The organism is Pseudomonas beijingensis, assembly GCF_030687295.1.
Lineage (GTDB): Bacteria > Pseudomonadota > Gammaproteobacteria > Pseudomonadales > Pseudomonadaceae > Aquipseudomonas > Aquipseudomonas beijingensis.
Genome location: NZ_CP117425.1, coordinates 2,614,511 through 2,845,196, shown reverse-complemented (window position 1 = coordinate 2,845,196; position 230,686 = coordinate 2,614,511). Strand labels below are relative to the sequence as shown.

Annotated in this window: 181 protein-coding genes and 17 pseudogenes (1 of these 198 only partly in view); 54 read left to right on the top strand and 144 right to left on the bottom strand. The window is 60.9% G+C overall.

The features are described 5' to 3' along the window. The 13 genes from wbpA to mtnA form a co-directional block, all read right to left on the bottom strand. On the bottom strand, positions 1-289 hold the beginning of the coding sequence (wbpA, locus tag PSH84_RS12910; protein ID WP_305470284.1) for a UDP-N-acetyl-D-glucosamine 6-dehydrogenase. It extends 1,025 nt beyond the left edge of the window; the window shows 289 of its 1,314 coding nt (coding positions 1-289); its start codon is at positions 287-289; the stop codon falls past the left edge of the window. A gap of 1,064 nt (positions 290-1,353) precedes the next feature. Next, entirely contained in the window at positions 1,354-2,412 is a 1,059-nt protein-coding gene (locus tag PSH84_RS12905) for an LPS O-antigen chain length determinant protein WzzB (protein ID WP_305470283.1), read from the bottom strand. Between the two features lie 175 nt (positions 2,413-2,587). Continuing rightward, positions 2,588-2,812 (bottom strand): lipopolysaccharide assembly protein LapA domain-containing protein, encoded by a 225-nt coding sequence (locus PSH84_RS12900; RefSeq protein WP_305470282.1) that lies wholly within the window; start codon positions 2,810-2,812, stop codon positions 2,588-2,590. 26 nt (positions 2,813-2,838) lie between these two features. After that, positions 2,839-3,135 (bottom strand): integration host factor subunit beta, encoded by a 297-nt coding sequence (gene ihfB / locus PSH84_RS12895; RefSeq protein WP_003199243.1) that lies wholly within the window; start codon positions 3,133-3,135, stop codon positions 2,839-2,841. A gap of 144 nt (positions 3,136-3,279) precedes the next feature. Next, positions 3,280-3,570: a hypothetical protein gene (locus PSH84_RS12890; protein WP_305483023.1), complete on the bottom strand. Its 291-nt coding sequence runs from the start codon at positions 3,568-3,570 to the stop codon at positions 3,280-3,282. 274 nt (positions 3,571-3,844) lie between these two features. Then, positions 3,845-5,536, bottom strand: a complete 1,692-nt coding sequence (gene rpsA / locus PSH84_RS12885; protein ID WP_053120388.1) for a 30S ribosomal protein S1 — start codon at positions 5,534-5,536, stop codon at positions 3,845-3,847. Positions 5,537-5,655: 119 nt separating this feature from the next. Further along, a complete protein-coding gene (cmk, locus tag PSH84_RS12880; RefSeq protein ID WP_122568957.1) occupies positions 5,656-6,345 on the bottom strand; it encodes a (d)CMP kinase in 690 nt (229 codons plus the stop codon). After that, positions 6,342-8,549, bottom strand: a complete 2,208-nt coding sequence (locus PSH84_RS12875) for a bifunctional prephenate dehydrogenase/3-phosphoshikimate 1-carboxyvinyltransferase (RefSeq protein ID WP_305483167.1) — start codon at positions 8,547-8,549, stop codon at positions 6,342-6,344. Before PSH84_RS12875 ends, cmk begins: the two co-directional genes overlap by 4 nt. 28 nt (positions 8,550-8,577) lie before the next feature. Then, positions 8,578-9,690, bottom strand: coding sequence for a histidinol-phosphate transaminase (gene hisC / locus PSH84_RS12870; protein WP_305483022.1), 1,113 nt, complete (start codon positions 9,688-9,690; stop codon positions 8,578-8,580). Positions 9,691-9,703: 13 nt separating this feature from the next. Then, positions 9,704-10,798: a prephenate dehydratase gene (pheA, locus tag PSH84_RS12865; RefSeq protein WP_003199233.1), complete on the bottom strand. Its 1,095-nt coding sequence runs from the start codon at positions 10,796-10,798 to the stop codon at positions 9,704-9,706. Continuing rightward, complete coding sequence (gene serC, locus PSH84_RS12860; protein ID WP_305470279.1) at positions 10,798-11,883, bottom strand: 3-phosphoserine/phosphohydroxythreonine transaminase; 1,086 nt, start codon at positions 11,881-11,883, stop codon at positions 10,798-10,800. The genes pheA and serC overlap by 1 nt, the downstream gene beginning before the upstream one ends. A gap of 304 nt (positions 11,884-12,187) precedes the next feature. Continuing rightward, positions 12,188-14,851, bottom strand: a complete 2,664-nt coding sequence (gene gyrA, locus PSH84_RS12855; RefSeq protein WP_305470278.1) for a DNA gyrase subunit A — start codon at positions 14,849-14,851, stop codon at positions 12,188-12,190. A 448-nt stretch (positions 14,852-15,299) separates the two neighbouring features. Beyond that, positions 15,300-16,376 carry an S-methyl-5-thioribose-1-phosphate isomerase gene (gene mtnA, locus PSH84_RS12850; protein ID WP_305483021.1) on the bottom strand — a complete coding sequence of 359 codons (1,077 nt, stop codon included), beginning with the start codon at positions 16,374-16,376 and terminating at the stop codon, positions 15,300-15,302. Positions 16,377-16,482: 106 nt separating this feature from the next. On the opposite strand from mtnA, the gene PSH84_RS12845 reads away from it, so the two are divergent. From PSH84_RS12845 to PSH84_RS12825, 5 genes are all read left to right on the top strand, one after another. Beyond that, complete coding sequence (locus PSH84_RS12845) at positions 16,483-17,814, top strand: TRZ/ATZ family hydrolase (protein WP_122568963.1); 1,332 nt, start codon at positions 16,483-16,485, stop codon at positions 17,812-17,814. 61 nt (positions 17,815-17,875) lie between these two features. Continuing rightward, positions 17,876-18,574 (top strand): bifunctional 2-polyprenyl-6-hydroxyphenol methylase/3-demethylubiquinol 3-O-methyltransferase UbiG, encoded by a 699-nt coding sequence (ubiG, locus tag PSH84_RS12840; RefSeq protein WP_060738595.1) that lies wholly within the window; start codon positions 17,876-17,878, stop codon positions 18,572-18,574. Between the two features lie 4 nt (positions 18,575-18,578). After that, on the top strand, positions 18,579-19,250 hold the full coding sequence (mupP, locus tag PSH84_RS12835) for an N-acetylmuramic acid 6-phosphate phosphatase MupP (RefSeq protein WP_122568964.1): 672 nt from the start codon (positions 18,579-18,581) through the stop codon (positions 19,248-19,250). 220 nt (positions 19,251-19,470) lie between these two features. Then, positions 19,471-20,211: a YciK family oxidoreductase gene (locus tag PSH84_RS12830; protein ID WP_122568965.1), complete on the top strand. Its 741-nt coding sequence runs from the start codon at positions 19,471-19,473 to the stop codon at positions 20,209-20,211. Between the two features lie 354 nt (positions 20,212-20,565). Beyond that, the gene (locus tag PSH84_RS12825; RefSeq protein ID WP_122568966.1) at positions 20,566-21,492 is read left to right on the top strand and encodes a GGDEF domain-containing protein; all 927 of its coding nucleotides are present in this window, start codon (positions 20,566-20,568) and stop codon (positions 21,490-21,492) included. A 280-nt stretch (positions 21,493-21,772) separates the two neighbouring features. Here the strand turns inward: PSH84_RS12825 and PSH84_RS12820 are convergent, their stop codons facing one another. From PSH84_RS12820 to PSH84_RS12790, 7 genes are all read right to left on the bottom strand, one after another. Beyond that, on the bottom strand, positions 21,773-22,543 hold the full coding sequence (locus tag PSH84_RS12820) for an iron-containing redox enzyme family protein (RefSeq protein ID WP_436278734.1): 771 nt from the start codon (positions 22,541-22,543) through the stop codon (positions 21,773-21,775). A 77-nt stretch (positions 22,544-22,620) separates the two neighbouring features. After that, complete coding sequence (locus tag PSH84_RS12815) at positions 22,621-25,080, bottom strand: EAL domain-containing protein (RefSeq protein ID WP_305470275.1); 2,460 nt, start codon at positions 25,078-25,080, stop codon at positions 22,621-22,623. Positions 25,081-25,270: 190 nt separating this feature from the next. Further along, positions 25,271-27,097: an ABC transporter ATP-binding protein gene (locus tag PSH84_RS12810; RefSeq protein ID WP_122568969.1), complete on the bottom strand. Its 1,827-nt coding sequence runs from the start codon at positions 27,095-27,097 to the stop codon at positions 25,271-25,273. Then, positions 27,090-27,692 carry a DsbA family protein gene (locus PSH84_RS12805; RefSeq protein WP_174553541.1) on the bottom strand — a complete coding sequence of 201 codons (603 nt, stop codon included), beginning with the start codon at positions 27,690-27,692 and terminating at the stop codon, positions 27,090-27,092. The genes PSH84_RS12810 and PSH84_RS12805 overlap by 8 nt, the downstream gene beginning before the upstream one ends. A gap of 36 nt (positions 27,693-27,728) precedes the next feature. Continuing rightward, positions 27,729-28,670, bottom strand: coding sequence for an oxygen-dependent tRNA uridine(34) hydroxylase TrhO (trhO, locus tag PSH84_RS12800; RefSeq protein WP_122568971.1), 942 nt, complete (start codon positions 28,668-28,670; stop codon positions 27,729-27,731). Positions 28,671-28,986: 316 nt separating this feature from the next. Continuing rightward, positions 28,987-29,286 (bottom strand): BolA family protein, encoded by a 300-nt coding sequence (locus PSH84_RS12795; RefSeq protein WP_305470273.1) that lies wholly within the window; start codon positions 29,284-29,286, stop codon positions 28,987-28,989. A gap of 12 nt (positions 29,287-29,298) precedes the next feature. Next, positions 29,299-29,820, bottom strand: coding sequence for a DUF2059 domain-containing protein (locus tag PSH84_RS12790; protein WP_122568974.1), 522 nt, complete (start codon positions 29,818-29,820; stop codon positions 29,299-29,301). Between the two features lie 202 nt (positions 29,821-30,022). On the opposite strand from PSH84_RS12790, the gene PSH84_RS12785 reads away from it, so the two are divergent. Further along, entirely contained in the window at positions 30,023-31,417 is a 1,395-nt protein-coding gene (locus PSH84_RS12785; RefSeq protein ID WP_122568975.1) for a class II fumarate hydratase, read from the top strand. Between the two features lie 144 nt (positions 31,418-31,561). On the opposite strand, the gene PSH84_RS12780 is transcribed toward PSH84_RS12785, so the two are convergent. After that, positions 31,562-32,524: a DMT family transporter gene (locus PSH84_RS12780; RefSeq protein ID WP_176688396.1), complete on the bottom strand. Its 963-nt coding sequence runs from the start codon at positions 32,522-32,524 to the stop codon at positions 31,562-31,564. 191 nt (positions 32,525-32,715) lie between these two features. On the opposite strand from PSH84_RS12780, the gene PSH84_RS12775 reads away from it, so the two are divergent. Next, positions 32,716-32,913: a DUF6316 family protein gene (locus tag PSH84_RS12775; RefSeq protein ID WP_122568977.1), complete on the top strand. Its 198-nt coding sequence runs from the start codon at positions 32,716-32,718 to the stop codon at positions 32,911-32,913. 200 nt (positions 32,914-33,113) lie between these two features. On the opposite strand, the gene PSH84_RS12770 is transcribed toward PSH84_RS12775, so the two are convergent. Beyond that, positions 33,114-34,298 (bottom strand): thiolase family protein, encoded by a 1,185-nt coding sequence (locus PSH84_RS12770; RefSeq protein ID WP_305470272.1) that lies wholly within the window; start codon positions 34,296-34,298, stop codon positions 33,114-33,116. 103 nt (positions 34,299-34,401) lie between these two features. Then, positions 34,402-35,916: a polyphosphate:AMP phosphotransferase gene (gene pap, locus PSH84_RS12765; protein ID WP_305470271.1), complete on the bottom strand. Its 1,515-nt coding sequence runs from the start codon at positions 35,914-35,916 to the stop codon at positions 34,402-34,404. A 151-nt stretch (positions 35,917-36,067) separates the two neighbouring features. On the opposite strand from pap, the gene mnmC reads away from it, so the two are divergent. The 5 genes and pseudogenes from mnmC to PSH84_RS12740 all read left to right on the top strand — a co-directional run bounded on the left by mnmC (position 36,068) and on the right by PSH84_RS12740 (position 43,659). Beyond that, positions 36,068-38,050 carry a bifunctional tRNA (5-methylaminomethyl-2-thiouridine)(34)-methyltransferase MnmC2/FAD-dependent 5-carboxymethylaminomethyl-2-thiouridine(34) oxidoreductase MnmC1 gene (gene mnmC / locus PSH84_RS12760; protein WP_305470270.1) on the top strand — a complete coding sequence of 661 codons (1,983 nt, stop codon included), beginning with the start codon at positions 36,068-36,070 and terminating at the stop codon, positions 38,048-38,050. 286 nt (positions 38,051-38,336) lie between these two features. Beyond that, positions 38,337-40,109, top strand: a complete 1,773-nt coding sequence (locus PSH84_RS12755) for an N-acetylglutaminylglutamine amidotransferase (protein ID WP_305470269.1) — start codon at positions 38,337-38,339, stop codon at positions 40,107-40,109. 3 nt (positions 40,110-40,112) lie between these two features. Next, positions 40,113-41,858: pseudogene (ngg, locus tag PSH84_RS12750) on the top strand (N-acetylglutaminylglutamine synthetase). Positions 41,859-42,058: 200 nt separating this feature from the next. Then, positions 42,059-43,249, top strand: a complete 1,191-nt coding sequence (locus PSH84_RS12745; RefSeq protein WP_060738614.1) for an osmoprotectant NAGGN system M42 family peptidase — start codon at positions 42,059-42,061, stop codon at positions 43,247-43,249. A gap of 182 nt (positions 43,250-43,431) precedes the next feature. Continuing rightward, a complete protein-coding gene (locus PSH84_RS12740) occupies positions 43,432-43,659 on the top strand; it encodes a YheU family protein (RefSeq protein WP_003199186.1) in 228 nt (75 codons plus the stop codon). On the opposite strand, the gene csrA is transcribed toward PSH84_RS12740, so the two are convergent. The 3 genes from csrA to PSH84_RS12725 form a co-directional block, all read right to left on the bottom strand. After that, positions 43,648-43,848, bottom strand: coding sequence for a carbon storage regulator CsrA (gene csrA / locus PSH84_RS12735; protein WP_060738615.1), 201 nt, complete (start codon positions 43,846-43,848; stop codon positions 43,648-43,650). The genes PSH84_RS12740 and csrA overlap by 12 nt on opposite strands. Before the next feature lie 151 nt (positions 43,849-43,999). After that, positions 44,000-44,332: a YnfA family protein gene (locus tag PSH84_RS12730; RefSeq protein ID WP_122569070.1), complete on the bottom strand. Its 333-nt coding sequence runs from the start codon at positions 44,330-44,332 to the stop codon at positions 44,000-44,002. Between the two features lie 57 nt (positions 44,333-44,389). Next, entirely contained in the window at positions 44,390-45,205 is an 816-nt protein-coding gene (locus tag PSH84_RS12725; protein ID WP_305470267.1) for an SDR family oxidoreductase, read from the bottom strand. A gap of 229 nt (positions 45,206-45,434) precedes the next feature. Between PSH84_RS12725 and PSH84_RS12720 the strand changes: the two genes are divergently transcribed. Continuing rightward, positions 45,435-45,587 carry a DUF3309 family protein gene (locus tag PSH84_RS12720; RefSeq protein WP_003183939.1) on the top strand — a complete coding sequence of 51 codons (153 nt, stop codon included), beginning with the start codon at positions 45,435-45,437 and terminating at the stop codon, positions 45,585-45,587. A gap of 63 nt (positions 45,588-45,650) precedes the next feature. Here PSH84_RS12720 and PSH84_RS12715 read toward each other — a convergent pair whose 3' ends face one another. The 11 genes and pseudogenes from PSH84_RS12715 to ccmA all read right to left on the bottom strand — a co-directional run bounded on the left by PSH84_RS12715 (position 45,651) and on the right by ccmA (position 55,522). Further along, a complete protein-coding gene (locus tag PSH84_RS12715; protein WP_122568984.1) occupies positions 45,651-47,744 on the bottom strand; it encodes an LTA synthase family protein in 2,094 nt (697 codons plus the stop codon). A gap of 385 nt (positions 47,745-48,129) precedes the next feature. Next, positions 48,130-48,538 (bottom strand): annotated as a pseudogene (locus PSH84_RS12710) (hypothetical protein). Positions 48,539-48,552: 14 nt separating this feature from the next. After that, positions 48,553-49,756, bottom strand: a pseudogene (ccmI, locus tag PSH84_RS12705) (c-type cytochrome biogenesis protein CcmI). After that, positions 49,749-50,222, bottom strand: a complete 474-nt coding sequence (locus PSH84_RS12700; protein ID WP_122568987.1) for a cytochrome c-type biogenesis protein — start codon at positions 50,220-50,222, stop codon at positions 49,749-49,751. Before PSH84_RS12700 ends, ccmI begins: the two are co-directional and overlap by 8 nt. After that, positions 50,219-50,755, bottom strand: a complete 537-nt coding sequence (locus tag PSH84_RS12695; protein WP_072408483.1) for a DsbE family thiol:disulfide interchange protein — start codon at positions 50,753-50,755, stop codon at positions 50,219-50,221. Before PSH84_RS12695 ends, PSH84_RS12700 begins: the two co-directional genes overlap by 4 nt. Next, positions 50,752-52,740 (bottom strand): heme lyase CcmF/NrfE family subunit, encoded by a 1,989-nt coding sequence (locus PSH84_RS12690; protein ID WP_122568988.1) that lies wholly within the window; start codon positions 52,738-52,740, stop codon positions 50,752-50,754. Before PSH84_RS12690 ends, PSH84_RS12695 begins: the two co-directional genes overlap by 4 nt. A 3-nt stretch (positions 52,741-52,743) precedes the next feature. Next, positions 52,744-53,199 carry a cytochrome c maturation protein CcmE gene (ccmE, locus tag PSH84_RS12685; RefSeq protein ID WP_057448504.1) on the bottom strand — a complete coding sequence of 152 codons (456 nt, stop codon included), beginning with the start codon at positions 53,197-53,199 and terminating at the stop codon, positions 52,744-52,746. Beyond that, entirely contained in the window at positions 53,196-53,372 is a 177-nt protein-coding gene (gene ccmD, locus PSH84_RS12680; RefSeq protein ID WP_122568989.1) for a heme exporter protein CcmD, read from the bottom strand. The genes ccmE and ccmD overlap by 4 nt, the downstream gene beginning before the upstream one ends. Beyond that, entirely contained in the window at positions 53,369-54,124 is a 756-nt protein-coding gene (locus PSH84_RS12675) for a heme ABC transporter permease (RefSeq protein ID WP_122568990.1), read from the bottom strand. Before PSH84_RS12675 ends, ccmD begins: the two co-directional genes overlap by 4 nt. A 94-nt stretch (positions 54,125-54,218) precedes the next feature. Then, a complete protein-coding gene (gene ccmB / locus PSH84_RS12670; protein WP_305483020.1) occupies positions 54,219-54,890 on the bottom strand; it encodes a heme exporter protein CcmB in 672 nt (223 codons plus the stop codon). After that, positions 54,887-55,522 carry a cytochrome c biogenesis heme-transporting ATPase CcmA gene (gene ccmA / locus PSH84_RS12665; protein WP_305470263.1) on the bottom strand — a complete coding sequence of 212 codons (636 nt, stop codon included), beginning with the start codon at positions 55,520-55,522 and terminating at the stop codon, positions 54,887-54,889. The genes ccmB and ccmA overlap by 4 nt, the downstream gene beginning before the upstream one ends. A 199-nt stretch (positions 55,523-55,721) precedes the next feature. On the opposite strand from ccmA, the gene fliK reads away from it, so the two are divergent. Both fliK and PSH84_RS12655 read left to right on the top strand, forming a co-directional pair. After that, the gene (fliK, locus tag PSH84_RS12660) at positions 55,722-57,293 is read left to right on the top strand and encodes a flagellar hook-length control protein FliK (RefSeq protein ID WP_305470261.1); all 1,572 of its coding nucleotides are present in this window, start codon (positions 55,722-55,724) and stop codon (positions 57,291-57,293) included. Then, positions 57,290-57,619, top strand: a complete 330-nt coding sequence (locus PSH84_RS12655; protein WP_122568993.1) for an EscU/YscU/HrcU family type III secretion system export apparatus switch protein — start codon at positions 57,290-57,292, stop codon at positions 57,617-57,619. Before fliK ends, PSH84_RS12655 begins: the two co-directional genes overlap by 4 nt. Before the next feature lie 461 nt (positions 57,620-58,080). Here PSH84_RS12655 and PSH84_RS12650 read toward each other — a convergent pair whose 3' ends face one another. The 60 genes and pseudogenes from PSH84_RS12650 to PSH84_RS12360 form a co-directional block, all read right to left on the bottom strand. Continuing rightward, entirely contained in the window at positions 58,081-58,476 is a 396-nt protein-coding gene (locus tag PSH84_RS12650) for a DUF2802 domain-containing protein (RefSeq protein WP_003183966.1), read from the bottom strand. Position 58,477: 1 nt separating this feature from the next. Continuing rightward, positions 58,478-58,963: a chemotaxis protein CheW gene (locus PSH84_RS12645; protein ID WP_305483019.1), complete on the bottom strand. Its 486-nt coding sequence runs from the start codon at positions 58,961-58,963 to the stop codon at positions 58,478-58,480. 72 nt (positions 58,964-59,035) lie between these two features. Then, the gene (locus PSH84_RS12640; RefSeq protein WP_122568994.1) at positions 59,036-59,911 is read right to left on the bottom strand and encodes a CheW domain-containing protein; all 876 of its coding nucleotides are present in this window, start codon (positions 59,909-59,911) and stop codon (positions 59,036-59,038) included. Positions 59,912-60,007: 96 nt separating this feature from the next. After that, positions 60,008-60,799: a ParA family protein gene (locus tag PSH84_RS12635; RefSeq protein ID WP_122568995.1), complete on the bottom strand. Its 792-nt coding sequence runs from the start codon at positions 60,797-60,799 to the stop codon at positions 60,008-60,010. Between the two features lie 49 nt (positions 60,800-60,848). Then, positions 60,849-61,733 carry a flagellar motor protein MotD gene (gene motD, locus PSH84_RS12630; RefSeq protein WP_060738632.1) on the bottom strand — a complete coding sequence of 295 codons (885 nt, stop codon included), beginning with the start codon at positions 61,731-61,733 and terminating at the stop codon, positions 60,849-60,851. Between the two features lie 15 nt (positions 61,734-61,748). Then, a complete protein-coding gene (locus PSH84_RS12625) occupies positions 61,749-62,489 on the bottom strand; it encodes a flagellar motor protein (RefSeq protein ID WP_122568997.1) in 741 nt (246 codons plus the stop codon). After that, the gene (locus PSH84_RS12620) at positions 62,489-63,616 is read right to left on the bottom strand and encodes a protein-glutamate methylesterase/protein-glutamine glutaminase (protein ID WP_122568998.1); all 1,128 of its coding nucleotides are present in this window, start codon (positions 63,614-63,616) and stop codon (positions 62,489-62,491) included. Before PSH84_RS12620 ends, PSH84_RS12625 begins: the two co-directional genes overlap by 1 nt. Positions 63,617-63,664: 48 nt before the next feature. Next, positions 63,665-65,923, bottom strand: a complete 2,259-nt coding sequence (locus PSH84_RS12615; RefSeq protein WP_305470258.1) for a chemotaxis protein CheA — start codon at positions 65,921-65,923, stop codon at positions 63,665-63,667. 30 nt (positions 65,924-65,953) lie between these two features. Further along, positions 65,954-66,739: a protein phosphatase CheZ gene (locus tag PSH84_RS12610; RefSeq protein ID WP_305470256.1), complete on the bottom strand. Its 786-nt coding sequence runs from the start codon at positions 66,737-66,739 to the stop codon at positions 65,954-65,956. Positions 66,740-66,757: 18 nt separating this feature from the next. Next, entirely contained in the window at positions 66,758-67,129 is a 372-nt protein-coding gene (locus tag PSH84_RS12605) for a chemotaxis response regulator CheY (protein ID WP_064378627.1), read from the bottom strand. Positions 67,130-67,295: 166 nt separating this feature from the next. Next, positions 67,296-68,039, bottom strand: a complete 744-nt coding sequence (gene fliA / locus PSH84_RS12600; protein ID WP_003184000.1) for an RNA polymerase sigma factor FliA — start codon at positions 68,037-68,039, stop codon at positions 67,296-67,298. Next, entirely contained in the window at positions 68,036-68,866 is an 831-nt protein-coding gene (gene fleN, locus PSH84_RS12595; RefSeq protein ID WP_003184001.1) for a flagellar synthesis regulator FleN, read from the bottom strand. The genes fliA and fleN overlap by 4 nt, the downstream gene beginning before the upstream one ends. 115 nt (positions 68,867-68,981) lie before the next feature. Further along, a complete protein-coding gene (gene flhF, locus PSH84_RS12590) occupies positions 68,982-70,331 on the bottom strand; it encodes a flagellar biosynthesis GTPase FlhF (RefSeq protein WP_305470253.1) in 1,350 nt (449 codons plus the stop codon). 11 nt (positions 70,332-70,342) lie between these two features. After that, complete coding sequence (gene flhA / locus PSH84_RS12585; RefSeq protein WP_305470252.1) at positions 70,343-72,472, bottom strand: flagellar biosynthesis protein FlhA; 2,130 nt, start codon at positions 72,470-72,472, stop codon at positions 70,343-70,345. Between the two features lie 609 nt (positions 72,473-73,081). After that, a complete protein-coding gene (locus tag PSH84_RS12580) occupies positions 73,082-73,765 on the bottom strand; it encodes a hypothetical protein (RefSeq protein WP_305470250.1) in 684 nt (227 codons plus the stop codon). Positions 73,766-73,941: 176 nt separating this feature from the next. After that, entirely contained in the window at positions 73,942-75,078 is a 1,137-nt protein-coding gene (gene flhB, locus PSH84_RS12575; protein ID WP_122569003.1) for a flagellar biosynthesis protein FlhB, read from the bottom strand. 3 nt (positions 75,079-75,081) lie between these two features. Then, a complete protein-coding gene (gene fliR, locus PSH84_RS12570; protein ID WP_122569004.1) occupies positions 75,082-75,864 on the bottom strand; it encodes a flagellar biosynthetic protein FliR in 783 nt (260 codons plus the stop codon). Positions 75,865-75,868: 4 nt separating this feature from the next. Then, on the bottom strand, positions 75,869-76,138 hold the full coding sequence (gene fliQ / locus PSH84_RS12565; protein WP_038858957.1) for a flagellar biosynthesis protein FliQ: 270 nt from the start codon (positions 76,136-76,138) through the stop codon (positions 75,869-75,871). A gap of 23 nt (positions 76,139-76,161) precedes the next feature. Next, positions 76,162-76,913, bottom strand: a pseudogene (gene fliP / locus PSH84_RS12560) (flagellar type III secretion system pore protein FliP). Beyond that, positions 76,913-77,352, bottom strand: a pseudogene (fliO, locus tag PSH84_RS12555) (flagellar biosynthetic protein FliO). Before fliO ends, fliP begins: the two co-directional pseudogenes overlap by 1 nt. Further along, positions 77,353-77,811 carry a flagellar motor switch protein FliN gene (gene fliN, locus PSH84_RS12550; protein WP_053120289.1) on the bottom strand — a complete coding sequence of 153 codons (459 nt, stop codon included), beginning with the start codon at positions 77,809-77,811 and terminating at the stop codon, positions 77,353-77,355. Between the two features lie 70 nt (positions 77,812-77,881). Further along, entirely contained in the window at positions 77,882-78,850 is a 969-nt protein-coding gene (fliM, locus tag PSH84_RS12545) for a flagellar motor switch protein FliM (RefSeq protein ID WP_122569006.1), read from the bottom strand. A 9-nt stretch (positions 78,851-78,859) separates the two neighbouring features. Next, on the bottom strand, positions 78,860-79,363 hold the full coding sequence (fliL, locus tag PSH84_RS12540) for a flagellar basal body-associated protein FliL (protein WP_060738644.1): 504 nt from the start codon (positions 79,361-79,363) through the stop codon (positions 78,860-78,862). 231 nt (positions 79,364-79,594) lie between these two features. Further along, a complete protein-coding gene (locus PSH84_RS12535; RefSeq protein ID WP_305470247.1) occupies positions 79,595-80,965 on the bottom strand; it encodes a flagellar hook-length control protein FliK in 1,371 nt (456 codons plus the stop codon). An 87-nt stretch (positions 80,966-81,052) separates the two neighbouring features. Then, positions 81,053-81,397, bottom strand: coding sequence for an Hpt domain-containing protein (locus PSH84_RS12530; RefSeq protein ID WP_003199096.1), 345 nt, complete (start codon positions 81,395-81,397; stop codon positions 81,053-81,055). A gap of 31 nt (positions 81,398-81,428) precedes the next feature. After that, positions 81,429-83,136: pseudogene (locus PSH84_RS12525) on the bottom strand (ATP-binding SpoIIE family protein phosphatase). A 5-nt stretch (positions 83,137-83,141) separates the two neighbouring features. Next, positions 83,142-83,447, bottom strand: coding sequence for an STAS domain-containing protein (locus PSH84_RS12520; protein ID WP_058543552.1), 306 nt, complete (start codon positions 83,445-83,447; stop codon positions 83,142-83,144). A gap of 102 nt (positions 83,448-83,549) precedes the next feature. Beyond that, positions 83,550-84,000, bottom strand: a pseudogene (gene fliJ / locus PSH84_RS12515) (flagellar export protein FliJ). Between the two features lie 6 nt (positions 84,001-84,006). Further along, positions 84,007-85,366 (bottom strand): annotated as a pseudogene (gene fliI, locus PSH84_RS12510) (flagellar protein export ATPase FliI). After that, a complete protein-coding gene (fliH, locus tag PSH84_RS12505; protein WP_122569009.1) occupies positions 85,356-86,216 on the bottom strand; it encodes a flagellar assembly protein FliH in 861 nt (286 codons plus the stop codon). Before fliH ends, fliI begins: the two are co-directional and overlap by 11 nt. Before the next feature lie 7 nt (positions 86,217-86,223). Further along, positions 86,224-87,245, bottom strand: a pseudogene (gene fliG, locus PSH84_RS12500) (flagellar motor switch protein FliG). Continuing rightward, complete coding sequence (gene fliF, locus PSH84_RS12495; RefSeq protein WP_122569010.1) at positions 87,238-89,022, bottom strand: flagellar basal-body MS-ring/collar protein FliF; 1,785 nt, start codon at positions 89,020-89,022, stop codon at positions 87,238-87,240. Before fliF ends, fliG begins: the two are co-directional and overlap by 8 nt. A gap of 15 nt (positions 89,023-89,037) precedes the next feature. After that, positions 89,038-89,364, bottom strand: coding sequence for a flagellar hook-basal body complex protein FliE (gene fliE, locus PSH84_RS12490; RefSeq protein ID WP_003199082.1), 327 nt, complete (start codon positions 89,362-89,364; stop codon positions 89,038-89,040). A 225-nt stretch (positions 89,365-89,589) separates the two neighbouring features. Next, entirely contained in the window at positions 89,590-90,984 is a 1,395-nt protein-coding gene (gene fleR / locus PSH84_RS12485; protein WP_305483018.1) for a sigma-54-dependent response regulator transcription factor FleR, read from the bottom strand. A gap of 5 nt (positions 90,985-90,989) precedes the next feature. Next, the gene (locus tag PSH84_RS12480) at positions 90,990-92,198 is read right to left on the bottom strand and encodes a sensor histidine kinase (protein WP_305470241.1); all 1,209 of its coding nucleotides are present in this window, start codon (positions 92,196-92,198) and stop codon (positions 90,990-90,992) included. 110 nt (positions 92,199-92,308) lie between these two features. Further along, complete coding sequence (locus tag PSH84_RS12475) at positions 92,309-93,784, bottom strand: sigma-54 dependent transcriptional regulator (protein ID WP_003199076.1); 1,476 nt, start codon at positions 93,782-93,784, stop codon at positions 92,309-92,311. A gap of 168 nt (positions 93,785-93,952) precedes the next feature. Further along, on the bottom strand, positions 93,953-94,249 hold the full coding sequence (locus PSH84_RS12470) for a hypothetical protein (RefSeq protein ID WP_014337157.1): 297 nt from the start codon (positions 94,247-94,249) through the stop codon (positions 93,953-93,955). Positions 94,250-94,260: 11 nt separating this feature from the next. Continuing rightward, a complete protein-coding gene (fliS, locus tag PSH84_RS12465) occupies positions 94,261-94,656 on the bottom strand; it encodes a flagellar export chaperone FliS (RefSeq protein WP_122569014.1) in 396 nt (131 codons plus the stop codon). A gap of 134 nt (positions 94,657-94,790) precedes the next feature. Then, positions 94,791-96,221 (bottom strand): flagellar filament capping protein FliD, encoded by a 1,431-nt coding sequence (gene fliD / locus PSH84_RS12460; protein ID WP_305470239.1) that lies wholly within the window; start codon positions 96,219-96,221, stop codon positions 94,791-94,793. 82 nt (positions 96,222-96,303) lie between these two features. Further along, positions 96,304-96,669 carry a flagellar protein FlaG gene (locus PSH84_RS12455; protein WP_305470237.1) on the bottom strand — a complete coding sequence of 122 codons (366 nt, stop codon included), beginning with the start codon at positions 96,667-96,669 and terminating at the stop codon, positions 96,304-96,306. A gap of 72 nt (positions 96,670-96,741) precedes the next feature. Continuing rightward, the gene (locus PSH84_RS12450) at positions 96,742-97,590 is read right to left on the bottom strand and encodes a flagellin domain-containing protein (protein ID WP_122569017.1); all 849 of its coding nucleotides are present in this window, start codon (positions 97,588-97,590) and stop codon (positions 96,742-96,744) included. A 278-nt stretch (positions 97,591-97,868) separates the two neighbouring features. Then, positions 97,869-98,795, bottom strand: a complete 927-nt coding sequence (locus tag PSH84_RS12445) for a ketoacyl-ACP synthase III (RefSeq protein WP_163006878.1) — start codon at positions 98,793-98,795, stop codon at positions 97,869-97,871. A gap of 478 nt (positions 98,796-99,273) precedes the next feature. Then, a complete protein-coding gene (locus PSH84_RS12440; RefSeq protein WP_305470234.1) occupies positions 99,274-102,180 on the bottom strand; it encodes a TIGR00180 family glycosyltransferase in 2,907 nt (968 codons plus the stop codon). A 63-nt stretch (positions 102,181-102,243) separates the two neighbouring features. Further along, positions 102,244-105,825, bottom strand: a complete 3,582-nt coding sequence (locus PSH84_RS12435; protein WP_122569019.1) for a glycosyltransferase — start codon at positions 105,823-105,825, stop codon at positions 102,244-102,246. 110 nt (positions 105,826-105,935) lie between these two features. After that, positions 105,936-107,501 carry a flagellar hook-associated protein 3 gene (locus PSH84_RS12430; protein ID WP_305483017.1) on the bottom strand — a complete coding sequence of 522 codons (1,566 nt, stop codon included), beginning with the start codon at positions 107,499-107,501 and terminating at the stop codon, positions 105,936-105,938. Positions 107,502-107,514: 13 nt separating this feature from the next. Further along, positions 107,515-109,581 (bottom strand): flagellar hook-associated protein FlgK, encoded by a 2,067-nt coding sequence (gene flgK, locus PSH84_RS12425; protein ID WP_305470231.1) that lies wholly within the window; start codon positions 109,579-109,581, stop codon positions 107,515-107,517. Between the two features lie 10 nt (positions 109,582-109,591). Beyond that, on the bottom strand, positions 109,592-110,692 hold the full coding sequence (gene flgJ, locus PSH84_RS12420) for a flagellar assembly peptidoglycan hydrolase FlgJ (RefSeq protein WP_439800561.1): 1,101 nt from the start codon (positions 110,690-110,692) through the stop codon (positions 109,592-109,594). Further along, positions 110,679-110,894 (bottom strand): hypothetical protein, encoded by a 216-nt coding sequence (locus PSH84_RS29015; RefSeq protein WP_439800560.1) that lies wholly within the window; start codon positions 110,892-110,894, stop codon positions 110,679-110,681. Before PSH84_RS29015 ends, flgJ begins: the two co-directional genes overlap by 14 nt. 10 nt (positions 110,895-110,904) lie before the next feature. Next, positions 110,905-111,978, bottom strand: a pseudogene (locus tag PSH84_RS12415) (flagellar basal body P-ring protein FlgI). 42 nt (positions 111,979-112,020) lie between these two features. Further along, the gene (gene flgH, locus PSH84_RS12410) at positions 112,021-112,716 is read right to left on the bottom strand and encodes a flagellar basal body L-ring protein FlgH (protein WP_122569023.1); all 696 of its coding nucleotides are present in this window, start codon (positions 112,714-112,716) and stop codon (positions 112,021-112,023) included. 72 nt (positions 112,717-112,788) lie between these two features. Then, positions 112,789-113,574 (bottom strand): flagellar basal-body rod protein FlgG, encoded by a 786-nt coding sequence (gene flgG / locus PSH84_RS12405; RefSeq protein ID WP_305483016.1) that lies wholly within the window; start codon positions 113,572-113,574, stop codon positions 112,789-112,791. Positions 113,575-113,623: 49 nt separating this feature from the next. Beyond that, positions 113,624-114,361, bottom strand: coding sequence for a flagellar basal body rod protein FlgF (locus PSH84_RS12400; protein ID WP_122569024.1), 738 nt, complete (start codon positions 114,359-114,361; stop codon positions 113,624-113,626). A 174-nt stretch (positions 114,362-114,535) separates the two neighbouring features. Next, positions 114,536-115,687 carry a dTDP-4-amino-4,6-dideoxygalactose transaminase gene (rffA, locus tag PSH84_RS12395; protein ID WP_122569025.1) on the bottom strand — a complete coding sequence of 384 codons (1,152 nt, stop codon included), beginning with the start codon at positions 115,685-115,687 and terminating at the stop codon, positions 114,536-114,538. A 51-nt stretch (positions 115,688-115,738) separates the two neighbouring features. Next, positions 115,739-116,416: a metallophosphoesterase family protein gene (locus PSH84_RS12390; protein WP_122569026.1), complete on the bottom strand. Its 678-nt coding sequence runs from the start codon at positions 116,414-116,416 to the stop codon at positions 115,739-115,741. Next, a complete protein-coding gene (locus PSH84_RS12385; protein WP_122569027.1) occupies positions 116,397-117,374 on the bottom strand; it encodes an ATP-grasp domain-containing protein in 978 nt (325 codons plus the stop codon). Before PSH84_RS12385 ends, PSH84_RS12390 begins: the two co-directional genes overlap by 20 nt. Next, entirely contained in the window at positions 117,371-118,219 is an 849-nt protein-coding gene (locus PSH84_RS12380) for an NAD-dependent epimerase/dehydratase family protein (RefSeq protein WP_122569028.1), read from the bottom strand. The genes PSH84_RS12385 and PSH84_RS12380 overlap by 4 nt, the downstream gene beginning before the upstream one ends. Continuing rightward, on the bottom strand, positions 118,216-118,944 hold the full coding sequence (locus tag PSH84_RS12375) for a class I SAM-dependent methyltransferase (RefSeq protein ID WP_122569029.1): 729 nt from the start codon (positions 118,942-118,944) through the stop codon (positions 118,216-118,218). Before PSH84_RS12375 ends, PSH84_RS12380 begins: the two co-directional genes overlap by 4 nt. A 44-nt stretch (positions 118,945-118,988) precedes the next feature. Then, positions 118,989-122,525 (bottom strand): glycosyltransferase, encoded by a 3,537-nt coding sequence (locus tag PSH84_RS12370; protein ID WP_305483015.1) that lies wholly within the window; start codon positions 122,523-122,525, stop codon positions 118,989-118,991. A gap of 52 nt (positions 122,526-122,577) precedes the next feature. Beyond that, positions 122,578-123,279, bottom strand: coding sequence for a WbqC family protein (locus PSH84_RS12365; protein ID WP_122569031.1), 702 nt, complete (start codon positions 123,277-123,279; stop codon positions 122,578-122,580). Between the two features lie 130 nt (positions 123,280-123,409). Next, positions 123,410-124,963: a sigma-54-dependent transcriptional regulator gene (locus PSH84_RS12360; protein WP_305483014.1), complete on the bottom strand. Its 1,554-nt coding sequence runs from the start codon at positions 124,961-124,963 to the stop codon at positions 123,410-123,412. A 310-nt stretch (positions 124,964-125,273) separates the two neighbouring features. Between PSH84_RS12360 and phhA the strand changes: the two genes are divergently transcribed. From phhA to PSH84_RS12345, 3 genes are all read left to right on the top strand, one after another. Continuing rightward, a complete protein-coding gene (phhA, locus tag PSH84_RS12355; RefSeq protein WP_122569033.1) occupies positions 125,274-126,059 on the top strand; it encodes a phenylalanine 4-monooxygenase in 786 nt (261 codons plus the stop codon). 99 nt (positions 126,060-126,158) lie between these two features. Beyond that, a complete protein-coding gene (locus PSH84_RS12350; protein WP_003184087.1) occupies positions 126,159-126,515 on the top strand; it encodes a 4a-hydroxytetrahydrobiopterin dehydratase in 357 nt (118 codons plus the stop codon). Next, entirely contained in the window at positions 126,515-127,708 is a 1,194-nt protein-coding gene (locus PSH84_RS12345; RefSeq protein ID WP_305483013.1) for an amino acid aminotransferase, read from the top strand. Before PSH84_RS12350 ends, PSH84_RS12345 begins: the two co-directional genes overlap by 1 nt. Before the next feature lie 194 nt (positions 127,709-127,902). On the opposite strand, the gene PSH84_RS12340 is transcribed toward PSH84_RS12345, so the two are convergent. Next, positions 127,903-128,466 (bottom strand): NAD(P)H nitroreductase, encoded by a 564-nt coding sequence (locus PSH84_RS12340; protein ID WP_122569035.1) that lies wholly within the window; start codon positions 128,464-128,466, stop codon positions 127,903-127,905. Between the two features lie 161 nt (positions 128,467-128,627). Here PSH84_RS12340 and PSH84_RS12335 point away from each other — a divergent pair, with 161 nt between their 5' ends. After that, positions 128,628-130,082, top strand: coding sequence for a TrkH family potassium uptake protein (locus PSH84_RS12335; RefSeq protein ID WP_122569036.1), 1,455 nt, complete (start codon positions 128,628-128,630; stop codon positions 130,080-130,082). A 4-nt stretch (positions 130,083-130,086) separates the two neighbouring features. Here the strand turns inward: PSH84_RS12335 and PSH84_RS12330 are convergent, their stop codons facing one another. Further along, positions 130,087-131,100, bottom strand: a complete 1,014-nt coding sequence (locus PSH84_RS12330; RefSeq protein WP_305483012.1) for an AraC family transcriptional regulator — start codon at positions 131,098-131,100, stop codon at positions 130,087-130,089. A gap of 160 nt (positions 131,101-131,260) precedes the next feature. On the opposite strand from PSH84_RS12330, the gene PSH84_RS12325 reads away from it, so the two are divergent. Both PSH84_RS12325 and PSH84_RS12320 read left to right on the top strand, forming a co-directional pair. After that, positions 131,261-131,572 carry an Mpo1-like protein gene (locus PSH84_RS12325; protein ID WP_122569038.1) on the top strand — a complete coding sequence of 104 codons (312 nt, stop codon included), beginning with the start codon at positions 131,261-131,263 and terminating at the stop codon, positions 131,570-131,572. Positions 131,573-131,584: 12 nt separating this feature from the next. Beyond that, a complete protein-coding gene (locus tag PSH84_RS12320) occupies positions 131,585-132,175 on the top strand; it encodes an HD domain-containing protein (protein ID WP_305470222.1) in 591 nt (196 codons plus the stop codon). Between the two features lie 124 nt (positions 132,176-132,299). Here PSH84_RS12320 and PSH84_RS12315 read toward each other — a convergent pair whose 3' ends face one another. Then, positions 132,300-133,118 (bottom strand): UDP-2,3-diacylglucosamine diphosphatase, encoded by an 819-nt coding sequence (locus PSH84_RS12315; protein WP_122569040.1) that lies wholly within the window; start codon positions 133,116-133,118, stop codon positions 132,300-132,302. A 135-nt stretch (positions 133,119-133,253) separates the two neighbouring features. Between PSH84_RS12315 and PSH84_RS12310 the strand changes: the two genes are divergently transcribed. Both PSH84_RS12310 and PSH84_RS12305 read left to right on the top strand, forming a co-directional pair. Then, positions 133,254-134,003 carry a helix-turn-helix transcriptional regulator gene (locus PSH84_RS12310; RefSeq protein ID WP_122569041.1) on the top strand — a complete coding sequence of 250 codons (750 nt, stop codon included), beginning with the start codon at positions 133,254-133,256 and terminating at the stop codon, positions 134,001-134,003. Positions 134,004-134,359: 356 nt separating this feature from the next. Next, a complete protein-coding gene (locus PSH84_RS12305; RefSeq protein ID WP_122569042.1) occupies positions 134,360-135,250 on the top strand; it encodes a DMT family transporter in 891 nt (296 codons plus the stop codon). Here the strand turns inward: PSH84_RS12305 and PSH84_RS12300 are convergent. Beyond that, entirely contained in the window at positions 135,244-135,531 is a 288-nt protein-coding gene (locus PSH84_RS12300) for an Rdx family protein (RefSeq protein ID WP_060738678.1), read from the bottom strand. The two genes, PSH84_RS12305 and PSH84_RS12300, sit on opposite strands and share 7 nt — an antisense overlap. Positions 135,532-135,602: 71 nt before the next feature. Between PSH84_RS12300 and PSH84_RS12295 the strand changes: the two genes are divergently transcribed. Further along, positions 135,603-137,792: a patatin-like phospholipase family protein gene (locus PSH84_RS12295; RefSeq protein ID WP_122569043.1), complete on the top strand. Its 2,190-nt coding sequence runs from the start codon at positions 135,603-135,605 to the stop codon at positions 137,790-137,792. 167 nt (positions 137,793-137,959) lie between these two features. Here the strand turns inward: PSH84_RS12295 and PSH84_RS28770 are convergent. The 3 genes and pseudogenes from PSH84_RS28770 to recQ all read right to left on the bottom strand — a co-directional run bounded on the left by PSH84_RS28770 (position 137,960) and on the right by recQ (position 142,730). Further along, a pseudogene (locus PSH84_RS28770) lies at positions 137,960-139,932 on the bottom strand (FimV/HubP family polar landmark protein). Between the two features lie 119 nt (positions 139,933-140,051). Continuing rightward, positions 140,052-140,486: a MarR family transcriptional regulator gene (locus tag PSH84_RS12275; protein WP_003199001.1), complete on the bottom strand. Its 435-nt coding sequence runs from the start codon at positions 140,484-140,486 to the stop codon at positions 140,052-140,054. Positions 140,487-140,603: 117 nt separating this feature from the next. After that, a complete protein-coding gene (gene recQ / locus PSH84_RS12270) occupies positions 140,604-142,730 on the bottom strand; it encodes a DNA helicase RecQ (RefSeq protein WP_122569045.1) in 2,127 nt (708 codons plus the stop codon). A 419-nt stretch (positions 142,731-143,149) separates the two neighbouring features. Here recQ and PSH84_RS12265 point away from each other — a divergent pair, with 419 nt between their 5' ends. Beyond that, complete coding sequence (locus PSH84_RS12265; protein WP_060738682.1) at positions 143,150-143,737, top strand: UPF0149 family protein; 588 nt, start codon at positions 143,150-143,152, stop codon at positions 143,735-143,737. An 8-nt stretch (positions 143,738-143,745) separates the two neighbouring features. Beyond that, positions 143,746-144,141, top strand: a complete 396-nt coding sequence (locus tag PSH84_RS12260) for a YbaN family protein (protein WP_122569046.1) — start codon at positions 143,746-143,748, stop codon at positions 144,139-144,141. 161 nt (positions 144,142-144,302) lie between these two features. On the opposite strand, the gene PSH84_RS12255 is transcribed toward PSH84_RS12260, so the two are convergent. Next, the gene (locus PSH84_RS12255) at positions 144,303-152,135 is read right to left on the bottom strand and encodes a retention module-containing protein (protein WP_305483009.1); all 7,833 of its coding nucleotides are present in this window, start codon (positions 152,133-152,135) and stop codon (positions 144,303-144,305) included. A gap of 456 nt (positions 152,136-152,591) precedes the next feature. Here PSH84_RS12255 and PSH84_RS12250 point away from each other — a divergent pair. The 3 genes and pseudogenes from PSH84_RS12250 to PSH84_RS12240 all read left to right on the top strand — a co-directional run bounded on the left by PSH84_RS12250 (position 152,592) and on the right by PSH84_RS12240 (position 157,725). Continuing rightward, a pseudogene (locus tag PSH84_RS12250) lies at positions 152,592-153,951 on the top strand (TolC family outer membrane protein). Positions 153,952-153,981: 30 nt separating this feature from the next. Then, the gene (locus PSH84_RS12245) at positions 153,982-156,141 is read left to right on the top strand and encodes a type I secretion system permease/ATPase (protein WP_305483008.1); all 2,160 of its coding nucleotides are present in this window, start codon (positions 153,982-153,984) and stop codon (positions 156,139-156,141) included. A gap of 219 nt (positions 156,142-156,360) precedes the next feature. Beyond that, positions 156,361-157,725 (top strand): HlyD family type I secretion periplasmic adaptor subunit, encoded by a 1,365-nt coding sequence (locus PSH84_RS12240; RefSeq protein WP_122569050.1) that lies wholly within the window; start codon positions 156,361-156,363, stop codon positions 157,723-157,725. A 147-nt stretch (positions 157,726-157,872) separates the two neighbouring features. Here PSH84_RS12240 and PSH84_RS12235 read toward each other — a convergent pair whose 3' ends face one another. Together PSH84_RS12235 and PSH84_RS12230 are read right to left on the bottom strand one after the other, a co-directional pair. Beyond that, the gene (locus PSH84_RS12235) at positions 157,873-158,469 is read right to left on the bottom strand and encodes a tRNA-uridine aminocarboxypropyltransferase (RefSeq protein ID WP_305470215.1); all 597 of its coding nucleotides are present in this window, start codon (positions 158,467-158,469) and stop codon (positions 157,873-157,875) included. Between the two features lie 2 nt (positions 158,470-158,471). Further along, on the bottom strand, positions 158,472-159,365 hold the full coding sequence (locus PSH84_RS12230) for a LysR family transcriptional regulator (RefSeq protein WP_003184133.1): 894 nt from the start codon (positions 159,363-159,365) through the stop codon (positions 158,472-158,474). 109 nt (positions 159,366-159,474) lie between these two features. Here PSH84_RS12230 and PSH84_RS12225 point away from each other — a divergent pair, with 109 nt between their 5' ends. The 5 genes from PSH84_RS12225 to PSH84_RS12205 all read left to right on the top strand — a co-directional run bounded on the left by PSH84_RS12225 (position 159,475) and on the right by PSH84_RS12205 (position 164,197). Then, complete coding sequence (locus PSH84_RS12225; protein ID WP_305483007.1) at positions 159,475-159,648, top strand: hypothetical protein; 174 nt, start codon at positions 159,475-159,477, stop codon at positions 159,646-159,648. Positions 159,649-159,676: 28 nt separating this feature from the next. After that, positions 159,677-160,627 (top strand): agmatinase, encoded by a 951-nt coding sequence (gene speB / locus PSH84_RS12220; protein ID WP_003184135.1) that lies wholly within the window; start codon positions 159,677-159,679, stop codon positions 160,625-160,627. Positions 160,628-160,636: 9 nt separating this feature from the next. Continuing rightward, a complete protein-coding gene (locus PSH84_RS12215) occupies positions 160,637-161,044 on the top strand; it encodes a YybH family protein (RefSeq protein WP_305483005.1) in 408 nt (135 codons plus the stop codon). A gap of 51 nt (positions 161,045-161,095) precedes the next feature. Further along, positions 161,096-162,610, top strand: coding sequence for a purine-cytosine permease family protein (locus PSH84_RS12210; protein WP_305471161.1), 1,515 nt, complete (start codon positions 161,096-161,098; stop codon positions 162,608-162,610). 198 nt (positions 162,611-162,808) lie between these two features. Beyond that, positions 162,809-164,197 (top strand): sodium:solute symporter family protein, encoded by a 1,389-nt coding sequence (locus PSH84_RS12205; protein ID WP_122569054.1) that lies wholly within the window; start codon positions 162,809-162,811, stop codon positions 164,195-164,197. Between the two features lie 209 nt (positions 164,198-164,406). On the opposite strand, the gene PSH84_RS12200 is transcribed toward PSH84_RS12205, so the two are convergent. Both PSH84_RS12200 and ptrR read right to left on the bottom strand, forming a co-directional pair. Next, complete coding sequence (locus PSH84_RS12200) at positions 164,407-164,535, bottom strand: PA1414 family protein (RefSeq protein ID WP_003198971.1); 129 nt, start codon at positions 164,533-164,535, stop codon at positions 164,407-164,409. Positions 164,536-164,674: 139 nt separating this feature from the next. Further along, a complete protein-coding gene (ptrR, locus tag PSH84_RS12195) occupies positions 164,675-165,568 on the bottom strand; it encodes a putrescine utilization regulator PtrR (RefSeq protein WP_122569056.1) in 894 nt (297 codons plus the stop codon). A 104-nt stretch (positions 165,569-165,672) separates the two neighbouring features. Between ptrR and PSH84_RS12190 the strand changes: the two genes are divergently transcribed. Continuing rightward, the gene (locus PSH84_RS12190; protein WP_305483004.1) at positions 165,673-166,845 is read left to right on the top strand and encodes an MFS transporter; all 1,173 of its coding nucleotides are present in this window, start codon (positions 165,673-165,675) and stop codon (positions 166,843-166,845) included. On the opposite strand, the gene PSH84_RS12185 is transcribed toward PSH84_RS12190, so the two are convergent. Both PSH84_RS12185 and PSH84_RS12180 read right to left on the bottom strand, forming a co-directional pair. After that, entirely contained in the window at positions 166,846-168,300 is a 1,455-nt protein-coding gene (locus PSH84_RS12185; protein WP_305483002.1) for an NCS1 family nucleobase:cation symporter-1, read from the bottom strand. It abuts the gene before it with no gap. Positions 168,301-168,700: 400 nt separating this feature from the next. Then, complete coding sequence (locus PSH84_RS12180; protein WP_122569060.1) at positions 168,701-169,537, bottom strand: CvfB family protein; 837 nt, start codon at positions 169,535-169,537, stop codon at positions 168,701-168,703. A 340-nt stretch (positions 169,538-169,877) separates the two neighbouring features. Between PSH84_RS12180 and PSH84_RS12175 the strand changes: the two genes are divergently transcribed. The 3 genes from PSH84_RS12175 (at position 169,878) to PSH84_RS12165 (ending at position 171,920) form a co-directional block, all read left to right on the top strand. Next, positions 169,878-170,066: a PFL_1563 family small protein gene (locus PSH84_RS12175; protein ID WP_018607615.1), complete on the top strand. Its 189-nt coding sequence runs from the start codon at positions 169,878-169,880 to the stop codon at positions 170,064-170,066. 196 nt (positions 170,067-170,262) lie between these two features. After that, the gene (locus PSH84_RS12170) at positions 170,263-170,973 is read left to right on the top strand and encodes a TorF family putative porin (protein WP_122569061.1); all 711 of its coding nucleotides are present in this window, start codon (positions 170,263-170,265) and stop codon (positions 170,971-170,973) included. An 80-nt stretch (positions 170,974-171,053) separates the two neighbouring features. Next, complete coding sequence (locus tag PSH84_RS12165; RefSeq protein ID WP_305483000.1) at positions 171,054-171,920, top strand: DUF6279 family lipoprotein; 867 nt, start codon at positions 171,054-171,056, stop codon at positions 171,918-171,920. Positions 171,921-172,076: 156 nt separating this feature from the next. Here PSH84_RS12165 and PSH84_RS12160 read toward each other — a convergent pair whose 3' ends face one another. Further along, positions 172,077-172,469, bottom strand: a complete 393-nt coding sequence (locus PSH84_RS12160) for a transcriptional regulator (protein ID WP_122569063.1) — start codon at positions 172,467-172,469, stop codon at positions 172,077-172,079. A gap of 184 nt (positions 172,470-172,653) precedes the next feature. Between PSH84_RS12160 and PSH84_RS12155 the strand changes: the two genes are divergently transcribed. Beyond that, positions 172,654-173,385: a DUF899 domain-containing protein gene (locus tag PSH84_RS12155; protein ID WP_305482998.1), complete on the top strand. Its 732-nt coding sequence runs from the start codon at positions 172,654-172,656 to the stop codon at positions 173,383-173,385. Between the two features lie 227 nt (positions 173,386-173,612). Here PSH84_RS12155 and PSH84_RS12150 read toward each other — a convergent pair whose 3' ends face one another. The 4 genes and pseudogenes from PSH84_RS12150 to PSH84_RS12135 all read right to left on the bottom strand — a co-directional run. After that, the gene (locus PSH84_RS12150) at positions 173,613-173,900 is read right to left on the bottom strand and encodes a HigA family addiction module antitoxin (RefSeq protein ID WP_003184158.1); all 288 of its coding nucleotides are present in this window, start codon (positions 173,898-173,900) and stop codon (positions 173,613-173,615) included. Further along, positions 173,900-174,178, bottom strand: coding sequence for a type II toxin-antitoxin system RelE/ParE family toxin (locus tag PSH84_RS12145; protein WP_305470203.1), 279 nt, complete (start codon positions 174,176-174,178; stop codon positions 173,900-173,902). Before PSH84_RS12145 ends, PSH84_RS12150 begins: the two co-directional genes overlap by 1 nt. 156 nt (positions 174,179-174,334) lie before the next feature. Continuing rightward, positions 174,335-174,583, bottom strand: a complete 249-nt coding sequence (locus PSH84_RS12140; protein WP_305470202.1) for a BrnA antitoxin family protein — start codon at positions 174,581-174,583, stop codon at positions 174,335-174,337. Between the two features lie 13 nt (positions 174,584-174,596). Continuing rightward, positions 174,597-174,692, bottom strand: a pseudogene (locus PSH84_RS12135) (BrnT family toxin); the annotation flags it as partial. Between the two features lie 484 nt (positions 174,693-175,176). On the opposite strand from PSH84_RS12135, the gene PSH84_RS12130 reads away from it, so the two are divergent. Together PSH84_RS12130 and PSH84_RS12125 are read left to right on the top strand one after the other, a co-directional pair. Beyond that, positions 175,177-175,449 (top strand): hypothetical protein, encoded by a 273-nt coding sequence (locus tag PSH84_RS12130; RefSeq protein ID WP_305470200.1) that lies wholly within the window; start codon positions 175,177-175,179, stop codon positions 175,447-175,449. A gap of 51 nt (positions 175,450-175,500) precedes the next feature. Next, positions 175,501-175,692, top strand: a pseudogene (locus tag PSH84_RS12125) (addiction module antidote protein); the annotation flags it as partial. Positions 175,693-175,714: 22 nt separating this feature from the next. On the opposite strand, the gene PSH84_RS12120 reads toward PSH84_RS12125, so the two are convergent. Beyond that, on the bottom strand, positions 175,715-176,122 hold the full coding sequence (locus PSH84_RS12120; RefSeq protein WP_305470198.1) for a hypothetical protein: 408 nt from the start codon (positions 176,120-176,122) through the stop codon (positions 175,715-175,717). Between the two features lie 58 nt (positions 176,123-176,180). On the opposite strand from PSH84_RS12120, the gene PSH84_RS12115 reads away from it, so the two are divergent. Beyond that, positions 176,181-176,765, top strand: a complete 585-nt coding sequence (locus PSH84_RS12115; protein WP_305470197.1) for a DUF4291 domain-containing protein — start codon at positions 176,181-176,183, stop codon at positions 176,763-176,765. Positions 176,766-176,896: 131 nt separating this feature from the next. Here the strand turns inward: PSH84_RS12115 and PSH84_RS28765 are convergent, their stop codons facing one another. The 5 genes and pseudogenes from PSH84_RS28765 to PSH84_RS12100 form a co-directional block, all read right to left on the bottom strand. Further along, positions 176,897-177,337 (bottom strand): RDD family protein, encoded by a 441-nt coding sequence (locus PSH84_RS28765; protein WP_369426309.1) that lies wholly within the window; start codon positions 177,335-177,337, stop codon positions 176,897-176,899. Positions 177,338-177,452: 115 nt separating this feature from the next. Further along, the gene (locus tag PSH84_RS12110) at positions 177,453-178,037 is read right to left on the bottom strand and encodes a hypothetical protein (RefSeq protein WP_305470195.1); all 585 of its coding nucleotides are present in this window, start codon (positions 178,035-178,037) and stop codon (positions 177,453-177,455) included. Further along, the gene (locus PSH84_RS29010; RefSeq protein WP_439800559.1) at positions 178,034-185,245 is read right to left on the bottom strand and encodes a DUF637 domain-containing protein; all 7,212 of its coding nucleotides are present in this window, start codon (positions 185,243-185,245) and stop codon (positions 178,034-178,036) included. Before PSH84_RS29010 ends, PSH84_RS12110 begins: the two co-directional genes overlap by 4 nt. After that, positions 185,193-191,510 carry a two-partner secretion domain-containing protein gene (locus PSH84_RS29005; protein ID WP_439800558.1) on the bottom strand — a complete coding sequence of 2,106 codons (6,318 nt, stop codon included), beginning with the start codon at positions 191,508-191,510 and terminating at the stop codon, positions 185,193-185,195. Before PSH84_RS29005 ends, PSH84_RS29010 begins: the two co-directional genes overlap by 53 nt. Positions 191,511-191,534: 24 nt before the next feature. After that, positions 191,535-193,243: pseudogene (locus tag PSH84_RS12100) on the bottom strand (ShlB/FhaC/HecB family hemolysin secretion/activation protein). Between the two features lie 270 nt (positions 193,244-193,513). Here PSH84_RS12100 and PSH84_RS12095 point away from each other — a divergent pair. Then, positions 193,514-193,789: a hypothetical protein gene (locus PSH84_RS12095; protein ID WP_305470189.1), complete on the top strand. Its 276-nt coding sequence runs from the start codon at positions 193,514-193,516 to the stop codon at positions 193,787-193,789. Positions 193,790-194,014: 225 nt separating this feature from the next. Here PSH84_RS12095 and PSH84_RS12090 read toward each other — a convergent pair whose 3' ends face one another. Next, the gene (locus PSH84_RS12090; protein ID WP_060738709.1) at positions 194,015-195,361 is read right to left on the bottom strand and encodes a DEAD/DEAH box helicase; all 1,347 of its coding nucleotides are present in this window, start codon (positions 195,359-195,361) and stop codon (positions 194,015-194,017) included. Between the two features lie 193 nt (positions 195,362-195,554). Here PSH84_RS12090 and PSH84_RS12085 point away from each other — a divergent pair, with 193 nt between their 5' ends. Next, positions 195,555-196,853: a mechanosensitive ion channel family protein gene (locus PSH84_RS12085; RefSeq protein ID WP_439653593.1), complete on the top strand. Its 1,299-nt coding sequence runs from the start codon at positions 195,555-195,557 to the stop codon at positions 196,851-196,853. A gap of 47 nt (positions 196,854-196,900) precedes the next feature. Here the strand turns inward: PSH84_RS12085 and PSH84_RS12080 are convergent, their stop codons facing one another. Then, positions 196,901-197,767, bottom strand: a complete 867-nt coding sequence (locus PSH84_RS12080) for a carboxylate/amino acid/amine transporter (protein WP_305470187.1) — start codon at positions 197,765-197,767, stop codon at positions 196,901-196,903. 164 nt (positions 197,768-197,931) lie between these two features. Between PSH84_RS12080 and PSH84_RS12075 the strand changes: the two genes are divergently transcribed. Beyond that, entirely contained in the window at positions 197,932-198,633 is a 702-nt protein-coding gene (locus PSH84_RS12075) for a cyclase family protein (protein ID WP_305470186.1), read from the top strand. A gap of 173 nt (positions 198,634-198,806) precedes the next feature. Here PSH84_RS12075 and PSH84_RS12070 read toward each other — a convergent pair whose 3' ends face one another. After that, complete coding sequence (locus tag PSH84_RS12070; protein ID WP_122566133.1) at positions 198,807-199,406, bottom strand: FMN-dependent NADH-azoreductase; 600 nt, start codon at positions 199,404-199,406, stop codon at positions 198,807-198,809. A 150-nt stretch (positions 199,407-199,556) separates the two neighbouring features. Then, positions 199,557-199,871 (bottom strand): 3-phosphoglycerate kinase, encoded by a 315-nt coding sequence (locus PSH84_RS12065; RefSeq protein ID WP_122566132.1) that lies wholly within the window; start codon positions 199,869-199,871, stop codon positions 199,557-199,559. A gap of 50 nt (positions 199,872-199,921) precedes the next feature. Between PSH84_RS12065 and PSH84_RS12060 the strand changes: the two genes are divergently transcribed. The 5 genes from PSH84_RS12060 (at position 199,922) to aqpZ (ending at position 205,207) form a co-directional block, all read left to right on the top strand. Then, a complete protein-coding gene (locus PSH84_RS12060; RefSeq protein WP_122566131.1) occupies positions 199,922-200,845 on the top strand; it encodes a PA3225 family LysR-type transcriptional regulator in 924 nt (307 codons plus the stop codon). A 14-nt stretch (positions 200,846-200,859) separates the two neighbouring features. Beyond that, positions 200,860-201,663 carry an alpha/beta fold hydrolase gene (locus tag PSH84_RS12055; protein WP_122566130.1) on the top strand — a complete coding sequence of 268 codons (804 nt, stop codon included), beginning with the start codon at positions 200,860-200,862 and terminating at the stop codon, positions 201,661-201,663. A gap of 4 nt (positions 201,664-201,667) precedes the next feature. Continuing rightward, positions 201,668-202,231, top strand: a complete 564-nt coding sequence (locus PSH84_RS12050; protein WP_305470183.1) for a peptidylprolyl isomerase — start codon at positions 201,668-201,670, stop codon at positions 202,229-202,231. Positions 202,232-202,315: 84 nt separating this feature from the next. Next, complete coding sequence (locus PSH84_RS12045; protein ID WP_305470181.1) at positions 202,316-204,148, top strand: ABC transporter ATP-binding protein; 1,833 nt, start codon at positions 202,316-202,318, stop codon at positions 204,146-204,148. 369 nt (positions 204,149-204,517) lie between these two features. After that, complete coding sequence (gene aqpZ / locus PSH84_RS12040) at positions 204,518-205,207, top strand: aquaporin Z (RefSeq protein WP_305482996.1); 690 nt, start codon at positions 204,518-204,520, stop codon at positions 205,205-205,207. Between the two features lie 16 nt (positions 205,208-205,223). Here aqpZ and PSH84_RS12035 read toward each other — a convergent pair whose 3' ends face one another. From PSH84_RS12035 to aceK, 7 genes are all read right to left on the bottom strand, one after another. Further along, the gene (locus tag PSH84_RS12035) at positions 205,224-206,348 is read right to left on the bottom strand and encodes a GNAT family N-acetyltransferase (protein WP_122566126.1); all 1,125 of its coding nucleotides are present in this window, start codon (positions 206,346-206,348) and stop codon (positions 205,224-205,226) included. Positions 206,349-206,490: 142 nt separating this feature from the next. Beyond that, positions 206,491-207,801 carry an OprO/OprP family phosphate-selective porin gene (locus PSH84_RS12030; RefSeq protein ID WP_122566125.1) on the bottom strand — a complete coding sequence of 437 codons (1,311 nt, stop codon included), beginning with the start codon at positions 207,799-207,801 and terminating at the stop codon, positions 206,491-206,493. A 279-nt stretch (positions 207,802-208,080) separates the two neighbouring features. Beyond that, positions 208,081-208,317 carry an anti-sigma factor family protein gene (locus PSH84_RS12025; RefSeq protein ID WP_305470177.1) on the bottom strand — a complete coding sequence of 79 codons (237 nt, stop codon included), beginning with the start codon at positions 208,315-208,317 and terminating at the stop codon, positions 208,081-208,083. Next, positions 208,311-208,922, bottom strand: coding sequence for an RNA polymerase sigma factor (locus tag PSH84_RS12020; RefSeq protein ID WP_305482994.1), 612 nt, complete (start codon positions 208,920-208,922; stop codon positions 208,311-208,313). The genes PSH84_RS12025 and PSH84_RS12020 overlap by 7 nt, the downstream gene beginning before the upstream one ends. 174 nt (positions 208,923-209,096) lie before the next feature. Next, complete coding sequence (locus PSH84_RS12015) at positions 209,097-210,218, bottom strand: beta-ketoacyl-ACP synthase III (protein ID WP_122566123.1); 1,122 nt, start codon at positions 210,216-210,218, stop codon at positions 209,097-209,099. Between the two features lie 330 nt (positions 210,219-210,548). After that, positions 210,549-214,460, bottom strand: coding sequence for an ATP-dependent RNA helicase HrpA (gene hrpA / locus PSH84_RS12010; protein ID WP_122566122.1), 3,912 nt, complete (start codon positions 214,458-214,460; stop codon positions 210,549-210,551). Between the two features lie 207 nt (positions 214,461-214,667). Continuing rightward, entirely contained in the window at positions 214,668-216,389 is a 1,722-nt protein-coding gene (gene aceK / locus PSH84_RS12005) for a bifunctional isocitrate dehydrogenase kinase/phosphatase (RefSeq protein ID WP_305470175.1), read from the bottom strand. Between the two features lie 130 nt (positions 216,390-216,519). Between aceK and PSH84_RS12000 the strand changes: the two genes are divergently transcribed. Beyond that, entirely contained in the window at positions 216,520-217,413 is an 894-nt protein-coding gene (locus PSH84_RS12000) for a DMT family transporter (protein WP_305482992.1), read from the top strand. A gap of 137 nt (positions 217,414-217,550) precedes the next feature. On the opposite strand, the gene PSH84_RS11995 is transcribed toward PSH84_RS12000, so the two are convergent. The 3 genes from PSH84_RS11995 to cysK all read right to left on the bottom strand — a co-directional run bounded on the left by PSH84_RS11995 (position 217,551) and on the right by cysK (position 221,001). Further along, positions 217,551-218,414, bottom strand: coding sequence for a DMT family transporter (locus PSH84_RS11995; RefSeq protein ID WP_305482990.1), 864 nt, complete (start codon positions 218,412-218,414; stop codon positions 217,551-217,553). A gap of 339 nt (positions 218,415-218,753) precedes the next feature. Beyond that, positions 218,754-219,692 carry an aspartyl/asparaginyl beta-hydroxylase domain-containing protein gene (locus PSH84_RS11990; RefSeq protein ID WP_122566118.1) on the bottom strand — a complete coding sequence of 313 codons (939 nt, stop codon included), beginning with the start codon at positions 219,690-219,692 and terminating at the stop codon, positions 218,754-218,756. 334 nt (positions 219,693-220,026) lie between these two features. Beyond that, positions 220,027-221,001, bottom strand: a complete 975-nt coding sequence (gene cysK, locus PSH84_RS11985) for a cysteine synthase A (protein WP_122566117.1) — start codon at positions 220,999-221,001, stop codon at positions 220,027-220,029. A gap of 147 nt (positions 221,002-221,148) precedes the next feature. On the opposite strand from cysK, the gene PSH84_RS11980 reads away from it, so the two are divergent. After that, entirely contained in the window at positions 221,149-222,225 is a 1,077-nt protein-coding gene (locus PSH84_RS11980) for a DUF748 domain-containing protein (protein ID WP_122566116.1), read from the top strand. Here the strand turns inward: PSH84_RS11980 and PSH84_RS11975 are convergent. Both PSH84_RS11975 and PSH84_RS11970 read right to left on the bottom strand, forming a co-directional pair. Continuing rightward, a complete protein-coding gene (locus PSH84_RS11975; RefSeq protein WP_305482988.1) occupies positions 222,222-222,722 on the bottom strand; it encodes a DUF2442 domain-containing protein in 501 nt (166 codons plus the stop codon). The genes PSH84_RS11980 and PSH84_RS11975 overlap by 4 nt on opposite strands. Continuing rightward, positions 222,710-222,939, bottom strand: a pseudogene (locus PSH84_RS11970) (DUF4160 domain-containing protein). Before PSH84_RS11970 ends, PSH84_RS11975 begins: the two are co-directional and overlap by 13 nt. 200 nt (positions 222,940-223,139) lie before the next feature. Between PSH84_RS11970 and PSH84_RS11965 the strand changes: the two are divergent. Continuing rightward, the gene (locus PSH84_RS11965; RefSeq protein ID WP_305482986.1) at positions 223,140-223,985 is read left to right on the top strand and encodes an AAA family ATPase; all 846 of its coding nucleotides are present in this window, start codon (positions 223,140-223,142) and stop codon (positions 223,983-223,985) included. 34 nt (positions 223,986-224,019) lie between these two features. After that, a complete protein-coding gene (locus tag PSH84_RS11960) occupies positions 224,020-225,198 on the top strand; it encodes a vWA domain-containing protein (protein WP_003198888.1) in 1,179 nt (392 codons plus the stop codon). Between the two features lie 105 nt (positions 225,199-225,303). Here PSH84_RS11960 and PSH84_RS11955 read toward each other — a convergent pair whose 3' ends face one another. The 6 genes and pseudogenes from PSH84_RS11955 to PSH84_RS11930 all read right to left on the bottom strand — a co-directional run bounded on the left by PSH84_RS11955 (position 225,304) and on the right by PSH84_RS11930 (position 230,662). Beyond that, a complete protein-coding gene (locus tag PSH84_RS11955; protein ID WP_122566114.1) occupies positions 225,304-226,224 on the bottom strand; it encodes a 5-oxoprolinase subunit C family protein in 921 nt (306 codons plus the stop codon). Continuing rightward, a complete protein-coding gene (gene pxpB, locus PSH84_RS11950) occupies positions 226,221-226,925 on the bottom strand; it encodes a 5-oxoprolinase subunit PxpB (protein ID WP_305470164.1) in 705 nt (234 codons plus the stop codon). Before pxpB ends, PSH84_RS11955 begins: the two co-directional genes overlap by 4 nt. Then, positions 226,922-227,674, bottom strand: a complete 753-nt coding sequence (locus tag PSH84_RS11945; protein ID WP_305470162.1) for a 5-oxoprolinase subunit PxpA — start codon at positions 227,672-227,674, stop codon at positions 226,922-226,924. Before PSH84_RS11945 ends, pxpB begins: the two co-directional genes overlap by 4 nt. A 73-nt stretch (positions 227,675-227,747) precedes the next feature. Further along, positions 227,748-229,025, bottom strand: a pseudogene (locus PSH84_RS11940) (MFS transporter); the annotation flags it as partial. Between the two features lie 305 nt (positions 229,026-229,330). Beyond that, on the bottom strand, positions 229,331-229,873 hold the full coding sequence (locus tag PSH84_RS11935) for a DUF2937 family protein (protein ID WP_305470159.1): 543 nt from the start codon (positions 229,871-229,873) through the stop codon (positions 229,331-229,333). A 12-nt stretch (positions 229,874-229,885) separates the two neighbouring features. Next, on the bottom strand, positions 229,886-230,662 hold the full coding sequence (locus PSH84_RS11930; RefSeq protein ID WP_053120116.1) for a class II glutamine amidotransferase: 777 nt from the start codon (positions 230,660-230,662) through the stop codon (positions 229,886-229,888). Between the last annotated feature and the right edge of the window lie 24 nt (positions 230,663-230,686).

Here is a 230,686-nt window from a genome sequence, read left to right as displayed (position 1 = left end):
CACATAGGATCAAGGCATCACATTCCGCAACACGCGTGAAGTCGACCGTTGCTTCAAAACCACTTTGGCGTGCAAGGAAAACCTTTTCACTGGAAATATGTTCGATATAGCTTTTCCCTGAATTCAACGCCTCTACTTTTGAAACATCAATATCTATACCTAGCACTTTGAAACCAATAGCGTTATATCGAAGCATCAGAGGCAGACCGACGTAGCCGAGGCCCACTATGCCGATAACGGCCTCTTTATTCTTAAATTTGGCGACGCTCGCCTGCTTCAAGCTTGACATCAAACACAACTCCCTATTTTTTGTAACCAAGCGTTTTTGACAGGGGGCTATCCCCTCATTTTTACGCTTCTGTTTTGTTCAGTTAACCCATATAGGCACATTATTGCCTTAGCATTTACTACCGCTTCTTGAAACGCCTGATCCACCAGGTCATCAGACCTCATGCGGGGACATGGACGCCCACATCAAAAGTTAATAGCTTTTAGCCATCAGCAACCGGCCGCTTGCTGATTAAGCGCTCTACTCCGCTCAGACACAATTTTCGATTTCATCGTCATGAAGATATCATTCATGCCAATAAAATTCTATTGACTCTTCATGACCTAGCTCACCCCTGGATAGATACAATCTCAATCCGATTGACAAATGACTGCAATGGTCAAAATTTTGTCGGCCCTGAGCGAGATTCAGCAAAATAAGTACCTCGATCCCTTTGGACGAAGCGAATAAATCTCTGCACAAGCTGAAAATCGTAAAGGCGAGCCCCAAAAAAAATGGCGCGCCACCCAAGCACACCAAACCTCAACCGGCATCACACTGGATGCCTATCCACATTTCACATCGTTCCATTAAATTGATCTCACAGGTCATCTCCACCCATATGAAATGAAATTAACCCAGCATAAGTCTTATTGAATCAGGGAACACGTGATTGACATCAAACATTACTCGCTCCCTGAAAATGATAACTCAACTTTGGAGAAAAGCTTAGATGCAACTGTAGCAGCGCCGAACGCAATCGCGAGCAAGAACCATCCCAAATATCATTAGATTATTTAGAGTACTGGATGTATGCGTCTCTACAACAAAATGAGCTTGTATGAATACATGTCAACTTAGAACGTACTAAAAACACCTTAAAAAAGTGGATATCTGTAGCAACTAAGGGAGGCCGCTACTGATCCAAGAGTGAGACATCGAGCTGATCGCGTCAAACGCAGCACTGGAGTTTTATGAGCAACCTATAAAATAAAAAATGACAACTGAATCGCGAGATTTAGCAAACCCCGCGGACTCATTTGACGATGCTCACTTCATTTATCGGGACAATTGGCGCTATATAATTAATGATTCACTCTTTCATGCACATTAGCACGCGCCAGAAAAAACCGAATCAAAGCCACAAACCCACCAAACAGAAGACCAATGATTACGCCCACACCAAGAATAAAAATCTTCCTGGGCTTTATAGGACTCTCAGGCACTTCAACACTACCATCTTGCCGATAAACCGAGATATTTTCGGGATCAACATTTAACTTTCGGTAAAAGTTGTATCGCATCTGCAATGACCGTAAATCCGATATAAAAGCATCGTCTGAGGCACGAGACTCCAAAGCATTAATTTCGGCAGCCAACGCTTTGCTTCCCCGTTGGTAATCCATCTTACTACCAGCCTCTACGGTTATATCAATTGCGGCTGTAGATTTTATTGCCGGGCCGGTTAGCCCTATGGACTCAGCTATTTTCAGCGCCTCACGAAGCTGCTGAATACGATCTTCGCGTATACGCTGTGCATTTTCACGCAAGCTGATAATCCGCTGCTCCAAATTTCGAGCTCTCACCGCTGCTTCGGCAGTTACGTTCTTAACTAACTCCAGCTCGGCAGCTTCGCTGGCGCGCGATACATAAGCCTTGATCCATTCTGTGGCCTTCACGGGATCGCCCCCCTGAACAGTTACAGAATATCGATCCGGAGCATCCTTACTCCCACCTTTTATAACCAGCTGCTTAGAAAAACCCTCATACAATCGATCCATTGCCCCCTGACGCGCTTGCTCAGAGAGAGAGGGGAGATAGATATCATTAAAAAACTTCTGGCGAAGTGACTCTCCTTGTAAATTTCGGGTAAAAACACCGTACACATATCCGATCGAATAAGGGTCAAGCTCTGTGCTTTTCCCACGCCCATAATTCAGCTCAGCGATGCCGTTCTGAGTTGGAGGTACAATAAAAACCTTCGCTTCATAGACAGGTTTTGCGAGAAAGGCATAAACGCCGAAACCGGCAGCTATCAAGATAGTAACGCTCAGTATGAGCCATTTTTGATTCCAAAGACTTTGAATAAGCTCAATCAGATCTACTTCATCAGCTCTACGAATATCATCACGATCATTTTGCATAAAGAGCCTCGCTGGCAGTAAACACAACACCCCCATCAAAAGGTAAGGCACGCGAGCTCTCTGTAAATAAAGCTGTAGATGGAATCAAAGTAAATTCGAACAAAACGCCCCCCATAGTCAGAACAAAGTTATTGGCCGTGATCCTTACACCAAGACTACTGGGCTCACATATCCATTATTTTGCCCGTCTGCGCATTCCCAGGAACCACGCAAGCGACGGCCCGGCTATCATACCAGCGAGAAGCGCCAGGATCACGAAAACCGAGACAGGAAGCTGCGGAGCTGACCAGCCCAGAAACAGGAGCGCAACCGGCTGGTTGTTTTCAAGCACGAACAAGACGATAGCTGAGGCCACGAGCAGCGCAAGTACGACCAGGGCCAAGCGTTTAAAGTTCCGCATGAGAATTCCTTTGCTTTAGTGCTGCGTCAGAGCTCATCGCCCTCCTCCTCATTCACCCGATCCCTAAGCTCTTTGCCTGGCTTGAAATGAGGAACAAACTTGCCGTCAAGGCTGACGGACTGACCGGTCTTCGGATTGCGCCCAACCCGTGGGGCGCGGTAATGCAGGGAAAAGCTGCCGAAGCCACGGATCTCGATGCGATCACCCGTAGCCAGGCACTGGGACATTTGTTCAAGCATGGTCTTGATGGCCAGTTCCACATCCTTGGATGAGAGTAGCCCTTGATGGGTGACAATTCGTTCGATCAACTCCGACTTCGTCATATTTTTCCCTTCTTTTTCAAGCAGCTAGGAAAATCGCTTGAAAAGGTTTTAGCATGACCGGAGGGATTTGAACAGCCCAAGTATTGACATTCCTCTATTACTCCCTTGCCGCTTCCTTCCATGCAGACGGGGAGGTTTCTCAAGCTACCGGCAAATGACCAGCATCGTACGAGTAAGATAGCCAGCCGGATTGAAACCAAAGGGGTACTGATCGTCATCTTTGGCGTCGTCTGATCGGGTAATGACCTTGTAGCCAGCGCCCTTGCACTCCCTTGCGGCTCTCTTATGGCACTTCTCCCAGCCAGAGCCCAACCCTGAGCAGTCGACCTCGATACCGCTGACACCACGCACTGCGTGGGTCTTGGCGCTTGTGGTGCAACCTGCCAATGCCAATGCCAATGCCAATGCCGCGAATACCAGGATGAGCCTGTTCATTCATCTCCTTAAATATCCAATACTCGACTGGGTGGTGCATGACCTGGCGCTATCGCGAGCAAGCTCGCTCCCACATTGTTCCGGAGAGCCACGACATCTGTAGTCCAGCCTTGATAGATGCTTGATCCACTTAAAGAAAGAGACAGCCGGGTTGCAGGATTGGTTTCACAGCGAGACCAGACAGCGTAAGTGAAACGAGCAAAGCCGGGCTTCCCGAATCGCGCCCACAAAAAAGGGCGACCGAAGTCGCCCTTTTTCTATGGTCTGACAGAACTCAGTTCTGTTTTTCCATTTGTGCACGCAGCAGGTCACCCAGAGTGGTAGGACCAGCAGCAATGTCAGCGGCTGGCTTGTCGCGCAGGCTCTGGATTGCTTCTTTCTCTTCAGCATCGTCTTTCGACTTGATGGAGAGCTGGATTACGCGGCTCTTGCGGTCAACGCTGATGATCTTGGCTTCTACTTCTTCGCCTTCTTTCAGAACGTTGCGCGCGTCTTCAACGCGGTCACGGCTGATTTCGGAGGCTTTCAGAGTCGCTTCGATATCGTCGGCCAGGGTGATGATGGCGCCTTTGGCGTCAACTTCTTTCACGATGCCCTTAACGATTGCGCCTTTGTCGTTCTCTTGAACGTACTCGGAGAACGGATCGCTTTCCAGTTGCTTGATACCCAGGGAGATACGCTCGCGCTCTGGGTCAACCGACAGGATAACGGTGTCCAGCTCGTCGCCCTTCTTGAAACGGCGTACGGCTTCTTCGCCCACTTCGTTCCAGGAGATGTCGGACAGGTGAACCAGGCCGTCGATGCCGCCGTCCAGACCAATGAAGATACCGAAATCGGTGATCGACTTGATGGTGCCGGAGATTTTATCGCCCTTGTTGAACTGGCCAGAGAAGTCTTCCCATGGGTTGGACTTGCACTGCTTGATGCCGAGGGAGATACGACGACGCTCTTCGTCGATGTCCAGAACCATGACTTCCACTTCGTCGCCGACTTGTACGACTTTCGAAGGGTGGATGTTCTTGTTGGTCCAGTCCATTTCCGAAACGTGTACCAGGCCTTCAACGCCTTCTTCCAGCTCAGCGAAGCAGCCGTAGTCGGTGAGGTTGGTAACACGAGCGGTGACGCGGGTGCCTTCTGGGTAACGGGCTTTGATAGCAACCCATGGATCTTCACCCAGTTGCTTGAGGCCCAGGGAAACACGATTGCGCTCGCGATCGTACTTCAGAACCTTGACATCGATCTCGTCGCCAACGTTGACGATTTCCGAAGGATGCTTGATACGCTTCCAGGCCATGTCGGTGATGTGCAGCAGGCCATCGACGCCACCCAGATCGACGAATGCGCCGTAATCGGTGAGGTTCTTGACGATACCCTTGACCTGTTGGCCTTCCTGCAGCGATTCCAGCAGAGCTTCACGCTCGGCGGAGTTCTCGGCTTCCAGGACACTGCGACGGGAAACGACAACGTTGTTGCGCTTCTGGTCCAGCTTGATGACCTTGAATTCCAGCTCTTTGCCTTCCAGGTGCGTGGTGTCGCGCACTGGACGGACGTCAACCAGGGAACCTGGCAGGAACGCACGGATGCCGTTAACGTCGACAGTGAAGCCGCCTTTAACCTTACCGTTGATAACGCCCTTGACCACTTCCTCAGCTGCGAAGGCCGCTTCCAGAACGATCCAGCATTCAGCACGCTTGGCTTTTTCACGGGACAGCTTGGTTTCACCAAAGCCGTCTTCAACCGAGTCCAGCGCAACGTGAACTTCGTCACCGACGTTGATGTTCAGTTCGCCAGCGTCGTTGTAGAACTGCTCAAGCGGGATCAGCGCTTCAGACTTCAGACCAGCGTGAACGGTTACCCAGCGAGCCTGGTAATCGATATCAACGATAACGCCGGTGATGATGGAGCCTGCCTGAAGGTTCAGGGTTTTCAAGCTTTCTTCAAAGAGTTCCGCAAAGCTTTCGCTCATTTTAATTCCTGTTGATTAGGGCGAAGTAAACGCCCATCTCCACACCCCAGACGGTGTGGGTTAGTTTCATATAAAAGAAGCGCCGCAGGACTATGACTGGTCCCCTGCGGAGCTTCCTGTCACCCGGCGATATCGCGAAGCGCGATCTCGCTCATGATGCGTTGCAACACCTGATCAATGGACAACTCCGTGGAATCCAGCTGTATCGCATCGGCCGCCGGCTTTAGCGGGGCTACTGCGCGCTGGGTGTCACGCTCGTCGCGTGCACGGATCTCATCTAGCAGACTCGACAGACTAACATCCTCGCCTTTGCCCTTCAACTGCAAATATCGGCGGCGCGCCCGCTCCTCGGCGCTGGCAGTGAGGAAGATCTTCAGCGGCGCGTCGGGGAACACCACCGTGCCCATGTCGCGGCCATCAGCCACCAGCCCCGGCGGCTCCTGGAATGCACGCTGGCGTTGCAGCAAGGCTTCGCGCACCGCTGGCAGCGCGGCGACCTGGGAGGCCCCGGCGCCCACGCTTTCGGTACGGATGACGTCGCTGACTTCGTCGCCTTCCAGGATGATGCGCTGGAGCTGACCGTCGGTTGCCGCAATGAACTGCACGTCCAGATGAGCCGCCAGCGCCTTGAGCAATTCTTCATTGGTCAGGTCGACGCCATGGTTGGCGGCGGCGAACGCCAGCAGACGGTACAAGGCACCCGAATCGAGCAGGTTCCAGCCCAGCTGTTTGGCCAGGATCCCGGCGACAGTGCCCTTGCCTGAACCGCTTGGGCCATCGATGGTGATGACCGGTGCCTTGATGTTCACGACTGTGCCTCTTGTGCTACTCGGATACCGACCTGCGCGCACAGCGCCAGGAAGTTCGGGAACGACGTCGCGACGTTGGCGCAATCATGGATGCGAATCGGCGCGCTGGCGCGCAAAGACGCAACACTGAAAGCCATGGCGATGCGGTGATCACCGTGACCATGGACTTCGCCGCCGCCGATCTGGCCGCCGTCGATGATGATGCCGTCCGGCGTTGGCTGGCACTTGACACCCAAGGCCAACAAGCCGTCCGCCATCACTTGGATGCGATCCGATTCCTTGACCCGCAGTTCTTCGGCGCCGGTCAGCACGGTGCGCCCTTCTGCACAGGCGGCCGCCACGAACAACACCGGGAACTCGTCGATGGCCAGCGGAACCAGCGCTTCCGGAATCTCGATACCCTTGAGTTTAGCCGCTCGTACGCGCAGGTCGGCTACGGGTTCGCCGCCAACTTCACGTTGGTTTTCCAGGGTAATGTCAGCGCCCATCAGGCGCAGGATGTCGATCACACCGGTGCGGGTCGGGTTGATGCCGACGTGCTCGAGCACCAGGTCGGAGCCTTCGGCGATCGAGGCGGCCACCAGAAAGAACGCCGACGATGAGATATCGCCCGGCACTTCGATATGGGTCGCAGTCAGCTTACTGCCAGACTCGACCGACGCCGTGGCGCCATCCACCGTGACCGGGTAGCCGAAGCCGCGCAGCATGCGCTCGGTGTGGTCGCGGGTCGGGGCCGGTTCGGTGACGGTGGTCTTGCCTTCGGCGTAGAGACCGGCCAGCAGCAGGCAGGATTTCACCTGGGCGCTGGCCATTGGCATGGTGTAGGTCAGGCCCTTGAGCTTGTTGCCACCACGGATGGTCATCGGCGGACGACCATCGGCTGCCGTCTCGATGACCGCGCCCATTTCCCGCAACGGGTTGGCGACGCGATTCATCGGGCGCTTGGACAGCGAGGCGTCACCGGTCAAGGTGCTGTCGAAGTCCTGCGCTGCCAACAAGCCGGACAACAGGCGCATCGAGGTCCCGGAGTTACCCAGGTAGATCGGCCCCGGGGCGGGCTTGAGGCCGTGCAGGCCGACACCATGGATGGTCACGCGACCGTGGTGCGGACCTTCGATGACCACCCCCATGTCGCGAAACGCTTGCAGCGTCGCCAGGGCGTCTTCGCCCTCGAGGAAACCTTCCACCTCGGTCACGCCGTCGGCCAGGGAGCCGAGCATGATCGAACGATGGGAAATCGATTTATCGCCCGGTACACGAATACGCCCACTCAGGGAGCCACCAGGTTGTGCCAGGAAAATCAGATCGTTGGAGTTCATAGCGTCCACATAGGCCCGACGGGCCAGGATTTTACTGAAATGCTCGCGGGCCACCCTGGCGCGTGTGAAAACGCCCAGCAATTGGTGCCCGTCCCCTGCATCGACCGCGTCGCGCAAGGCGTCGAGGTCGCTGCGAAATGTATCGAGTGTGCGCAAGACAGCTTCGCGGTTGGCGAGGAAGATGTCGTGCCACATGACCGGGTCGCTTCCGGCGATTCTCGTGAAATCGCGGAAACCGCCGGCAGCGTAACGGAAGATCTCAAGATTTTCATTGCGTTTGGCCAATGAATCCACCAGGCCGAACGCCAACAGGTGCGGCAGATGGCTGGTAGCCGCCAACACTTCATCGTGACGCTCTACCTGCATGTGCTCGACATCGGCGCCCAGTTCGCGCCACAAACGGTCCACCACCGCCAGCGCAGCCGGGTCGGTCTGCTCCAGCGGAGTCAATATCACTTTGTGACGACGAAACAGTTCCGCATTGGAGGCTTCAACCCCGCTCTGCTCGGAACCGGCAATCGGATGGCCGGGCACAAAGCGCGCCGGCATCCCGCCGAAAGCCTCGGTGGCAGCGCGCACGACGTTGCCCTTGGCACTGCCGACGTCGGTCAGGATCGCTTGCCCCAAACTCATGGTCGCCAGGCGCGCCAGCAGTTTTTCCATGGCCAGGATCGGCACCGCCAGCTGGATCACGTCCGCGCCTTGGCAAGCAATCGCCAGGTCATCCTCGCAGAGATCGACCACACCCAGCTCCACCGCCAGCTTGCGCGACTGCGGATCCAGGTCGACACCGACCACCTCGCGGCACAGGCCGCTTTCACGCAAGCCCTTGGCAAACGAACCGCCAATCAACCCCAGGCCGACCACTACCAGGCGACCGATCATAGGGGCAACAGGTTGCAGTGAAGTGACATCAACCACGAGCCAGAACCTTGCTCAACGCCTCAAGGAAACGGCTGTTCTCCGCTGGCAGGCCGATGGTGATGCGCAAGTGGTTCGGCATGCCGTAATTGGCCACCGGACGCACAATCACACCTTCGCGCAACAGCCCCTGATACACCGGCGCGGCGACACGTCCCAGGTCGACACAGATGAAGTTGCCTTTGGATGGAATCCAGCCTAAGCCCAGCTCACGCAGCCCGGCTTCCAACTGCTCCATGCCGGCCGAGTTGAGGCGACGGCTTTCAGCCAGGTAGGCTTCATCCTGCAATGCGGCGCAGGCGGCGGCCAGGGCGAAGCTGTTGACGTTGAACGGCTGGCGCACGCGGTTCAGCACATCGGCCACCACCGCGGTGGACAAGCCGTAGCCGACCCGCAGCGAAGCCAGGCCATAAGCTTTGGAGAACGTGCGCGAAACCAGCAGGTTCGGGTAGGCGGCGAGGAAATCCAGGCCATCGGGCAAATCGCTGCCTTCGGCGTATTCGATGTAGGCCTCGTCCAGCACCACCAACACGTGCGCGGGCACGTCTTGAAGGAAGTCATCCAGGGCCTGGGCATCGAACCAGGTGCCGGTCGGGTTGTTCGGGTTGGCAATGAAGACCACGCGGGTGTTGGCGTCGATAGCCGCCAACATGGCCGGCAGGTCGTGCCCCCAGTCCTTGGCCGGAACCACATGGGCATCCGCGCCGACGGCCTGGGTCGCGATCGGGTAGACCGCGAACGCGTGCTCGCTGAACACCGCGTTGAGACCTGGCGCCAGGTACGCACGGGCGACCAACTCAAGAATGTCGTTGGAACCGTTGCCCAGCGTCACCTGGTTCAGCTCGACGCCACAGCGCTCGGCCAGCAGGCTCTTCAGTGCAAAGCCGTTGCCATCGGGGTAACGGGTCAGCTCGGCCAGTTCGTCGCGGATCGCCGCCAGCGCCTTGGGGCTCGCGCCCAACGGGTTTTCGTTGCTCGCCAACTTGACGATGCTGGCCGGATCCAGGTCCAGCTCACGGGCCAGTTCGTCCACGGGCTTGCCCGGAACGTAAGGCGAGAGTTGTTGCACGCCTGGCTGAGCCAGAGCGAGGAAGTTGCCACTCATTTGCTATCCGCCCTTAAAGAACTGCCTTGGGGTAGGAACCCAGCACCTTGAGTGCCACTGCTTCCTGACTGATTTTCTCCAGCACACCTTTTACCAGCGGATCGCGGTGGTGGCCGACGAAATCGATGAAGAACACGTAGGTCCATTTACCGCTGCGCGACGGACGGGTCTCGATCCGCGTCAGGTCGATACCGTTGTCATGGAACGGCACCAGCAGCTCATGGAGCGCGCCGGGCTTGTTGCTCATGGACACGATGATCGAGGTCTTGTCGTCGCCGGTTGGCGGGACTTCCTGGCTGCCGATCATCAGGAACCGCGTGGAGTTGTCCGGGCGATCCTCGATTTTTTCCGCCAGGCGCGTCAGCCCGTAGAGGCCAGCCGCCATGTCGCCGGCAATCGCCGCCGAGTTCCACTCACCCTTGACCCGCTTGGCCGCCTCGGCGTTGCTCGAGACCGCCACGCGCTCGACGTTCGGGTAATGGGCGTCCAGCCACTTGCGGCACTGGGCCAACGACTGGGCGTGGGAATAGATCCGGCTGATGCTGTCGGTCTTGGTGTTCTCGCCCACCAGCAGGTGGTGGTGGATGCGCAGCTCGACTTCGCCACAGATCACCATGTCGTGCTCGAGGAAGCTGTCCAGCGTGTGGTTGACCGCGCCTTCGGTGGAGTTCTCCACCGGCACCACGCCAAAATTCACCGCGCCGGCGGCGACTTCACGGAACACTTCGTCGATGGCCGCCATCGGCTTGCTGATCACGGCGTGACCGAAGTGCTTCATGGCGGCTGCCTGGGTAAACGTGCCTTCCGGCCCCAGGTAGGCGACTTTCAGCGGCTGCTCGAGGGCCAGGCACGACGACATGATTTCGCGGAACAAGCGCGCCATCTCTTCGTTGCCCAGCGGCCCCTTGTTGCGCTCCATGACACGCTTGAGCACCTGCGCTTCACGCTCGGGGCGATAGAACACCGGCACTTCGCCTTCAGCCAGGGAGGCCATCTTCACCCGGGCGACTTCCTGGGCGCAGCGCGCGCGCTCGCTGATCAGCTCCAGGACTTTTTCGTCCAGGGCGTCGATGCGCAGGCGCAGCGCTTTGAGTTCTTGCTCAGACATCAGCCATGTTCCTTCTCGAACTCTGCCATGTAGGCGATCAACGCATTGACGGCGTTGATGTCGACGGCGTTGTAGATGGAGGCGCGCATGCCACCGACCGAACGGTGACCCTTGAGGTTCAGCAGGCCACGCTCGTCGGCACCGGCCAGGAACGGCTTGTCGAGACGGTCGTCGGCCAGGCGGAACGGCACGTTCATCCACGAGCGATCAGTCTTGTTGATCGGGTTGCTGTAGAGGCCACTGGCGTCAATAAAGTCATACAGCGTGCGCTGCTTCACTTCGTTGAGCTTGCCGATGGCTTCGACACCGCCCTGCTCTTTCAACCATTCGAACACCAGGCCGGACAGGTACCAGGCCAGGGTCGGCGGGGTGTTGTACATCGAGCCGTTGTCGGCCGCGACCTTGTAGTTGAGCATGGTCGGGCACAGGGAACGGGCGCGACCCAGCAGGTCTTCACGAATGATGCTGACCAGGATGCCGCTTGGGCCGATGTTCTTCTGGGCACCCGCGTAGATCATGCCGAAACGGGAGATATCCACAGGGCGCGAGAGGATGTCCGAGGACATGTCGGCCACCAAGGGCACGTCGCCGGTTTCCGGGATCCAGTTGAATTCCAGGCCACCGATGGTTTCGTTCGGCGCGTAGTGCACGTACGCCGCGTCCTTGGACAGTTCCCACTCGTTCTGGCCGGGAATCGCGAAGTAGTCGTAGGGCTTGGCGGTGGCCGCCACGTTGACGTGCCCGTAGCGCGAAGCTTCTTCAATGGCTTTCTGCGACCAGATGCCGGTGTCGATGTAGTCGGCCTTGCCGTTTTCCGGCAGCAGGTTCAACGGGATCTGGGCGAACTGCTGGCTGGCGCCACCTTGCAGGAACAGCACCTTGTAATTGGACGGGATGTTCAGCAGATCACGCAGGTCCTGCTCGGCCTTGGTGGCAATGGACACGAACTCATCGCTGCGATGGCTCATTTCCATGACCGACAGGCCCTTGCCGTGCCAGTCGAGAAGTTCGCCCTGGGCACGCTTCAGGACCGCCTCAGGAAGCGCCGCCGGGCCGGCACAGAAGTTATAGGCTCTCTTGCTCACATCCAATCTCGCTCTGATCTGGTGGTTCACGCAATTAATACGGTATCAGGTGGTGCGCATTGTGGACCTAGGGCGGGCGAGCAAAGGTGTGGGAGCAAGGCTTGCCCGCGATAGCAGACTGTCATCCAACATTGATGTTGACTGGTCTACCGCCATCGCGGGCAAGCCTTGCTCCCACAAGCCTTGCTCCCACAAGCCTTGCTCCCACACAAGCCTTGCTCTCACAAAGCTGCAATTTGATACGAAATTTCAAAAGGAACAAACAACAAGGGGGCGAATTTTCATCCGCCCCCTGCGTGTCCGCTTAGTCCTGCGGTTCTTCTTCGTCTGCGGCAGCGTCGAGCGGTTGGTCACCGACAGCGTCGTCGACATCGGCACCCAGGGTGCCGTCGAACGCCACGCCGTCCTCGCCTTCCAACTCCTCGCCTTCAACCTCCGACGGCTCCTGGACCCGCTCAAGCCCGACCAGCGTTTCGTCGCTGGCCAGTTTGATCAGCGTCACGCCTTGGGTGTTACGACCCAGGCTCGACACTTCGGCGACTCGCGTGCGCACCAGGGTGCCCTGGTCGGAGATCAACATGATCTCCTCGCCATCGAGCACCTGGACAGCACCGACCAGGCGGCCGTTACGGTCGTTGCTGACCATGGCGATCACGCCCTGGCCGCCACGCTTGTACTCAGGGAACTCGCTGATGGCCGTGCGTTTGCCATAACCACGGGCCGAAGCGGTGAGGATCTGGCTGCCTTCTTCGGGGATCAGCATGGAAATCAGCTTCTGGCCTTCCGGCAGGCGCATGCCGCGCACGCCGCGGGCGGTACGGCCCATGGCGCGAACGTCGGATTCCTTGAAGCGAGTGACCTTGCCACCGTCGGAGAACAGCATGACCTCACGCTCGCCGTCGGTGATGGCGGCGGAAATCAGCACGTCGCCTTCGTCCAGCTCCAGGGCGATCAGGCCGACGCTACGCTGGCGGCTGAAGGATTCCAGAGGGGTCTTCTTCACGGTGCCCTTGGCGGTGGCCATGAAGATGAAGTGACCTTCGGTGTATTCCTCCACCGGCAGCATGGTGGTGATGTATTCATCACTGTCCAGCGGCAGCAGGTTGACCAACGGACGACCGCGAGCCGCACGGGACGCCTCAGGGATTTCATAGGTCTTGAGCCAGTACACCTTGCCTTTGCTGGAGAACAGCAACAGCGTGGTGTGACTGTTGGCGACCAGCAGGTGAGCGATGTAGTCCTCATCCTTGACGCCGGTCGCCGACTTGCCTTTGCCGCCGCGACGCTGGGCCTGGTAGGCAGCCAGCGGCTGGGTCTTGGCGTAGCCGCCGTGGGAAATGGTCACCACGCGCTCTTCTTCCGGGATCATGTCACCCAGGGTCAGGTCCAGGCGCGCATCGAGGATTTCGGTGCGGCGCACGTCGCCGTATTCGGCGCGGATCACTTCCAGTTCTTCGCGGATCACTTCCATCAGGCGCGTGGCACTGTTGAGGATGCGGATCAGCTCACCGATCTGGTTGAGGATCTCCTGGTACTCGGCCAGCAGCTTCTCGTGCTCCAGGCCGGTCAGGCGGTGCAGGCGCAGTTCCAGGATGGCTTGCGCCTGTTCCGGGGACAGGAAGTACTTGCCTTCGCGCAGGCCGTATTGCGGATCGAGGTTCTCAGGACGGCACGAATCGGCACCAGCGCGCTCGACCATGGCCACCACCGCCGTGGACTCCCAAGGCGTGCTGATCAGCGCTTCCTTGGCTTCCGACGGCGTTGGCGAGGCCTTGATCAAGGCGATCACCGGGTCGATGTTCGACAGGGCGACGGCCTGGCCTTCGAGAATGTGACCACGCTCGCGGGCCTTGCGCAGTTCGAATACGGTACGGCGGGTGACCACTTCGCGACGGTGACGCACGAAGGCTTCCAGCAGGTCCTTGAGGTTCAGGATCCGCGGACGGCCGTCGATCAGCGCAACGATGTTGATGCCGAACACGCTTTGCAGCTGGGTCTGGGCGTAGAGGTTGTTGAGGATCACCTCAGGCACTTCGCCACGGCGCAGCTCGATCACGACGCGCATGCCGTCCTTGTCGGACTCATCACGCAGCTCGGTGATGCCTTCGAGCTTCTTCTCTTTCACCAGCTCGGCGATCTTCTCGATCAAGCGGGCCTTGTTCAGCTGGTACGGCAGTTCGGTGATGACGATCTGCTGGCGGCCGCCGACCTTGTCAATGTCTTCGACGGTCGAGCGAGCGCGCATGTAAATGCGGCCACGGCCGGTGCGGTAGGCTTCGATGATGCCAGCGCGACCGTTGATGATCGCAGCGGTCGGGAAGTCCGGACCGGGGATGTATTGCATCAGTTCATCGACGGTCAGCTCGGGATTGTCGATGAGGGCCAGGCAACCGTCGATGACTTCACCGAGGTTGTGCGGCGGGATGTTGGTCGCCATGCCCACGGCGATACCGCTGGAGCCGTTGACCAGCAGGTTCGGGATACGGGTCGGCATGACCGCCGGGATCATTTCGGTGCCGTCGTAGTTCGGCACCCAGTCCACGGTTTCCTTGTGCAGGTCGGCCAGCAGTTCGTGGGCCAGCTTGGTCATGCGCACTTCGGTGTATCGCATGGCCGCGGCGTTGTCGCCGTCCACCGAACCGAAGTTGCCCTGGCCGTCTACCAGCAGATAGCGCAGGGAGAATGGCTGTGCCATACGAACGATGGTGTCGTACACGGCAGTGTCGCCGTGGGGGTGATACTTACCGATCACGTCGCCGACGACACGGGCGGATTTCTTGTACGGCTTGTTGAAGTCGTTGCCCAGCTCGCTCATCGCGAACAGCACGCGCCGGTGCACGGGCTTCAAGCCATCGCGCGCATCCGGCAGCGCCCGCCCGACGATTACGCTCATTGCGTAGTCGAGGTAGGACTGTTTCAGCTCGTCTTCGATATTGACCGGGAGGATTTCTTTGGCCAGTTCGCCCATGAGAAGCCTGATTCCTTTTTCTGGTGAAACCTCGTCACATCCAGATGGGACGAACGAAGCTCGCCGCTGCAGAACAAATGCCGTGCAGCGACTTACGACAAATCAACGAGTTATGCCATGGATCTGCGCAGTAAAGGCCACCTCGCGAGGCAGCCCTGGAAACCGCCGGATGTTATCACAAGAGCCGCCACGCACCTATCCCCCAGATGCGCATGGTGCGTAGTTAGTTGACCGGTGACAGGCTGATATGGGACCAGAGGGGCTTAGAAGCGTTGCGGATGGAGATTCAGGGGGCAAATGCAAGGGATTTGTTGCTTTTAAGGGCCTCATCGCGAGCAAGCTCGCTCCCACAGGGGAATTTTTGTATGCCTGAGACTTCGGACACAACACAAATCCAGTGTGGGAGCGAGCTTGCTCGCGAAGGCGATGGATCAGACACCCCAAATCTTCAGTGCAACCGCTTACGGCACATCAACTGCGCAAGCTTCGCGGTGTCTGGACGCTCGATGATGCCCTTTTCCGTGACGATAACGTCGATCAAATCCGCCGGGGTGACATCGAAGACCGGGTTGAAGGCGTCCACCTCCAGACCGAGCCCCTTGCCGTCGATTTCCAGCAGTTCGCGCCCGTCGCACTCCTGCGCCGGAATGTCATCGCCGCTGGCCAGGCTCATGTCGATGGTCGAGCTCGGCGCCACGACCATGAAGCGCACGCCATGGTGCATGGCACAGACCGCCAATTGATAAGTGCCGATCTTGTTCGCCACATCGCCATTGGCGGCGATGCAGTCGGCACCGACGATCACCCAGGTCACCCCCTTGGTCTTCATGATGTGGGCAGCGGCGGAATCGGCGTTGAGGGTCACCGGAATACCCTCGCGAGCCAGTTCCCACGCCGTCAGGCGCGAGCCTTGCAGCCACGGACGGGTTTCGTCGGCATAGACGCGCTCCACCATGCCTTCGATATACGCCCCCCGGATGACCCCCAAGGCCGTGCCGAAACCACCGCTGGCCAGGGCGCCGGTGTTGCAATGGGTGAGGATGGCCTGGGCGTTGCCCTGGTGCTTGCGGATCAGGTCGACGCCCAACTGGGCCATGGTCAGGTTGGCTTCGCGATCGCTCTCATGGATCGCAATGGCTTCGGCCTCCAGCACCGCCAGCGGCTCGGCATGGTCTTTCAAGCGGCCCAGCCGATCGCGCATTCGATCCAGCGCCCAGAACAGGTTCGCCGCCGTCGGCCGGGCCTCGCTCAGCAAGGCAAAATCGACCTCCAGGGCCGCTTGCCAATCACCGCCCTCGGCCATCCTGGCCCGCGCCGCCAGCACCACACCATAAGCGGCACTGATGCCGATGACCGGCGCACCGCGCACGGCCATCGAGCCAATGGCCTCGGCCACGTCGGCGACACGGGTGCAGGCGATCCAGTTCTCCTCGAACGGCAAGATACGCTGGTCCAGCAGGTACAGCACGCCATCACGCCAATCGATGGCCTTCACCTTCTCCGCAGCCAATAGTCGATCGCGCATCCTTCACCCCGTACTCATGAACAAAAGCCGCCGATTATAGCGATCCCTCCGCGAAGACGCTCGGGTATACTTCGCCATCCTTTATACCCCATGGAACCGTTCCACGATGCCCAAGCCTGCCGTTGCGCTCGACTTATTATTGCTGCCGACCTGGTTGGTGCCTGTCGAACCCGCCGGTGTAGTGCTCAAGGACCATGGCCTGGGCATTCGCGACGGTTGCATCGTGTTCATCGGCCCACGGGCAGAAGCCCTGAAGTGTGACGCCACCGAGGTCCGTGAACTGCCCGGCATGCTGCTCAGCCCCGGCCTGATCAACGCCCACGGCCACGCGGCCATGACCCTGTTTCGCGGCTTGGCTGACGACCTGCCCTTGATGACCTGGCTGGAACAGCACATCTGGCCGGCTGAAGCCAAATGGGTCGATGAAGATTTCGTCCGCGATGGCACCGACCTGGCAATCGCCGAGCAGATCAAGGGTGGCATCACCTGCTTCTCCGACATGTATTTCTACCCCAAGGTCGCCAGCGAGCGCGTTCACGACAGCGGGATTCGTGCGCAAATCGCCATTCCGATCCTCGATTTCCCGATTCCCGGTGCCGCCAGCGCCGACGACGCCATTCGTCAGGGCATCGAATTATTTGGCGATCTCAAGCACCACCCACGGATCAAAGTCGCATTCGGTCCGCACGCGCCCTACACGGTGGGCGATGAGAACCTGGAGAAAATTCGCGTAATCGCCGAGGAACTGGACGCGGCTATTCATATGCATGTTCACGAAACCGCCTTCGAAGTGCAGCAGGCTGTGGATAACACCGCTGAGCGACCCATGGCTCGCCTCGGGCGCCTTGGCCTGCTGGGGCCACGCTTCCAGGCCGTGCACATGACTCAAATCAGCGACGAAGACCAGGCCTTGCTGGTAGAAAGCAATTGCAGCGTGATCCACTGTCCGGAATCGAACCTGAAGCTGGCCAGCGGTTTCTGCCCGGTGGAACGCCTGTGGCAGGCCGGCGTCAATGTCGCCCTCGGCACCGACGGTGCGGCGAGCAACAACGACTTGGACCTGCTCGGCGAAACCCGCACCGCTGCCCTGCTGGCCAAGGCCGTCGCAGGTTCGGCCACGGCCCTGGATGCCCATCGGGCGCTGCGCATGGCCACGCTCAACGGCGCCCGGGCGCTGGGCATCGAAGCGACCGTCGGCTCCCTGGAAGTCGGCAAGGCCGCCGACCTGGTGGCCTTTGACCTGTCGGGCCTGGCCCAGCAGCCGATCTACGACCCGGTGTCGCAGTTGATCTACGCCACTGGCCGCGATTGCGTCAAACACCTGTGGGTAGGTGGCAAGCCGTTACTGGAGGATGGCCGACTGACCCGCATGGACGAACCGACACTGATCGCCACGGCCCAGGCCTGGGGTCGCCGCATCAGCGGCCATAACGAATAACCGCGCCCCTTGAGCCACGGCTCGGGGCACCTGATTTTTCAAGCTTTTCGAGGATCTGCACATGAGCAACGTCGACCACGCCGAAATCGCCAAATTCGAAGCCCTGGCCCATCGCTGGTGGGACCGTGAAAGCGAATTCAAACCGCTGCACGACATCAACCCGCTGCGGGTCAACTGGATTGACGAGCGGGTCAATCTGGCCGGCAAGAAGGTCCTCGACGTCGGTTGCGGCGGCGGCATCCTCAGTGAAGCCATGGCCCAGCGCGGCGCGACGGTGATGGGCATCGACATGGGCGAAGCGCCGCTGGCGGTGGCGCAGCTGCATCAGCTGGAATCGGGCGTGAGCGTGGAATACCGGCAGATCACCGCCGAAGCCCTGGCCGAAGAAATGCCGGGCCAATTCGACGTGGTCACCTGCCTGGAAATGCTCGAGCACGTGCCGGACCCGTCCTCGGTCATCCGCGCTTGCTTTAGCATGGTCAAGCCGGGCGGCCAGGTGTTCTTCTCCACCATCAACCGCAACCCGAAGGCGTACCTGTTCGCCATCATCGGTGCCGAATACATCATGAAGCTGTTGCCACGGGGCACCCACGACTTCAAGAAATTCATCCGCCCTTCCGAACTGGGCGCCTGGAGCCGTGCGGCCGGGCTGACCGTCAAGGACATCATTGGCCTGACCTACAACCCGCTGACCAAGCACTACAAGCTGGCCGCCGACGTTGACGTCAACTACATGATCCAGACCCTGCGCGAGGAGTAAGTCGATGCGTCTCAAAGCGGTTCTCTTCGACATGGACGGCACGCTGCTCGACACCGCGCCGGATTTCATCGCCATCTGCCAGGCCATGCGCGCCGACCGTGGCTTGCCACCGATGAACACCCAGCACATTCGCGACGAGATTTCCGGCGGCGCCCGGGCGATGGTCGCGGTGACCTTTTCCATGGACCCGGAATCACCGGGGTTCGAGGACCTGCGCCAGGAATTCCTCGACCGCTACCTCAAGGGTTGCGCGGTCCACAGCCACCTGTTCGACGGCATGGCCGAGGTGCTGGCCGATATCGAGGCGGCCAACCTGATCTGGGGCGTGGTTACCAACAAGCCGGTGCGTTTCGCCGAACCGATCATGCAGCAACTGGGCCTGGCCGAGCGTTCGAAAGTGCTGATCTGCCCTGACCACGTGAAAAACAGCAAGCCGGACCCGGAACCGCTGACCCTGGCGTGCAAGCTGCTCGACCTGGACCCGGCCAGCGTGCTGTTCGTGGGTGATGACCTGCGGGACATCGAGTCTGGCCGCAGCGCCGGCACCAAGACCTGCGCGGTGACCTACGGCTACATTCACCCGGACGACAACCCCAGGCACTGGGGCGCGGATGCGGTGATTGACCACCCGGCGGCGCTGCGCGAGGTGCTGGATAACGCGTTGTGCGGTTGCTGAGCTGATTGTTGTGGTGAAGGGATTTATGTGGGAGCAAGGCTTGCCCGCGATGAAGGCGATGCGGTCTTTCAGAAATCGAGGCGCCTGTTTCGCGAGCAAGCTTTGCTCCCACAGCTTGCTCCCACATCACGGGGATAAATCCCTCGCCACAAAAAGCTCGTTCGCCATGAGCGCTGTGCGCCACCAACCCCGTGCCGCTTTATTTTGTTGAGGTTCTTTTATGTTTGATTATTCCGCCCGCCCCGACCTGCTCAATGGCCGGGTGATCCTGGTCACCGGTGCCGGTCGCGGGATCGGTGCCGCTGCGGCGAAAGCCTACGCCGCCCACGGTGCCACCGTGCTGCTGCTGGGCAAGACCGAAGCCAACCTGACCCAGGTCTACGATGAAATCGAAGCGGCCGGTCATCCGCAGCCGGCGGTGATCCCGTTCAACCTGGAAACCGCGCTGCCGCATCAATACGACGAACTGGCGGCGATGATCGAAACCGAGTTCGGACACCTGGACGGCTTGCTGCACAACGCCTCGATCATCGGCCCGCGTACGCCACTGGAGCAATTGTCCGGTGAAAACTTCATGCGCGTGATGCACGTCAACGTCAACGCGATGTTCATGCTCACCAGCACCTTGCTGCCCCTGCTCAAGCTGTCCAAGGATGCGTCCGTGGTGTTCACCTCCAGCAGCGTCGGCCGCAAGGGTCGGGCCTACTGGGGCGCCTATGGCGTGTCCAAGTTCGCCACCGAGGGGCTGATGCAGACCCTGGCCGACGAAGTCGATACCGTCGCCGCCGTGCGCGCCAACAGCATCAACCCCGGCGCCACCCGCACCAGCATGCGCGCCCAGGCCTATCCGGGAGAAAACCCGCTCAACAATCCGACGCCCGAAGCGATCATGCCGGTCTACCTGTACCTCATGGGCCCGGACAGCACCGGCGTCAACGGTCAGGCATTCAACGCGCAATAGTGAACCAAGGCCCGCATCGCGACGATTTACCGTCGCGATGCTGGCCTTCGTCGACGCCAAACCAGGCGAACCGCCAAGTCCACGTCGCCCCTGCTTCCGCGACTCGCTATCAATTCATTGATTTCTAATCGGTTTTTACACAAGTGAACCGAATGGCACGACTTTCGCTCTAACCTCTTCAAACATGCCATCTTTGGCAGGTGACGGACGTTGAGACGAGACTTATGCCTGCCATGTAAAGCGGACTAAACTCAAATCAGTTGTCCTACGGGACTGAAGGACCAGTACGACGCGCAGCCCAAAGCCGCCACACCCAACCTGTCGGGACGATTTAGCTTAGGGGCTAACGCCATTATGAAAACGCCCACCCAGATCAACGCGATCGACTTCGACAGCGCCAAATTGCAGCGCCTGGGCCTTGCCCAGCCATCGCCGCTCGCGGCACGCTCCGTCAGTCTGTCGCAATTGCGCCAGCAACTGAGCCAGCAACTGCAGACCAGCCTGGAGCCACAGCGCATCCTGGGCCTGTTTTTCCGCGAAATTCAGCGACTGGTGCCCCTGGATGCGTTGGCCTATCAGCACAAAGCCAGTGACCTGCGCCTGGAATTTGGGCAACGCGGGCATCACACCCTCAGCTATAACCTGAGCCATGAAGGCGAACACCTGGGTGAACTGGTATTCCGCCGTAACCAACGTTTCACCGAGGCGGAACAGAGCGATCTCGAGTCCGTGATGTCGACGCTGTTGTATCCACTGCGCAATGCGCTGCTCTACCGCGCCGCGACCCAAAGCGCCCTGCGCGATCCGCTGACCGGTACCGGCAACCGCATCGCCATGGACCAGACCCTGATGCGGGAAATCGACATGGCCAAGCGTCATTCGCAACCCTTGTCGGTGCTGATGCTCGATATCGACCATTTCAAGCGCATCAATGACAGCCATGGTCACGGCATTGGTGACGAAGTGCTCAAGGCCGTGGCCGAGTCGATCAAGAGCCAACTGCGCAATGTGGACATGGTGTTCAGGTTCGGCGGTGAAGAATTTCTGATCCTGCTGGCCAATACCAGCCGGGATGCGGCGGCCATGGTCGGTGAACGGCTGCGTTATGCCGCCCAGGCCCAGGATTATTTCGCCGCAGGCACAAGGATCGAACTGACGGTCAGCCTGGGGTGCGCCACCCTGTTACCGGGGGAATCCTCGGAAAGCCTGCTACGCAGGGCCGACAGCGCGCTGTACGTGGCCAAGCGCGAAGGCCGCAATCGACTGGCGATGGCCGGCTGAAACAACGAGAGGATGTAAGAACACCGACATCCTTGTGGGAGCGGGCTTGCTCGCGAAAGCGGTGGGTCAGCTATGAATATATTGAATGCACCGAAGCCTTCGCGAGCAAGCCCACTCCCACAAAGTCTTGCGGCGACCAGAAGCCAGCGCTCATCCAAAACAACTGTGGGAGCGAGCTTGCTCGCGATAGCGGCCTGGCAGTCAACCTCCCCGTCGACTGTCAGACCTCTTCGCGAGCAGGCTCGCTCCCACAGGTTGTGGCTATCTGTAGCGGTAGTAATCAGCTCCCGGCCAATGCCAGACGCTCACGGGGGGATGAAGACTTACTCACCGTCTCCGCCTGTTCCAGCTGCATGCAACGCTCCAGGAACAGATACATGTAGTCATAGCTCTTGCACACGGCCTGGCGCAGCTCCGTTTGCAGGGCCTTGCTCGGGTTCATCCCCGCCAGCGTACAGATGATTTCCAAGGCTTCCCAAGGATGGGCATCGTCGTACTGGGCATGCATCTTCAGCCATTTCATGGCGCGCTTGCGGTCTTCCTCGGCGAAGGCGGCCGCATAGACACCGTTGGAACACACCAGCGCCGACCACTCTCCCGTGGCACCCTCGATGGCATAGTTGGTCGCGGCGATGGCCACGATCAACGCGTCCGAGGAACTGGTGTGCCAGCACCAGTGGCTCAAGGCATGAAGCTCAGGCGGTACTTGCTGGGCTTGCAGGTCTTCCAGGGTCACGCCATGGGCGGCGCTCCAGTTGACCCAGTAGTCAGCATGGTTGAGTTCGACACGAATGTTGCGCATCAGCCAGCGACGCGCCATGTCCTCGCCAGGGTGGCGGGCAAAGCGGGTCTTGGTGAGGTTCTGTGCCATGTATAAAGCGAACTGTTCGACGACCGGCCAACCACCAATGAGGTAGTGGCGCATGGTCTTGGCGCTGAGCTTGTTGTCGCGCATGCGCTGATACAGTTCGTGTTCGACAACCCGGCGCTTGCTCTCGCTGCAATCGGTAATGAGCTGTTGTGCCCATTTCGGATAGCTTGTGGCGTCCATGAGCGGGCCTGTTCGGTTGAATGTGTCGATCACTGTCGGGCTCCTTTTGATTGTGATTTTTTCGGATCAACAAGAGTTCAGCGGAACGTGCCGGGGGCCTTGAATAACAACGGCTGGGGCCTGGCCGGCCGACATTGCAACGTGTCGCAGGTAAACAATTGCGGGCGTTCGATCACATACCCTTGAGCGTAGTCCACCCCTATCTCCAGCAATGCCTGCTCGATCTGGGCAGTTTCTACAAACTCGGCAATCGTGCGCTTACCCATGACGTGACCGATGTGATTGATCACTTCGACCATTGCACGGTTAATCGGGTCGTCCAGCATATCCTTTACGAAACTCCCGTCGATCTTCAGGAAGTCTACAGGTAAATGTTTCAGGTAAGCGAATGAAGACATTCCGGCGCAAAAGTCATCCAGCGAAAAATAACATCCCAAGCTCTTGAGTTCATTGATAAAGCGGATCGCACTGCCCAAATTCGAAATAGCGCTGGTCTCTGTAATTTCAAAACAAATCATTTCCGGCGGAATCGAGTAGGCGGCGAACTGTTTACGCAGGAAGTCGAGGAACGCCTGATCTCCTATAGTTGTGCCTGACAGATTAATCGCACACATCGCCATGGGTCCCTGTCGCGATTCATTCAGGCATTGGCGGATGATCTTGAAGACATTTTCCACCACCCAACGGTCCAGGGAGGTCATCAGGCCGTAGCGTTCCGCCGCGGGAATGAAGCTGTCCGGCAGGATCATCCGCCCGGCTTCGTCATGCAGGCGCAACAGGATTTCAATGTGTCCGCCACCATGATCGCCCGGGCCCAGCGCGGCGATTTCCTGGGCATACAGACAGAAGCGATTTTCCTCCAGGGCCATGTGCAAGCGCTGCACCCAGGCCATCTCACCAAAACGCAGGGATAACTCCGAGTCGTCGGCATGATAGACCTGGACCCGGTTGCGCCCCTTTTCCTTGGCCATATAACAGGCCATGTCGGCGGCCCGCAGGGACGCCTCCAGGGTCGTCGGGGTCTGGGCGATATGCACCAGGCCGATGCTCACGGTGGTCACGAACGGCCGGCCCTTCCAGACAAAGTGCAGGTTCTGCACGGTCTGGCGCAGCCCTTCGGCGATCTTTTCCGCCGCCTCCGGCGAGCAGTTCTCCAGCAGGATCCCAAACTCATCGCCGCCCAGTCGGGCCAAGGTGTCATTTTCCCGCAGCCCCGATTGCAGCAAGGCGCAAATGTGCCGCAACAATTCGTCACCCGCCGCATGGCCGCAGGTATCGTTGACCAGCTTGAACTGGTCCAGGTCGAGAAACATCAAGGCATGGCGCCCGACCTGACGAGTGAGGTTGTGCAAGGCCTGCTCGAGGCGATATTCAAATTCCCGGCGGTTGGCCAGGCCGGTCAGGGCGTCATGGGTGGCCTGCCACGACAGGTTGGCGATGTATTGCCGCTCCTGGGTCATGTCATGCAGCACCAGCACGGCACCGCTGACTTTGCCAGCATGGCGGATCGGCGCGCCCACCAGGGTGACCGAGACGGTGCTGCCATCCAGGCGCTGGATCAGTTTCGAATGTTCGCTGGCGCCACTGAGCCGACCGCTGAGAATGTGCTCGATCAGGGTCAGGCCCTCGGCCTGGGCGTTGTCATCGAGCAAATTGAACAGCGCGGCCAAGGGTAAGCCCGTGGCGTGGTCGGCCTTCCAATGGGTCATCGCTTCGGCGGCGGGGTTCATGTAGGCGATGGCCCCCTCCACGTCGGTGGTGATTACCCCATCGCCGATGGATTGCAGGGTGATTTGCGCCCGCTCTTTCTCCACCTGCAGCGCATTGGCGAACACCTGTCGCTGGGTCAGCAGCTTATGGGTCCGCAACAGCGCCAGGACGATCAATCCCAAGGCCGTGGCGAAGTTGGTCACCAGCAAAAGCCGAAGGATGAAACGCGAGCCCTCGCCCAATGCGTCACTGAATGCCTTGGCAGCTGGCGTCACGGAATCGTTGATCGCAAAGATCTGGGCCTTCCAGCCGCGGATATCCAGCTCCGATGCCTGGCCTGCGCTAATGCTGCCGTGCATCTGCCGGGCGACGTTATTCAGTTCGATCAGATAGCCGTCGCCCACCGTCCAGAGATCGATGGCCTCTTCCAGGTAACTGAAGTGACGAAAGTTCAGATAAAGCCAGATCAGGCTGGACACATCGTCCGGGTGATTGCCGCCCTTGAGGATACCGGCCCGTGCCGCTTCCAGGTCCGGCGGTTCACGGTCCAGCGCCACCCGCAGTTCGTGGCCGCCCTCGGGAACGGCGATGGCTTGCTGAAATTTGCGGAAAATCGCTTCGTCGCGGCTGTCGGCGTAGAGGTTGAGGTAATAGATGGCGTCTTTCTGGCCCTTGGACCAGAGACTCTCCCCCGCCACATAGCCGCGAACCGCGGACAGCACGTAAAGGCTGACGCCGCCCAGCAATGCCTGAAATAGCACAACGGCAATAAAGGGCCAGACGATGCCCAGCAGCCGTGGTGTTCCGAGAGTCTGCTTTTGCTTCATGAGGTCCCTTGCACAGGTATTGCCGGACGAACACCCGCCAGAATTCCGCTCCTGACTCAACAGCCTAGGCTAGTTTTCGACCCTTCGAATGAATGGATGAACAGATCGACAGACTTTGCGTGGAATTTGGAAAAATCGGCGGGTTTGCCTGCTTTTTTTCCGATACTAAACACAGAAAACCGCGGGAAACTCAAGGCTGCTGTATCTGTTGCAAATGACCGTAGAGACGAGCGTACAGGCCCCCCTCGGCAATCAACTGCAAATGGTCGCCGTCTTCGGCGATTTGCCCACCGTCGAACACCAATACCCGATCGGCCTGCTTCACCGCCGAGAGCCGGTGGGCGATGATCAAAGTGGTCCGCGCACTCAAAAAACGCGCCAGGGCCTGGTGAAGGTTGTACTCGGTGGCCGCGTCCAGGGCCGAGGTGGCTTCGTCGAGAATCACCACCCGTGGGTTGGCCAATACCATGCGGGCGATGGCCAGCCGTTGGCGCTGCCCGCCGGACAAACGCACCCCGGAACGCCCAACTACGCTTTCCAGGCCCTGGGGCAACGCCCGTACCGTGGCGTCGAGCTGGGCGATTTCCAATGCCCGCCAGCAGTCGTCGTCGCTGCACTCACGGCCCATGGCGAGGTTGGCCCGTACCGTGTCGTTGAACAGCGCCGGATGTTGTAACACCACTGCCACATTTTCCCGGATGATTTCCAGGCCAATCTCCTGCTGCGTGGCGCCACCGAAACGAATGCTGCCCGACTGCGGCGTGTACAGCCCCAGTAACAACTGCACCAAGGTGCTCTTGCCGCCGCCACTGGCCCCGACGATAGCGACTTTCTCGCCCGGCGAGATGGACAGGTTCAACTGGTCGAGCACCAGTTCCTCGCCGTAACCGAAACTCAACCCCTGGATCTCGATGCCCACGGTGTCACGGCCCTTGAACGGATCGACGACGCCCGTGTATTGAGGCTCGTCAGCCCGGGCCAGCAGTTCATTGATCCGGTTCAAGGCCCCGCCGGCAGCGTAATAGGCGTACTGCAGGTTCAACAGTTGCTCGACCGGACCGATCATGAACCAGAGGTAGCTGAACACCGCCAGCATCTGGCCGATGGACAGGTCGGAAAACACCACGGTGAGCATGGCCGCCGCGCGAAAAATATCGATGCCGAACTGGAACAGCAAACCACTGGCGCGGTTCGACGCGTCGGTTTTCCACTGTGAATTCACGGCGTAATCGCGGACCTCCTTGGCACGCATCCCCAAGCGGCCAAGGAAATAACCCTGGCGGTTGCCGGCGCGCACTTCCTGGATGGCATCCAGGGTTTCGGTCAAGGCCTGGGTGAAGCGCGAGGTGCTGTCGTTCTCCAGTTTCTTCAGGTGTTTGACCCGCTTGCCCAGTTGTACCGTGGCGTAGATCACCAGCGGGTTGAACAGCAGGATCAGCAACGCCAATTCCCAATGCATCCACACCAGAATCCCGGCAGTGCCCACCAGAGTCAGCATTGCCACCAGGAAACGGCTGAGGGTCTCGCCGATGAATTTGTCGAGGGTGTCCAGGTCAGTGACCAGGTGGGCCGCCACGGTGCCGCTGCCCAGGCTTTCGTACTCGCCCAGGGAGATTCGCTTGAGGCGTTCGATCAAGCGGATGCGAATGCGATAGACAATGTCCTTGGCCAACCTGGCGAACAACCGCGCCTGCACTACGTTGAACAGCAAGGCGCCACAGCGCAGGGTCAGAGTCGCCAGCAACATCAGCCCGATATAGCCGGCTGCGCTCTGCCACGCCGTTGGCAAGGCATGGTTCATGACTTTCAGGGCAGCATCGCCGTGGCCCAGCAGGACTTCGTCCACCAGCAATGGCAACAGCAACGGAATCGGCACGCTGCACAGCGTCGCCAGCACAGCCACGCCGTTGGCGATCCACAGGGCTTTTTTATGCTTGAGGGCCAGGCGACGGATTTCCGCCCAGCTCAACCGATCAATGCGCCGCGAGGCCGATGGGTCTGGCGGCCGCTCAGGCACAGGCCGCGCGCTCCAGCCAGCGGCCAAGCAACGGCGACAACTGGCTCAGGGGCTGGTAGCCGTTGGTCAGCAAGGCCAACTGGCCATCACGCTCGGCCAACAGCGTGGGGAACCCGGCAATGCCCAAGTCCTGTACCCAGGTGAAATCCGCCGCAGTGGCCGCATGTTGGTCGGCGCGGTCGAAGGCTGCGGCGAACTCGATGCGGGGCAGCCCGGCCTGTTCGGCCAGTTCCACCAGGACGCTGGCGTGGGTGACGTCGCGACCTTGCACATAAAAGGCCTGTTGGATCAGTTTCACCAGCTTCCAGGCCAGGTCCGGGGCCAGGCTGCGAGCCGTCACCAATGCCCGGCAGGCAGGCTCGGTGTCGTAGACGAAACCGTCCGGCAACGCGCCTTCCAGCTTGAAGGGCTGGCCGGTGGCCTGGGTCACGGCCTGCCAGTGCTCAAGAATGTAGCGCCGGGTGGTCGGCTCCAGCGCCGAACCGCTGCCGGTGCGCAAACCACCCACCACCAGGTGCAACTCCACCCCCGCGGCCTGAGCCTGCTCGACCAATGCCTCGGCCACCGGCGCAAAGCCCCAGCACCACGAACACATCGGGTCCATCACATAGAGCAGGCGTGGCGTCATGGTTCAAGCCTCGGAAGATGTCTGCTTGTAGTTGTAGCCGATCGGGTGCGGCATGTTGCGCGCCTTGGCCAACTCGATCTGCTTCTGCCGGTCGATGGCGCTGCGCCGGGTTTTCTCGCTCAGCTTATCCCAGCAATGCGGGCAACTGATGCCAGGCACGTAGTGCTCCGAAGCGCGGTCTTCTACGCTCACCGGGGTACGACAAGCATGACATTGATCGTAGTCCCCTTCGGTGAGGTCGTGGCGAACGGTCACGCGGTTATCGAACACGAAGCAGTCGCCGCGCCACTTGGTTTCTTCCTGAGGCACCTCTTCGAGGTATTTCAGGATGCCGCCCTTGAGGTGATAGACCTCGTCGAAACCCTGGCCGAGCATGTAGCTGGAGGCTTTTTCACAGCGAATGCCACCGGTGCAGAACATCGCGACTTTCTTGTGTTTGGCCGGGTCGAAGTGGGCCTTGATGTACTCGGGGAACTCGCGAAAGCTGGTGGTCTTGGGGTCGATGGCGCCTTCGAAGGTGCCGATGGACACTTCGTAATCGTTGCGAGTGTCGATCAACAGCACTTCCGGGTCACTGATCAGTGCGTTCCAGTCCTGCGGCTCGACGTAGGTACCGACTTGCTTGTTCGGGTCCACGCCTTCGACGCCGAGGGTGACGATTTCTTTCTTGAGCTTGACCTTGGTGCGGTAGAACGGCTGCTCATCGCAATACGACTCTTTATGGTCGATGTCGATCATGCGCGGATCGTTCTTGAGCCAGGCCAGCAGGCCGTCGATGCCTTCGCGGGTGCCGGAAACCGTGCCGTTGATGCCTTCTTCGGCGATCAGCAACGTGCCTTTGATGCCGTTGTCGAGCATGGCCTTGAGCAGGGGCTCACGCAGCTCGACGTAATCTTCCAGGGTGACGAACTTATACAGTGCCGCCACGACAATGGGTTGTGTCATGGGTGTTTCTCCAGGTGGCTACCCTCGCAAAGGGTGAACCGGATGCGAAAAAAAACGCGCCGGGTGAGCGGCGCGTTGCGGATTCTAACAAAAAACAGGGGGGTTGCAGACAGCGATTGCTGTGGGCCACAGTACTGTGAGGATCACTCTGTGGGAGCAAGGCTTGCCCGCGATAAAGTTGACGCGGTCTCTCAGAAACCGAGGTGTCTGCATCGCGAGCAAGCTTTGCTCCCACAGCGCCTGGCCCCCATAGCAGCTTTGCTCCCATAGCAGCCGCTCCCACAGACTCAAGGTTTTGCCATCCACAGCAGCCCGCTCAGTGCTTGCTACCACCGGCACAGGTCGGCGAAGCCGGGGCCGCGTCGATCTGCGCCCACTCTGCGGGCGTATAGGTGTGCAGCGCCAACGCATGAAATTCGCCCATCAGCTCGCCCAGCGTGCCATAGACCTTCTGGTGACGCTTGACGCGATTGAGCCCTTCGAACTGCTGGCTGACCACCACGGCCTTGAAGTGGGTCTGCAGGCCACGGCTGTGCATGTGGCTTTCATCCAGCACTTGCAAGTGCTCGGGCTGCAACAGCCCAAGCGTTGATTCGATGCGTTGTTGCATGCTCATACCGGGCTCCGCTTACGGCTTTTTCTTGGCTGGGGCAGCGGCTTTTGGCTCGAGCTCGGCCGTCATGTCCGCCAGCAGCTTGTTGACCACCGGCACCGCGCTTTCAAGCTTGGCCTGGGTCAGTTGGGCCGATTGCTGGGTCAGCTGCGGCATTTTTTCCAGGACTTTCTTGCCCAATGGCGATTGGTAGAAAGCGACCAGGTCCTTGAGCTCCGACTCGTTGAAGTTGCTGGTGTAGAGCTTGACCATGTCCGGCTTGAGCTTGTTCCAGCCGATGGCTTGATCCAGTGCGGCATTGGCCTTGGCCTGATAGGTTTCCAGGGTGGCTTTTTTCGACGCAGGGGCCTTGGTCTGTTCAAAGCGCTGGGCAAACATCTGCTGCACTTGCATGTACACCGGAGTACCCAGTTTGTCAGCGTGCGCCAGGGTCAGGAACGCTTCGGCGCTGGCGTTGTGGCTGGCGGTATCGGCGAAAACAGGGCCGCTGGCACACACCAGAGCAACTGCGGTACAGATGGCACGAAGACGGGTCATCGAGTTTCCTTTCATTACAGGCGAGGTAGAACCCCAAGGGCGACCATTCTGCGCCTAAAAAACGCCGGGCCTCAACCCCGATGGCTGTCGGGTCCGATTGACGGGCCGAACCCACCGTTCCTGGATTGAGCGATGATTGAGGGAACCGGTGCCGCCGATCTGGGCCTAAACTGCGCATTCAGCCTTTCAGGAGTTTGACCCGATGAGCCGTATCGAAACCGACAGCCTTGGCCAGGTTGAAGTCCCGGACGACGCCTACTGGGGCGCCCAGACGCAGCGCTCCATGATCAACTTCGCCATTGGCAACGAGCGCATGCCGCTGTCGGTGTTGCACGCCTTGGCACTGATCAAGAAGGCCGCCGCGCGGGTCAATGACCGCAATGGCGATCTTCCCGCCGACATCGCCCGCCTGATTGAACAGGCCGCCGACGAAGTGCTCGACGGTCAGCACGACGACCAGTTCCCGCTGGTGGTCTGGCAGACCGGCAGCGGGACCCAGAGCAACATGAACGTCAACGAGGTCATCGCCGGGCGCGCCAACGAACTGGCCGGCAACCCCCGCGGCGGCAAGAGCCCGGTGCACCCCAACGACCACGTCAACCGCTCGCAGAGTTCCAACGACTGCTTCCCCACCGCGATGCACATCGCCGCCGTCCAGGCCGTCCAGCAGCAATTGCTGCCGGCCATCGGCGAGTTGTCCGGCGGGCTGGCAGAATTGGCGGCGCGCCACATGAAACTGGTCAAGACCGGCCGTACCCACATGATGGATGCCACGCCGATCACCTTTGGCCAGGAATTGTCGGCGTTCATTGCCCAGCTCGATTACGCCGAACGGGCAATCCGCGCCGCGCTACCGGCGGTCTGCGAGCTGGCCCAGGGCGGCACGGCGGTGGGCACCGGGCTCAATTCACCCCATGGTTTTGGCGAAGCGATTGCCGCTGAACTGGCGGCACTCTCCGGCCTGCCGTTCGTCACCGCACCGAACAAGTTCGCGGCGTTGGCCGGTCATGAGCCCCTGACCGCCCTGTCCGGCGCGCTGAAAACCCTCGCGGTGACTCTGATGAAAATCGCCAACGACCTGCGCCTGCTGGGCTCCGGGCCACGGGCCGGGTTCGCCGAGGTGAAATTGCCAGCCAACGAACCGGGCAGTTCGATCATGCCCGGCAAGGTCAACCCGACCCAATGCGAAGCCCTGTCGATGCTGGCCTGCCAGGTCATGGGCAACGACGTGACCATCGGTTTTGCCGCCAGCCAGGGGCATTTGCAGTTGAACGTGTTCAAACCGGTGATCATCCACAACCTGCTGCAATCGATTCGCCTGTTGGCCGATGGCTGCAGCAACTTCCAGCATCACTGCATCGCCGGACTCGAGCCGGATGCCGAGCAGATGGCCGCGCATCTGGAGCGTGGGTTGATGCTGGTGACCGCGCTGAACCCGCACATCGGCTACGACAAGTCGGCGGAAATCGCCAAGAAAGCCTATGGCGAAGGGCTGACCCTGCGTGAGGCGGCGTTGCAGCTGGGGTACCTGACCGATGAAGAGTTCGATGCCTGGGTGAGGCCGGAGAATATGCTGGAGGCGGGTAGCCAGGGCTGAGCCTGCATCCCATGGAGATCAGATGTGGGAGCGAGCTTGCTCGCGATAGGGCCGGGCGACTCAACATCTTCATCGACTGTCAGGCCGCCATCGCGAGCAAGCTCGCTCCCACAATAGTTTTGTGTCAGGCAGCGCGCTGCGTTGTTAACGCTCTACCGCCAAACGCTCGCGCCGGGCCTTGAGCCCGGCGATCAACGAGGGCCCCAGGGCGACCAGCGCCGAACCCAGCACCACCAGCACCGCCCCGCCATAGCCCAGCAGGTTGATCTGCTCGGCATGGACATAATCAGGCCACCACCAGGCCGCCATCGCCACCGCGGCGAAGGTCACCAGCGGCGTGATCGCCAGGGTCGCACTGACCCGCGACGCTTCCCAATGAGCCAGGGCTTCGGCAAACGCGCCATAGGCAATCAGGGTGTTGAGGCAGCAAGCGAGCAACAACCAGCCTTGCAACGGGCTCAGTTGCAACGCCTCCAACGGATGCACCCAGGGCGTGAGCAGCAGCGCGCAGAACAGGTAGATCACCATCATCACCTGCAACGAATTCCACACCGTCAACAATTGCTTCTGGCCCAAGGCATAGAACGTCCAGACCGTCGACGCCAGCAACACCATCAGCACCCCGGCGGTGTAGTCGCTCAGGGACGTCAGCAACTCCCCCAGGCGCTGGTTGAAAAACAGCGTGAAACCGATCAGCAGCACCAGCAGGCCGATGCCCTGCCCCACGCTGAACCGCTCCTTGAACACAAACAGGCTGGCGACCAGCAACATGATCGGCCCCATCTGCACCACCAGTTGCGCCGTGCCGGGGCTCAAGCGGTTCAGACCCATCAGGTACAACACATAGTTGCCCACCAGCCCAAGCACCGCCATCGCCACCAGCCAGCCGCCGCGAGGGCCGAGCACCTTGCGACTGGGCAGGCGCCGGGTCGCCGCCAAATAAATGAACAGCAAACCGCCGGACACCAGCAAGCGAAACCAGGTCACGGTGACCGGGTCCATCACTTGCAGCACTTGCTTGAGCTTGATCGGCAGAATTCCCCAAAGCAGGGCAGTCAACAGGGCAAGGAACAAGCCGTAGACCCAGCGACCGGACGATATGTGCATGCAACCCTCGAAGCCCTAGACAAAGAACGCCCATTCTAGGCGTCAATCGCCCAGCAACACAGGAACAGTTGGGGATAAATTGACCGGGTACGGACATGGCACATGGCCGCCTATCGGTTCGCCAAGCAGCCGTCCACGCCAGCCTCTAAACTTCACTCAACCTGATCCCGTCGCCTCTTCTGGAGCCCCCCATGCTCGGCCAACGCGCCCAGGACCTCGCCCCTGCGATGGTCTTTCCCAGTGACCGGATTTGCCGGATAAACGGCGAATTTTACTTCAATACCCGGGAGGGCACCCAGGAAGGGCCGTTCGCCAGTCGCGAGGAGGCGTTGCGGGAGGTGGAAGCCTATGTACAGCGAATGCTGCAACTGACTCAGGTTGCCAGCTAAGTCAAACCCATGGCTGGCGCCGCGCTCCTGCGGCGAGGGGATTTATCTGTGGGAGCAAGACCCTGTGGGAGCAACGCTTGCTCGCGATGCAGACACCTCGGTTTGAGAGACCGCATCAACTTCATCGCGGGCAAGCCTTGCTCCCACAGAGGTAAGTCACCTCGCCACAAATAATCATCTTGCTAACTGTCAGCGCACGGTTATCTCACTGCCTCAAACAAACCCGTAGCCCCCATCCCGCCGCCCACGCACATGGTCACAATGCCGTAGCGCAGATCGCGCCGCTGCAGCTCACGCACCAGATGCCCCACCTGCCGCGAGCCAGTCATGCCGAACGGATGGCCGATGGAGATCGAGCCACCGTTGACGTTGTATTTCTGCGGATCGATTTCCAGCCGGTTGCGGCTGTACAGGCACTGGGAAGCAAACGCCTCGTTGAGTTCCCACAGGTCGATATCGGCGATCTGCAGGCCCTTGGCCTTGAGCAGCTTGGGCACCGAAAACACCGGGCCGATGCCCATTTCGTCCGGTTCGCAACCGGCCACGGTGAAGCCACGGAAAAACGCCTTGGGCTTGAGCCCCAGCGCCAGGGCTTTTTCCAGGCTCATCACCAAGGTCATCGAGGCCCCGTCGGACAACTGCGACGAATTGCCCGCCGTCACCGAACCGTCTTCGGCGAACACCGGCTTCAGGCCGGCCAGGCTTTCATAGGTGGTGTCCGGGCGGTTGCAATCGTCGCGGTCGACCACACCGTCGAGGATCTGCACGGCGCCAGTGTGCTTGTCCTCGACCCGGTACTTGACCGCCATCGGCACGATTTCGTCATCGAACAGCCCGGCCGCCTGGGCCTTGGCCGTGCGTTGCTGGCTTTGCAAGGCGTAGTGATCCTGCTCCTCGCGGCTGACCTGGTAACGGCGGGCAACGATCTCGGCCGTCTGGCCCATGGGAAAATAAATCCCAGGCACCTGCTCCTTGAGCAGCGGGTTGATCAGGTTGTCGGTATTGACGCTTTTCATCGTCAGACTGATGGATTCCACACCGCCCGCCACGATGATGTCGCTGCAACCGGAAGCGATCTGGTTGGCGGCGATGGCAATGGCTTGCAGGCCCGAGGAACAGAAGCGGTTGAGGGTCATGCCGGCCGTGCCGATGCCCAATTGCGAGAGCACCGCCACGTTGCGCCCGATGTTGTAGCCCTGGGCGCCTTCATTGGACCCGGCCCCGACGATGCAGTCCTCGACACTGGCCGGGTTGATGTCGTTGCGTGCCAGCAAGGCGTTGACGCAATGGGCCGCCATGTCATCCGGACGGGTCATGTTGAACTTGCCACGAAAGGACTTGGCCAGGCCGGTCCGTACGCTGTCGACGATCACCACTTCACGCATGGCTGTACCTCATTGTTGTAGTCGGTTGAGAGTGGATCGAGCATAGATCCACTGGATAACCGACCGCGACAATCATTCACCTCGCGTATGCGCGCCCATCGCCCTAGCGCTTCTTCTTGCGAGCCTGTCTTGCACTCCGTTCGAAAGCCGCCTCCAGCGCCTGGTTGAGGGTACGCAACACCTTGACCCGCGCCCAGCGCTTGTCGTTGGCCTCCACCAAGGTCCAGGGGGAAATCTCGGTGCTGGTGCGGTCGACCATGTCGCACACCGCAGCGCGATAGGCATCCCACTTGTCGCGGTTACGCCAATCATCCTCGGTGATCTTGAAACGCTTGAACGGGATGTCCTCGCGCTCCTGGAAACGCTCCAGCTGGGTTTCCTTGTCGATGGCTAGCCAGAACTTGACCACCACCACGCCGGCATCGGCGAGCTGTTCCTCGAAATCGTTGATTTCACCGTAGGCCCGCAGCCAGTCGGCCTGGCTGCAAAACCCCTCGACGCGCTCCACCAGCACCCGGCCGTACCAGGAGCGGTCGAACATGGTGAACTTGCCGCGCGCGGGGATATGCCGCCAGAACCGCCACATGTAGGGGTGGGCGCGTTCTTCTTCCGTGGGTGCGGCAATCGGCACGATGCTGTATTGGCGCGGGTCCAGGGCCGCCGTGACCCGCCGGATCGCCCCGCCCTTGCCCGCCGCGTCATTGCCTTCGAACACCGCCACCAAGGCATGCTGGCGCATGCGTTTGTCCCGCAACAGCCCGGCGAAGCGCGCCTGCTCGGTGATCAGTTGTTCTTCGTAGTCGGCCTTGTCCAGGCGCCGGGTCATGTCCAGGCTGTCGAGCAGGGTGATCTGGCCATCCAACTCGGGCAGCGGCGCCACGCTGACCTTCTGCGGCCTGATCTTCGACCGGTCCAGGGCCTGGCGCAAGCCGTCGAGCAGGATCCGCCCGACGGTGAGGCTGCGGTAACAACTGTCCACGCCTTCGATCACATGCCACGGCGCGTAATCACGGCTGGTGCGGCGCAGCACGCGCTCGCCGTATTTGACGAACTTGTCATAGGTATGGGACTGCTGCCAATCCAGCGGGCTGATGCGCCAGCTGTGCAGCGGGTCATCCTTGAGCCCCTTGAGCCGGGCCTTCATCTGTTTCTTGGACAGGTGGAACCAGAACTTGAAGATCAGCGCGCCTTCATCGCAAAGCATTTTTTCCAGGCGCTCGGCCCCGGCGATCGCCTGGTCGAGCCGCGGGTCCTTGAACTCGCCATGGACCCGGCCTTGCAGCATCTGGCTGTACCAGTTGCCGAAGAAAATCCCCATGCGCCCCTTGGCCGGCAGCATCCGCCAATAGCGCCACGCGGGAGGCCGCGCCAGTTCCTCGTCGGTCTGCTGGTCGAAGGTGCGCACTTCGATCAGCCGCGGGTCCATCCACTCGTTGAGCAGCTTCACCGTCTCGCCCTTGCCCGCGCCCTCGATGCCGTTGATCAACACGATGACCGGAAACCGGCCCTGCTGCTGCAACTCGAACTGCGCTTCCAGCAGCGCTTCACGCAGGGCCGGTACTTCGGCCTCAAAGGTGTCTTTATCGATGACGTGACCGATTTCAGCGGATTCGAACATGGACAGCTCCTTCCAGGGATTGGGGCAAGACTAGCGGATTGGATGCGGCCCTGTGCAGCAGATTCCCATCAGATGCGTGGGTTGTTGCGATGGGTCAAGCATGCCGATACCGATCGGCTAGAATGCCCCCTCAGTTTTGACCGAGCCTGCCATGACGCCCATCCAGCAACACGCCCTACTCGACTGGGACGACCAGGGGCGCCCGCGCTCGCGGGTGTTCGACGATGTGTATTTTTCCGACCAGTCGGGCCTGGACGAAACCCGTTATGTGTTTCTTGAGCAGAACAACCTGGCCGAGCGTTTCGCTGCGCTGGCCGATGACGGGCGGCTGGTGATCGGCGAAACCGGGTTTGGCACCGGCCTGAATTTTCTCTGCGCCTGGCAGTTGTTCGAGCAGTGCGCCCCCGTTGGGGCGCGGCTGCATTTTGTCAGCGTCGAAAAGTACCCCTTGAGCCCCCAGGACCTGCGCCGGGCGCTGGCCTTGTGGCCACAGCTCAACCTTCAGGCCGAGCAATTGCTTGCGCAATACGTGGCGATCCATCAGGGTTTCCAGCGCCTGGTCCTCGCCAATGGACGAGTGACGCTGACCCTGTTGATCGGCGATGCCCTGGAGCAGTTGCCGCAGCTGGACGGGCAGATCGACGCCTGGTTCCTGGACGGTTTCGCACCGGCCCGAAACCCCGAGATGTGGACCGCCGAGCTGTTCGCCGAACTGGCCCGGCTGGCCGCACCCGGCGCCACCCTCAGCACCTTCACCAGCACCGGTTGGGTCCGCCGATTGCTGAACGCGGCAGGCTTCAAGATGAAGCGCACACCGGGCATCGGCCACAAATGGGAAATCCTGCGCGGCGTATTTCTTGGCTGGCCGGAGCAGACACCCGCGCCGTCCCCGGCAAAACCCTGGTACGCCCGCCCCTTGCCACCCACCGGCGAGCGCCGGGCCCTGGTGATCGGCGGCGGCCTGGCCGGCTGTGCCAGCGCCGCTAGCCTCGCCGCCCGTGGCTGGCAGGTGACGCTGCTGGAGCGCCATGCCGGGTTGGCTGAGGAAGCGTCCGGCAACCCCCAGGGCGTGCTGTACCTCAAGTTGTCGGCCCACGGCACCGCGCTGTCGCAGATGATCCTCAGCGGCTTCGGCTACACCCGCCGCGTGCTGGAGCAACTGCAACGCGGCGTCGATTGGGATGCCTGTGGCGTCTTGCAGCTGGCCTTCAACAGCAAAGAGGCCGAGCGTCAGGCGCAATTGGCCGAGGCGTTCCCGACGGATTTACTGCACACCCTGGATCAGTCCGAAGCCCAGGTTCGATCCGGCATTGGCTTGGCCTGTGGTGGCTTGTTTTATCCCGAAGGCGGTTGGGTGCATCCGCCGGCGCTGTGTCGCTGGCAAGCTTCGGGGCCGGCGATTGATGTACAACCCCATCATGACGTGCTGCACCTGCGTCGCGTCGACGGCCAATGGCAGGCGTGGGACGGCGAACGCTGCCTGGCCAGCGCTCCGGTGGCGATCCTCGCCAGTGCGGCCGAGATCAAACGCTTCGAACCGGCCGCCGACTTGCCGCTCAAGCGCATTCGCGGGCAGATCACCCGTCTGGCGCAAACCAGTCGCAGCCAGAGCCTGGCGACGGTGGTCTGCGCCGAAGGTTATGTGGCGCCGCCACGGCTGGGCGAACACACCCTGGGCGCCAGCTTCGATTTCAACAGCGACGACCTGACCCCCACCGCCGCCGAGCACGCCGGCAACCTGCAGATGCTCGAAGAGATCTCCCAAGACCTGGTGCAGCGCCTGAACGTCGCTACCTTGGACCCGGAGCACCTCGAAGGCCGCGCGGCGTTTCGTTGCACCAGCCCTGATTACCTGCCGATTGTCGGGCCGCTGGCCGACCGCCAGGCCTTTACCGAAGCCTATGCGGCCCTGGGCAAGGACGCCCGCCAGGTGCCGGATGCCCTCTGCCCGTGGCTCGATGGCCTGTACATCAACAGCGGCCACGGTTCCCGAGGCCTGATCACCGCGCCCCTGTCAGGCGAACTGATCGCCGCCTGGCTGGACAACGAACCCCTGCCACTGCCCCGCAGCGTGGCCGAGGCCTGCCATCCGAACCGGTTTGCGTTGCGGGCATTGATTCGGGGTAAGGCCTAGCGCAGATCGCCGGCCCACCACAAACCCCTGTGGGAGCGAGCTTGCTCGCGATAGCGGTGTGTCAGTCAACTCAGATGCCAACTGATCCACCTCTATCGCGAGCAAGCTCGCTCCCACAGGATCCTCTTAGCCTTCAATCCATGCGGCAGACCAAGCGCCCCCACCCGCCGGCTTATAACGCATCGATCTAAAACTCACAGCAAATCCCCCCGGTCAGTTTCAGGGTGCACGCCATTTCGGCCTGCGTTGCTTGACCCCTCCCCAACGGAAAAACCGGTAAGGACTTATGTGCGGATTAGCTGGAGAGTTACGTTTCGATCAACAACCTGCGGACCTTGCGGCCGTAGAGCGAATCACCCATCACTTGGCCCCTCGCGGCCCTGATGCCTGGGGTTTTCATAGCCAGGGGCCGATTGCCCTGGGCCATCGGCGCCTGAAAATCATGGACCTGTCGGACGGCTCGGCTCAACCGATGATCGACAACCAACTGGGCCTGTCCCTGGCCTTCAACGGCGCGATCTACAACTACCCGGAACTGCGCGCCGAGCTCGAAGCCCTGGGCTACACCTTCTATTCCGGTGGCGACACCGAAGTACTGCTCAAGGGCTACCACGCCTGGGGCGAAGCGCTGCTGCCCAAGCTCAACGGCATGTTCGCGTTCGCCATCTGGGAGCGTGACGCCAAGCGGCTGTTCATCGCCCGCGACCGCCTCGGTGTCAAGCCGCTGTACCTTTCGCGTACTGGCCAGCGGCTACGCTTCGCCTCGGCATTGCCGGCGCTGCTCAAGGGCGGCGACATCAACCCGATGCTCGACCCGGTGGCCCTCAACCATTACCTGAATTTCCACGCGGTGGTCCCGGCGCCCCGCACCTTGCTGGCCGGTGTTGAAAAACTGCCGCCCGCCACCTGGATGCGCATCGAAGCCGACGGCACCACCGAGCAGAAAACCTGGTGGACCCTGCCCTACGGCCCTCGGGCCGACGAACAGCACCTGAACCTGGAAGACTGGATCGACCGCGTGCTCGACAGCACCCGTGAAGCCGTCGCCATTCGTCAGCGCGCCGCCGTGGATGTCGGCGTGCTGCTGTCCGGCGGCGTCGATTCAAGCATGTTGGTCGGTCTGTTGCGGGAGGTGGGCGTGGAAGACCTGTCCACGTTCTCCATCGGTTTCCAGGATGCCGGCGGCGAGCGCGGTGACGAGTTCCAGTATTCGGACCTGATCGCCAAGCACTACGGCACCCGCCACCACCAACTGCGCATCGACGAAAAAGAGATCATCGAGCAACTGCCCGCGGCGTTCCGCGCCATGAGCGAGCCGATGGTCAGCCACGACTGCATCGCCTTCTACCTGCTGTCGCGGGAAGTGGCCAAGCATTGCAAAGTCGTGCAAAGCGGCCAGGGCGCCGACGAGCTGTTCGCCGGTTACCACTGGTACCCGCAGGTCGATGGCGCCAGCGATCCTTACGCGGCTTATCGCGCTGCGTTCTTCGACCGCAGCTATGAAGAATATGCCGCTACCGTGCAGCCCAACTGGCTGACGGCCAATGACGCGGCCGGCGACTTCGTCAAGGAACATTTCGCCCAGCCTGGGGCCGATGCCGCGGTAGACAAGGCCCTGCGCCTGGACAGCACCGTGATGCTGGTGGATGACCCGGTCAAGCGCGTCGACAACATGACCATGGCCTGGGGCCTGGAAGCACGCACGCCGTTCCTCGACTACCGCCTGGTGGAGCTTTCGGCCCGGGTTCCGGCGAAGTTCAAGCTGCCCGATGGTGGCAAGCAGGTGCTCAAGGAAGCCGCCCGACGGGTGATCCCCAGCGAGGTGATCGACCGCAAGAAAGGCTATTTCCCGGTGCCGGGCCTCAAGCACCTGGAAGGCGACACCCTCGCCTGGGTTCGCGAGCTGCTGCTGGATCCGAGCCAGGATCGCGGCCTGTTCAACCCGGCCATGCTCGACCGCCTGCTCACCGACCCCAACGGCCAGCTCACGCCGTTGCGCGGTTCGCGGCTGTGGCAACTGGCCGCGCTGAACCTGTGGCTCAGCGAGCAAGGAATCTGATCGATGAAACCTCATGCAACCGTTCACAATCAACGCCTCTTGCGTGGCCAGGCGCCCTCCTACGAACGCCTGCAGGCACGCCTGGCCGAAGACGGCAGCGAATTGGGCGCCGACCCGATCGCGGTGCATTGCGGCTGGGGCCGATTGCTGATCGGCCACACCTTCCCGGACCCGGCGAGCCTGGCCCAGGAACTGCTCAACGAACAACCCGGTGAACGCGACATTGCCTTGTACGTGGCCGCGCCCCAGCAAGTGCTGGGGTTGGAGCCGGCGCAACTGTTCCTCGATCCGTCCGACACCTTGCGCCTGTGGTTCAGCGACTATCGCCAGTCCACCCGGGTGTTTCGCGGTTTCCGGATTCGCCGGGCCCAAAGCGAGACCGACTGGCAGGCCATCAACCAGCTCTACCAGGCCCGGGGCATGCTACCCATCGACCCGCTGCGACTGACCCCGCGTCACGAGGGCGGGCCGGTCTACTGGCTGGCCGAAGACGACGACACCGGTGCGGTGATCGGCAGCGTCATGGGCCTGAATCATCAGAAGGCCTTCAACGACCCGGAGAACGGCAGCAGCCTTCTGGTGCCTGGCCGTCGACCCGCAATGCCCACGGCCCGGCGTGGGCGAAGTGCTGGTGCGTCACCTCATCGAGCATTTCATGAGCCGTGGCTTGAGTTACCTCGACCTGTCGGTGCTGCATGACAATCGCCAGGCGAAAAACCTCTACGCCAAACTCGGCTTTCGCAACCTCTCGACCTTCGCCATCAAACGCAAGAACGGCATCAACCAGCCGTTGTTCCTCGGGCCGGGACCCGAGGCGCAGTTCAATCCTTATGCGCGGATCATTGTCGAAGAAGCTCACCGTCGAGGCATCGAAGTGCAGGTGGACGATGCCGAGGCCGGCTTGTTCACCCTGGTCCATGGCAGCCGCCGGTGCGCTGCCGCGAATCCTTGAGCGACCTGACCAGCGCCATCAGCATGACCTTGTGCCAGAACAAAAGCCTGACCCACAAGGTGTTGAAAAACGCCGGCCTGAACCTGCCGGCCCAACAGTTGGTGGGCAATGCCGATGACAATCTGGCGTTCCTCGATGAGCACGAACGGGTGGTGGTCAAGCCGCTGGACGGGGAACAGGGCCAAGGCGTGGCGGTGGATCTGCGCACCATCGAGGAAGTGCAGAGCGCCATCGAAACGGCTCGGCAGTTCGATAGCCAGGTGTTGCTGGAAAGCTTCCACGAAGGGCTGGACCTGCGCATCCTGGTGATCGGCTTTGAAGTGGTGGCAGCGGCGATCCGGCGTCCGGCGGAGGTGATCGGCGACGGTCGGCACACCATTGGCGCGTTGATCGAAGCCCAGAGCCGCCGACGGCAGGCCGCCACGGGCGGCGAAAGCAAGATCCCGATGGATGCCGAGACCCTGCGCACACTTAACGCGGCGGGCTTCGACTACGACAGCGTGCTGCCTGCCGGGGAACACCTGTTCGTCCGGCGGACGGCGAACCTGCATACCGGCGGCGTGCTGGAGGATGTCACCGCCATCCTGCATCCGACCCTCGTCGATGCGGCGGTGCGCGCCGCGCGGGCGCTGGACATTCCCATGGTCGGCCTCGACCTGCTGGTGCCAGCGGCCGATCAGCCCGAGTACGTGTTCATCGAAGCCAACGAACGCGCCGGCCTGGCCAACCACGAACCCCAGCCCACCGCCGAGCGTTTTGTGGATTTGTTGTTTCCCCATAGCCAGGCGGTGGCCTAGTAGAGATGCAGTGCCTGATCTGGCCCCATCGCGAGCAAGCTCGCTCCCACATGGGATTGCTGGTGTCTACAAATTCTGTGTTCACCGCAGGACCTCTGTGGGAGCGAGCTTGCTCGCGATGAGGCCTGTTCAGGCACCGTCACTCAACAGTCGGACACACTCATCGAAACCATCGATGTGCTCAACCATCAGGAGTTTCCATGATCAGTAAAATTCCAGAACCGGATCTCGAATACCTGCAGAAAGTCCTGCTGGAAATGCTCGCCATTCCCAGCCCGACCGGCTTTACCGACACTATCGTGCGCTACGTCGCCGAGCGGCTCGAGGAGCTGGGTATCGCGTTCGAAATGACCCGTCGCGGCACGATCCGCGCCACGCTCAAGGGCCGCAAGAGCAGCCCCGACCGGGCCGTGTCGGCACACTTGGATACCATCGGCGCCGCAGTGCGGGCCATCAAGGACAACGGGCGCCTGACCTTGGCCCCGGTGGGTTGCTGGTCCAGCCGGTTTGCCGAAGGCAGTCGGGTCAGCCTGTTCACCGACACCGGCGTGATTCGTGGCAGCGTGCTGCCATTGATGGCGTCCGGGCACGCGTTCAACACCGCAGTGGATGAAATGCCCATCAGTTGGGACCACATCGAATTGCGCCTGGACGCCTATTGCGCCACCCGTGCCGATTGCGAAACCCTGGGGGTGGGCATCGGCGATTACGTCGCTTTCGATCCCCTGCCGGAATTCACCGAAAGCGGCCACATCAGCGCCCGGCACCTGGACGACAAGGCCGGGGTCGCGGCGCTGCTGGCGGCGCTCAAGGCGATTGTCGACAGCGGCGAAGAGCTGCTGATCGATTGTCACCCGCTGTTCACCATCACCGAGGAAACCGGCAGCGGCGCCGCGGCCGCGCTGCCCTGGGACGTCAGCGAATTCGTCGGCATCGATATCGCACCCGTCGCCCCCGGCCAGCACTCGAGCGAGCATTCAGTCAGCGTGGCGATGCAGGACTCCGGAGGCCCCTACGACTATCACCTGTCGCGGCACTTGCTGAAACTGGCCAAGGAAAACGACATCTCGGCACGCCGCGACCTGTTCCGCTACTACTTCAGCGACGCGCATTCGGCCATCACCGCCGGCCACGATATCCGTACCGCCCTGCTCGCCTTCGGCTGCGACGCCACCCATGGCTACGAACGCACCCACATCGACAGTCTGGCCGCCCTCAGCCGCCTGCTCGGCGCCTACATCCTCAGCCCACCGGTATTCGCCAGCGACGCGCAACCGGCCCAAGGCTCCCTGGACCGCTTCAGTCACCAGATCGAGCACGATGCACAGATGGAAAGCGATACCCGGGTGCCGTCGGTGGATAGCCTGGTGGGGCAGCGGTCGGATAGCTGATCCAGCCTTTCACTGCCTGGAATATCGCCATCGCGAGCAAGCTCGCTCCCACAGGGCTCCACTGAAGCCGTGTGGGAGCGAGCTTGCTCGCGATGAGGCCCGGACAAACAACCGCAAAACCCAGGCTAGCCGCAAAAGCCCATTGGCCGTAGCATCGCCCCATTGTCTAGCCGAGGTACCCCATGCTCATCCCCCACGACCAACTCGAAGTCGACACGCTCACTCGCCTGATCGAGGATTTCGTGACCCGCGACGGCACCGACAACGGTGACGACACGCCCCTGGAAACGCGGGTTCTACGGGTCCGGCAAGCGCTGACCAAAGGCCAGGCGCTGATTGTCTTCGACCCCGAAAGCGAACAGTGCCAACTGATGCTCAAGCACGACGTGCCCAAGCACCTATTCGACTGAACACGCCTTGCGGGCGGCGTGGGCCTTTTTCCTCTGGATCTTTTCATAGATTTCGGAGCGATGGACATCGACGTGCCGTGGCGCTTCCACGCCAAAACGCACGGTGGTGCCGCTGACCGACAGCACACGGACGGAAATATCGTCACCGATGGAAATCAACTCACCCACAGCGCGGCTTAATACGAGCATGGTTCTTGTCCTTAAGAATGTCTGGACCCTGACCATGCCCGGCCTGCTTTCCGTTCTCAAGACACCGGCGAGAATTCAGTAAGGCCCTACAAGCAAAGTTCTTGCGACTGAAGGAAACTTCCTGCAAAACCCTGCCGGAGCGTAGGTTATTTCAGGACGCCGAGAACCGCGGGCCGAATAGAATCACGCTCGCCCCCAACACGCAAAGCGCCACGCCAACCCAGTCGGAACCCAGTGGCCGGACCCGCTCCACCACGGCCAGCCAGCCGATCGAGGCAATGATATAGATACCGCCATAGGCGGCGTAGGCGCGCCCGGCGTACGTTGCTTCGATGCGGGTCAGCAACAGGGCGAACAACGTCAGGCTGAGCAACGCCGGGGCGATCCACCAGGCGCTCTTGCCCTGGCGCAGCCACATCCAGAAGGCGTAGCACCCGGCGATTTCAAACAGCGCGGCGAGAAAAAACCACAGGTAATTGAGCATGCAGATGTCCATCAGGAAGGCCGAATGGCGCCATCCTGAGGACATCGAGCAGCCAGGTCAATTCAGGTTCTGCCGGGCCTTGGCGCGCATCTTGTCGGCCATGGCAGTCATTTCGTCGTACAGCAATTGTGGGTTTTTCTGCTTGAGGGCCCACGCCATGCGCCCCTGTTCATGGGGCAGGATCATGAACTGACCCTCGGCGACCTGCTGATAAATGTAGTCGGCAATGTCGGCGGCGCTGATCGGTGAGCTTTCCAGCAACTTGCCCACCTGGGCTTTCATGGCCGGGGTCGGGCCACGGAAGGAGTCCAGCAGATTGGTCTGGAAGAACGACGGGCATACCACGTGTACGCCGACTTCCTGCTGCGCGAGTTCCACCAGCAGGCTTTCCGACAACGCCACGACGCCCGCCTTGGCCACGTTGTAGTTGCTCATGGCCGGCCCCTGCATCAAGGCGGCCATGGAGGCGATGTTGATGATCTTGCCGCGGCTTTTTTCCAGCAGCGGCAGGAACGCCTTGCAACCCTTGACCACGCCCATCAGGTTGATCGCAATCTGCCAGTCCCAATCCTCCAGGGAGAGTTCACTGAAAAACCCGCCCGAGGCAACGCCGGCGTTGTTGACGATGACATCGATGCCGCCGAGTTTTTCTTCGCAAGCCTGGGCAAACGCCGTCAATTGGCTGTAGTCGCGCACATCACAACGCTGGATGAAGCCGTCGCCACCGGCAACGCGCACCAACTTGAGCGTTTCCACAAGGCCTGGCTCGCTGACATCCGATAAGGCCAGCTGCCAGCCCTCGCGGGCCCAGCGCAGCGCGATTTCGCGACCCAGGCCGGAGCCGGCGCCAGTGATCATCATGCGATTTTGCATAGCAAACAGCCTTGTTCCGGGAGAGATAGGCCGAGTGTAGCGAAGGCGCCTGCCGGACCCACGCTCCATCAGATTGCTGAATGGCAAGGGCAAACCGCAGACGCTATAAAAACTTTGAATTTTTTACCGGACGTTACGGTCGGACATATGAAGCCGCCCGGATTTAACGCATGCGTGCTGGTAGTTGGAAGTTGCATCACTCCAAAACTGACCAATAAGGAAATCTACAATGGGCACAATACTTATCATCATCCTGATCCTCCTGCTGATCGGTGGTCTTCCGGTCTTCCCGCACTCCAGAAGTTGGGGTTACGGTCCGTCCGGTATCATTGGTGTAGTGTTGGTGGTGCTGTTGGTCCTGCTATTACTGGGCAAGATATAAACCACTAAGTAAGCGCAAAAAAAAAGAGGCCTTTGCAGGCCTCTTTTTTATGCTCGCCGTTTATCAGTCCGGCTTGCCGTCAACGACGCCGGCGGTGTTATCCAGCAGGCTTTTGGTCGCGGTTTGCAGGAACGATTCGAGCTTGAGTTTCATCTCGGCAGTGTCCGGCGCATCCGGGATGATTTGCGCATGGGGGTTGGTGCCCAGTTCATAGCGGTACATCTTCGGCGGCATTTCCTTTTCCTTCGGCAGGACCAGGATTTTGTCGTCGCGAATGATCGCCGTCGTCTGTTCACTGCCCGACGGCTTGATCACGCCAAAACCGGTGTCGCCTTCCGGCAGGTTCAACAGGTCCCGGCCCCAGCACTGGTTCCGTACCTGCCCACCAAGGCGGCCCATGATGGTCGGCACGATGTCGACCTGGGTACCCACGGTGTGGCTGCGCTGGCCGAATTTTTCCTGGATGCCCGGGCCGATCAACAGCATCGGCACGTTGAAACGGCCCAGGTCCATTTCGGTGATCTGGCGCTCATTGCCAAAGCCATGGTCACCCACCACCACGAACAGGGTTTCCTTGAAGTAAGGCTCCTTGCGGGCTTTCTCGAAGAACTGGCCCAGCGCCCAGTCGGCGTAGCGCATGGCCGTCAAGTGTTCGTTCAGGCTGCCACGGTCGGTGACCGGCTCCACCGGCAATGGTGTCGGCAACGCATAGGGCGTGTGGTTGGACAGGGTTTGCAACAAGGCATAGAACGGCTTGCCGTTCTCCCGCGCCTTGAGCTCGATCAGGCCACGGTCGAACATGTCCTGGTCGGACACGCCCCAGGTCGGATCGGAAAACACCGGGTTCACGAAGTCGTTACGCCCGATGAAGTTGGTCATGCCCTGGCTGCTGAAGAACCCCGACTGGTTGTCCCAGGCGAAATCGCCGTTGTAGACATACACATCGTCGTAGTCACGGGCGCTGAGCAGTTGCGGCAAGCCCGACAGCTTGTGGCTGCCCTCCGGCGTCTGCATCAGGTATTCGAAACCCGGCAGGTTCGGGAAGCACGCCATGGTGGCGAACATGCCCTGGTGGGTGTGGGTGCCGTTGGAGAAGAAACGGTCGAACAGCAGGCCTTCCTTGGACAGTTTGTCCAGGTAAGGCGTGATGTTGCCCGGCGCGCCCAGGGCGCCCACCGAGTGACCGGCCATGCTTTCCATGAGGATCACGACCACGTTCTTGATCGGCAGGGTCTTGTCCGCCGGCGGCGTGTAGTCGCGGCGCACGGCGGCTGTCTCGGTGTCCACGAGTTTGTCGTCAGGCATCACCAGCATGTCACGCACGGTCTGCTGTGCCAGCGGTTGCTCGAGGGTCGCTTTCCAGATGTTGTCACGGTCTTCGGACATCCGACTCTTGGCCGCCGCCACCAGCGACAACGTGCCATTGAGGCCCAACTGGTTGGCGAAGTTCGAATCGGTGGTGTAGACGTCCCCCCAACGCAGCGGCGGACCTTGACGCAGGGTGCCGCGCGCAGCGGCCACGGCCACCAGCAGGCAAACCATGAACACCGCGACACGCCCGTACCACGGCGCGATCTGCCGGGTGCCGATAGTGCCGCCACTGAACGGCCCACGGGGACGAGTGGCGCGGTCGGCGCCCTTGAACGCCAGGGCGAGGATGAGGGTGCCGCCGACCCAGGCCAGCAGGTAGCGCACCACCGGGAAACCGTACCAGAGCATGCTCATCACGGTTTTCGGGTCTTCCTTGACATACTGGAAGACCAGGCCGTTGAGGCGCTGGTGGAATTCACGATAGAAGTCCATCTCCATCAAGCCGAGGAACAGCGCGATGCTGGAGGTGACGGTCAGCCAGAAACGAAAAAAACCGCGGGCCGCCATGGCCCTTGCGCTGAACAACGCCAGCAGCAACGGGATGCAGAGGTAGACCACCAGGCGCAAGTCGAAGCGCAGGCCGTTGGCGAATGCTTCAACGAACGTCGAGGCCGGGGTGTCGAGAATCATCTCGCGGTTGTAGACCAGCAGCGCCACGCGCACCAGGCTTAACATGACCATCATCACCAGGGCACAAAGCAACGTGTAGGCCAGGTGCGATTTGACGGTCGGTTGCAGCAGGCGATGCGTAGTGCGCTGCTGACTCAGGGCGTCCGGGATTGCCATGTCGTTTAAGGACCCTATTGGAGTTAAGTGACAAAAGAGAAACAACGGCGCGCCCTCTATTGGCCAAAGCCTGGCCCGGGGCTTGCGCGAGTGCGCAAATGTTGCACGAACGGCTATGGCATTGCCATTAAATAACCGGCGGCGATATGAGCGCGGGGGATTGTCCGCAAGATTTAGTGAAAATTTCGTTCAAAGAATATCCGGAAACACAAAAAAGCCCGGCCGGTTGATGAAGTTGAGCCGAACGCCAGTGTGGCAAAAGGATTTATCTGTGGGAGCAAAGCTTGCTCGCGAAACAGGCGCCTCGATTTCTGAAAGACCGCATCGCCTTTATCGCGAGCAAGCTTTGCTCCCACGGATGCCCTCTGGCTCCAGGGGCCTGTGCTTAGTGGAATTGCCGCCCCAAGCCTGCCGGTACGCCTTCGATGGTGGTGTCTTCCCCATGGGCCATTCGGGCTGACGGAACGGCTCCAACCGTTGTTCCAGCGGTAATAGGTCCGCTGGCGATAGAACGTGTTCGTCTGGTTGTCCAGCACATAGACCCCCAGCTTGGCGTCCCAATGGCTGTTGCCCCCCGGTGGCGGGGCGAAACTGGCGGAGGTGCGCGGCAGCGGCTTGGACGGTTTGTTCGGGATGACCGGCTTGCCTGGCGGGGTGGACGGGGTCGGCTTGGTGGTCGGGGTCGACGGTGGAATGGGTGGCAGCGGCGCCGAAGGCTCCGGCGGACGCTGGACCGCACAAGCGCTCAGGCCCATGACGAGCGTGAGCAGGGTGATACGAGCGATGGCGGTCATGGTGCGAATTCCTGTTATTTGTCCGGGCTGTCGATGGTCAATTGCTGTTGCGCCGTGGTGCTGCTCGCCAGGGGCTGGCTGCGGCCGATCCACTCACCCGCGGTCGGCTGACCGGCCCCGGGAGATACGCGCCATCAGTTGGACTTCGGGGAAGTTCGACAGTTTCAACTGCGGCATCATGGCGTCCGCGTCGCTCAGTTCTACCGTGACTGGCAGATCGGCCACCGTCAGGCGTTTGGCGGCCAACGGTGCCGGCGGACCGGAAACGGCGCGGGCGAAGATGAACACGCTGTCGCCCGGCTGCACCTTGGCCTTGAGGGCCGGCGCCAGGTCGACGCGGACCTTGAGCAGGGCTCCGGTCTTGGCCACCGGGGCCTGGGCGACTTTGCCGCCGCTGGCTTGCAGCTTCTCGGTGGCACGGGTAATGCCGCCCTGCAGCGCCTCACGGGATTTGTCACCTTCCGGCAGTTGCGCGAGCAAGCGCCCCCAGTAATCGATCGCGTCCTGATAGCGCTCGCCTTCAAACGCGGCGATGCCCAACAGACCGAGGCTGGTGACTTCCTTCGAATCGAGCTTCAGCGCTTCGTCGGTCAAGGCCTGGACTTTATCCGACCATTTCTTGCCATCGGCGAAATACTGCGCCTGGGCCCACTGGCCCAGCAGTTCCGGTTGGCGACCGGCGACCGCCACGGTGCGTTCGAAGATCTTCGCCGCATCCGCCGGGCGATCCTGGGCCATGTAGGTGCGGCCGAGAAAATATAGGCCCTCGGCATTATCCGGCTGCGCCGCCACCGCGCGCTCCAGGCGCAGGGTCATCTCTTCCATCGACTGCGGCGCCTGGGCGAATTCACGGGTCAGTTCGACCTTGTCACTGGCACCGAAATGCAGGTACAGCGCCAGGCCCAACACTGGCACCAGCACGGCGGCGAGCAACGGCAACGGCTTGCCCAACCGGGACTCGCGCGGCACATCGGCGCCCTCGGTGTCGGCGAGCAGCTCACGGGCGGCTTCGGCGCGACCGGTGTCCAGTTGCGCGGCGTTGAGCACGCCCTCCTCCCGCTCGGCCTGCAACTCGGCGACACGTTCCTGGTACAGCGCCACGTTAAGCGCGGTGCGGTCCTCCTCGCGTTGAGCGCGACGACCACGCAGTACAGGGATCAACAGAAAACTCAGGGCAACCAGAAGAAGCAGACCTGCGGCGAGCCAGAAATCAATCATGCTTGGTTTTATCCAACAGTTGGTCGAGGCGCTGGCGCTCTTCGACAGAAAGCGTGTCCGGGGCGGCCGTGCGCTGGACCCGGCGCCGACGGACGATCACCGCGATGAGCACGAAACCACCAAGCAACAGCCCGGCGGGGCCGAACCAGAGCAGCGCGGTCTTGGAGGACAGGGCGGGGTTGTAGCGCACGAACTCACCGTAGCGATCGACCATGAAGTCGATGATCTGCTGGTTGTCCTTGCCCTCGCCGAGCATGCGAAAGATTTCCTTGCGCAGGTCGGCGGCAATCGGGGCGTTGGAGTCGGCGATGTCCTGGTTCTGGCACTTGGGGCAGCGCAGTTCCTTGGTCAGTTCGCGAAACCGCTCGCGCTCGCCATCGTTGGCAAATTCGTAGGTGTCGATGGCGGCCTGCGCCACACCGACCAGGCTCAAACCGAGGATGGCGGCGGCTAACCAGCGCTTCATGGCTTGGCCTCGTCCACCAGGGCCTGGTACTTGGCGGCCAACTTCTCGCGCCAGACCTGTTCGTCGATCACACCGACGAACTTGTCGCGGATCACGCCCTTGGCATCGATGAAGAAGGTTTCCGGTGCGCCATAAACGCCCAGATTCAGGCCCAGGGAGCCGTCTTCGTCACGAATGTCCAATTGATACGGATTGTGGAACTCGGCCAGCCACTTCAAGGCATCGGCATTGACGTCCTTGTAATTGACGCCGTAAATCACCACGCCGTTCTGGGCCAGCTTGTTCAGCACCGGGTGCTCGACCCGGCAGGAGATGCACCAGGTGCCCCATACGTTGACCAGCGCCGGCTTGCCCAGCAGGTCGGCGCGGGTCAGGGTCTTGTCACCTTGCACCGAGGGCAGGGAAAACTCCGGGAACGGCTTGCCGATCATCGCCGAAGGCAATTCGCTCGGGTTCAAATACAGCCCCCGGTACAAAAACACCGCCATCAACAGGAACAGCGCCAGCGGCAACACCATCAACCAACGTTTCATGCAGTGGCTCCCGTCACGCCCAGGGCTTCACGCACCCGGTTTTTCACCTTGACTCGATAACGCCGATCCAGCGCCGCCAGCATCCCACCCAGGCCGGTGAGCAAGCCACCGAACCAGATCCAGCGCACGAACGGCTTGACGTGGACCCGCACCGCCCACGCGCCATCACCCAGGGATTCGCCCAGCGCCACGTAGAGGTCGCGGGTGAAACCGGCATCGATCCCGGCTTCGGTCATGACCGAGTTCTGCACGGTGTAGAGGCGTTTTTCCGGATGCAGTACGGTGATTTCCTGACCGTTGCGAATGACCCGTACGGTGCCCTTGTCGGACGTGAAATTCGGCCCCTCGAAATGTTTGGCGCCCTCGAACACGAACTGGTAGCCCCCCAGGTCCATGGACTCGCCCGGCGCCAGGCGCAGGTCACGCTCGGCGCTGTTCTGGCTGGACAGCACCACGCCCAACGCGCAGACAGCGATGCCCAGGTGAGCGATCTGCATGCCCCAGTAACTGCGGGTCAGGGTCGGCAGGCCTTTGATCAGGCCTTTGTGGCGGGTCTTGTCGAAGATGTCCCGGACACCGGCCAGCAACACCCAGGCCGCCAGCACGAACGTCGCCAGCACCGCCCAGTTGAAGTCGCCATAGGCCACGCCGGCCACCACGGCCAGGGCGGCCGTGCCCAGCAGCACCGGGGTCAACATGCCCAGCAGCCACTTGACCGGAGTGTCTTTCCAGCGCACCAGCATACCGATGGCCATCACCACCATCAGGATCGCCATCAGCGGGATGAACAACGCGTTGAAGTACGGCGGGCCGACTGACAGCTTGGCGCCGGACAGCGCATCGAGCACCAGCGGGTACAACGTCCCCAGCAGGATCATCGACGCGGCCACCACCAGCACCAGGTTGTTGCCCAGCAGCAGGGTTTCCCGTGACCAGAGGTTGAAGCCGACCTGGCTCTTGACCACCGGCGCACGCAGGGCGAACAGCGTCAGCGAACCACCGACGACGAACAGCAGGAACATCAGGATGAACACCCCACGCTCAGGGTCCGAGGCGAAGGCATGCACCGAGGTCAGCACGCCGGAACGCACCAGGAACGTTCCCAGCAGGCTCAGGGAGAACGCCGCGATGGCCAGCAGCACGGTCCAGCTCTTGAACACCCCGCGCTTTTCCGTGACGGCCAGGGAGTGGATCAGCGCCGTGCCCACCAACCAGGGCATGAACGAGGCGTTTTCCACCGGGTCCCAGAACCACCAGCCGCCCCAACCGAGTTCGTAGTAGGCCCACCACGAACCGAGGGTGATGCCGATGCCGAGGAAGGCCCAGGCGACGATGGTCCACGGGCGCGACCAGCGTGCCCACGCGGCGTCGAGGCGACCGCCAAGCAACGCAGCGATGGCGAAGGCGAAGGCCACGGAAAAACCGACGTAGCCCATGTAGAGCATCGGCGGGTGAACGATCAGGCCGATGTCTTGCAGCAATGGGTTGAGGTCGCGACCATCCATCGGCATCTGCGGCAGGATGCGCTTGAACGGGTTGGACGTGACGATCAGGAACAGCAGGAAACCGGTGCTGATCATGCCCATCACCGCCAGCACACGGGCCAGCATCACCTGAGGCAACTGCCGGGAAAACACCGAGACCGCGAAGGTCCAGCCGGCAAGGATCAACGCCCAAAGCAACAGCGAGCCTTCGTGGGCGCCCCACACGGCGCTGAACTTGTAGTACCAGGGCAAGGCGCTGTTGGAGTTGCTGGCGACGTACTCCACGGAAAAGTCGTCGGCCATGAACGCATAGGTCAGGCAACCAAAGGCGAACAGCATGAAGGCGAACTGCCCCCACGCCGCCGGCTGGGCCAGGCTCATCCACAAGCGGTCGCCGCGCCAGGCCCCGAGCAAAGGCACCACGGCCTGTACCAGGGAGAAACACAGGGCCAGGATCATCGCCAGGTGGCCCAACTCGGGAATAAAGATGCCGGTAGTCATCGATCAGCCCTCCTTCACGGGAGCGGGCGCCGACTGGCCGCTGTCTTTCAAGGCCTTGGTCACTTCCGGCGGCATGTATTTTTCGTCGTGCTTGGCCAGCACTTCGTCGGCCACCACCACGCCATCGGCGTTGAGCTTGCCCAGGGCGACGATGCCCTGCCCTTCGCGGAACAGGTCCGGGAGGATGCCGCGATAGGTGATGGTCACGGTCTTGCTGAAGTCGGTGACATTGAATTTAACGTCCAGCGAATCCCCGGAACGCACCAGCGAGCCTTTTTCCACCATGCCGCCAGCGCGGATACGCGTGTCTTTCGGCGCTTCGCCGTTGGCGATCTGGGTCGGGGTGTAGAACAGATTGATGTTCTGCTGCAGGGCGCTCAGGGCCAGGGCGACCGCGGCACCGACACCCACCAGGATCGCCAGAATGATGACAAGACGTTTTTTGCGAAGCGGATTCACTGACCGTTCTCCCGGCGCAGACGACGCGCCTCTTGTTGCAGATACCGCTTGCGGGCCAGGATCGGCACCGCCACGTTGAGGCCCAGCACCGCCAGGCAAATGCCATAGGCGGACCAGACATACAGGCCATGATGGCCCATGGCGAGGAAATCGCCGAATGAAGCGAAACTCATCGAGCGGCCTCCAGGCTGTTCTGCACTTCGGCCTTCACCCAACTGGCCCGGGACTCGCGCTTGAGCACTTCCAGGCGCATGCGCAGCAATAGCACCGTGCCGAAGAAACAGTAGAAGCCCAGCACCGTCAGCAACAGCGGCAGCCACATTTCGACGGGCATCGCCGGTTTTTCGGTGAGGGTGAACGTCGCGCCCTGGTGCAGGGTGTTCCACCACTCCACCGAGTACTTGATGATCGGGATGTTGATCACGCCGACAATCGCCAGCACCGCGCAGGCCTTGGCGGCACTGTCACGATTGCTGATGGCGTTGCCCAGCGCAATAAGACCGAAGTACAGGAACAGCAGGATCAGCATCGACGTCAGTCGCGCATCCCAGACCCACCACGAACCCCAGGTCGGCTTGCCCCAGATGGCCCCGGTGACCAGCGCCACGGCGGTCATCCAGGCGCCGATGGGCGCGGCGCATTGCAGGGCCACGTCGGCCAGCTTCATCTTCCACACCAGCCCGACCACGCCGCAGATCGCCAACATCACGTAGACCGACTGGGCCAGCATCGCCGTGGGCACATGGATATAGATGATGCGGAAGCTGTTGCCCTGCTGGTAATCCGGCGGCGCGAAAGCCAGGCCCCAGACCAGGCCGGTGCCGATCAGCAACAGGGCGGCGACGCTCAACCAGGGCAGCATCTTGCCGCTGATGCCATAGAACCACTTGGGTGAGCCGAGCTTATGAAACCAGGTCCAGTTCATTGCAGTTTCCATCACGGTTGCGGCTCGTCATCACGAGCCGCCAGGTCTGCCTTAACTTCCGCAGAAGTGGTCAATTCTTGACCAGGCCTCATTATTATTCGCCGACGCTGATCTTCAGGCCAGCGGCTATTGCAAAGGGTGTCAGGGTTATCGCCAGGGCGGTCAGGCTCCCAAGCCACCACAGCAGATAACCGGTCGCGGGCATGCCTTGCAACGCCGCTTGCAAGGCACCACTGCCCAGGATCAGCACCGGGATATACAAGGGCAGGATCAGCAGCGCCAACAACAGGCCACCGCGCTTCAAGCCCACCGTCAACGCCGCGCCCACCGCACCGAGCAGGCTCAGCACCGGCGTGCCCAGCAGCAGCGACACCAGCAGCACCGGCATGCACGCGGCGGGCAAGCCCAGCATCATCGCCAGCAGCGGCGAGAGCAGTACCAGTGCCAGCCCGGAAAAAACCCAGTGTGCCAGTACCTTGGCCAAAACCAGAAGGGCCAGGGGGTGCGACGAAAGGACCCACTGTTCCAGTGAACCATCTTCGAAATCACTGCGGAAAAGCCCGTCCAGCGAGAGCAGGACCGATAAAAGCGCAGCCACCCAGACCAGTCCCGGGGACAAGGTTTGCAACAATTGAGTCTCCGGACCGACCGCCAATGGGAACAACGCGATGACGATCGCGAAGAACACCAGCGGATTGGCCAATTCGGCCGGACGACGAAAGAGCAGGCGCGCCTCGCGGGCCAGCAACAGGCCAAACACACTCATACGGCCCAGTTCCCCAGATCGATGTTGCGATAACCGGACGGCATCCGCGCCAGCGTGTGGTGGGTGGTCAAGAGCACCGTGCCGCCGTTTTCACAGTGCCGGGCCAGGTGTTCCTCGAGCTGCGCGACGCCCTGCTTGTCCAGGGCGGTGAACGGCTCGTCAAGAATCCACAGCGGTGGGCTGTCCAGATACAGGCGCGCCAGGGCCACGCGGCGTTGCTGGCCGGCGGACAGGGTGTGGCTCGGCACATCCTCGAAGCCGCGCAGCCCAACCGCCGCCAACGCCTGCCAGATCGCCTCGCGCCCGGCGGGCGTATGCAGCGCGCAGAGCCAACTGAGGTTTTCTTCGGGGGTCAGCAAATCCTTGATCCCGGCGGCATGACCGATCCAGAGCAGGTTACGGGCCAGTTCGCTGCGCTGGCTGTGCAAGGACTGGCCATTGAGCAACACTTGGCCCGCAGTGGGCTGCATCAACCCGGCGAGCAGACGCAGCAGGCTGGTCTTGCCGCTGCCGTTGGGACCACTGATCTGCACCATGTCGCCAGGCGAGAGTCTCAATTCGAGATTTTCGAAAAGCAGCCGCAAGTCTCGCTCACAGGCGAGGCCAACGGTTTGCAAGAGAGGACTGGTCAAGGGATCGCGGGCCTTATACGGTTCAAGTCGGCGGTGCAGCGGCCGTTAAAGAGGTGCAGCATAGATGCTTTGACGGCCTGTTCCACAGAGCTGCGTCAAACAATTGCAAGGTTTTCGCCACTCCCTGAAAGACGGGCGGCATTATACATGTGATGCCCTACTCTAAAGAGGGCTTATTTTCCCAGGGTAAAGACCGCAGATGACAGGCGACATCAACATCCTGCCGCTGCCCCAGGCCACGGCAACGACGCGTATGCCAGCGGTGACGGGCGAGCTGCTTAAATTGCTGGCACCGGCCGCAGGGCTGATCGGCCCCGGCCAGACCGCCCAGGCCGAAGTGCTGTCGCTCAAGCAGGCCGACCAGACTTTCCAGCTACTGCTCAAGGTCACCCTGGAGAGCGGTCGCCAGACCACCGTGCAAGCCACCAGCACCCAGCCATTGCCCCAGGGCACCAGCCTGGCCGTAACCCAACCGTCCCCCAGCAACCTGACGATTGCCGTGCAACAGGCCGTTGCCTCTAGCGTCGCCACCTTGACGCGCATCGACACGGCGCAGATGCCGGTCGGCACGTTGCTGCAAGGCAAGGTGTTGACCAGCCAGGCGTTGCCATCGTTACCCGGGCAGCCGGCGGTCTATCGGTCGTTGGTGAGCCTGCTCAATACCGCCCAGGCCGGCAGTACCCTGGACATCGACAGCCCCCAACCGCTGCGCATCGGCACACTCTTGAGCGCCCAGGTGCAAGATGCCCAAACGTTGAAATTCGTGCCCCTGAGCAACCGCCAGGAGCAACTGGCGGTGAGCCAGCAACTGGTCACCCAGGTGAGCCGCCAGGGCTCCCTGGACAGCCTGGTCACCGCCCTGCAAAACCTGCCGGTCACCGATGACACTGGCGCCGAGCTGCGTGCCGCGGTGACTCGCTTGCTGGCTGGCCTGCCGGACGTCCAGCAACTGAGCACGCCCAAGGGCTTGGCCCAGGCCATGGTCGCCAGCGGTGTGTTCCTGGAAAGCAAATTGCTCGCCGGACAGCCACCGAGCCTGGCGCCGGACATGAAAGGCGACCTGCTGAAACTGATCGCCCAACTGACACCGGCCCTGCCCGCCTCCACCAACCTCAGCGCCATCATTGCCGCCAATACGCTGGCCCAGACCCTGCCGAGTTTCGTCCGTAGTGCCTTGGGGATGCTCGGTCAGGTCAGCGCCAAGCCGCAACCCACCAGTTTTCCGCTGCCCTCGCGCCTGCTGAAAGAGCAGAACGAAGAAGGCGATCTGGAGCACCTGCTGCGCCTGGCCGCCGCTGCCGTGTCGCGCCTGCAAAGCCATCAGTTGTCGAGCCTGGAACAGACCGGCCTGACCGACGACGGTCGGTTGATGAGCACCTGGCAGTTGGAGATCCCGATGCGCAACCTGCAGGACATCGTGCCGCTGCAGGTCAAGTTCCAGCGCGAGGAAACCCCGCCCCGGGAACAACCCGACGAACGCCGAGAGGAACGCGAGCCGAAACAGCAGCTCTGGCGGGTCGAGCTGGCGTTTGATATGGAACCGCTCGGTCCGCTGCAGATTCAAGCCCAGTTGCTCAGCGGCAGCCTGTCCAGCCAATTGTGGGCAGAACGGCCGTACACCGCGAGCCTGATCGAAAGCAACCTGACAGCACTGCGCGAGCGCCTGGTGACCTGTGGCCTGAACGTCGGCGACCTGGACTGCCACCTCGGCACCCCGCCCCAAGGCCCCAAGACTCGCCTGGAACAACGCTGGGTGGACGAAACCGCATGACAACCCACACCGAACCCCGCCAGGCCATCGCCCTCAAGTACGACGGCCACCACGCCCCGACCCTCACCGCCAAGGGCGACGACGCCCTGGCCGAGGAAATCCTGCGGATCGCCCGGGACAGTGAAGTACCGATCTATGAAAATGCCGAACTGGTGAAGCTGCTGGCACGGATGGAATTGGGGGACAGCATCCCGGAAGAGCTGTACCGCACGATTGCCGAGATTATCGCGTTTGCCTGGAACCTCAAGGGCAAGTTCCCCCAAGGCCACGACCCGAATGCGCCGAGCGTCGAAAAGGATGTGACCGACCGCGGCGATGATTACTGATCACAGCCACAAGAGCGGTGTGTTGGCTGGAACGATCAGTGTGTGAACGCCAGAAAAACCTGTGGGAGCGAGCTTGCTCGCGATGGGGCCCTGTCAGCCAACATTAATATCGACCGATATACCGCTATCGCGAGCAAGCTCGCTCCCACATGGGATCTCTGCGGCAAAGCGCGGGCAATCGTGGCGAGGGAGCTTGCTCCCGCTCGGCTGCGCAGCAGCCGCAAAAACGGGCGATACGGTCTGCCTGGAGGAATGCCGGGGCCTGCTGCGCAGGCCAGCGGGAGCAAGCTCCCTCGCCACAGGGGCGGTGCATTGGCTGGAATGATCAATCTGCAAGCACCAGAAAAACCTGTGGGAGCGAGCTTGCTCGCGATGGGGCCCTGTCAGTCAACATGGATATCGACTGATACACCGCTATCGCGAGCAAGCTCGCTCCCACAATTGGATCGGGATGAAAGCGATCAGCCGCCCTTATGCAGCTTGCTCATCAACTCCGCCTCGGCCTGGGTCAGGCCGCAGGCTTGGGTCAGTTCGTCGACGCTGGCGCCCATGCCCACCAGGCGAGCGGCCTGGGCGAAGGACAGGCTGGAGGGGTCGCGCTGTTCCAGTTGGGCGAGTTTATCCGGCAACGGCGCGACCACAGCACGCAGCTCATGGAGCGCTTCGCCCATGCGCACGGTGCCGTTCTGGTAATCGTCGACGCGCTTGGCCAGGTCCTTGATGCGCTGATCGCGCAGCGCATCGCCCTGGGCCTGCTGAGCGGCGATCTGCCGCTGGCCACGTATGTATGCCAAGAACATCGCCAGCGTGCCTGCCCAGAAAAGGAACAGGACAATGACTGCTACCTCAAGAATCAAATCAGATACTCTCCAGTTCCGACCACTCTTCTTCGCTCATCATCTTGTCCAGTTCAACCAGAATCAGCAACTCGTTGTTCTTGTTGCACACGCCCTGAATAAACTTGGCGGAGTCTTCGTTACCCACGTTCGGCGCCGTCTCGATTTCCGACTGGCGCAGATAAACCACTTCGGCGACGCTGTCGACCATGATGCCAACCACTTGCTTGTCGGCCTCAATGATGACGATCCGGGTATTGTCGCTGATCTCGGCGTTCATCAGGCCGAAGCGCTGACGGGTGTCGATCACGGTGACCACGTTGCCGCGCAGGTTAATGATGCCCAACACATAGCTGGGTGCACCCGGTACCGGAGCGATCTCGGTATAGCGCAGCACTTCCTGAACGCGCATCACGTTGAGGCCGTAGGTTTCGTTATCGAGCTTGAAGGTCACCCATTGCAGAATCGGATCTTCAGAACCCTTTTGAGACGACGCCTTATCATTCATACCCTGACCCCTCGAAAAACCGCCTGTGGCGGCGTGTATTCTGTCCGGCGACGCTGTGCGCCGGCGGTTGTCTTATTTCGGTTTCTGGACCGGCTTCTTGCTGCCGCCCAGGTGTTTTGCCCCGCCGCTGGCGATCAACTCCGCCAGCTCGGAAACGTCCAGCAAGGCGCACATGTGCTCGATCACCGTACCGGCCAGCCATGGCCGTTGCCCTCGATGGCTGCGCCACTTGATCTCGTTCGGATCCAGGCGCAGCGAACGGCTGACCTGGTGCACCGCCAACCCCCACTCATAACCTTGCACCGAAATCACGTACTGCAGGCCTTGGCGAAAATCATCGCGATAACGGTCCGGCATCACCCAGCGTGCCGTATCCAGTACCTTCAGGTTGCCCGCCTGGCTCGGCAGGATCCCGAGGAACCATTCCGGCTGGCCGAACAACGGCGTCAGTTCCTGCCCGGCCAGGGAATAAATCGATCCCAGGCACACCAGCGGCACCGCCAGGGTCAACCCGGCCACATCGAACAACAAACACTCGAACGGCTCGGCAGCCCAGGCCGGACGGTCGTCGCCCGGCACCGGTGGCGGTGGGTTGCTCGGCGGCAAGTGGACTTCCACCACCGGCGTCACCAGCCCTTGCAGCAACGGGGCAACGGTCGAGACCGGCGCCAGGATCGGCGCAGAAGCCTCCATTACCGCCAGTTGAGGCTTGATGAACGGTGCCTCGACCGCCGCGGCCACCACTGACTTCTGTGCGTCACGGGCCTGCTCTTCGAGCACGGCCGCTTGAAATTCATCCAGCACACCCTCGGCTTCGACATGTTCGGGCAACGCCTCGATCACGTTTGGCAGTGGTGTCAATTCTTCGGTCGCTTCCTGCAACAGCCCATCCAGATAGGACTGCAGGGCCATTTGCGGACGCGAGGTTGTCTTTATTGGGCGGCTCATAGGAACAGTGCGCCACTTGAAGAGGTTATCGGCATGAATGCGGCAGGACTTGAGCGTTCGCAAGCGAACACACTGCCAGTGGAAAGCCTCGTCACCTTAAGCCACCTGCTGCGAAACAAGCTGTTGGGCCAGCAGATGCTTGAGTAGTGCTCGGTAGGCCAGCACGCCACGGCTCTTGCCATCGAATTGCGAAGGGGTCACACCGGCGCGGCTGGCATCCCGCAGGCGGGTGTCGACGGGGATATAGCCTTGCCAGATGTCCTCCGGGTACATGTCCCGCAACACACGCAGGGTCCCCAAGGACGCCTGGGTGCGACGGTCGAACAGTGTCGGCACGATGTTGAAGGCCAGTGTCTGTTTGCGCGAGCGATTGACCATCGCCAGTGTATTGACCATGCGTTCCAGGCCCTTGACCGCCAAATGCTCGGTCTGCACGGGAATCACCAATTGCTGACTGGCGGCCAACGCATTGACCATCAGCAGCCCCAGCAACGGCGGGCTGTCGATGATCGCGTAATCGAAATCCTGCCACAGCTGCGCCAGACTCTTGGCGATCACCAGGCCCAAGCCGCTCTGCCCGGGTGACTGTCGCTCCAGGGTGGCCAGGGCGGTGCTCGACGGCAACAGGGAAATCCGCTCGTCGCTGGTGGACAACAGCAATTGCCCTGGCAGGCCCTCGGGCACAACGCCCTTGTGCAGGAACAGGTCGAAGTTGCTGTGCTCCAGGCTATCGGGATCGTAGCCGAAATAGCTGGTCATCGAGCCATGGGGGTCCAGGTCGACGATGACCACGCGCTTGCCCGCCTCGGCCAGCAACCCGGCTAAAGCGATGGAAGATGTGGTCTTGCCCACACCACCTTTTTGATTGGCGACTGCCCAGACTCTCATTCGGATCGTTCCTCCCGGCCGAAACAGGCTCGACCGAGAAATAGCTCGGTTATAAAGCGGGTGACGGAGAATTGACGGCACTCTGTCTTCCCGGCGACTTGACCGGAGCCGGTGCAGTTTGTGTGCCAGCCCGCTTCAATGCCGCATCCGGGGTTGCATTGGCCGTACCGGTACCGGTCAGGCTACGACGTACATCGAGGTTACGCGACACCACCAGCACTACCCGCCGGTTGCGCGCACGCCCCTCGGCCGTGGCGTTGTTGGCCACCGGCTGGAACTCACCGTAGCCCACCGAGGCCAGGCGACCGGGGTTCACGCCCTGCATCGCCAGCATGCGCACAATGCTCGCCGAACGGGCCGAGGACAGTTCCCAGTTGGTCGGGTATTGCGCGGTACGGATCGGCTGGTCGTCCGTGAAGCCTTCGACATGGATCGGGTTGTCGAAGGGTTTGAGGATCGCCGCGACCTTATCGATGATGTTGAACGCCATGTCGCTGGGCATGGCGTCGCCGCTGCCGAACAACAGGCTGGAATTGAGTTCGATCTCGACCCACAGCTCGTTGCCGCGCACGGTCATCTGGTTGGAGCTGATCAGGTCACCGAACGCCGCGCTGATGTCGTCGGCGATGCTCTTCAACGGATCGCTGCTGCCGGCGATACCGGCGTCGACCTGCTCGCTGTCCTTGACCAAGGGCTTGGCCGGCGTGGTGGTCTTGGGCCGCTCCTCACCGATAGGGATCGGCTTGAGGGCCCGGTCGGAATCGGTGAAGACCCCGATCAACGCCTCGGAAATGACTTTGTACTTGCCTTCGTTGACCGACGAAATCGAATACATGACCACGAAAAAAGCGAACAGCAGCGTGATGAAGTCGGCGTAGGAAACGAGCCAGCGTTCATGGTTGACGTGTTCTTCACGATGCCTGCGACGTGCCATGTTCCATACCCCCCATCAGTCCATGAAGCCCTGGAGCTTCAACTCAATGGAGCGCGGGTTTTCACCTTCGGCGATCGACAGGATCCCTTCCAGCAACATTTCGCGATAGCGCGACTGACGCAACGCGATGGACTTGAGCTTGGCCGCGATGGGCAGCAGCACCAGGTTGGCACTCGCCACGCCGTAGATCGTGGCGACGAACGCCACGGCGATACCGCTGCCCAGTTGCGACGGATCGGCCAGGTTGCCCATCACATGGATCAGGCCCATCACGGCACCGATGATGCCGATGGTCGGCGCGTAGCCGCCCATGCTTTCGAAGACTTTGGCCGCTTCGATGTCGCGGCTTTCCTGGGTGTAGAAATCCACTTCCAGGATGCTGCGGATGGCCTCCGGCTCGGCGCCGTCCACCAGCAGTTGCAGGCCTTTGCGCGAGTAACTGTCAGGTTCGGCGTCAGCCACCCCTTCCAGACCCAGCAAGCCTTCCTTGCGAGCGGTCAGGCTCCAGTTCACGACGCGGTCGATACCACCGGCAAGGTCGACACGGGGCGGGAACAGAATCCAGATCAGCACCTGCATGGCCCGCTTGAAAGCGCTCATGGGAGACTGCAGCAGCGCCGCGCCAACGGTGCCACCGATCACGATCAACGCCGCCGGGCCGTTGGCCAGCGCGCCCAGGTGACCGCCTTCCAGATAATTGCCGCCAATGATGGCGACGAACGCCATGATGATGCCAATCAGGCTGAGCACATCCATTACAGGCAGGCCTCAACCAGGTGTCTACCGATGTCGTCCAACCCATACACTGCGTCGGCAAGATCGGCTTTGACGATCGCCATCGGCATGCCGTAGATCACGCAACTGGCTTCGTCCTGGGCCCAGATCGCACTGCCGCCCTGCTTGAGCAGCCGTGCGCCTTCGCGACCGTCGGCACCCATGCCGGTGAGCACCACCGCCAGAACTTTGTCACCGTAGGACTTGGCCGCGGAACCAAAGGTAATATCCACGCAAGGCTTGTAGTTCAGGCGCTCGTCGCCCGGCAGGATTTTCACCGCGCCGCGACCGTCGATCATCATCTGCTTGCCACCCGGCGCCAGCAAGGCCAGGCCCGGACGCAGGATGTCGCCATCCTCGGCTTCCTTGACGTTGATGTTGCACAGCTTGTCCAAACGCTCGGCAAACGCCTTGGTAAACGCCGCGGGCATGTGCTGGATCAACACGATGGGAGCCGGGAAGTTGGCCGGCAACTGGGTCAGGACCCGTTGCAGCGCCACCGGGCCGCCCGTGGACGTGCCGATGGCAACCAGCTTGTAGGCTTTGCGCTTGGGGGCCGGCGACGAGGCACTGGCAGGTGCCGAACGCGTCGGCGCAGGGGCCGGGGCGCTGCGTACAGGTGCCGGATTGAAGCTGCTCGATGCCGTCGGCGTCGGGCTTGGCGCCGCAACCGGGGCTGGCGCCGGTGCGCTGTAGGCACCGACACGGCGATTGCTGCGGGAAATGCTGTGGACCTTTTCGCACAGCAACTGCCGGACCTTGTCGGGGTTGCGCGAAATGTCTTCGAAATTCTTCGGCAGGAAATCCACCGCCCCGGCGTCCAGCGCATCGAGAGTCACCCGGGCGCCTTCGTGGGTCAGGGACGAGAACATCAAGACCGGGGTCGGGCAGCGCTGCATGATATGCCGCACGGCCGTGATGCCATCCATCATCGGCATCTCGTAGTCCATGGTGATCACGTCCGGCTTGAGTGCCAGGGCCTGATCGATCGCCTCTTTGCCATTAGTCGCGGTACCGACGACCTGAATACTCGTGTCCGCCGAAAGAATTTCCGAGACACGGCGACGGAAAAACCCCGAATCGTCCACCACCAGGACTTTAACTACCATAAACACTCCGTTAGACGAGGCGCGGCCCTGGGCCACGCCCCTCCAGAATCAAATACGCCGGGCGGCGTAACGCTTGAGCATGCTTGGCACATCGAGAATCAACGCGATGCGGCCGTCGCCGGTGATGGTGGCGCCGGACATGCCCGGTGTGCCCTGGAGCATCTTGCCCAACGGCTTGATGACCACTTCTTCCTGGCCCACCAACTGGTCGACGACGAAGCCGATCCGCTGGGTGCCCACCGAAAGGATCACCACATGGCCTTCGCCCTGCTCCACATGAGCCGCGGAGCTGACCAGCCAGCGCTTGAGGTAGAACAGCGGCAATGCCTTGTCCCGTACGATCACCACTTCCTGGCCGTCCACCACGTTGGTGCGCGACAGGTCGAGGTGGAAGATCTCGTTGACGTTGACCAGCGGGAAGGCGAAGGCCTGGTTGCCCAGCATCACCATCAGGGTCGGCATGATCGCCAGGGTCAACGGAACCTTGATGACGATCTTCGAGCCCAGGCCCTTGGTCGAGTAGATATTGATCGAGCCGTTGAGCTGGGAAATCTTGGTTTTCACCACATCCATGCCCACACCACGGCCCGACACGTCGGAAATCTCGGTTTTGGTCGAGAACCCCGGGGCGAAGATCAGGTTGTAGCACTCGGATTCGCTCAGACGGTCAGCCGCATCCTTGTCCATCACACCGCGTTTCACCGCGATGGCACGCAGTACATTCGGGTCCATGCCTTTGCCGTCGTCGGAGATCGACAGCAGGATGTGGTCGCCCTCCTGCTCGGCGGCCAGGATCACCTTGCCGCTGCGGACCTTGCCCGAGGCTTCGCGCTCTTCCGGCGACTCGATGCCGTGGTCGACCGCGTTGCGCACCAAGTGGACCAGCGGGTCGGCCAGGGCTTCGACAAGGTTCTTGTCGAGGTCGGTCTCTTCACCCACCAGTTCCAGGTTGATTTCTTTCTTGAGCTGGCGAGCCAGATCGCGAACCAGGCGCGGGAAGCGCCCGAAGACTTTCTTGATCGGCTGCATGCGGGTCTTCATGACCGCGGTCTGCAGGTCTGCCGTGACCACGTCGAGGTTCGACACGGCTTTGGACATGGCTTCGTCCTGGCTGTTGAGGCCCAGGCGCACCAGTCGGTTACGCACCAGCACCAATTCGCCGACCATGTTCATGATCTCGTCCAGGCGTGCGGTGTCGACTCGAACGGTGGTCTCGGCTTCGCTGGCTGGTTTTTCCGCTGGCGCCGCCGCCGGAGCACGGGCGGGTGCCGGGGCAGCAGCGGCAGCGGCAGGCTTGGCGGGCTCGGCCTTGGGCTCCGGTGCCTTGGCAGCGGGTTTGGGCGCAGCCTTGGCCGCTGGCGCAACGGTAGCGGCAGCAGGCGCAGCGGCAGCCGTACCGACTTCGCTGAACTTACCCTTGCCATGCAGCTCATCGAGCAGCGATTCGAATTCCTGGTCGCTGATCAGGTCGCTACCCGCGGCAGCGGCGGCGGGCTTGGCCGGCGTCGGTGCCGAAGCGATGGCCGAATCCAGCGCGTCAACGGCAAAGGTGCCCTTGCCATGCAACTGGTCGAGCAAGGCTTCGAATTCATCATCGGTGATGTCCGAGCTGTCGCCCGCCGCTTTCGGGGCGGCCGGGGCCGTCGGCGGAACGACCGCATCCGGCGCGAACTGACCCTTGCCGTGAAGCTGGTCGAGCAGCGACTCGAACTCGGCATCGGTGATTTCATCGCTGGCCGCCCCACCGGCGGCTTGCGCAGCAGGTGCAGCCGGAGCGGCTGGTGCCTCGGCCTGGGCCTTGACGGTATTCAGGGAGTCCAGCAGCTGTTCGAATTCGTTATCGGTGATGTCGCCCGATTCTTCGGCGACCGGCTCTTCAACCACCGCCTCGACAATCGGCGCCGCTTCGTCAGCCGATTGCGGCTCGGCCAGGCGCGATAGCGCGGCAAGCAGCTCGGGGGTGGCAGCCGTGATCGGCGAGCGCTCACGCACTTCACTGAACATGCTGTTGACCGCATCCAGCGCTTCGAGCACCACGTCCATCAGTTCCGAATCCACGCGGCGCTCACCCTTGCGCAGGATATCGAACACGTTTTCGGCAATGTGGCAGCACTCCACCAGCTCGTTGAGCTGGAGGAAGCCGGCGCCTCCTTTTACAGTGTGGAAACCGCGAAAAATTGCATTGAGCAGATCCGCATCATCAGGTCGGCTTTCCAGCTCGACCAGCTGTTCGGACAGTTGCTCTAGAATCTCGCCGGCCTCAACCAGGAAATCCTGAAGGATCTCTTCATCGGCGCCGAAGCTCATTAATGGCTGCTCCTAAAACAGGGCTAAAACTCAGAATCCAAGGCTGGACAGCAAATCGTCCACATCGTCCTGACCGGACATAACGTCTTCTCTTTTATCGGCATGAATTTGCGGACCTTCACCCTGAGAGAGATGTTTTTGTGGATCTTTTTCAGCAAGCATCGCTTCACGGTCGTGTTCGATGCCTGCAAAGCGGTCGACCTGGCTGGCCATCAACACCAGTTTGAGCAGGTTGCTTTCCACTTCGGTGACCAATTGGGTCACACGCTTGATCACCTGGCCGGTCAGGTCTTGATAGTCCTGGGCCAGCAGAATGTCGTTGAGGTTGCTTGCCACGGCGCGGTTCTCGGTGCTGCTGCGCGCCAGGAAACCGTCGACCCGACGGGCCAGCTCCCGAAACTCTTCAGCACCGACTTCGCGACGCATGAACCGGCCCCAGTCGGTGCTCAAGGCCTGGGCTTCTTCACTCAGGCCGTTGACCAGCGGCGTTGCACTTTCCACCAGGTCCATGGTGCGGTTCGCCGCGGCCTCGGTCAGCTTGACCACATACCCCAGGCGCTCGGTGGCGTCGGTGATCTGCGAGACTTCCTCGGCCTGCGGCATGTGCGGGTCGATCTGGAAATTGACAATCGCGCTGTGCAGTTCACGCGTGAGCTTGCCCACTTCCTGATACAGACCGCGGTCACGGGTCTGGTTGAGCTCATGGATCATTTGAACCGCATCGCCAAAGCGACCTTTTTCAAGGCTGTCGACCAGTTCGCGGGCATGTTTTTTCAGGGTCGATTCGAAATCGCCCATTGAAGATTCGTTGTCCATAGCTCCCCCGTGGCGCAGTTAACCGATGCGTTCGAAGATTTTTTCGATCTTCTCTTTCAACGCCTGGGCCGTGAAGGGTTTGACCACATAGCCGTTTACACCGGCCTGGGCCGCTTCGATGATCTGCTCGCGCTTGGCTTCGGCAGTGACCATCAGCACCGGAAGATGCTTGAGCTTTTCGTCGGCGCGCACATGGCGCAACAAGTCGATACCGGTCATGCCGGGCATGTTCCAGTCAGTCACCAGAAAGTCGATGCTCCCGCTGTTGAGGACCGGAATGGCTGTGACGCCATCATCCGCCTCGACCGTGTTGGTGAACCCAAGGTCACGCAACAGGTTTTTTATGATCCGCCGCATCGTTGAGAAGTCATCAACGATGAGGATTTTCATGTTCTTGTCCAATTCGACCTCCAAGCAGTCTTAAACGCGCCCAGCACCTGGACGCGCCATTTCAATCAATCCGGCACAACACTCGACAACGGTCCGGAGCACAACGGATGGAGACTGGCGCAGTACCTGCCAGGCCAGCCTCGTCGCAGTGTCCCCACACTGCCTGTCAACGCGCTCGCCACTCCCCCAAACGCCCCCGCAAACGGGCCGCGCACTGGCTGTGTAACTGGCTGACCCGCGATTCGCTGACCCCCAGGACCTCACCGATTTCCTTGAGGTTCAGCTCTTCGTCGTAGTACAGCGCCAAGACCAGTCGCTCACGCTCCGGCAAATTGGCAATCGCATCCGCCAGCGCGCTCTGGAAACGTTCATCTTCCAGGTCACGCGATGGCTCCATGTGAGCACTCGCGCCATCCTCGTGCAGCCCTTCGTGTTCGCCGTCCTGCAGCAGGTCGTCGAAACTGAACAGGCGGCTGCCCAAGGTATCGTTCAAAATCCCGTAATAATCATCGAGACTTAACTGGAGTTCGGCAGCAACTTCGTGATCTTTAGCGTCACGCCCGGTTTTCGCTTCAATTGCCCGAATCGCGTCACTGACCATGCGGGTATTGCGGTGCACCGAACGCGGCGCCCAATCGCCCTTGCGGACTTCATCGAGCATCGCCCCGCGAATGCGAATACCGGCATAGGTCTCGAAACTGGCGCCTTTGCTGGCGTCGTATTTGTTCGACACTTCAAGCAGGCCGATCATGCCGGCCTGGATCAAGTCCTCGACCTGGACACTGGCCGGCAACCGCGCCAGCAAGTGGTAGGCGATACGCTTGACCAGTGGCGCATAACGCTCGATCAATTCGTATTGGGCGTCCCGTGCCGATTTTTTGTAGAGATGGTTGTAACCGCTGGCTGTCATAGCACGGGCCCTGCTGTTTGTTGCACAAGACGTTCGACGAAAAACTCCAGATGCCCGCGAGGATTGGCCGGCAATGGCCAGGTATCGACCTTCTGGGCGATCGCCTTGAACGCCAGCGCGCATTTGGAACGTGGAAAGGCTTCATAGACGGCACGTTGCTTCTGGACGGCCTTGCGCACGCTTTCGTCGTAAGGCACCGCGCCGACGTATTGCAGGGCGACGTCCAGGAAGCGATCGGTGACCTTGGTCAACTTGGCGAACAGGTTGCGTCCTTCCTGCGGGCTCTGGGCCATGTTGGCCAGGACGCGGAAGCGGTTCATGCCATAGTCGCGGTTCAGCAGTTTGATCAGGGCGTAGGCGTCGGTGATGGACGTCGGTTCGTCGCAGACCACCAGCAGCACTTCCTGGGCGGCGCGCACGAAACTGACGACCGAGTCGCCAATGCCGGCCGCGGTATCGATCACCAGCACATCGAGGTTGTCGCCGATGTCGCTGAAAGCCTGGATCAGGCCCGCGTGTTGGGCTGGGGTCAGGTGAACCATGCTCTGGGTGCCGGAGGCAGCCGGCACGATACGAATCCCGCCTGGCCCCTGCAACAGCACGTCGCGCAGTTCGCAGCGGCCTTCGATCACGTCCGCCAGGGTGCGTTTGGGGGTAAGCCCCAGCAGCACGTCGACGTTCGCCAGGCCCAGGTCGGCGTCCAGCAGCATGACCCGTCGGCCAAGCTCTGCCAGAGCCAGGGACAAGTTCACTGACACGTTAGTCTTCCCGACGCCACCTTTGCCGCCGGTCACCGCGATCACCTGTACGGGATGCATGCTGCCCATGTTCGTTCTTTACCTTGTCTTCTTAGACGGAGGCCACATTACTGGCTGCGCGTTCGCATAAGGAACAATGCATGGCAGACCATCGATGTAGGTACAAAAAATATTCATGATTACCTCAGCCGACCTGCTTGCTCGGGCTGTGGTAGATGTCAGCGAACATGTCAGCCATGGCTTCTTCGCTGGGTTCTTCCTGCATTTGCACACTCACGGCACGACTGACCAGTTGATGACGGCGCGGCAGATGCAAATCATCCGGGATCCGCGGCCCATCGGTCAGGTAGGCCACCGGCAGTTCATGACCGATCGCCAGGCTCAACACCTCGCCCAGGCTTGCCGTTTCGTCCAGCTTAGTCAGGATGCAGCCGGCCAGTCCGCAGCGTTTGTAGCTGTGGTATGCGGCGGTTAGAACCTGTTTCTGGCTGGTGGTTGCCAACACGAGATAATTTTTTGACTTGATACCGCGTCCGGCCAGGCTTTCGAGCTGCATGCGCAGGGCTGGATCGCTGGCTTGCAGGCCCGCGGTATCGATCAGCACAACGCGTTTGCGCAGCAACGGCTCCAGCGCCTGGGCCAGGGATTGGCCCGGATCCACATGGGTCACCGACACATTGAGGATCCGGCCCAGGGTCTTGAGTTGTTCCTGGGCACCGATGCGGAAACTGTCCATGCTCACCAGGGCGATGCTCTGGGCGCCGTACTTGAGTACATAACGGGCGGCGAGCTTGGCCAGGGTGGTGGTCTTGCCCATGCCGGCAGGACCGACCATGGCAATCACTCCGCCCTCTTCCAGTGGCTCGACTTCCGGCGTGGAGATCATCCGCGCCAGGTGCGCCAGCAACATGCGCCAAGCCTGGCGCGGTTCTTCGATACCATTGATCAGCGCCAGCAGGTCCCGGGACAACGGGCCGGACAGGCCGATGCGTTGCAGGCGACGCCACAGGTTGGCCTGGGCCGGACGGCTGCCTTGCAGCTGGTTCCAGGCCAGGGAGCCGAGCTGGACTTCCATCAGCTCGCGCAGGCTGTTGAGTTCAAAGCGCATCGAGTCCAGGGCGCGCGGATCGACCCCGCGGGCAGGCGCGGCGGGAGCCGGTTCCGGACGACGCGGTTCGGCCTGGGCCTGCTCCATTAGCGGTTCGGCGGCGGTCAAGGGCAGGCCGGCGGTCAGCGGCTGACCGGCGAACAATTGACGATTGGTGCCCGCGGCACCCTCGCCTTCGCTGCTGCGCAGGCTCAGTTCGGCCTGGGCGCTGGCGATGCGCGATTGGGTCTTGCGCAGCTCATCTTCGAGCTCCATGTTCGGAACCCGCGGGGCCAGCGCAGACAGTTTGTAATCCAGGGCCGCCGTCAGCTCGACACCGCCGGCGATACGACGGTTGCCAATGATGGCTGCTTCAGCGCCCAGCTCGTCACGAACCAGTTTCATGGCCTGACGCATGTCGGCGGCGAAAAAACGCTTCACTTGCATAAACCACTACCTCAGCCGTTGGGCCCTACTGTCGCAACGATGGTCACTTGCTTGTTGTCCGGTATTTCCTGGTACGCCAGCACATGCAGCCCCGGGACCGCGAGGCGCCCGAATCGCGAGAGCATCGCGCGAATCGGACCGGCCACCAGCAGGATCACCGGTTGGCCTTGCATCTCTTGCCGCTGGGCTGCTTCGATCAGCGAACGCTGCAGCTTCTCGGCCATGCTTGGCTCCAGCAGGACACCCTCTTCCGAGCCTTGTCCTGCCTTCTGCAGACTATTGAGCAATATCTGTTCCAACCTTGGCTCCAAGGTGATCACAGGCAGCTCAGACTCAGTGCCTACAATGCTTTGGACGATTGCGCGGGACACGCCGACCCGAACCGCAGCCACCAAGGCGGCGGTATCTTGACTCTTGGCGGCGTTGTTGGCGATGGCCTCGGCGATACTGCGTATGTCGCGCACGGGCACTTGTTCGGCCAGCAGCGCCTGCAGCACCTTGAGCAACTGCGACAAGGAAACCACGCCTGGCACCAGCTCTTCGGCCAGCTTCGGCGAGCCTTTGGCCAGTACTTGCAGGAGTTGCTGGACTTCTTCGTGGCCAATCAGCTCACTGGAGTGCTTGTACAGGATCTGGTTCAAGTGGGTCGCCACCACGGTACTGGCGTCCACCACGGTATAACCGAGGGACTGGGCCTGGGCCCGCTGGCTGATTTCGATCCACACCGCTTCCAGGCCGAAAGCCGGATCCTTGGCGGTGATGCCGCTGAGGCTGCCGTAGACCTGGCCGGGGTTGATCGCCAATTCGCGGTCGGGATAGATCTCGGCTTCGGCCAGAATCACCCCCATCAAGGTCAGGCGATAGGCGCTCGGCGCTAGGTCAAGGTTGTCGCGGATATGCACGGTAGGCATCAGGAAGCCCAGGTCTTGGGAGAGCTTCTTGCGCACCCCCTTGATCCGCGCCAGCAACTGCCCACCCTGATTGCGGTCGACCAAGGGAATCAGGCGATAGCCGACTTCCAGGCCGATCATGTCGATCGGGGTCACGTCGTCCCAGCCCAGTTCCTTGGTTTCCATGGCGCGGGCCGGCGACGGCAGCAGTTCCTGCTGGCGCTTGACCTCTTGCAGGGCCTGGACCTTCTGCACGTTCTGCTTCTTCCAGAACCAGTAGGCACCACCGGCTGCCATGGCCGCCATGCTCAGGAAGGAAAAGTGCGGCATCCCCGGCACCAGCCCCATCACCGCCATCAGGCCGGCGGCAACGGCCAGGGCCTTGGGCGAGGCAAACATCTGCCGGCCAATCTGCTTGCCCATGTCTTCGGAGCCCGAAGCACGGGTCACCATGATCGCGGCGGCTGTGGATAACAACAGTGATGGCAATTGCGCCACCAAACCGTCACCAATGGTCAACAAGGCGTAGACCTTGCCGGCATCGCCGAAGGTCATGCCATGTTGGAAAATACCGACGGCCATGCCGCCGATCAGGTTGATGAACAGAATCAACAGGCCGGCGATGGCGTCACCGCGTACGAATTTGCTGGCACCGTCCATGGAACCGTAGAACTCGGCTTCCTGGGCCACTTCCAGGCGACGCAGCTTGGCCTGGCTCTGATCGATGAGGCCGGCGTTGAGGTCGGCGTCGATCGCCATCTGCTTGCCGGGCATCGCATCGAGGGTGAAACGCGCGCTCACCTCGGAAATCCGCCCGGCGCCCTTGGTCACCACGACGAAGTTGATGATCATCAAAATGGCGAAGACCACGATACCGACCACGTAGTTACCGCCAATCACCACCTCACCGAAGGCCTGGATCACCTTACCAGCGGCGGCGTGACCTTCCTGGCCATGGAGCATCACCACCCGGGTCGACGCCACGTTCAGCGCCAGGCGCATCAGCGTCGCCACCAGCAGAATGGTCGGGAACACCGCAAAATCCAGCGGCCGTAGGGCGTATACGCACACCAGCAGCACCACGATCGACAGGGCGATGTTGAACGTGAAGAACACGTCCAGCAGAAACGGCGGCACCGGCAACATCATCATGGCGAGCATGACCAGCAGCAAGATCGGCACGCCCAGATTGCCCCGGCTGAGGTCGGCTACATTGCTGCGCGCGGTGCTGAGTAACTGAGAACGATCCACCAATAATCCCCGTGCCTGTGAAGCAAACTTTTGACGCCCGGAGGGGGCGCAGGCGGGGTATTGCAAGAAGCCTTCCAACTTTTGTCGACGGCTGAAATAGAGGGGCTGAAGCGAATTTAACCCTGTGGGAGCGAGCTTGCTCGCGATAGCGATTTGTCAGTCAACATCTGTATCGACTGGATAATCGCAATCGCGAGCACGCTCGCTCCCACAGATAATGCTGCTCACTTAAGACAAACGACGAACCTGTGGCGAGGGAGCTTGCCCCCGCTGGGCCCCGTAGCGGCCCCGAAACCAGCCAAATGCGCAGCATCAGACACACCGCAGCCCCTGTGTTATGGCGGTCGCTGCGCAACCGAGCGGGAGCAAGCTCCCTCGCCACGGGGCCTGTCGCTTTCCAGGTAAACCTAACAGTTCTGCTAGTTTCCCCCTGCATCCGAACTTCGATAATCCCACGGAACCTCACCCGAACGAGGCCAATACCTGGGCCACGGCCAGGTACAGACCTTCGGGGATTTTCTGGTCGAGTAGTAAACCGATCGCGTCTGCGCCGCGGATTCGAGCAGCGCCACCTCATTAGCATTCATTCGGCTCGACGCACCCGGTGACTCACTCCGCTGTCAGTATCTGCTCCGATGTGATCGGGCCGAAAGCCAATTTCCAGCCCTTGACGTAACGCGTCCCCCTGTACATTTGCACACCCTCCACTTCAAGCTGTTCCTGGCTGGCGTACATGAACGCCACCTTCGAATCCGGCGCCTTGATGTCGGGCAACGAGGCTTCGGAGAGGCTGACCTCGTGGCTCTCCATCACAGTGAGTGCCCATTGAAACCGGATGAGCGGAAGATCCGCAATCGTGATGAGCCGCTTGGGATCTTCCCAGCGAAAATAGCTGCGCGCCTCAAGTCTCAATTTCCCGTCAAGGGGCTGGAAAATCGGCTTGTGATAACGCCGCTCCAGGCCCCCACTCGACCACCCATCGAAATAACTGTCAGACCGGGTGAAGATACGGAACAGCGCCTCGTTGCTATCGATCCTGCCAGCCTGGCCAGCGAAGTAATCGAAGGAAGTGTGATAGGCCAGGCCGTCCAACTCAGGCCGAATGGCATTGGTCGCAACCTCCAGGTAATTCGGCACGTACTTGTTCGCCGCGTCTTTGAAGCGCGCAAACTCAAGCATCAGATCAAACGTGAACGCACAAGCGATGGCCCGTTCGCCGACATTGGCCTCGACCGCTCCCGACACAAAGTTCAGTTCCATGCCTCCAAGCTTTTTGTATTCGCGAATTGTCATGTCATGCCCCTGGGTTGAGTGAGCCTCCAGGAGCATTACATTGATAGGGGAAACGGCTGTCTACTGTCAGGTCTGACAGGTACAGGGGCTACTAGGCGCTCGTTACAAGCCGGGATGCAGCCTTCGGCCCGCCCCACCAGCGACATCAACGCCAGTGCTCTCTACGCCAGACTGACTCAGGAATCACGCCGCAAATCCGGCGGAATCGGCAGATCCTTGAGCGGTTCGGGGCGTTTGCCCTTGCCGGCGCGGTGCTGGCGGATCTGGTAGACGTAGGCCAATACCTGGGCCACGGCCAGGTACAGGCCGCCAGGGATTTCCTGGTCGAGTTCGGTGGAGTAGTAAATCGATCGCGCCAGTGCCGGGGACTCGAGCAGCATCACCTCGTTGGCCACGGCGATTTCACGGATCTTCAGTGCCAGGAAGTCACTGCCCTTGGCCAGCAACACCGGCGCGTTGCCTTTTTCGGGGTCGTACTTGAGGGCGACGGCGTAGTGGGTCGGGTTGGTGATGACCACATCGGCGTCGGGGATCGCCGCCATCATCCGCCGCTGGGAGACCTCGCGCTGCAATTGACGAATGCGCTGCTTGACCTCCGGCTTACCCTCCGCGTCCTTGTGCTCGTCGCGCACTTCCTGCTTGGTCATCAGCAGTTTCTGCTTGCTTTGATACAGCTGGATCGGCACGTCGATGGCGGCAATCAGGATCAGGCCGCAAGCCATCCACAACGTACTCCAGCCCACCAACTGCACGCTGTGGATAATCGCCTGCTCCAGCGGTTCGTGAGCAATGCGCAGCAAATCGTCGATATCGGCCTGCAGCACCGTCAGCGCGACGAACAAAACCAGCAGGAATTTCCCAAACGCCTTGAGCAACTCCATCAGCGCCGTGGTGGAAAACATGCGCTTGATCCCGGCGGCCGGGTTCATCCGGCTGAATTTGGGGGCCAGGCTACCGGCGGCGAACAACCAGCCACCCAGGGAAATCGGCCCGATCACGGCGGCCAACAGCAAGCAGATCAGAACAGGCTGCACCGCCAGGATCGCAATCTTGCCCGAGTGCAGCAAATGCTGGGACATGGATCCCGGAGAGAGCAGCACCTCACGGGGCAGGGAGAAATTCAGGCGCATGATCTCCAGCAGGTCCAGGGCCAAGCCGCCGCCATAAATCAGCAACCCGCCCGCCCCGGCCAGCATCACCGCCAGCGTGTTGAGCTCCTTGGAGCGGGCGATCTCGCCCTTTTCCCGGGATTCGCGCAGGCGCTTTTCCGTGGGGTCTTCTGTCTTGTCCTGACCACTCTCGCTCTCGGCCATGGTTCAGCGCGCCTGTGCCATGTCGCGTAAAAGCTGCAAGGCCTGGGTGGCCAGCGGCTGATATTGATTGAGGATATCCCCCAGGCTGACCCAGAAAATCACCATGCCCAGCACGAGGGTCAGCGGGAAGCCAATGGAGAAAATATTCAATTGCGGCGCCGCACGGGTCATCACGCCAAACGCGATGTTGACCACCAGTAACGCGGTGATCGCCGGCAATACCAGCACCATCGCCGCACCCAGGACCCAACCGAGCTTGCCGGCGATTTCCCAGAAATGATTGATCAGGAACGCACTGCCCACCGGCATGGTGGTAAAGCTCTCGGTCAAGACCTCGAACACCACCAGATGCCCATTCATTGCGAGGAACAACAGGGTCACCAGCATCGTCAGGAACTGACCGATCACCGCCGTCGTCACGCCGTTGGTGGGGTCGACCATGGACGCGAAGGCCATGCCCATCTGGATCGAAATGATTTGCCCGGCCACCACGAATGCCTGGAAGAACAACTGCAGCGAGAACCCCATCAAGACACCGATGAGAATTTGCTCGGCCACCAACATCAGTGCGCTGAGGTCCAGGGCATTGACCGGCGGCATCGGTGGAAGTCCGGGCGCGATAACCACCGTGATCGCCAGGGCGAAATACAAGCGAACACGCCGCGGCACCAGGGTCGTGCCGAAGATCGGCATGCTCATCAGCACCGCGGTGACGCGAAACAGTGGCAGGACGAACGATGCCACCCAGGAACTGATCTGGGTGTCCGTCAGCGCGAGCATCGACATCAGGTCAGCCGATCAACTGCGGAATACTGCCGTACAGCTGCAGGATGTATTCCATGAAGGTTTGTACCATCCAGGGGCCGGCGACGATCAGCGTCACCAGCATCACCAGCAGGCGCGGCAGGAAGCTCAAGGTCTGTTCGTTGATCTGGGTCGCGGCCTGGAACATCGCCACCAGCAACCCCACCAACAGACTGGGGATCACCAGGATGGCAACCATCATGGTCGTCAGCCAGAGCGCTTCACGGAACAGGTCTACCGCTACTTCAGGCGTCATATCGCCCTCTCCGCACAAAAGGCCTAAACACCGCCGAAACTGCCCGCCAGGGTACCAATGATCAGCGCCCAGCCATCCACCAGCACAAACAGCATGATCTTGAACGGCAGGGAAATGATCAGCGGCGAGAGCATCATCATACCCATGGCCATCAGCACGCTGGCGACCACCAGGTCAATGATCAGGAACGGGATGAAAATCATGAAACCGATCTGGAACGCGGTTTTCAGCTCGGACGTCACGAACGCCGGCACCAGGATGGTCAGCGGCGCCTGGTCGGCGCTGGGGATGTCGGTGCGCTTGGACAGGCGCATGAACAGCTCCAGGTCACTGCTGCGGGTCTGGGCCAGCATGAAATCCTTGATCGGCACCTCAGCCTTGGCCACAGCATCCTGCGCAGTAATTTTTTCTGCCAGGTAGGGTTGCAGCGCATCCTGGTTCACCCGGTCAAACACCGGCGCCATGATGAACATGGTCAAGAACAGCGCCATGCCGGTGAGGATCTCTGGTTCGAGGGGGTCTGTTGCAGGCCCAGGGCCTGGCGCAGAATCGAAAAGACAATGATGATCCGGGTGAAACTGGTCATCAACATGACGAACGCCGGGATGAAACTCAGCGCGGTCATGATCAGCAGGATCTGCAGGCTGACCGAGTATTCCTGGGCCCCTTCGGCATTGGTCCCCAGGGTGATCGCCGGAATCGACAGCGGGTCGGCGGCGAACGCCAACGGTGCGGCCAGCATCAGGGCCAATGCCAACAGAATGCGCAACGGCATTACTTTTTATCCTTCTGGTCTCTTTCCCCAGCAGCTCCATGAGGCGCTGGGCAAATTCGGGGCTGGCCGGCTCGGTGGAGGGTACCTGCACCGGCTCCTTGAGGACGTGCAAGGCGGTGATGGTGCCCGGGCTCAGGCCCAGCAGGATCTGCTCGTTGCCGACCTGCACCAGCACCAGCCGGTCACGCGGCCCGAGCGCGCGGGAGCCGACGATGTCGATGACCTGGCCCTTGCCGCTCGGCCCCGCCTGTTGCACACGGCGCAACAACCAGGCGAGAAAGAAGATCAAGCCCAGCACCAGCAGCAAGCCGAGCACCAGTTGCGCCAGTTGCCCGGCGATCCCACTGCCTGCCGCCGGCGCAACGGCCGCCGTGGCAACCGGTTCGGCCGCCAGCACGCTCAATGGCAGCATCAACGCTGCGGCGAAGAAACCTTTCACTCAGCGCAGCTTCTTGATGCGTTCGCTCGGACTGATCACGTCCGTCAGGCGAATGCCGAACTTCTCGTTGACCACCACCACTTCGCCATGGGCGATCAAGGTGCCGTTGACCAGCACGTCGAGCGGTTCGCCGGCCAGGCGGTCCAACTCGATCACCGAGCCCTGGTTGAGCTGCAGCAGGTTGCGGATGTTGATATCGGTGCTGCCCACTTCCATGGAGATCGATACCGGGATATCGAGGATCACATCCAGGTTCGGCCCATCCAGTGTGACCTGTTCATTGCTCTTGGGCACGCTGCCGAATTCTTCCATCGGCAGGCGGTTGGAGCCGTGATTACCGCTATCGGCGGCCAGCAAGGCATCGATGTCAGCCTGCCCGGCGTCGCCGGTTTCTTCCAGGGCCGCAGCCCATTCGTCGGCCAGCGCCTGGTCATCCTGGGTGTTCATATCGTTAGCCATCATTTGTCCTCGGCGGGCAAAAATCAGTAAAAAACCTAAATCCGTTACAAACTTAAGAAGTTGACACCGCTCAGCGGCGTTCGATCGGCTCGATCACCTGCAACGCCAGGTTGCCTTTGTGAGAGCCCATCTTGACCTTGAAGGCCGGCACGCCATTGGCGCGCATGATCATGTCGTCGGGCATCTCCACCGGAATGATGTCTCCCGGCTGCATGTGCAGGATGTCCCGCAGACGCAGTTGACGCCGGGCGACCGTCGCGCCGATCGGCACGTCGACGTCGAGCACGTCCTGGCGCAACGCGTTGATCCAGCGCTCGTCCTGGTCGTCGAGGTCCGACTGGAAACCGGCGTCGAGCATTTCGCGCACCGGCTCGATCATCGAATACGGCATGGTCACGTGCAGGTCGCCGCCACCACCATCGAGTTCGATGTGGAAGGTCGAGACCACGATGGCTTCGCTCGGCCCGACGATGTTGGCCATGGCCGGGTTCACTTCCGAGTTGATGTACTCGAAGTTCACTTCCATGATCGCCTGCCAGGCTTCCTTCAAATCGATGAAGGCCTGTTCCAGCACCATGCGCACCACTCGCAGCTCGGTCGGGGTGAATTCACGACCCTCGATCTTGGCGTGACGACCGTCGCCACCGAAAAAGTTGTCCACCAGCTTGAACACCAGCTTGGCGTCGAGGATGAACAACGCGGTGCCGCGCAACGGCTTGATCTTCACCAGGTTGAGGCTGGTGGGCACGTACAACGAATGCACGTACTCGCCGAACTTCATCACCTGCACACCACCGACGGCCACGTCGGCCGAGCGGCGCAGCATGTTGAACATGCTGATGCGGGTGTACCGGGCGAAACGCTCGTTGATCATTTCCAGGGTCGGCATGCGTCCGCGAACGATGCGATCCTGGCTGGTCAGGTCGTAGCTTTTGACGCTGCCCGGTTCAGCAACGTTTTCGGTCTGTACCAGACCGTCGTCGACACCATGCAACAGCGCGTCGATTTCATCCTGGGACAGCAGGTCCTGCACGGCCATGTCGTGTTCCTACTGCAATACGAAGTTAGTGAAGAGCAACTGTTCGATCACCACTTTGCCGAGCTCTTTCTGAGCCACTTCCTGCACGCTGGCCGTGGCTTTCTGGCGCAGCATTTCCTGGCCGACGGGCGTGGCCAGGGTGTCGAAACTCTGTCCGGAAAACAGCATCACCAGGTTATTGCGGATCAGCGGCATGTGCACCCGCAGCGCTTCCAGGTCAGCCTGGTTACGCCCTTGCAACGTAATGCTGACCTGCATGTAGCGTTGACGACCGTTCACGGTGTAGTTGGCCACGAAGGCCGGGGCCATCGGTTCGAAAATCGCCGGTTGCTTGCCCACCGGCGCAGCCTCGACCGCCACTGCCGGCTTGCTCTGAGCGCTGTGCATGAAATACCAGGTCGCCCCCACGGACACACCGATCGCCAGGAGCAGACCCACAACGATCATGATGATCAGCTTGAGTTTGCCTTTGGTTGCAGGGTCTTTTACAGCTGCTGCTTCGCTCTTCGCCATGCCAATAATCCGTCACTAATCGGGGTTTTCACTGTTGCACGGCAAGGCTGGAGCAAGTGTTATGCCAGAAGTGTCGGTACTGAGGATGGCGGGCACATGCGATCTTCAGTTCCCATAAAACCAATATGGGAGCGAGCTTGCTCGCGATAGCGGTGGCTCAGTCCCTGCGAGGGTGACTGATAGTCCGCTATCGCGAGCAAGCTCGCTCCCACAGGGGAGAACGTCGCTGGATCAGGCGTAGTAGTCGACCGCGCTGGTGCCAATGACGCTGGTCGTGGTGGCGGCCACGTCAGCGATGCTGGCCGGGCCAGCGTCATCCGCTGCATCCGCTCGTCCGCCAGATGCCGTGGTACGCCCGGCCCGGGCCTGTTGCTGGGCTTGCTGCTCCTGGTTCTGCGAACCCCGGGATTGATCCGACACGCTGACGTCGACCTGGCCCATGCCCTGCTGGGTAAAACTCTCCCGCAAGCGATGCAATTGGCCTTCGAGGGCTTCGCGAACGCCGGAGTGGGCGCTCATGAACGTGACCTGGGTCTGCTGGTCCGGAACCATGTTCACCCGGATATCCAGGCGCCCGAGTTCGGCGGGTTGCAACTGAATGTCAGCCGCCTTGAGATTGACGCTGGACAGGTACATCACCCGGTTGACCACCTCTTCGGTCCAACCGCTCTGATTCATCGCGATAGGTTGGTTGACCGGCACCGCGTTGGCGGTTTTAGGTGTAGCGGCCTGAGTCAGCGCGGCCAGGCGGTTGGCGAAATCATCCACGCGGGTGTCGCTGGACGCGGCGCCCAGGTCCTTGAGGCCCTCGCTGATCAAGCCGCCGAAGGCCTTGTCGCCGCCCTGGCTGCCGGACTCGGTACTGTTCTGATCGGCTTGCACGCTGAGCATGCTCGCCATGCCGGCGGCAAAGGTCTGCGCCGACGTCGGCTCACCGTCGAGGGACGCTGGGGCAGCGCTCTTGGGTTGCGCCTGGCTGGTCGCGGAAACATGGCCGCCCTGCTCCATCGCCAAGCGCAAGGCGGGCAACGCGTCGAGTGGGTCGGCTTGTGGGTCGAAGGCTGGATCGATTACCGGGACCGCTGGCTGGGCCGGCGCGGCCAATGGGACAGCCGGCGCCGCGACTGCCGTAGCGACCTGGGCCTCTGTCGTGACCACCAAGGGAGCAGGCTCCGCCGGGGCTGTCGCGACGGGCACCGTCATCTCCGGCAGCAAGCCTGGGTCCAGGCTCGGATCGACCGGAACGGCATCCGCCACCGGTGTTTCAGCCGAGTCGGCGCTGGCATCGCTGGCGGCCTTGTCGTCGCTGCTGGCCGGTTTGTTCGCGGGCAAGGGTTTGCCGCTATCGGCAACCGTCGGCTCCGGGGCGGCAGGAGTTTCGTTGCCGGTGTCTTTTTTGACGGTATTATCGGCGGCTTTGTCGCGTGCCGATTTAACCGTAGGCTCCGGGGCCGCCGCTTGGGCAGGCGCCTGCTTGGCGAAGACTTGAGCGAAGCTGGAGGCTCTACCCCCGAGGTCCGGGGCCGCTGCCGGTGAATTGACGGCGGCCTGGGGCTTGGCCTGGACAGAGGCCTGCAGCAGTGAATTAGGGGTAACGGGCATAAAAAGGTCTCCGCTGCACTGAAATCATAGGTACAGTCGAGACTAGGCAATGCAAGGCACGGGCCAACGTTGTCCGGCCGTCAAATTTCAGCAGTGGAAACCTTCACGCTCTTCCCGGCAAAGCTTGCGGACATGGGCGAATTCACTGTCGATTTCGTTGACCAGCTTCTCGATACCACCCAATGACGGCTGCTTGGCACGTTGTTCCAGTTCGCCGCACAACTCGGCCAGGCGGATGGCGCCCATGTTGCTGCTGCTGCCCTTGAAGCTGTGGGCGGTGGCGCTCAATTTTTCAGCGTCCCGTGCCTCATGCAGCACGCGCAGGCGAGCCTCGGAGTCGTTGAGAAACGTATCCAGCAACTCCAGATACCCCTCCTCCATGACTTCCTTCAACGTGCTGAGCACGTCGCGGTCCAGATGAATCTCGTTCACTTGTTCGCTCCCTGATCAAGAATGGCCCCAATTATGCCAGAGCCTCCCAGAAAAACTCCACGCGCGCACTACGACCATCGTCTGACCAACTGGCCTGGTGACTCAACTGGCGTACCAGGCTCACGCCGCGCCCCGACAACCGATCACTGTCCACCGGTCGCGCCAGCACCCGGGCGACATCGAACCCCTCGCCACTGTCTTCGACCTCGATGGCCAGGCGACCGCCCTCGCCGTTTGGCGTAACGTGCAAGTGCACCCGCACGTAACCGTCGCTCAGTTCATCCAGGCGCGTATTGCGCTCCCTATAGTAGCGGGCAAAACCCGTCGCATCACGCTTGAGGCTCGAGTCGAGCCCGAGCACCCCCGTGATCCAGGGCATTGGAATAGAGCTCCGACATGACACTATAAAGGGCGCCACTCTGCGCCCTGAGCCCATGCACCTCAAGCAGCAACTGCAACAGATAGGGCATCGGGTTGAAGCGCTTGAGCGTCTGCGCCCGGAACTCGAAGCTCACCGACCAGTCCAGCGGACTGGACTGCCCGCTATCGGAATAGACCGGTGGAGGCGGATTGAGTTGCGTCGGTGCGACCAGTCGCAACTCAACCATGCTGAAGTCATCCCGCGACTCACCGCCAAAGTCTCGCAGGGCCTGCTGGATGTCCTCAAAAAGACAGTCAGGTTCACGGTTGGCCGAAAATACCTGTTGCAACCGCTCCACGCCAAACGGTTGATCATCGCGATCACTGGTTTCTATTACGCCATCGGACAACAGAAACACCCGGTCCCCCAGGGACATCGGATGCACTTCGGTACGGTCATCGAACAAGTGCGGCGTGAGCACGCCCAACGGCAGGTGCCGCGCCGGTAATGGCGTACGTTCGCCGCTGAGGCTGTCATGCAGGTAACCATCGGGCATGCCGCCATTCCAGATCTCCACCGTGCAACGCTGGAAACTGAGGCACAACAGCGTCGCACAACAAAACATATCCACCGGCAGGATGCGCTTGAGCTTGGCGTTCATCTCCCGAAGGATCTGCGCCAGGCCGTAGCCTTTGGCCGTCATGACATAAAACACCTCCGCCAGCGGCATCGCGCCGACCGCCGCCGGCAAACCGTGCCCGGTGAAGTCCCCCAGCAGGACGTGCATGTCGCCGGCCGGGTTGAACGCGGCCAGCAGCAAGTCGCCGTTGAACAAGGCATAGGGCGATTGCAGGTAGCGGATGTTTGGCGCACTCAGGCAGCCGGAGTGGGCGATCTTGTCGAACACGGCCTTGGCGACCCGTTGTTCGTTGAGTAGATAGTCATGGTGCCGGGCGATCTGATCACGCTGCTCCACCACCGTGGCCTGCAACCGGCGCAAGCGGTCCATGGCCTTGATCTTGGCTGCCAGGATTACCTGGTTATAGGGCTTGGCCAGAAAGTCGTCGCCGCCCGCTTCCAGGCAACGCGCCAGGGCTTCGCTCTCAGTCAGCGAGGTGAGGAAAATGATCGGGACCAATTGATCCCCAGCCAGCTGCTTGATTCGCTGCGCGGCTTCGAAGCCGTCCATCACCGGCATCATCGCGTCCATCAGCACCAGATGCGGACGCTGTTCCAGATAGGCCTCGACCGCTTCTGCGCCATCAGCCGCCGTGAGCACATGGTGACCCTGGCGGCGGACAATGGTCGACAACAGCAGTCGATCAGCGGCACTGTCTTCGGCAATCAGGACCGTCAGTGGCTCCGACGACGATTGCATGGCGATCAACTGATGTCGAACAGCTTGTCGAAATTGGAGATCGCAAGGATTTTCTTGACGTCGGAGCTGCTGTTGACGACCCGGATGTCCGACGCGTCGCCACCGGCATGATCGCGCAACAGCAAGAGCATGCCCAAGGCGGAACTGTCGAGATAAGTGGCTTCTTTCAAATCCACCACGATGGAGTCAGGTTTCTTGTTGAGCCGCTCATAGGACTCACGAAACTCCTGATGCCGCCCGAAATCGAATCGACCTTTGATCGAAATCGTCAGCTTATGCCCATCGGGGGATACTTCGGTAACGACTGACATGATCGGCTTCCTTGTCATGGACATACGTGTACAAGGTGTAGCATCTGGTAAAGGTCTGAGCAAGGTTTTGCATCGCTCATCCGACAAAATCCTCGTTTCGCATCAATAGGGATTCTGCCGCGGCAGGCGCTGGGACAATTCATCGAGCAGTTTCTGTTCGCGCTTGTCTTCCAGCTGCCGCGCCTCGTCGATATAGCGCTGCACCAGTTTGCGCAGCCCTTCAACCCGCGCAAACGCCTCTTGCCAGCTCTGGCGAGCTTTCTCCAGATTGTTCTGGTGCCAGACCAGGCTCTGGCGCTGCTGGTCGATGGCGGTGCCCAGTTGTGCCAGGAACCCCTGGTAACCCAGCAACCATTGCCCGGATACCCCGTGGCTGCCGCGGGCAATCCACTGCTCCTGGTATTCAAGTCGAAAGTTTTCAAGGTCCGCCAGCTTGCTCTCGGCAACGGCCACTTGCCCCTGAAAATACGCCAGTCGCTGGACGGCGGTCTTCTCGGCCTTTTCCGCCATGTCCACCACAGGGGGCCAGGCGCGCCGCACGACTCGTGGCCATGGCCGGTTACGTGCCTGAGACCGGAGCGAAAATAGTCTGCAGGTGCGCTTCGCTGGCGCCCATGCCGATGTTGTCGTTCAGGCTCTGGCGCAGGTAAACGGCCATGGCCGGGTAAAGGCTGATAGCGGTGTCGGTCTCGCGGTCACCGCCGGGCACATAGGCACCGACGCTGATCAGGTCACGGCTTTGCTGGTAGCGCGACCAGTACTGTTTGAACTGCTGGGCCCGCTTCATGTGTTCAGCACTGATCACCGACGGCATGACCCGGCTGATGGACGCCTCGATGTCGATGGCCGGGGTAATGCCCTTCTTCAGCCAGGCGCCTGGATAGCACGATGTGGCCGTCGAGTACCCCCCGGGCCGAGTCGGCGATAGGGTCTTGCTGGTCATCGCCTTCGGACAGCACGGTATAGAACGCGGTGATCGAACCGCCGCCCTTTTCCGCATTGCCGGCGCGCTCGACCAGTTTCGGCAACTTGGCGAAGACCGAAGGCGGATAACCCTTGGTGGCCGGCGGTTCGCCGATGGCCAGGGCGATTTCCCGCTGGGCCTGGGCGAAACGGGTCAGCGAGTCCATCAACAGCAGGACATTCTTGCCCTTGTCGCGGAAATACTCGGCGATGCGCGTGCAATACATGGCCGCTCGTAAACGCATCAATGGCGCATCGTCCGCCGGCGAAGCCACCACCACCGAGCGCTTGAGCCCTTCCTCGCCGAGGATGTGCTCGATAAATTCCTTCACCTCACGACCCCGTTCACCGATCAGCCCCACCACGATGATGTCGGCTTCGGTGAAGCGGGTCATCATGCCCAGCAGCACACTCTTACCCACGCCGGTACCGGCAAACAGGCCCAGGCGCTGGCCGCGACCGACCGTCAACAAACCGTTGATGCAACGGATGCCCACGTCCAGCGGCACGCTGATGGGGTCACGCTTGAGGGGGTTGATCGTCGGGCCGTCCATCGGCACCCAATCTTCGGCCTTCATGCCGCCCTTGCCGTCCAAGGCCCGTCCGGCCCCGTCCAGCACGCGCCCGAGCATGCTCATGCCCATGGGCAGGCGGCCGTTATCGGCCAGGGGAACCACGCGCGCGCCGGGGGCGATACCGGCGACGCTGCCCACCGGCATCAAGAAGACCTTGCTGCCGGAGAAGCCCATGACTTCGGCTTCGACCTGCACCGGGTGGTAGCTGTCGTCGTTGATCACCATGCAGCGACTGCCCATGGCGGCACGCAGGCCCTCGGCTTCGAGGGTCAGGCCGACCATGCGCAGCAGGCGGCCTTCCAGGATCGGTTGGCCGGCCAGCTCACTGGCCTCGGCGTAGCTGCCCAGGCGCTTGCCGAAGCTGGTTCGCTCAAGGCGCATCGCGGCTGTCCAACGCAGAAGCATCCAGTACAGAAGCGTCCAATTCAGGCACCTCCACCTCCCCATCGGCCGGCGCGGTATCAGCACCGACCAGGGGCTCGTCCGGCAACTCCAGGCTCAGGTCGGCGGCGGCCGGGTGCAGGGCCTGTTCGTGCAGTTGGTCGAACAACTTGGCCATGATCTGGCTGATACGGGTTTCAACGGTGGCATCGATGCGGCTGTGTTCGGTTTCCACACGGCAACCGCCTGGCAGCAGCGCCGCGTCCTCGACGATGCGCCAGGTTTCTTCATGGCGCTCGCGCAGGGCCTTGACCAGTTCGAAGTCCTGGGGATTGATGTACAACCGCACGTTGCCCACGCCCAACGGCAATAACTTGAGCGCTTCACGCATGACGTGTTCGATCTGGCTCGAATCGATGGCCAGTTCGCGCTGGATCACTTGTTTGGCGATGTGTTGCACCAGGCCCACCAGGGCTTTCTCGATCTGGGTGTCCTGTTCGGCGATGGGGTCGAACAGGTTGAGCATCAGCGATTCCAACGCACGGAGCTTGGCCGTCAGCGCCACATCGGCTTCCTGGCGGACTTTGAGCGTGGTGCTGTGGAAGCCTTCCTTTTCACCCACGGCAAAGCCTTCGTTATAGGCTTCCTGGCGAATGCTCTCGACTTCCTCGAGGGTCAGTGGCTGGACTTCTTCCAGCGGCACTTCCTCCATTTCCGGCAGCTCTTCCACCGGCTCCGGCTCAGGCTCGGGCACGTGGGGGTCAAAGCTGGGCAGCGACCAGACGTCGAAACCTCCGACGTCTCGGCCGCGGATCAGGTCGCTGGGTGCTTCATCACTCTTGGCAGACATAACGACCTTAGATCATCTCTTCGCCGCCCTTGCCACCGAGAACGATCTCCCCGGCTTCGGCCATGCGGCGGGCGATGGTGAGGATTTCCTTCTGTGCGGTTTCCACGTCGCTGACGCGCACCGGGCCCCTTGGCCTCGAGGTCGTCGCGCAACAGTTCGGCCGCCCGTTTGGACATGTTCTTGAAGATCTTTTTCCTTGACGCCTTCGTCCGAGCCCTTGAGGGCCAGTACCAGCACGTCGGACGACACTTCGCGCAACAGGGCCTGGATACCACGATCGTCGACATCGGACAGGTTGTTGAACACGAACATGAGGTCTTCGATCTGACCGGACAGGTCTTCGTCGAATTCGCGGATCGAGTCCATCAACTGACCTTCGATCGAACTGTCGAGGAAGTTCATGATGTCCGCCGCGCGCTTGATGCCACCCAGGGTGGTGCGCGAGGCATTGGAGTTGCCCGAGAACTGCTTCTCGAGAATCTGGTTCAATTCTTTCAGGGCCGCCGGCTGCACGGTGTTGAGCGAAGACACGCGCAGGATGATGTCCAGGCGCACCTTGTGGTCGAAGTTACCCAGCACTTCACCGGCTTGGTCCGGGTCGAGGTAAGCCACGACGATCGCCTGGATCTGCGGGTGCTCGTAACGGATCACGTCGGCAACGGCCCGTGGCTCCATCCACTTGAGGCTGTCCAGGCCGCTGGTATTGCCGCCCAGCAGGATCCGGTCGATGAGACCGTTGGCCTTGTCCTCGCCCAGGGCCTGGGTGAGCATCTTGCGCACGTAGTCGTCGGAACCGACGCCCAGGCTGGTCTGATCGCCGACGATGTCGACGAACTCGCTCATCACCTGCTCGACTTGCTCACGGTGCACGTTGCCCATTTGTGCCATGGCCACGCCCACGCGCTGGACCTCCTTGGGCCCCATGTGGCGCAGCACTTGGGCGGCGTCGGTCGAACCCAGGGACAGCAGCAGGATCGCGGCTTTGTCGACCCGCGACAATTTGGCAACAGCGGCTCGATTATCACTCATCTGCGTTAATCCACTCTTTCACGACCTGGGCCACACGACCCGGGTCTTCTGCCACCAGACTCTTGATGGCGTTCAACTGAGCGTCATAGCCTTCGCTCGGGCTTGGCAGCAGAATGCTCTGCGGCCCGCCGAGGCTGACGCGATCGTTGGCCAATTCGCCATCCAGGCCGCCCATGCCGCCCAGCTCGACATCACCGAAACCTGCCAACTGCTTGTTCTTGCCGCCACCGGTGATGTTGTTGAGCACCGGACGCAGCACGCCAAACACCAGTACCAGGATAAACAGCACACCCAGTACTTGCTTGACCACATCCCAGAACCAGGGTTGCGAATAAAACGGAATATCGGCGACCACTTCACCGCGCTCCAGGGAGAACGGCACGTTGATCACGCTGACGCTGTCGCCGCGGCTGGCGTCGAAACCGACGGCGTCCTGCACCAGGCGAGTGAAGCGCGCCAATTCGTCGGCGCTCCAGGGCGCACGGCTGGTTTCGCCGTTGGCCGGGTTGACCTTGACCTGATCGTCCACCACCACCGCGACCGACAGGCGATTCAAACGGCCCTGCTGTTGCTTGGTGTGGCTGATGGAACGGTCGAGCTCGAAGTTCTTGGTCGACTGCTGACGCTTGTCGGCCGGGTACGGCGCCAACATCGGCTGGCCAGTGGCCGGGTCCATGATCTGCTGGCCGTTGGCATCAATCAGCGGCTGGCCTGGCTGCACCATGCCGGCGGCTGCCGTGGCGCCACCGGTGGTTTGCGGTGCGCTGGCCGGCGAAGGCGGCTGGTTGCTCAGGGCTCCCGGTACGCCTTGGGGGCCATTGCTGGCGGTACGCTGCTCAGTCACCGACTGTTCGCTGCGCAGCGCCGGTTGGTCCGGGTTGAACTGCTCGGAAGTGGACTCGACAGCGCTGAAGTCGACATCGGCCGAGACTTCGGCTTTATAGCGATCATTACCCAGGATCGGTTGCAGGATGTTGTGCACCCGCTGGGTCAGCATGCCTTCCATGCGACGGCTGTAATCGAACTGCTTGCCGGCCATGGTCAGTGCGGAGTTTTCCGCCTGGTCGGACAGCAGGTTGCCTTTCTGGTCGACCACGGTGATCTGCGACTTGCTCAGCTCGGGCACGCTGGTCGCCACCAGATTGACGATGGCCACGACCTGGCCTGGCTCCAGGGAGCGGCCCGAATACAGCTCGACCAATACCGAAGCACTGGGCTTGCGCTCATCGCGCACGAACACCGAACTTTTCGGAATCGCCAGGTGCACACGGGCGCCCTTGACGTTGTTCAGGCTGGAAATGGTCCGCGCCAGCTCACCTTCCAGGCCGCGACGATAACGGGTCGCTTCCATGAACTGGCTGGTGCCCAGGCCCTGGTCCTTGTCGAGGATCTCGAAACCGATATTGCCATCGGTGGGCGTCACGCCGGCGGCGGCGAGCTTGAGGCGCGCACGAGCGACGTCATCGGCCTTGACCAGCAAGGCGCCGGAATTGGGTTCGACGGTGTAAGGAATGTCGGCGGAAGCCAGGGTCTCCATGACTTGCTTGGCGTCCATGCCAGCCAGGCTGCCGTACAACGGACGGTAGTCTGGCTGCTGGGACCACAGCACCACGGCAAAACCAATCGCCACGCTGGCAGCCAGACCGACCAACAGGCCGACCTGACGCAGCATGGTCATCTCGGAGAGATTTTCCAGGAAGGACAGGCCGAACAACGGCGGTTTGCCGTCTACCGGAGTGGCCTTGGCTGGAACGTTATCAACGGCTGCTTCTGCCATGACTCAATAATTTCCTTAAACCGGCATCTGCATGATGTCTTGGTAGGCTTGAACCAGCTTGTTGCGAACCTGGGTCAACGCCTGAAACGAGACACTGGCTTTCTGCGAGGAGATCATTACATCCGTCAGGTCGACGCCACTTTTGCCAATCTCGAAAGCACTGGCCAACTGGTTAGACGCCTGCTGGGTATCGTTCACTTTATTGACGGCCTGACCGAGCATGTCGGAAAAGCTGCTGCCACCCACCTGGGGGACCGCGACCGATTTAGGCTGGGCCATGGCGTCCATTTGCATGGCCCGCATGTCCAACATCAACCGATTAAATTCAATACCTTGGCTCATGGTCTACTCTCTCTGGCGGCCCGCATTTTTTTGACACTTACTCAGCGGGTATTCAGGTATTAGCAACAAGGGTGCCAGCTCCATGGCGACAGAAAACAATTGCGCGCACCAACCCATCATGTGGGAGCGAGCTTGCTCGCGATGACTCAGTCACATCCGACATCAATGCGACTGATCGACCGCTATCGCGAGCAAGCTCGCTCCCACAGGGGTTTTGGTGCTGCTTCAACTGGCGAACAGATAGGCCTCGACATCCATGCCAGCGTCGCGCATTTGCGCCAACTTGTAGCGCAGGGTGCGCGGGCTGATCCCCAGGCGTTCGGCCGCCTCCTTGCGACGACCGCGTTCGGCGCGCAGGGTGTCGATGATCATCTGGAACTCGCGGCGCCGCAGGTCATCGCCCAAGGCGCCGGCCGACTCGCCCCCGACGTCCGTCGGCAGTGCGGGGGTTGCGGTCGGTGCCGGTGCCAACGCGGGCAATGGCGCGCAGGCCACCGGGCCGGCCAGGCAGAAATCCTCCGGCTGGATCAAGCCGCCCTGCTGCAGGATCAAGGCCCGCTGAATGGCGTTATCCAGCTCTCGGACATTGCCCGGCCACGGGTAGGCAACCAGACAGGCCCGGGCCTCGGCTGAAAGCCGGGCCGCCGCGTGCTTCATTTTATTGACGTGTTTGTTCAGCAGGCGTTCGGCCAGCGGCAGGATATCGGCGGTGCGCTCTCGCAACGGACGCCAGGCCAGCGGGAATACCGACAGACGGTAATAGAGGTCTTCACGGAAACGCCCCGCCGCCACCTCGCCGGCCAGGTCGCGGTTGGTGGTCGCCACCACGCGAATGTCCAGGCTGATGGGCTTGCGCGCACCGACCCGCTCCACTTCCCGCTCCTGCAATACCCGCAACAGCTTGGCCTGCAGGCCCAAAGGCATTTCGGAAATTTCATCGAGCAGGATCGTGCCACCGTCGGCCTGCTCGAACTTGCCGGCCTGGGCCGCGATGGCGCCGGTGAACGAACCCTTTTCGTGGCCGAACAGTGTCGCCTCGAGCATGTTGTCGGGAATCGCCGCGCAATTGATGGCAATGAACGGCTCCCCGGCACGCCGGGATTGTTGATGGATGTAGCGGGCCAGCACTTCCTTGCCCGTTCCGGACTCGCCGGAAATCAACACAGTTGAATCACTGCGAGCAACCCGTGCGGCCAATTCCAGCAGTTGCGCACTGGCCGGCTCGATAGCCACCGGGCCTTCGCCCTCGACCGCGAGACTGCCCAAGGCATGACGCGCGACCAGGTCCAGCAGTGCTTTGGGCTCGAACGGCTTGACCAGGTAATCCGCAGCGCCCTGGCGCATGGCGTCCACCGCTCGCTCGACGGCGCCGTGGGCGGTCATCAGCAAGACCGGCAGTTGCGGCTGGCGGGCACGCAACAGGCCGAGCAATTGATGGCCGTCCATGCCCGGCATGTTGACGTCACTGACCACCAGGTTGAACGCTTCCCGGCCCACCGCCACCAGCGCTTCTTCCGCCGAACCGACGGCGACGTAATCGTGCCCGGCCAACACCAGCGTATCGGCCAGCGCCTCGCGCAGGGCCCGATCATCCTCAACCAGCAACACCTTGATCGCCATTACTTTCACTCCACCCCTGGCGCGCTGGAAAACAACGGCAAGCACACCGTTGCGCAGGTGCCACGGCCCAGCCGCGAGCGCAATTGCAATTCTCCCTGGTGGGCACGGGCCACGGCCTTGACCACGGTCAGGCCCAGGCCCGTGCCGGTGGTCTTGGTGGTAAAGAACGGCTCGCCCAGGCGCGCCAGCACGGCCGGTTCGATACCGCTGCCGTTGTCGCTGACCGACAGGCGCAAGGTGTTGTTGCGTGTGTACAAGTGCACTTTCAGCCGGACGTCGCCGCCGCCGGCCTGGATCGCGTTTTCGATGAGGTTCAACACCGCGCCCACCAAGGTGTCGCGGTTGCACAACACTTCACCGACGTGGCTGTCGCACTGCCAGCGGATCGGCAATCCCTGCACATGGGTCAACGCCGCGGCCTGCAGCGATTGCAGCAAGGCCTTGGGACTGACACGGTCGGTCAACGGCAGCTCGCCGCGCGCGAACACCAGCATGTCGCGCACCTGGTGCTCCAGTTCGTGCAGGCGCTCTTTCAAGCGTCCGGCGAAACGTTGCTGGGTTTCCATCGGCAATTGCTGCTCGGTCAGATGACTGGCATAGAGCAGCGCGGCGGAAAGCGGCGTGCGAATCTGGTGGGCCAGCGAGGCCACCATCCGCCCCAGGGAAGACAGGCGCTCGTGGCGAGCCAACTGGTCTTGCAGGTGACGGGTTTCAGTCAAGTCATTGAGCAGTACCAACTGCCCAGGCTCGGCATCCAGCGAGCGTGTCGAGATGGACAGGCGCCGACCGTCCTTGAGGGACACTTCATGGCCGTCGTCTTCCCGGGGCGCAAAGCAGCGGGCGATGACGTGCCGCCACAGCTCGCCCTCCAATGGCAGGCCGAGCAACTCACAGGCCGCCGGGTTGGCTTCGCGCACACGGCCATGGGCGTCGATGACGATTACGCCACCGGGCAACAGGTCGAGAAGATTTTGCAGGCGATTAGCCAGGCGTTCCTTTTCCGCCAGCTCCTGCATACGCTGGGCGCTGACCACGGCCAACTCGCCCTTGAGTTCGGTGACCCGGGCTTCGAGCAGGCTGTAGGAATCAGTCAGTTGGCTGGACATCTGGCTGAACAGCGAAAATGCCTGCTCAAGTCCAAGCCGGCTTGCCTGTTCGGCGGACGGCATGTGTCCCGCTTCGGGGACAGGAGACATCTGGGCGGCTTGGGTCATCGTGCTCTCTCGCTTGGCTGACCGTCAGTTAAACGGAACGTTGCGAGGGCTATAGCAATACCCGTGCCGAAAAAAAACCGCCTGAAAATCAGGCGGTTGGAAAACAGGCGTCAATCATCCGCCTGCTCATCTCCTTCGCGACGGCTCATGCCGTACTTGCGCATCTTCTCCACCAGGGTGGTACGACGGATGCGCAGGCGCTCTGCCGCGCGGGCCACGATGCCATTGGCATCGTCCAAGGCCTGTTGGATCAGCCCTTGTTCCAGGCCTCCCAGATAATCCTTGAGGTCCAGGCCTTCAGGCGGCAACAAGGCATTGGCAGTGAAGTCCGGCGTGTGGCCGTTGATTGCCACCCGCTCCTCCAGGTCGCTGCGCAGGCTGTCGACCATTTGCTCGTCTTCGTCGTCGACGTAGCGGAATTTCTTCGGCAGCTCGTTAACGCCGATCACGCCGTACGGGTGCATGATCGCCATGCGCTCCACCAGGTTGGCCAGCTCCCGGACGTTGCCCGGCCAGCCATGGCGGCACAGGGACATGATCGCCGCCGAGTTGAAGCGGATCGAACCGCGCTTTTCGTGCTCCATGCGCGAGATCAGCTCGTTCATCAGCAGCGGGATGTCTTCGACACGCTCACGCAGTGGCGCCATTTCGATCGGGAAAACATTGAGGCGGTAATAGAGGTCTTCGCGGAAACTGCCGACCTCGATCATGCTCTCGAGATTCTTGTGCGTGGCGGCAATGATGCGCACATCGACGCTTTGGGTCTTGTTGCTGCCCACGCGCTCGAAGGTGCGCTCCTGCAGGACCCGCAACAGCTTGACCTGCATCGGCAGCGGCATGTCGCCGATCTCGTCGAGAAACAGCGTACCGCCGTTGGCCAGCTCGAAACGCCCGGCGCGGCTGGTGATCGCGCCGGTGAAGGCGCCCTTCTCATGGCCAAACAGTTCGCTTTCCAGCAACTCGGCCGGGATCGCGCCGCAGTTGACCGGCACGAACGGCGCTTCGCGGCGCTTGGAGTGGTAATGCAGGTTGCGCGCGACCACTTCCTTGCCGGTGCCTGACTCGCCCAGGATCAGCACGCTGGCGTCGGTATCGGCGACCTGCTGCATCATCTGGCGCACGTGCTGGATCGCCCGGCTGGTGCCGACGAGACTGCGGAACAGGTTGGGCTCGCGATGCCTGCCGCGCTCGCGGGCCTGATCGTACATCTCGCGATAAACCTGCGCGCGGTGCAGCGAATCGAGCAGCTTGCTGTAGCTGGGCGGCATTTCGAGCGTGGAAAGTACTCGGCGGCGCTGGTCTTCAGGCAAGTCAAGGGAAGAATTTTCGCCCATTAACAAAACCGGAAGGAACTCATCCCAGGTTGAGAGTGTCTTTAGCAAGCCCAAAAGCGTTGCGGGAGCATTTACGGTCCCGATAAGGACACAGATGACTTCACGACTGGACGACAATGAGCCGACAGCCTGCTGCCAATCATGGCTTCCGCAGGGTAAATTTTCTTCGCCAAGAAAATTCAGGATCACCGCCAGGTCGCGGCGGCGGACGCTATCGTCATCGATCAGGAGAATTTTGGTTTCACGCCACATGCAATAGCAACTTCCCTAGTCAACCCAATGCCCGAAATAGGGGGCAAGCTAGACGCTTGCAGACTTGTCATGCCTGTAGACGCCTTAAATCTGTAAACAGCTACTAGTTAAGTCAAAAAACCGTGCACAGTCAAATTTATGGCGCAACGGGCTCGGATTAACTGAGCATTAACCGAACAGATGGTAAACCTTTGCAGCGTTCTGTGCTTGATGGATCTGTTGCATCTCGTCGACGATCGCCTGTCGCTCTCCTGTCGCCGCCTCCAGCAATTGCCGATACACCCCCAGCAATTCCTCAAGATTAATCCGCAACGCCGCCTCGTCCACCTGAGACTCGCTCAGCACGTCTTCCATGCAGGAACGGCAAGCCAGATCCAACTGACCGATCGCCTCCCAGTTTCGCTCGGCCAGGGCATCAACCAAGGCATCACGGGTTTGTTCGATTCGCTGCAGGACAAGACTCATGAGAGCACTCCTTAAAATTGCGGACCAGGCACGGCAATGGCATCCCAGCCTTCCTTGACCGTGCGAAGCAGATCGGCGACTTCGTCGAGGATCTTCGGATCGGCCTTGACGTTGGCTTCGGCCAGACGTTTCATCATGTAAGCGTAGAGAGCATCCAATTCAGCGACCGACTCGGCCTGGTTTTCCAGATCCAGGCCTTCACGCAAACCACCGACGATGCCGATGGCCTTGCTGATCAGAATGCCTCTGTTTGCAATATCCTTGCGCTCCAGCGCGCCCTTGGCCTGGGCGATACGGTCCAGCCCGCCTTCCATGAGCATCTGCACAAGACGATGGGGACTGGCTTCGGAGGTTTGCGCCTGGGCGCCAATCTTCTGGTATTGGCGAAGGGCCAACATCGGATTCATGTTCTACCTCATCAAAAAATCTTCGGTTCGTATAAACAGCGTATCGACGCCGCGTCAAAAAACTTTAGGTCGGAAAGCCGAAAGCCCGGAACGTTGTCAAAACGTTGCCGGGCTTTTTTTGCATCGGTGAAAAATCAGCTGTTTCTCTGTTGCGCAGTCATTGCCTCGAACATCGAGGTAATGTTGCTCGCAGTGGCCTTCAACTTGCCGACCAAGGTGTCCATATCGTTGTACTTTTTAGTCAGCACAGCGGTCAGGGTCACGACCCGACGATCCAGAGCCTCCTGATCGTTCTTCAGGCGGGTCTGGGTCCTGGTCAGCGTCGTGGTCCGCTGATCGAGGATCCCCCCCCTCTCGCTGAAGGGTTCGATCGCCTTGCTCATGCGCTCCAGCAGGCCGTTGGTGCCCGTGAACAACGTCTGGACTTCACCGCTGAGCTTTTTATCGCTCATCGCTGCGCTGAATTTGACGCCATCGAAGTTCAACGCACCCGTCTTTTGATCGGTGGTAACACCCAACTGGGCCAGCGACGTCAGCGCGTCGCCAGCGCCGGTTTCAGACAAGGGCGTTCGAATCGTCGCCAGCAGCGAGCGAGGCAACGCGTCACCGGTCAATTTTGCCGGCACCGTCAGCTTCCCATCACTGTCGAGCGATGGCTTGGTCAGCGCGGTGATGCTATTGGCGATCGCGTTATAGGCATCGACGAACTTCTGGATCGAGGCTTTCAGGCCATCGTTGTTCGGCGCCACGGTAACGGTTGAAGTGCCGCCATCTGCTACTCCGAGCAAATTCAACGTCAACCCGGAAATTGCCGTGCTCACCGTATTGCTCTTGCTGGTCAGCACCATGCCGTCGACGGTGAAGTTGGCATCCTTGGCCAAGGCACTGATGGCGCCCGCCGACGTGGCCGTCAGCGGGGTATTGTCGGCACCCACAACGTTCGTGCCATCGATCTCCAGCCCCGCGATGCCGCTCACCGAGATGTCGGAACCTGCGCCGGTCGTGGTTGAACCCAGCACCAGGCGCGAACCGAAAGAGTCGGTGATGATGTTCGCACTGACACCGGCCGCCTTGAGCGAAGAGTCGGCGTTGATCGCGTCACGAACCGATTGCAAGGTGGAACCATCCGGCACATTGAGGTTGTAGTTGACCCCCTTCTGCGAGATGGTCATCGTACCCGATGGGATGGCACTGGTCGTACCACCAGCGAAGGCCGCCGAAGTGACCTTGGACGCAGTGGCCAGGTTGGTGACTTTGATCGCGTAAGTGCCATTCACCGCCGAGTTGCTGGCGGTAGCCGTGAGAACGCCGGGCGCTGAAGATGTCGCAGCAAAACCCGAGAATTGCGGGGTCGTTGTGCTGGCCAAGTCCTTCATGGCGGTATTGAAGGCTGCCAACAACGACTTCAGGGTTCCGACCCCGGAGATACTGTTGGTAGTCGTCGTCGTCGCTCGGGTGATCTGACCTTGCTTGGCAGCCTTGTCGGAATCGACCAGTGCCTTGACGATTGCACCGGTATCAAGGCCGGAGCCTAGACCCAAGCCAGGTAGAATTGGACTTGCCATGTGGGACTCCCTTCAGTGTGTCGCCGGCCTTTTGGCCTTTACAACGCCCAAAAGAACATAACAACAAAATTCGTGCCAGTTGTCAGGCTTCGGCGCTGAACAACAAGCTGTTTGCATCATTCAAACTGTTGGCCAGTTTCAGAACTTCTTCGTTCGGGATCTGGCGAATCACTTCACCGGAACCACTGGCAATCACTTTGACCACTACTTTGCCTGAAGGCTCGTCAATAGAGAACTCCAGGTTGCGCTTGACCGACTGGACGAACTTCTCGATTTCCTGAACGGCCTTCTTGAGTTTGTCCTGCTCGGCAGCTGCGTCTTTAGGAACTTCTTTAACCGGTGCCACGGTAGTGGCTTCGGCTGGAGGCTTCTCCACGGGCTTGTCGACCACCGTGGGTGCCGGCTTCGCCGCTGGATAAGACAAGTTCAGCTTCACGCTCATATCCATGTCCATCACCTCTTGAACGGAAAAAGCGAGAGAGCACGCAAGCGCACTCCCCCGCTAAAACTCATCCGGCTATTACTGAAGCAGCTTCAGTACAGCAGATGGCAGTTGGTTGGCCTGGGCCAGAACCGAAGTAGACGCTTGCTGCAGAGTCTGCTGCTTGGTCAGTTGTGCAGTTTCAGCAGCGAAGTCGGTATCTTGTACGCGACCCAGTGCAGCACTGGCGTTTTCGTTGATGTTCTGCAGGTTGGAGATGGTGCTGGCGAAACGGTTTTGTGCAGCACCGAGGTCGGCACGGGCACTGTTGATGGTGTCGATCGCGCTGGTGATTGCGTCCATGGCGGCCGAGAAGTTGGTTTCAGCAACAGCGCTGTCGGAACCAACGATAGTGATTGCCGAGTCAACACCCAGGCTTGCAGCGTCGAAGCTGGCGCTCAAAGTCAGAGAGATCTGGTTGTCAGCACCGGTGTTCGAACCGACCTGGAAGGTCATGGTGCTGGCGGTACCGTCGAGCAGGTTCTTGCCGTTCAGGTTGGTGCTGTTGGCGATACGGGTCAGTTCGTCGCTCATCTGCGAGAACTCTTTGTTCAGAGCGACACGGTCATCTGCGCTGTTGCTGTCGTTACGGGCCTGGATGGCCAGTTCACGCATACGTTGCAGAATGTTGGTCTGCTCCTGCATCGCGCCTTCAGCGGTCTGCGCCATGGAGATACCGTCGTTGGCGTTCTTGATCGCCATGGTCTGACCGCGGATTTGCGAGGTCATACGAGTAGCGATCTGCAGGCCGGCGGCGTCGTCTTTGGCGCTGTTGATTTTCAGGCCGGAAGACAGGCGGGTCATCGAAGTAGAGAGAGCGTCGGAAGCACGGTTGAGGTTCTTCTGAACGTTCAGCGAAGTGGTGTTGGTGTTTACTGTTAAAGCCATGACGAATTCCTCGTTGGTTGGGTACTGCGGCTTCCGGCCCTTGGCAACCGCCGGGGTGTGGCCTAGAGAACCTTCGTAATAGTTATCGTCGGATTAGGAACTTGCTTGAGGGCTTTTTTCAAAATATTTGCTAGCAGACTGCCACCCCTTGCAAAACAAGGGTTTAGCCGCGAACCAAAGCCCGAAAAATGGCGTCAAGAAACCGCAGGAGAACGTCGCAGGCAAAAAAATAGCGCCACAGGCCAGCCTGAAGCGCTATTGGGAAGAACGTGATTCGATCAGTCGCGATACAAAATCGCCGAGCCCCACGACAGACCCACACCAAAACCGCTGATCGCCACGCGCTTCCAGTCAGCATCCAGGACGTGCTTTTCCAGCAGCAGCGGAATGCTCGACGACACGGTATTGCCGGTCTCGACCATGTCCTTGATGAATTTCTCAGGCTCACCCTCGAAACGCCGCGCCACGGCATCGACAATCGCCGCGCTGCCCTGGTGGATGCAGAATGCGTCGATGTCACTGGCTTGCAATGAGGATTCATTCAGCAGTTCATGCAAATGAGCCGGTACTTTCAGCAAGGCAAAGTTGAACACCTGGCGACCGTTCATGAAAAACACACCGTCGCTGACCTTCAGATGTGGCGCGCCGGAACCATCGGTGCCGAACTTGGCCTTGCCCAACTGCCAGCTGGCGCCCTCGGCCATCCACGTGGCGGTGGCGGCATCGCCAAACAACATGGTGGTGTTGCGGTCTTCAGGGTCGACGATCTTCGAATACGGGTCGGCGGTCACCAGAAGCCCGTTCTTCAACCCTGCGGCCTCCATGAAGCCTTTCAGGGCATAAATGCCGTAAACGTAGCCCGAGCAGCCCAGCGATATATCGAACGCCGCCACATGGGTCGGCAACCCGAGTTTGTCCTGCACGATGGCGGCGGTATGCGGCAGCCCTTCTTCATCACCGTTCTGGGTGACAACGATCAGCGCGTCGATGGATTCGCGCGAAAGCTGCGGGTTGTTGGCGAACAATGCATTCACTGCTTCGACACACAGGTCCGAAGTTTCCTGGTCAGCGTCTTTGCGCGGCAGGAACGCCGAACCAATCTTGCCAAGGATGAATTCTTCATCCTTCTCGAATTTGGCACCCTGAGCGTAGTTATCCACACCAGCGGTCGGCACATAACTCGCTATGCTTTTTATGCCAATCATCATGGCTTCCCGATCATGTACTGCGACTAGGTTCACCCCCAAAAGCTCAGGGGCGCTTCAAAAATGGTTGATTTCCAAGGGCGGACGCCTTGTCAGGCGAACGGACGGGCCTCCACTCCGGGGAATACAATACAGTGAAGATGCACTTTATGACCTATGCGTCACGCCGTTTTGTCTTGGAGGGGCATTTTTTCATGACAAACGAAGCCGTGTCATTTCCCGAGACGGCATTGGAGACGGGCTAGGAATATTCAGGATGGCAGTGCAATTCGGCACGAGCACCGGCAGGTTTTACCTGCCATACCCGGTGGAAGCCGCAGAAGGCGCAATGCCGTTCACTTAAGGCCAGCGTGATTCATTGTGGCGAGGGAGCTTGCTCCCGCTTGACCGGACTGGCTCCAATGCAAAGCGCTCACAATAGGGGCTGCTGCGCAGCCCGACGGGAGCAAGCTCCCTCGCCACGGTCTCATCTGCGGGGTTATACAGCAGGTTCGTTCAGCAACTCGGTCCAGGGTACGTTGCGCACCGGCCCCAGGGTGAAACCGGCGCCTTGCAACGCCAGGTTCCCGTTGTAGAAGCGATCCTGGGCGAACGCCCCGGCCCACTTCCCTCGTAGCGCCGTAAGCGCCTCTGGCGTACTGGCCAGCTCGCCGGACTGAATCACCTGCACATGCGGCGTCCATACCGTCAGGTACCCGGCCTGGCCGACCCTGAGGCAAAGGTCCACGTCACCCAAGGCATCGTCGAACAAATCGCTGTCTATGCCGTCAGCAGCGTTGAACAACTGCTTGGAAATCATCAAGCAGGCAAAAGACACCGCCGAGCAATTCTGCTCGACGACCAGCCGGTTCATGTAGCCCCTGGCGGTCTTCGGCTCGCCGATGAAGGGCGAGCCGACTTCATCCTTCAAGCCCAGGATCAGACCAGCCTGGGTGATACGTCCATCGCGCTCGACCAGCTTGACGCCGACCACACCGACTTCCGGACGCAAGGCTTGATTGAGCAACGACTCGATCCAGTTGACGTTGACCACTTCACTGTCGCCCGCCAGGGTAACCAGATACTCGCCCTTGGCCTCCTGGCTGGCAGCGTTGATCCAGGAGCCCGTCGCGACGCCCGGCTCGATATCCAACAACCGAACGCGACTGGCCTGGTGCCCCTGGCCGTCGAGCCAGGTGCGCAGTACGGAATGGTTTGCAGCCTCGGTGGGAACCAGCACTTCGTAGCGCTGATATCGGGTGCGCTGCAGTACGCTGAGCAGGCAACGTTGTAGCGTCGTCAGATCGCCAATGCCATGGACGATGATCGACACCAGGGGGCGCTCGGCGAAGCGGTAGTCGATTTTGTGCGTACCTGGCACGAGCGCGCTCACGTCAGCTTGATAACCACGAACCGCCAGGTGACGCAGCAAGGTCTTGCGCTCATCGGCATTGTCTTGCACCGGCGGCGCCTGGCACGTCAGCAGAGGCTCATCCAGGTGGGCAAGCCCCTGCAGACCGTCCTGCTCGATCAGACGCAACAGCAGGTCGAACTCCATCGCATGCTTGAACTCGCGCGAGTAACCGCCAAGTTTCACCAGTGTCTCGCGGCGTATCAGCCAGTGACGGGCCATCAAGGCCGGGACGCTTTGCAGCAAGTCAAGGTTGAACCCTGGCCGGAAGACATCGGCCAGCGTCCCGTCGGGCTGGCGCTGGAACTCGTCCATTGCCACGGCCTGGCATTGTGGCGCGGCCAGCAATTCCACACCCGCACGGAACAAACCGCTTGGCGTCAATTCATCACCGGCCTCGGCCATGACCATCCAATCGCAATCGCTCTGGCTGACAACCTGATTGATTTTGTCGACGTAATTGCTTTCGTTGACTTTGACGAAGTGCAGGACGCTCTGCGGTGTGGTCTCGGCTGGCAGGTCGCCGGTGGTGAACACAACGATCTTGAACGCCCGGCAATAGCCATTGATCACGCTGTCGAAGGTTGCCTGCATCTTGAAGATATCGGCGTCCAGATCCAGGATCAAAATGCCAAACGTCGGCCCTCCGTTGCGAGCAGCCAGGTATTTGGACACTTTCTGGACTTCACAGACGCTCGGTTCACGCGCCTCGAGCCAGCGCAGCAATCGACCGGAGGGCGTGGCGTCGAACAACCTCGCGGTATTTTCAAACGCCGCCGCCTTGAGCCGTTGTTCCCAGGCCTGGATCATTTGCACGTAGCGCGTGTCACCCTTGGCCTGCATGACCTCATGCAGTTGCTTCACCAGATCCTGGTTGAAGGCATAGCTCAGGAAAGCCCTCGCCAGCTGTTCATCGAGCGGCACGGCGTCGGTGTTGCGCTGGGAGCGAGATAGCTCCTTCTGCTTGAGCATGACAGCTTCCAGCTCCTTCAACTGCACCTGCCCGCTTGGCGCCGCATGCAGCAGGAATTCCAGCGAAGTGAGCACGTCGAAAAAAGCCTGGTTGTAAAAGGGCAACTCAACGTATTGCGTCGGCTCGAAACGTCGAACCGGTTCGCCACGCCGCGAATCCCAGGTCGACTCGAACAGTTTTCCAGCCTGCGGCACCGAACGTTCGACCAGCTTCTTGAGTATGGCCCGGACATGTTCCCGTGACGAAGCATCCGTGCCAAAGGCGCCGGCCAACAACGTGCCCATGCGCTCCTGTTCAGCGACTGCTCGCAAGTCCTCGGTACCAGGCGCCATGCCAACCGGGCTCCGTGGCTTCGCCACGCGGCTGCGCTCGTGTACACCATAAGGAATGTTCAGCAAGCGGACCTTTGCATCCGTCACCAACCCAAAGCAATGGCCGGCCTCCTGCAACCGCGACTCAAAACCGGCAGGTAACGAAGCGTAACTGCGCCGCAGGGTTTCAGTGCGCGTGAGGGCACTGACCAATGACGGGCAATCCTCGGCAAACACGGCCAGCCGTGCTTCGGCCGATAAGCCGGAATAATCTTCACAACCCTTGCGGTCGAACAAGTAATAGTCGACACGGTCGGCATGGGCCTCGAACGCCAGGTTGTAGCCTTGGCAGGCACCGTATTCGGCGTGTGCTTCGAGGAAACTCAACGCTTGTTCGAGCGCTTGGGGCAGCAGGAAACTCTCGGCATCGGCAACCGCCAGGTAAGGCGTGGCGACTCGCTCAACGGCTTGGCGAACCTTGTCGCCGAAACCAACAGCCGTGGGCGCATGCAGGTATTGCACACCCGGGAACGCTGCCGAGATATCAGCGTCGATCTGGCTCGATGAGTCGATCACCAGCACGGCAAATGCATTTTCGCGGTAGTGGCGCAACGCCCGCCGCAGGGCCGTCGACTGGTCGTGGGCGAGCAGCACCAGTGTAAACCGTTCACTCAACGGCGCAGTCGATCCTGTTGGGACATTGCTTTGCATATTCATTCCTTAACAAGTGGGTAGCCGCATCAACGACACCGGGAGTTTCAAGGTTGAAACTCATCAATCCGGTAGCCAACCATTGGCCCAGTACTGCAGGTTATCGCCGCGCAAGATAAAGTCGCGCAGCACCACTTCACGTAATTCGTCGCCCATCCGGTAGCTGGCAATCGGATCCGCCAGGTGCATACGGATTGCTTGCAGCCATTCTTCGGTGCTGTTGGTGAGGACCCGGGTACAAGGCAGGTGTCCCCGGTAAGCCTCGGTATCCGAACAAATCACCGGATAGCCACACGCACCGTACTCCAAGAGGCGAAGGTTGCTTTTGCAGTCGTTGAAAATATGAAATTCCAACGGTGCCAAGGCCAGGTCGAGATTCAGACTGGCCAGCTTCGCCGGGTAAGCCGCCAGGCTCACGCCCGGATGAAATTCATGGATATAGGGCTTGAGCAAATCCGGACACATGCCAAAGAAAACCCATTCGACTTCGTCAGCCAATTCCCGAACGACATCGGCGATGAGCTCCAGGTCGCCACGGTGGCTGGTGCCGCCGCCCCAACCGATACGTGGTTTGCTGGAAGTGGCACGCTGGCTTCTGAGCTGGTTCCACAGGCCGGCAGCCAGCATGTTCGGCACGACGCGGATGTCGTGGTGCATGCTGGACAACACGTCTGCCAGCGGATGGGTGGACACCACGACCCGATCACACAGGCCGATTCCTTTACGCAGCAGGTCCTCAAGGTTGTCCGGCATATTGCGGCGGTGTTCGTTTTTTTCCGGGACCCTGGCGATGTAGTCATCCAATTCATAGATGCGCATGGCGCTGGAGTAAGTCTTGACTTGAGTGATGTCCTTGAACTTACCCACGTTATAGCGACCCTGAAGGATGATCACATCCGGCGACTGGCGCTCGATGTCGATAATCGAAGGCGTGTCGTAGGCAACACGTCCTACGATGCGCCCCGCCGCTTCCAGTTCAAATAGCGGTTGGCTGACCCGATAATGCCCCACCGCCGAAGTATTGACCGCAAGCCCCAGAATCGAAGGGACGTTACGGGTAATCAACGGATTCCAGCCAGTGCGTGGTCCAGGCTCGAGACTGAAGCTCTTCCCGGTCAGCGTCAGGTTACGGTTGTAGGCAGGATCGTTGGCGATCCTGGGCAACCAGCGCTGATAGAATGCCTCCTGTTCGAGCTCCAACCGCTGCTTCCACGCCGGATCACGACTGGCTTCCACGCCGGACGCCAGTACGACATCACTGTAAGGCGTAGTGACAATCAGGTAACCGTTTTTTCCGACCTGCTGGCATAACTCCAAGGAATTGATGCGCTGTGTTGTGATCGATTCATCGAACCCACCGGCCTCCTCCAGAACCTGTTTGCGCACCAACAGGCAGTGATCGCCGACAGCGCTCCAGTTCTGCACCGTCTGCAAGCGTTGCATATAGCCGCCAGACGTGACCGATTCGTTGACGAAGGCCCTGCCCGCCAACCCACCCAGTCCCATGATCATGCCGGAGTCAATGACCCGGCCTTGCTGGTTGAGTGTGCGAGGCCCCACGATACCGACCTCGGGACGTTGCCCATGATTGAGCAATTCTTCCAGCCAGGCGGTTTCCAGCACAATGCAGTTGGGATTGAGCAACAACAGGTATTCGCCGCGGGCATGCTGTGCGGCGAAATTGCGGATCACCGCTTCGCTGGCGCTTCCCGGATGCAGAAATATTCGCAACTTCTCACTGCCCAGCTCCGCCATGGCCCGCAGCCAATGTTGTAGCTCGGCGTTCTCACTGGCGTTATCGACAATGATGATTTCGTAGTGTGGATACGCAGTCGTACTGATCAGGCTGTTGACGCAACGTTCCAGCGCGCTCAGGTCATCCTTGACGCTGATGACAATCGACACCAGGGGTCGCTCGGCGAACAGGTATTCGATGCGCGGAATCAACGCCAGCAGCGTCCCTGGGTGCAGCTGGTGCGGCACGCCAATACGCTGTAGATGAGCGCCGATCAGTTCGGCGTTTTGCTCGATGACTTTAGGCAAGGACAGCCATTGGGCAAACGAAAACGTCGACTCGACCTGGACTTCCGGAATGTGACCAACGACCTGCGGCCCATCCGTTTCCACCAGTCGCCAGATCAAGTCTTGGGGCGCCAATTCGCCCAGGCTCGAATCGAATCCACCCGAGGCCAAAAATCGGGCACGCTCGAACGCCAGTGTCCGACCCACATAGGGATAACCGCGCATCAGGTCGAGGTTGAAGTCGGGCTTGAAGATTGGCTCCACCGACTTGTCATCCACCAGCGCGCCTTCATCGCTGTAGAAACAGGCGACACCCGGCGAACTGACAATCCGGTCGGCCATGATCAGCAGCGCAGACTCGGTCAAGCGATCGCCGGCACGCAGCAGGTAGAACCAGTCGGCGCCGTCCAGTTGAGGCAGCAGCCCATTGAGCTGCTGCGCCCAGTCCGCTTGCAGGCCAAGGCGCAGGACATGGTTGTCCACTGCCTGGCGACCATTGGACAGCAACAGCACCGATTCGCAGGCATAGGCTTGGGCAGTGATACTCTGCAAGGTAACACTCAGCGCATAAGGATCGTCCTGCTCGTCAATGACGACGGGGACGATCCTCGGACGATAGGCCCAGCGAGCGATCTGCCGCGACAAGACTTGCTTGCGCAATGGACTGAAATGCCGACACGCCAACCACTGCACATAGAGGTCTGCGTAGCTTTCGATGTCCGTGCCGACTTGCGAGCCAATGACGCCCTGGCGAGTCGCAATGATCGAGTAGACGTTGATTTCTTCCCACTCGGGCGCCCCTGGCTCCTTGGGCTGGCCCAGTGTCTGGTAACGTACCCAGCCACTGGCAGGCGCCGGATCGCCACTCCGCTGGGCGAGCATTTCCTTGAGCCAGGTCAGCTCCACCGTGGCCGCTTCAAGCATCTTGGCCTGACGCGCCAGGCGCTCCGGATGCAACCGCTGGCCACTTCCCTCGGCGTAAAGCTGGACCAGATTACCCCGGCGCAACAGGCAGATGAACAAGGCAAAATCGAGGACAGCCTCGAAACCTTCACCGGGCCGCGCCAGCGCTGGCAGCAAGGCCTCGACATCGGTGCGGCGCATCAACGCGCCACTCAAACCGCCGAGAATATTACGGGTGGTTTTCTCAAAATACGCCAGCATGTCAGTGCCGTTGAACAACGCATCGAACTGCGTGATGCCGGTGTTTTCAACGCGGATCGGCAAGGCATAGTTGTCGGCATCGATTAAATGATGCTTGTTGATCACCAACGATACTTGCGCATGCTCCTGCAGGATGGCCGCCTGTTGACTGACGCAGAATGCCAGCAACTGGTCGTCGTCGCACAGGAACTTGATGAACTCGCCCCGGGATTCTTCGAGGCAGCGCAACAGGTTCTGCTGGAACCCCAGCCGGGTCGGGTTGCGCAGGTAACGCACAGCAATATTGGAGCTCTCGCCAAGTTCCTGGACAATCTGCTCGATGCCATCGGTGCGGCAATCGTCGCAGATGACAATTTCAAGGTTCTCGTAGGTCTGCTCGAGCGCGCTTTGCAAGGCGAGGCGGAAAAAGCGTGGGTGGTACGCGGGGATGGCAATGCTGACAAGAGGAGCTGATTTCACACGCGTGGCTCTCAACCGGTGGGCGCCAACTCAGGCGAGAGCAGGACGTCCTGAATCGTATAAAGGAACGGGTCAGGGACCGCTTATAACGTCACGATCCCTGCCCTGAATCACATTTTGTTGAACAATCCCAATTGAGCGATCTTGCTGAACGCCAACTGCGACGCTTGAAGCATAGTCTGCTGCAAGGTCAGGCGCGTCATCACTTCGGCCGGGTCGGAATCGCGAATCGCCGACTGGGTCTGCGAGTTGGCCAGGACAAAGCTCTGATTGGTATCGCGCTGGGTATCGAGCGACTGACCGCGACCACCGACCGAGCTCAATGCACTGGTCAAGTGGTCAGTACCACTGGCCAGGTTACCGATAGCCGAAGCCAGTGACGCATTCAGTTTCTGGATGGCGATGTTGTCGCCATCGGCCGGCGTGTTCAAAGCTGTGCGCAACTGACTCACGGTGTCCAGAACGTTTTGCGTCTCATGGGTATTGACCGCGATGCTGAACTGATCGTTGGCGGCCGGGGCTCCATTGAGCGTGAAACTCACGCCGGATGCGGTGGCGACGTTGCCCGCCAGGGTGCCGCTGGAAACCGGTTTGCTGTCAGCGGTCAGTGGCGCGGCGTACAGGTCGAAGTCCGTGGCACTGGTAAACTTCAGCACCGCCGTCCCCGTCGGGAAGCTGGCGTGGTAGGCCGTCGGATCGGTGATTGCGCTGCCGGTGATCTGGGTCGCGGTAGCGTTGCCCGGGCTGCGGGCCGGCGTGAACGAGTCGGGCTTGGCAGCCAGGGTGAACGTGTGGCCGGGCAACACCGTGCCGGCAACGTCGCCCGCATGAAGGTTGACGTTCAAGGTCAAGTCGACGCCGCGAAAGCTCACGGTCTGCCCGGCCTGCTTGTTAGGGTCGATGACACCGCCCTTGCTGGCTTCGGCGGTCACATCGTTACCGCCCGAGTCGGTGATTTTCAACTGGGTGCCGCTGACGAATTCCACCGTGTACGGCTCGCCACTGCGGAACTGGCTGTTGTAGGTCACGCTGGAGGACACTTGGCCGTTGGTCAACACGACGCGCCCATCGTCCACCGCTGGCGCGGTCATGGTGGCCTGGGTGCGACTGGTGTTGACGGCTTGCTGGAACACGTCCCAGCCGGTGCTGTTGGTGGCCATCGACATGGTGTCGCCGATCGGCAGGTCCAGGGTGACCTGGTCGCCGTTGTAGCTGTAGGTGCCGTCATCGTTGCGAGTGAACGGTACGACATCGCCTTTGGATCCGGCAAAAATGTATTTGCCGTTTTCATCCTTGGTGTTCATCAGGCTCAGCAATTGATCTTCGATCGATCCCAATTCCGAGGCAACCGCTTGACGGTCCGCGTCGGTGTAGGCGGCGTTACCGGCACTGACGGCCAATTCCTTGGCGCGCTGCAGTACGTTGCCGATGCTGGTCATGACCGCTTCGGTCGTGCCCAGGGTCGCCTTGATGGTGGTGACGTTGGCTTCATATTGGGACAGCATCGAAGCCTGGTTGCCCAGTTGCAGCAGGCGCGAAGCCCCCACCGGATCATCAGCGGCGGTGTTCACCCGCACCAGGCTGCTGGCTTCCTCGCTGGTCTTGACCACCTTGGCGAAGTTCTTCTGGTAGTTCGCAGCCGTGCTTTCGTAAAACTGAGAAGTGGAAATGCGCATGGGCTACGGCTCCTTAAAGACTGTTGATCAATGTGCTGAAGATTTGTTGCGCAGCCTTGATGATCTGCGAAGACGCGGTGTAGTACTGCTGGAACTTGACCAGGTTGCCGGTTTCTTCATCCAGGTCCACGCCCGACAGCGAATCGCGGGCGGTCTTGGCGTTGTTCAGGATCGCGCCAGTGGCGGCGCTGTCGAGCTTGCCCTGGGCGGCCTTGGCGCCGACGCCTTCCACCAGCTTACCGTAGGCATCGTTCAGGGAAATACCCTTGCTGCTGGAACCGGTGTCCACGGTCTTGGCGGTCTGCAAGCCGGCCAGGACCGTCCCGTTACGGTTGTCCAGGCTGCCCGGCTGGCTGAGGCTGATATTGATGCCTGCACCCTGGGACGGCGCGCCGGCGATGGACATGTCGAACGCGACGGTACGCTGCACCGGCGGTACGGACGAATCCAAGATCGGGTTGCCGCTGGCGTCCTTGAGCGGAACGCTCAGGCTCAGGGTGTTGCTCTGGCCAGGCTTGATCGTGCCGCTGCTGATCGTGCCGCCTTGAGCATCGAGCAACTGATAAGCCTGGCTGGTGCCATCGGCGGACGTCGCGCCGAACACCACCTTGACCGGCATCGAGTTCTTGATGCCGTTCTGGATGATGGTCGTGGTGGCGGCGTCGTAGATGTCCAGCTTGGTGGTCATGCTCGGCTGGCCGCTGGCCGGGATGGTCAGCGTGCCGCTGCCCCCAGGCGCGATGGCGGCGCCCAACGGCGCGGCAATCGCCAGCCGCTTGGAGTCGGTCATCTCGGTCTTGATGTTGGCCGCTGCGTTGCGGGTTGGCGTGAGCTTGAACGAGTCGCCGGCGGCCGCGGTGCCGTTGGCGAAGGTCATCGAGAAACCGTCGATCACCGGCGGCGGCGTGGTCGCGGTGTTGAACGCGCCCATCGAGGTGCCGTCGGGCAGGCGCTGGACGGTGTAGTCCGTGCCGCTGGTGAACGTCACCTTGTAGTCGTTGGTGGTCAGCTTGCCAGAGTCTGTGATGGCGATGTTGAAATTGCCGGAGCCGGCGCTGTTGTTCAACGACGCAACACTGCGCTGGCTGATCTGCGTGGCGCTGTTGATGTTAGCGAACAGGTTGGAACCGAAGGCTCCGTTCATGTCGATGCCCGAGGCCTGGACGCGGTTCATCTGGTCGGCGACCACCAGGGCTACGCGGCCCAGCTCGTTCATGGCCGGATCGAGCACGGTACTGCGGTAGCGCATCAGGCCACCGATCTCGCCGCCGGTGAGCACCTGGGTGAGGTCCATTGAGCTGGAACCACTGTTGAGCTGGATACCTATGCGCCCCGGATCGTTCTTGTCCGGCACCGCTTCCAGGGTATTGACGATGTTGCCCATCACCAACGGCTGGCCGGAGCCCAGGTAGATGTCCAGGCTGCTGCCGTTCTCGACAACCTGCGTGCCGGTGAAGGTCGAGAGCTGGCGAATGGTTTCGCTGCGGGCATCGAGCAGGTCGTTGGGGGCGCCGCCGGCGTTGGAGACTTCGGCGATTTTCTTGTTCAACTGCGCAACGGTGACCGCCAGGCTGTTGACCTGGTCGACCATGTTCGACAGGTTGCCGTTGATGTTCTGGCTCTGCTCCGTCAACTGGTTGGCAATCGAATTGAAACGGTTGCTCAGGGCCTGGGAATCGCTGAGCAGCAACTGCCGGGACGCATCGTCACCCGGCTTGGCGTTGACGTTCTGCACCGAGGCGAAAAACTTGGTCAGTGCGCCGTTGAGGCCGGTGCCGCTGTCCGACAGCAGGGAGTCAAGCGGAGTGATCTGCCCTTGATAGGCAGCCGCATCGCTGTTGAGCGACGTGGTGGTTTTCAGTTGTGCTTCAAGGAAGGCGTTATACACCCGGCGCACATCGGCCAGGGTCGTGCCGGAACCAATGAACACGTTGCCGTACTGGTTCGACGCCTTGGTGGTCTGCACGGTCTGCTGACGCGAATACCCTGCGGTATCGACGTTGGCGATGTTGTTACCCGTGGTCACCAGTGCGGTCTGGCTTGCGGACAGACCCGACATCCCGATATTGAGCAAACTCATGGTTCAGACCTTATAAAGTCGTGGTGGCGCCAGCCGAAGCGTAGTTTTGGTAACTCGTCATCTGCCGGGCTATGTTCGAAATCTTGCTGGCGTAGTTCGGGTCGGTGGCGTAACCGGCCTTCTGCAATTCGCGTACAAACTGTTCGGGTTTATCGGCCGACTTCAGCACATCTTGATAGCGACTGTTGCTTTGCAGCAGGTTGACCAAGTCATGAAAACTGTCGCGGTACGAGGCGTAGGAACGGAACTCGGCCGTCTCCTTGACCATCGCGCCATTGCGGAATTCGCTGGTGATCGCCCGCGCCGAATCGCCCTTCCAGTTGGCACTGGCCTTGATGCCAAACAGGTTGTGGCTGCTGCTGCCATCGGGCTGGCGCATCACTGATTTGCCCCAACCGGTTTCCAGGGCGGCCTGGGCCACCAGGTAGCGTGGATCGACACCGATGCGGTCGGCGGCTTCCTTGGCCATTGGCAGCATGGCGTTGACGAACTCATCGGCATCGCGGAAGGCTTTGCGCGCCGGGGCTAGCGGTGGCTGGGCCACGGCGCGACCATAGACCTGCATGTCCCCTTTCGGCTCGGAAGCCTTGAGTGCGGCCAGCCAGTCACCATTGGCCAGTTCGCCGGTGGTCGGCTTGACGGCGGCGATGGCGCGATCCGGCAGCAGGTTCTGCGCAGGCACATCGACATTGGTCGAGGTCGAAGGCACCAGCCCAGCGAGCAGGCGGTCAGCCAGTTTCGGCGGCAGGGCCAGGCGACGCTGGTTGAGCAGTTCCATGTCGTTGCGGTGGACGCCCTCGCCTTGCGGCGCGCTCACGGCCCGCGAGGCCCAGAGCGGACGCTGGCCATTGGTGCGTGACAACGGTCCGTCGGTAGGCAGGGTCCCGGCCGCCACCGGCGTCGGTACCGGCGCCTTGGCAACCTTATCCAAGGCCTCTTGTTGCTTGGCCGCCGACAACGTCGCCGCCTCACCGGGCGCCAGTGGCTTGTTCTTCGACATCTGGCGCAGCAGCACATCCGCCAAGCCGATACCACCGCCTTCGCGGGACATGGACACGGCCAACTGCTGGTCGTACATTTCCTGGTATTGCTTGGCTTCAGGCGTGTTCATCGGGTTGTCCTTGCCCAAGGCCTCGGTGGCCGAACGCATGGACTTGAGCATTTTCGCCAAGGAACAGCGACTCGAATTCCTGCGCCACTTTACGCAGGTTGCCGTCGCTGTTCTTGTCGCCGACCTTGAGCTGGTTCAGGCGATTCAAGTCCGAGTAGGAACCCGAATCTCCGCTGATCAAAGCGCCCTTGCGCATATCCATGACTCGGCCCTCAAATCACGATCAGGTCGGCTTGCAACGCGCCGGCCTGCTTCAAGGCTTCGAGAATGGCCATCAAGTCGCCCGGCGCCGCGCCGACCTGGTTCACCGCCCGGACGATTTCATCCAGAGTCGTGCCCGGGCCGAACTTGACATCGGCTTGGCTTCCTGTTCGGCATTGACTCGCGAACGCGGGACCACGGCGGTCTGACCGTTGGACAATGGCCCCGGCTGACTTACGATCGGGTCTTCGGTGATGGTCACGGTCAGGCTGCCGTGGGTCACCGCGGCCGGGGAAACCTTGACGTTCTGGCCGATCACGATGGTGCCGGTGCGCGAATTGATGATGACTTTCGCCACCGCCTGGCCCGGATCGACTTCGAGGTTTTCCAGGATCGACAGGTAGTCGACCCGCTGGCTCGGATCCAGGGGTGCGGTGACGCGGATCGAGCCACCGTCGATGGCCTGGGCCACGCCTGGGCCGAGCATGTCGTTGATCTTGTCGACGATGCGCTTGGCTGTGGTGAAGTCGGAACGGTTGAGGTTCAGCGTCAGGCTGTTGCCTTGATTGAAACCACTCGGCACCGCACGTTCCACCGACGCACCACCCGGGATGCGACCGGCCGACGGAACGTTGACGGTGATCTTCGAACCATCGCGCCCCTCGGCATCGAAACCGCCCACCACCAGGTTGCCCTGGGCGATGGCATAGACGTTGCCGTCGATACCCTTGAGCGGTGTCAGCAGCAAGGTGCCGCCGCGCAGGCTCTTGGAGTTACCGATGGACGAGACAGTGATATCCACCTGCTGGCCAGGCTTGGCGAACGCCGGCAGGTCGGCACTGATCGACACTGCTGCGACGTTCTTCAACTGCACGTTGCCGGAACCGGCCGGCACCTTGATGCCGAACTGCGACAACATGTTGTTGAAGGTCTGCAGGGTGAACGGGGTCTGGGGTGGTCTGGTCACCGGTGCCGTTGAGGCCCACGACCAGGCCGTAGCCGATCAACTGGTTGGAGCGCACGCCGGAAATGCTGGCGATGTCCTTCAGGCGCTCGGCCTGAGCGGCAAAGGCTGCGGACATCATCAGGGCACCGATCAACAGCTGCTTAAGATTCAACTGGGCCACCTAGAAAGGGAACTTCGGGCTGAGGAAGAAACGGTCGAACCAGCCTGGCTGACTCGCATCGGCAAAGGCACCGGTGCCCGAATAGGTGATGCGCGCATCGGCCACACGGGTGGACGAAACGGTGTTGTCGGTGGCGATGTCGTCAGCGCGAACCATGCCGGCGATGCGCACCAGTTCGTCACCGGTGTTGAGGGTCAGCCACTTCTCGCCGCGCACGACGATGATGCCGTTGGGCAGCACATCGGCGACGGTCACGGTAATCGAACCGGTCAGGCTGTTGCTCTGGCCGGACTTGCTGTCGCCCTTGGTGGCCCGGTCGGAGCCATAGCCGGCGTTGAGGCTCAGGTCACCGCCACCGATCGGGTTGTTGGTGGTCAGGCTGGAGCCGAACAACGACGTCAGGCCGACGCTGGTCTGGCTGGTCTTGTCCATTTGCGAATTGGCGTTCTTGCTGGCCTGGGTCCGCTCGTTCAGGGTGATGGTGATGATGTCACCGACCCGGAAAGCCTTGCGGTCGCTGTACAGGTTCTGCTCGAAGCCGGCCTGGTAGATCGAGCCATTGTTGGCGGCAGCCGGCAACGGCGTGCGCGGCAACACCGGAGCGTAATACGGGTCATTGGGCCTGGGTGTCGGGGCGACACAGCCCGCGAGTGCGGTGATCCCACTCAGTGCCAGAACAGATACGAAGCGTTTCATGACCCTACCTCTTGGTGTTGCAGGCGACCCTGGGGCCGCCCTGTCTACGTGATGACGGACGTTGCGACGTGATTACAGATTCTGCGTAACGAACGAGAGCATCTGGTCGGCGGTGGAGATCACCTTGGAGTTCATCTCGTAGGCGCGCTGGGTGGTGATCATGTTGACCATCTCCTCAACGGTGCTCACGTTGGAGGTTTCCAGGGTGTTCTGCAGCGTGGTGCCGAAACCGTTCAGGCCCGGGGTGCCGACTTGCGGCGCGCCACTGGCGGCGGTTTCCAGGAACAGGTTGTTGCCCACCGCTTGCAGGCCGGCCGGGTTGATGAAGTCGGCGGTCTGCAGGTTGCCGATCACCTGTGCGGCCGGGTTGCCCGCAATGGTGATGGACACGGTGCCGTCGCGGCCCACGGTAAAGGTCTGGGCATCGTTCGGAATGATGATCGCCGGCTCCAGGGCGAAACCGCTGGCGTTGACGATCTGGCCGTTGGAGTCGAGGTGGAATGTACCGTCGCGAGTGTAGGACGTGGTGCCGTCCGGCTGCAGGATCTGGAAGAAACCGCGCCCGTCGATGGCCATGTCCAGCGGCTGCTCGGTGGTCTGCAGGCTGCCGGCGTTGAAGTTTTTCTGGGTGCCGACAATGCGTACACCGGTACCCACTTGCAGGCCCGACGGCAGTTCGCTGTCCTGGGTCGACTGGGCGCCAGGTTGGCGTTTTACCTGATACAGCAGGTCCTGGAACTCGGCGCGATCACGTTTGAAACCCGTGGTCGAAACGTTCGCCAAGTTGTTGGAAATGGTCGTCAGGTTGGTGTCCTGGGCGGACAGACCTGTTTTGGCAACCCATAGAGCCGGAAGCATTCGATTCTCCTCGTACGCCTGTTTTTCGGCGCAGCGCTGTAATTAATAGTTAGATCTGCAAGACCCGAGCCATGGCTTCATCGCCTTCTTTGGCGGTGTTCATCATCTTGACGTGGAGCTCGAACTGCTTGGCCAGGGCCAGCACCGAAGTCATTTCATCCACGGCGTTGACGTTGCTCGCCTCCTGGAAACCCGATACCAACTGCACGTTGGCATCGATGGGCGCCGGCTGGCCGTCCTTGGTACGGATCGTGCCGTCCAGGGTCTTGGTCATGTTCTTGAGGTCCGGGTTGACCAGCTTGATGCGGTCCACTTCAGCCATCACCCGCGGGCCTTCACCCATGGCGCGAATGCTGATGGTGCCGTCCTGGCCGATTTCGATTTTCTGCTCCGGCGGCACAGCGATCGGACCGCCGTTGCCCATCACCGGCATGCCGTTGCCGGCCCGCAGCACGCCCAGGGCGTCAACATTGAGACTGCCGGTGCGCACGTAGCTTTCACCGCCGTCAGGATTCTGCACGGCCATCCAGCCCGGCCCGCTCACCGCCACGTCGAGGTCGCGACCGGTTTGAACCAGCGCACCCGGGGTGAAGTCCGTGGCAGGCCGTTCGGACAAGGCAAACGCCCGCGCCGGAAAGCTGTCGCCGAACACCGGCATCGAGCGCGCCTGCTCCAGGTCTTTCTGAAAGCCATTGGTGGAAATGTTCGCCAGGTTGTTGGCATGGGCCCGCTGCGCCAGTGCGTTCTGGCTGGCGCCGGTCATTGCCACATAAAGGTACTTGTCCACTGTCGTTCCTCTGCATGCCGGACGTTTGCCGCCCACTGCTGTGTTGCACAGCCTTAAGCAATTTGCAGACCAACTTTTTTCTGGCGGGCCCAGACCCTTGAAACAAAGGGCTCTGGGAATTAGGAGGGCAGTGCCGAGTTGTATCGAAGACGAAAAACCGGCGGTGTCATGCCGCTAAGTGGCAAGGGCTGCCAAAGCACTGCCGAGCACATCGACCACGCGGTCTTGTTGATCCTTGGATAGACCGAGCCACATCGGCAAACGCAGCAGCCGCTCGGAATAACCGTCGGTAATTTCCATTGAGCCATGAACACGCCCATAGCGCGCGCCGCCGGGGGATGAATGCAGCGGCACGTAATGGAACACCGCATAGATCGCGTGGCTCTTGAGCGTCTCGAGGACAACCTGGCGCTCCACGCCAGGGGCGAGGAGTACGTAATACATGTGCGCATTGTGCTGGCAATGTTCAGGAACGATCGGACGACGCAGCAACCCTTGCTGCTCAAGCCCCGCCAAAGCGGCATGGTAGTGGTCCCAGACCGCCAGGCGGCGGCTGGTGATGGCTTGCGCCTCTTCCAACTGGGCCCAAAGGAAGGCTGCCGTCATTTCTCCGGGCAGAAAGGAGGATCCCACCTCTTGCCAAGTGTATTTGTCCACCTCGCCCCTGAAGAATCGACTGCGATCGGTGCCTTTTTCCCGAATGATCTCGGCGCGCAGTGCCATGGCAGGCTCATTGGCCAGCAACGCCCCGCCCTCCCCCGAGATCACGTTCTTGGTTTCGTGAAAACTGAATGCGCCAAGGTCGCCAATACTGCCCAAGGCTCGGCCCTTGTAGGTTGACATCACCCCTTGCGCGGCGTCCTCGACCACCGCCAGCCCATGCTTGCGCGCAATAGCCAGGATAGTGTCCATTTCGCAGGCCACGCCGGCGTAATGGACGGGCACGATCGCCTTGGTCCGTGACGTGATCGCCGCCTCGATCAGGCGCTCGTCCAGGTTCAGGGTATCAGGACGTACATCGACGAAAACCGGCACCGCGCCGCGCAACACAAAGGCGTTGGCCGTGGAAACGAAGGTATAGGAAGGCAGGATGATTTCGTCGCCAGGCTGGATGTCCAGCAGCAGAGCGGCCATTTCCAGCGCAGCGGTACAGGAGTGAGTGAGCAATGCCTTGTTGCACCCCGTGTGGGACTCCAGCCAGCGGTGGCACTGCTTGGTGAACGGGCCATCACCGGCGAGCATGTTGCCGAACTTGGCCTGGGCAATGTAATCCAGTTCCTTGCCAGTCATATACGGGCGATTGAAGAGTATCGTTTCTTTGCTCATTGCAAACTTCCCAGGGGAGGCATGGTCATGGGTGGCGCACAGCACAAAACTTCAAACCGCACTGATCCGCCCGCCTATCTGACTGCCGATATCAAGATTTTCATAAAAGTACGGGGTAAACCCGGCGTTCTTCATGGCCTGTTGGGTTTCACCAATCGCGTATGCAACCCGGTGCAGATTGAAGGTTTCACCGTCCCAGGTCGCAAAGCCTGCCCGGGGATCGCCATCACGTGGCTGGCCGACGGAACCGGGGTTGCAATAGACCTTGTCCTCCCCGCTCCACAAGTACTGGACGTGGGTATGGCCTGAGGCGAAATAGCGGCCAGGCAACGGCGCGAAATACGCTTGCGAGGGTCGTACGTATTCGTCCAGCGGATCGTTCCAGCCGCCATGGACGATGCTTAATTCATGCAGGGTCGAGCGCTCCGGGAGCGATCCCAGCCAGGCCAGATTCTGCGAAGTGATGACGCCCTGTTGATAATCCAGGCAGGCATTGGCGCTATTGGAACGAGGGCAGCGCTCATTCTTCGCCAGGTACCAATCATGATTGCCCATCACGGAGAAAATGTTTCGTTCGCGCAGGGCCTCGCAACACTCATTGACCTGGCTGTAATAACCCGCCGTGTCACCCAGGCAGATAATCCGCGAGACACCCAGCTCATCCAGCTTGGCAAGCACTGTCCGCAAGGCGCTGTAATTGCCATGTACGTCAGAAATGATCCCGATCATAGACAATGAAATCCTCTATATAACGAACGGCGAAACCACTGCGGATGATCGGCTGGCCCGATGTCTTGCCATCGAGGTAAAAATCCAGGCACATGGCCGCCTCGTTGTAGCCGAATGCGCGTCGTATCGAACTGGTCGAAGATATTCGCGGATTGATCTCCAGCAGGCTCCAGGAGGCATCGCTGCCACGACGGAATTGCAAGTTGGTCGGGCCCACCGGTTTGAAGGCGCGGCACAACCTGGCGACTGTTTTATCCAGCGAATCGTCCTGATATACCCAGGCCTTGGCGGTTGACCCGTCCGACGCCAACTTGCGCTGGAAGCTGATGATCGGACCGGTGTCTCCCCGGCCATCGCCAAACGCCGCCACGGTGAATTCGTCGGCCGCGCTGCCAATGATGGGTTGCGCCATGAGGTAGTCACCGAGCAGGGCCGCGTGAGGCGTGAAGTCGCGCTCCTCGCGAACCCAGACCAGCCCTTTGGAGGCGTAGCTTCGGCGCGGCTTGAGCAGGAACGGCAGGCCCAAGGCCGCCTTGAGCGCGTGAAAATCCCCCGACAGCAGGCTGGGAATACGGCTGGCATCTCCCAGCGCCACCAGCGCCTGGTCCATGGCCCACTTGTCTTTGGAAAGATCAATCAAGCGCTGGTTGTTGAGCACAACCTGACAATCGAACGTCGCCAACAACGCTCGGTTATCCGATAGCCAATGGACATCCTGTTCGATCCCGGGAATCAGCAGGTCGACCTCGTGCCTGGCCAGCGTATCGCCCAGCCACTGGGCGTACCCCGCGTCAGCGGTCAAAGGAGCCTGCACGAATACATCGCACCAGCCGCGACCGACGGCGTCGTCGTAGATATCGGTGCCGACCAGCCGAACAGAAGGGTCCGCCGCACGCAGCGACTTGAGCAGGCCGTAACCCATGATGGCGCCGACGCCTGTCACCATGACAGTCTTCATGACAGGCTCTCCCGGTGCGCTCTCATCCGCTCAAAACCCTGGCGAACATCGATTCGCGGGACGAAACCTATTTGCTCGTACAAATCATGCCCACAGTCAAAGGGAGGCAAATCTGGAATATCGTTCTTTTCCGGCAGGAAGCGGACGTCCGACGGCTTGCCAAACGCCTCGAACGCGGCCCGGGCAATCTCGGAAAGACGGGGGCTGTCAGGGTGGCCGCAGTTGTACAAGCCCGTAACCCCCTGCTCTGCCAGCCGCGCGCAGACCTCGGCAAGGTCACTCAAATGCAAGTAGTTGCGCCTGGCGTCGTTGCTGCCATACAGCTCGACGGTGCGCCCCACCTGCGCCTTGTCGGCAATGGCATACAGCAACGGTTGGTGAGGCCGGCACTGCTCGCCGTCATCGTAGACCTGACTGATGCGCAGGACCGTCAACGCCATGCCGCGCTCCTGGCAATACAGGCTCGCCACTTCCTCGCCATGGCGCTTGGACAGCGAGTAGATGCCAAAGTAAGGATCCGTCGCCTGGTGACTGGCCCAACGCGACGACAGCAGAATGAAATGACGCGCCCCGCAATGTTCGGCCAGGCGGCAGGCCGCCAATGTACCGACACTGTTGACCCGTTCGGCGCGAATCAGATCATCTGGCTGGCCGCCGCCAAAATCGGCCGCTGCCAACACGACCACGTCGAAGCGCTCGTCGCAGGCGCCGGGCAGCTGGCTATTCAAGTCAAAGGCAATATCAGCGTCCCGGCGCCCCGCCAATTTGACTTGGCCATAGCGCGACAACTCCCGGGCGACGGCCTTGCCAATGACTGAAGTACTTCCTATGACCAGGCTTTTCATGACGAGGTGACTGTCGCTTCCAGCATCATTGCACAACACAGCTCTGGATAATCGACGCCTACGGTGCACATGGCTTGAATGATGTCCGGACTCAAGTTCAAGTCTTTCAATTGCCCGGTGGTGAAGGGTTTGAGGAACACGCCTTCCTTGCGCACTACCTGGAGGCCCGCGGCTTCAATTTCAGCGGTCAGGGTCTGTAGCGAGTAGCTGCGCATATGGCCCAACTCCAGATCGCCACTGCCCAGCGCCGTCATGTCGCCAAGCAGTCCGGCCGCATGACCGAACCGCCGATGCAGGGATTCGCCATTGGGAACCAGCACGAAGCAACGACCGCCCGGAGCAAGGAAGCGCTTGAACCTTTGCAGTACGGTCTGTGGATCATCGACATGTTCAAGGATAAAACCCATCACGATGAGATCGAAACGCTTGTCGGTGTCGAATGTCTCGAAATAACTTTCGACGATCTCGGCCGTATTGTCCGGGTATTGGGACTTGAACTGGGCGATCACCGATGCGGAGCCGTCGATGACTGTGTGCTCGCTGAAGAACTGCGAGAAGCGGTGGGTGCTGAAGCCATGGCCAACACCAAGCTCCAGCAGGCTCTGCTCCTTGGTGCACAGCGCCATGATGCGTTGGGGATACCAATTGAGAATGATGTTGTTGTCAAACGCGTAGCCAAAGCTGTCGCTGTAGGCTGCGATGAAGGTATCGAGATCGTTGCTCATGTCACAGGTTCTCCGCTGAGCGACCAAGGTCATATTAGTAGGGATCAATCGGCCAACCAGGCTCGTCGCCAGGCGTCCAGGCGCTCGCCTTCGAGCAGCCATTGCGCCCGCACCGTCGACTGCAAGGCGTCCCCCAGCGTCGCGGAAGCCTCACGGTCTTCCAGGTGCAAGCGAATCGCCCGGATCCAGTCTTGCGCCTCGTTACTGACCCGGGACAAAGGCAATACCTCGCCGCCGACAAAACCCGGCACCCGGCTGCAAATGACCGGATGGCCGCATGCGGCATGCTGCAGGACACGCAGGTCACCCGAGCAGGCATTGCCCAGGGTTTCAGCCATGGGTACCAGTGCAAGATCCAGATTCAAGGCTGCCATGGCGCCCGCCAACTGCTGCTGCGCCACCGTTGGATGGAGCTCCTTCAGGAAAGGCTGCAGTGACGCGGGGCAGTCGCCCAGCACCACCCAGTCCACTTCGCCAGCGAACGCGGGCAGCACGTCCGCCAGCAGTTGAGTATCCTTGCCGCCCAACCAACCCAGGCGCGGCTTGGGCCCCATGCCTCGCTTGCTTTGTACACGCCCCCAGGCGGCCGGCAGCAGGGTTTCCAGCACGCGGATGTCGTCATGCTGGCCCTGCAACAGTTCGGCCAGCGCTGGCGTGGGGACCAGCACCCGATCGGCTTGCAGCATGCCGAACCGCAGCCGTTCCAACAGTTCATCGGCAGCGTAATCGCCCTTCAATTCCATCTGCGGCAAGTAGCCGTCCAGTTCGTAGACGGTGAAGGCCTTGGAAAACGCCCTCAGGCGGCTCAGGGCGAGCAGCCCGGCGTCATCCAGGGGGCGCTGCAACACGACGGTCGTCGGCGCCAGGCGCTCGATCTCCACCGGCGACAGCAGGCTCGAAACCGCCGCGCCTTCGATTTGCCCCGCGTCAAGCAACGTGCTGAACGGTTGGACCAGTCGCGAATAAGCACCCGCCCGCTGCTCGGTGACAAAAACCAGCACCCTTGGCACGCTGCCTTGCAGGGGATACCAGCACAGGTCCTTGTTTTCCCGGACAAAACCTTCGCCGGCGCGCAGCGAAAGGTTGGCATTGTAGGCCGGGTCGCGGGCCAACTGCGGCAACCAGCGCGCGAACAAGGCATCCTCCTGCTCGCTACTTGCACGGGCATCTGCCGCCGGGTTGACCAACAGCCGCGCGTGAGGCGTCCAGACGTTCAGGTAACCGGCCTGCTGCAGCTTCAGGCACAGGTCGAGATCGGTCCAGGGCGCCAGCAGCGGATCGGTGTCGAAACCATCGGCCTCGAGAAACAGGTCCCGCCGCAGCATCAGGCATTCACCGCCCACTGCGGAGCAGTTCTGCTCAAGCCCAAGCCGCCCCATGTAACCTGCGGCCTGGGATGGCAGGCCCTCAAACGCCCGACCGACAACGCCGCCCTGTCCCAACACCAGGCCCGCTTGTCGTATGCGGCCTTGGCTATCCTGCAATTTGCCTCCCACGGCGCCCACTTCCGGACGCTGAGCGTGATTGAGCAACGCTTGCAGCCACCCAGGCTCAAGCACAACGCTTTGCGCATCGAGCCAGAGCAGATACTCGCCGCGCGCCTCTTGAGCCGCCGCATTGCACATGGCCGCACGCGACTGCCCGGGCATGAACCGCAGCACCTGGAACCGGCCTTCGCCCATTTCCTCGACCAGCCCCAGCCACTCCAGCAATGCAGGCTCGTCGTTGCCCGGCTCAACCAGCAAGACCTCGAAGTCCACCGCGCGGGTCTGCGTCAGCAGGCTTTCCAGGCAACGCTGGAAATTCGCCAACTGTCCTTCCAGGTAAATCAGAATACTGACCGAGGCCTGCCGCTCGTGGCCGTAGTCGATACGATAGCGGCCCGGCTCCAACGCAATCGCTCGCGCCTGAGCGTAACCACGCGCTTGCAGATGCGCATCGATGACCGCACGCTCGTCCGCGCACTCCGACTGCCGCACCTCATTGGCGATCAACAGGGGTTCGTTGACATGACCGACGCTCGCCGCGCCCTGCTCGCTGATCAAGCGCAGTTGGTAGGCCAATTCAAAAGCCTCACCGCAGGCATTATCAAAACCGCTCAAGCGCACCAGCGCCTCACGACGGTACAGCCAGTGACGGGAATGGCTGGCCGGAAACGCCAACAACAAATCCAGGTTCAGATCGGGTCGCAACGAGAGGTCGATCACACCGCCCGTACGCTGCGCCTCGTCGGCGTACACCGCCAGGCACCCGTCAGGCGCATCAAGCAGATTCAGAGCCGTCACCAGCAACCCTGCGGCGATGAACTCCTCCTCCGCCTCCACCAGCATGAACCAATCGCTCTGGACGCCCTCGAGCAAGCCATTGATCGCGGTTGCCGGTTGCTTGGGATCGCACGCCAGCCAATGAACGTTGGCACGCCCCGGGTCAGTGGCCCCCATCACACACACATGGATGCGCTGGTATAACTGTCGATCCAGGCTGTCCAGGGTATGAGCCAGCGCCAACTGATTGCCGTCATCGCGGACCAGGACAGTGAAACTGGGTGCAGCCGAGCTCGCCAACTGCTCGTTGATCTGACGCAATTGCTGCGCCGTCGGGTAACGTTGGCGTAACCAGTCGAGCGCCCCCAGACGATTTCCAACCGCCTCTCGAGCGGCAGACGCCTGGGTTTTTGCAATGAACACGTCCAGCTGCTGCCAGAAAGACGCGGTGCGTTCGACGTAACGATGCAAGGCATCACCGAGGCTTGCCCGCGCCTGTTCCAACGGGTTGGGCTGATCGAGCATGGCAAAGCCGACGCTGCCGAAGAAACTATTGTCGAGCAGTGGCTGGTCGACGCCATGCCCCGGAATGAAGATCACCGGGCAGCCACACAGCACTGCCATGACGCAGGTCATTGACCACTCGTAGCTGTACATCACTTCCGCACTGCGCAGCAGCTCGGCCAGCTCAGGCAAGGACAAGGGATTGGCCATGCTCAGCAGGCGGACATCCGCTGGCAGTAGCGCATAGTCGATCTGGTCCAACGGGTGGCGGTTCTGGTAGAGATAGCTCCCTTTACGCACAGCTGCGGCGCCCACCGTCGAGAACATTTCGATATCGATCGCCGGCAGGCACAACAGGTCACCGTCAAGGTCACCACGATGCTCGGCGAGCCGGGCGGCGTAATAGAAAAACAGGTCGGTGGGCGCGGCGTTCATGCCATTTCCCGTGAGGAACCCCTCGAAATTCAGGAGAAAACGCGCCACGACCGAACAGTTGAGCGGATTGCCTGGGAACACCTCGGGATAAACCGCGATCGGCACCTTGCCCGCCGCCGCATGGCGCTGTTTGATTGCGGAATCGATCACGGGTGTCTTGAGGTCTGGATTGACCACTTCGGTACCGCAGATGTAGGCCTCACGACCACTGAGATTGAGCATGTGGCAGAGGTAGTGCAGCGAGACGACGCCCGACGACGACTCACGGTAGGCCGGCGCCAGGAAGTAGTACGGATGCTCGGGTTTGGCATACATCAGCCGCAGACGCGCCAGCGCCTGTTCAAGCGAATGAGCGTCCAGCTGCGCAAGGTTCGACATCGGGTGCAATCTCCAGAATCAAATCAAAAAGGGTGTCACTGGCAAGGCCCGCTCAGGCAGCCCTTTTCTCCAGAAAAGCCGATGCATCCGCGCCGGTGTTGAACAACAGGTCGATGACGCTGACCGCGTGCTGGAACTCGCCATACACCTGCGGGTACTCGGGATAACCGGCATAGCTCATGTACGACACGGCGATCCCGTTGGCGGCGAACGCCGCTTCGTCGAGATAGTGACTGGCGGCGGGTCCAGAGAGGTATTCGTTGGCCCCGAGAGCCTGGCAGAGATGGATCAGGCGTTCGTTCTTGCCCTCTACGCCACCCAGGTCCTCGGAACGGTGAAGCGGTGTATGGATGCCCAGCAGGGGGCACAAGCCGGCGATGAACAGGTGGTTGATGCGAGTCAGGTGGGTGAGGTCGGCTGCCTGCTCGTAGAGCGCGCGAATCGGCGCCTCCATCTGGGCGAAGCACGGTGCGCGCCGGTAGCTCTGCTCAATCGTCTTCCAGTGCGCGGCGGCCCAATCCGCACTGGTGATCTGGACTTCATTGATCAACTGTCCGAGACGGCCCTTCTTCTTGACCGGAATACTGAGCCAATGCTCACCCTGGGCAGTCTTGATCTTGTTGCGGTTGCGCCAGTCACTCCGGGTGTACTGGACATCGTCGTACAGGATGAACGCATCGACGCTGCGGATCAGATCGAAATACCCCTTCCAAGGGATGTAGTTCGACTGCACCACAGCTATTTTTTTTTGCATCCTGAGCCTCACGTACGCAGCCGAAACCGGGCCTCAGCCCTGTCAAAAAATCGCCACCTACTCTGAATAAGCGGGGGACAGCCACGATCTAGCAAATCCCATACCAGGGAAAAAACGCCCCCGCCAAGGCTCAGTCCTTGCCCACCTCATATTCACGCAACTTGTTGGCGATGGTCGTATGGGAAACCCCCAGCCGCTTGCCCAGTTGCCGGCTGCTGGGATGATCGGCGTACAGGCGCTCCAGCACGGCTTTCTCGAAGCGTCCGACGATCTCGTCCAACCCGCCCTCGAGGGAAAAATCGCCAAGGGGTTGGCGCACACCGTAGTCCGGCAAACGAATATGCTCGGCCTTCACCGTGCCGCCATCGCACAGGGAAACGGCCTGGAACAGCACGTTTTCCAACTGCCGGACATTGCCTGGCCAGTGGTAGTGACTCAGACGCTCCATCGCCGCCTGGGCCAGCTTGGGCAGCGCACAGCCGATCTGGCGGCTGGCCTGGTCGAGGAAGTGCTCCACCAGCGGCGCCAGGCCATCGAGGCATTCGCGCAGGGGTGGGATGTGCAACGAAAGCACGTTCAAGCGATGGTACAAATCCTGACGGAATTCGCCCCGGGCGCAGAGTTCGGACAAATCGACCTGGGTGGCGCAGATCACCCGGACATCCAGGTACACCTCTTCATCGCTGCCAACGCGCCGGAAGCAACCGTCCTGCAGGAAGCGCAGCAATTTCACTTGCAGGCGCGGGCTCATTTCTCCTACCCCGTCGAGGAACAGCGTGCCGCCGGCGGTCAACTCCAGCAGGCCGAGCTTGCCTTCGGCCCGTGCGCCTTCAAAGGCACCGGGGCCGTAGCCGAACAATTCGGTCTCGGCCATGGACTCCGGCAGCCCGGCACAGTTGAGGGCCATCAACGGCGATTGCCCGCGCGGACTGGCCAGGTGACAGGCACGCGCCAGCAGTTCCTTGCCGGTGCCGGTTTCGCCTTCTATCAATAGCGGCGCGTCCAGCGGTGCTATGCGCCGGGCCTCACGCACCACCGCCGCCATCACCTTCGAGCTCTGGAAAATACTGTCGAAGCCGCGCAGCTCCTGCTTGCGCACGTTGTAGATCCGCTCGCCGACCCGGTCGGCCCGGTGCAGGGTCAGCACCGCACCGGCCATGGCTTCGCTGTCGTCGTGTTCCGATTGCAGTGGCGCGATGTCGGCCAGGAACACATCGCCCTTGACCTTGACCCGCAGGCCGTTGATGCGCGACTGGTTGGCGCGCACCAGTTCCGGCAAGTCGAAATCCTCGGCGTAGCGGGACAGGGGAATCCCCGGCACCTCATCGACACGCACCCCGAGCAACTGCGCCGCCGCCCGGTTGGCCGCGACGATGGAGCCACCCATGTCGATGGACAGCACTGGGAACTCCAGGGCGCCGAGCAAGGCGTTGAGTTCCATGTGCCGACGCTCGCTGGGCATCAGGCCTACGCGCTTGACGCCAAATACCCCGGCGATGCCTTCGAATTTCGGACGCAACGCCTGGAACTGGATGTTGATCAGGTTCGGGCAGTGCAAGTAGATCGCATTGCCATGCTCACCACCGACCTCCCCCCGGGCGACGTTGATGCCGTACTCCACCAACAGGTTGAGGATGTCTCGCAGGATACCGATGCGGTTCTGGCAATGGACTTTGATGCGCATGAAAAGGCCCGGGTGCGTATTGATATAGAAAGGCGCGCCATCAAGCTCCCTCACCACAAGGTTTTCTGCATGGCAGCGCAAATAAACGTCAAGATTATGTGACAGCTGTAGGCCATTTCCCAGTCAAAAATCCCGACAACATCGACGCACCGCTCAATACGTAACGAAAACTTTACGAAATTGCCTCGTTATCGCCATACGAACTCTCGTCTGCCGGCTGCACACATCCCTGCTTCGCGTTATCTCTAATGCATCGCTGGACATAAAAACAAACAGCCTTCCCCCTGAGGGAAATCAGCAGGAGAACAGCATGAAGCAGACGCAGTACGTGGCCCGCGAGCCCGATGCGCAAGGTTTTATCCACTACACCGCCGAAGAACACGCAGTGTGGAACACGCTGATCACCCGCCAGCTGAAAGTCATCGAAGGCCGTGCGTGCCAGGAATACCTGGACGGCATCGACAAGCTGGGCTTGCCCCACGACCGCATCCCGCAACTGGACGAAATCAACAAGGTGCTAGGCGCGACCACCGGCTGGCAAGTCGCCCGGGTACCGGCGCTGATCCCCTTCCAGACCTTCTTCGAATTGCTCGCCAGCAAGCAGTTTCCGGTGGCGACCTTTATTCGTACGCGGGAAGAGCTGGATTACCTGCAAGAGCCGGACATTTTCCACGAGATCTTCGGCCACTGTCCGCTGCTGACCAACCCCTGGTTTGCGGAATTTACCCACACCTACGGCAAGCTCGGCCTACAGGCGTCCAAGGAAGAACGGGTTTACCTGGCGCGCCTGTATTGGATGACCATCGAGTTCGGCCTGGTGCAGACCCCGCAGGGCCGGCGCATCTACGGCGGCGGCATCCTGTCTTCGCCCAAGGAAACTGTGTACTGCCTGTCGGACGAGCCGGAGCATCAAGCGTTCGATCCGTTGGAAGCCATGCGCACGCCGTATCGCATCGACATCCTGCAACCGGTGTATTTCGTGCTGCCCGAGCTCAAGCGGCTGTTCGACCTGGCCCACGAAGACATCATGGGCATGGTCAAGCGCGGTCGGGAGCTGGGCTTGCATGCCCCGAAATTCCCACCAAAAGCAGCGTGAACCGCATCTTTTAAGCCCAATTGAGTCTGTTGCACAACGCGGCTTTGCTTTAGCGTGGGTGCATCGACGTTTTCCAAATATTCGATCCAGGAACACACCATGAACACTCTGAACCAAGCCCATTGCGAAGCCTGCCGCGCCGATGCCCCGCAAGTCAGCGACGAAGAACTGCCGGTGCTGATCAAGCAGATCCCCGACTGGAACATCGAAGTGCGCGACGGCGTGATGCAACTGGAGAAAGTTTTCCTGTTCAAGAATTTCAAGCACGCCCTGGCGTTCACCAATGCCGTCGGCGAGATCTCCGAGGCCGAAGGCCACCACCCAGGCCTGCTCACCGAATGGGGCAAAGTCACCGTGACCTGGTGGAGCCACTCCATCAAGGGCCTGCACCGCAATGACTTCATCATGGCCGCCCGCACCGATGACGTGGCCAAGACCGCCGAGGGCCGCAAGTAATGCATTTCGATGCCATCGGCCGGGTACCCGGCGACCCGATCCTCGGCCTGATGGAGGCCTACGGGGCGGACAGCAACCCGAGCAAGTTCGACCTGGGCGTGGGGGTCTACAAGGACGCCCAGGGCCTGACGCCGATTCTTCAGTCAGTGAAGCAGGCCGAGCAGCGGCTGGTGGATCGCCAGACCACCAAGACCTACATCGGCGGCCATGGCGACGCCGCGTTCGGCCAGTTGATCAATGCGCTGGTGCTGGGGGCCGACTCGCCGTTGATCAGCGAAAAACGCGCCGGCGCCACCCAGACACCGGGCGGCACCGGCGCCCTGCGCCTGAGCGCCGACTTCATCGCCCAGTGCCTGCCGGGCCGTGGCGTATGGCTGAGCAACCCGACCTGGCCGATCCACGAAACCATCTTCGCCGCGGCCGGGGTCAAGGTCAGTCACTACCCGTATGTGGGCGCCGATAACCGCCTGGATTTCGAGGCGATGCTGGCGACCCTGAGCCAGGCACCCAAAGGCGATGTGGTGCTACTGCACGCCTGCTGCCACAACCCCACCGGGTTCGACCTGTCCCATGAGCAATGGCGTCAGGTGCTGGAGGTGGTGCGCAGCCGCGACCTGCTACCGCTGATCGACTTTGCCTACCAAGGCTTCGGCGATGGCTTGGAGCAGGACGCCTGGGCGGTCCGGCTGTTTGCCCAGGCCCTGCCGGAAGTGCTGGTCACCAGTTCCTGTTCGAAGAATTTCGGTCTGTACCGCGACCGTACCGGTGCGCTGATCGTCTGCGCCCGGGATGGCGAGAAGCTGCTGGATATCCGCAGCCAACTGGCCAATATCGCCCGCAACCTGTGGTCGACGCCGCCGGACCATGGCGCGGCCGTGGTGGCGACCATCCTCGGCAACCCGGAACTCAAAAGCCTGTGGGCCGATGAAGTCCAGACCATGCGCCTGCGTATCGCGCAATTGCGCAGCGGCTTGCTGGAAGCCCTCGAACTCCATGGTTTGCGCGAGCGCTTCGCCCATATCGGCGTGCAACGTGGGATGTTTTCCTACACTGGCCTGACGCCGGAACAGGTCAAGCATCTGCGCGAGCGCCACAGCGTCTACATGGTCGGCACCGGCCGGGCCAATGTAGCCGGCATCGACGCCACGCGTTTGGATCTGCTGGCCGAGGCGATTGCGGACGCGTGTAAATAACACCACCGTCGGCTGTAGATTTTGTGGCGAGGGAGCTTGCTCCCGCTCGGCTGCGCAGCAGTCGTAAAAAGGCTTGGCGCGGCATGCCTGGAAGATTGCATTGCTTCTTGGGGCGGCTTCGCCGCCCAGCGGGAGCAAGCTCCCTCGCCACGGTGGATCAAACCAGCCTCAAGTCATCCGCCGCCGTTGAGCAATTATTGGCCAGTCCACTCGCGGACAAACTGCCCGACATCTTCCTGCGGTGCCGTACGCGCTTCTTTCTGCGGCGTGCCCAGATAGAGGAATCCGATCACCTCTTCCCCATCTTCAAGACCCAGTCCCCTGGCCACATGCGGCGAATACGCCAGCTCACCGGTACGCCACACCCCACCGACACCTTGGGCGTACGCAGCCAACAAGATGCCATGGGCCGCGCAGCCGGCCGCCAGCAGTTGCTCGGATTTCGGGATTTTGAAATGGTCCTGCAGGCGGGCGATCACCACCACGACCAGGGGCGCGCGCAAAGGGCCGTTGAGGGCTTTTTCCACGACGGCTTCGGGTACCAGCGGGTCATTGAACTTCGCCGCTTCGGCCAGCAGTTCGCCCATGCGATGCCGCGCCTGCCCCTCGATCGTCAGAAAGCGCCATGGCCGCAACTGGCCGTGATCCGGCGCGCGCATGGCCGCGGCGAACATGAGTTCGCGCTGTTCCGGCGTGGGGGCCGGCTCCACCAGGCGCGGGACGGAAACACGGTTGAGCAAAGCGTCGAGAGCCTGCATCGGCCACCTCCTGAAAAAATGTTTGGCTATTCTAGTTGCTGTGCGGCGAGTCCGTTAGCGCAAATTCCGCGGCCAGGCGCCCAGGCCCCGCCGGCTGCTGGTTTACATGCCGCTTGTCGCAGGTAGAATGGCGCCCTTCCCTTTCAGCCTGAGCGGACTTCATGGCGTTGCCGACCCTGCGGATCATTGGTTTCATCATCGGCATCTTCCTGATCACCCTGGCGATCTTCATGGTTGTGCCCATGATCACGCTGATGGTCTTCGAGCGCACCCGCGACCTGCCGTCGTTCCTCTGGTCGAGCATGATCACCTTCGTCGCCGGCCTGGCACTGGTGCTTCCCGGGCGCCCGGAACACATCCACCTGCGACCGCGGGACATGTACCTGCTGACCGTCAGCAGCTGGCTGGTGGTGTGCATCTTCGCTGCGCTGCCGTTCCTGCTGACCCAGCACATCAGCTATACGGACTCGTTCTTCGAAAGCATGTCGGGCATCACCGCCACCGGCGCTACCGTGCTGAGCGGCCTGGACACCATGTCTCCGGGCATCCTGATGTGGCGCTCGTTGCTGCACTGGCTCGGCGGTATCGGCTTCATCGGCATGGCGGTAGCGATCCTGCCCTTGCTGCGCATTGGTGGCATGCGGCTGTTCCAGACCGAGTCGTCGGACCGCTCGGAAAAAGTCATGCCCCGGTCCCACATGGTGGCGCGGCTGATCGTGGCGTCCTACGTGGGCATCACCATTTTCGGCACCCTGGCGCTCTGGTGGGCCGGGATGAGCCTGTTCGATGCTATCAACCATTCGATGTCGGCGATCTCCACCGGCGGTTTCTCCACCTCGGACCTGTCCTTGGCCAAATGGACCCAACCGGCGGTGCACTGGGTCGCCATCGTCATCATGATCCTCGGCAGCCTGCCGTTTGCCCTGTATGTCTCGACGCTGCGAGGCAATCGCCGGGCGCTGATCAAGGACCAGCAGGTCCAGGGGCTTATCGGCGTGCTGCTGGTGACCTGGCTGGTGCTCGGCACCTGGTATTGGGCCACCACCGACCTGCATTGGCTGGACGCGCTGCGGCACGTGGCGCTGAACGTGACGTCCATCGTCACCACCACCGGCTTCGCCCTGGGGGACTACAGCCTGTGGGGCAATTTCTCGCTGATGCTGTTCTTCTACCTGGGGTTCGTTGGCGGTTGTTCGGGGTCGACGGCCGGCGGGATCAAGATTTTCCGCTTCCAGGTCGCCTACATCCTGCTTCGGGCCAACCTTAATCAACTGATCCACCCCCGCGCGGTGATCAAGCAGAAATACAACGGTCATCGCCTCGACGAAGAGATCGTCCGTTCGATCCTCACGTTCTCGTTCTTCTTTGCCATCACCATTTGCGTGATCGCCCTGCTGCTGTCACTGCTGGGGGTGGAATGGATGACGGCCCTGACCGGCGCGGCCAGTACCGTGTCGGGCGTCGGCCCGGGGCTGGGGGAAACCATCGGACCGGCCGGCAACTTCGCACCGTTGCCGGACGCGGCCAAATGGATTCTGTCGGCGGGCATGCTGCTGGGCCGATTGGAGATCATCACGGTGTTCGTGCTGTGTATCCCGGCGTTCTGGCGCCACTGACCGGTTACGGCTGGCTAGCCAATCGCGCCCGGTATTCGCCGGGTGTGGTGTCGAACCAGCGGCGAAACGCCCGGAAAAAATTGCTCGGGTCGGCGAACCCCAGCAGATAGGCGATCTCCAGCAACGTCATGCCCGACTGCGCCAGGTACTGCTCGGCCAGTTCGCGACGGGTGTCTTCGAGCAGGCTCTGGAAACTGGTGCCTTCTTCCTGCAAGCGCCGTTGCAAGGTGCGCTGCGACAGGTGCAGCGTCTGCGCCACCACGTCTCGCTTGGGTTCGCCCTGGGGCAGCAGCCGACACAATACTTGTCGCGCCTTGTGGGTCACGCGGCTTTCCGAAAAACGCGCGAGGTACTCCCCGGCAAACCGGTCGTGAAGCTGGGCCATGGCTTCGTTGGCCGTCGGCAGCGGCGCCTCCATGTCGGCCCGTTCAAAGATCAGCGCGTCATAAGGCGCACCGAACACCAGCGGCGCGGGGAAGGCTCGCTGATAAGGCGCCGGGTCCGAGGGCTCCGCGCCTTGGAACAACACCTTCACCGGGCGCAGGGTGCGCCCGGTCAACCAACTGCACAGGGCCAGCGCGCACGCCAGGGACGCTTCGGCGCTTTGACGGGTCGGCGGCAGGTGGTCGCCATGCACCGTCAGGATCAACCCGTAGCCCTCTTCCAACTGGCGAAAACTCAAGTCGGCGCTTTCGGCAATGATCCGCTGGTAACGCACCAGCCGTTGGAAACCCTCCACCAGGGTGCGACTGGACATCAAGGCGTAACCCGCCACGTGGAACGAGGCTGGGCGCACCACCTTACCCATGTTCAAGCCAATGGCCGGGTTACCCGACAATTCCACCGCCCGTTGCCAGAGCCGCGTCATCGAATCCTGGGGGAAACGCGCATCCGGATCGTCCAGTGCATCAAAGTCCAGCCCCAGTTGCTTGAACAGCACCCGACAATCCAGGCCGTCCATTTCCAACGCCTTGACAATCCCCATAGCCCAGCTTGAAGAAGTGGTTCGTTCGCTCATGACGTTTTACTTGCATGACGAGCCGCAGGGTACGGCTGGATTTGCGAAGGATACTAAAGTGGCGCTGATTGTCACTGGCTGTTGCACATCATGGCTCTAGACTCAAAGTAAGCCGCTGGATGCATCGGTCGCCAGAACAATAACCACAGAGTCAGCCGTCGTGGAAAACGCTAAACGATTCAATACCTTCGCCGAGTTTTACCCGTATTACCTCAGCGAACACAGCAACAGCACCTGCCGACGACTGCATTTCATCGGCACCTCCCTGGTCATCCTGGTGTTCGTCCTCGCCCTCGTCGTGGGTAGCGGGTGGCTGTGGCTCGCCCTGCCCGTCGCCGGCTACGGCTTCGCCTGGGTCGGGCACTTCTTCTTCGAAAAGAACCGTCCCGCCACTTTCCAGCATCCGCTCTACAGCCTGCTCGGCGATTTCGTCATGTACCGCGACATGCTGCGGGGCAAGGTCGCGTTCTGATAAGGACTACCCATGAGCAACCATGCGCGCTTTACCCACATGCAGGAAGGGACTCAACAAGACTGGGCGATCATCGCGGCCGACTTCAGCGCCTACGCACGGCAATTGCCGGGGCGGATCCTGGCCCACTTGAAACTGCTGGACGGCGATTTCGGCGGGTTCCCGGTGGATCGCCTGACCCATTCCCTGCAAACCGCCACCCGCGCCTACCGGGACGGGCGGGACGAGGAATACGTGGTCTGCGCCCTGCTCCACGACATCGGCGACACCCTCGGTTCGTATAACCACCCGGACATCGCCGCGGCGATCCTCAAGCCCTTCGTCAGCGCCGAGAACCTGTGGATGGTGGAGAAGCACGGGATTTTCCAGGGTTATTACTTCTTCCATCACCTGGGCATGGACCGGTACCTGCGCGAGCAGTTTTTCGAACATCCGCAGTACCAGGCGACGGTCGACTTTTGTGCGAAATATGACGCAGCGGCGTTCGATCCCGAGTACGACACACTGCCGTTGAGTTTCTTCGAGCCGATGCTGGAAAGGGTGTTTGCCGCGCCGAAGCAGTCGATCTACAAGGCGGCGATGACGGAGCAGCCTTCTGGCTGACAGATTTCTGGGGGCCGCTGCGCGGTCCATCGCGGGCAAGCCTTGCTCCCACAGGTGTTGCCTGCTCTCATAGACAGTGAGTACATGTGGGAGCAAGGCTTGCCCGCGATGGCGTCATGAAGGCCTACACCGGCTCGGTCACTTTCAACTCAGCTTTGACCAACGCCTCCCGCGCCTGGGCCTCAGCCAACCGATACAACTCGATCGACCCATCCCAATGCTCGATCAGCGCGGTGCAGGATTCGACCCAATCGCCACAATTGAGGTATTCCACCTCACCCACCATACGCATCTCGGCATGGTGGATGTGCCCGCAGACCACGCCATGCAGCTCGCGCTTCACACACTCGTGGGCGATGGCTTCTTCAAAATCGCTGATGAAGCTGACAGCGGTCTTGACCTTGTGCTTGAGGTACGCCGACAGCGACCAGTAGCCGTAGCCATAACGGGCCCGCCAATGATTGAGCCAGCGGTTCAGCGTGAGGGTGAACTCGTAGGCCGAATCACCGAGGAACGCCAACCAACGGTGGTAACGGGTGATGACGTCGAACTGGTCGCCATGGATCACCAACAGGTGCCGGCCATCGGCAGTGACGTGCACCGCTTCGTCCACCAACTGGATATTGCCCAGGATCAACTTCGAATAGCGCCGCAGGAATTCGTCATGGTTCCCGGTGACGTAGATCACTTCGGTGCCGCGCTTGCTCATGGTCAGCAAGCGGCGAATGACGTTGGTGTGGGCCTGGGGCCAATACATGCCACCGCGCAGTTTCCAACCATCGATGATGTCACCCACCAGGTAGATCTTGTCGGCGTGGTAGCCCTTGAGAAACTGCGACAAGTGCTCGGCCTGGCAATCCCGGGTGCCCAGGTGCACATCGGAAATCCACAGGGTGCGAACACGCTGCTTGCGGCTGGGTTTGGCGAGCTCGGCGCTGGTCATTGGGCAACCCTCTGATCGTTTTCGCCACTGTGCACGCCAGCGGTTAATGGCCCATGACAAACACAAGTCTATTCCATGACAGCGCGAGGCGGTGTGCCCTCGGTGTATGCTGGCGGCCTGACCCGGGAGACCGCGATGCGACCGATCCTCACGCTACGCCACTACAGCCACGATTTGATTGTCCACAGCCACGACCACGCGCAACTGGTGTTCGGGTTGTCCGGCGCGCTGGACTTCGAGGTCGAAGGGCGTGGCAGCCAGGTGGTGCAACAGAGTTTCGTGGTGGTACCCGCCGGAGCCCATCATGCCTGTGGCAGTCCCCAGGGCAGTCGCTGCCTGGTGTTGGATGTGCCCAGTGACGATTGGGTCGGGCAATGCCTGGGGGATCATGCCGACGCCAGTCGCCGCTTGCTCGACGACAGCGCTCGCCTGCCCTTGGACGCGGGGCAAAGCCAGTTGGTCAGTTGGCTGGCGGGCAGCCCGGTGGACGACCCGGTGATTGCCCAGCAAGGCGCGGTGCTGCTGCTGGCGAGTCTCAATGGCGTTCGCCAGCACACCCTCGGTGGCCGGCGCCTGCCCTACGCCGCGCTCAACGCCCACATCGACCAGAACGCCGCCTACCCGCTGCAAGTGGCGGACCTGGCGCGGGTCGCCGGCCTTTCCAGCGCACGCCTGCATGCGCGCTTCATCGCCGAGTGCGGACAAACCCCAATGGAGTACATCCGCAGCCGCCGCTTGCATCAGGCCGTGGCGTTGTTGCGCGAGTCGGACCTGCCCATCGGCGAGATCGCCCACCGGGTCGGCTACAGCTCTCAGAGTGCTTTCGCCGCGGCGGTGCTGCGAGAGTTCGGTGCCTCGCCGGGTAAGCTGCGGCGCCAACGCTAGATGCGCGTTAAAAATCGCTAGGATCGCGACAGACCCTGCCGCCCCACCCGCGCTTAAATACTGCAATCTGTGAGGGGGAACAGTCCTGTGGGAGCGAACCTGCTCGCGAAGGCGGTGGTTCAGTTACATGGATGTTGGGTTTGCTGGCCTCATCGCGAGCAAGCTCGCTCCCACAGGGGAACTGGGTGCACATGAATTTTGTGCCTGCTGAAAATCCAGTGTGGGAGCGAGCTTGCTCGCGATTGCTATCTGTCAGTCAATTTCTGCATTGCCTGAACCACCGCTATCGCGAGCAAGCTCGCTCCCTCAGAAGACGCTCACCGTCCCGCTATGGCTTATCGGTTGAAAGGATTGAAATGACACCTCGTACCGCCCTCGGCGCCCTGCACATTGGCGCACTCATGTTTGGCCTGACCGGTGTCTTCGGCAAACTCGCCGCGGCTTCGCCAGCGGTCATCGTGTTCGGTCGCGCCGTCTTCGCCGTGCTGGCCCTGGCGATGTTCGCCCGGTTCGCCAGCAGCAGCCGCTGGCAGAAACTGCGGGCACAGGATGGCCGGCGATTGCTGCTCGGGGGCCTGTTGCTGGCCGCGCACTGGGTGAGCTTCTTCATCGCCGTGAAGGTGGCCGGCGTGGCAATCGCCACGTTGGGGTTCGCCAGTTTCCCAGCCTTCACGGTATTGCTCGAGGGGCTGATCTTCCGCGAGCGGATTCGCGCCAATGAAATCTGGCTGGTGGTGTTGGTGAGCGTCGGCCTGGTGTTGGTCACGCCGAACTTCGACCTGGCCAGCGGTGCCACCACCGGCCTGCTGTGGGCCATGGCTTCGGGGCTGCTGTTTTCCCTGTTGTCATTGACCAACCGTGCCGGCGCCGCGCATGTGCCGCCGGTGCAGGCCGCGCTGTGCCAGAACGTGGTGGTCGGGTTGTGCCTACTACCGATGGCCGCGCCACAACTGAGCGACGTTCGCCCCATCGACTGGTTGTGGATCGGCCTGCTCGGCGTGTTCTGCACCGGCCTGGCCCACAGCCTGTTCGTCGCCAGCCTGGCGGTTGTCAAGGCCCGCACGGCGGCGGTGATCTTCGCCATGGAACCGGTCTACGGCATCGCCATGGCCTGGTGGCTGTTCGACGAACGCCCGACACTGCGCATGCTGCTGGGCGGCGTGGTGATCATCGCGGCCATCGTGATCTCAAGCCAACTGGGCAGCTCGAAGAAACCGGGGGTGGGAGCCCAGGCCGCGTCTCATTGAACCCGATCGTTGTGGCCCAGGTCCCGCTCCGGGTCGATCCGGTCGCGGACCCGCTGCTTGAGGACCTTGGCCTCGGGAAAACCGCCATCGGCCTTGCGCTCCCAGATTTGCGCACCGTCGCAACTGATGTGGAACACACCGCCGGTACCCGGCACCAGGGACACCTTGCCCAGGTCGTCGCCGAAGGTGCTGAGCAGTTCCTGGGCCAGCCAGGCGGCGCGCAGCAGCCATTGGCACTGGGTGCAATACGTGATGACGACTTCCGGCTTGTGTTCGGTCATTGCGGGTGAACTCCTGGATTCGAAGGCGTCGTTATAATACCTGCCTTTGATCGCCCGCCCCGAGATAGACGATGCGCCGCCTGCTTCCCCTCCTGCTTCTGCTGCTGTTGCCCTTTTTCGTCCAGGCCGTCGAAGCGCCACGCCCGAAAATCGGCTTGGTGCTGTCCGGCGGCGCGGCGCGGGGACTGGCCCACATCGGCGTGCTCAAGGCCCTGGAGGAGCAAGGCATCAAGATCGACGCCATTGCCGGCACCAGCATGGGCGCGGTGATCGGCGGGCTGTATGCCTCGGGCTACAAGATCGACGAACTGGAAAAACTCGCCCTGGGCATCGACTGGCAACAGGCCTTGTCCGATGCGCCGCCACGCAAGGACGTGCCGTTCCGGCGCAAGCAGGATGACCGCGATTTCCTGGTGAAACAGAAACTGAGCTTTCGTGACGACGGCAGCCTCGGCCTGCCCTTGGGGGTCATCCAGGGCCAGAACCTGGCCCTGCTGCTCGAAAGCCTGCTGGCCCACGCCAGCGACACGCGGGACTTCGACAAACTGCCGATCCCATTTCGCGCCGTGGCCACCGACATCGCCACCGGCGAAAAAGTCGTGTTCCGCAAAGGCCACCTGCCCAAGGTCATTCGCGCCAGCATGTCGATCCCGGCGGTGTTCGCCCCGGTGGAGCTGGACGGCCGGTTGCTGGTGGACGGCGGCATGGCCGACAACATCCCGCTGGATGTGGCCCGGGACATGGGCGTAGACGTGGCCATCGTGGTCGATATCGGCACGCCGCTGCGCACCCGCAAGCAACTGGTCACGGTGGTCGACGTGCTGAACCAGTCGACCACCCTAATGACCCGGCGCAACTCTGAAGAACAACTGGCCACCCTGAAAAAAAGCGACGTATTGATCCAGCCGGCCTTGGCGAGCTTCGGCTCCACCGACTTCGGCCGGGCCCGGGACATGATCGACGCCGGCTACCGCGCCACCCGGATACTCGAGGCACGCCTGGCCCCTCTGCGCCCGTCCGAGGCGCCCGACGCCGAACTCATGGCCGCACGCACGCCCAGCGAACGCACGCCGGTCATCACCGCCATTCGTGTGGAGAACGATTCGAAAGTCGGCGATGACGTGATTCGCTACTACATTCGCCAACAAATCGGCGAGCCGCTGGACCTGGGGCGCCTGCAAACCGACATGGGCACGTTGTACGGCCTGGACTACTTCGAACAGGTGCAATACCGCGTGGTCCACAAGGGCCCGGACCACACCTTGGTGATCAGCGCCCGGGGCCGACGCACCGGCACCGATTACCTGCGGTTGGGGCTGAGCCTGTCGGACGACATGCGCGGCGACAGCGCTTTCAACCTGGGGGCCAGCTATCGGGTCAACGGCATCAATCGCCTGGGCGCCGAGTGGCTGACCCGGGCGCAGATCGGCGACAAGCAGGAGTTGTACAGCGAGTTCTATCAGCCATTGGATGTTGGCTCGCGCTACTTCATAGCCCCCTATGGGCAATTCGAATCCCGCAACGTGGAGTCGATCCTGGACAACGATCCAGTGGCCCAGTATCGCGTCGAACGCTATGGCTTCGGGCTCAATGTGGGCCGCCAGATCGGCAACAGCGGCGAAATCCGCTTCGGTGTCGGACAGGCCTGGGGCAAGGCCGATGTGCGCATCGGCGACCACGACCAACCCAGCGAGAATTTCAACGAGGGGTTCTACGAACTGAAGTATTCGTTCGACTCCCTCGACAGCGTGTACTTTCCCCATGAAGGGGAAGACATCGGCCTGAGCTGGCGCCAATACGAACCGGGGCTGGGCTCCGACCAGCGTTACCGCCAGTGGGAATTCAAACTGGACAAGGCCCTGAGCAGCGGCCCGGACACCTTCATCCTGGGCGGGCGCTATGGCCGTACCCTGGATACTGCGGAGGTGGTGACCTCCAGCTTTGTGCTCGGTGGCGCGCGGCAACTGTCGGGCTTTCGCGAAGATGGGGTATCCGGGCAGAACATGAGCCTGATGCGTGCCGTGTATTACCGACGCCTCACACCGCGGGCATACCTGCCATTGGACTTCCCGCTGTACATCGGTGGCTCCTTGGAGCGCGGCCGGGCCTGGAACAACGACAACGAGTTCGACAGTGGTTACATCAACGCCGCCAGTATTTTCCTAGGTTTCGATACACCGCTAGGGCCCTTGAACTTCAGCTATGGCTTTAACGACGACGATGAACAGGCGGTGTACCTGAACCTGGGGCAGACGTTTTGAGGGGGTGGGTGTTTGCCTGGGCTGGAGTGATGGCCTGACCCATTGCTATCGCGAGCAAGCTCGCTCCCACAAGGGTTCCCTGGCGGTCGCGAGCTCGATGCTTACGCAAATCCCTGTGGGAGCGAGCTTGCTCGCGATGAGGCCAGCCACTACAACTTCGATGGTACTTAGCGAATCCCCGCCAGCAGCACCCGGGCGGTCTGCTTGAGGGGTTCGTCACCCTCTTCGAGCAGCTCTTCAAGCAGGGTGACGGCGGTCTTCAGGTCGCCATCGTCGATGCAGTTCTGTGCCTGCTCCAGTTTGACCGAATGCTCCGGGGCCTGGGGTTCGAGGGACAGGGTGTCCAGGGCGACAGGTTCAAGGGCCAGCGGCTCAAATTCCAGCGCCTGCTCCTCATCGGCAAAGCCATCGAGAAAGGCATCGTCCAGCGACTCGGTTTCCAGGGGAGCCTCCCACTGCAACTCCGGTTCGTCGAAACCTGAAAGCGACAAGCCCTCGGTACTGTCGACAGCCAGTGGTGCAGCAAGATTTTCTTCAGCCGGCGTGCCCTGGTCATCCGCCAGGTCCCAACTGGTTTCCATGGACAGTGCTTCCAAGTCCAGCTCGAACTCGTCACTGGGCGCCTGTTCAGGTTCAGGCGCAGGAGCCGGTACCAAGGGTTGCGCCTGTTCCACTGTCGGTGCGCTGATCAGGGCCACCTTGGGATAGCGCCCGCGGATATCCTTCCAGCGTCCCGGCATCGACGCCTTGTGCCAACAGATGATGTTCCTGGGCCTGGAAACCGATGACATCGCCCTGCTTGCCCAATACTTCCAGCAACTTGAGGCCCAGGTCGGTGCGTTCCGGTTCGGCCAGCAATGCCGCGCGCAACAGCCCGGCGGCCTCGGTGAAACGGCCGTAGGTCAGGTAGATCCCGACGCCTTCCAGCACATCACCCAGGGGCGCATCACCGTTGTTGAACGAGGTCGCGGCCTCGGATGGCTCCGAGTCGGGGGATTGATGCAAAGGTGTCGTCGCCCGCCTCCAGCATCGGCTCGGGGCGCTCGGTCATCGGTTCCAACTCGGCCTGCTGTTGGCGACGTCGAATGAACAATAACAAGGCGAGCAATCCCAACAAGGCCACCAACCCCGCCACCCATGTCCAATTGATGCCCTCAGGCTCAGCGGCCGGTTCGGTAACGGGGGATACATCTGGAGCCGGCTCCGACGCAGGCTGCGCTGGTTGCGGTTGCGCCGACGCAACGGGGGCCGGAGCCGTCTCGGCCAGCCGGGTCTGCAATTCGCTGATCTGCTGGCGCTGGCCGGCGATTTCCTCATCCTGGGCCTGGAGCCGCGCCTGCAGTTCCTCAATGGTCTTCTGTTGTTGCTGGTTCTGCAGCACGCTGGCGGCCAACTGCTCATCGGACGCGGCGGAGGCCTGGCCGGCGGTGCTTGCAACCGATGTCGGCAGCACGGCCGAGTCGGGCAATAACAGACGCTGGCCGATGGAGAGCCGGTCGCTGCCGGGGTTCAAGGCCTGGATCCCTTGCATCAACTCATTGACCGACGCGTTGCTCCCGGCGTCATGCAGGCGCTGGGCAATCACCCAGGGATTGTCTCCCTGCACGACCGTATAGCGCTTGCCCTGTACCGCCGGGGGCGGCTTGATGGCCGGTGTGGCCTGGCTCGGCGTCCCAGGCTGCGGGGGCGTGGACGGTTCGTCACGGGCCGGCACGATACCCGGTGAGCCCGGTGGGTCGATCAGCACGGTGTATTCGCGCAGCAAGCGCCCGTTGGGCTGATTGAGCTGCACCAGGAAATTAAGGAAGGGTTCCTTCACCGGTTTGCTGGAGGTCACCCGAATGAAGCTGCGCTCACCGCGCAATACCGGCGTAAAGCGAAGATTATTGAGAAAGAACACCCGCTCCACACCCGCACGATTGAAATCGTCCGGACTCGCCAGGCTGGCCGACAGTTCACCTTCGCCGATCCCGGCCACATCGACCAGGGCGATATCGGCACGCAACGGCTGGTTCAAGGCGGAATGGAGCGTGATCTCGCCAAGCCCCAGCGCTGACGCCAAGGCCGGAAACCCCAAGGCACCCACGAAGATCGACACGTTGATCCAACTGCGCAACGTGGACTGCAAACTTTCAAGCATGGGTATCCCTTTCGATTACCAAAACCAACCTCGGCGTAAACGCTCCCAATAGGAGCGCTTACTACTGGTTATAGTTCGCTAACCGACGAATCTCAAAAGTCTGACGCCAGGGATCTGCCTCAGGATTTTTCCAGGTTGGCCAGGATCGTGCCGTGAACCCGCATGCAGACGCGCATGTCCGCCTCGTCGACCCCTTCGAACAGCTCCCGTCGCAACTGTGTGGCAATGGTTTCGATTTGTTCGATCAACGGTAAGGCCGGCGCGCAGAGCACGATTTTCTTGGCCCGACGGTCCTCGGCCACGGCTTGGCGCTGCACCAACCCCTGGGTTTCCAGGCTGTCGAGCAACCGGGCCAGAGTCGGGCCTTCGACGGCGACACTCTGGGCCAGTTCACGCTGGGTCGGCGCCTGTTCGAAACGGGCCAGGTGCAGCAGCACCAGCCAGCGCGCCTGGGACAGGCCCAGCCCGGCCAAGCGGCGGTCCAGTTCGGCCCGCCAGCCTCGGGACATTTGCGCCAACTGCATGCCAAAACGGTGTTGATCGGTTAACGGCATAAAAAACTCATCAGATCTGAAATAGAGAAAAACTAATTATTAGTCAGCTAAGCATGAGCTTTGGATTCAAGCAAGGCTCGCCTTGTACTGAATCGTTAAAGGAGCGCAACTCACTGATCAGACTTCAAATTCCGACTGCAACGCAGCCCTGACGCAGTACAGCACACCTTCGGGCACCCGTCCGACAAACAGCGCGGCGACTTCGGATACTGGCGGTAATTCGCCTTCGCCATCCAGGAACGCGTCCTGTACTTCGCCCATCAGTTCCTCGGGCAGATCCAGCGCCTGATCCAGGGATAACTGCTGTTTGCCGATGGCCTCGGCCAGCATCGTGTAGACGTTCTTCTCCGAGCACTGCAATTGCCCAGCGATCTGCACCGGTGTCATGCCAGCCCGGGCCAGTGTGATGAGCTCGTGGCGCACATCGGCCACCGCTTTCGGCGCTTCGGCTTCGCCCCCCAGGACCTGGAGGAAGGCTTCGCCATAACGCTCCAGCTTGCGCGCCCCCACGCCGCTGACCCGGGCCATTTCCGCCAGGGAGGTGGGCTGGCTGCGGAGCATTTCCAGCAGCGTCGAATCGGGGAAGATGACGTACGGCGGTACGCCGTGTTCCTCGGCCAGCTTGCGACGCAAGGCGCGCAAGGCTTCCCATTGGTCGCGCTCTTCGCCGCGTACCAATTGGCTGGCCTGGCTCTTGCTGCTCTTGACCGCCGTTGCCGGCTTGAGGTCGCGGCGCAGTTCGAGGGTGACCTCGCCTTTGAGCAACGGCCGGCAAGTCGCACTCAGGCGCAGGCCGCCGTAGCCTTCCAGGTCGATGTCCGCCAGGCCGCGGGCCACCAGTTGCCGGAACAATGAGCGCCACTCACTCTCGGTGCGCGCCTTGCCCACGCCAAACACCGAGAGGTGCTGGTGACCGAAGTTGCGGACCTTCTCGTTGTCCTTGCCCAGCAATACGTCCACCAGGTGCCCGACGCCATAGCGCTGGCCGGTGCGGAAAATCGCCGACAAGGCCTGACGGGCCGGTTCGGTGGCGTCCCAGGTCTCCACGCCATCGACGCAGTTGTCGCAATGCCCGCAAGGCTGGGGCATGTCTTCGTCAAAATAGGCCAGCAAGGTCTGGCGACGGCAGCGAGTTTCTTCGCACAGCGAGAGCATGGCGTCGAGCTTGTGCTGCTCCAGGCGCTTGTGGCGCTCATCGCCTTCGGAGTTCTGCAGCATCTGCTTGAGCATCACCACGTCTTGCAGGCCGTAGGCCATCCAGGCATCGGCCGGCAAGCCATCACGGCCGGCACGCCCGGTTTCCTGGTAGTACGCCTCGAGGGACTTGGGCAGGTCCAGGTGTGCGACAAAACGCACGTTGGGCTTGTCGATGCCCATGCCGAACGCAATGGTGGCCACCATGATCAGGCCTTCCTCGTTGAGGAAGCGCTTCTGGTGATAGGCCCGCAGGTCGTTGGGCAGGCCGGCGTGATACGGCAACGCCGGGAACCCTTGCTCACACAGGAACGCCGCCACTTCATCGACCTTTTTGCGCGACAGGCAATAGACAATGCCGGCATCGCTGCGGCGCTCGGCGAGGAACGCCAGCAATTGCTTGCGCGGCTGCTCCTTGGGCACGATGCGGTAGAAAATATTGGGACGGTCGAAGCTCGACAGGAACCGCTCGGCATCCTGCAAGTGCAGGCGCTCGACGATTTCCTCGCGGGTACGCTTGTCGGCGGTAGCGGTCAGGGCGATGCGCGGCACGTCGGGGAACAGTTCCGCCAATTGCCCCAGCTGCAGGTATTCACGCCGGAAATCGTGGCCCCATTGCGATACGCAGTGGGCTTCGTCAATGGCGAACAGGGCGATTTCCAGGCTCTGCAGGAACGCCAGCATGCGCGGCTGTACCAGGCGTTCCGGGGCCAGGTACAACATCTTGACTTCACCGCGCTTGATCCGCGTCGCCAGGTCCCGTTGTTGCTCGGCGCTGAGGGTGGAGTTCAGCGAAGCGGCGGCGACCCCCAGTTCCTCGAGGGTCGCGACCTGGTCGTCCATCAGCGCGATCAGCGGCGAAACCACCACCGCCAGGCCGTTGCGCAGCAGCGCCGGCACCTGGAAGCACAAGGATTTGCCGCCGCCGGTGGGCATGAGCACCAAGGCATCGCCACCGCTGGCCACACGCTCAATAATGGCACCCTGGCGGCCACGGAAACTGTCGTAGCCGAAGATGTCCTTGAGGACGCGTTGAGCCTGTTCGAGCATAGAAACTCCAAAAATCACCGAAACATCCCTGCAAGGCTGGTTCAGAATCGCACACGCTGCACCGGCAAATCGTAAGTGCGCGTTTCGAACCGGCGGGACGCCGCAGGGCATCACAAAACGCGGCAGTATACCCGAGGCCTTCGCCGCAAAGGGCGCTGCTGACAAGAGGTGCTGGCGATCTTCCGGTTGCCCCAGTCCCTGTGGGAGCGAGCTTGCTCGCGATAGCGGTGGATCAGCTTGGGCAGTGTTGAATGCCATACCCTCATCGCGAGCAAGCTCGCTCCCACATTTGATCTGCGGTGCCCCCCCCATTTGTGTCGACCCTCGGACCGTCGAGAGGCAAATACACCACGCGGCTGGCCTGGGCGCTCAAGAAGGCCTAGAATTCCCGCATTGTTTATTCCCCAAGGTAGCCCGTAATGTCCTTCGCTGAGCAACTGACCCGCCTGCAAGTCTTCCTCGACGCCGATGAGCTGCACGAGGAAGCGCTGGACTACGTGGCCGCTCACGGCTATCTGACCGCCCTGTCGATCTGCGCCGAAACGGTGCCGGACCGTGAGTGGATCGATGCCCTGTTCGCCGAAGAGCCGCATTACAGCGACGAAGCCCAGCGCGCCGAAATCGAAGCCACCCTGGTCGGCCTCAAGGCCCACATCGCCCGTCAACTGGCGTCCGACGAAGAATTCGAGCTGCCGTGCGAACTGGACCTGGGCGATGACCCGGACGATTCGGAACTGCGTGGCTGGTGCATCGGCTTCATGGAAGGCGTGTTCCTGCGCGAAGCCGCCTGGTTCGAAACCGCCGAAGAGGAAGTCAGCGAAATGCTGCTGCCGATCATGGTCGGTTCCGGCCTGTTCGACGAGCAACCGGAGTTTTCCGACATCGCCGCCGACGCGAACCTGATGGACGACATGATCGTCCAGATCCCCGAAGCCCTCACCGCCCTGTACCTGCTGTGCAACGCCCCGGACGAGAAACCGGCGATCCTCAAGCCGCGCCACCACTGAGTGACCGGGTGCCCTCGCCAGTCGGCAACCGCCCGCTGATCCTGCGTTACGCTCTACTGGCCATCGGCTGGCTGAGCGTGGTGCTGGGGGTCATCGGCATTTTCATTCCCGTCCTGCCTACCACCCCCTTCCTGCTGCTGGCCGCGGCCTGCTTCGCCCGCAGTTCGCCGCGCTTCTACCAGTGGCTGGTGGAACATCCCCGCCTGGGCCCGTGGATCAGCGACTACCTCAGCGGCAACGGCATCCCGCTCAAGGGCAAGGTCTATGCCATCGGGCTGATGTGGGCGAGCATCCTGCTGTCCTGCTACCTGGTGCCGCTGCCATGGGCGCGGGGGTTCATGCTCACCAGTGCGGTGCTGGTGACGGTGTATATCCTCAGGCAGAAGACACTGCGAAAACCCTGAGTATGAGTGCGGCGCATTCCCCTGTGGCGAGGGGATTTATCCCCGCTGGGTTGCGAAGCAACCCCAAAACCAGACGCCGCGCAGCAACAGATGACCCCTACCGACCGGTTTGCGACTGCTGCGCAGCCGAACGGGGATAAATCCCCTCGCCACAGCAGCCCTCACACCGTGTCCACCTTCAACGAATGATCATTCAACATGCCGTTGATGATGGTCGCCGTGTCCGCTCCACCGATGATTCCCCCCGCGCCCGGCGTGACGCCGTAGTGGCTGGCCAGGTTGACGCCGGCCAGGTCGATGGTCTGGTTCGGCGTGGCACCGGCAATGGCGCTGACGTCGATGCTGGTGACGACCGACCCACCGCTGCCGCTCACGCTGAAATGCAGGTAGTCATCCAGTAACGCCGCGCTGCCGTTCTCTCCTTGCAACAGTTGGGACAGGTCGAGTTTGTCGACGCCGAGCGCGAAGTCGGTGATCACGTCGTGGCCGCTGTTGCCCGCCTGCCATTGAAAGGTGTCGGCGCCGCTGCCGCCGGTGAGGGTGTTGTTGCCCAAGCCGCCGATCAGCATGTCGTCGCCACCAGCGCCATTGAGCACGTCGTTGCCAAGTCCGCCGTTGATGCGGTTGCTGGCGCCATCGCCCGTGAGGGTGTCATTGAAGTTCGAGCCGACGAGGTTTTCGATGCCGGCCAGGGTGTCGGTGCCGGCGCCCAGGGTGTTCTGCGCCGCCAACAGTCCCAGGTTCACCGTGACCGCTGATGTGGCATGGGCGTAGCTGGCGGTGTCGTTACCGCTGCCGCCATCGAGCAGGTCATTGCCCGTGCCGCTGTAGAGCACGTCATCCCCTGCCCCGCCATGCAAGGTGTTGTTGCCCGAACCGGCACTGAGGATGTCGTTGCCGTCGCCGGCGTTGAGGGTGTCGTCGCCGTTGCCGGCCAACAGCACATCGTCGCCACTGGTGCCCGTCAGGGTATGGCCCGCCTGATAACTGATGCCTACCGATGCGCTGTCACTGCCGCCGTGGTTGTCGCTGGCGGTGTAGCTGCCGTGGTAATCCGCTGTTTTGTCCTGCGCCCCGGCATAGTCGACCGTCAGGGTCAGTTGATAGTTTTCCGCAGCGTTGGCATTACCGCCGCCGGGATTGGCAATGTTGGTGACGTGGATCTGGTAATTGCCATCCGCTGCCGCGGTGAAAGAAGCTCCATCGTTGATCGCGATGAAGGGCCCGCCATTGAGTGAATACTCCATCGCAATGCGACCGGCCGACAGGTTGTGGTCCAGGGTGAGGGTTTCGCCCTGTTTGAGGCTGATGTTGAGGCGGTCTTCATCGTTGGCGTTGTTGTTGGAGACCATCCCCAATGCACCGCTGACCACCAGCATCGCCGTCATGCTCGCGGTATTGGCGACGAAGGCACTGCGGCTGAGGTTGATCGACTGCACGTTGTTGCCGGTGAAGCTGGCCGTGCCGGTGCTGCCGGTGAAGTCCGCGCCTTTGGCGACCCATCCGGTATTGAAACTGGTGGGTGATGCGGTGAGTGGATCGCCGTTGGCGTCGCTGTCGTTACCCAGCAGCAATTCGCCCGGGATCACGATGTTGCCCGACAGCACATTGGTGATGATGTTGTCGTCAACAGCGATCGGCGGGCTGTTGGGCACGACGTTGATCACCAGGTTAGAGCTCGCCAGGTCACCGTCATGGTCGCTGACGGTGTAGCCGATGTGCTCGGTGATCAAGGTGCTGGTGGCCGTCTGGGAGGTGTAGCTGAACGCACCGGTATCCAGGTTGACCACCAAAGTACCGTGGTGGTCGGTGGCGATGCTCAATGTATTGGTGGCGGTATTGAAGGAGCCATGGTTGAGCCCGCCGCTGGCGGTCAGTGCTCCGTGACCACCGTTGGCCGCCGGGTCGTAGCTGTACGTGGTGCCATCGACCACCAGGTTTTTGATAAACCCGCCATCGGCGCCGAACGAACCCCCCTCATCCAACAGGTTGCCGGTAACCGGCGCGCCTTGCACGGTGCCGGAGAGCACCGAGTTGAGCTGGTTCAGGTCGGTGACCACTACCGCGTTGGTGTTGGTGTGGGCGCTGCCGTCGTAGGCCAGCGGGTCGAGGTGAGCATTGCTGACGCCGCTGCCCAGGCCAATGGCGTAGTTCTTTATGCCGTTGGCGTCGAGGAAGGCTTTCCAAGCGGTTTCGTCTGCCGTGCCGATTTCGCCCAAGGTCGGCTTGCCGTCGGAGAAGAAATAGCCGACGTTCTGTGCGCCGGTCAGTTGGCCGGAATTTGCGAACGCAGTCTTGGCCATCGCTACGGCAGCATCATAGTTGGTGTCGCCGTGCGCGTTCAGCGCGGAGATCAGCGTCTTGGCAGTTGCCACATCCACCCACATGGTGCTCTGGTCGGTGGCGCTGCCGCTGAAGGTCACGAGCTGGACTTTCACATCGCCCATGTCGTCGTATTTGTCGAGCAAGGCGCTGATCGCCTGTTTGGCCAACTCCATCCGCGAGAGCCCCGGCACGCCGGAGGCGTCTTTCATGCTGCCGGAGACGTCGAGCACGATCAGCAGGTTCGAATCGACCTCCACCGCCGTGACCGAACGCTCGGACGCAACGGCCTTTGGCACGTCATCGACAATGCTCACCACGAGGCTGCCGGTGGTGCTGTTGCCCAGGGAGTCCGTGGCCTGGTAGGTGAAGCTTTCGCTCAGAGCATTCGGGCCATCATTGGCGTGGGGCGTCGTCGTAGCTGGCGAGGTCAGGGTGTAGGTGTACGAACCATCAGGATGGAGCAACAACTGGCCGTAGGCACCCGTGGCGTTGCCCACCAGGGTGAAGGTGACGGCGCCCGTGGCCCCGCTGACCGACCCGACCAAGCTACCGCTGGCGGTTTCACCGGTGGCGCTCGGGTCACTGCCGGTGACGGTGCCGGGGGCCAGGTCCTGGCCGTCCTGGTTCAGGTCGAGGGCTTTTTCGTAGACGGTAATGTCGTGGTCGGTTTCCGCGACGAGGCAGCTGTTGTGCACGTCAATGGTGACGGTCGTGGTGCTCTCATCACCATCGGCATCACGCACGGTGTAGGTGAAGACATCGGTCGCGCCGGGGGCGCCAACAGCGTCGGGGTTGCTGTGGTAGACCGCGTTGCCGTTGGCATCCAGGGTCAGGTAGCCGTAGGTGCCGTTGATCTGGCTGTTCAGGCCGCCGATGGCCGGGGTCGAGGTGTCGTTACCGGCACGCACACCGATGACTGCACCGCCGTCGGCACCGAGTACATCGTTGTCCAGCACGTTGCCATTGACTGTCCCGCCCTCTACCACCGAGGCGAAATCGCAGTGGGCCTTGGGCACATCGTCGACGATGTCGATAACGATAGTACTGGTGACCGTGTTGCCCAAGGAGTCCGTGGCCTGGTAGGTGAAGCTTTCGCTCAGGACATTCGGGCCATCGTTGGCGTGAGGCGTAGTGGTGGCTGGCGAGGTCAGGGTGTAGGTATACGAACCGTCCGGCTGAAGCGACAGTTGACCGTAAGCACCGGTAGCGTTGCCCACCAGCGCGAAGGTTACTGCGCCCACGGCACCGCTGATCGAACCGACGAGGCTGCCGCTGGCGGTCTCGCTGGTGGCGCTCGGAGCGCTGCCGGTGACGGTGCCGGGGGCCAGGTCCTGGCCGTCCTGGTTCAGGTCGAGGGCTTTTTCGTAGACGCTGATTTCCTGGTCCGATGTGGCAACGAGGCAGCTTTCATGGACATCGATGGTGATGGTGGTGGTGCTTTCGTCGCCGTCGGCGTCACGCACGGTGTAGGTGAAGACATCGGTCGCGCCCGGGGCGCTGACGGTGTTCGGATTACTGTGGTAGACGGCGTTGCCGTTGGCGTCCAGGGTCAAGTAGCCGTAAGTGCCGTTGATCTGGCTGTTGAGGCCACCGACAGCAGGGTTAGAGGTGTCATTACCGGCGCGCACGCCAATCACCATGCCACCGTCCGCGCCAAGCACGTCGTTGTCCAGCACATTGCCGCTGACCGTGCCACCCTCCAGTACCGAGGCAAAATCGGCATGGGCGTTGGGCACGTCGTCGACGATGTCGATGACAATGGTGCTGGTGACCGTGTTGCCCAAGGAATCCGTGGCCTGATAGGTGAAGCTTTCGCTCAGCACATTCGGGCCATCGTTGGCGTGAGGCGTGGTGGTGGCTGGCGAGGTCAGGGTGTAGGTATACGAACCGTCAGGCTGAAGCGACAGTTGACCGTAAGCACCCGTAGCGTTGCCCACCAGCGCGAAGGTTACTGCGCCCACGGCACCGCTGATCGAACCGACGAGGCTGCCGCTGGCGGTCTCGCTGGTGGCGCTCGGAGCGCTGCCGGTGACGGTGCCGGGAGCCAGGTCCTGGCCGTCCTGGTTCAGGTCGAGGGCTTTTTCGTAGACGCTGATTCCTTGGTCGGGCGTGGCGACTAGGCAGACGTCATGAACATCGATGGTGATGGTGGTGGTGCTTTCATCGCCATCGGCGTCGCGCACGGTGTAGGTGAAAACATCGGTTGCACCTGGGGCACTGACGGTGTTCGGGTTGCTGTGGTAGACGGCGTTGCCGTTGGCGTCCAGGGTCAGGTAGCCGTAGGTGCCGTTGATCTGGGTATTCAGGCCGCCAATCGCCGGGGTCGAGGTGTCGTTGCCAGCACGCACACCGATCACCGCACCGCTCGCAGCCGGCCCGTCGGCACCGCCTTCATCGTTGTTCAGGACGTTGCCACTGACCGTCCCGCCTTCATCCACCGAGGCGGAGTCAGCATGAGCGGTTGGCAAGTCATCGACGATGTTCACGTCCAGATTGCCGTTGGCGGTGGTGCCGTTGTCATCGGTAACAACTACGGCAAATTGCTCGCTAACGCTGTTGGCGCCGTTGGCGTTTGGATGGGCTTCGTTGTCCAGCAAGGTGTAGCTGTAGCTGACCACGCCCGTGCTGGCGTTGAAGCCGGTGATGGTCAGGGTGTTGCCCAACGCAGTGGTGATGGACTGAGGGAAACCCGCTGCCACACCACCTATAACCACATTGATGCCGCCCACGCTCAACGTCTGCACACCGTCCAGCGCCGTCACCGTGAACGTGCCGCTTTGAGTCAGAGCCGATGCGTCCGGACTGCTGCCGTCGCTGAGGTTTTTCTCCTGCAACGACAGCTCACCGCCCTCGGTGTCGAGGCCAGTGATAATCACTGGGTCGTCGTTGTTGTGCACTTGCAGCACCAAGTTCGCGGTGCTGGTGTCGCCGTCGGCGTCGGTCAGGGTGTAGGTGAAGGTTTCGCTGCCATTGCCGCCGCCATGTAAACCTTTGAAGTCGGCATCGGCAGTGTTGAGGGTGTAGGTGTAGGAGCCGTCGGCGTTGAGCACCAGGGTGCCGTAAGTGCCAGTGAAGGTGCCGGGGGTGATTGGGCCGGACGCTACAGGGTCCGCGCCTTGGGTGTCATTCGTCAGCACACTGCCGGTCAGGGTCAGGTGGGTTTCCGAAGCCGTGCTGGCGTTGCTGTCATCTACGGCCTTGGGCAGGTCGTCGACGATGTTCACGTCCAAATTGCCGTTGGCGGTGGTGCCGTTGTCGTCAGTGGCAACTACGGCGAATTGCTCGCTAACGCTGTTGGCGCCGTTGGCGTTTGGATGGGCTTCGTTGTCCAGCAAGGTGTAGCTGTAACTCACTACACCGGTAGCGGCGTTGAAGCCGGTGATGGTCAGGGTGTTGCCCAGAGCAGTGGTGATCGATTGTGGGAAACCGGCTGCTACGCCGCCCGTCACCACATTGATGCCACCCACACTCAGGGTCTGCACACCATCCAGCGCGGTCACCGTGAACGTGCCGCTTTGAGTCAGAGCCGATGCGTCCGGACTGCTGCCGTCGCTGAGGTTTTTCTCCTGCAGCGACAGCTCACCACCCTCGGTGTCGAGGCCGGTGATAATCACAGGGTCGTCGTTGTTGTGCACTTGCAGCACCAGGTTCGCGGTGCTGGTGTCGCCATCAGCGTCGGTCAGGGTGTAGGTGAAGGTTTCGCTGCCGTTGCCGCCGCCATGCAAACCTTTGAAGTCGGCATCAGCGGTGTTGAGGGTGTAGGTGTAGGAACCGTCGGCGTTGAGCACCAGGGTGCCGTAAGTGCCAGTGAAGGTGCCGGGGGTGATTGGGCCGGACGCTACAGGGTCCGCGCCTTGGGTGTCATTCGTCAGCACACTGCCGGTCAGGGTCAGGTGGGTTTCCGAAGCCGTGCTGGCGTTACTGTCATCTACGGCCTTGGGCAGGTCGTCGACGATGTTCACGTCCAAATTGCCGTTGGCGGTGGTGCCGTTGTCGTCAGTGGCAACTACGGCGAATTGCTCGCTAACGCTGTTGGCGCCATTGGCATTTGGATGAGCTTCGTTGTCCAGCAAGGTGTAGCTGTAACTCACTACACCGGTAGCGGCGTCGTAGCCAGTGATGGTCAGGGTGTTGCCCAGTGCGGTGGTGATGGACTGAGGGAAACCCGCTGCCACACCACCTACAACCACATTGATCCCCCCCACGCTCAGGGTCTGCACACCGTCCAACGCGGTCACGGTAAAGGTGCCGCTTTGGGTCAGGGCCGACGCGTCCGGGCTGCTGCCATCACTGAGGTTTTTCTCCTGCAACGACAGCTCGCCACCTTCAGCATCCAAGCCCACCAACACCACCGGATCGTCATTGTTGTGCACCTGCAATACCAGGTTCGCGGTGCTGGTGTCGCCGTCGGCGTCGGTCAGGGTGTAGGTGAAGGTTTCGGTGCCGCTGCCCCCGCCATGCAACGCGACGAATTGCGGGTCGCTGGTGTTCAGGGTGTAGGTGTACGTGCCGTTGGGGTTGAGCACCAGCGTGCCGTAGGTGCCGGTGAACGTCCCGCCAATGATCGGCCCGCTGTCGGGGCCGGTGGGGATCCGGTCGGCGCCCTGGTGGTCGTTGGGCAATACGTTGCCGGTAAGAGTGACCAGGGTTTCCGACGCCGTGCTGGCGTGGCTGTCGTCAATCGCCTGGGGCACGTCATCGGTGATGTTGACGTCCAGGGTGCCGGTGGCCGTATCACCGTCGGTGTCGACGGCCACCACTGGGAACTGCTCGGTAATGTTATTGGCACCGCCACCGGCAGGATGGGTTTCATTGTCCGTCAGGGTGTAGGTGTAGCTGACCACTCCCGTAGCCGGGTCATAACCGGTGATGGTCAACGTGTTGCCCAGCGCCGAGGTGATGGTTTGAGGAAAGCCGGCGGGCACACCGCCACTGATCACGTTGATGCCGCCGATGCTCAGGCTGCTCAGCCCGTCAGGCGCGGACACCGTGAAGGTGCCATTTTGCACCAGCGCCCCCGGATTGCTGGCCGAACCATCGGCCAGATTGGCCTCGTTGGTGGTCAGCTCGCCGCCCTCGACGTTGACCCCGTCGAGGGTCACGGGGTTGTCCGGCGTCTCAGGGGTCACTGGCGGCACGGTTGCATCGTCGCCAGTGTTATCCGGGTCACCGGCCAAGCGTAGCTGCGGAAACTCGGGAATCCCGTTGAACCCGGCCGTCGGGAAACCGATCAGCGGATCGACCTCCCCGCCAACTTCTTCCAGCAGCACAAAACTGTGCCCACCACCCACGCCCCCCGGGTTACCACCTTCGGGGCCAGCAGCGGTGGCTTCACCGGTCTGGGTCGGGTCGGCTCCGGCGGCGATGGCTTGCTGCAGCTTTTGCACATCGGTCAGTTGCGCGTCACTCGGCGTCGTCGTGTCGGGCGTATCGACATGAGGCGCATGGTTGGCCAGCAGCTGCGGGGTCAGAGTCAGGTCGCTTCCGCGGCCCAGGGTCAATGACTGGCCGTTCTGCAGATGAACCGCCACGGCCCCTTCGGCACCGGTGACCAAGTGTTCGCCGGCATAGAGCCGATCGCCTTCGACCAAAGGCCGCCGCAGGCCACCGGCCGCTTCTGCGAAAACTTGCCCGACTACTTTGCTGACGATACCGATGAGCGCTGCCATGTGCATTTCCTCCGTTGCCGACCGCAATCGGCACCTGTCTGGGTGAAGAATTCGTCCTTAGGTTTGGCGACCAAAAAAGCTGGAAAATCTGCCAGCTTTCGGGAAAGCAGAAGGTGCTGGCATTTCGCCTAAACGACAAAAAACCGTCACAAAAACCCGCTTCTCACATCGCCCTTTCGGCACTTCTTCACGTCGCTTAAAAATCTGAATGGAACTTTTATTGACGCCTAAAATCCGTCAGAACCCGCAGATTCAAAGGCTTTCGCTTTGAACAATGTGCCGGTTTTTTTTTAAGTACATAAGTTTTTTTCGGAATAAGTCTTATGAGAAATTCTTCTTAGGTTTTGCTCAGGATGTTCTTAGCTGTGTTGTTACAAGGTTGAAACGGTTTTGATCTTAAACACGTCAATATTTTGGCGACAAGCGAAGCACTACAGACCTCAGGAGATGCACCCCATGCGCGTTCTAACCCCCCTCTGCAGCGCGGTTTTGCTGGCCATGGCCTGCTCTTCTCAGGCGCAGGCCATGTCATTGACCGAAGCGATCCAGAGCACCATCGCGACTCACCCGGAACTGGCGCAACGGGTGGACAGCCGTCTGTCGGCCAATGAAAGACGTCAAGGTCGCCAGAGGGGGCTTTTTCCCGTCGGTGGATCTCAATGCCGGTTATGGCCGTGGCTACAGCGACAACACCAACACCCGGGCGCTAGGCAACCACCACACCAATATCCTGACCTACACCCAATCGGAGCTGCGCTTGCGGCAGATGATCTTCGACGGCTTCAACACCGCCAATGAAGTGCAGCGCACCCAAGGCGTGGTCAACTCCCGGGCCTATTACGCCCAGGGCACTGCCCAGGATCTGGCACTGCGCACCATCGAGGTCTACCTGGAAGTGCTCAAGCGTCGCGAGCTGGTGACCCTGGCCAAGAACAACCTGCAGGCGCACCTGCGGGTCAACGACCAGATCGGCTTGCGCACCGAGCGCGGGGTGGGCAGTACGGCCGACTCCGACCAGTCCAATGCCCGTCGCGCCCTGGCGGAAAACAACTACGACACCGCCCAGGTGGACCTGGCCGACGCCGAGGCGAACTTCTACAGCGTGGTCGGGCGCATGCCCGATGAGCTGGAAACGCCGCCCTCGACCAAAGGCGAAATCCCCGCCGACCTGCGCGAAGCCCAGCAAAGCATGGTGGATAACAACCCCTACCTGAAATCGGCCCAGGCCGACATACAGTCCGCCGAGAGCCAATATGAAGTGGCGAAGTCGCCGTTCTACCCGCGCTTCGATGCCGAAGCGGCGGTGGGCGCCAACAACAACCTCGGCGGCGAAGAAGGCCACGACAACAACTGGCGGGTCGGCGTGGTGATGAACTACAACCTGTTCCGCGGTGGCAGCGACAAGGCACGGCTGGCATCCAACGCCCACCAGATCAACCAGGCCATGGACATCCGCAACAATGCCCTGCGCCAGCTCAACGAAGACACGCGCCTGGCCTGGAACGCGATGCTCAACGCCCGCAAACAGACCCCCACCGCCCGCGAATACGCCGAAACCACTTCCCGCGTGCGCGCCGCGTACCAGGATCAGTTCGGTCTCGGCCAACGGACCTTGCTCGACGTGCTCGACAGCGAAAACGAGCTGTACAACGCCAACCGTCGCTACACCGAAGTGCGTTACACCGAGGAGTACTCGATGTACCGGGTGCTGGCGAACATGGGCCTGCTGTTGCACAAACAGCGGATCGTGCTGCCTGCCGATACGGTCGCGCAAACCGAAGTCAAGAACCAGGCACGGCTGCCGGAACTGAAGTAGCCCCCCTCCACACAAATGGGAGCGACCGACGTGACCAGCATGGAACCCACAATCCCCGGCGCCGATCCGCGCCTGAACTTCGATGATCCCTTGCTGGACGGCCTGCTGATCCTCTGCAAACTCCATGGCGCGACGGTCAGTCGCGCCAGCCTCAGCGCCGGGCTCCCTATGGCGCACCAACGCTTGAGCCTGGACCTGCTGCCCCGCGCAGCGGCCCGGGCGAGCTTGCAGGCGCGGCTGCTGCGTCGTGAGCTGGCGGACATCTCCCCCCTGAACCTGCCGGTGATGCTGATCCTGGCGGGTGGGCGCTGCGCGGTATTGCGGCGCTGGGGCGAAGATGGCAAGGCACTGATCCTGCCCAGCGAAGCCGAGGGTGGCGAACAGTGGGTCAGCCGCGAGGAACTGACCAACGATTACAGCGGCCAGGCGCTATTCGCCCGGCCGCGTCATGAACTCGAAGACCTGCGCGCCCCGCTGGTGCCACGGGTCGAGGCGTGGTTTCGCGACACCCTGAAACTGTCGCGCTGGCTGTACAGCGACGCGATCCTGGCGAGTTTCCTGATCAACCTGCTGGGGCTGATGGTGCCGCTGTTCGTCATGCAGACCTACGACCGCGTGGTGCCGAACCAGGCCACGTCGACCTTGTGGGTGCTGGCCGTGGGGCTGTTGATCGGCACCGGTTTCGAACTGGTGCTGCGGGTGGTACGCGCCCATCTGCTGGACACCGCCGGCAAGAAAACCGACGTGATTCTTTCCGCGACGCTGTTCGAACGCATCACCGGCATGGCGATGAAGGCCAAGCCGGTGACCATCGGCGGCTTCGCCCAGAGCATCCACGACTTTCAGGGCCTGCGCGAATTCCTCACGGCGGTGACCCTCACCAGCCTGATCGACCTGCCCTTCGCCCTGCTGATGCTAGTCGTGATCGGCCTGCTGGGCGGCTGGCTGGTGGTGATTCCCGTGGTGGCGTTTCCCATCACCATTGTTTTCGCGATGATCATCCAGGCGCGCCTGCGCGACACCGTGGAAAAAAGCCTGGCCCTCGGCGCCCAGCGCCAGGCCCTGCTGATCGAAACCCTCGGCGGCCTGGAAACCCTCAAGGCCTGCAGCGCCGAAAGCGAGCGCCAGCATCAATGGGAAAGCACCCACGGCGCCCTCACCCGCCTGGACAGCCATGCGCGCAACCTCTCGGCGCTGGCGACCAACGGCACCTTGTTCCTGCAACAACTGGCGGGCATGGCGACCATCGTCGCCGGGGTCTACAGCATCATCGCCGGCAACCTCAGCGTCGGCGCGCTGGTGGCGACCTACATGCTCGGCAGCCGGGTCCTCGCCCCCCTCGGGCAGATCGCCGGGCTGATCACCCGCTACCAGCAAGCCCAGCTCACTATGCGCAGCACCGACGCCCTGATGGCGTTGCCCCAGGAGCGTGACGCCAAGCAGCGGCCGCTGGATCGCACCCAGTTGCAGGGCGCACTGGACGTCAGCGGCGTGACCTTCCACTACAACGGCCAGAGCGCCCCGGCGCTGGCGAACGTCAGCTTCAGCCTCAAGCCCGGCGAACGGGTCGGGATCATCGGCCGCAGCGGCTCGGGCAAGAGCACCCTGGCGCGCCTGGTGATGGGTTTCTATGCACCAGAGGAAGGCCAGTTGCTGCTGGACGGGCTGGACCTGCGGCAACTGGACGTCGCCGACCTGCGCCAACAGATCGGCTACGTCGCCCATGACCTGCCGCTGCTGGCCGGCAGCCTGCGGGATAATCTCACCCTGGGCGCCCGCTACATCAGTGATACGCGCATGCTGGAAGTGGCGGAGCTGACCGGTGTCACCGAACTGGCGCGCCAGCACCCCCAAGGTTTTGACCGGCCGGTGGGCGAGCGCGGGCAGCTGCTGTCCGGCGGCCAACGCCAAGCCGTGCTGCTGGCCCGGGCCTTGCTGCTCGACCCACCGATCCTGCTGCTGGACGAACCCACCAGCGCCATGGACAACAGCAGTGAAGACGTTTTGCGGCAGAAGCTTCACACCCACGTGCAGGGCAAGACCGTGCTGCTGGTCACCCACCGCACCTCGATGCTGAGCCTGGTGGACCGCCTGGTGGTGCTGGATAACGGCCGGATCGTGGCGGATGGACCGAAGGACGCGGTGATCGATGCCCTGCGCAAGGGACGGGTAGGCTCCGCAGCGGTATAGCTGCCAACACAGCAACCTGTGGGAGCAAGGTTTGTGTGGGAACAGGTTTGTGTGGGAGCAAGGCTTGCCCGCGATGAAGCTGATGCGGTCTCACTGGAACCGAGGCGCCTGTATCGCGGGCAAGCCTTGCTCCCACAAAAGCCTTGCTCCCACAGATACCTCTTTCAAGCCACAGATGTGTGTTCGGCTTTATTTCACTTAACCAACGGGTACCGCCCCATGTCTGCTCAAACCCCGGATTCAGCCGCCCGAAGCTACTTCGGCAGTTTCAGCAAAAGCGCCGAAAGCGAGTTCATGCCGGAAACTGCCGGCGCCACGCTGCAGGATTCGCCCCGGCGCTCGCGGGTTACCGTGTGGCTGGCGGCCGGGTTGATCGTCAGCGGGCTGGTCTGGGCAAAGTTTGCGGTCTTGCAGGAAGTCACCACCGGCGAAGGCAAGGCGATTCCGTCAAGCAAGATCCAGGTGATCCAGAACCTGGAGGGCGGCATCGTCACCGAGATATTCGTGCGCGAAGGCCAAATGGTGAACAAGGGCGACACCCTGCTGCGTCTGGACGATACACGGTTCCTGTCGAACAAGGGCGAGAGCGAGGCTGACCGCTATGCGCTGACAGCCCAGGTCGAGCGCCTGTCGGCCGAGGCCGAGGGGCGGCCGTTCGCGCTTTCGGCAGAGGTCACCGCCAAGGCCCCGCAAGTGGCCGAGGACGAGCGCTCGCTGTATGAACAACGCCAGCGGCGCCTGGCCAGCGAACAACGCACCCTGACCGAACAACTGCGGCAGAAGACCCAGGAACTGGCAGAGTTTCGCTCCAAGCAAGGTCAGTTCAGCTCCGCCCTGGCCTTGCTGCAGGAAGAAATGAACATGTCCGCCCCCTTGGTGCGCACCGGAGCGGTATCGCCGGTGGAGATCCTGCGGCTCAAGCGCAGCGCGGTGGAGATCCGCGGTTCGCTCAACGCCACCACCCTGGCGATTCCCCGGGCCGAATCGGCGATCAACGAGATCAAGAGCAAGATCGACGAATCGGAACAGACCTTCCGCTCCGAGGCGGCCAAGGACCTCAACGAGAAACGCACCGAACTGTCGAAGATCACCGCATCGAGCATCGCCATCGACGACCGCGTGACCCGTACAACCGTGGTCTCGCCGGTGCATGGGGTGATCAAGCAACTGAAGGTCAACACCATCGGCGGCGTGGTGCAGCCGGGCAATGACATGGTGGAAATCGTGCCCCTGGAAGACAACCTGCTGATCGAAGCCAAGGTCCGCCCCCAAGACGTGGCGTTCCTGCACCCGGGCCAGAAAGCCATGGTCAAGTTCAGCGCCTACGACTACACGATCTATGGCGGGCTCAGTGCCAAGCTCGAACTGATTGGCGCCGACACCATTACCGATGACAAGGGCAACAGCTTCTACCTGATCCAGGTGCGCACCGACAAAAACCACTTGGGCGGGGATGCCAAGCCGTTGCTGATCATTCCGGGGATGGTCGCGACAGTGGACATCATCACCGGGGAGAAAAGTGTCCTGGATTACCTGCTCAAGCCAGTGTTGAAGGCGCGGACCGAGGCGATGCGCGAGCGGTAAGCCTTGAGCTGAGACTTTCATTGATTGTTCTACCGCTATCGCGAGCAAGCTCGCTCCCACAGTGGCCTGTGCTGATCACACATTTTGTGGGCACAGAAGATCAACTGTGGGAGCGAGCTTGCTCGCGATGAGGCCGGCAACCACACCCTATTTTTCAGCATGATTACGCCGAAACGTTTCCGCCCCCATCGCCGCAATCTGCCCCTCGATCAACGCCTCGAACGGCCTCAACAAAGGTTCGAAGCTCTCTGGCGCTTCCAGGACTTGCAACGCCTGGACAATCGCCTCCACCGTCGACAACGCCCCCGGCCCGGGCGCCTTGCGCAAGCGGTAGCGGGACACACCGCCCTCCGCCAACGTCACCCTCGGCAGTGCCGCCAGCAGCGGGTTGAGGTGCAGCAACTTGCGCGCCTTGCGCCAGGTACCGTCGGGTACGACCAACAGCAGCGGCTCATCGGACGGCTCGTAGGCGTGCAGCGGCTGCGCATCATCAGCGGGAAACAACAACCGCGCCTGATAACCCGGCTGATCGAGCAACCGGGGCAAATCCTCGAACACCTCGCCCACGATCAGCTCGGCATTGCGCAGCCCCAACGCCGCCAGCCGGGCGGTGTTCAAGGCATGGTCCACTTCGCTGGGATGCTGCAGCAGCAAGACGCGGGTGCGGCTGTCGAGGCTGGGAATCAACGGGCACAGGCAATGGCTTTGCGGTCGTTGGCAACGCGGGCATTGGATTCTGGACATGGTCAGGCCTGATTCAGTTGAGCTTTGAGCAAGTCACGGAAGGTCTGGATCAACGGCTCGCGGCTGCGACCACGGCGCACGATCATCGAAAACGGCGCCTGATAGCCGAAGGTCGCCGGCAGCAGCACGCGCAAGTCGCCCTTGTCGACCCAAGCCTGGGCGTAGTGCTCAGGCAAGTAACCGACATAGGCACCGGACAGCACCAGGATCAACTGCGCCTCCATGCTCTCCACCGTCGCCGCGCTGTGCTTGAAGCCGTGGCGGGCCAGTTCAGCCTGGCTCCAGTAACCGCGCCCGACCATGCGCTGCTGGGTGATGACTTGTTCAGGAATGCGCCGCTCGTTGAACAACGGGTGGCGGTTGCTGCAATACAACCAGTGCTGCTCGCGGTACAGCGGCATGTAGACCAGCCCGCTCATGCGCGTGGAAAACGCACCGATGGCCAGGTCCAGGCGGTTGTCCTGGACGCCGAGTTGCAGCTCGTAAGGGCTCATGACGGATAGATGCAAATGCACCGCCGGATGCTCCTGGCTGTAGGCACCGATGGCTTCGGCGAACGGCAAGGCCTTGTCGCTGACCGTCGAGTCGATTACCCCCAGATTCAACGTGCCGCGCAGTTCCCCCTTGAGCGCGGCGGCGTATTGCTCGAACCCTTCGAGCTCGCCCAACAGGCGCAGGGTTTCCTGGTGGAACAACTCGCCCTTGCTGGTCAGGCTGAACCCGCCCCGGCCGCGATGACACAGCACCAGGCCCAAGGCCGATTCCAACTGGCTCATGTAGGTGCTGATGGCCGACGTGGACAGATTGAGCTCGTGCTGGGCATTGGCGAACCCCTGGTGCCGGACCACGCTGACGAAAATGCGCAGCAGTTTCAGGTCGGGTAGAGCGTTGGCCATGGGAAACTCCAAGTACAGACAGGACACTGCAAACTCTGTGGCGAAGGGATTTATCTGTGGGAGCAAAGCTTGCTCGCGATACAGGGGCCTCGGTTCCAGAGGAAACCGCATGAACGTCATCGCGGGCAAGCCTTGCTCCCGCAGGCTTGCTCCCACCATTTCACCTCATCAGATCAATCGCGAGTCTATCGCCCCACCGCGCATTAGTTTAGAAAAATCTGAACTAAGTATTTGCCGCCAGCGATTCTTCACGGCAAAAGCTTTTCGCAGAATCGGCCCCTGATAAATAAAACAACGATGAGGCCCTACCCGTGGACAAGATTCTTCACCAACCACTGGGCGGCAACGAAATGCCGCGCTTCGGCGGCATCGCCACCATGATGCGACTTCCTCATTTGCAAACCGCTGCCGGCCTCGACGCTGCCTTCGTCGGCGTGCCGCTGGACATCGGCACCTCCCTGCGCGCCGGCACCCGCTTCGGCCCCCGCGAAATCCGCGCCGAATCCGTGATGATCCGCCCCTACAACATGGCCACCGGCGCCGCGCCATTCGATTCGCTGTCAGTGGCGGACATCGGTGATGTGGCGATCAACACCTTCAACCTGCTGGACGCGGTGCGGATCATCGAAGAGTCGTACCACAAGATCCTCGAACACAACGTCATCCCCCTGACCCTGGGCGGCGACCACACCATCACCCTGCCGATCCTGCGGGCGATCCACAAGAAACACGGCAAGGTCGGCTTGGTGCACATCGACGCCCATGCCGATGTGAACGACCACATGTTCGGCGAGAAAATCGCCCATGGCACCACCTTCCGACGCGCCGTGGAAGAAGGCCTGCTCGATTGCGACCGCGTGGTGCAGATCGGCCTGCGGGCCCAGGGCTACACCGCCGATGATTTCAACTGGAGTCGCAACCAGGGTTTCCGCGTGGTCCAGGCCGAAGAGTGCTGGCACAAGTCCCTGGCACCGCTGATGGCCGAAGTGCGTGAGAAAGTCGGCGGCGGCCCGGTGTACCTGAGCTTCGACATCGACGGCATCGACCCGGCCTGGGCACCCGGCACCGGCACCCCGGAAATCGGCGGCCTGACCACCATCCAGGCGATCGAAATCGTGCGTGGCTGCCAGGGCCTCGACCTGGTCGGTTGCGATCTGGTAGAAGTCTCGCCGCCGTACGACACCACCGGCAACACCTCGCTGCTGGGCGCCAACCTGCTGTACGAGATGCTCTGCGTGCTGCCCGGCGTGGTTCATCGCTGAGGCGCCGCCATGAACGATCACGATCAGGTACTTGAGGCCGCCGCAAAACTGGTGGCGGCCTTCGCCCGCAATGACCGCGACGCCTACTTCGGTGCGTTCACGGCCGATGCGAGTTTTGTGTTCTACACCCTCGGACAGCCCCTGCTGTCACGCGATGCCTACCAGGCGTTGTGGGATCGCTGGCGGTCCGAGGATGGCTTCGAGGTGCTCGCTTGTACCTCGAGCAACGCCTTCGTCAGCCTGCAAGGGGACGTGGCGATTTTCATCCATGACGTGGCCACCGAGCTGCGCATGCAAGGGGAGCTTCACCTTAGCCAGGAGCGCGAAACCATTGTGTTTCGCCAAGAACAACAAGGCCTATGGCTGGCCTGTCATGAACATTTGTCCGCAATGCCGGAAGGGCTGCCACCCCCTTAGCCAAACAGGCGACGCTCACACACGATGAGTGCGCCTCGATGATCGGAGCAGATCATGAATAACAATAACGATAAAAGCCTTACGCACATTGAAACCAACGGGGTCGAACAGATCCCGGACCACGAACGCACCGCCGGCCCGGGCGACCTGTTTCGCCTGATCTTCGGCGGCGCCAATACCTTTGCCACCGCCGTGCTCGGCAGTTTCCCCGTGCTGTTCGGCCTGTCGTTCCAGGCTGGGGTCTGGGCGATTGTGCTGGGGGTGTTGGTGGGATCGATCATTCTCGCGCCGATGGGCCTGTTCGGCCCGCTCAACGGCACCAACAACGCGGTGTCTTCCGGTGCGCACTTCGGCGTGCACGGGCGCATCGTCGGCTCGTTCCTCTCGTTGCTGACCGCCATCGCGTTTTTCTCGCTGTCGGTGTGGAGCTCGGGCGATGCGTTGATCGGCGGCGCCAAGCGGCTGGTCGGCGTACCGGAAACCGACCTGAGCCTGGGCCTGGCCTACGGCCTGTTCGCCCTGCTGGTGTTGACGGTGTGCATCTACGGCTTCCGCTTCATGCTGTGGGTCAACCGCATCGCCGTGTGGGCCGCCAGCCTGCTGTTCCTGCTGGGCATTTTCGCCTTCGCACCGACCTTCGACAGCCAGTTCGCCGGCACGGTCAGCCTCGGCCAGCCGGGCTTCTACGCCGCCTTCATCGGCGCGGCGCTGGTGGCCATGAGCAACCCGATTTCCTTCGGTGCGTTCCTGGGCGACTGGTCGCGCTACATCCCGCGCAATACCCCCAAACGCCGCATCATGCTGGCCGTGATCGCCGCGCAACTGGCGACGCTGATCCCGTTCCTGTTCGGCCTCGCCACCGCCACCATCGTGGCGATCAAGGCGCCGGACTACATCGCGGCCAACAACTACGTCGGCGGGTTGCTGGCGGTGTCGCCGGGGTGGTTCTTCCTGCCGGTGTGCCTGATCGCGGTGATTGGCGGCATGTCCACCGGCACCACGTCGCTGTATGGCACCGGGCTGGACATGTCCAGCGTGTTCCCACGGGTGCTGTCGCGGGTCAAGGCGACGCTGCTGATCGGCGTGATGTCGATTGCGTTCATCTTCATCGGGCGCTTCGCGGCGAACCTGGTGCAGAGCGTGTCGACCTTCGCGGTGCTGATCATCACCTGCACCACGCCGTGGATGGTGATCATGATCATCGGCCTGCTGGTGCGCCGCGGCTTCTACTGCCCGGATGACCTGCAAGTATTCACCCGCGGCGAAACCGGCGGGCGCTACTGGTTCAGCCACGGCTGGAACTGGCGCGGCCTGGGGGCGTGGATTCCCAGCGCGTTGGTGGGGTTGTGCTTCGTCAACCTGCCGGGGCAGTTCGTCGGGCCGCTGGGGGAACTGGCCGGCGGGATCGACATCAGCCTGCCGGTGACCCTGGGCCTGGCCTCGGTGGTGTACCTGGCGTTGCTGGGGCTGTTTCCAGAGCCGGCGGCGGTGTATGGGCCGGGGGATCCGCGAAGCCAGGATGCTTCGGAGCCAATCGATAAACCCTCCCTCAGACAGACCGCCTGACCCGAGATCAACGAAATACCTGTGGCGAGGGAGCTTGCTCCCGCTGGGCTGCGCAGCAGCTCCAAGCTTTTAGCGGTTGCTGCGCAACCGAGCGGGAGCAAGCCCCCTCGCCACAACAGCTCGTTCGCACTGAGGCTGCAGTGCCAGGGACAGCACCGCCTCGTCCCATATAAAAAAGACAATCGGAGACACGCCACCATGGCTTTGGACTTAATCGTCGTTCTCATCTACGCCACCGGCATGATTGCCCTCGGCTGGTACGGCATGCGCCGCGCCAAGACCCGTGACGACTACCTGGTCGCCGGGCGCAACCTCGGCCCGGGCTTTTACCTGGGCACCATGGCCGCCACCGTCCTGGGCGGTGCGTCCACCATCGGCACCGTGCGCCTGGGCTACGTCTATGGCATTTCCGGGTTCTGGCTGTGCGGCGCCATTGGCCTTGGCATCGTCGGCCTGAGCCTGTTCCTCGCCAAGCCGCTGCTCAAGCTCAAGATCTACACCGTGACCCAAGTGCTGGAGCGCCGCTACAACCCTGCCGCGCGCCAGGCCAGTGCGCTGATCATGCTGGTGTATGCGCTGATGATCGGTGCCACCTCGACCATCGCCATCGGCACCGTGATGCAGGTGCTGTTCGGCCTGCCGTTTTGGGTGTCGATCCTGGTGGGCGGTGGCGTGGTGGTGCTGTATTCCACCATCGGCGGCATGTGGTCGCTGACCCTCACCGACATCGTGCAATTCTTGATCATGACCGTGGGTCTGGTGTTCTTGCTGATGCCGATGTCCATCGTCGACGCCGGCGGCTGGGACACGATGGTGGCCAAGCTGCCGGCCAGCTACTTCGACTTCACCGCCATTGGCTGGGACACCATCCTCACCTACTTCCTGATCTACTTCTTCGGCATCTTCATCGGCCAGGACATCTGGCAGCGGGTGTTCACTGCTCGCAGCGAAGGCGTGGCCAAAGTGGCCGGCACCGCAGCCGGCCTGTACTGCGTGCTGTACGGCCTGGCCGGGGCGTTGATCGGCATGGCGGCCAAGGTTTTGCTGCCGGACCTTGCGAACGTCAACAACGCTTTCGCCAGCGTGGTGCAGACCAGCCTGCCCAACGGTATTCGCGGGCTGGTGATCGCCGCGGCCCTGGCGGCCTTGATGTCCACCGCCGCAGCGGGCTTGCTCGCGGCGTCCACCACGGTCGTCCAGGACTTGCTGCCCCGTCTGCGCCAGGGCCGTGAGAGCGGCAGTGGCGATGTCCACGAGAACCGCATCGCGACCCTGCTGATGGGGGCGGTGGTCCTGGTGATCGCCCTGGTGGTCAGCGACGTCATCAGCGCCCTGACCCTGGCCTACAACCTGTTGGTGGGCGGCATGCTGATCCCACTGATCGGCGCCATCTACTGGAAACGCGCCACCACCGCCGGCGCGATCACCAGCATGTCGCTGGGCTTCTTGACCGCACTGTTCTTCATGCTCAAGGACGGCCTGGACGCGAACACGCCGATCTACTACAGCCTGAGCGTGGCGCTGGTGAGTTTTGTGCTGGTGAGTGTGTTGGCGCCACGGCCGGGTGTGGTAACCAAGGCGGTTTGACCGACAACCCTTGGCAATGAAAACCCCTGTGGGAGCGAGCTTGCTCGCGATAGCGGCTGTACAGGCAACACACCTGTTGAATGTTCCCCCGTCATCGCGAGCAAGCTCGCTCCCACAGATTCTGTCTTCAGAAATAAAAAGATCGCAGTTCCGGCCCATCTCAATTGAAATGGTCCGGAGCTGCGATCTCTCCAAATTCTGCGGTGTGTTTACCGGCGGCGCGGTTGGCGGCGGCGTTGCTCGTCATCGGTGCGGATCGGTACCGGTTGCATCGGCGGCTCGATCAGGCCAAGCGCGACACCCAAGTCGTGAAGCCAGTTCTGGATTTTCTCTTTCATCGTGGTGCCCCCTCAGGGTGGTGCGAGCGGCAGATTTCTGTGGCCCCTTCGCACTGATAATAGTCCGATGTTCTACGCAATGCTCGTCTCAGTTTGCAATGATCTGTTACTGAATTGATCCAAATCCACCTCCCGGAGTTCAAGCCGATTGCGCCGTGATCATTGGCGCTCGCGGCCAGGCCTGTTGTTGCAATTCGATCCAGGCGTTCAGGTTGGCCCCGACCATGCCTTTGCGCCACATCAGCCAGGTGGTGGCGCTGGCAAACGGCTCTGCCAGCGGATGCACCGTCACCCGCTCGCGGCCCGGCAGGCTGGCCAGCATCGACTCAGACATCAACGCCACCCCGGACCCGGCGATCACACACGCCAGCATCCCTTGGTAAGACTCGATTTCCATCGCCCGACCCATGGTTGCATGGTCATGGGCAAACCAGGCTTCCAAGCGCATCCGGTACGAGCAACCACGCCGGAACGTGAACACCGCGCGACCCTGCACATCCAGCGCACTGCGCACCGGCGGGTGATCGGCCTCGGTGATCAGCACCAACCGCTCGTCGCACAACGGCACGCCATCCAGCCCCGCCAACTCCAGCGGACCATCCACCAGCGCCGCATCGAGCCGATTGGTGAGCAACCCTTCAAACAACTCGCCACTCGGCCCGGACTGCACTTGCAGGTTCACCGCCGGATACGCCCGGTGATACGCCGCCAGCAGGTCCGGCAAATGCGTCGCCGCCGTGCTGTACATCGTGCCCAGCAGGAAATCCCCGGCTGGCTGCCCGCCCTGCACGGCGGCATGGGCCTCGTCGTGCAAGGCGAACAGCTTGGCCGCATAGTCCAGCAGGACTTTTCCTGCCGGCGACAACTGCAAACGCTGACGCTCGCGCAGGAAAAGGTCCACGCCCAGTTGCTCTTCCAGCTGCTTGAGCCGGGTCGACAAGTTCGACGGCACCCGGTGCAGGCGCTCGGCAGCCCGGGTGATGGAACCTTCCTCGGCCACGGCCTGGAAAATCCGCAGTTGGCTGAACTCCATGACCTTCTCCAAAAAAGAACAAGTTACTCACTATTATTCATTTTTAATGAAAGTCAATCAGTCCTAGCCTGACGGTCATTCGCCCCGACACCCGGAGAACGACCATGTCACCTCTTATTCGCCTGCTCGGCAGTTTCATCGCGCTGATGATGGCCATGGGCATTGGCCGCTTCGCCCTCACACCGCAGTTACCTCATTTGATCGGCGAAGGTCAGGTCGACTTGACCGCCGCCGGTCTGATTGCCGCCGCCAACTACCTGGGTTATTTCCTCGGCGCGCTGGACGCCATGTTCGCCCGTCGTCCGGAACAGGTGCGGCGACGGTTGCTCGGCGGCCTGTGGCTGTGCGTGCTGCTGACCCTGGCGTCGTTCTGGGCCTGGGGCTTCTGGCCGCACCTGGCGTTGCGCTTCGGCACCGGCGTGGCGAGCGCCTGGGTGATGGTGATGATCACCGCCCTGAGCCAACCCTTGGCCGCAGCGGCGGGACGGCCACGGCTCGGCGCACTGGTGTTTGCCGGACCTGGATTGGGGATTTTCCTGACAGGTTTGTTGGCGTTGGGCTCGAACCTGCTGGGCCAGACTTCCGCAACCCTATGGCTGGTGTATGCCGGCGTGGCGCTGGCGATGTTGCTGGTGATTTTGCCGATCCTGCCACGACCCGCCGCAGCCGCGCCCGTTGCAGCGCCGGTCAGCGCCTCGCCGAACCGTGGCATCGCTCGGCTCGGAGTGGTGTACGCCCTGTACGGCGTGGGCTACATCATTCCGGCCACATTCCTGTCGCAAATGGCCTCGGCGCAGTTCCACGGGCAATGGCAAGCCGACCTGTTCTGGCCCTGCTTCGGCCTGGCCGCCGCCACTGGCGTGCTGCTGGTGAGTTTGCGTCGACCAGACCCAAGCACCACCGGCCGCTGGCTGATCGGTACGCTCTGGCTGCAAGCCGCCGGGGTGTTTGCCTGTCTGCTGGGCAGTGGGCCAGGGCTGGCGCTGGGGGTGATCCTGTGCGGTGCACCGTTCCTGGCCTGCATGCAGCTGGTGATGCTGCGCTCCCGGGAACTAGCGCCTCACGCCACCCAGCGCAACGCGGGCCTGCTGACCGCCTGCTTTGCCGTGGGCCAGCTCAGCGGGCCCCTGCTTGCGGCGCTGAGCAGCCATTTCAGCGGCGGCCTGCAACCGGCGTTGATCATTGCTGGTAGCGGCCTGGTGCTGGCCGGTGGCCTGTTGCTGCGGCCCGCCAGCCGGGGCGCGACGAGCCCTTGCGCCCAAACCGCCCTGCGTTGATCAGGCCTGACCGGCCGGGCTCAACGCTTTGCTCAACTGCGCGGCCGGCTCCCGTCGCGCCAAGGCGAAATACAACACCCCGCCGAGGAAGCAACCGGTAAACCAGGCAAAGTTGGCCATCGGTTGCAGCAGCGGCGTGAAAGTGATCGCCACGCCCATCAGCGTCGCCGGGATCAACGCTTTGACCGCGGTCCAGTTGATGCCGCCGCTGTAGTAATAGCGCCCGCTAGGCCCGTCATTGAACAGCGCGTCGACGTCGATCTGCTGTTTTTTGATCAGGTAGTAATCCACCAGCAGGATCCCGAACAGCGGGCCGATGAATGCGGCCAGCACGTCCAGGGTGTAGTGGATCACTTCGGGGTTGTTGAACAGGTTCCACGGCGTGATGAAAATCGACGCCACCGCCGCAATCATGCCGCCGGCGCGCCAACTGATCTTGCTGGGGGCGACGTTGGCGAAGTCGAACGCCGGCGAGACGAAGTTGGCGACAATGTTGATGCCGATGGTGGCGGTCACGAAGGCAAAGGCGCCCAGCAAGACGGCCACGTCGTTGTCGATGCGCGCCACGGTGGCGATCGGGTCATGGAGCATTTCGCCGAACACCGGCAAGGTCCCTGAAACAATCACCACGGTGACCAAGGAGAACGCCAGGAAATTCACCGGCAGCCCCCAGAAATTGCCCCGGCGCACGTCAGACATGCTTCGGCAGTAACGACTGAAATCGCCGAAATTCAGGGTCGGGCCGGAAAAGTACGACACCACCAGGGCCGTCGCCACGATCACCTGGCCGAAAGCCTGCCAGCCGGACAAGGACTTTTCCGACAGGGTGAAGTTGATATTGCTCCAACCGGCCTTCCACACGATCCAGCCGGCCAACAGAAACATCACGGCATACACCACCGGGCCGGCCCAGTCGATGAAACGACGGATAGACTCCATGCCGGTCCAGAAGACCAGCGCCTGGACGAACCACAGGCTGAGGAAACCGAACCAACCCAAGTAGGACAAACCGGCAAAATGCGGCGTCGCATAGATTTCCATTGCAGGAAAAAACCGCAGCACCACGATGATCAGCGCGCTGGAAGCCAGGTACGTCTGAATGCCGTACCAAGCCACGGCGATCAAACCGCGGATGACCGCAGGAATATTCGCCCCGAACACGCCGAACGCCAGCCTGCAAATGACCGGATAAGGCACCGCCGCCTGCTGGCTCGGCTTGGCGACCAGGTTGGCGATCAACTGCACGATGCAAATCCCTCCGAGCAAGGCAATCAGCACCTGCCAACTCGCCAGGCCCAAGGCGAACAGGCTGGCGGCAAACACATAGCCGCCCACGCTGTGCACATCACTCATCCAGAACGCGAAGATGTTGTACCAATTCCATTTCTGCGCCAGCGGGCCCAGGTCCTGGTTATAGAGGCGGGGGCTGTAGCCGTTGGGCAATTGCTCGGACATTGCGGGGCTCCTTTGAGTACCGCCGTGCCCCCGTATCGACCTGCTCACCATACTGCGCACGGGAGCCGGCATGGTTTGTATACGCGTTGCTACGCAGAATGCGTGCCATAAGCGCTGGATGTGAGACAAACCGGGGTGTGCAGTGGGGGTTAAAGCTGAGCAGGAGCAGGCATGCGCCCACGAACAGGGCGTGGGTGCATGCTAAAGGTGCAGGAGTTTGTATACAGAGGAAAGTCGCGGCGCGTCGCTATTATGTGGGAGCAAAGCTTGCTCGCGAAACAGGCGCCTCGGTTTCAGAAAGACCGCATCGCCTTCATCGCGGGCAAGCCTTGCTCCCACAGCTCGCCTCCCTGGCCACATAAACCCTTACTTGCCACAGATGCAGTGGCTCGACTGAAGATCAGCTCAATTCAATGCGATCCGCATGAATGACAATCTGCCCATTCTTGTACAGCGCACCAATAGCCTTCTTGAAGTTGCCCTTGCTCACGCCAAACAGGCTGCTGATCAGCGCCGGGTCGCTCTTGTCGCTGACTGCCAGGGTGCCATCGTTCTCCCGCAACTTGGCGAGGATCTTCGCGTTCAGGCTGGTGGCGGCTTCCTGGCCCACAGGCTGCAGGCTCAGGCTGATCTTGCCGTCCGGGCGGATTTCCTTGATGAAGCCTTTTTCCTGTTTACCGGCGCGCATGAACTTGAAGATTTCATTCTTGTGAATCAAGCCCCAGTGCTTGTTATTGATGATCGCCTTGAACCCCATGTCGGTGGCTTCGGCGACCAGCAAATCCACTTCCTGGCCCGGCGTGTAGTTGGCCGGGGTCTTGTCCAGATAACGATCCAGGCGCGCCGTGGCGGTGATGCGACGGGTGTGCTTGTCGAGGTAGACGTGCACCACGCAGTATTCGCCGGCGGTCATCTGGCGTTTTTCTTCGGAATACGGCAGCAACAGGTCCTTGGGCAGGCCCCAGTCCAGGAACACGCCGATGCTGTTGACCTCAACCACTTTCAGGCTGGCGAATTCACCGACCTGAACCTTGGGTTTTTCCGTGGTGGCGATCAATTTGTCGTCGCTGTCCAGATAAATGAAAACATTGAGCCAATCTTCATCTTCACTGGGAATATCCTTGGGAATATATCGATTGGGCAGCAGGATTTCGCCGTCCGCACCGCCATCCAGATATAAACCGAAGTTAGTGTGTTTAACCACTTGCAAACTGTTGTAGCGCCCGACTAAAGCCATTTCCAATACCCTCATTGCGTGGGCGGCATTCTACCCGGTTTTGCGGCGCGATTCGTGGCCGCCGGCAAGGTTTGCCTGGAAGGCTTGGCACAACCGTTGATTTTCCTGGGTTTTCACTCCGGGCAGGGGCCATTCGTCAGGCCGGTGCCGGGGCGTTCCGTCCGCTCTCGGCGCACTATTTTTCACAGGGTTGTTATTTAAAACAGAGGCTTAGGACAATAATTGCCGGATAACAGAGCATTATTCCCGTCACGACAACGATAATTCAGAAGGATATTTGCCAAGCAATTGTCAAGTATTTCCTGTACGATGCCTGGCCCAATTAATTATCTACAGGTTAATGGCCGTCATGCGCGTAAAAGCATCCAACAGCAAAGCAAAGCCAGCTCCAGCCGTTGAAACCAGCGAGTCGATCAACGACCAGATCGCTGCGTTCCTCAAATCCGGCGGCGAGATCCAGCAAATTGCCAAAGGCGTCAGCGGCCAGACATTCGGCCCGTCCAAGCAGATCAGCCTGGGCAAGAAGTAACCTGCGCGTCACCTGGTCCCAAAGCGCTTTGAGCTTCGAAGCGCTTGGACTGGAACCCCTCTCCGCTCTACCCATTTCCCATGAATCGACGAACGGCCCTCACTGCCGAGCATTCGCCGGTATGCTTTCACCTCTCTAACTCAAGCGTTTCAGCTTAGTTATCGTTCCGGCTTCCTCGCTATTGATGGAATGCAGCATGCGCATCCCCATTGTTCCGCTGACATTCAGCCTGCTCTCGTGCTCCCTCGTCCATGGGCAGGTATTCCAGCGCGAACTCGGCGACTTCGACCTCAAGCTTGGCACCACCCCCAGCCGCAGCATGGCCCAGGGCTTGGTCACGCCGTCGAGCACCGGTTCGTTCCATGGTGGCCTGGACCTGAGCCACGACAGCGGCTGGTACGTCGGCCAGTGGTCGCCCAGCGCGGGCGTATCCGCCGACCTTGAAGTCGATTCCTACATGGGTTTTAAACAACCCTTCGACCAGACCCTGGGCTACGAAGTCGGCCTGATCCACTACAGCTACCCCACCCTCGATACCCTCGACAGCCAGGAGTTCTATGGCGGCCTGACCGTGCTCGGCAGCCGTTTCGGCGCGGCCCTGAGCAACGATCCAGACAAACAGAACAGCACACTGTTTGCCGACTTGGGCGGCAACGTGCCGTTCGGCATTGGCATCAGCGCCAAATACACCACCCACCAGCTCAATACACCGGTTTCGGTGGAGAACGGTTATGTAGGCAGTTTCAGCGATTGGTCATTGAAAATTTCCCGTCCGTGGAAGGGCATCGATCTGGACCTGATCTACAGCGACTCAAGCCTCAGCGGCAGCAGTTGCTCGGCGTATTCCGGCCACAACAGCGAATGCGACAGCCTGCTGACCCTCAAGATGGCCCATCCTTTTTACTAAGCGTTACGCATTAATCGGCTGAACTGCCGTGCGCCTGCCATGCTCAAACAAGACACTTACGTTTTTGCAAGGACTCGCTCATGTCGCGCTGGTTAACCCGCACTGCCATGTTCATCGCCCTGCTGCTGACGCTCACTGCCTGTAGCCGAGTCGGCTTGGCGTACCGCAACCTCGACCTGATCATCCCCTGGACCCTCAACGATTACCTGGACATCAAAGGCGAGCAAAAAGACTGGTTCAACGAACGCCTCAAGGACCACTTGACCTGGCACTGCACCACCCAGTTGCCCGGCTACCTCGATTGGCTGGACCGTTTGGAAACCATGGTGCAGGCCAACCAGGTGACCGACCAAGCCCTACAACAGCGCACCCGGGAAGCCAAGGCCGCCATCGCCGAAACCGCCCGGGCTATCACACCCTCGGCCATCGAATTGCTGCAAGGCCTGAGCGACGACCAAGTCGCCGACATGGACGCCGCCTTCGTCAAGGACCAGCGCAAACGCCAGCAGCAATACCTCAAGCCGACGCTGCAGGAGCAGATCCAGGAACGCAGCGAACGCATGGTCAAACGCCTGGACGACTGGCTCGGTCCACTCAATGACGCCCAGCGCCAACGGGTGACAGCCTGGTCCACCGCCCTCGGCGACCAGAACCAGCAATGGATCGCCAACCGCGCCCACTGGCAAAACCAGTTCAGCGAAGCCGTGGCCCAACGCCACAGCCCCGACTTCCCCAAACGCATCGAGCAACTGCTGGTCAATCGCGAAAGCCTCTGGACCCCTGCCTACCGCGAGGCCTTCAGCAAAACCGAAGCCCAGGCCCGCAGCCTGCTGGTGGACCTGATGGCCGAAAGCACCCCGCCCCAGCGCGAACGGCTGCTGAAGAAAATCGACGGGGTGAAGAAGGATTTCACTGACTTGAAGTGTCTGAAGGCAGCACGCTCATAAAACCACTGAGATCCCATGTGAGAGCGAGCTTCTGTGGGAGCAAGGCTTGCCCGCGATAGCATCACCTCGGTCCATCTGATAGACCGTGTTGCCTGCATCGCGGGCAAGCCTTGCTCCCACACAAGCTCAGCTCCCACGGGATTCAGTGCAGGCCTGTCAGGCAATCTGCGCCTTCGAAGCCAAGTCATCAAACGTAAACTCATCCAGCGCATCTTCCTGCTCATCCAACACCTGGCGCGGATGATCATTGCCCGGAATACTGCTGTCGATCAGGCTCAACAACCGCGAGCCCCGCGGCGTCAGCACAAAATTCTCGCCATTACCGCCCTCTTCCTCCGGCCGCGGCTCGATATAGCCACGCTCCAGCAGCAACTTTTCATACTCCCCGGCGACCGCTTTCAGATGATCGAGATTCTCGATCGCCTCGCCTGCAGCCGCTTTCGCCGCCGCGTACTCCTCCGCATAAGCCCGAGGAGCAAAGCTATGACCGGCGCCATTTTGCACTTCGTGCAACAACCGTTCGATCAAGTCCCAGTTATAAGTCGTCATCCTGGTCCATCCTCCAAAGAGTGAGATGCCTACCTAGGTTGTGACCGAGGTGCTGCGCCACCGTTCAGCCGGGTTTCCGGGCGGTCTTTACCTTGAACCGACCAACGGCCTGTCGAATTCCGCCAAGGCCAAACGACCACCTGTTGAAAGCCGATTTCACAGCTCAGCCACAGGAGAAATCACCATGAACGTAGAAAATCATCCAGTCGTCTCGCGGGAAGAATGGCTCGCCGCCCGCCGCCAGCACCTGATCCACGAAAAAGCCTTCACCCGCGAACGCGACAAACTCAGCGCCGAACGCCGCGCCCTGCCCTGGGTAAAAATCGACAAACCCTACCGCTTCCAAGGCCCCCACGGCGAACTGAGCCTGGCCGACCTGTTCGGCGGCCGCAGCCAACTGATCATCTACCACTTCATGTTCGGCCCCGGCTGGACAGAAGGCTGCCAAGGCTGCTCCTTCCTGTCCGACCACATCGACGGCGCCAACCAACACCTGGCCCACCACGACGTAGCCGTGGTCGCCGTCTCCCGCGCCCCGTTCGCCGAATTCCAAGCCTTCAAACGCCGCATGGGCTGGGCCTTCGACTGGATCTCATCGGAAGGCTACGACTTCAACTACGACTTCGGCGTCAGCTTCAAAGCCGAAGACACCGCCAACGAAAAAGCCACCTACAACTACGAAAAAACCGACAGCGCCGAAGGCGAACTCCCCGGCCTGAGCGTCTTCTATCGCAACGCAGCCGGCGACATCTTCCACACCTACTCCACCTACGCCCGCGGCCTGGATATATTGGTCGGTACCTACAACTACCTCGACCTGACGCCCAAGGGCCGCAACGAAGACGAAATCATGGATTGGGTACGGCACCACGATAAATACGAAGAGGCCAAGCCCCACGGCTGCTGCCATGGCTGATGCCAATCTCGAGCGCCGCCTCCGTGGCGAGGGAGCTTGCTCCCGCTCGACTGCGCAGCAGTCGCCTTCTGTGCCTACCGGCGTAAATAGCGGAGTAATGAAAGGATGGGCAACTCAGGGTCGCCTGTTGTCCAGACGAAAACCGGACCAGACCACGATTAAAAAGACAGGCCGATCTCGATTGGTCTGTCTCTGATCCCCGCGTCCGCCAACATTGGAGGGATGATTCAGGCGAAAGCGAGCTTTCTTACCTGCAACAAATCAACATGCTGACGGGCCACCCATAGATCGTAAGCATCCTGCATGGCCAGCCAACTCTCCGGCGAGCGGCCAAGCGCTACAGACAACCGCAATGCCATTTCAGGCGAAACGCGGCTAGTGCCCTTCAAGACACGGCTCAATGTCGAGGGGGCTACACCGAGCTTTTCCGCCAGCTCGCGACCGCTGATACCGTTCGGTTCCAGATAAATCTCGGTAATGAACTCCCCTGGATGGGGAGGGTTGTGCATGTTCATCAGTGGTAATCCTCGTAGTCCAGGACGTAAGCGTTTCCATCGCGAAACTCGAACGTCAGCCGCCAATTGCCATTCACCATGACTGACCAGCGCCCATGCATTTCGCCTTTTAGCGGGTGAAGGCGGAAGCCGGGAATATCCATGTCATCAATCGTCATGGCTGTATTCAAGGCCGCTAGCTGCATTCGTAGCCGCTTGGCGTGAGCGGGCTGCACGCCTGCCGTAGTGCCCGTATCGAAGAGCTTGCGTAGCCCTTTGTGTTGAAAAGACTTGATCATGGGAAAGCCTAGCATGTTGCGCAACACGCAACAAAATATGATGCCTCAGAAACTCAAGACATGTATTTAACGACGAGCCACGTTGAGGGAGGATCGAAAAGGGAAACTATGAAAGCGGGCGATTCGTAGGGAGGCCGATTCATAGCGTGAAATAGTTCATCCCTGCTTGGCCTGCATGTATTGGCGAAGGAACTGATTGATGCGTGTCTGATAACCCGCGTCCTGCCCCTTGAACCACTCCACCACATCGGCATCAAGGCGAATGGTCACCGCCTGCTTTACCGGCACCCGCAGCTCAGTGCGGCGGAAGAAATCTTCACCCAGTTCGGAGATATCGCTGGTATCGATGTCCCCGTCATTCAACTTGGCCAGGCGCTCCCAGCCAGTTTTCGACGTTTTCGACATAACGTATGGCCTCCTATTTAGTAGTATTTCGGGCGGAGATGATCCAGATCACATCGCCCCGCCGTTCGGTGTACACGACCACGCCGATCAACTCTTTGATCAAGCCGATGGGTCGACGCCCGGGTACCTGTTTTACCGAAGCCTACTGTCGAAACTGTCCTTCTGAAATCAGACGCATCCCCTTATAAAAGTACGAAAGATCCTGCACAGAGGCGCAAACCTCCTGCGAAAGGGACAGATAGGACGACAAGCAGGGTCGCTGGGAAGGAAACGGAGGGACTGGGTCCGCCCCTACGAAGAGCCAAGCCCCACGACAGCTCCCACGGCTGATACAAAACCAACCCAAGTCGAGAACCGTTCCCCGTGGCGAGGGAGCTTGCTCCCGCTCGACTGCGCAGCAGTCGCATCTTTTACCTGACCCGAAGCAGCCCAAAAAGCCGACCGCCGCTAGGTCAAAAGTCCTACACAAAGCTCGGAAAGCGGTGTCTTGTAGCCCTCAAGTGGGTCGGTCTATAGTCCCTCGTCGCCCAAAAGGCGACCGGGTTTGGCGACCCGATCAACAGAGAGACTCATCAACTTTGGAGGCTCTTACTATGCCCAGATACATGCCCATCACCGGAATCGACTGCACCCCAGCCACCCTACTCATCGACACCGAAGCCCCGCTTGACGTCCTTTTCGAAACGGCGGATTACCGCATTCGAACCGTGACCCAGTTGTTGGAAAACATCGCCTTTCGTTCGGATATCAGCTCCGACACGGTCGTGCTCTCGGACTTTTGCAAAATGATGACGATAGCGCTGCGCGATGGGTGCGATGTGATGGATGTGATTGGTAGACGGTTGCGGTTGCAGGCTGCTGAATAAGGAAACGGGCGACCTGAGGGTCGCCCGCTTTTACATGCGTGGAGAGCAAAAATGACCGAGACCTTCGCAGACTTTGACCCTGCCGAGTACCTGAGCTCTCCCGAGGCCATTGCAGAGTTCATGAACGATGCCCTGGAAACTGGCGACGCAGATTATATTGCCAAAGTGAGGAAATTAGTCGCACGCGCCAAGGAGGTGACCGAACTCGCCATGAAGACCAGACTATCCCGAGAACAGTTGCACTAGTCCTTCAGCAACGGAATATCTAAGGCACCGCATAGCTCTCGTAATCCAAAGCGATCCCGTCGTCTTTCGGATAGCTGACATACACCACCACCGCATCGCTGCTGGCGACCAAGGCGTAGGGCCATTTACCGTTAGCCGCCCTCATCTGCTCGTATAACTGCAAGAAGTAATTTTTGGTCTGGCCCCGTGGGTCGTAGGGTAATTGCACCTGGAAAATCGGATAGTGCCCGCCATTGCACAGCTGCACCCGCTCCAGCTTAATGTCATTTTTCACCAACACTTTGCGGGTCGGATGCTGCCAGATCGCGAGGTCGACATCGCGACAATCGCTGGCCGTACCGCTATAAAGCTGGGTGTTTTCCAAGGTGGGTAGTGCCGACGCCAGGCAAGGAAAAAGTAACAACATCAGAAGAAGAAAACGCGGCACGGCAGCGCTCCGAAGGGACAGGAGCGCGATTATAAAATCTTTTACCGAGAGTACGAATATGCAAAGTCAGTTGGAGCCTTCATCCCAAACTACACCACTGCGCCAGATTCGCGCTTTGTACGACGACAAGACCATTCGCATCTACCAAGCCTATTCGGATGCTATCGCCGATGCGGCGCTGAGCCTTGGCACCTTCGCGTCACCGCCGTTCAAGATGGAGCGGATGACGTGGATAAAGCCATCATTTCTCTGGATGATGTACCGATCAGGTTGGGGGTTGAAGGACGCAGGTCAGTCTAGAATCCTGGCAATCGATATTTCACGAGAAGGCTTCGAATGGGCCTTAGCCCATAGCAGCCTCAGCCATCCCGACGATTCAATGAGCAAGGAAGAATGGCTCAACGTGAAAGAGAATGCGCCAGTCCGCATACAGTGGGATCCAGAACGAGACTTGCATCTACAACCCCAAATACACCGCGCCATTCAGATAGGCCTAAGCAAGCAAGCAGTAGCGCTTTACGTCAACGAATGGATACAGAACATAACCGATATAACTCCGTTGGCGCACAGCATCCACAAATTGGTGCTTGAGAACGAAATTGAGGAAGCACGCAAATTACTTCCAATTGAAAAAGTGTATTAAGTACGCCAAACACCCGCCATAGCCACTAATCGAGATAACCCACCCTGCTCAGCCCACCTATGCAGAACCTGCGTTTCAAAATCCAGCAACCGAGGCCCTGATCCGTTACAGGAAGGCGCCCCCTATCTGCCTTACTTACGGCTTAGAGCGGAACACAATCGTAGATACGAGCATGTCACCAAGCCGTTTCCGTGAACCAAATAAAATAATATCCAATCAAAAATACTCAGAAACGGTGTAATGATGTTACGCATAAACGATTGGTAGAGATTGCAGTTAAGGACGCTGCGCTCGTCGATCACAGGCATTCCCAACAGTTTCTTACCCGGGCTTTGACCGTTCGTTCGGCATCGCATCGGAGCACAAGTAATGCGCCGCACCAAAGCCCAAGGCCAGAAAGCCAACCATGTTTGGCGGCAATCCAATAACTCGGCTGTACGCCCTATGAGGCCGAATAGAAAAAGGGAAACTAGGGGGTCAATGATCTGTCCCCCCCACCGACGCCCCAGGCCGCCAATTTTTTGGGTTTCTGATTCGTCCTTTGAGTGCTGCTGATTCCCATGTGTTATCACGTCTTCGGCAGACAGGTATATAAACAATAAATCAAAACGGCAGTCTCAGGGATAACCAACATTCTGCTTCTAATTAGCTGCACTGATAACGTGCCCCCGTTACTTCTGCTTTTACTTATACAAATCTAAGCTTCCAATAATCATTACCCGCCACTACCCAGTACCGCTCGCGAGCCGGGATCAAAAAGCTAAAATCAAAGCATTGAGCGACCCAGTCCGAATAAGCCAGACTTTCATGAGCACGCACGTCATCCATGTGCATAAAAATTTTTCTGTCAAAATTTATGTAGAACCTGGGAAATCTGGAATGAATAATATTGGCCCGCTTAAAGAGATCCGGGCTCAAACCTTCGCCAGTTAAGAAATAATGTTCAATTTTTTCAAAAACCTCACAATCCGCCTCTATAAAATTATTTAAATCGCTTGAAGACAGGATTTTTTCACTTGACCTTTCTAGGTACTGCGGAAAATTTTCCGCCGTCATTTTCAGAATACCGCCTCTAAAATTTTTGCAAGACTGCTCGTATTGTTCCTGGGTTATATCTCCATCTTCAAGGTAGGCACGATAGTCTTTTTCCGCATCAAGGGAGAAATTATACTTCTCATCTACAACCCAATAACATTTTCCAGAGTGCACAAAAAAGCAGATACTTTTTTCTCCATTCCAAAGATCATCAAGAATTGACTGTTTCACCGTCATTGCTTGAACTCCTTCAAAAATTCATCCTGTGTATAAACACGGGCGTTACTCGAATTCTTTTCGAGTAGCGACTCCCACATCTTGGGTAACTCGAGGGAGTAACCGGGCTGATTTTTGTCTACCCTCTTCGGTGCATCAGGATCCCTCGGAATTCCATCGACGGGCCGCTGGGGAATTACTCGATCCATGATTTCCTTATGAAGAGCTGCGTCAACGTCGAAGACTACTACAGATCCATCAGGTCGTCTGTTCGTCAAATAGTAAGTGGCGTGCTCAGCATTACCAACGCTCACACAAAGTTGGCCCGCGCAACCAGGATTGATGGTGATGGTTCCATCATCATTTGCGCTAATGCGGTACTGGCTGGATTGTGTTCCCGATCCGCCCCCCTCAACTCTGAAATAGGTGACTGTTTCTGGAGAACCGCCTTTTGTACCGTCGAGCGTGGATTTAGGCGTTTTCCCGGAGACAAGCCCACCCTCCAACGCAACCCCAATACCAATACCAATCGCGGTGCTGGATGCCTCATTCGACTGTACAACCCCAGCACCGCCGCCCTGCATGATATGCAGATTGTCCAGAAAGCCCTTCAGACGAAGCTCCTCTGGAATCTTCAATACTGAGTTCCAGGCCTCCTGCACATCAGCCGCTGCACAGCTAGGACAGTTGGCCGCTCCCATTGCCCAAAGCGCCGCCTTCGACGGACCGCTTGCCATGCCCTCCACTGCCAAGGCGAATCCTTCCTGGCTTCCTCGCCCCTTGGCATCAAGCACTTCACGCATGTAGCGTGCATCGGTCCGGTAGTCCAGCGGATCAACCAATGCAACGTTCTTGAGCATTTTTTCGAGTGAAGTCTTGTCTTTGAACAACTCGACCAAGCCAACACGCTCATTGTTGTAATCGGCCAACGACACCTTGAACAAACTGTCGTTCTTGTACTGATTCAACTCCACTCGAAGATAATCAGCTGCCCTCGCCGTCTTGCCCTCCGTCAGCACGCTGTCCCAACCACGGTCTACCATGGCAGCGGCGGTGCGTAGCAGTTCCTGCTGTGCTTTTTCTTCGGTTAAGCCATTCTGCGCCGCGTATCGTTTTACGCGCTCTTTATCGCTGGCAAATTCGATTTCATCCGGGTGCAGCTGACGGTTGTATTGCGTACTGTTCTGCGCAGCCCATGAACCGGTTTGCAAGTCTGCCGCATTGCCGCCGGCTGCCGCCGCCGCGAGCACCCCGATCAGTTGAGAGTTCATCACCAGAAGCTTTTGCTTCTGCTCGGGCTGCATGCCCTCGTACTGCTTGGCCAGAGTATCAACCAGAGTCTCGTTCAAGCCGGCGGCTAATGCGCCAGTCTTGAAATCACCGCCAGCCGCCTCAGCGGCCAGTCCGCCCATGACCGCGTGCAAGCCAACCTTGGCCAGCCCCCCTTCTTTCAAATCGAATTTCTTGCCAAGATCCCCAACGAGATTGAATCCCGCCGCAGCAAAGGTGTTCGCCAAACTGCTACGCAGGGCGTTATCGAACTGGCTGTCACCACCAAGCGCTCGATCCAGCAGGGTTGAGGTACCGTTCTGCAGCAATTGGTTAGCGCCGAACCGACCGATTCCTTCCAGGCTCGACAGGCCACCTTGGGCCACTACCTTGCCTGCGTTAGGCAAGGCGCCCTCCACGGTGGTGGTGGTATTGGTCATCTTGTCGAAGATGCTGGCGGTTAATCCTGCTGTAACACCGGACACCACATAACCACGCAAGGCATCCGCAGAAGTCACATCCTTGAATACCGCTCCCAAGTTGCCGCCGTTATTAATGAAACTCACGGTTGCATTGCTCGCAGCGCCCGTTGCGATAGCCGTGAGCGCCACGTTCGCCCAACCGGCGGCCACTGTTGACCCGGCTGCAGCGCCGCCGGCTACTGCCGATGCGGTGGCTGTTCCGGCTGCTGCAAAGGCGGTACCTGAACCGGCAGCTGCGGTGCTTCCGGCCATAGTGCCGATCAGACCGCTGGCGGCACCCGCAGTGAAGTACACGACGAGGATCGCAATAATCATCTGCACAGCCGGCCCCATGCCGGAGTGGCTGTACTTATAGGAGTCATGAACTTCCTTGACCTGCCGCCAATCCACGTCACCACGCTTCTCAGCTTCAGCCAACCACGCCAGTTGCGGGTCTGCGTCGACCATCGCCTTGATCGACTGGTGGACGGTGTCTTGGTTGACCTGTTTGAGATCAATGTTCAACCCATCGACAGCTTTGATCGTGATGGCGCCGGCAGCGACCATCTGTGTCTGACGCAGAGTTTCGTCGGTGTGACCTTTGCCCGACATCGAACTCCAGGCCATGCTGCTTTTGCTTTTTGAATGGTCTTCTTTTTGCAGATCCTTCACACCTTCGAAGGTAATCGAGCCTCCACTTTGTATCGTCAGGTCATTGCCACTGTTCAGCTTGGCTACCTGATAATGCTGATCTTCACCGGAAACCAATGTCAGATCGCCCCCAGTGGTGATCTCACTCCCCACATGAGTCACCTTGGTCAGCTCATCACGCCGGCTCTGTTTCTTCCCCCAACTGCCCTTCTTCTTTTTCTCATACAGCGAATAGTCGCTGTCCTGTGCGGCCAGAAGCGCCAGGTTTTCTCCAGCCACCAGATAAGCTTCGTCACCGGCGTTGATACGGCTGGAGATCAGCGCCATATCTTTTCCAGCATTCAACTTCACGTCACCACCCGCACTGATAGCGCTGCCGATCTGTTTGACGTGGTCCTCTTGGGCCGTGACTTTTTTCGACTTGTAGTAAGAGTGTGTTTCGTTAGCGCCAGAAGAGATTGTCATGTTCTCGTCGGCGGCCAAGGCTACATTGCGGTCGGCACTGATCTGGCTCGCGATGGCGTTGAAGTCTCGACCTGCGTTCACAGTGACATCGCGACCCGCATCCACCTCCGAGCCCAGTTGGGAGATTGAACTTCTACGGGTACCACCGGTATTGGAGGTCTGTTGCTGCGCAGAGACGATATTCACATCCCGTCCTGCATCGATTTGCGTATCGCGGCCGCTGACCATGACGCTGCCAACGCTGTTGACGTCTCGACCGACGCCCATGGTCAGGTCGTTGGCCGCCTCGATACGCGAGGCGTTATCCGCGTAGTCCTGCCGTTGGGTATGACCCTTGTTGCTGATACTTGCGGTGGTCAACGTGCGCTCGTTGATTATGTCGCCAACTATCGCATTCATGCTGATGTCACGCCCGGCGATGATGCCGCCGGATTTATTGACGATGTTGTTGCCGGCCAACAGGTCGAGACGGTTGCCGGCTTCAATCAATCCGCTGTTGGTCAGGTTCTCGCCAGCGGATGCGGAGAGGTTTTTCGTAGCCCGAAGCGTGCCGGCGTTTTCAAGATCCTTGCCGGCAATCAACGTAACGTTCTGACCGGCAATCAACGCCCCATTAGGCGCCAGACGATTATTGGCCTGGGCCATATACAGCACCGGCACCAGCACCTTTTCGCCGTTCACTTCGTGCTCTTCGAGCCAGACGATGTCATGGGTCAGGGCGGCGACTTGTTGGGCGGTGAGGGTGACGCCTACCGACAGGTTGAGTGCGTCCTTGCTGGCGATGGCGTTGTTCATCAGGTACTTGAACATCGCCTCGTCGGAGGTCTGGCCGTCGATGAAGCGTTGGCCGGTGCGGGCGACGACGGCCTGTTGGATCAGACGTTGTTCGAACAAGCCGTCACCCAACCGCTTGGCGCTGGTGTCCGCGTCGTAACCGAGTTTTGTCAGCAGATAATCCGAACTCGTGAATGACTTGAGGTCGGTGAGGACCGGATTGGTCTCGATCAGGTACTTTTGCGGTTTGGAAGTCACGGTTGCGCTGGGCAGCCCCGTGACCCGCGCCACCGTTTGGCCGGCGACAGGCACTGGCGCGCTTACCGAGGCGTCGGTTGGGCGACTGACGCCGATCGGTGGAGTGCCCGAAGTATCCAGCGCAATGTCGGCACCACGGGTGATGGTGCCGTCAAGGGAATGCCCTGGCAGTTGCGGCGTGCCTGTGGATGAGTCCGTTGGGGCGGTGACCTGAATGGCGGACGCGCCGGCGGTGACACCGCCGCTATCACGATTCAACAACTGCACCTGTCGTTCGGCGGCGGAAACCTGGGTGACATCGGTGATCTGGATGTCGCGCACATTAGCGGTTGGAGCGGCGGTGGATCGATTCGATGCGCTCACGCTGGCGCCGCCGATTGTCCAGTTCTGCGACACGGCCGGCGTCTGGGAGACTGGCGCGTCACTGGCGCCCTGCCCGCTCAGCCGGAACAGGCCGTTTTGCCCCGTGGGGAGGCTGAAACCGGGAAGTGTCAGGGGGTTTATTTGTTGCTGGGCCAAGTCCGGTGGGAGTTGGCTGTTCAGGGTCACGACCGTGGTTTTGCCTGAGCCTGAAGCGGCGGTTGTGGTGTTGCGGGACGAAGTTGTTATGCCGGTGGAGAATGGCCGCTCCACACCGTTGGTGATTTTGTTTGTTGCGGTAATTGAGACGTTGCCGCCGGCTTGGATGATAGCTGGGGAAAAGTTATCAGCCGAGGTAGATGAAATAACTATTTGATTAAATGGAGTAGCGCTTTTTATAAAATCTGGAACCTCCGTTCTGATTCCGTTTGCGTATTGAGAGACACCAAATACAACTGGATCAATTCGTGCGCCAGAAGTCCCAAGCTCCAAAACAGCCGGACCAAAAATCTGATAACGATCAGGCTCCTGACCACTTCCATTCCCGACTACTGTGAGCTTCGGTTGAACCATAGATTCAACGCCCGCTACGTTCCAGAAATGAATATTTTTATTATATTCAGCATCATTATAAATATTGTAATTAACTAAATCCCACCAACGATCAGCTCTATCACGAAAACTACTGCCTTGATCCGCATAATATTTTTGACTAACATAATCACCTAACGCCGTCCCGGAATTCTCAAATTTCGAGACATCGATGGTTATATTGTTTTTGGCTGAGACTGACGAATTATAATTTAAAAAATAATCACCCTTTACAATTAAATTCATACCTGACGATATAGAGGCCGCACTGGAGCTTTCACCCTCCACGACTTTGACTTTATATTTCTCCTCAAAAACAAAATGATAATCGGGTCTATCACCCCAGGAAGCCGGCAATGTAACGCAGCTATAACACCGGACCCCTATAGCAGAAGAATACAACTCCGCCTCAGTCTTAAAATCCCCCCGTTTATTAATAATAGAATCCGCATTAATAGAAAAATCCCGCCCACTCTCCATGGTGCCCGAATCATTCTCCATCAACGCCGACCGTCCCCCCAGGTCATTGCGCGCTACATCAATGTTCCCTAACGCATAAACATCCGACTTACGGTTGGTAAAACTTCCCGCCCGCAGCTTCATGTCCCCACCGCTGAACAAGAACCCACCTTGATCATTCAGCAAGGTCGAAGCCGTCAACTTCAATCCATCCGCACCGGCAACCGTTCCGTAGTTATTGACGGTGCCCGCATTGATATTCAGCGCACCCGCCGACGTCAGCCGCCCGTAGTTGCTCAGGCTGCCCAGGCCGCCGTGCCCACCGATCGTCGTAGTTCCGCCGCCGGTCATACTCGCCACGCTGCTCAAGTCGATCGCAGCAGCGTCTACCGTCATGTCGCCCAGGCTGGTGACTCGGCCATTGCCGCTGTACCGCCCGGTCAACTGCAAGCCCATGCCACCATCACTGGCGATCAACCCGTTGTTAACCCAGTTCCCGCCCTTACCTTCCAGTTGCGTCGAAGCCAGCAATTGCCCGGTCGCAGTCTGGGTGAAGTTGTTGACGTCGACCGTCAGCCGTCCGGCCTGGATGGCGCTGGTATTGGTCCAGGTGTCGGCTTTGAGCGTCAGGCCGCCACGGGTGACGATATCGCCGCCGGCGCCAGTGACGTTGGCCAGGGAAATGTCGAATGTACCGTCGCCCAGATGCAGCAATTGGCCGCCGCTGTTGAGGAAGCTGTTGGCGGATAGGGTCAGGTGATTGTTGGCGCTTTCCAGCTTGCCGTTACGGTTGTCGAAGAGACTGCCGATCTGGAAATCGGTTTTGCCAGCGCCCCCTAGGGCACGCAGTTGGCCGGTCTGGTTATCGACGCTGGCGGCGCTGACCACCAAGGTGCTGTCGCTTTCCAGAATGCCGCCACGGTTGGTCAGGGCGCCGTCCAGATCCAAATGGATAGCGTTGCCAGCGAGCTGGCCGGCGGTGTTGTCCAGGCTGGCACCGGTGCCGGCGACCTTGATCAGCCCAGAGGCGTAGAGACCGCCGCTGCGGTTGTTCAGGCTGGCGGTGTCGATGACGACATCGCCGGCCTGCGCGGCGATCCGACCACCGTTGTTGTTCAGCCCGGCCAAGGCGCGCAGGTCCAGGCGTTGGCCTTGGATCACGCCGCCCTTGTTGTTCACATCGAAGCCGTTACGCAGCACGCCCACGGTTCTCGCCACAAGGGCGTCCTTGAGGCTGGCGAGGGTGCCGCCACGGTTGTCGATGTTGGCCGCGGTCAGGTTGACATCGCCGGTTTGGGCGATGAGCTTACCGCCCTGGTTGTCCAGGCCTGCGCGCAGTTCAAGACTCAAGCCGGTCTGGCCTTGCATCTCGCCCTGGCCGTTGGCAAGGCTCGCGGCATTGAGTGCAACGTCGGCCGTCTGGCTGTAGATCAGGCCGTTGCTGTGGTTCTGCACGGCTCCGGAGGCAGTGATCGCCAGCGCATTTTTTGCGGCGATGGTGCCGGTATTGCTGTTGTCCAGGCTGCCGGTGCCCAGGGTCATTTCGCCCTGGCTAACCAATTGACCGCCTTGGTTGTTGATCGCGGTCGCACCCTGAACCGTCAACGGGCCAGCGCTGGCAAGCTTGGCACCGTGGTTGTCCAAAGCCCCCTTGAGACCCAGGGTCACGGCAGCGTTGCCGATCAGGCTACCGCCGCTGTTGTCCAGGGAGGTGCCGGTGAAGTTCAAGGCTTTTTGCGCGTTGACAGTACCGCCGGCGTTGCCCAGGGTCATGGCGTTCATGACCAGAAGGGCGCCGCTGTCGATCAAGCCGCCTTGGGCGTTGTTCAGCAAACCGCCAGTGACGGTCAAGGTCTGGTCGCCGCCGCTGGACAGAATCCCGCCACGGTTATCCAGGCTGGCGGCGCTGACGGGTGAGTTTTTTCTGGCCGACCAGCGCACCGGCCCCACTGTTGAGCAGTGCTCCGCTGAGGGTGACGCCGACGTCGCCATTGCGACTGGAGAGCGTGCCGTTGTTGCGGTTATCAAGACTGGAACCGTTGACCTGCAAGCCTTGCCATCCAGAGATCAAGCCGTTCTGGTTGACCATACTGGTGGAGTTGAGACTAAGCAGGTTGCTGCTGATCAGCTTGCCGCCGGTGTTATCGAGAGTGCGTCCGGCCAGGGTGAAGCTTTGGCTGCTGGAAACTTCACCGCCCTGGTTATTCAAGTCGCGCAGGCCGTTGAGGGTCAACGGACCTTTAGCGGTGATCAAGCCATTACGATTGTTCAGGTCATGGCCGCCCAGGTTCAGCGTGACGGCTTTATCGCCCAGCAGACGCCCGCCGTTTTGCGTCAGCGCCGCCAGGGTCAGGTTGATGTCGCCCTTGGCCGACACTTCGCCGCCATTGCTGGAGTCCAGGGAATCGGCCTGGAGGGTGAGGTCACCCTGGGCATTGATCAGCCCATTGGCGCTGTTGTTCAAGGCCATGGCATTGAGGACCAAAGCACCACCCGCCAGCACACTGCCGCCCTGGTTGTTCAGGCCGCCGCTGTTGAGCGTGAGCAATTGCGCGGCGCTGATCAGGCCCTGGGCTTGGTTATCCAGTTGCTGATCGACCGTCAGGAGCAGATTGCCACGGCTGGTGAGCGTGCCGCCGTTGTTGCTCAGGCTTTGAGCATGGGCATCGACGCTCGTCGCACCGATCATGCCTTTGACGTTGTTCAGCGCCTGGGCGACGCGCAGGGTCAGACCCTGGTTGCTGAGCAGCCGGCCGCCATCGTTGGTGAGGTTTTTAGCCGTCAGGGTGAAGGCTTGGGCGCTGGAGATTTCGCCGCCCTGGTTGTTCACGCCGTTGAGGTTTTTCAGCAGCAACGTGCCGGGGGCGTTGATCAAGCCGCCCTGGTTGTTGAGCTGGCCATTGTTCATGTCCAGGCTCAGCGAAGTGTTGCTGAACAGTTGACCGCCCTGTTGATCCAGGCCGGAAACCGACGCGGTCAATGCGCCTTGACTGCCGATGCGCCCGCCCTCCTGGTTGGTGACCTGGGCGGCCGTGAGGTTCAGCGTGCTGCCACTGTTGAGCCGCCCCTTCTGGCTGTTGTCGAACGCACCGGTGGTGACATTTATCGCGCCTTTAGCGCTGATGTTGCCCTGCTGACGATTGTCCAGTGCCGCGCTGGTGAGCAGCAACGCGCCGTCGGTGACCAGTTCGCCGCCTTGGTTGTCGAGACGCCCCCGACTGTGCACGGTCAGGTCCGCCGCGCTGGACAGGCTGCCGCCGGTGTTGGTCAGGTTGGCGGCGCTGACATTCAGCGTGCCTTCGCTGCTGAGTTGGCCTTGGGTGTTGAGCAGATCGCGGCTCAGGTGGATGCGCTGGTTCTGTTGGCTGATCAGGTAGCCGCCGCTGTTGTCGAGGGAGCCGCCGTCCAGCTCCAACCCGGTCTTGGCACTGAGCAGGCCCTTGGTGCGGTTGAGCAGCTTATCCGCGGTCAGTTTCAGCGCTTGCCCGGCGAACACCTGGCCGCCGTCGCTGTTGTCGAGGTTCTGGCTGACCAGCGTGACGTCCGCGTTGCCCGAGAGCTCACCGCCACGGTTGTCGAGATCGTCAACGTCGAGATCCAGCGCTTTTGTCGCGCCGATAAGGCCGGCCTGACGGTTGTCGAGGCTGGCGGCTTTCAGCGTCAAGGCATCGGTGCTGATCAGCGTGCCCTGGCGGTTATCGAAACTGTCGAGGGTGGCATCGAGCGCGGTCTTGCCGGCGATATTCCCGGCACGGTTGTCCAGGCGATCGGCAACCAGCAGCAGCGCACCGTCGGCAATCAACGAGCCGCGTTGGTTGTCGAGCACGGTTGCAACATTCAAGTCGAGGCGGTCACGACTGCTGATCAGGCCATCGCGGTTGTCCAGGCTGTCGCTGCGACTGTCCATGGACTTTGCAGAGATCACGCCGCGGGCGTTGTTGAGCACCTGGGCGGTTCTCAGTATCAGGCCTTGGCTGCTCAGCAATTTACCGCCGCTGTTATCGAGGTTGTGCGTGGTCAGCGTGAAGGCTTGCTGGCTGGAGATTTCCCCGCCCTGGTTGTTGACGTCCTTGAGGTTGCTCAGCAGCAACGCACCCGTGGCGTTGATCAGGCCGCCCTGGTTGTTCAACTGGCCGTGGTTCAAGTCCAGGCTCAGGCGGGTGTTGCTGAACAATTCACCTTGCTGTTGATCCAGCCCGGTGACCGACGCGGTCAACGCCTGGCTGCTGGCAATACGGCCTGCGGCGTTATTCACCTGCGTGGCGTTGAGCGTGAGCGTAGTGCCCGAGGTCAGGCGCCCGCCCTGGCTGTTGTTGAGGACACCAGTGGTGACTTGGGTCGCGTCTTTGCCCGAGACCAGGCCTTTTTGGCTGTTATCCAGGCTGGCGCTTTCGAGGGTCAGCCCGGCGTCGGTGCTGATGGAGCCCCCCTGGTTGATCAACGCGCCAGCACTGATGATCGACAACAGAGCGGCGCTGCTCAGGCTGCCCGTGGTGTTATCGAGACTGCCAGCGCCGACACGCAACTCGCCTTCGCTGCTGATCAACCCTTTGTGGTTCAACAGGGCGTTATCGAGAGTGATCACCAAGCCGTTGAGGCTGTTGAGCACGCCTTCGCTATTGTCCAGCGTGGTGCCGCTCAGGCTCATGTGGCCTCGGGCGTGGAGCAGGCCTTTGCTCTGGTTGATCAGCTCTGCGACTTTCACTTCCAGGTCAGTGCCGGCAATGAGTTTGCCGCCCTCGCTGTTGTCCAGGCGCTGGCCGCCTACCTTAAGGCCAAGACCTGCGGAGAGTTCGCCTGCGCGGTTATCGATCTGCCCGACCTGCAGATCCAGCGCTTTTGTGGTGCCGACCAAACCGCCGTTGCGGTTATCGAGCGTCTTGCCGGTCAGGCTCAAATTGCCTTGGGCCACCAGCGCACCGCCCTGTTGTTGCAGGGTATCGATAACGGCGGTGAGGTCGGTTTGGCTGGAGATACGACCGAGGCCGTTCTGCACTTCAGCGGCCTTCAACATCAACGGACCTACGCTGGTCAGCAGACCCGCACTGTTGTCCAGGCGCGAGCCTTCGAAGGTGACGCTGCTTTTGCCGGTGATGACGCCGTTGTCACGGTTATCCAGTTGATCGACCGTCAATTGCAGCGCCTTGTCGGCACGGATGCTACCGCCACGGTTGTCGAGCGAATCGCTGCGCAAGGTCAGCAGGTCGTTGCCGGCCAAGCGGCCACCGCGGTTATCGAGATGGCCGGTTTGCAGGTCAATCGCGCCTTTGGCAAGCACTTGGCCTTGGTTCTGATTGTCCAGCAAACCGCTGATGCGAGTGGTCAGGCTGCCATCGCTGATCAATTGGCCGCCGTTGCTGTTGTTCAGGCTGGCCGCCTTGATAGCCACAGCCTTGCCCGAACCGAGCACGCCATTGCGGTTGTCCAGCGCGCCACCAAGATCGATGCTCAAGGCGCTGTCGCCCAGTACCTGGCCGTTGCTGTTATTCAAGGCCATCGCGTTGAGCCGGGTCAGGCCCGCGCTGGAGATTTCGCCGTCAAGGTTGGTCAACGTGCCCTCGACGTTTACGCTCAGGTCTGCATCGCTGCCCAGATTGCCGCCGCTGTTGTCCAGGCTGGCAGCACGCGCGTTAAGGCCGTTGGCCGAGATCAGGCCTTTGGCGTTATTCAAGGCCTGGGCAACGACCAGATCGAGACGCTGCTGGCTGACGATCGAACCGGCGCGGTTGTCCAGGCTCGTGGCATTCAGGCTGAACGCCTGGTCGCTAGAGATTTCGCCGTCGCGGTTGTTCACCGCCGCCAAGTTCTTCAACAACAGACTGCCCGGGGCGTTGATCAGCCCGCCCTGGTTATTCAACTGCCCATGGTTGAGGTCGAGGGACAGGCTGGTGTTGCTGAACAATTGGCCGTTCTGTTGATCGAGACCGGTGACACTGGCGTCCAGGGCTTTTGCGCTGGCGATACGACCGGCGGCGTTATTCACCTGGCCGGCCTTCAATAGCAACGTGTCACTGCCGATCACATTGCCGCCGACATTGCTCAGAGCACCCGCGCTGTCGACGCTCAACGCACCGATGCTGGAGATCTGGCCGCCGTCGTTATTCATCTCGGCTGCCTTGAGGTTGGCGGTGGTGTCGCTTTTCACGCTGCCCTGGGCGTTGAGCAGTGGCCCGCCCAGGTTCAGATTCAGCCCTTGCTGTGCATAAAGCGCTCCCTGGCGGTTATCCAGTCGTTGCGCGTCGATTGCCAAGGCTGCCCGAGTAGAAATCAATCCCTTGGTCTGGTTGGTCAGGCGTTCAAGGGTCAGGCGCAGGTCGCCATAGGCAATCAGCTTGCCGCTATCGCTGTTGTCCAGTTCGGTGCCGACCAGGGCCAGCACGCCCTGGCTCGACACTTCGCCGTCGCGGTTATCCAGCGTGCCGACGTTGAGGTTGGCTGCCTGGGTGGTGGTAACGACACCGCCCTGGCGGTTATCCAGACTCGCCGCGTTGAGGGTCAACAGGCCCGCCGATGACAACAACCCGGCCTGATTGAGCAACTGGGCAGAAATGCTGGCGGTGAGCGCACCGTCACTGAGCAATCGGCCTGCCGTATTGTCCAGTGACGCCGCCGTCAACTGAACGCTTTTGCTTGCAGAGAGACGCCCGCTCCGATTGTTCACCTGGCCGCTGGCATTGATGTCGAGCATCTGCCCCGCCGCCACCAGACCCGCCACGTTATCCAGCGAGGCAACGCGCAACGTGACGTTGCTCAAGCTGCTGAGTTCGCCGCTGCTGTTGTTCAACTGCCCGACGTTGGCCGTCAGGGTGCCGTTGCTGCTGACAAGGCCTTGGGCGTTGATGAGCTTATCGGCGGTGATGTTCAGGGTGTTGCTGCTCAGCACCCTGCCCTTGTTTTGATTGTCCAGGGTCCCGGCCTTGATCGTCGTGGTTTGCCCGGCACTCAAGGTTCCGCCTTGGTTGTTCAGGGTCTGCGTGACGTTGGCCGTCAGGTTGCGGCTGGCGACGATGCTTTTGCCGTTATTGTTCAGGCTCTGCGCCGTAACGCTCACATCCCCCGTCGCATTGCGGGTGTTATCCGCATTGACTCCGGCTTCGATGATGCCGTTGTTGCTCAGTTGCCCACCCGCATTCAGCGTGATGCTGTCCCGCGCCGCGAGGGTTTGCTGGTTGCTCAAGTTGCCCTGGGTCTGGGCGTTCAGGGTGGTGCCGGCATAGACCGCCCCGCGAGCATCGAGGCTGGCGGCCTTGACGTTGATGGCGCCGCTGGCCGAGGTCTCGGCCAGGCTCAGGCGGCCGTTGGCATCGAGCTGGATGTCGCCGCCGCTGGCGATCAGTTTGCCGTCCAGCTTCACCCCAACCCCGGCTTCGGTGCCCACCAGTTTGATCGCGCCGGCGTACATACCCCCCAATGCCGAAGAGTCGATGGCCAGTTCAGGCTTGGCGCTGCCGTCATCGGCGCGGGCGGTGGCGTCGAGGGTATTGGCGTTAACGTCGTTGCGCCCGGCGACGATGGTCAGGTTCTTGGCCTGGATCTCGGCGTTGATCCTGGCGCTGCGGGTGATGATTTCGAAGCGGTCGACGTTGTTGGCGTTCAGACCCGCGCCTTCAATCGAGACGCTGCCCTGGTCCACCTGATAGCGACCCACCTGGCCGTTTTCAATGATCGGCGTGCCCGTGGTCAAGGTTGCCCTGGGCGTGTTGATGAAGCCACAGCCATTACACGTGATGCCGTAGGGGTTGGCGACGATGACGTGGGCCGACTGTCCCGCCACTTCGGTGTAACCACGCAACTGGCTGGGGTTGCCGCCGTTGACTTCGTTGAGAATGACTTTGGCGGCCGTACCGTTGAGGTTCGGGTTGCCGAGGATTATCCCGCCCAGTTGCGTGGACTGGGTGCGGGACGTGGCGTTGTTGAGGATCACGCCGTTACTGCCGACGTTGTAGTCGGTGAACTTGTTATGGGACAGGCCACTGCCGTTGGGCTTGGCGATGTTGACGATGGGCACGCCGTTGCCCGCCCGGTCCAGGCCGGTACCCGGCGCGCTGACCACGATACCCTCGGCCTGGGCCCACAGCGGTTGCCAGAACATGACGTTGGCCAACAGGAACGCCAGGCCGCGCTTTGGCATGCCCCAGAACTGCTCGCGGGGTTGCAGGGCAGCGGAGGGTTGGCGGGCCAGGAAAGTGTATTGGCGATCGTCCATGTTCAGGTCTCGTTGCAGCAGAATTTAGAGGAGTACATCCACGCGGAAGTAGATCGGCGCTTCGCGCTCGGTCAGGGCATCCGGACGTTCCAGGGAATGGGCGAAGGTGACGCTGGCGTTCAGGTGCTCACCGCGGGCGAACAGCTCCAGCGAGTTGCTCGACATGCGCCCGTGCTGGTCGCCGTTGTAGCGATTGCCACGAATCACGCCCTGGTCATAACCGAGGCTGCTGCCGTATTCGCCGAACACCGGGCGCAGCCATTCCAGCGTCACTGGGCGGCTCCAGCGCAGGTCGTTACGCCAGTAACCACCGCTGTCGCCAGACAGCGACTGATCCTTGTAGCCGCGAATCGACGATTGCCCGCCCAGGCTCATGCGCTGCGGGCTGAACAACACGTCCTCGCTGCGCTGTCCGGTCATCAGGCTGCTGACGCTGAAGGACTCACCCCACACCTGGAACGGTTGCAGGTAGCTGAGGGTCGCGGTGTATTTGCGGTAGCGGGCATTCGGCAGGCCGGGGCCAGGGTCGTGATCGCCCTGGGCATCAAGGGCGCCGATGCCGTTTTGCAGGCCCAAGTCGAGGTTGACGAAGGCATTGCCGATCCGCCGGCCATGGTTGATGCCGAACTGCGCCTCGCTGATGCGATTACTGCTGTCGGCGAGTTTGCTGTCTTCGATGAAGTTGTTGGTGCGCAGGTACGAAAGGCCGGTGTTGAGAGAGGTCTTGCTCAGAGCATCGCGATGGATCACCCCGCTCGACCCGCACCTGATGGTTCTGGCTGTCGCCGGTCTGCTTGAAATTGAAACCGTTGGCCGGGATCTGCGAGCGGTACTCGCTCTGGCTGTAGGTGTAACTGACGTTCCACCAGCCAAACGGCAGGTTGTAATAGAGCATGGCGTTGCGGGAGGTGTGCTGGTGGTCAGTCATCCCATCGTGACCACCGCGCAACATCAACTGGTCGGCCAGGCCCAGCGGGCTGTCCCATTCGAAACTGCTGCCCCACTGCTGCTCGCCAGTGCTGCGCTGGCCGTCGTTGCTGCGCGACAACCCGGCGCGCCAAGGCTTTTTTCAGTTCGTTGGTGACCCGCACTTCACTGTCACCGACGTTCTGACCGGGGGTCAGTTCCATCTTTGCCTGGTTCGACGGCAGGCGATTGAGCTGATCTACCATCTGCTCGATCTCCCGCAGATTGACCAGGTCACCGGTCTTGCCGGGAAAGGCCATCGCCAATTCGCGGTCCGACAGTTTGCTGTTCTCCGCGCCCTTCAGGCCTTCGAGGCGTCCTTCCACCACCAACACGCTCAGATGCCCGCCGGACAGGTCCTGCTGCGGCAGATAGGCGCGGCTGGTGACCAGGCCCTTTTCGATGTAATGGTCGGTGATGACTTTGAGCAGCTCGTTAAGCTGCGTCACACCCAGGCATTGGCCGATGTAGGGTTTGAGCAATTGCTCGCGCTCGCCGGCGGAAAGACTGTCGGCACCCTTGAGTTCAATGGTCTTGATGGGGAAGCAGCGGGTATTGGCAGGTGTTGTTGGCTGGCTCGGCTTGGCCCCCTTGCCGGGCAGGTCTTTGAGTTCCTCCAGGCGACGGCGCTGCTCTTCGAGCAAACGGTTCTGTCGCTCGCGGATCAGGTCCGTGTCGCCAGGCGTGGGGGCGGCGTGAGCCAGGGTCAGTGGAGAAAGGCACAGCAAAGCCACGCACAACCTCGCCCAAAAGGCGGGTGAGGACATGTTCGATCCCTCGAGCGGAAAGTGACATCAAAATAGTGGCGCGATATTAATGAGCCATCATTTTGACGTCAACTAAATGGATTTGGCTTTGAGGCTATTACTGGAACCATTCATCTGAAATCAGATGGTTCCGGTACAAAGGTACGAAGGATCCGACGCAGAGCTGGAAACCTCCTACCAAACGGACACATCGCTCCTCAACCAATGAACTTTCCCCCCAACACCGGCCTCAACCCATTACCTGCCCAACAAGGAATACGAGGCCCTGCCATGAAAACCCTCTTGAAACTCACCCTCGCCGCCACCCTCACCTGCGCCCTGCCCGCCTGGGCCACTTGCACGCCTGAGGAAGCGACCCTCAAGCGTGAACAATTGGCCCAGGAAGTGACCAAGCTCACCGAGCAGAACCCGGCCAAGGCCAAGGAAATCAACGATGAGTTGCAGAAAATGGACATGGAGACGGCCAGCAAGGATGTGCCGGATAAGTGCCAGTTGATTGATAAGCGTCTGGAAGAGCTGAAGAACGCGGAGAAGAAGGCTGGGTGATTAGCCGAAGCCGAGCACAGCCCGCTTTTGTGGCGAGGGGATTTGTGGGAGCAAGGCTTGCCCGCGATGAAGGCGATGCGGTCTTTCAGAAATCGAGGCGTCTGTGTCGCGAGCAAGCTTTGCTCCCACAAATCTCCCTCGCCACGGGGCTTTGTGTCAGGTTCGGTTATCCATAAAAAAACCGGACTCAAGGTCCGGTTCTTTTTAGCAAGCGCTAACGCAGCTTCACTCAGCCGCCGGCGCCTCTGGCTTGCGGCGCTTGAGCGGGGCCATGCCGTCCTTGCTGACCAGCGATGGTGCATCGGTCTTCGGGCGGTTGGCGGTCTTGCGCTTGGTCGGGGCCTTGGCGCCGGTTTTCTTCTTGTCACCCTTGGCGTCGACCTTTTTCTTCTTCACGCCGACAGCCTTGCCCGACGCCTTGACCTTTTTCGGTCCGCCGTAGGTGCCTTTGACTTCCTTGATGGTACGGCGCTCGAAGCTCTGCTTGAGGTAGCGCTCGATGCTCGACATCAGGTTCCAGTCGCCGTGGCAGATCAGCGAGATCGCCAGGCCGTCGTTGCCGGCGCGGCCAGTACGACCAATGCGATGCACGTATTCGTCGCCGCTGCGGGGCATGTCGAAGTTGATGACCATGTCCAGGCCATCCACATCCAGGCCGCGGGCGGCGACGTCGGTGGCGACGAGGATCTTCACGCCGCCCTGCTTGAGGCGGTCGATGGCCAGCTTGCGGTCCTTCTGGTCTTTCTCGCCGTGCAGCACGAACGCCTTGTATTCCTGGGCCACCAGGCGGCCGTAGATGCGGTCGGCCATGGCCCGGGTGTTGGTGAACACGATGGCTTTTTCGTAGGTCTCGTTGGCCAGCAACCAGTTGACGATCTGCTCTTTGTGCTGGTTGTGGTCAGCGGTGATGATCTGCTGGCGGGTGGTGGAATTCAGCTGGCTGACCGCGTTGAGCTGCAAGTGCTCGGGGTTGTTCAGCACCTTGGCGATCATCTCGCGCAGGCCCGAACCGCCGGTGGTGGCGGAGAACAGCATCGTCTGCTGGCGGTTGACGCACTCGTCCACCAGGCGCTGCACGTCTTCAGCAAAGCCCATGTCCAGCATGCGGTCGGCTTCGTCCAACACCAGCACTTCGACTTCCTTGAGGTCGAGGTTGCCGGCGTTCAGTTGCTCGATCATCCGCCCCGGCGTGCCGATCAGGATGTCCGGCACCTTGCGCAGCATGGCGGCCTGGACCTTGAAGTCTTCGCCGCCGGTGATCAGACCGGACTTGATGAAGGTGAATTGCGAGAAGCGCTCCACTTCCTTCAAGGTTTGCTGGGCCAGTTCACGGGTCGGCAGCAGGATCAGGGTCTTGATGCTGACGCGGACCTTGGCCGGGCCGATCAGGCGGTTGAGGATCGGCAGCACGAACGCGGCGGTCTTGCCACTGCCGGTTTGCGCCGTCACCCGCAGGTCACGCCCCTGGAGCGCGAGCGGAATAGCCGCTGCCTGCACCGGCGTTGGCTCGACAAATTTAAGCTCGGCCACGGCTTTGAGCAGGCGTTCGTGCAGGGCGAATTGGGAAAACACGGGTGCTACCTCGAAGAAATGCAAAAAAACAGCTGCATAGGGTAACGGTTTCGAGCGCGAAGGCCGAGTTTCTTTATACAAACGGCGGTAAATCAGTGCATTTTTATCAGCCGTTATTGCATCAACGGTCACTTGAGCGGGCTTAAATGCTCTAATCCTCCCGTCGCGTCTTTATAGAAGAATCGTTTCGTCCATGGACATCAAACAACTCTGGGTCAACCTCCAAGACCTCTGGGGTGCCCTTGACCAGCACCCGCTCCTGCATTCCAGCCTCGCCCTGATGTTGCTGCTAGTCATCGCCCTGGTGCTCGGGCGGGTGGCACGCTACCTGATCCTCCACGCAGCCAAACTGCTCGGGCGGCAACCGGCCCTGCACTGGGTCAACGACCTGCGCCACAACAAGGTCTTCCATCGCTTGGCGCAGATGACGCCGTCACTGATCATCCAGTTCGGCCTGCACCTGGTGCCGGAACTGAGCAAGACCAGCATGATTTTCCTGGGCAATGTCGCCCTGGCGTTCACCATCCTGTTCATGGTGCTGAGCCTCAGTGCCCTGCTCAGCGCCCTGCTGGATGTGTACGCACGCACCGAACACGCGCGTACTCGCTCAATCAAGGGCTACGTGCAACTGACGAAGATGGTGCTGTATGTGTTTGGCGCGATCATTATCGTCGCCACGCTGATCGACCGTTCGCCGCTGTTGCTGCTGTCGGGCCTGGGTGCGATGTCGGCGGTGATTTTGTTGGTCTACAAGGACACGCTGTTGTCATTCGTCGCCAGCGTGCAGTTGACCAGCAACGACATGTTGCGGGTCGGCGATTGGATCGAGATGCCCCAGGTCGGTGCCGACGGTGACGTGGTGGACATCACCCTGCACACGGTCAAGGTGCAGAACTTCGACAAGACCATCGTCTCGATCCCGACCTGGCGGCTGATGTCCGAGTCGTTCAAGAACTGGCGCGGCATGCAACAGTCCGGCGGGCGGCGGATCAAGCGCAGCCTGTTCATCGACGCCAGCGGCGTGCGTTTCCTGCATGACGACGAAGAGCAACGCCTGTCCCAAGTCCGCCTGCTGACCGACTACATCGGCCGCAAACAGGCCGAACTCAAGGCCTGGAACGAGGCCCAGGGCAACGTCGCGGCGATGTCGGCCAACCGTCGGCGGATGACCAACCTGGGCACCTTCCGCGCCTATGCCCTGGCCTATTTGAAAAGCCATCCCGAAATCCAGCCGAACATGACCTGCATGGTCCGGCAGTTGCAAACCACCGCCCAGGGCATCCCGCTGGAAATCTACTGCTTCACCGGCACCACCGCGTGGGCGGACTACGAGCGCATCCAGGGGGATATTTTCGATTACCTGCTGGCGGTGATGCCGGAGTTTGGATTGAACCTGTACCAGCAGCCGAGCGGCACGGACCTGCGCTCGGGATTGTTGCCGGCGGTGCTGGGCGCGAGCCACCTGCCGGAGCCGCAGAAGCAAGTGGTCTGACCTCAAACCCTCAGGAGCTGGAGGTCTAAAGCCAACCCCCACAGTGTTTAGAGTGAAGGCTGAGGCTGGCGTACCCCCAACCGACTGATCCACACCGCCGCCAAGATCACCGACCCACCCAGCAGCAACCGCCCCAGCGCCTCGTGCTGGTTCCAGATCAGCAGGTTCACCAGCAGCCCCACCGGCACGTGCAGGTTGTTCATCACCGCCAGCGTCCCGCCGTTGACCAGGCATGCGCCTTTGTTCCACCAGTACAACCCCAGCGCGGTGGAAACCAGACCGAGGAACACCAGCACGCCCCACTGCAGCGGCGCTTCGGGCCAGAAATGTTCCTTGCCGAACAGCAGGAATGCCGGCAACGCCACCATCAGCGCACCAAGATAGAAATAACCGAAACGCCGGTAATGCGGCAGGTCGCTCGGGTGACGGGCCACCAGGTGCTTGTACAGCACCTGCCCGGCGGCATAGGTGAAGTTGGCCAGTTGCAGCAGCAAGAAGCCCATGAAGAAATCCGGGTTGATCCGGTCGTAGCGAATCACCGCCGCGCCAGCCACGGCCACCAGCGCCGCGATCAGCGCCCAGGGGTTGAAGCGCCGGTTCAGCGCGTCTTCGATCAAGGTCACGTGCAGGGGCGTCAGGATGGTGAACAGCAGCACCTCAGGCACCGTCAAGACGCGGAAGCTCAAGTACAGGCAGACGTAGGTCACGCCGAACTGCAAGGCGCCGATCAACAGCATGCCGCGCATGAACGACGGCTCCACCTGGCGCCAGCGCGTCAGCGGAATGAACACCAGTCCCGCCAGCACCACGCGCACCAGCACCGCGAAATAACTGTCCACATGCCCGGCCAAGTACTCGCCGATCAGGCTGAAGGAAAACGCCTGGATCAATGTCACAAAAAGTAGATAGCCCATACCGCCCCTCGTTTCGAATGGCGGCGAAGATAGCGGTTTTGAGGGATGGGCGCGAGCGTGATGGGCCGCTAGTTTCGGGTCACGGGTATGCACAGGAAGGCTGAGCGCAGTACTGTCCGATCAGCATCGCTCAAAGTTTCGCCGAGGATAAGGAAGCCAAATCCATGCAGCGTATTGAATTTCGAAAAGTGATCGACCTCAGCCACATCATCAGTCCGCAGATTCCACTTTGGCCTGGCGATCCTCCGGTGACATTCAATGAGGTGGCATCACCGGAAAAGGACGGGTATTACCTGCGGCGCTTCGGCATGGGCGAGCACAGTGCAACCCATATGAACGCGCCGAACACCTTTCACCCCAATGCCATTGGGATTGATGCCTATGAGCCGGCGTCCCTGGTCCGGCCGGCCGTCGTGGTCGATTTACGCATCCAGGCGCGGGACAATCCAGACTATGTGATCGGCATTCAAGACATCGAAAAATGGGAACAGGCTCATGGGCGCATCGATCAGGGCAGCGTCGTGCTTTTTTACACGGGGTGGCAGGCCCTGTGGGACGACCCCGGGCTTTTTATCAATGCGGATGACAAAGGCCCGCACTTTCCCGGCATAGGTGCCGCAACCACCACTTTTCTGCTTGAGCATCGCCGGATAGCTGGCGTTGGTATCGATACCCATGGCGTCGATCCGGGCCAGGATACGGTTTACGCCACCAACAGCCAGATCCTGGCGAAAGAGGGCATCGTCCTGGAGTGCCTGACCAACCTCGATCAACTGCCCGCGAAAGGCACGACGCTGGTAATTGGCGTGCTTCGACTGAAAGAAGGTTCGGGTTCTCCTGTTTCCGTAATGGCGTTTGTACCCTGACCCCAGTCTAGTGCAGAACATCGAGGCAAAAAAAAGCCCGATCTCGCTAAAGCGTTCAATCGGGCTGATGCACTCAGGAGCAATAAGTGCAAAGGGAGGTTCGATGCGCAAAACGGTTTGAAGGGAAGCGCCAAGTCACTAGACCACTTGGCGATTACCCGAGGATTAACGGATCAGGCGACTTGGGACAATTTGGCGTTGGCCTGATTCAGGCCCTTCTCCTGGAAATCGCCGCCCAGGTTCATGCCCTCGGCATGGATGAAGGTCACGTCGTGGATGCCGATGAAGCCCATGACCTGGCGCAGGTAGGGTTCCTGATGGTCAGTGCTGCCACCGGCGTGAATGCCGCCCCGGGCGGTGAGCACGAAGGCGCGCTTGTCGGCCAGCAGGCCTTGGGGGCCGGTCGGGGTGTATTTGAACGTTACGCCGGCACGCAGCACGTGGTCGAGCCACGCCTTCAAAGTGCTGGGGATGGCGAAGTTGTACATCGGCGCGGCCATCACCAGTACGTCGGCGGCCAGCAGCTCATCGGTCAACTGGTTGGAGCGCTCCAGGGAGGCGTTTTCAATGTCGTTGCGCTGCTCGGCAGGCTTCATCCAGCCGCCCAGCAGATTGGCATCCAGGTGCGGCACCGGGTTGATGGCCAAGTCGCGAACGCTGATTTCGTCGGCCGGGTGTGCAGCTTTCCACTGGCTGATGAAGGTCTGGGTCAGTTGACGGGAAACCGAATCTTGCTGGCGGGCACTGCTTTCGATGATCAGAACGCGGGACATGGCTTGTAGGCTCCATCTGAGAATGTTGTCAGTCGATGGAGTGAAGGTTAAACGGGAGCATATCGATGAAAAAGCGCAAATAACTGCTATAAAGCATCGATATTTTCGTTTATAAGCGGAGCAAGCAATGTCACCTGCCCCGCTGCCGGGCTATTTCGGCTGACAGGTCAGCTTGATGCGCAGCTTGATGATGTTGCGGTTGAACTTGGCGGTGGCGTTCTTGAACTTGCCGGCGGCGACTTCGATCTTGCGGGTGCGCGGCGCCTCGGGACCGTTGCGAAACACGACGGTGCAGGCCGCGTCGGTACTGCCGTAGTTGTTGACCTGGATGGAGCCGATGTCGGCATCGGTGTCATAGGCGGTGTAGTCGATGCTCAGGCCGTTGAGGTGTTTTTCCACATCGATCGGGTAGGCAAACGCAGTCAGTGGCAGCAAGGCCAGCACCACACAACAGATTTTCTTCATTCGGCAGTCTCCACCAAGGGACCGCCAGCTTAGGACAAGAGGAGCCCGATATGAAAGCGCCCCGCGTAACCCTGGATCAATGGCGCACCCTGCAGGCGGTGGTCGACCACGGCGGTTTCGCCCAGGCCGCCGACGTGCTGCATCGCTCCCAGTCATCAGTGAGCTACACCGTGGCCCGCATGCAGGACCAGCTCGGCGTGCCGTTGCTGCGCATCGATGGGCGCAAGGCCGTGTTGACCGAAGCCGGCGGCGTGCTGCTGCGCCGCTCGCGGCAACTGGTGAAACAGGCCAGCCAATTGGAAGACCTGGCCCACCACATGGAGCAAGGCTGGGAAGCGGAGGTGCGCCTGGTGGTCGATGCGGCCTACCCCAACGCCCGCCTCGTTCGCGCCTTGACCGCGTTCATGCCGCAAAGCCGTGGCTGCCGGGTGCGGCTGCGCGAAGAAGTACTGTCGGGGGTCGAAGAAGTGCTGCTCGAAGGCGTGGCCGACCTGGCCATCAGCGGCTTCAGCATTCCCGGCTACTTGGGTGCGGAGTTGAGCGACGTGGAGTTCATCGCGGTGGCCCATCCCGAGCATGCCCTGCACCGCCTCAATCGCGAGCTGAACTTCCAGGACCTGGAAAGCCAGTTGCAAGTGGTCATCCGCGACTCCGGTCGCCAGCAACCCCGGGACGTCGGCTGGCTCGGCGCCGAACAGCGCTGGACCGTGGGCAGCCTGGCCACCGCCGCGAGTTTTGTCGGCAGCGGCCTGGGCTTCGCCTGGCTGCCCCGGCACATGATCGAGCGGGAACTCAGGGAAGGCGTGCTCAAGCGTCTACCCTTGGAACAGGGAGGCAGTCGCAACTCGACTTTCTATCTTTTTTCAAACAAGGAAAAACCCCTGGGGCCAGCCACGCAAATCCTGATCGAATTGCTGCGCACCTTCGATACCGCGCCGCTGGATGCGCCGTTCGCCGCCCCTGAACAAGCCTGACAAGGATTTCTCCAATGGCCTATTTCGAGCACGAAGGTTGCAACCTGCACTACGAGGAATACGGCCACGGCACGCCCTTGGTGCTGGTCCATGGCCTGGGCTCCAGCACCCGCGACTGGGAAAAACAGATTGCAGCGCTGTCCGCCCGTTACCGCCTGATCGTGATGGATGTGCGCGGCCACGGTCGTTCCGACAAACCCCGCGAGCGCTACAGCATCAAAGGTTTCAGCACCGACCTGAGCGCCCTGATCGATCACTTGGACCTGGGCCCGGTGCATCTGGTGGGCTGGTCCATGGGCGGCATGATCTGTTTCCAATTGGCGGTGGATGAGCCCGAACGGGTCAGGAGCCTGTGCATCGTCAACAGCGCGCCAGAGGTCAAGGTCCGCACGCCCGACGATTGCTGGCAATGGTTCAAGCGCTGGAGCCTGATGCGCCTGCTCAGCCTGGAAACCATCGGCAAGGCCCTGGGCGCCAAGTTGTTCCCCAAACCTGAACAAACCGAGTTGCGCCTGGAAATGGCCCGGCGCTGGGCAAAGAACGACAAACGTGCTTATCTCGCCAGCTTCGATGCGATCGTAGGCTGGGGCGTTCAGGAACGACTTTCACAGGTTGCCTGTCCAACCCTCGTCATCTGCGCCGACCACGACTACACCCCGGTGGCGCTGAAAGAAGCCTATGTAAAGCGGCTGCCCAATGCACATCTGGTGGTCATCGCCGATTCACGGCACGCTACCCCGCTGGATCAACCCGAACGCTTCAACCAAACCCTGCTCGACTTTTTGACCGCAACCGATTCCACCACTCAGGATCTCTGACCCCATGCTGAAAAAAATCGCCCTTGCCGCTGGCACCGTATTGTTTGCTGCCAACCTGATGGCCGCTACACCCGCCAAGGCACCGCATGTATTGCTGGACACCACCAACGGCCAGATCGAAATCGAACTGGACCCGGTCAAGGCCCCGATCAGTACCAAGAACTTCCTTGAGTACGTGGACAGCGGTTTCTACAACAACACGATTTTTCACCGTGTGATCCCGGGCTTCATGGCCCAGGGCGGCGGCTTCACCAAGCAGATGCAGCAGAAAGACACCAAGGCACCGATCAAGAACGAAGCCAGCAATGGCCTGCACAACGTTCGCGGCACCTTGTCGATGGCCCGCACCTCCAACCCGGACTCGGCCACCAGCCAGTTCTTCATCAACGTGGCCGACAACGCCTTCCTCGACCCGGGCCGTGACGCCGGTTATGCGGTGTTCGCCAAGGTGGTCAAGGGCATGGACGTGGTGGACATCATCGTCAACTCCCAGACCACCACCAAGCAAGGCATGCAAAACGTGCCGATCGACCCTGTGATCATCAAGTCGGCCAAGCGCATCGACTGAAGAGGCACACGGCAAGCCTGGGCGGCGCGGTCACCCCGCACCGCCCATTAGCAAGAAGGAGAGCCCCTGCCAGGGCATTTACCCATGGTTTTTCGCCGCTTCGAAACACTGATCGATATCTTCCGCGACGCCCCGAGCTCGGCTCCGCCGAACCGCGTCCTGCCCTTCTACACCTATTATCTGAAACAGGTCTGGCCCAGCTTCGCCGTGCTGTTGGTGGTCGGTCTGATCGGCGCGCTGATCGAAGTGGCGTTGTTCAGCTACCTGAGCCGCATCATCGACCTGACCCAGGGCACGCCCAATGTGGACTTCTTCAAGCTTCACGGCCTCGAACTGGCGTGGATGGCCGTGGTGGCGCTGGTTTTCCGGCCGATCTTCGTAGCCCTGCATGACCTGCTGGTGCACCAGACCCTGAGCCCCAGCATGACCAGCCTGATTCGCTGGCAGAACCACAGCTACGTGCTCAAGCAGAGCCTGAATTTCTTCCAGAACGACTTCGCCGGGCGCATCGCCCAGCGCATCATGCAAACCGGCAATTCCTTGCGCGATTCGGCGGTCCAGGCCGTGGATGCCCTGTGGCACGTGCTGATCTATGCCGTCAGCTCGCTGGTGCTGTTCGCCGAAGCCGACTGGCGCCTGATGATCCCGCTGCTGATGTGGATTGCCGCCTACATCGGCGCACTCTGCTATTTCGTGCCGCGGGTCAAGGAGCGCTCGGTGGTGTCGTCCGATGCCCGCTCCAAGCTCATGGGGCGGATCGTCGACGGCTACACCAACATCACCACCCTGAAGCTGTTCGCCCATACCAATTTCGAACAGCAATACGCCCGCGAAGCCATCCAGGAGCAGACCGAAAAAGCCCAGTTGGCTGGCCGCGTGGTAACCAGCATGGACCTGGTCATCACCAGCATGAACGGGCTGCTGATCGTCGGCACCACCGCGCTGGCCCTGTGGCTGTGGACCCAGTCGCTGATCAGCGTCGGCGCCATCGCGTTGGCCACCGGGCTGGTGATCCGCATCGTCAACATGTCCGGCTGGATCATGTGGGTCGTCACCGGCATCTTCGAAAACATCGGCATGGTCCAGGACGGCCTGCAGACCATCTCCCAACCCGTCAGCGTCACCGACCGCGACCAGGCCAAGCCCCTGGCGGTGGCCCGGGGCGAGGTGCGTTTCGAGCATGTGGATTTCCACTATGGCAAGAAAAGCGGGGTGATCGGCGATCTGAACCTGACCATCAAGCCCGGCGAGAAAATCGGCTTGATCGGCCCGTCCGGCGCCGGTAAATCCACCTTGGTCAACCTGCTGCTGCGCCTCTATGACGTACAAGGCGGGCGCATCCTCATCGACGGCCAGAACATCGCCGAAGTCGGCCAGGAAAGCCTGCGCGAGCGCATCGGCATGATCACCCAGGACACCTCGCTGCTGCATCGTTCGATTCGCGACAACCTGCTCTACGGCAAGCCCGACGCCACCGATGCGCAACTTTGGGAAGCCGTGCACAAGGCCCGCGCCGATGAGTTCATTCCATTGCTGTCGGACGCCGAAGGCCGCACTGGCTTCGATGCCCATGTGGGTGAGCGCGGCGTGAAACTGTCCGGCGGCCAGCGCCAGCGCATTGCTATCGCGCGGGTGCTGCTCAAGGATGCGCCGATCCTGATCATGGACGAAGCGACCTCGGCGCTGGACTCGGAAGTCGAGGCGGCGATCCAGGAAAGCCTCGAGACGCTGATGCAAGGCAAGACCGTGATCGCCATCGCCCACCGCCTCTCCACCATCGCCCGGATGGACCGCTTGGTGGTGCTGGAAAATGGCCGCATCGCCGAAACCGGCAGCCATGCCGAGTTGCTGGCCCACGGCGGATTGTATGCACGGCTATGGCAGCATCAGACCGGTGGGTTCGTGGGGATCGACTGAACCGGGTTGACTTCTACAGACAGAAGACTTTGGAGATCGTGTGGGAGCAAGGCTTGCCCGCGATGAAGATGACGCGGTCTTCCGGATGGCCCGAGGCGCCTGCATCGCGAGCAAGCTTTGCTCCCACAGCCCAGTGTCCGAGCGCTATTCTGAAAAATTCTGTCCACGATCCATTTAGCCCACACAGCAACCCCATACTCCCCGCCGACCACGGCCAAAACCGCCACCGTCCATGACGCTGGCGGTTTTTTTAGGCCGCTGGATTTGTCGCCACACTCTGCTGTACTCAGCTCAGGTTCTGGAGATGAACCTGTCGTAATACTGCTGGATGCATAACCGATTATCACGACTGTTTTATCAAGGATGCTTATGTCTTTACTCAAACGTTCAACGACTGAGTTGTTGGGTACATTCTGGCTGGGGTTGGGCGGCTGTGGCAGCGCGGTATTGGCGGCCTCGGGGATCGGCGTGCTGGGGGTTGCCCTGGCGTTCGGCCTGACGGTATTGACCATGGCCTTCGCCATCGGCCATATATCGGGTTGCCATTTGAACCCCGCCGTTTCGTTGGGCTTGTACGTGGGCGGGCGGTTTCCGGCCAGGGAGTTGCCTGCCTACATCATTGCCCAAGTCATAGGGGGAGTGCTGGCCGCTGCGTTGATCTACTTCATCGCCAGCGGCAAGGAAGGCTTTGACCTGGCCGCGTCCGGCCTGGCCGCGAACGGTTACGGCGAGCATTCGCCGGGTGGGTATTCAATGCCGGCCGGTTTTGTCACCGAACTGGTCATGACGGCGATGTTCATCCTGATCATCCTCGGCGCCACCGATAAACGTGCGCCGGCCGGGCTGGCACCGATTGCCATCGGCCTGGCCCTGACGCTCATTCACCTGATCTCGATTCCGGTCACCAACACCTCCGTCAACCCGGCCCGCAGTACTGGTCCGGCGCTGATTGTCGGTGGCTGGGCCATCGAGCAGCTGTGGCTGTTCTGGGTGGCGCCGCTGCTGGGCGCCGTCATCGGCGGTGTCTCGTACCGCTGGCTGGGCCAGGAAAACCGCTGAGTCACACCCGCGAAGATCAGCACTGCCGATAAGGCAGTGCTGTCTTCGCCTCTTCGGCATAGGCCAGCACCCCCTCATGCTCGCGCACGAGGAAATCCGCCACCGCCGCTTTCAGCCCCGGATGACGCAAGTAATGCCACGAGCGGGTAATCACCGGCTCGAATCCACGAATCAATTTGTGCTCGCCCTGGGCGCCGGCATCAAAGCGCTGCAAGCCATGGGCAATCGCATAATCCATGCCTTGATAGAAGCAGGTTTCGAAGTGCAGGCGGTCGAATTCCGCCAGGCAGCCCCAGTAACGCCCGTAGAAACTGTCGCCGCCCACCAGGCTGAACGCCATCGCCACCGGCCGTGAACCTTGCTTGGCCAACACCACGCGAATGGCCTCGGGCATGCGCTCGGCCAGCAGGCTGAAGAACGCCCGGGTCAGGTACGGCGCCTGCCGACGCACCGCGTAGGTGTTGGCGTAACAGGCGTAGACAAAATCCCACTGTGCCTCGTCCAACTGATGACCTTCGAGCCATTCGAATGCGATGCCCTGCCCCGCCACTTGTTCGCGTTCCTTGCGCATCTGCTTGCGCTTGCGGGAACTGAGGGCATCGAGAAAATCCTGGAAGTCGCGATAACCGCGATTTTGCCAGTGATACTGGCAGCCGATCCGCTGCAGCCAGCCTTCCTGCCCAGCGAGCGCCGCGTCGGTGAAGGCATCGGTGAAATTGACGTGGGCGCTGGAAAGCCCTTCGATTTCCAGGTAGCCGGGCACGCTGCCCAGCAACTCCAGACCGTCCTCCACCCGCGCCGCCAACAGTCGCGGGCCACTGACCGGACTGAACGGTACCGCCGTCAACAGCTTGGGGTAATAGTCGATGCCGGCGCGGGCGCAAGCGTCGGCCCAGCCGTGGTCGAACACGTATTCACCGTAGGAATGCCATTTGCGGTAACTGGGCAGAGCCGCCAGCAGACGACCGTCTTCAATGTGCAACAAGTGCTCGGCTTGCCACCCGGATTGAGGACCCAGGCTGGCGCTGTCTTCCAAGGTGCTGAGGAAGGCGTGGCGCAGGAAAGGCTGGTTGGCGGGCACCAACGCGTCCCACTCCAGAGGCGCGATGGCGGACAGGCTGTCCAAGACGTGAAGCGGCATGCGTTTCCTCGAGAGCCAGACGACGGATGGAGCGAGTATCGCCGATACTGACCGGCCGCACATAAAAAAAAACCCCGCCAGAGGCGGGGTCGAAAGGAGCTTTAACGGATGAAAGTGCAGCGGTGTATCAAGTCAGCGCGATTCAGAACACGTACTGGGCACGGACTACGAAACCGTCGCCATCGTCATCGCCATTGGCGTTGGTGACTTTGTCGGTCTTGGCCTTGACGTAGGCACCGGTGATTTTCACCGCTTCGTTGGCGTACCAGTTCACGCCCAGGTTGTGCACCTTGGCTTCGGCATCGCCCACTTCACGGGTCGCCGAGGCAGTGGTGATGTTGTCGTCTTCGACGGTCATGCTGTCGAAGCGGTAGAACACTTCCCAGGCGCCGATGGATTTGTTCTGAGGCTTGATCGCATCAAACTTGCCGACCTTGTAACCACGGGACTCACCGGTGATGGTGTAGGCACCCTGGACGTAGAAGCCGTGGCCTTTGATGTCTTCGAAGGCGTCGCTGTCAGCCTTGGTCTTGCGGGAGATGTATTCACCCTGGATCGACGCAGGACCCATGGCGAAAGCAGCTTCCAGGCCGAAGGCGGTGTCAGTGTCGTACGAACCGGCCGGCGAGTTGTTGGCGCCGCCCAGGACCGGACGGTTGCCGTTAGGACCGGCATCGTTGCCGCCCAGGGTTTCAACGCCACGCATGCCCAGGCGGGAGCGATAACGTGCGTCGAACGCGGTGTCCGAAACGTCACGGGAAGCTACGTTCAGACCGAAGTGCAGCACGTTGCCAGCTTCGTGCATCGGGGCGAACACGAAGCGACCGTTGACTTGCTTGACGCTGTCGCCGTCGGTGTCGTCGGTGTCCTTGCTGAACACGCCGGCCGAGGCGTAGAACGAGTCGGCGAAGGTGCTGGAAGCCTGGATACCCAGGCCGTTCTGGTGGCCGTTGGCCCAGTCGATCAGGTCGTAGGCAGCGTTACGCTCAGGCGCGGTCACCCACTTGGAGCTGGTGGCTTTTTCCAGGCCGAAGTCGGGGTCAAAGCGACCGACCTTGATCGACACTGGCTTGAAGCCGTTGTAGGCCAGCGACGCTTCGTCGAAGTAGCCGTTGTCGGAATCGCCACTGTTGTGGGCGAAATCGTAGTTGATGGTGTAGGCCCAATCCGTGTACAGCACGCCGGACAGCTCCAGGAAGCCGCGGCGGATGTAAGCGGCATCGGCCGATTTGCCGTTGTCGGTGTAGATACCGTCGAACTGGCTGTAGTCAGCCTGCAAACGACCACCGAGCTTGAAGCTGAACTCTTTGTCAGTGGTAGCGACCTCAAGGCCGCCCTTGGTTTTGACCACGATATCGGCGCCATCGGTGGTGACGGTGCCGGCGAAAGCCTGGGCGGTTACTGCCATTGCCAGTGCGCTGGCGGCAACACCTGCGAAGTGCTTACGGATCATCGAAGAATTCCCCTGTTGGTAGTCTATGCGTTAGAAAACACGCGGAACTGGGCCCGCTGGTGTTGGGAGGGGATCTTGGCGGCCGGTTGTGTCAGGCGAGTTGCTATCACATAAAGATTTTATGACAGCGGAACTTTTTACTTCGAATGGGAATAACCGGAAAGCCTTGTGGGAGCGAGCTTGCTCGCGATCGCGATGGTTCAGCCTGAAGTGATTTGACTGATACACCGCTATCGCGAGCAAGCTCGCTCCCACAGGGGTCGGGTGGTGTTTTGAGTTTTAGTGGATATCTTTGCGACGCTCGGCGGCGAGTTTCTCGGCCAGGTGATCCAGGTCGGGAATCGGTGGTTGCGGCAACTTTTTGAGGGTCGCCTGCATCAGGCGCATCTGGCGGATGAAGCGTCGGCAATTGGGGCAGAACATCAGGTGATGACGCACCATCAGGCGTTCACGAAAGCTCAATTGCCCGTCGAGGTAGTCGCTGGAGCGCGCTACTTGTTCCTTGCAGGTCAGCATTCGCCGGTTTCCTCGAAATGTTCAACAGTCGCGAAGACCTTCAGTCGGGCGCGATGCAACAGCACACGAACATTGGAGAGCGAAATGTCCAGAAGATTACAGATTTCGTCCAACTCCAGGCCCTGCTGTTCACGCAGGCTCAGTACGCTGCCTTGCAGTTCCGACAGGCTGAGCAACGTGTGCTCCAGGCAATCGCGCAATTCACTCATTGTGAGCAACGCTTCGGGCGTGTCCTGGTGCCAGGCGAACGGCGCCAGCAGCCAATGGCCGTCAGCGGCGAAACGCTCGTCGCCGAGGGTGCCGTGGGGGGCTGGAAGGTCATCGAGCAACACTTCCCGACGGTTCTGCTTGTAGCGTCCCTTGGCGGCGTTGGCCGTGATGGTCAACAACCAGGTCTTGAGGCTGGAGCGCCCCTGGAAGCCACTGAGATTGCGCACCACCGACAGCCACGCGTCCTGCACCACTTCGTCGGCATGGCGGCTGCCGACGATGGCATGGGCCACGGCACGCATCGGGCTCTGGTAGGCGCTGACCAGTTCCTTGTAGGCCTGCTGCTCACCGGCCAGGAGGCGTTGGAGCAGGAGGGTGTCGTCGGTGATCGTCATTCAACACCCTATGGCTGGATAGATCACTATTGTGGCGAGGGGTTTATGTGGGAGCAAGGCTTGCCCGCGATGCAGGCGACGCGGTCCTCTATAAACCGAGTTGCCTGTTTCGCGAGCAAGCTTTGCTCCCACATGGCTTTGCTTCCACAAAAAATTCGGCGCCGCAACAGTGGATCAATGCTTGCGCAAAATCACGCTACCAATCGAATAACCAGCGCCAAATGAACTGAGCACGGCGACCGAACCGCTGGGCAGGTCATCCTGGTATTTGTGGAAGGCAATCACCGAACCGGCGGAACTGGTGTTGGCGTAGCGGTCGAGGATCACCGGGGCTTCCGCTTCGGTGGCTTCGCGTCCCAGCAGTTTGCGCACGATCAGGTGGTTCATGCTCAGGTTGGCCTGGTGCAGCCAGAAGCGTTTCACGTCGCCCACGTTTAGCTGGTTTTCTTCCAGGTGGGCACCGATCAGCTCGGCGACCATCGGGCAGACATCGCGGAATACCTTGCGGCCTTCCTGGACGAACAGCTTGTCACGGCTACCGACGCCCTCTTGCGCAGCGCGGTTGAGGAAACCGAAGTTGTTGCGGATGTTGTTGGAGAACTTGGTAAGCAGCTTGGTGCTGACCACGTCGAATTGGTACGGCGAAGTCGCCAGGTCCGCCCGCTCGATGATCACGGCAGTGGCCGCGTCGCCGAAGATGAAGTGGCTGTCGCGGTCGCGGAAGTTCAAGTGGCCGGTGCAGACTTCCGGGTTGACCATCAGGATCGCCCGGGCCTGACCCAGTTGCACACTGTTGGCCGCGGCCTGGATGCCGAAGGTCGCCGAAGAACAGGCCACGTTCATGTCGAAACCGAACCCTTCGATGCCCAGGGCTTCCTGGACTTCGATGGCGATGGCCGGGTAGGCACGCTGCAGGTTGGAACAGGCGACGATCACCCCGTCGATGTCGGCGACGGTACGGCCGGCGCGCTCCAAGGCCTGTTTCGCGGCGCCAACGGCCATTTCGCAGAGCACCGACCACTCGTCGTTGGAGCGCTCGGGCAGGCGTGGGGTCATGCGTTGCGGATCGAGAATGCCGTCCTTGTCCATGACAAAGCGGCTCTTGATACCGGAGGCCTTTTCGATGAACGCGGCGTTGGATTCGGTCAAGGCCTCGACTTCACCGCGCGCGATGGCATCGGCGTTGTCGGCGTTGAATTGCGCGACATAGGTATTGAAAGATTGCACCAGCTCTTCGTTGGAGATGCTGTTGGCCGGGGTGTACAGGCCGGTGCCGCTGATGACGACGTTATGCATGGGTCGTGTCTCTGATCTGTTCAGGCAGAAAGTATTGGCACCGACGTACCAATACACAAAGGGACTTTTCCCATCCGGGGAAGCAGCCCTGGCATCGCTTTATTCCGGATCCGCCCGTGGCATTGAAGCTCAAAATCACGGGACCGGCATTTATAGGCGCGAAGTTTGCCATAAACGCTGGGGTTTGGCCCATTCTCCATTCACTACAACACCCTACCCTGTGGGAGCGAGCTTGCTCGCGATAGCGGTGGGTCAGTCAACATCAATGCTGGCTGATTCACCGCTATCGCGAGCAAGCTCGCTCCCACAGGTGTTACCCAATCTGTCTGATCAACCCTCCACCAACCCCCACTGCTTGCCCAGGCGCTTGTCGGAAATCGGCACCTTGGTACCCAACTGCTGGGCGAACAGCGACACCCGGTATTCCTCCAGCCACCAGCGGTACAACTCCAGTTGCGGGTCGCGCTTGCCTTCCTGGGCGTGCTTGCTGGCGCGGGCCTGGTATTGAGCCCAGAGGTTCGACAGTTCGCCGCTCCAGACCCGGTCTTTCTGCACCTGGCTGCCGAGCTTCTCGAAACGTTGCTCGATGGCCTTGAGGTAACGCGGCAGTTCCTTGAGCCACTGATGCGGGGTTTCCCGCACGAAGCCTGGGTACACCAGGTGGCTGAGTTGTTGCTTGATGTCGTTCAGCGCCACGGCCTGGGCCAGGTCGATCTTGCCCTTGAAGCGTTTTTGCAGGCCGTGCCAGAGCTTGAGGATGTCCAGGGTCAGCCTCGCCAGGCGTTCGGCGTGCTCGGTCCAGCCGCCGCGCTTACGCTCGGCCAGGGCCGCCAGGGCGGCGCCGTCACGGGGCAGGCTCGTTTCACCTTCGAGTACGCAACTGTCGAGGCTGGCGAGCAGGATGTCTTCCACCAGACCGTCGATGCGACCCAAATCGCGGTACAGCAGGCCCAGTTCCGTCAGCCCTGGCAGCTTGCCGCGCAGGAACTTCGCCGATTCGGCCAATTGCTGCATGAGCAAGCGCTGCAAGGCGCGGCGATGCTGGAATTCGGCTTCGGCCGGCGTCGGGAAACGCCCTTCCTTGACCACGCCGCCCTCTTCCACCAGCGCCGGATAAACCGTCATCGACAGCCCGGCGATCTTCTGCTGGGTTTTCTCGGCCACCGGTGCGAAGACCTTCGCCTCCACCGGTGCCTGGCTTTTTGCCGTTTGCGGCACGGCCAAGGCCGCCTGGCTGGCTTCGGCAAAGCGTGCCGTCAACTCGGCCAGGTCGCGGCCCTCGCCGAGGAACTTGCCCTGGCCGTCGACGATTTCCAGGTTCATGCGCAGATGGCTTTCCACCTGCTGGGCCGCTTCGGCCCAGGCTTCGTCGCTGACCCGCGCACCGGTCATGCGCAGCAGTTCGCGGCCCAGGGATTGCGGCAACGAGCCCTCAGCGAAGGTGATGCGTTGCAGCGCCGCCTTGACGAAGTCCGGCACCGGCACGAAGTTCTTGCGCAAGGCCTTGGGCAGGTTGCGCACCAGGGCGATGCATTTGGCCTCGATCATTCCTGGCACCAACCATTCCAGGCGTTCCGGCGGCAGCATTGGCAGCAGCGGCGCCGGTACCCGCAGCGTCACCCCGTCGCGCGGGTGATTGGGCTCGAAGTGATAGCTCAGCGGCAAGGTCAGGTCACCGACGCGCAAGGTGTCGGGGTACTGCGTGGCGGTGACCTCGCTGGCTTCGCGGGCCAGCACGTCTTCCTCGCGCATGATCAGCAATTGCGGGTCTTTCTGGCTGTTGATCCGGTACCAGCTGTCGAACGTCGCGGTCTGGTGGATCTCGGCCGGCAAACGCGCGTCATAGAACGCAAACAGGGTTTCCTCGTCCGCCAGGATGTCGCGGCGACGAGCCTTGGCTTCCAGCTCGTCGAGTTGCTCCAGCAAGCGGGTATTGGCGCCCAGGCACTTGGCCTTGGACTGGATCTCGCCGCGCACCAGCGCCTCGCGGATGAACAACTCCCGCGACACCACCGGGTCCACTGGCCCGTAGTGCACCGGCCGCCGACCGACGACAATCAGCCCGAACAGCGTGATCTGCTCATAGGCCACCACTTGCCCGCGCTTCTTCTCCCAGTGGGGTTCGAAGTGGTTTTTCTTGATCAGGTGCCCGGCCAACGGCTCGATCCAGTCCGGTTCGATCTTGGCCACCATGCGCGCGTACAGCTTGGTGGTTTCCACCAGCTCGGCGGTCATCAGCCACTGCGGGCGCTTTTTGCCCAGGCCCGACGACGGGTGAACCCAGAACCGCCGCTGGCGAGCGCCGAGGTAATCGCCATCTTCGGTTTTCTGGCCGATCTGACTGAGCAGACCCGACAGCACCGCTTTGTGCAGCTTCGGGTAGTCGGCCGGGTCTTTGTTGAGGCTCAACTGCATGTCGCGGCAGATCAAACTCAACTGGCGATGGGAATCACGCCACTCACGCAGGCGCAGGTAATTGAGGAAGTTCTTGCGGCACCAGTTGCGCAGTGGGCTGGCGGTCAGGGCCTGGCGCTGCTCTTCGAAACCGCGCCACAAATTGACCAGCCCGGCGAAGTCCGAGTCGGCGTCTTTCCATTGAGCGTGGGCCTGGTCGGCCGCTTGCTGGCGTTCCGGCGGACGCTCGCGCGGGTCCTGGATCGACATGGCGCTGGCGACGATCAACACTTCCTGCAAACTGCCCAGCTTCGCCGCTTCCAGCAGCATGCGGCCCATGCGTGGGTCCACCGGCAGGCGCGCCAACTGCCGACCGAGCGGGGTCAGCTGACTGTTGCGGTCCACCGCCGAGAGTTCTTGCAGCAGGTTGAAGCCGTCGCTGATGGCCTTGCCATCCGGCGGCTCGATGAACGGGAAATCGGTGATCTCGCCGAGGCGCAGGTGCAGCATCTGCAGGATCACCGCCGCCAGGTTGGTGCGCAGGATCTCCGGGTCGGTGAATTCCGGCCGCCCAAGAAAATCTTCTTCGCTGTACAGCCGCACGCAAATCCCCGGCTCGACCCGCCCGCAGCGACCCTTGCGCTGGTTGGCGCTGGCCTGGGAAATGGCCTCGATGGGCAGGCGCTGGACCTTGGCCCGATAGCTGTAGCGGCTGATGCGCGCGGTACCGCTGTCGATCACGTAGCGGATGCCCGGCACGGTGAGCGAGGTTTCGGCGACGTTGGTCGCCAGCACCACCCGACGGCCCGGGTGGGACTGGAAGATCCGTTGTTGCTCGGCCGGCGACAATCGCGCATACAGCGGCAAGATCTCGGTGTGCTTGAGCTGGGCCTTGCGCAGCATCTCCGCCGCGTCGCGAATCTCCCGCTCGCCCGGCAGGAACACCAGCACATCCCCGGGGCTGCGGCGCTCGCTGCGCTCATAGGCGGCGATTTCATCGAGGGTGGCGAGGATCGCCTGGTCGACGGTCAAGTCGTCCTCGACCCGATTGCCCTCCTCGTCCTGCTCCAGGGTCAGCGGGCGATACCAGGTTTCCACCGGGAAGGTGCGACCGGAGACTTCCACGATAGGCGCGTCGTCGAAGTGCTTGGAGAAACGTTCCAGATCGATGGTCGCCGAGGTGATGATGACTTTCAGGTCGGGACGGCGCGGCAGCAGGGTCTTGAGGTAGCCAAGCAGGAAGTCGATATTCAGACTGCGTTCGTGGGCTTCGTCGACGATGATCGTGTCGTAGCGCTCGAGGTAACGGTCGTTCTGGGTCTCGGCCAACAGGATGCCGTCGGTCATCAGCTTGATCAGGGTATTGGCGTCGCTTTGGTCTTCGAAGCGCACCTGATAACCCACCAGCGCCCCCAACGGCGTGGCCAGTTCCTCTGCCACACGGCTTGCGACGCTGCGGGCGGCGATCCGACGCGGCTGGGTGTGGCCGATCAAGCCATGCTGGCCGCGACCGATTTCCAGGCAGATCTTCGGCAACTGCGTGGTTTTACCCGAGCCGGTCTCGCCGGCGATGATCAGCACCTGGTGCTTGAGCAACGCCTCCTTGATTTCGTCGCGCTTGGCGGCGATCGGCAAATTGTCGTCGTAGCGAATCACCGGCAGGCTCGCCTTGCGCGCCAGCACCTGGTCGCACGACGCCTGCATGCGCGTCACCCACTGGGCCAGCTTGGCCTCGTCGGGTTTCTTGCGCAGCTCGAGCAACTGGCGCCGCAACCGGTGACGGTCGGCGAGCATGGCGTGGTCGAGGTTTTTCAGCAGCTTGTCGATAGCGGGAGCTTGGTCAGTCATCAGGTACGCAAGGGTCGTCGGTTTGAGCAAGGGGGCGATTGTCGCAGATTTGCGGCCGTTGCGCCGACACATGGCAGCCTGCCTGCCGCCATACCCTGTGGGAGCGAGCTTGCTCGCGATAGCGGTGGATCAGCCAGCGTTGATGTTGACTGACACACCATTATCGCGAGCAAGCTCGCTCCCACAGGGTTTGCGCAGATTTCGAGGTTATTCGCTGTCCAGGTCCTTGCGCCGATACGGAAACACATCGATCACCTTCCCTGCCCGGATCGCCTCCTGCAGGCTTTTCCAGTAGTCGGCGTTGTACAACTCGCCGTGCAACTGGTCGAACAGCTTGCGCTGCCCGGCGTCGGCGAACAGGAACGGCGGGAACTCTTCGGGGAAGACGTCCAGCGGGCCAATGGAATACCAGGGTTCGGAAGCCATTTCGTCTTCCGGTGTGCGGGGCTCGGGGATGTGGCGGAAGTTGGCTTCGGTGAGAAAGCAGATTTCATCGTAATCGTAGAACACCACGCGACCGTGGCGGGTCACGCCGAAGTTCTTGAGCAGCATGTCGCCGGGGAAGATATTGGCCGCCGCCAGTTGCTTGATCGCCAGGCCGTAGTCTTCCAGCGCCTCGCGTACCTGGTCCGGGTTGGCGTTTTCCAGGTAGAGGTTCAGGGGCGTCATCCGGCGTTCGGTCCAGCAGTGGCGAATCAACACTGTCTCGCCTTCCACCGACACCGTGGACGGCGCCACTTCCAGCAGTTCCTCCAGGCAGGCCGGCTCGAACTTGCTCAGGGGAAAACGGAAATCGGCGAACTCCTGGGTATCGGCCATACGCCCGACCCGGTCGACGCTTTTCACCAGTCGGTACTTCTCGATCACCGTGGCCCGGTCGACGTTTTTCGACGGTGAGAAACGGTCCTTGATGATCTTGAACACCGTGTTGAAGCCCGGCAGGGTGAACACGCTCATGACCATGCCGCGCACGCCGGGGGCCATGATGAACTGGTCGTCGGTGTTCGCCAGATGGTTGATCAGCGCCCGGTAGAACTCGGATTTGCCGTGCTTGTAGAAACCGATGGAAGTGTACAGCTCGGCGATGTGCTTGCCCGGCAGGATGCGCTTGAGAAAGCCGATGAATTCCGCTGGTACCGGCACATCCACCATGAAGTACGAGCGGGTGAACGAGAAGATGATCGACACCTGCGCCTCGTCGGTGATCAGCGCATCGATCTGAATACCCCGGCCCTCGCGGTGCAACAGCGGAATCACCAGCGGCCACTGCTCATCACGGGTGTAGATCCGCCCCACCAGGTAGGCGCCCTTGTTGCGGTAGAGCACCGAGGAAAACAACTCCACGGTCAGTTCCGGGTCCTTGCAGACCCAGTCCGGCAGGTTCTCGCGCAACTGCGCTTCGAGGCGCTGCAGGTCGCCCGGCAAATCGGCGTAGTCCTCGCTGAAACGGTAGTCGGCGAACACACTCGCCAGCATCCGGTCCAACTGCCCCTGGGGCTTGTAGGTGCGGGTCTGGGCGGCGCGAGCCCGGCGCAGGCTGGGCCGGGTGGTGTGGATGAACATGGTGCCATCGCTGATCAGATCGTGGCTGAACAGCCCGCAGAAGATCGAGTTGTACCAGGTTTCCGACAGCTCATCGTCGAAGCGCAGGTCGATCAGGCTGATGTAGGCACTTTTGACCAGCGGCCAGCAGCCCACGTCCATCAGTGTTTCGTCATCGAAGGCCTTATGCAGTTTGGCGACGGTTTCGAAGACCTTTTCTTCATATAAATTGATCCGCGCCGCCGAAGCCGCTTGGGCCTCCAGCCACTGGGCCTGCTCGAACCGGGCGCGGGCGCCGTCGGTGATCTGCCGGAAATGCTCACGATAATCGTCGAAGCCGTCGAGGATCGAACGGGCGATTTCGAGGGCGGGCCATGGCTGCGGCATAAAGTAAACCTCGGCGAGTCATGCTTGTTATTGGCGACTGAGCTTAGAGGCCAATTACGCGGCAACGCAACCATTGCCATCGGTATACAGGGCGGCGACACTTGCCACCCCATCAAGGAAGGAGTGGCTCGTGAACCTCGTCGATATCCTGCGTTTACTGTCACTGGCCGCCATCTGGGGGGCCAGCTTCCTGTTCATGCGCATCATCGCCCCCGTCATTGGCACCATCCCCACTGCGTTCTTTCGCGTGTCCATCGCCTTCGTCGGGCTGCTGGTGATCCTGGCCCTGATGCGCGTCGATTGGAATTTTCGCGGCAAGCTCAAAGTCGTCATGGTGCTAGGCCTGATCAACTCGGGCATTCCGGCCACGTTCTATTCGCTGGCGGCCCAGGTGCTGCCGGCCGGTTACTCGGCGATCTTCAATGCCACCACGCCGTTGATGGGCGTGGTGATCGGAGGCTTGTTCTTCAGCGAGCAACTGACCCTGGCCAAGGTCAGCGGTGTCTTCCTGGGGCTGCTCGGCGTTGGCATCCTGACCCGCGCCGGCCCGGTGGCGTTCGACCTGCAACTGTTGATGGGCGCCCTCGCCTGCCTGCTGGCCACGACCTGCTACGGCTTTGCCGGTTTCCTCACCCGGCGCTGGCTCGATCACCAAGGTGGCCTGGACAGCCGTCTCTCGGCCCTGGGCAGCATGTTTGGCGCCACGGTGTTCTTGCTGCCGCTGTTTGGCTACAGCGTCATCAGCCAGCCGCCGGCCAGCTGGGGTGGCTGGAGCGTCTGGTTGTCACTGCTGGGGCTGGGCCTGGTGTGCACCGCGCTGGCGTACATCTTGTACTTCCGCTTACTCAGTTCCATCGGTCCGGTCAAATCCATGACCGTGACGTTCCTGATCCCGCCGTTCGGCGTGCTGTGGGGGGCGTTGCTGCTGGATGAGCCGTTGGGGATGGCGCATTTGTATGGCGGGGTGCTGATTGCGGCGGCGTTGTGGTTGGTGTTGAAGCCTTCAGTCGCGAAGCCGGGCTGAAGCGTCTGCCCGGTAGTTCATTGGCGCAGCGCGAGATGCCATCGCGGGCAAGCCTTGCTCCCACAAGGACTACACATAACCTGTGGGAGCAAGACTTGCCCGCGATAGCGGTTGTTCAGTCAGCGAGCATCCAAGGCTCAGCGACTTTTACGAAACACAAACACCAACCCCACGATGATCAGCACCATCCCCAGCAAGCTCAACAACGCCAGGCGGTTGTCGAACACCAGGTAGTCCATGATCGCCGTCACCGCCGGCACCAGGTAGAACAGGCTGGTGACGTTCACCAGGTTGCCGCGAGCAATCAAACGGTACAGCAACAACGTCGCCAACACTGACACCACCAGCCCCATCCACAACACCGGCACGAAGAACCCCGCGCTGTATTCGAAGTGAAACGGCTGGAACGGCACGAACGCTGCGCACAGTACCAATCCGGCCAGGTACTGCACCGGCAGCGTGCCCAGTGGGTTGTCGGTGATGCGCTTCTGCATGATGGAGCCGGCCGTCATGCTCACCAGCGCCAGCAACCCGCACACCATCCCCGCCAGGGACATGCCGGCCAGGCCGATGCCCTGGTACACCACCATGACCAACCCGACCAAGCCCAGCACCAGGCCGAACATCCGCGACCAGGAACGCTGACGTTCCATGAGCACCACGGTCAGGATCGGTTGCACCCCCATCAGGGTGGCCATGACCCCGGGCGTGACACTCATTTGCAGCGCCAGCAGATAAAAAATCTGATAGGCGCCCAGCAGCACCAGCCCGGTGGTTACCGCGTACCGCATCGGCTTACCGGTCTTGGGCAGCTTGAACTTGAGCAACGGAATCAACAGCACCAGCGCGAACAGTGCGATGGCAAATCGGATCAGCAAAAAGGCGAAGGGTGAAGCGTGGGCCAGGCCCAGCTTGGAAAAGATCGCCCCGCTGCTCCACAGCAAAACGAACAGGCTCGTGGAAGCCGCCGCCAATAAGGCGTTTTTGGAAAGCGAATACATGGATACCACCTGTAGTCAGGCAAAAAGCCAACTCAGCCGAGGCTGAAGTCCAGTAGTTTTTTCAGGCGGGCACAGGGGATGGCAACCGTTGCCGATCAGCCCTGAATGCCAACACCCGGCGGTGATACGACGGCGTACACCGATGAGCTACGGACAGGTGGAGGGTATTGACCGATCTGCGCAGGCTGCTGATTCCCACACGGCAGGACGCCAGCGTTGAACGCTGGAACCACGACCGCGATGACAGGGGATGCAGGCATGAGCCGATCTCTTGAAGGGTGGGTTGGAAAACCCGAAGAGCGCTGACTATAACCAGCGCCCGATGGACTGCGCAATGTTTTAAACGAACAACCAATAACCAAGCGCCGTCAGCACCGCCACCGCCAACACGGGCCGCATCACCCGATACGCCTTGGGATGCTTGCGCTTGAATTGCTTGACCTGGCCACTGATGCCGTCGCTGAACGACTTGCTCCAGGCATAGGCCCGGTTGATGCCGCCGACATGTTCATCGTCCAGGTTCTGTGGCGCGGTGGCGCGGCCGAGGAATGCGCTGATGCTGCGGTTGAGGCGGGTCATCAGCCGGCTTTTCAAGGGCCGCTCGACATCACAGAACAGGATGACGCGGGTCTGTGGGGTTTCGTTCTTGACCCAGTGCACATAGGTTTCATCGAACATGACGTCTTCGCCGTCGCGCCAGGCGTAGATCTGACCGTCGACGAAGATACGGCAGTCATCGGAATTGGGCGTGGACAGCCCCAGGTGATAACGCAACGAACCGGCGAAGGGGTCTCGATGTGGATTCAGATGGCTGCCACCGGGCAACAGGGCAAACATCGCGCCCCGGATGTTAGGGATCCGGCTGACCAGCTCGACCGTCCTGGGGCAAAGCAACTCGGCGGACGGCAGCGGTTTGTCGTACCACTTGAGGTAGAAACGCTTCCACCCCTTCTTGAAGAACGAGCCGAAACCGGCGTCGTTGTTCTTCTCGGCGGCGCGAATGTAACCCTCGTCAAACAAGTGCATGGCCTCGTCGCGAATGACTTGCCAGTTGTCCTTGAGCACATCCAGTTCGGGAAACTTGCTGCGATCCAGGTAAGGCTTCGAGGGCACGCCGGAGAACAGGTACATCAAGGCGTTATAGGGGGCGAACAGCGCCGAATGGTTGACGAACTGACGCAACACCGGCAAACGCGCCTTGCCACGCAAATGCACATAAAGCGTACTGCCCAAAAACAGCAGCAACACCGAGGCCTTGGCGATAAACGAAACGGTCATTTTTACAACTCCTTGTCCAAAAACAACTGACGCAACGCCTACTGCCCGACGTAGCCGAGGACCATGTTAAACATTCGTGGCCCGGGTAAAAACCGTCTGACGCAACATTCTCTGTTGAGTAAAACGCAATAAACACTTTCTAACAGGCGCCACCTGAACCTTGGCTGACGCCGGTCAAAACACCGCTAAATGAACCTTTGTAGGCAGGCTCTCCGTGGGAGCAAGGCTTGCCCGCGATGAAGATAATGCGGTCTGCCAGGAACCGAGGTGCCTATATCGCGAGCAAGCTTTGCTCCCACAGCAGGGCTCTCTCACCCTCGCAGTGAATTCACGATTACTGCTGAGTCTCCTGCTCGGTAAACAGATCGCTGAACAACATGCTCGACAAGTACCGCTCGCCCGAGTCCGGCAGAATCACGACGATGGTCTTGCCCTGCATTTCCGGCTTTTGCGCCAGGCGCACGGCCACGGCCATCGCCGCGCCACAGGAAATCCCGCAGAGGATGCCTTCCTCCTGCATCAAGCGCAGGGCCATGGCCTTGGATTCGTCGTCAGTGACCCGCTCGACCAGGTCGACGATCGACAGATCGAGGTTCTTGGGCACGAACCCGGCGCCGATCCCCTGGATCTTGTGGGGGCTGGGCTTGATCTCCTGACCCGCCATCGCCTGGGTAATCACTGGCGAAACCTCAGGCTCGACCGCCACCGACAGGATCGGCTTACCGCAGGTGTTCTTGATATACCGCGAAACCCCGGTAATGGTTCCGCCGGTGCCCACGCCCGCTACCAGCACGTCCACCGCACCGTCGGTGTCGTTCCAGATTTCCGGGCCGGTGGTCTTTTCGTGGATCGCCGGGTTCGCCGGGTTATCGAACTGCTGCGGCATGAAGTATTTGGACGGATCGCTGGCCAGAATCTCGGCGGCCTTCTCGATGGCCCCCTTCATACCCTTCGCCGGTTCGGTGAGCACCAGCTCCGCCCCCAGGGCCTTGAGTACCTTGCGGCGCTCGATACTCATGGAGGCCGGCATGGTCAGCATCAGTTTGTAGCCACGGGCGGCGGCGACGAACGCCAAGCCGATCCCGGTGTTACCCGAAGTCGGTTCGACGATGGTCATGCCCGGTTTGAGTTTGCCCGAGCTTTCAGCGTCCCAGATCATGTTCGCGCCGATCCGGCACTTGACCGAATACCCTGGGTTGCGCCCCTCGATCTTGGCCAGGATGGTCACACCGCGCGGCGCAATGCGGTTGATCTGCACCAGTGGCGTATTACCGATGGAATGGGCGTTGTCAGCGAATATACGGCTCATGGCTGGGTCCTTGATGGGGCGAGAATTTAAGCCTTTAAAGGTATGCCTGTTGCCCATGGGCGTCCAGTTGCACCGAACGTTCCCGTTGTTGCGACAGTCAATGGCATTAGGAGGCGCTCCCCCAACAAACGCTGGAGACTGACTGACATGAAGCGTCGATACCGCTGGCCACTGTGGGTGTTCGCCACCCTCGTCGCGGTGCTCGTGGCCCTGCACTTCACCCTGCCTTACCTGGTACGCGACTACCTGAACGATAAACTGGCCAACATGGGCGATTATCGCGGCCAGATCACCGACGTAGACCTGGCCCTGTGGCGCGGTGCCTACCGGATCAACGGCCTGGAAATCGTCAAGGTCGACGGCAAGGTCCCGGTGCCGTTCGTCACCGCACCGCTGGTGGACCTGTCGGTGAGCTGGCACTCGCTGTGGTACGACCATGCGGTGGTGGCCGAGGTGGAATTCGCCCGCCCCGAAGTGAACTTCGTCGACGGCGGCGCCAACCGCCAGAACTCCCAGACCGGCCGGGGCACCAACTGGCGCGAGCAACTGGAAAAACTGCTGCCCATCACCTTCAACGAAGTGCGCATCAGGGATGGCAAGGTCACCTTTCGCAATTTCAACTCCAAGCCACCGGTCAATCTGCGGGCCACCGACGTCAACGCCAGCTTCTATAACCTGACCAACGTGGTCGACACCGAAGGCAAGCGCGACGCCCGTTTCGAAGGCAAGGCCCTGGTGGCCGAACATGCGCCCCTGGAAATGCAGGCCACCTTCGACCCCTTGAGCGATTTCGAAGATTTCGATTTCCGCCTGCGGGCCAGAAACATCGAGCTCAGGCGCCTGAACGATTTCGCCGCGGCCTATGGCAAGTTCGATTTCAATGCTGGCCACGGCGACCTGGTGGTCGAGGCTGAAGCCGACAATGCCCGGCTCAGCGGCTACATCAAGCCATTGCTGCGTGATGTCGACGTGTTCGACTGGCAGCAGGACGTGGAAAACCAGAACAAGAACATCTTCCGCTCGGTCTGGGAAGCGCTGGTCGGCACAGGTGAAACGGCCCTCAAGAACCAGCGCAAGAACCAGTTCGCCACCCGGGTGGAACTCAGCGGCAATGTTCACCAGCAGGACATCAGCGCCTTCGAAGCCTTCCTGCAGATACTGCGCAACGGTTTCGTCCAGGCCTTCAATGCCCGTTATGAACAACCGCCGCCGGCGGCCGACTAAGGTTTGCGCGTGACGGTGTAACGGCCGGTCGGTTCCGCGGCCACACTTGCGCCTTTACGTTGCAACGAGTCCCAGCCCAGGCACGCCAGGGCCAACGAACGCGGCACAGCCTCACGGCCACTGCTGTAGCGGCTGATGCTGCGAGCACTGACCCCCAGCGCTTCAGCCGCCTGGCTCAGCGGCAGGCCGGTGCGGGCACGCCAACCGATGAAGATGCGGGTATTTTCGTCCACGGCGTTCTGCGCCAGTGCATCCAGATACAACGTATCGGCACCGATCTGGATATCCAGTTCTGGCCATTCCACGCTCCAGCCATCGTCGCCCAAAATTGCGCCCGCAAACGCTTCGTCTTTCAACAGAGGCTGCAAGCCGGGATAACGTTGTACATCGGCGCTCAAGTCCAGCCTCAGTCGCTGACCGTCGATGAACGTCAGGTCCAGGCTGAACGGCAATACAGGCTGCACGGCCAATAGCCGCGGCCGTTTCATGGGTAGCATCGTTGCCAGTCCTCTAGCAGTTGCGCCTGATGAGCCCTGACCCAGTCCAGCGCTTCCTTATGATCAATGGCGGCGCCCGCCCCATCATGACTTCGACGGTCTCCAGGCTCAGGACCACATCCACTCCGCTACCCGTGAGGTGGACATGGGGCGGAGGATGATCCCTTTCCCGCAACTGAATGCGATAGGTATCTCTGAATCGATATTTAGTAGACATGCCACCGAGCGTATCGCCAAATTGGCGATACGCAATACTGGCAAGGCGCCGAGACTGAGTCAACATGTGACGCTCCATTCAGAGACTGAATACAGCGTCTGCGTTCACAGTCGGCGGGGCGTCGCGTTATAGTCGGGCACGTTATTTATTTCCCGCGCCCCGCCTCCTCAGGCCGGCGATACCGTTCGAGGAATTGCAGAATGAAGTTCGAAGGCACCAGCGCCTACGTGGCCACCGATGACTTGAAGCTGGCCGTGAACGCCGCCATCACCCTGGAGCGGCCGTTGCTGGTCAAGGGCGAGCCGGGCACGGGCAAGACCATGCTGGCCGAGCAACTGGCCGAGTCCTTCGGCGCGCGCCTGATCACCTGGCACATCAATTCCACCACCAAGGCCCACCAGGGCCTGTACGAGTACGACGCGGTCAGCCGCCTGCGGGACTCGCAACTGGGCGTGGACAAGGTCCACGATGTGCGCAACTACTTGAAGAAGGGCAAGCTCTGGGAAGCGTTCGAGTCCGAGGAGCGGGTGATCCTGCTGATCGACGAAATCGACAAGGCCGACATCGAGTTTCCCAACGACCTGCTGCAGGAACTCGACAAGATGGAGTTCTATGTCTACGAGACCGACGAAACCATCAAGGCCAAGCAGCGCCCGATCATCATCATTACCTCCAACAACGAAAAGGAACTGCCGGACGCCTTCCTGCGCCGCTGCTTCTTCCACTACATCGCCTTCCCCGACCGCGTTACCTTGCAGAAAATCGTCGATGTGCATTACCCGGACATCAAGAAAGACTTGGTCAGCGAAGCGCTGGACGTGTTCTTCGACGTGCGCAAGGTACCGGGCCTGAAGAAAAAGCCTTCCACCTCCGAACTGGTGGACTGGCTCAAGCTGCTGATGGCCGACAACATCGGCGAAGCGGTGCTGCGCGAGCGTGATCCAACCAAGGCCATTCCGCCGCTGGCCGGCGCCTTGGTCAAGAACGAGCAGGACGTGCAACTGCTTGAGCGCCTGGCGTTCATGAGCCGTCGCGGCACCCGCTGATCCTCTTCGTCTAACAAGAGCGAGGGCGATTGCCATGCTGCTTAACCTGTTCAACGAAATGCGCGCCGCCAAGGTGCCCGTGTCGGTGCGTGAACTGCTGGACCTGATCAACGCGCTGAAACAGCGGGTGATCTTCGCCGATATGGACGAGTTCTATTACCTGTCCCGGGCGATCCTGGTGAAGGACGAACGGCATTTCGACAAGTTCGACCGGGCGTTCGCCGCGTACTTCAACGGTTTGGAAAAACTCGACGACCACCTCCAGGCGCTGATCCCCGAGGACTGGCTGCGCAAGGAATTCGAGCGCTCGCTGACCGACGAGGAACGGGCACAGATCCAGTCCCTCGGTGGTCTGGATAAGCTGATCGAGGAGTTCAAGAAACGCCTGGAAGAACAGAAGGAACGTCATGCCGGCGGCAACAAATGGATCGGCACCGGCGGCACCAGCCCGTTCGGCTCCGGCGGCTTCAACCCCGAAGGCATTCGCGTCGGCGACGCCGGCAAGCGCCAGGGCAAGGCCGTGAAGGTCTGGGACCAACGCGAGTACAAGAACCTCGACGACCAAGTGGAACTGGGTACCCGCAACATCAAGATCGCCCTGCGCCGCCTGCGCAAATTCGCCCGCCAGGGTGCGGCCGAAGAGCTGGACATCGACGGCACCATCGACCACACCGCCCGGGACGCCGGCCTCTTGAACATCCAGATGCGCCCGGAGCGACGCAATACCGTCAAGCTGTTGCTGCTGTTCGACATCGGTGGCTCGATGGACGCCCACGTGAAAATCTGCGAAGAGCTGTTTTCGGCCTGCAAGACCGAGTTCAAGCACCTGGAGTACTTCTACTTCCACAACTTCGTCTACGAGTCGGTGTGGAAGAACAACCTGCGCCGTACCTCGGAACGCACCTCGACCCAGGATTTGCTGCACAAGTACGGCGCCGACTACAAAGTGATTTTCATCGGCGACGCGGCCATGGCGCCCTATGAAATCACCCAGGCCGGCGGCAGCGTCGAACACTGGAACGAAGAAGCCGGTTATGTGTGGATGCAGCGCTTCATGGAGAAGTACAAGAAGCTCATCTGGATCAATCCGTACCCCAAGGACACCTGGGGTTATACCGCCTCGACCAACATCGTGCGCGAGTTGGTCGAGGACCGGATGTATCCGCTGACTTTGCGGGGGCTGGAGGAAGGGATGCGGTTTCTTTCCAAGTAAGATCTTCTGTGCCCTTTAGGGCCTCATCGCGAGCAAGCTCGCTCCCACACTGGATCTTCGTCGTATACAAGACCCCCTGTGGGAGCGAGCTTGCTCGCGATGCTTTTAGCGGTCGAGAAAATTGCGCAAACACTCCACCTGCTGCCGATGCGCAACCGCCTGCACCACCGGCCGCAACCGCACCTGCGCCCCCGGCAGGCATTGCGCCAGCCGGGCCAGGGCCAAGGGGGTCAAGGCCCCCAGGCGTGGATAACCACCGATGGTTTGCCGGTCATTGAGCAGCACGATCGGCTGGCCGTCCGGCGGCACCTGCACGGCACCGAGGGGAATACCCTCGGAAATCATCGCCGGCCCCTGGTATTCCAGCGCCGTGCCCAGCAACCGCATGCCCATGCGATCGGCGCGACTGTCCAGTGTCCATGGGGTGTTGAACGCATCGAACAGACTCCGTCCACTGAACGCGCCATTCTGCGCCCCCAGGATCAGGTCCAGCGGCTGCGCTTGCTGGAAATCCGGAATCCGCGTGTACGGCATCGGCCGAGGCGTCGGCGTGCCTGAATAGCTCAAGTGCGCGCCGCGACTCAGCGCCCGCCCCCGTCCATCCAGGCCACCGAGTTCCTCGCGCACCACCGTCGCCCGGCTGCCCAACACCGCCGGTGCATTGAAACCGCCAGGGGCCGCCAGGTAGGCCCGGGCACCGAGCACGGGCTGGGTGAGCGCCAGCACCTGGCCCTTGCGCAGGCTGAAGAAGCGCCACGACGCCACGCCCTGGCCGTCTATTCGCGCACCCAGGTCCGCCCCGGCCAACGCCAGCACGCAATCCTCTTCGGCCACCACGGTAAAGCCACCGAGGGTAATCTCCACCACCGCCGCGTCCAGGTCATTACCGAGCATCCAATTGGCCCAGGCCATCGACAGCCAATCCGCCGCGCCGCCCTGGGTCACGCCCAGGTGCCTCACGCCGAAACGGCCAGCGTCCTGCAACAGGCACAGCGGTGTGCTGGCCTCGATCAACAACCGGCTCATGCCTGGGCCTCCAACGGTGTGTCGTCGCCACCCAGCGCGATGAATTCGGCATGATCCACGGGGGCAAAACGCACCGTGTCCCCCGGCTGCATCAGGCTATAGCCGTCGCGCTCACGATCAAACAGTTTGGTCGGGGTGCGACCGATCAGGTTCCAGCCACCGGGCGACACCACCGGATACGCTGCGGTCTGGCGTTCAGCGATGCCGACACTGCCCGCGGCCACGCGCTTGCGTGGCGTATCGAGGCGCGGTGCGGCCAATTCTTCGTCCACCAACCCCATGAAGGCGAAGCCGGGTGCGAAACCCAGGGCAAACACCTGGTACTCGCGTTCGCTGTGGCGGCGGATCACCTGGGCAACCGTCAAGCCGCTGCGGCTCGCCAACAACTCCAATTCCGGCCCGACGCTAAGGTCGTACCACACCGGCAGCACGTGGCATTGGCCGGCGGACTGGGCATCTGGTGAAAGGTTATGCAGCGCTTCGTCGATCAACTCCCGAGCCTGCACCGGGTTCAGGGCGAGCAAATCGTAGTGCACCATCAAGGTGGTGTAGGACGGCACCAGATCGATCAGATGCTCGGCAAACACCGCTCGCAGGCGCTCGCTGGCGGCAAGCATCCAGGGCATGTTGGCCTCGGCGATCTCATCGAACAGGCGCACCATCAGGCAGTCCACCGCCACCACTTCCAAGCGTGGTTTCATGGCGCACTCTGCCGGTCCAGGGCTTCGCGGATGCGTTGCACGGCCGCCACGGAGCTGGCGTTGTCACCGTGCACGCACAAGGTATTAGCCTTCAGGTGCAAGGCGCTGCCGTCACTGGCGGTCAACGCATCGCCACGGGCGATGGTCAGGGCCTGCCCGATAATGACCTCGGGATCGTGGTGCACCGCGCCCGGCGCTTGCCGCGAAACCAGGCGGCCGGCACTGTCGTAGGCGCGATCGGCAAAGGCTTCGAACCACAGGGTCAGGCCGTACTCGTCGCCCAGGGCCTGGGCGGCGCTGTTGTCCCGGGTGGCCATGAGCATCAGCGGCAATTGTCGATCATAGGCCGCGACAGCTTGGATCACCGCGCGCAGTTGCGCCGGGTTGGCCATCATATCGTTGTACATCGCCCCGTGGGGTTTGACGTAGCTGACCCGCCCGCCCTGGGCCCGGCAGATGCCGTCGAGGGCGCCGATCTGGTAGTGCAGCAAGTCCTGCAACTCCTGGGCGCCATAGGCCATGGAGCGGCGGCCGAAGCCCGCCAGGTCCTGATAGGCCGGGTGCGCGCCGATTCGCACGCCGTGGCTCAGGGCCAGGCTGACGGTCTTGCGCATGATGCTCGGGTCGCCGGCATGAAAGCCGCAGGCGATGTTGGCGCAATCGATGAAGGGCATCACCTCGGCGTCCAGACCCATGGTCCAGCTGCCGAAGCTTTCGCCGATGTCGCAGTTCAATAGCAGGCGGTTCACGGTGAACGCTCCTGTAGGTTCTTTCTTTGTTTAACGGTGAGGCACGTGCCCCACAGGTTATCAGTAACTCGGCTTCCAACTGCTTGCCTTGGGTTTCCGGCAGGCTCAGGGCCGCGAGGATCACCACGCCGTAGGAGACCGCCGCGAACGCTCCGATGCCGACGCTCAATGGCACCTTCTGGCTGAGGATACCGATCAACAGCGGGAACAATGCCGCCACCGCCCGGCCGATGTTGTAGCAGAAACCCTGGCCCGAGCCCCGGATGCGGGTCGGGAACAATTCGGTGAGGAACGAGCCCATGCCGCTGAACATCCCGGAAGCGAAGAACCCCAGGGGAAAGCCCAGCCAGAGCATCACGTTATTGCTCACCGGCACCTGGGTGTACAGCAGCACGATGGTGAACGAGCCGACGGCGTACAGGACGAAGTTCTTCTTGCGCCCCAGGATGTCCGACAGGTACGCACTGATGACATAGCCCACGTAGGAACCGACAATCACCATCGCCAGGTAGCCACCGGTGCTCAAGACACTCAAGCCACGTTCATTTTTCAGGAACGTCGGCAGCCAGGACGTGATGGCGTAGTAACCGCCCAGGGCACCGGTGGTCAGCAGCGAGGCGCGCAGGGTGGTGAAGAGGATGCCGGGGGCAAAAATCTCGTAGAACTTCGCTGGATTTTCCGGCGTCAGGCGAGCCTTGGTCTGGTTATAGACTTCCGGATCCTTGACCAGCCGGCGGACGAAAATCACGAACACCGCCGGCACGATGCCGAGGATGAACAGGGCGCGCCAGGCGTCTTCCGGCGGCAGCACCGAGAACAGCAGCGCATACAGGATCGCCGTCATGCCCCAACCCAGCGCCCAGCCCGACTGCACCATGCCCACCGCCTTGCCGCGGTCCTTGGCGCGGATCACCTCGCCCATCAACACCGCACCGGCGGTCCACTCACCGCCGAAGCCGAAGCCCATCAATGTACGGGCGATCAACAGTTGTTCGTAGTTCTGGGCAAAGCCGCACAGGAAGGTGAAGAAGGCGAACCACAGCACCGTCAGTTGCAGGGTGCGCACCCGACCGATGCGGTCCGAGAGAATGCCCGCGACCCAGCCGCCAATGGCCGAGGCGATCAAGGTGCTGGTGTGGATCAGGCCTGCCTGGCCGGTGGTGATGCCCCACATGGCGATCAGGGTCGGCACCACGAAGCTGAGCATCTGGGTATCCATGCCGTCCAGGGCGTAGCCGATCTTGCAGCTCCAGAAGGTGCGACGTTCCTGCTGGTTGATGTTGCGATACCAATCGAACGGGCCAGAACGAGCCTGGGGTTGGGGGACGCCGAGTGTGTCGGGTGCACTCATGGTGGTTCTCCACGGTTTTATTATTTTTGAGTCTCGACGACGCTGACGTGGAGACCGTTGCCCCGATTCTTGAGCGCGCGGCCGATCCCGTCCAACGAATAAAACCTTGGCTGGGTCATAAGAAAAAGTTGATTGGGTGCAGGGGGTGTCATCAGCCGGAGCTGAACGAACACTGTTGTGGGAGCAAGGCTTGCCCGCGATGACGCTGACGCGATCATTCAGAAACCGAGGCGTCTGTTTCGCGAGCAAGCTTTGCTCCCACGTAGCGGGGATAAATCCCCTCGCCACAGAGGTCCGCTGCCGCGCTACAGCCCCCGAAGGTTGCGCTCTTCAATCGGTCGGCTCTGGCGCAGGCGCTTGCCGCCCAGCACCACCCAGTCGATCAGGCGGAACAGGCATTCCAGGCCAAACGACAGCAACATCGCGCCGCTGATGCCCCAGACCATGGCCTCGGGGGTCAGCAGGATCTGGTAACTGTAGCCGTTCCAGGTTTCCTTGCGGATGTCCGGATCGGCGGCCAGCGCCACTTGCAGCAGGCGGATGTACCATGGGCCCTGCATCGCCTGGAATTGCTTGTCCAGGGCCTGCTGGCGCACGAGCAAGGTGTTCAGGCTGTCGGCATCGCTGCGAAAGATCGGGTCCTCGCTGGCACGGTAATGGGCCACCAGGGCCTGCATGTCACCTTTGAAGAACTGGTTGGCGGTGCCCTGGAAACCTTGCAGGCCGGTCTGCGCCTCGATCAGGTGAGCCTCGACCCGCTTGGCGTAATCATTGATGAAGCCCGGCACCTGGACCCCAACCAACAGGCCCACCGCGAACAACACCAGCCGTAGATAACTGAGCAACATAACGTGACGTCCTTATTCGGTCCGGCCGTGGCTGACGCATTCGCCGCGTCGCCACAGGCTCCATTGGCCCGGTTCGTAGCGGGTCCAGGTTTCGTTTTCGGTCAAGGGTTCGGTGGCGATCACCGTGACCACGTCATTGGGCGTGGTTTCGGCCTGGAAATCGACAATCACATCCACGTCCTTGAGACGCGCCGGGCCGAACGGCGCGCGACGGGTGATCTGGGCCAGTTTGGTCGAGCAATAGCAGAACAGCCAGTCGCCATCGCTAAGCAGGCAGTTGAACACGCCTTTGCTGCGGTATTCGGTGCAAGCCTCGATCAACGACGGTAACAGCTGTTCCACCTCTACCGGTTCCGGGAAGGCCTGGCGCACGCGGTTGAGCAGATCGCAGAAAGCCGCTTCGCTGTCGGTGTCGCCCACCGGACGGTAGAAGCTCACGCCCGGTTGGAAATCGGCGAGCTGGCCGTTGTGGGCAAAACACCAATTGCGGCCCCACAACTCACGCACGAACGGGTGGGTGTTGGACAGGCAGACCTTGCCGACGTTGGCCTGGCGAATATGCCCGATCACCACTTCGCTCTTGATCGGATAACGCTGTACCAGGTTCGCCACTTCCGATTCACTGCTGGCGGCCGGGTCCTGGAACAGGCGCAGGCCACGGCCTTCATAGAAGGCGATGCCCCAACCGTCCCGGTGCGGCCCGGTCTTGCCGCCGCGCTGCATCAGCCCGGTGAAGCTGAACACGATGTCGGTCGGCACATTGGCGCTCATGCCCAGTAACTCACACATGCTCGAACTCTCGCTTCAAGGGGC

Bases quoted from the DNA above. Each gene is read 5' to 3' on its own strand.
- PSH84_RS12905 (WP_305470283.1), bottom strand. From the start codon at position 2,412: ATGCAAAATGATCGTGATGATATTCGTAGAGCTGATGAAGTAGATCTG.
- PSH84_RS12900 (WP_305470282.1), bottom strand. From the start codon at position 2,812: ATGCGGAACTTTAAACGCTTGGCCCTGGTCGTACTTGCGCTGCTCGTG.
- ihfB (WP_003199243.1), bottom strand. From the start codon at position 3,135: ATGACGAAGTCGGAGTTGATCGAACGAATTGTCACCCATCAAGGGCTA.
- PSH84_RS12890 (WP_305483023.1), bottom strand. From the start codon at position 3,570: ATGAACAGGCTCATCCTGGTATTCGCGGCATTGGCATTGGCATTGGCA.
- rpsA (WP_053120388.1), bottom strand. From the start codon at position 5,536: ATGAGCGAAAGCTTTGCGGAACTCTTTGAAGAAAGCTTGAAAACCCTG.
- PSH84_RS12875 (WP_305483167.1), bottom strand. From the start codon at position 8,549: ATGATCGGTCGCCTGGTAGTGGTCGGCCTGGGGTTGATTGGCGGTTCG.
- hisC (WP_305483022.1), bottom strand. From the start codon at position 9,690: ATGAGTGGCAACTTCCTCGCTCTGGCTCAGCCAGGCGTGCAACAACTC.
- pheA (WP_003199233.1), bottom strand. From the start codon at position 10,798: ATGTCTGAGCAAGAACTCAAAGCGCTGCGCCTGCGCATCGACGCCCTG.
- gyrA (WP_305470278.1), bottom strand. From the start codon at position 14,851: ATGGGCGAACTGGCCAAAGAAATCCTCCCGGTCAATATCGAAGACGAG.
- mtnA (WP_305483021.1), bottom strand. From the start codon at position 16,376: ATGCGCGATCGACTATTGGCTGCGGAGAAGGTGAAGGCCATCGATTGG.
- PSH84_RS12845 (WP_122568963.1), top strand. From the start codon at position 16,483: ATGCCCAAGCCTGCCGTTGCGCTCGACTTATTATTGCTGCCGACCTGG.
- ubiG (WP_060738595.1), top strand. From the start codon at position 17,876: ATGAGCAACGTCGACCACGCCGAAATCGCCAAATTCGAAGCCCTGGCC.
- mupP (WP_122568964.1), top strand. From the start codon at position 18,579: ATGCGTCTCAAAGCGGTTCTCTTCGACATGGACGGCACGCTGCTCGAC.
- PSH84_RS12830 (WP_122568965.1), top strand. From the start codon at position 19,471: ATGTTTGATTATTCCGCCCGCCCCGACCTGCTCAATGGCCGGGTGATC.
- PSH84_RS12825 (WP_122568966.1), top strand. From the start codon at position 20,566: ATGAAAACGCCCACCCAGATCAACGCGATCGACTTCGACAGCGCCAAA.
- PSH84_RS12820 (WP_436278734.1), bottom strand. From the start codon at position 22,543: ATGGACGCCACAAGCTATCCGAAATGGGCACAACAGCTCATTACCGAT.
- PSH84_RS12815 (WP_305470275.1), bottom strand. From the start codon at position 25,080: ATGAAGCAAAAGCAGACTCTCGGAACACCACGGCTGCTGGGCATCGTC.
- PSH84_RS12805 (WP_174553541.1), bottom strand. From the start codon at position 27,692: ATGTGTTCGTGGTGCTGGGGCTTTGCGCCGGTGGCCGAGGCATTGGTC.
- trhO (WP_122568971.1), bottom strand. From the start codon at position 28,670: ATGACACAACCCATTGTCGTGGCGGCACTGTATAAGTTCGTCACCCTG.
- PSH84_RS12795 (WP_305470273.1), bottom strand. From the start codon at position 29,286: ATGAGCATGCAACAACGCATCGAATCAACGCTTGGGCTGTTGCAGCCC.
- PSH84_RS12790 (WP_122568974.1), bottom strand. From the start codon at position 29,820: ATGACCCGTCTTCGTGCCATCTGTACCGCAGTTGCTCTGGTGTGTGCC.
- PSH84_RS12785 (WP_122568975.1), top strand. From the start codon at position 30,023: ATGAGCCGTATCGAAACCGACAGCCTTGGCCAGGTTGAAGTCCCGGAC.
- PSH84_RS12780 (WP_176688396.1), bottom strand. From the start codon at position 32,524: ATGCACATATCGTCCGGTCGCTGGGTCTACGGCTTGTTCCTTGCCCTG.
- PSH84_RS12775 (WP_122568977.1), top strand. From the start codon at position 32,716: ATGCTCGGCCAACGCGCCCAGGACCTCGCCCCTGCGATGGTCTTTCCC.
- PSH84_RS12770 (WP_305470272.1), bottom strand. From the start codon at position 34,298: ATGCGTGAAGTGGTGATCGTCGACAGCGTACGGACCGGCCTGGCCAAG.
- pap (WP_305470271.1), bottom strand. From the start codon at position 35,916: ATGTTCGAATCCGCTGAAATCGGTCACGTCATCGATAAAGACACCTTT.
- mnmC (WP_305470270.1), top strand. From the start codon at position 36,068: ATGACGCCCATCCAGCAACACGCCCTACTCGACTGGGACGACCAGGGG.
- PSH84_RS12755 (WP_305470269.1), top strand. From the start codon at position 38,337: ATGTGCGGATTAGCTGGAGAGTTACGTTTCGATCAACAACCTGCGGAC.
- PSH84_RS12745 (WP_060738614.1), top strand. From the start codon at position 42,059: ATGATCAGTAAAATTCCAGAACCGGATCTCGAATACCTGCAGAAAGTC.
- PSH84_RS12740 (WP_003199186.1), top strand. From the start codon at position 43,432: ATGCTCATCCCCCACGACCAACTCGAAGTCGACACGCTCACTCGCCTG.
- csrA (WP_060738615.1), bottom strand. From the start codon at position 43,848: ATGCTCGTATTAAGCCGCGCTGTGGGTGAGTTGATTTCCATCGGTGAC.
- PSH84_RS12730 (WP_122569070.1), bottom strand. From the start codon at position 44,332: ATGCTCAATTACCTGTGGTTTTTTCTCGCCGCGCTGTTTGAAATCGCC.
- PSH84_RS12725 (WP_305470267.1), bottom strand. From the start codon at position 45,205: ATGCAAAATCGCATGATGATCACTGGCGCCGGCTCCGGCCTGGGTCGC.
- PSH84_RS12720 (WP_003183939.1), top strand. From the start codon at position 45,435: ATGGGCACAATACTTATCATCATCCTGATCCTCCTGCTGATCGGTGGT.
- PSH84_RS12715 (WP_122568984.1), bottom strand. From the start codon at position 47,744: ATGGCAATCCCGGACGCCCTGAGTCAGCAGCGCACTACGCATCGCCTG.
- PSH84_RS12700 (WP_122568987.1), bottom strand. From the start codon at position 50,222: ATGAAGCGCTGGTTAGCCGCCGCCATCCTCGGTTTGAGCCTGGTCGGT.
- PSH84_RS12695 (WP_072408483.1), bottom strand. From the start codon at position 50,755: ATGAAACGTTGGTTGATGGTGTTGCCGCTGGCGCTGTTCCTGTTGATG.
- PSH84_RS12690 (WP_122568988.1), bottom strand. From the start codon at position 52,740: ATGACTACCGGCATCTTTATTCCCGAGTTGGGCCACCTGGCGATGATC.
- ccmD (WP_122568989.1), bottom strand. From the start codon at position 53,372: ATGAGTTTCGCTTCATTCGGCGATTTCCTCGCCATGGGCCATCATGGC.
- PSH84_RS12675 (WP_122568990.1), bottom strand. From the start codon at position 54,124: ATGAACTGGACCTGGTTTCATAAGCTCGGCTCACCCAAGTGGTTCTAT.
- ccmB (WP_305483020.1), bottom strand. From the start codon at position 54,890: ATGAGTGTGTTTGGCCTGTTGCTGGCCCGCGAGGCGCGCCTGCTCTTT.
- fliK (WP_305470261.1), top strand. From the start codon at position 55,722: ATGACAGGCGACATCAACATCCTGCCGCTGCCCCAGGCCACGGCAACG.
- PSH84_RS12655 (WP_122568993.1), top strand. From the start codon at position 57,290: ATGACAACCCACACCGAACCCCGCCAGGCCATCGCCCTCAAGTACGAC.
- PSH84_RS12645 (WP_305483019.1), bottom strand. From the start codon at position 58,963: ATGAATGATAAGGCGTCGTCTCAAAAGGGTTCTGAAGATCCGATTCTG.
- PSH84_RS12640 (WP_122568994.1), bottom strand. From the start codon at position 59,911: ATGAGCCGCCCAATAAAGACAACCTCGCGTCCGCAAATGGCCCTGCAG.
- PSH84_RS12635 (WP_122568995.1), bottom strand. From the start codon at position 60,799: ATGAGAGTCTGGGCAGTCGCCAATCAAAAAGGTGGTGTGGGCAAGACC.
- motD (WP_060738632.1), bottom strand. From the start codon at position 61,733: ATGGCACGTCGCAGGCATCGTGAAGAACACGTCAACCATGAACGCTGG.
- PSH84_RS12625 (WP_122568997.1), bottom strand. From the start codon at position 62,489: ATGGATGTGCTCAGCCTGATTGGCATCATCATGGCGTTCGTCGCCATC.
- PSH84_RS12620 (WP_122568998.1), bottom strand. From the start codon at position 63,616: ATGGTAGTTAAAGTCCTGGTGGTGGACGATTCGGGGTTTTTCCGTCGC.
- PSH84_RS12615 (WP_305470258.1), bottom strand. From the start codon at position 65,923: ATGAGCTTCGGCGCCGATGAAGAGATCCTTCAGGATTTCCTGGTTGAG.
- PSH84_RS12610 (WP_305470256.1), bottom strand. From the start codon at position 66,739: ATGGACAACGAATCTTCAATGGGCGATTTCGAATCGACCCTGAAAAAA.
- PSH84_RS12605 (WP_064378627.1), bottom strand. From the start codon at position 67,129: ATGAAAATCCTCATCGTTGATGACTTCTCAACGATGCGGCGGATCATA.
- fliA (WP_003184000.1), bottom strand. From the start codon at position 68,039: ATGACAGCCAGCGGTTACAACCATCTCTACAAAAAATCGGCACGGGAC.
- fleN (WP_003184001.1), bottom strand. From the start codon at position 68,866: ATGGGCAGCATGCATCCCGTACAGGTGATCGCGGTGACCGGCGGCAAA.
- flhF (WP_305470253.1), bottom strand. From the start codon at position 70,331: ATGCAAGTGAAGCGTTTTTTCGCCGCCGACATGCGTCAGGCCATGAAA.
- PSH84_RS12580 (WP_305470250.1), bottom strand. From the start codon at position 73,765: ATGACAATTCGCGAATACAAAAAGCTTGGAGGCATGGAACTGAACTTT.
- flhB (WP_122569003.1), bottom strand. From the start codon at position 75,078: ATGGCCGAGAGCGAGAGTGGTCAGGACAAGACAGAAGACCCCACGGAA.
- fliR (WP_122569004.1), bottom strand. From the start codon at position 75,864: ATGTCGATGCTCGCGCTGACGGACACCCAGATCAGTTCCTGGGTGGCA.
- fliQ (WP_038858957.1), bottom strand. From the start codon at position 76,138: ATGACGCCTGAAGTAGCGGTAGACCTGTTCCGTGAAGCGCTCTGGCTG.
- fliN (WP_053120289.1), bottom strand. From the start codon at position 77,811: ATGGCTAACGATATGAACACCCAGGATGACCAGGCGCTGGCCGACGAA.
- fliM (WP_122569006.1), bottom strand. From the start codon at position 78,850: ATGGCCGTGCAGGACCTGCTGTCCCAGGATGAAATCGACGCGCTGTTG.
- fliL (WP_060738644.1), bottom strand. From the start codon at position 79,363: ATGGCGAAGAGCGAAGCAGCAGCTGTAAAAGACCCTGCAACCAAAGGC.
- PSH84_RS12535 (WP_305470247.1), bottom strand. From the start codon at position 80,965: ATGCCCGTTACCCCTAATTCACTGCTGCAGGCCTCTGTCCAGGCCAAG.
- PSH84_RS12520 (WP_058543552.1), bottom strand. From the start codon at position 83,447: ATGTCAGTCGTTACCGAAGTATCCCCCGATGGGCATAAGCTGACGATT.
- fliH (WP_122569009.1), bottom strand. From the start codon at position 86,216: ATGTCTGCCAAGAGTGATGAAGCACCCAGCGACCTGATCCGCGGCCGA.
- fliF (WP_122569010.1), bottom strand. From the start codon at position 89,022: ATGGCAGAAGCAGCCGTTGATAACGTTCCAGCCAAGGCCACTCCGGTA.
- fliE (WP_003199082.1), bottom strand. From the start codon at position 89,364: ATGAGCCAAGGTATTGAATTTAATCGGTTGATGTTGGACATGCGGGCC.
- fleR (WP_305483018.1), bottom strand. From the start codon at position 90,984: ATGGCGATCAAGGTGTTGCTGGTTGAGGATGATCGGGCCCTGCGCGAG.
- PSH84_RS12480 (WP_305470241.1), bottom strand. From the start codon at position 92,198: ATGACCCAAGCCGCCCAGATGTCTCCTGTCCCCGAAGCGGGACACATG.
- PSH84_RS12475 (WP_003199076.1), bottom strand. From the start codon at position 93,784: ATGTGGCGTGAAACCAAAATTCTCCTGATCGATGACGATAGCGTCCGC.
- PSH84_RS12470 (WP_014337157.1), bottom strand. From the start codon at position 94,249: ATGAGTCTTGTCCTGCAGCGAATCGAACAAACCCGTGATGCCTTGGTT.
- fliS (WP_122569014.1), bottom strand. From the start codon at position 94,656: ATGAATCCGATGTTGGCCCTTCGCCAATACCAGAAGATTGGCGCCCAG.
- fliD (WP_305470239.1), bottom strand. From the start codon at position 96,221: ATGGCAAGTCCAATTCTACCTGGCTTGGGTCTAGGCTCCGGCCTTGAT.
- PSH84_RS12455 (WP_305470237.1), bottom strand. From the start codon at position 96,669: ATGGATATGAGCGTGAAGCTGAACTTGTCTTATCCAGCGGCGAAGCCG.
- PSH84_RS12450 (WP_122569017.1), bottom strand. From the start codon at position 97,590: ATGGCTTTAACAGTAAACACCAACACCACTTCGCTGAACGTTCAGAAG.
- PSH84_RS12445 (WP_163006878.1), bottom strand. From the start codon at position 98,795: ATGATTGGCATAAAAAGCATAGCGAGTTATGTGCCGACCGCTGGTGTG.
- PSH84_RS12440 (WP_305470234.1), bottom strand. From the start codon at position 102,180: ATGCAAAGCAATGTCCCAACAGGATCGACTGCGCCGTTGAGTGAACGG.
- PSH84_RS12430 (WP_305483017.1), bottom strand. From the start codon at position 107,501: ATGCGCATTTCCACTTCTCAGTTTTACGAAAGCACGGCTGCGAACTAC.
- flgK (WP_305470231.1), bottom strand. From the start codon at position 109,581: ATGAGTTTGCTCAATATCGGGATGTCGGGTCTGTCCGCAAGCCAGACC.
- flgJ (WP_439800561.1), bottom strand. From the start codon at position 110,692: ATGAACACGCCTGAAGCCAAGCAATACCAGGAAATGTACGACCAGCAG.
- PSH84_RS29015 (WP_439800560.1), bottom strand. From the start codon at position 110,894: ATGGATATGCGCAAGGGCGCTTTGATCAGCGGAGATTCGGGTTCCTAC.
- flgH (WP_122569023.1), bottom strand. From the start codon at position 112,716: ATGAAACGCTTCGTATCTGTTCTGGCACTGAGTGGGATCACCGCACTC.
- flgG (WP_305483016.1), bottom strand. From the start codon at position 113,574: ATGCTTCCGGCTCTATGGGTTGCCAAAACAGGTCTGTCCGCCCAGGAC.
- rffA (WP_122569025.1), bottom strand. From the start codon at position 115,687: ATGAGCAAAGAAACGATACTCTTCAATCGCCCGTATATGACTGGCAAG.
- PSH84_RS12390 (WP_122569026.1), bottom strand. From the start codon at position 116,416: ATGATCGGGATCATTTCTGACGTACATGGCAATTACAGCGCCTTGCGG.
- PSH84_RS12385 (WP_122569027.1), bottom strand. From the start codon at position 117,374: ATGAAGACTGTCATGGTGACAGGCGTCGGCGCCATCATGGGTTACGGC.
- PSH84_RS12380 (WP_122569028.1), bottom strand. From the start codon at position 118,219: ATGAAAAGCCTGGTCATAGGAAGTACTTCAGTCATTGGCAAGGCCGTC.
- PSH84_RS12375 (WP_122569029.1), bottom strand. From the start codon at position 118,944: ATGAGCAACGATCTCGATACCTTCATCGCAGCCTACAGCGACAGCTTT.
- PSH84_RS12370 (WP_305483015.1), bottom strand. From the start codon at position 122,525: ATGTCGAACCTTGCGCAGCTGGACGCTCATTCGCTTGAACAGGCGCTG.
- PSH84_RS12365 (WP_122569031.1), bottom strand. From the start codon at position 123,279: ATGCAAAAAAAAATAGCTGTGGTGCAGTCGAACTACATCCCTTGGAAG.
- PSH84_RS12360 (WP_305483014.1), bottom strand. From the start codon at position 124,963: ATGCGCATCAAAGTCCATTGCCAGAACCGCATCGGTATCCTGCGAGAC.
- phhA (WP_122569033.1), top strand. From the start codon at position 125,274: ATGAAGCAGACGCAGTACGTGGCCCGCGAGCCCGATGCGCAAGGTTTT.
- PSH84_RS12350 (WP_003184087.1), top strand. From the start codon at position 126,159: ATGAACACTCTGAACCAAGCCCATTGCGAAGCCTGCCGCGCCGATGCC.
- PSH84_RS12345 (WP_305483013.1), top strand. From the start codon at position 126,515: ATGCATTTCGATGCCATCGGCCGGGTACCCGGCGACCCGATCCTCGGC.
- PSH84_RS12340 (WP_122569035.1), bottom strand. From the start codon at position 128,466: ATGCAGGCTCTCGACGCTTTGCTCAACCGTGTTTCCGTCCCGCGCCTG.
- PSH84_RS12335 (WP_122569036.1), top strand. From the start codon at position 128,628: ATGGCGTTGCCGACCCTGCGGATCATTGGTTTCATCATCGGCATCTTC.
- PSH84_RS12330 (WP_305483012.1), bottom strand. From the start codon at position 131,100: ATGAGCGAACGAACCACTTCTTCAAGCTGGGCTATGGGGATTGTCAAG.
- PSH84_RS12320 (WP_305470222.1), top strand. From the start codon at position 131,585: ATGAGCAACCATGCGCGCTTTACCCACATGCAGGAAGGGACTCAACAA.
- PSH84_RS12315 (WP_122569040.1), bottom strand. From the start codon at position 133,118: ATGACCAGCGCCGAGCTCGCCAAACCCAGCCGCAAGCAGCGTGTTCGC.
- PSH84_RS12310 (WP_122569041.1), top strand. From the start codon at position 133,254: ATGCGACCGATCCTCACGCTACGCCACTACAGCCACGATTTGATTGTC.
- PSH84_RS12305 (WP_122569042.1), top strand. From the start codon at position 134,360: ATGACACCTCGTACCGCCCTCGGCGCCCTGCACATTGGCGCACTCATG.
- PSH84_RS12300 (WP_060738678.1), bottom strand. From the start codon at position 135,531: ATGACCGAACACAAGCCGGAAGTCGTCATCACGTATTGCACCCAGTGC.
- PSH84_RS12295 (WP_122569043.1), top strand. From the start codon at position 135,603: ATGCGCCGCCTGCTTCCCCTCCTGCTTCTGCTGCTGTTGCCCTTTTTC.
- PSH84_RS12275 (WP_003199001.1), bottom strand. From the start codon at position 140,486: ATGCCGTTAACCGATCAACACCGTTTTGGCATGCAGTTGGCGCAAATG.
- recQ (WP_122569045.1), bottom strand. From the start codon at position 142,730: ATGCTCGAACAGGCTCAACGCGTCCTCAAGGACATCTTCGGCTACGAC.
- PSH84_RS12265 (WP_060738682.1), top strand. From the start codon at position 143,150: ATGTCCTTCGCTGAGCAACTGACCCGCCTGCAAGTCTTCCTCGACGCC.
- PSH84_RS12255 (WP_305483009.1), bottom strand. From the start codon at position 152,135: ATGGCAGCGCTCATCGGTATCGTCAGCAAAGTAGTCGGGCAAGTTTTC.
- PSH84_RS12240 (WP_122569050.1), top strand. From the start codon at position 156,361: ATGTCTGCTCAAACCCCGGATTCAGCCGCCCGAAGCTACTTCGGCAGT.
- PSH84_RS12235 (WP_305470215.1), bottom strand. From the start codon at position 158,469: ATGTCCAGAATCCAATGCCCGCGTTGCCAACGACCGCAAAGCCATTGC.
- PSH84_RS12230 (WP_003184133.1), bottom strand. From the start codon at position 159,365: ATGGCCAACGCTCTACCCGACCTGAAACTGCTGCGCATTTTCGTCAGC.
- PSH84_RS12225 (WP_305483007.1), top strand. From the start codon at position 159,475: ATGAACGTCATCGCGGGCAAGCCTTGCTCCCGCAGGCTTGCTCCCACC.
- PSH84_RS12215 (WP_305483005.1), top strand. From the start codon at position 160,637: ATGAACGATCACGATCAGGTACTTGAGGCCGCCGCAAAACTGGTGGCG.
- PSH84_RS12205 (WP_122569054.1), top strand. From the start codon at position 162,809: ATGGCTTTGGACTTAATCGTCGTTCTCATCTACGCCACCGGCATGATT.
- PSH84_RS12200 (WP_003198971.1), bottom strand. From the start codon at position 164,535: ATGAAAGAGAAAATCCAGAACTGGCTTCACGACTTGGGTGTCGCGCTT.
- ptrR (WP_122569056.1), bottom strand. From the start codon at position 165,568: ATGGAGTTCAGCCAACTGCGGATTTTCCAGGCCGTGGCCGAGGAAGGT.
- PSH84_RS12190 (WP_305483004.1), top strand. From the start codon at position 165,673: ATGTCACCTCTTATTCGCCTGCTCGGCAGTTTCATCGCGCTGATGATG.
- PSH84_RS12185 (WP_305483002.1), bottom strand. From the start codon at position 168,300: ATGTCCGAGCAATTGCCCAACGGCTACAGCCCCCGCCTCTATAACCAG.
- PSH84_RS12180 (WP_122569060.1), bottom strand. From the start codon at position 169,537: ATGGCTTTAGTCGGGCGCTACAACAGTTTGCAAGTGGTTAAACACACT.
- PSH84_RS12175 (WP_018607615.1), top strand. From the start codon at position 169,878: ATGGCCGTCATGCGCGTAAAAGCATCCAACAGCAAAGCAAAGCCAGCT.
- PSH84_RS12170 (WP_122569061.1), top strand. From the start codon at position 170,263: ATGCGCATCCCCATTGTTCCGCTGACATTCAGCCTGCTCTCGTGCTCC.
- PSH84_RS12165 (WP_305483000.1), top strand. From the start codon at position 171,054: ATGTCGCGCTGGTTAACCCGCACTGCCATGTTCATCGCCCTGCTGCTG.
- PSH84_RS12160 (WP_122569063.1), bottom strand. From the start codon at position 172,469: ATGACGACTTATAACTGGGACTTGATCGAACGGTTGTTGCACGAAGTG.
- PSH84_RS12155 (WP_305482998.1), top strand. From the start codon at position 172,654: ATGAACGTAGAAAATCATCCAGTCGTCTCGCGGGAAGAATGGCTCGCC.
- PSH84_RS12150 (WP_003184158.1), bottom strand. From the start codon at position 173,900: ATGAACATGCACAACCCTCCCCATCCAGGGGAGTTCATTACCGAGATT.
- PSH84_RS12145 (WP_305470203.1), bottom strand. From the start codon at position 174,178: ATGATCAAGTCTTTTCAACACAAAGGGCTACGCAAGCTCTTCGATACG.
- PSH84_RS12140 (WP_305470202.1), bottom strand. From the start codon at position 174,583: ATGTCGAAAACGTCGAAAACTGGCTGGGAGCGCCTGGCCAAGTTGAAT.
- PSH84_RS12130 (WP_305470200.1), top strand. From the start codon at position 175,177: ATGCCCAGATACATGCCCATCACCGGAATCGACTGCACCCCAGCCACC.
- PSH84_RS12115 (WP_305470197.1), top strand. From the start codon at position 176,181: ATGCAAAGTCAGTTGGAGCCTTCATCCCAAACTACACCACTGCGCCAG.
- PSH84_RS12110 (WP_305470195.1), bottom strand. From the start codon at position 178,037: ATGACGGTGAAACAGTCAATTCTTGATGATCTTTGGAATGGAGAAAAA.
- PSH84_RS29005 (WP_439800558.1), bottom strand. From the start codon at position 191,510: ATGGACGATCGCCAATACACTTTCCTGGCCCGCCAACCCTCCGCTGCC.
- PSH84_RS12095 (WP_305470189.1), top strand. From the start codon at position 193,514: ATGAAAACCCTCTTGAAACTCACCCTCGCCGCCACCCTCACCTGCGCC.
- PSH84_RS12085 (WP_439653593.1), top strand. From the start codon at position 195,555: ATGGACATCAAACAACTCTGGGTCAACCTCCAAGACCTCTGGGGTGCC.
- PSH84_RS12080 (WP_305470187.1), bottom strand. From the start codon at position 197,767: ATGGGCTATCTACTTTTTGTGACATTGATCCAGGCGTTTTCCTTCAGC.
- PSH84_RS12075 (WP_305470186.1), top strand. From the start codon at position 197,932: ATGCAGCGTATTGAATTTCGAAAAGTGATCGACCTCAGCCACATCATC.
- PSH84_RS12070 (WP_122566133.1), bottom strand. From the start codon at position 199,406: ATGTCCCGCGTTCTGATCATCGAAAGCAGTGCCCGCCAGCAAGATTCG.
- PSH84_RS12065 (WP_122566132.1), bottom strand. From the start codon at position 199,871: ATGAAGAAAATCTGTTGTGTGGTGCTGGCCTTGCTGCCACTGACTGCG.
- PSH84_RS12060 (WP_122566131.1), top strand. From the start codon at position 199,922: ATGAAAGCGCCCCGCGTAACCCTGGATCAATGGCGCACCCTGCAGGCG.
- PSH84_RS12055 (WP_122566130.1), top strand. From the start codon at position 200,860: ATGGCCTATTTCGAGCACGAAGGTTGCAACCTGCACTACGAGGAATAC.
- PSH84_RS12050 (WP_305470183.1), top strand. From the start codon at position 201,668: ATGCTGAAAAAAATCGCCCTTGCCGCTGGCACCGTATTGTTTGCTGCC.
- PSH84_RS12045 (WP_305470181.1), top strand. From the start codon at position 202,316: ATGGTTTTTCGCCGCTTCGAAACACTGATCGATATCTTCCGCGACGCC.
- aqpZ (WP_305482996.1), top strand. From the start codon at position 204,518: ATGTCTTTACTCAAACGTTCAACGACTGAGTTGTTGGGTACATTCTGG.
- PSH84_RS12035 (WP_122566126.1), bottom strand. From the start codon at position 206,348: ATGCCGCTTCACGTCTTGGACAGCCTGTCCGCCATCGCGCCTCTGGAG.
- PSH84_RS12030 (WP_122566125.1), bottom strand. From the start codon at position 207,801: ATGATCCGTAAGCACTTCGCAGGTGTTGCCGCCAGCGCACTGGCAATG.
- PSH84_RS12025 (WP_305470177.1), bottom strand. From the start codon at position 208,317: ATGCTGACCTGCAAGGAACAAGTAGCGCGCTCCAGCGACTACCTCGAC.
- PSH84_RS12020 (WP_305482994.1), bottom strand. From the start codon at position 208,922: ATGACGATCACCGACGACACCCTCCTGCTCCAACGCCTCCTGGCCGGT.
- PSH84_RS12015 (WP_122566123.1), bottom strand. From the start codon at position 210,218: ATGCATAACGTCGTCATCAGCGGCACCGGCCTGTACACCCCGGCCAAC.
- hrpA (WP_122566122.1), bottom strand. From the start codon at position 214,460: ATGACTGACCAAGCTCCCGCTATCGACAAGCTGCTGAAAAACCTCGAC.
- aceK (WP_305470175.1), bottom strand. From the start codon at position 216,389: ATGCCGCAGCCATGGCCCGCCCTCGAAATCGCCCGTTCGATCCTCGAC.
- PSH84_RS11995 (WP_305482990.1), bottom strand. From the start codon at position 218,414: ATGTATTCGCTTTCCAAAAACGCCTTATTGGCGGCGGCTTCCACGAGC.
- PSH84_RS11990 (WP_122566118.1), bottom strand. From the start codon at position 219,692: ATGACCGTTTCGTTTATCGCCAAGGCCTCGGTGTTGCTGCTGTTTTTG.
- cysK (WP_122566117.1), bottom strand. From the start codon at position 221,001: ATGAGCCGTATATTCGCTGACAACGCCCATTCCATCGGTAATACGCCA.
- PSH84_RS11980 (WP_122566116.1), top strand. From the start codon at position 221,149: ATGAAGCGTCGATACCGCTGGCCACTGTGGGTGTTCGCCACCCTCGTC.
- PSH84_RS11975 (WP_305482988.1), bottom strand. From the start codon at position 222,722: ATGCTACCCATGAAACGGCCGCGGCTATTGGCCGTGCAGCCTGTATTG.
- PSH84_RS11965 (WP_305482986.1), top strand. From the start codon at position 223,140: ATGAAGTTCGAAGGCACCAGCGCCTACGTGGCCACCGATGACTTGAAG.
- PSH84_RS11960 (WP_003198888.1), top strand. From the start codon at position 224,020: ATGCTGCTTAACCTGTTCAACGAAATGCGCGCCGCCAAGGTGCCCGTG.
- PSH84_RS11955 (WP_122566114.1), bottom strand. From the start codon at position 226,224: ATGAGCCGGTTGTTGATCGAGGCCAGCACACCGCTGTGCCTGTTGCAG.
- pxpB (WP_305470164.1), bottom strand. From the start codon at position 226,925: ATGAAACCACGCTTGGAAGTGGTGGCGGTGGACTGCCTGATGGTGCGC.
- PSH84_RS11935 (WP_305470159.1), bottom strand. From the start codon at position 229,873: ATGTTGCTCAGTTATCTACGGCTGGTGTTGTTCGCGGTGGGCCTGTTG.
- PSH84_RS11930 (WP_053120116.1), bottom strand. From the start codon at position 230,662: ATGTGTGAGTTACTGGGCATGAGCGCCAATGTGCCGACCGACATCGTG.